At 43.1% G+C, this 230,686-nt stretch carries 206 protein-coding genes, 2 tRNA genes, 1 other RNA gene, 2 pseudogenes and 1 other annotated feature (2 of these 212 only partly in view); of the genes and pseudogenes, 182 read left to right on the plus strand and 29 right to left on the minus strand.

Going from position 1 to position 230,686, the window contains the following annotated elements; genetic code table 11:
- The 12 genes from DW738_RS00965 to alaS form a co-directional block, all read left to right on the plus strand.
- A protein-coding gene (locus DW738_RS00965; RefSeq protein ID WP_123160087.1) for a DUF1958 domain-containing protein crosses the window boundary here: on the plus strand, nucleotides 1-1,081 show its 3' portion. The gene continues 254 nt to the left of window position 1, outside the view; 1,081 of the gene's 1,335 nt are visible here — the last part of the coding sequence; its start codon lies beyond the left edge, outside the window; its stop codon occupies nucleotides 1,079-1,081.
- A gap of 72 nt (nucleotides 1,082-1,153) precedes the next feature.
- Complete coding sequence (locus DW738_RS00970) at nucleotides 1,154-2,317, plus strand: MFS transporter (RefSeq protein WP_123160088.1); 1,164 nt, start codon at nucleotides 1,154-1,156, stop codon at nucleotides 2,315-2,317.
- Between the two features lie 80 nt (nucleotides 2,318-2,397).
- Nucleotides 2,398-3,687, plus strand: coding sequence for a DUF1958 domain-containing protein (locus DW738_RS00975; RefSeq protein ID WP_123160089.1), 1,290 nt, complete (start codon nucleotides 2,398-2,400; stop codon nucleotides 3,685-3,687).
- Between the two features lie 356 nt (nucleotides 3,688-4,043).
- Nucleotides 4,044-4,595 (plus strand): hypothetical protein, encoded by a 552-nt coding sequence (locus tag DW738_RS00985; RefSeq protein ID WP_123160090.1) that lies wholly within the window; start codon nucleotides 4,044-4,046, stop codon nucleotides 4,593-4,595.
- A gap of 160 nt (nucleotides 4,596-4,755) precedes the next feature.
- On the plus strand, nucleotides 4,756-5,310 hold the full coding sequence (locus tag DW738_RS00990) for a hypothetical protein (protein ID WP_123160091.1): 555 nt from the start codon (nucleotides 4,756-4,758) through the stop codon (nucleotides 5,308-5,310).
- A 154-nt stretch (nucleotides 5,311-5,464) separates the two neighbouring features.
- On the plus strand, nucleotides 5,465-6,415 hold the full coding sequence (locus DW738_RS00995) for a competence protein CoiA family protein (protein ID WP_123160092.1): 951 nt from the start codon (nucleotides 5,465-5,467) through the stop codon (nucleotides 6,413-6,415).
- A gap of 168 nt (nucleotides 6,416-6,583) precedes the next feature.
- Nucleotides 6,584-6,793 (plus strand): hypothetical protein, encoded by a 210-nt coding sequence (locus DW738_RS01000; protein WP_123160093.1) that lies wholly within the window; start codon nucleotides 6,584-6,586, stop codon nucleotides 6,791-6,793.
- A 68-nt stretch (nucleotides 6,794-6,861) separates the two neighbouring features.
- Complete coding sequence (pepF, locus tag DW738_RS01005) at nucleotides 6,862-8,664, plus strand: oligoendopeptidase F (RefSeq protein WP_120702166.1); 1,803 nt, start codon at nucleotides 6,862-6,864, stop codon at nucleotides 8,662-8,664.
- 1 nt (nucleotide 8,665) lies between these two features.
- Entirely contained in the window at nucleotides 8,666-9,379 is a 714-nt protein-coding gene (locus DW738_RS01010; RefSeq protein WP_023026613.1) for an O-methyltransferase, read from the plus strand.
- Between the two features lie 77 nt (nucleotides 9,380-9,456).
- Nucleotides 9,457-10,398: a peptidylprolyl isomerase gene (locus DW738_RS01015; protein WP_048717181.1), complete on the plus strand. Its 942-nt coding sequence runs from the start codon at nucleotides 9,457-9,459 to the stop codon at nucleotides 10,396-10,398.
- A gap of 290 nt (nucleotides 10,399-10,688) precedes the next feature.
- Nucleotides 10,689-11,171, plus strand: a complete 483-nt coding sequence (locus DW738_RS01020) for an LURP-one-related family protein (protein WP_006596642.1) — start codon at nucleotides 10,689-10,691, stop codon at nucleotides 11,169-11,171.
- 36 nt (nucleotides 11,172-11,207) lie between these two features.
- Nucleotides 11,208-13,826, plus strand: coding sequence for an alanine--tRNA ligase (gene alaS / locus DW738_RS01025; protein ID WP_123160094.1), 2,619 nt, complete (start codon nucleotides 11,208-11,210; stop codon nucleotides 13,824-13,826).
- Between the two features lie 267 nt (nucleotides 13,827-14,093).
- On the opposite strand, the gene nrdF is transcribed toward alaS, so the two are convergent.
- The 3 genes from nrdF to nrdH form a co-directional block, all read right to left on the minus strand.
- On the minus strand, nucleotides 14,094-15,053 hold the full coding sequence (nrdF, locus tag DW738_RS01035; RefSeq protein WP_023026617.1) for a class 1b ribonucleoside-diphosphate reductase subunit beta: 960 nt from the start codon (nucleotides 15,051-15,053) through the stop codon (nucleotides 14,094-14,096).
- Nucleotides 15,054-15,175: 122 nt separating this feature from the next.
- Nucleotides 15,176-17,335, minus strand: a complete 2,160-nt coding sequence (nrdE, locus tag DW738_RS01040) for a class 1b ribonucleoside-diphosphate reductase subunit alpha (protein ID WP_123160095.1) — start codon at nucleotides 17,333-17,335, stop codon at nucleotides 15,176-15,178.
- A gap of 131 nt (nucleotides 17,336-17,466) precedes the next feature.
- Complete coding sequence (gene nrdH, locus DW738_RS01045; RefSeq protein WP_006596951.1) at nucleotides 17,467-17,685, minus strand: glutaredoxin-like protein NrdH; 219 nt, start codon at nucleotides 17,683-17,685, stop codon at nucleotides 17,467-17,469.
- Nucleotides 17,686-18,115: 430 nt separating this feature from the next.
- Between nrdH and DW738_RS01050 the strand changes: the two genes are divergently transcribed.
- The 25 genes from DW738_RS01050 to DW738_RS01170 all read left to right on the plus strand — a co-directional run bounded on the left by DW738_RS01050 (nucleotide 18,116) and on the right by DW738_RS01170 (nucleotide 48,304).
- Nucleotides 18,116-18,379 (plus strand): phosphocarrier protein HPr, encoded by a 264-nt coding sequence (locus DW738_RS01050; protein WP_006596636.1) that lies wholly within the window; start codon nucleotides 18,116-18,118, stop codon nucleotides 18,377-18,379.
- 2 nt (nucleotides 18,380-18,381) lie between these two features.
- Nucleotides 18,382-20,115: a phosphoenolpyruvate--protein phosphotransferase gene (gene ptsP / locus DW738_RS01055; RefSeq protein ID WP_117744044.1), complete on the plus strand. Its 1,734-nt coding sequence runs from the start codon at nucleotides 18,382-18,384 to the stop codon at nucleotides 20,113-20,115.
- Nucleotides 20,116-20,503: 388 nt separating this feature from the next.
- Nucleotides 20,504-22,405 (plus strand): 1,4-alpha-glucan branching protein GlgB, encoded by a 1,902-nt coding sequence (glgB, locus tag DW738_RS01060; protein ID WP_023022736.1) that lies wholly within the window; start codon nucleotides 20,504-20,506, stop codon nucleotides 22,403-22,405.
- A gap of 117 nt (nucleotides 22,406-22,522) precedes the next feature.
- Nucleotides 22,523-23,665: a glucose-1-phosphate adenylyltransferase gene (locus DW738_RS01065; RefSeq protein WP_123160096.1), complete on the plus strand. Its 1,143-nt coding sequence runs from the start codon at nucleotides 22,523-22,525 to the stop codon at nucleotides 23,663-23,665.
- Nucleotides 23,655-24,791 (plus strand): glucose-1-phosphate adenylyltransferase subunit GlgD, encoded by a 1,137-nt coding sequence (gene glgD, locus DW738_RS01070; protein ID WP_123160097.1) that lies wholly within the window; start codon nucleotides 23,655-23,657, stop codon nucleotides 24,789-24,791. The genes DW738_RS01065 and glgD overlap by 11 nt, the downstream gene beginning before the upstream one ends.
- Nucleotides 24,791-26,218 (plus strand): glycogen synthase GlgA, encoded by a 1,428-nt coding sequence (glgA, locus tag DW738_RS01075; protein WP_123160098.1) that lies wholly within the window; start codon nucleotides 24,791-24,793, stop codon nucleotides 26,216-26,218. The genes glgD and glgA overlap by 1 nt, the downstream gene beginning before the upstream one ends.
- A gap of 244 nt (nucleotides 26,219-26,462) precedes the next feature.
- Nucleotides 26,463-32,309: a ZmpA/ZmpB/ZmpC family metallo-endopeptidase gene (locus tag DW738_RS01080; protein WP_123160099.1), complete on the plus strand. Its 5,847-nt coding sequence runs from the start codon at nucleotides 26,463-26,465 to the stop codon at nucleotides 32,307-32,309.
- Between the two features lie 272 nt (nucleotides 32,310-32,581).
- Nucleotides 32,582-32,782, plus strand: a complete 201-nt coding sequence (locus DW738_RS01085) for a F0F1 ATP synthase subunit C (protein ID WP_023022742.1) — start codon at nucleotides 32,582-32,584, stop codon at nucleotides 32,780-32,782.
- Between the two features lie 32 nt (nucleotides 32,783-32,814).
- Nucleotides 32,815-33,531 carry a F0F1 ATP synthase subunit A gene (gene atpB / locus DW738_RS01090; RefSeq protein ID WP_023026623.1) on the plus strand — a complete coding sequence of 239 codons (717 nt, stop codon included), beginning with the start codon at nucleotides 32,815-32,817 and terminating at the stop codon, nucleotides 33,529-33,531.
- Nucleotides 33,532-33,546: 15 nt separating this feature from the next.
- Entirely contained in the window at nucleotides 33,547-34,041 is a 495-nt protein-coding gene (gene atpF / locus DW738_RS01095; protein WP_023026624.1) for a F0F1 ATP synthase subunit B, read from the plus strand.
- A complete protein-coding gene (locus DW738_RS01100; protein ID WP_120702143.1) occupies nucleotides 34,041-34,577 on the plus strand; it encodes a F0F1 ATP synthase subunit delta in 537 nt (178 codons plus the stop codon). Before atpF ends, DW738_RS01100 begins: the two co-directional genes overlap by 1 nt.
- A gap of 15 nt (nucleotides 34,578-34,592) precedes the next feature.
- Nucleotides 34,593-36,098: a F0F1 ATP synthase subunit alpha gene (gene atpA, locus DW738_RS01105; protein WP_023022746.1), complete on the plus strand. Its 1,506-nt coding sequence runs from the start codon at nucleotides 34,593-34,595 to the stop codon at nucleotides 36,096-36,098.
- 15 nt (nucleotides 36,099-36,113) lie between these two features.
- Nucleotides 36,114-37,001: a F0F1 ATP synthase subunit gamma gene (locus tag DW738_RS01110; RefSeq protein WP_123160100.1), complete on the plus strand. Its 888-nt coding sequence runs from the start codon at nucleotides 36,114-36,116 to the stop codon at nucleotides 36,999-37,001.
- Nucleotides 37,002-37,089: 88 nt separating this feature from the next.
- Nucleotides 37,090-38,496 carry a F0F1 ATP synthase subunit beta gene (atpD, locus tag DW738_RS01115; RefSeq protein WP_031573407.1) on the plus strand — a complete coding sequence of 469 codons (1,407 nt, stop codon included), beginning with the start codon at nucleotides 37,090-37,092 and terminating at the stop codon, nucleotides 38,494-38,496.
- 13 nt (nucleotides 38,497-38,509) lie between these two features.
- Nucleotides 38,510-38,929: a F0F1 ATP synthase subunit epsilon gene (locus DW738_RS01120; protein ID WP_120702141.1), complete on the plus strand. Its 420-nt coding sequence runs from the start codon at nucleotides 38,510-38,512 to the stop codon at nucleotides 38,927-38,929.
- Nucleotides 38,930-39,016: 87 nt separating this feature from the next.
- A complete protein-coding gene (locus tag DW738_RS01125) occupies nucleotides 39,017-39,247 on the plus strand; it encodes a DUF1146 family protein (RefSeq protein ID WP_117744055.1) in 231 nt (76 codons plus the stop codon).
- Between the two features lie 66 nt (nucleotides 39,248-39,313).
- The gene (murA, locus tag DW738_RS01130) at nucleotides 39,314-40,597 is read left to right on the plus strand and encodes a UDP-N-acetylglucosamine 1-carboxyvinyltransferase (protein WP_023026629.1); all 1,284 of its coding nucleotides are present in this window, start codon (nucleotides 39,314-39,316) and stop codon (nucleotides 40,595-40,597) included.
- On the plus strand, nucleotides 40,587-40,775 hold the full coding sequence (locus DW738_RS01135; protein ID WP_023022752.1) for a DNA-directed RNA polymerase subunit beta: 189 nt from the start codon (nucleotides 40,587-40,589) through the stop codon (nucleotides 40,773-40,775). Before murA ends, DW738_RS01135 begins: the two co-directional genes overlap by 11 nt.
- Before the next feature lie 104 nt (nucleotides 40,776-40,879).
- Nucleotides 40,880-41,692 carry a DNA/RNA non-specific endonuclease gene (locus tag DW738_RS01140; RefSeq protein WP_174705370.1) on the plus strand — a complete coding sequence of 271 codons (813 nt, stop codon included), beginning with the start codon at nucleotides 40,880-40,882 and terminating at the stop codon, nucleotides 41,690-41,692.
- Between the two features lie 166 nt (nucleotides 41,693-41,858).
- Complete coding sequence (locus tag DW738_RS01145; protein ID WP_117744057.1) at nucleotides 41,859-42,584, plus strand: matrixin family metalloprotease; 726 nt, start codon at nucleotides 41,859-41,861, stop codon at nucleotides 42,582-42,584.
- Nucleotides 42,581-42,952: a hypothetical protein gene (locus tag DW738_RS01150; protein WP_123160101.1), complete on the plus strand. Its 372-nt coding sequence runs from the start codon at nucleotides 42,581-42,583 to the stop codon at nucleotides 42,950-42,952. Before DW738_RS01145 ends, DW738_RS01150 begins: the two co-directional genes overlap by 4 nt.
- Before the next feature lie 82 nt (nucleotides 42,953-43,034).
- Nucleotides 43,035-44,942, plus strand: coding sequence for an ABC-F family ATP-binding cassette domain-containing protein (locus DW738_RS01155; protein WP_123160102.1), 1,908 nt, complete (start codon nucleotides 43,035-43,037; stop codon nucleotides 44,940-44,942).
- Nucleotides 44,943-45,815, plus strand: a complete 873-nt coding sequence (locus tag DW738_RS01160) for an XRE/MutR family transcriptional regulator (protein WP_123160103.1) — start codon at nucleotides 44,943-44,945, stop codon at nucleotides 45,813-45,815. It begins immediately after the preceding gene.
- Nucleotides 45,816-45,840: 25 nt separating this feature from the next.
- Nucleotides 45,841-47,019 carry an MFS transporter gene (locus tag DW738_RS01165; RefSeq protein ID WP_117744062.1) on the plus strand — a complete coding sequence of 393 codons (1,179 nt, stop codon included), beginning with the start codon at nucleotides 45,841-45,843 and terminating at the stop codon, nucleotides 47,017-47,019.
- A gap of 109 nt (nucleotides 47,020-47,128) precedes the next feature.
- Complete coding sequence (locus tag DW738_RS01170; RefSeq protein WP_120702133.1) at nucleotides 47,129-48,304, plus strand: MFS transporter; 1,176 nt, start codon at nucleotides 47,129-47,131, stop codon at nucleotides 48,302-48,304.
- 86 nt (nucleotides 48,305-48,390) lie between these two features.
- Here the strand turns inward: DW738_RS01170 and DW738_RS01175 are convergent, their stop codons facing one another.
- Genes DW738_RS01175 through murT form a run of 3 tightly spaced genes read right to left on the minus strand, consistent with a single transcriptional unit; the run spans nucleotide 48,391 to nucleotide 50,831 of the window.
- Nucleotides 48,391-48,693 (minus strand): lipopolysaccharide assembly protein LapA domain-containing protein, encoded by a 303-nt coding sequence (locus DW738_RS01175; protein WP_023026638.1) that lies wholly within the window; start codon nucleotides 48,691-48,693, stop codon nucleotides 48,391-48,393.
- A 9-nt stretch (nucleotides 48,694-48,702) separates the two neighbouring features.
- On the minus strand, nucleotides 48,703-49,491 hold the full coding sequence (gene gatD, locus DW738_RS01180; protein WP_023022762.1) for a lipid II isoglutaminyl synthase subunit GatD: 789 nt from the start codon (nucleotides 49,489-49,491) through the stop codon (nucleotides 48,703-48,705).
- On the minus strand, nucleotides 49,491-50,831 hold the full coding sequence (murT, locus tag DW738_RS01185) for a lipid II isoglutaminyl synthase subunit MurT (protein WP_123160104.1): 1,341 nt from the start codon (nucleotides 50,829-50,831) through the stop codon (nucleotides 49,491-49,493). Before murT ends, gatD begins: the two co-directional genes overlap by 1 nt.
- A 182-nt stretch (nucleotides 50,832-51,013) precedes the next feature.
- Between murT and cdaA the strand changes: the two genes are divergently transcribed.
- The 11 genes from cdaA (at nucleotide 51,014) to whiA (ending at nucleotide 60,501) form a co-directional block, all read left to right on the plus strand.
- A complete protein-coding gene (gene cdaA, locus DW738_RS01190; RefSeq protein WP_123160105.1) occupies nucleotides 51,014-51,862 on the plus strand; it encodes a diadenylate cyclase CdaA in 849 nt (282 codons plus the stop codon).
- Entirely contained in the window at nucleotides 51,859-52,599 is a 741-nt protein-coding gene (locus tag DW738_RS01195; RefSeq protein WP_123160106.1) for a CdaR family protein, read from the plus strand. Before cdaA ends, DW738_RS01195 begins: the two co-directional genes overlap by 4 nt.
- Before the next feature lie 27 nt (nucleotides 52,600-52,626).
- Nucleotides 52,627-53,982: a phosphoglucosamine mutase gene (gene glmM / locus DW738_RS01200; RefSeq protein ID WP_123160107.1), complete on the plus strand. Its 1,356-nt coding sequence runs from the start codon at nucleotides 52,627-52,629 to the stop codon at nucleotides 53,980-53,982.
- 42 nt (nucleotides 53,983-54,024) lie between these two features.
- Entirely contained in the window at nucleotides 54,025-55,338 is a 1,314-nt protein-coding gene (locus DW738_RS01205; protein ID WP_123160108.1) for an Ig-like domain-containing protein, read from the plus strand.
- Nucleotides 55,339-55,531: 193 nt separating this feature from the next.
- Nucleotides 55,532-55,663: a DUF4044 domain-containing protein gene (locus tag DW738_RS01210; RefSeq protein WP_006596603.1), complete on the plus strand. Its 132-nt coding sequence runs from the start codon at nucleotides 55,532-55,534 to the stop codon at nucleotides 55,661-55,663.
- A 45-nt stretch (nucleotides 55,664-55,708) separates the two neighbouring features.
- Nucleotides 55,709-57,022 carry a GTPase ObgE gene (gene obgE, locus DW738_RS01215; RefSeq protein WP_123160109.1) on the plus strand — a complete coding sequence of 438 codons (1,314 nt, stop codon included), beginning with the start codon at nucleotides 55,709-55,711 and terminating at the stop codon, nucleotides 57,020-57,022.
- A gap of 23 nt (nucleotides 57,023-57,045) precedes the next feature.
- A complete protein-coding gene (locus DW738_RS01220) occupies nucleotides 57,046-57,207 on the plus strand; it encodes a hypothetical protein (protein WP_123160110.1) in 162 nt (53 codons plus the stop codon).
- 16 nt (nucleotides 57,208-57,223) lie between these two features.
- On the plus strand, nucleotides 57,224-57,601 hold the full coding sequence (locus DW738_RS01225; protein ID WP_123160111.1) for a RidA family protein: 378 nt from the start codon (nucleotides 57,224-57,226) through the stop codon (nucleotides 57,599-57,601).
- 112 nt (nucleotides 57,602-57,713) lie between these two features.
- Nucleotides 57,714-58,610, plus strand: a complete 897-nt coding sequence (rapZ, locus tag DW738_RS01230; protein ID WP_023022776.1) for an RNase adapter RapZ — start codon at nucleotides 57,714-57,716, stop codon at nucleotides 58,608-58,610.
- Entirely contained in the window at nucleotides 58,607-59,584 is a 978-nt protein-coding gene (locus DW738_RS01235) for a YvcK family protein (RefSeq protein WP_123160112.1), read from the plus strand. Before rapZ ends, DW738_RS01235 begins: the two co-directional genes overlap by 4 nt.
- On the plus strand, nucleotides 59,581-60,501 hold the full coding sequence (gene whiA, locus DW738_RS01240; RefSeq protein WP_117744071.1) for a DNA-binding protein WhiA: 921 nt from the start codon (nucleotides 59,581-59,583) through the stop codon (nucleotides 60,499-60,501). The genes DW738_RS01235 and whiA overlap by 4 nt, the downstream gene beginning before the upstream one ends.
- Before the next feature lie 42 nt (nucleotides 60,502-60,543).
- On the opposite strand, the gene DW738_RS01245 is transcribed toward whiA, so the two are convergent.
- Nucleotides 60,544-61,512: an NAD(P)/FAD-dependent oxidoreductase gene (locus tag DW738_RS01245; protein ID WP_123160113.1), complete on the minus strand. Its 969-nt coding sequence runs from the start codon at nucleotides 61,510-61,512 to the stop codon at nucleotides 60,544-60,546.
- A gap of 204 nt (nucleotides 61,513-61,716) precedes the next feature.
- Between DW738_RS01245 and gla the strand changes: the two genes are divergently transcribed.
- From gla to rpsU, 3 genes and pseudogenes are all read left to right on the plus strand, one after another.
- Complete coding sequence (gene gla, locus DW738_RS01250) at nucleotides 61,717-62,586, plus strand: aquaglyceroporin Gla (RefSeq protein WP_123160114.1); 870 nt, start codon at nucleotides 61,717-61,719, stop codon at nucleotides 62,584-62,586.
- An 82-nt stretch (nucleotides 62,587-62,668) separates the two neighbouring features.
- Nucleotides 62,669-62,980, plus strand: a pseudogene (locus DW738_RS10370) (hypothetical protein).
- Between the two features lie 147 nt (nucleotides 62,981-63,127).
- A complete protein-coding gene (rpsU, locus tag DW738_RS01260) occupies nucleotides 63,128-63,304 on the plus strand; it encodes a 30S ribosomal protein S21 (protein ID WP_000048054.1) in 177 nt (58 codons plus the stop codon).
- A gap of 101 nt (nucleotides 63,305-63,405) precedes the next feature.
- Here rpsU and mscL read toward each other — a convergent pair whose 3' ends face one another.
- Nucleotides 63,406-63,786, minus strand: a complete 381-nt coding sequence (gene mscL, locus DW738_RS01265; protein WP_123160115.1) for a large conductance mechanosensitive channel protein MscL — start codon at nucleotides 63,784-63,786, stop codon at nucleotides 63,406-63,408.
- Between the two features lie 240 nt (nucleotides 63,787-64,026).
- Between mscL and dnaG the strand changes: the two genes are divergently transcribed.
- The 11 genes from dnaG to lepB all read left to right on the plus strand — a co-directional run bounded on the left by dnaG (nucleotide 64,027) and on the right by lepB (nucleotide 77,209).
- The gene (dnaG, locus tag DW738_RS01270; RefSeq protein ID WP_123160116.1) at nucleotides 64,027-65,814 is read left to right on the plus strand and encodes a DNA primase; all 1,788 of its coding nucleotides are present in this window, start codon (nucleotides 64,027-64,029) and stop codon (nucleotides 65,812-65,814) included.
- Nucleotides 65,815-65,816: 2 nt separating this feature from the next.
- The gene (gene rpoD, locus DW738_RS01275; protein WP_048689399.1) at nucleotides 65,817-66,929 is read left to right on the plus strand and encodes an RNA polymerase sigma factor RpoD; all 1,113 of its coding nucleotides are present in this window, start codon (nucleotides 65,817-65,819) and stop codon (nucleotides 66,927-66,929) included.
- Between the two features lie 1,030 nt (nucleotides 66,930-67,959).
- Complete coding sequence (locus tag DW738_RS01280; protein WP_006596590.1) at nucleotides 67,960-68,289, plus strand: metal-sulfur cluster assembly factor; 330 nt, start codon at nucleotides 67,960-67,962, stop codon at nucleotides 68,287-68,289.
- A 156-nt stretch (nucleotides 68,290-68,445) separates the two neighbouring features.
- Nucleotides 68,446-69,153: an ABC transporter ATP-binding protein gene (locus DW738_RS01285; protein WP_123160117.1), complete on the plus strand. Its 708-nt coding sequence runs from the start codon at nucleotides 68,446-68,448 to the stop codon at nucleotides 69,151-69,153.
- Nucleotides 69,154-69,162: 9 nt separating this feature from the next.
- Nucleotides 69,163-69,963, plus strand: coding sequence for an ABC transporter ATP-binding protein (locus DW738_RS01290; protein WP_123160118.1), 801 nt, complete (start codon nucleotides 69,163-69,165; stop codon nucleotides 69,961-69,963).
- Between the two features lie 76 nt (nucleotides 69,964-70,039).
- Nucleotides 70,040-70,387, plus strand: a transfer-messenger RNA (tmRNA) gene (ssrA, locus tag DW738_RS01295).
- Between the two features lie 132 nt (nucleotides 70,388-70,519).
- Nucleotides 70,520-70,607: transfer RNA gene (locus tag DW738_RS01300), tRNA-Ser, on the plus strand.
- A 127-nt stretch (nucleotides 70,608-70,734) separates the two neighbouring features.
- The gene (locus DW738_RS01305) at nucleotides 70,735-73,836 is read left to right on the plus strand and encodes a DNA polymerase III subunit alpha (RefSeq protein ID WP_123160119.1); all 3,102 of its coding nucleotides are present in this window, start codon (nucleotides 70,735-70,737) and stop codon (nucleotides 73,834-73,836) included.
- A gap of 84 nt (nucleotides 73,837-73,920) precedes the next feature.
- A complete protein-coding gene (gene pfkA, locus DW738_RS01310; protein ID WP_048689104.1) occupies nucleotides 73,921-74,934 on the plus strand; it encodes a 6-phosphofructokinase in 1,014 nt (337 codons plus the stop codon).
- 60 nt (nucleotides 74,935-74,994) lie between these two features.
- Complete coding sequence (gene pyk, locus DW738_RS01315; RefSeq protein WP_123160120.1) at nucleotides 74,995-76,500, plus strand: pyruvate kinase; 1,506 nt, start codon at nucleotides 74,995-74,997, stop codon at nucleotides 76,498-76,500.
- 151 nt (nucleotides 76,501-76,651) lie between these two features.
- Nucleotides 76,652-77,209: a signal peptidase I gene (lepB, locus tag DW738_RS01320; protein WP_023026652.1), complete on the plus strand. Its 558-nt coding sequence runs from the start codon at nucleotides 76,652-76,654 to the stop codon at nucleotides 77,207-77,209.
- A 93-nt stretch (nucleotides 77,210-77,302) separates the two neighbouring features.
- Here lepB and DW738_RS01325 read toward each other — a convergent pair whose 3' ends face one another.
- A complete protein-coding gene (locus DW738_RS01325) occupies nucleotides 77,303-78,496 on the minus strand; it encodes a cation diffusion facilitator family transporter (protein ID WP_123160121.1) in 1,194 nt (397 codons plus the stop codon).
- Between the two features lie 198 nt (nucleotides 78,497-78,694).
- On the opposite strand from DW738_RS01325, the gene pcrA reads away from it, so the two are divergent.
- From pcrA to DW738_RS01350, 4 genes are all read left to right on the plus strand, one after another.
- Nucleotides 78,695-80,980 carry a DNA helicase PcrA gene (gene pcrA, locus DW738_RS01330; RefSeq protein ID WP_123160122.1) on the plus strand — a complete coding sequence of 762 codons (2,286 nt, stop codon included), beginning with the start codon at nucleotides 78,695-78,697 and terminating at the stop codon, nucleotides 80,978-80,980.
- Between the two features lie 485 nt (nucleotides 80,981-81,465).
- The gene (locus DW738_RS01340; RefSeq protein ID WP_123160123.1) at nucleotides 81,466-82,737 is read left to right on the plus strand and encodes a DUF2130 domain-containing protein; all 1,272 of its coding nucleotides are present in this window, start codon (nucleotides 81,466-81,468) and stop codon (nucleotides 82,735-82,737) included.
- A gap of 9 nt (nucleotides 82,738-82,746) precedes the next feature.
- Nucleotides 82,747-83,190 (plus strand): GNAT family N-acetyltransferase, encoded by a 444-nt coding sequence (locus DW738_RS01345; RefSeq protein ID WP_123160124.1) that lies wholly within the window; start codon nucleotides 82,747-82,749, stop codon nucleotides 83,188-83,190.
- Between the two features lie 31 nt (nucleotides 83,191-83,221).
- Nucleotides 83,222-84,022, plus strand: coding sequence for an alpha/beta hydrolase (locus tag DW738_RS01350; protein ID WP_123160125.1), 801 nt, complete (start codon nucleotides 83,222-83,224; stop codon nucleotides 84,020-84,022).
- 33 nt (nucleotides 84,023-84,055) lie between these two features.
- Here DW738_RS01350 and DW738_RS01355 read toward each other — a convergent pair whose 3' ends face one another.
- Nucleotides 84,056-85,372, minus strand: coding sequence for an FAD-containing oxidoreductase (locus DW738_RS01355; protein WP_123160126.1), 1,317 nt, complete (start codon nucleotides 85,370-85,372; stop codon nucleotides 84,056-84,058).
- A 179-nt stretch (nucleotides 85,373-85,551) separates the two neighbouring features.
- Between DW738_RS01355 and truB the strand changes: the two genes are divergently transcribed.
- The 13 genes from truB to DW738_RS01420 all read left to right on the plus strand — a co-directional run bounded on the left by truB (nucleotide 85,552) and on the right by DW738_RS01420 (nucleotide 97,986).
- Entirely contained in the window at nucleotides 85,552-86,448 is an 897-nt protein-coding gene (gene truB / locus DW738_RS01360; protein WP_207801994.1) for a tRNA pseudouridine(55) synthase TruB, read from the plus strand.
- 4 nt (nucleotides 86,449-86,452) lie between these two features.
- Nucleotides 86,453-87,370 carry a bifunctional riboflavin kinase/FAD synthetase gene (locus DW738_RS01365; RefSeq protein WP_123160127.1) on the plus strand — a complete coding sequence of 306 codons (918 nt, stop codon included), beginning with the start codon at nucleotides 86,453-86,455 and terminating at the stop codon, nucleotides 87,368-87,370.
- 127 nt (nucleotides 87,371-87,497) lie between these two features.
- Complete coding sequence (locus DW738_RS01370; RefSeq protein WP_040803090.1) at nucleotides 87,498-87,899, plus strand: Spx/MgsR family RNA polymerase-binding regulatory protein; 402 nt, start codon at nucleotides 87,498-87,500, stop codon at nucleotides 87,897-87,899.
- A gap of 1 nt (nucleotide 87,900) precedes the next feature.
- On the plus strand, nucleotides 87,901-88,179 hold the full coding sequence (locus DW738_RS01375; RefSeq protein ID WP_023026658.1) for a UPF0223 family protein: 279 nt from the start codon (nucleotides 87,901-87,903) through the stop codon (nucleotides 88,177-88,179).
- Nucleotides 88,169-88,942 (plus strand): inositol monophosphatase family protein, encoded by a 774-nt coding sequence (locus tag DW738_RS01380; protein WP_023022828.1) that lies wholly within the window; start codon nucleotides 88,169-88,171, stop codon nucleotides 88,940-88,942. The genes DW738_RS01375 and DW738_RS01380 overlap by 11 nt, the downstream gene beginning before the upstream one ends.
- Nucleotides 88,939-90,243: an RsmB/NOP family class I SAM-dependent RNA methyltransferase gene (locus tag DW738_RS01385; RefSeq protein ID WP_123160128.1), complete on the plus strand. Its 1,305-nt coding sequence runs from the start codon at nucleotides 88,939-88,941 to the stop codon at nucleotides 90,241-90,243. The genes DW738_RS01380 and DW738_RS01385 overlap by 4 nt, the downstream gene beginning before the upstream one ends.
- Nucleotides 90,244-90,373: 130 nt before the next feature.
- On the plus strand, nucleotides 90,374-91,240 hold the full coding sequence (locus tag DW738_RS01390; RefSeq protein WP_023022832.1) for a phosphate ABC transporter substrate-binding protein PstS family protein: 867 nt from the start codon (nucleotides 90,374-90,376) through the stop codon (nucleotides 91,238-91,240).
- Nucleotides 91,241-91,257: 17 nt separating this feature from the next.
- Entirely contained in the window at nucleotides 91,258-92,169 is a 912-nt protein-coding gene (pstC, locus tag DW738_RS01395) for a phosphate ABC transporter permease subunit PstC (RefSeq protein WP_023022834.1), read from the plus strand.
- The gene (gene pstA / locus DW738_RS01400; RefSeq protein ID WP_023022836.1) at nucleotides 92,159-93,043 is read left to right on the plus strand and encodes a phosphate ABC transporter permease PstA; all 885 of its coding nucleotides are present in this window, start codon (nucleotides 92,159-92,161) and stop codon (nucleotides 93,041-93,043) included. Before pstC ends, pstA begins: the two co-directional genes overlap by 11 nt.
- Before the next feature lie 11 nt (nucleotides 93,044-93,054).
- A complete protein-coding gene (gene pstB / locus DW738_RS01405; RefSeq protein WP_023026660.1) occupies nucleotides 93,055-93,858 on the plus strand; it encodes a phosphate ABC transporter ATP-binding protein PstB in 804 nt (267 codons plus the stop codon).
- 29 nt (nucleotides 93,859-93,887) lie between these two features.
- Nucleotides 93,888-94,646 (plus strand): phosphate ABC transporter ATP-binding protein PstB, encoded by a 759-nt coding sequence (gene pstB / locus DW738_RS01410; RefSeq protein WP_003003393.1) that lies wholly within the window; start codon nucleotides 93,888-93,890, stop codon nucleotides 94,644-94,646.
- 12 nt (nucleotides 94,647-94,658) lie between these two features.
- Nucleotides 94,659-95,312 (plus strand): phosphate signaling complex protein PhoU, encoded by a 654-nt coding sequence (gene phoU, locus DW738_RS01415; protein WP_023022840.1) that lies wholly within the window; start codon nucleotides 94,659-94,661, stop codon nucleotides 95,310-95,312.
- 130 nt (nucleotides 95,313-95,442) lie between these two features.
- Complete coding sequence (locus tag DW738_RS01420) at nucleotides 95,443-97,986, plus strand: M1 family metallopeptidase (protein WP_123160129.1); 2,544 nt, start codon at nucleotides 95,443-95,445, stop codon at nucleotides 97,984-97,986.
- A gap of 55 nt (nucleotides 97,987-98,041) precedes the next feature.
- Here the strand turns inward: DW738_RS01420 and DW738_RS01425 are convergent, their stop codons facing one another.
- On the minus strand, nucleotides 98,042-98,584 hold the full coding sequence (locus tag DW738_RS01425; RefSeq protein ID WP_123160130.1) for a biotin transporter BioY: 543 nt from the start codon (nucleotides 98,582-98,584) through the stop codon (nucleotides 98,042-98,044).
- A gap of 205 nt (nucleotides 98,585-98,789) precedes the next feature.
- Here DW738_RS01425 and DW738_RS01430 point away from each other — a divergent pair, with 205 nt between their 5' ends.
- From DW738_RS01430 to DW738_RS01450, 5 genes are all read left to right on the plus strand, one after another.
- Nucleotides 98,790-99,380, plus strand: coding sequence for a hypothetical protein (locus DW738_RS01430; RefSeq protein ID WP_123160131.1), 591 nt, complete (start codon nucleotides 98,790-98,792; stop codon nucleotides 99,378-99,380).
- Between the two features lie 110 nt (nucleotides 99,381-99,490).
- On the plus strand, nucleotides 99,491-100,165 hold the full coding sequence (locus tag DW738_RS01435) for a response regulator transcription factor (RefSeq protein ID WP_117744091.1): 675 nt from the start codon (nucleotides 99,491-99,493) through the stop codon (nucleotides 100,163-100,165).
- Nucleotides 100,155-101,528 (plus strand): HAMP domain-containing sensor histidine kinase, encoded by a 1,374-nt coding sequence (locus tag DW738_RS01440; RefSeq protein WP_123159309.1) that lies wholly within the window; start codon nucleotides 100,155-100,157, stop codon nucleotides 101,526-101,528. The genes DW738_RS01435 and DW738_RS01440 overlap by 11 nt, the downstream gene beginning before the upstream one ends.
- Nucleotides 101,529-101,883: 355 nt before the next feature.
- Nucleotides 101,884-102,270 carry a VOC family protein gene (locus DW738_RS01445; protein ID WP_023022851.1) on the plus strand — a complete coding sequence of 129 codons (387 nt, stop codon included), beginning with the start codon at nucleotides 101,884-101,886 and terminating at the stop codon, nucleotides 102,268-102,270.
- Nucleotides 102,271-102,481: 211 nt separating this feature from the next.
- Nucleotides 102,482-103,846 (plus strand): polysaccharide deacetylase family protein, encoded by a 1,365-nt coding sequence (locus DW738_RS01450; RefSeq protein ID WP_243634248.1) that lies wholly within the window; start codon nucleotides 102,482-102,484, stop codon nucleotides 103,844-103,846.
- Between the two features lie 181 nt (nucleotides 103,847-104,027).
- Here the strand turns inward: DW738_RS01450 and DW738_RS01455 are convergent, their stop codons facing one another.
- A complete protein-coding gene (locus DW738_RS01455) occupies nucleotides 104,028-105,116 on the minus strand; it encodes a DEAD/DEAH box helicase (protein ID WP_123160133.1) in 1,089 nt (362 codons plus the stop codon).
- 1 nt (nucleotide 105,117) lies between these two features.
- Nucleotides 105,118-106,095, minus strand: a complete 978-nt coding sequence (locus DW738_RS01460; RefSeq protein WP_123160134.1) for a Gfo/Idh/MocA family oxidoreductase — start codon at nucleotides 106,093-106,095, stop codon at nucleotides 105,118-105,120.
- Between the two features lie 209 nt (nucleotides 106,096-106,304).
- Between DW738_RS01460 and udk the strand changes: the two genes are divergently transcribed.
- The 5 genes from udk to DW738_RS01495 all read left to right on the plus strand — a co-directional run bounded on the left by udk (nucleotide 106,305) and on the right by DW738_RS01495 (nucleotide 110,416).
- Nucleotides 106,305-106,940 carry a uridine kinase gene (gene udk / locus DW738_RS01470; RefSeq protein WP_048691384.1) on the plus strand — a complete coding sequence of 212 codons (636 nt, stop codon included), beginning with the start codon at nucleotides 106,305-106,307 and terminating at the stop codon, nucleotides 106,938-106,940.
- 67 nt (nucleotides 106,941-107,007) lie between these two features.
- Nucleotides 107,008-107,679 (plus strand): YoaK family protein, encoded by a 672-nt coding sequence (locus DW738_RS01475; RefSeq protein WP_048788887.1) that lies wholly within the window; start codon nucleotides 107,008-107,010, stop codon nucleotides 107,677-107,679.
- 312 nt (nucleotides 107,680-107,991) lie between these two features.
- Nucleotides 107,992-108,489 carry a GAF domain-containing protein gene (locus DW738_RS01485; protein ID WP_061563827.1) on the plus strand — a complete coding sequence of 166 codons (498 nt, stop codon included), beginning with the start codon at nucleotides 107,992-107,994 and terminating at the stop codon, nucleotides 108,487-108,489.
- A complete protein-coding gene (dnaX, locus tag DW738_RS01490) occupies nucleotides 108,489-110,165 on the plus strand; it encodes a DNA polymerase III subunit gamma/tau (RefSeq protein ID WP_123160136.1) in 1,677 nt (558 codons plus the stop codon). The genes DW738_RS01485 and dnaX overlap by 1 nt, the downstream gene beginning before the upstream one ends.
- A gap of 38 nt (nucleotides 110,166-110,203) precedes the next feature.
- Entirely contained in the window at nucleotides 110,204-110,416 is a 213-nt protein-coding gene (locus DW738_RS01495) for a DUF3272 family protein (RefSeq protein WP_006596552.1), read from the plus strand.
- A 723-nt stretch (nucleotides 110,417-111,139) separates the two neighbouring features.
- On the opposite strand, the gene birA is transcribed toward DW738_RS01495, so the two are convergent.
- The 3 genes from birA to DW738_RS01515 all read right to left on the minus strand — a co-directional run bounded on the left by birA (nucleotide 111,140) and on the right by DW738_RS01515 (nucleotide 113,993).
- Nucleotides 111,140-112,081, minus strand: a complete 942-nt coding sequence (birA, locus tag DW738_RS01505; protein ID WP_123160138.1) for a bifunctional biotin--[acetyl-CoA-carboxylase] ligase/biotin operon repressor BirA — start codon at nucleotides 112,079-112,081, stop codon at nucleotides 111,140-111,142.
- 6 nt (nucleotides 112,082-112,087) lie between these two features.
- Entirely contained in the window at nucleotides 112,088-113,092 is a 1,005-nt protein-coding gene (locus DW738_RS01510) for a LacI family DNA-binding transcriptional regulator (protein ID WP_123160139.1), read from the minus strand.
- Between the two features lie 67 nt (nucleotides 113,093-113,159).
- Nucleotides 113,160-113,993, minus strand: coding sequence for an AraC family ligand binding domain-containing protein (locus DW738_RS01515; RefSeq protein WP_123160140.1), 834 nt, complete (start codon nucleotides 113,991-113,993; stop codon nucleotides 113,160-113,162).
- Nucleotides 113,994-114,156: 163 nt separating this feature from the next.
- Here DW738_RS01515 and DW738_RS01520 point away from each other — a divergent pair, with 163 nt between their 5' ends.
- From DW738_RS01520 to DW738_RS01600, 16 genes are all read left to right on the plus strand, one after another.
- Nucleotides 114,157-116,319: an alpha-galactosidase gene (locus tag DW738_RS01520; RefSeq protein WP_123160141.1), complete on the plus strand. Its 2,163-nt coding sequence runs from the start codon at nucleotides 114,157-114,159 to the stop codon at nucleotides 116,317-116,319.
- Between the two features lie 14 nt (nucleotides 116,320-116,333).
- Nucleotides 116,334-117,593: an extracellular solute-binding protein gene (locus tag DW738_RS01525; protein WP_123160142.1), complete on the plus strand. Its 1,260-nt coding sequence runs from the start codon at nucleotides 116,334-116,336 to the stop codon at nucleotides 117,591-117,593.
- A gap of 13 nt (nucleotides 117,594-117,606) precedes the next feature.
- Nucleotides 117,607-118,473, plus strand: a complete 867-nt coding sequence (locus tag DW738_RS01530; RefSeq protein WP_165852117.1) for a sugar ABC transporter permease — start codon at nucleotides 117,607-117,609, stop codon at nucleotides 118,471-118,473.
- A gap of 13 nt (nucleotides 118,474-118,486) precedes the next feature.
- The gene (locus tag DW738_RS01535; protein WP_123160144.1) at nucleotides 118,487-119,320 is read left to right on the plus strand and encodes a carbohydrate ABC transporter permease; all 834 of its coding nucleotides are present in this window, start codon (nucleotides 118,487-118,489) and stop codon (nucleotides 119,318-119,320) included.
- Between the two features lie 288 nt (nucleotides 119,321-119,608).
- Nucleotides 119,609-121,051 (plus strand): sucrose phosphorylase, encoded by a 1,443-nt coding sequence (gene gtfA / locus DW738_RS01540; RefSeq protein WP_123160504.1) that lies wholly within the window; start codon nucleotides 119,609-119,611, stop codon nucleotides 121,049-121,051.
- A gap of 281 nt (nucleotides 121,052-121,332) precedes the next feature.
- Nucleotides 121,333-123,555 carry an alpha-galactosidase gene (locus tag DW738_RS01545; protein WP_123160145.1) on the plus strand — a complete coding sequence of 741 codons (2,223 nt, stop codon included), beginning with the start codon at nucleotides 121,333-121,335 and terminating at the stop codon, nucleotides 123,553-123,555.
- Between the two features lie 113 nt (nucleotides 123,556-123,668).
- Nucleotides 123,669-126,080, plus strand: a complete 2,412-nt coding sequence (locus DW738_RS01550) for a glycoside hydrolase family 3 N-terminal domain-containing protein (protein ID WP_123160146.1) — start codon at nucleotides 123,669-123,671, stop codon at nucleotides 126,078-126,080.
- A gap of 247 nt (nucleotides 126,081-126,327) precedes the next feature.
- Complete coding sequence (locus tag DW738_RS01555; protein WP_123160505.1) at nucleotides 126,328-127,494, plus strand: galactokinase; 1,167 nt, start codon at nucleotides 126,328-126,330, stop codon at nucleotides 127,492-127,494.
- A 12-nt stretch (nucleotides 127,495-127,506) separates the two neighbouring features.
- Nucleotides 127,507-128,979: a UDP-glucose--hexose-1-phosphate uridylyltransferase gene (galT, locus tag DW738_RS01560; RefSeq protein ID WP_123160147.1), complete on the plus strand. Its 1,473-nt coding sequence runs from the start codon at nucleotides 127,507-127,509 to the stop codon at nucleotides 128,977-128,979.
- A 64-nt stretch (nucleotides 128,980-129,043) separates the two neighbouring features.
- Nucleotides 129,044-130,042, plus strand: coding sequence for a UDP-glucose 4-epimerase GalE (gene galE, locus DW738_RS01565; RefSeq protein ID WP_123160148.1), 999 nt, complete (start codon nucleotides 129,044-129,046; stop codon nucleotides 130,040-130,042).
- Nucleotides 130,043-130,171: 129 nt separating this feature from the next.
- Nucleotides 130,172-130,756 (plus strand): DUF1307 domain-containing protein, encoded by a 585-nt coding sequence (locus DW738_RS01570; RefSeq protein ID WP_120702047.1) that lies wholly within the window; start codon nucleotides 130,172-130,174, stop codon nucleotides 130,754-130,756.
- 526 nt (nucleotides 130,757-131,282) lie between these two features.
- A complete protein-coding gene (locus DW738_RS01575; RefSeq protein ID WP_123160149.1) occupies nucleotides 131,283-133,514 on the plus strand; it encodes a TIM-barrel domain-containing protein in 2,232 nt (743 codons plus the stop codon).
- Between the two features lie 68 nt (nucleotides 133,515-133,582).
- Nucleotides 133,583-135,190 carry an alpha-glucosidase gene (locus DW738_RS01580; RefSeq protein ID WP_123160150.1) on the plus strand — a complete coding sequence of 536 codons (1,608 nt, stop codon included), beginning with the start codon at nucleotides 133,583-133,585 and terminating at the stop codon, nucleotides 135,188-135,190.
- 324 nt (nucleotides 135,191-135,514) lie between these two features.
- Nucleotides 135,515-136,243, plus strand: a complete 729-nt coding sequence (locus DW738_RS01590) for an ABC transporter ATP-binding protein (RefSeq protein WP_123160151.1) — start codon at nucleotides 135,515-135,517, stop codon at nucleotides 136,241-136,243.
- Nucleotides 136,236-137,753: an ABC transporter permease/substrate-binding protein gene (locus DW738_RS01595; RefSeq protein WP_123160152.1), complete on the plus strand. Its 1,518-nt coding sequence runs from the start codon at nucleotides 136,236-136,238 to the stop codon at nucleotides 137,751-137,753. Before DW738_RS01590 ends, DW738_RS01595 begins: the two co-directional genes overlap by 8 nt.
- Nucleotides 137,754-137,989: 236 nt before the next feature.
- Complete coding sequence (locus tag DW738_RS01600; protein ID WP_123160153.1) at nucleotides 137,990-138,928, plus strand: AEC family transporter; 939 nt, start codon at nucleotides 137,990-137,992, stop codon at nucleotides 138,926-138,928.
- A 45-nt stretch (nucleotides 138,929-138,973) separates the two neighbouring features.
- On the opposite strand, the gene DW738_RS01605 is transcribed toward DW738_RS01600, so the two are convergent.
- Together DW738_RS01605 and DW738_RS01610 are read right to left on the minus strand one after the other, a co-directional pair.
- On the minus strand, nucleotides 138,974-139,306 hold the full coding sequence (locus tag DW738_RS01605) for a hypothetical protein (protein ID WP_006596541.1): 333 nt from the start codon (nucleotides 139,304-139,306) through the stop codon (nucleotides 138,974-138,976).
- Between the two features lie 38 nt (nucleotides 139,307-139,344).
- A complete protein-coding gene (locus DW738_RS01610) occupies nucleotides 139,345-139,884 on the minus strand; it encodes a TetR/AcrR family transcriptional regulator (RefSeq protein ID WP_123160154.1) in 540 nt (179 codons plus the stop codon).
- Nucleotides 139,885-140,016: 132 nt separating this feature from the next.
- Between DW738_RS01610 and DW738_RS01615 the strand changes: the two genes are divergently transcribed.
- A complete protein-coding gene (locus DW738_RS01615; protein WP_123160155.1) occupies nucleotides 140,017-140,922 on the plus strand; it encodes a cation diffusion facilitator family transporter in 906 nt (301 codons plus the stop codon).
- A gap of 78 nt (nucleotides 140,923-141,000) precedes the next feature.
- Complete coding sequence (locus DW738_RS01620; protein ID WP_123160156.1) at nucleotides 141,001-142,038, plus strand: alcohol dehydrogenase catalytic domain-containing protein; 1,038 nt, start codon at nucleotides 141,001-141,003, stop codon at nucleotides 142,036-142,038.
- Nucleotides 142,039-142,238: 200 nt separating this feature from the next.
- On the opposite strand, the gene DW738_RS01630 is transcribed toward DW738_RS01620, so the two are convergent.
- Nucleotides 142,239-144,953: a DEAD/DEAH box helicase family protein gene (locus DW738_RS01630; RefSeq protein ID WP_123160157.1), complete on the minus strand. Its 2,715-nt coding sequence runs from the start codon at nucleotides 144,951-144,953 to the stop codon at nucleotides 142,239-142,241.
- A 156-nt stretch (nucleotides 144,954-145,109) separates the two neighbouring features.
- Between DW738_RS01630 and DW738_RS01635 the strand changes: the two genes are divergently transcribed.
- The 12 genes from DW738_RS01635 to DW738_RS01690 all read left to right on the plus strand — a co-directional run bounded on the left by DW738_RS01635 (nucleotide 145,110) and on the right by DW738_RS01690 (nucleotide 163,652).
- On the plus strand, nucleotides 145,110-145,874 hold the full coding sequence (locus tag DW738_RS01635; protein ID WP_123160158.1) for a nucleoside phosphorylase: 765 nt from the start codon (nucleotides 145,110-145,112) through the stop codon (nucleotides 145,872-145,874).
- A 31-nt stretch (nucleotides 145,875-145,905) separates the two neighbouring features.
- Nucleotides 145,906-147,288 (plus strand): potassium transporter TrkG, encoded by a 1,383-nt coding sequence (locus tag DW738_RS01640; RefSeq protein ID WP_123160159.1) that lies wholly within the window; start codon nucleotides 145,906-145,908, stop codon nucleotides 147,286-147,288.
- A 9-nt stretch (nucleotides 147,289-147,297) separates the two neighbouring features.
- Nucleotides 147,298-147,972, plus strand: coding sequence for a TrkA family potassium uptake protein (locus tag DW738_RS01645; protein ID WP_123160160.1), 675 nt, complete (start codon nucleotides 147,298-147,300; stop codon nucleotides 147,970-147,972).
- Nucleotides 147,973-148,261: 289 nt separating this feature from the next.
- The gene (locus DW738_RS01650; protein ID WP_123160161.1) at nucleotides 148,262-148,897 is read left to right on the plus strand and encodes a TetR/AcrR family transcriptional regulator; all 636 of its coding nucleotides are present in this window, start codon (nucleotides 148,262-148,264) and stop codon (nucleotides 148,895-148,897) included.
- A 270-nt stretch (nucleotides 148,898-149,167) separates the two neighbouring features.
- Nucleotides 149,168-149,908: a hypothetical protein gene (locus DW738_RS01655; protein WP_123160162.1), complete on the plus strand. Its 741-nt coding sequence runs from the start codon at nucleotides 149,168-149,170 to the stop codon at nucleotides 149,906-149,908.
- A 136-nt stretch (nucleotides 149,909-150,044) separates the two neighbouring features.
- Nucleotides 150,045-150,782, plus strand: a complete 738-nt coding sequence (locus DW738_RS01660) for an ATP-binding cassette domain-containing protein (RefSeq protein WP_123160163.1) — start codon at nucleotides 150,045-150,047, stop codon at nucleotides 150,780-150,782.
- A gap of 2 nt (nucleotides 150,783-150,784) precedes the next feature.
- Nucleotides 150,785-152,467 (plus strand): ABC transporter ATP-binding protein, encoded by a 1,683-nt coding sequence (locus DW738_RS01665; RefSeq protein ID WP_123160164.1) that lies wholly within the window; start codon nucleotides 150,785-150,787, stop codon nucleotides 152,465-152,467.
- Nucleotides 152,468-152,784: 317 nt separating this feature from the next.
- A complete protein-coding gene (locus tag DW738_RS01670; protein WP_123160165.1) occupies nucleotides 152,785-153,549 on the plus strand; it encodes a CPBP family intramembrane glutamic endopeptidase in 765 nt (254 codons plus the stop codon).
- Nucleotides 153,550-153,954: 405 nt separating this feature from the next.
- On the plus strand, nucleotides 153,955-157,233 hold the full coding sequence (gene rexB, locus DW738_RS01675; RefSeq protein ID WP_123160166.1) for an ATP-dependent nuclease subunit B: 3,279 nt from the start codon (nucleotides 153,955-153,957) through the stop codon (nucleotides 157,231-157,233).
- A complete protein-coding gene (gene addA / locus DW738_RS01680) occupies nucleotides 157,230-160,907 on the plus strand; it encodes a helicase-exonuclease AddAB subunit AddA (protein ID WP_123160167.1) in 3,678 nt (1,225 codons plus the stop codon). The genes rexB and addA overlap by 4 nt, the downstream gene beginning before the upstream one ends.
- 2 nt (nucleotides 160,908-160,909) lie before the next feature.
- Nucleotides 160,910-161,215, plus strand: coding sequence for a DUF4298 domain-containing protein (locus DW738_RS01685; RefSeq protein ID WP_117744135.1), 306 nt, complete (start codon nucleotides 160,910-160,912; stop codon nucleotides 161,213-161,215).
- 511 nt (nucleotides 161,216-161,726) lie between these two features.
- Nucleotides 161,727-163,652 (plus strand): LPXTG cell wall anchor domain-containing protein, encoded by a 1,926-nt coding sequence (locus DW738_RS01690; RefSeq protein ID WP_117744136.1) that lies wholly within the window; start codon nucleotides 161,727-161,729, stop codon nucleotides 163,650-163,652.
- A gap of 46 nt (nucleotides 163,653-163,698) precedes the next feature.
- On the opposite strand, the gene DW738_RS01695 is transcribed toward DW738_RS01690, so the two are convergent.
- Nucleotides 163,699-163,869, minus strand: coding sequence for a DUF3042 family protein (locus tag DW738_RS01695; RefSeq protein ID WP_003002781.1), 171 nt, complete (start codon nucleotides 163,867-163,869; stop codon nucleotides 163,699-163,701).
- Between the two features lie 83 nt (nucleotides 163,870-163,952).
- Between DW738_RS01695 and miaA the strand changes: the two genes are divergently transcribed.
- The 12 genes from miaA (at nucleotide 163,953) to DW738_RS01755 (ending at nucleotide 175,006) form a co-directional block, all read left to right on the plus strand.
- Nucleotides 163,953-164,843, plus strand: coding sequence for a tRNA (adenosine(37)-N6)-dimethylallyltransferase MiaA (gene miaA, locus DW738_RS01700; RefSeq protein WP_123160168.1), 891 nt, complete (start codon nucleotides 163,953-163,955; stop codon nucleotides 164,841-164,843).
- Nucleotides 164,830-166,080 carry a GTPase HflX gene (gene hflX / locus DW738_RS01705; protein ID WP_023022938.1) on the plus strand — a complete coding sequence of 417 codons (1,251 nt, stop codon included), beginning with the start codon at nucleotides 164,830-164,832 and terminating at the stop codon, nucleotides 166,078-166,080. The genes miaA and hflX overlap by 14 nt, the downstream gene beginning before the upstream one ends.
- A complete protein-coding gene (locus DW738_RS01710) occupies nucleotides 166,067-166,684 on the plus strand; it encodes a cystathionine beta-lyase (RefSeq protein ID WP_123160169.1) in 618 nt (205 codons plus the stop codon). Before hflX ends, DW738_RS01710 begins: the two co-directional genes overlap by 14 nt.
- Nucleotides 166,685-166,694: 10 nt before the next feature.
- A complete protein-coding gene (gene rnz, locus DW738_RS01715) occupies nucleotides 166,695-167,624 on the plus strand; it encodes a ribonuclease Z (RefSeq protein ID WP_123160170.1) in 930 nt (309 codons plus the stop codon).
- Between the two features lies 1 nt (nucleotide 167,625).
- On the plus strand, nucleotides 167,626-168,381 hold the full coding sequence (locus DW738_RS01720) for an SDR family oxidoreductase (RefSeq protein ID WP_123160171.1): 756 nt from the start codon (nucleotides 167,626-167,628) through the stop codon (nucleotides 168,379-168,381).
- 10 nt (nucleotides 168,382-168,391) lie between these two features.
- Nucleotides 168,392-169,102, plus strand: a complete 711-nt coding sequence (locus DW738_RS01725) for a class I SAM-dependent methyltransferase (protein WP_123160172.1) — start codon at nucleotides 168,392-168,394, stop codon at nucleotides 169,100-169,102.
- Nucleotide 169,103: 1 nt separating this feature from the next.
- On the plus strand, nucleotides 169,104-169,508 hold the full coding sequence (locus DW738_RS01730; protein ID WP_123160173.1) for a GNAT family N-acetyltransferase: 405 nt from the start codon (nucleotides 169,104-169,106) through the stop codon (nucleotides 169,506-169,508).
- 276 nt (nucleotides 169,509-169,784) lie between these two features.
- Nucleotides 169,785-171,998, plus strand: coding sequence for a single-stranded-DNA-specific exonuclease RecJ (recJ, locus tag DW738_RS01735; RefSeq protein WP_165852118.1), 2,214 nt, complete (start codon nucleotides 169,785-169,787; stop codon nucleotides 171,996-171,998).
- Nucleotides 171,998-172,591 carry a TipC family immunity protein gene (locus DW738_RS01740; RefSeq protein ID WP_123160175.1) on the plus strand — a complete coding sequence of 198 codons (594 nt, stop codon included), beginning with the start codon at nucleotides 171,998-172,000 and terminating at the stop codon, nucleotides 172,589-172,591. Before recJ ends, DW738_RS01740 begins: the two co-directional genes overlap by 1 nt.
- Before the next feature lie 160 nt (nucleotides 172,592-172,751).
- On the plus strand, nucleotides 172,752-173,264 hold the full coding sequence (locus DW738_RS01745) for an adenine phosphoribosyltransferase (RefSeq protein ID WP_123160176.1): 513 nt from the start codon (nucleotides 172,752-172,754) through the stop codon (nucleotides 173,262-173,264).
- A gap of 101 nt (nucleotides 173,265-173,365) precedes the next feature.
- Entirely contained in the window at nucleotides 173,366-174,310 is a 945-nt protein-coding gene (gene metA, locus DW738_RS01750) for a homoserine O-succinyltransferase (RefSeq protein ID WP_123160177.1), read from the plus strand.
- 9 nt (nucleotides 174,311-174,319) lie between these two features.
- Nucleotides 174,320-175,006 carry a DnaD domain-containing protein gene (locus DW738_RS01755; protein ID WP_123160178.1) on the plus strand — a complete coding sequence of 229 codons (687 nt, stop codon included), beginning with the start codon at nucleotides 174,320-174,322 and terminating at the stop codon, nucleotides 175,004-175,006.
- 376 nt (nucleotides 175,007-175,382) lie between these two features.
- Here the strand turns inward: DW738_RS01755 and add are convergent, their stop codons facing one another.
- Entirely contained in the window at nucleotides 175,383-176,402 is a 1,020-nt protein-coding gene (gene add / locus DW738_RS01765) for an adenosine deaminase (RefSeq protein ID WP_123160179.1), read from the minus strand.
- A gap of 137 nt (nucleotides 176,403-176,539) precedes the next feature.
- On the opposite strand from add, the gene yghU reads away from it, so the two are divergent.
- The 8 genes from yghU to rfbB all read left to right on the plus strand — a co-directional run bounded on the left by yghU (nucleotide 176,540) and on the right by rfbB (nucleotide 184,045).
- Nucleotides 176,540-177,331: a glutathione-dependent disulfide-bond oxidoreductase gene (gene yghU / locus DW738_RS01770; protein ID WP_123160180.1), complete on the plus strand. Its 792-nt coding sequence runs from the start codon at nucleotides 176,540-176,542 to the stop codon at nucleotides 177,329-177,331.
- Nucleotides 177,332-177,411: 80 nt separating this feature from the next.
- On the plus strand, nucleotides 177,412-178,101 hold the full coding sequence (locus tag DW738_RS01775; RefSeq protein ID WP_123160181.1) for a tRNA (adenine(22)-N(1))-methyltransferase TrmK: 690 nt from the start codon (nucleotides 177,412-177,414) through the stop codon (nucleotides 178,099-178,101).
- Nucleotides 178,088-178,885, plus strand: coding sequence for a Nif3-like dinuclear metal center hexameric protein (locus DW738_RS01780; RefSeq protein WP_123160182.1), 798 nt, complete (start codon nucleotides 178,088-178,090; stop codon nucleotides 178,883-178,885). Before DW738_RS01775 ends, DW738_RS01780 begins: the two co-directional genes overlap by 14 nt.
- Before the next feature lie 9 nt (nucleotides 178,886-178,894).
- Nucleotides 178,895-179,983: an FAD-dependent oxidoreductase gene (locus DW738_RS01785; RefSeq protein WP_023026714.1), complete on the plus strand. Its 1,089-nt coding sequence runs from the start codon at nucleotides 178,895-178,897 to the stop codon at nucleotides 179,981-179,983.
- A gap of 252 nt (nucleotides 179,984-180,235) precedes the next feature.
- Nucleotides 180,236-181,060: a ZIP family metal transporter gene (locus tag DW738_RS01795; RefSeq protein ID WP_123160183.1), complete on the plus strand. Its 825-nt coding sequence runs from the start codon at nucleotides 180,236-180,238 to the stop codon at nucleotides 181,058-181,060.
- A 92-nt stretch (nucleotides 181,061-181,152) separates the two neighbouring features.
- Complete coding sequence (gene rfbA / locus DW738_RS01800; RefSeq protein WP_123160184.1) at nucleotides 181,153-182,022, plus strand: glucose-1-phosphate thymidylyltransferase RfbA; 870 nt, start codon at nucleotides 181,153-181,155, stop codon at nucleotides 182,020-182,022.
- Complete coding sequence (locus DW738_RS01805) at nucleotides 182,022-182,615, plus strand: dTDP-4-dehydrorhamnose 3,5-epimerase family protein (protein WP_123160185.1); 594 nt, start codon at nucleotides 182,022-182,024, stop codon at nucleotides 182,613-182,615. The genes rfbA and DW738_RS01805 overlap by 1 nt, the downstream gene beginning before the upstream one ends.
- Before the next feature lie 383 nt (nucleotides 182,616-182,998).
- Nucleotides 182,999-184,045 (plus strand): dTDP-glucose 4,6-dehydratase, encoded by a 1,047-nt coding sequence (gene rfbB / locus DW738_RS01810; RefSeq protein ID WP_023026717.1) that lies wholly within the window; start codon nucleotides 182,999-183,001, stop codon nucleotides 184,043-184,045.
- A 231-nt stretch (nucleotides 184,046-184,276) separates the two neighbouring features.
- Here the strand turns inward: rfbB and DW738_RS01820 are convergent, their stop codons facing one another.
- Both DW738_RS01820 and DW738_RS01825 read right to left on the minus strand, forming a co-directional pair.
- Entirely contained in the window at nucleotides 184,277-184,675 is a 399-nt protein-coding gene (locus tag DW738_RS01820; protein WP_229050179.1) for a DUF6556 family protein, read from the minus strand.
- Nucleotides 184,676-184,777: 102 nt separating this feature from the next.
- A complete protein-coding gene (locus DW738_RS01825; protein ID WP_123160187.1) occupies nucleotides 184,778-185,341 on the minus strand; it encodes a hypothetical protein in 564 nt (187 codons plus the stop codon).
- A gap of 240 nt (nucleotides 185,342-185,581) precedes the next feature.
- Between DW738_RS01825 and DW738_RS01830 the strand changes: the two genes are divergently transcribed.
- The gene (locus tag DW738_RS01830) at nucleotides 185,582-186,724 is read left to right on the plus strand and encodes a cysteine desulfurase family protein (RefSeq protein ID WP_123160188.1); all 1,143 of its coding nucleotides are present in this window, start codon (nucleotides 185,582-185,584) and stop codon (nucleotides 186,722-186,724) included.
- A gap of 21 nt (nucleotides 186,725-186,745) precedes the next feature.
- Nucleotides 186,746-187,966: a tRNA uracil 4-sulfurtransferase ThiI gene (thiI, locus tag DW738_RS01835; protein ID WP_123160189.1), complete on the plus strand. Its 1,221-nt coding sequence runs from the start codon at nucleotides 186,746-186,748 to the stop codon at nucleotides 187,964-187,966.
- A 127-nt stretch (nucleotides 187,967-188,093) separates the two neighbouring features.
- Here thiI and ppdK read toward each other — a convergent pair whose 3' ends face one another.
- Nucleotides 188,094-190,715: a pyruvate, phosphate dikinase gene (gene ppdK / locus DW738_RS01840; RefSeq protein ID WP_123160190.1), complete on the minus strand. Its 2,622-nt coding sequence runs from the start codon at nucleotides 190,713-190,715 to the stop codon at nucleotides 188,094-188,096.
- Nucleotides 190,716-190,955: 240 nt separating this feature from the next.
- On the opposite strand from ppdK, the gene DW738_RS01845 reads away from it, so the two are divergent.
- From DW738_RS01845 to DW738_RS01890, 10 genes and pseudogenes are all read left to right on the plus strand, one after another.
- Nucleotides 190,956-191,594 (plus strand): helix-turn-helix transcriptional regulator, encoded by a 639-nt coding sequence (locus DW738_RS01845; RefSeq protein WP_123160191.1) that lies wholly within the window; start codon nucleotides 190,956-190,958, stop codon nucleotides 191,592-191,594.
- Nucleotides 191,595-191,596: 2 nt separating this feature from the next.
- Nucleotides 191,597-192,409 (plus strand): pyruvate, water dikinase regulatory protein, encoded by an 813-nt coding sequence (locus tag DW738_RS01850; protein WP_123160192.1) that lies wholly within the window; start codon nucleotides 191,597-191,599, stop codon nucleotides 192,407-192,409.
- Nucleotides 192,410-192,462: 53 nt separating this feature from the next.
- Nucleotides 192,463-194,373, plus strand: a complete 1,911-nt coding sequence (locus DW738_RS01855; RefSeq protein ID WP_123160193.1) for a fructose-1,6-bisphosphatase — start codon at nucleotides 192,463-192,465, stop codon at nucleotides 194,371-194,373.
- Between the two features lie 199 nt (nucleotides 194,374-194,572).
- Nucleotides 194,573-194,659: a sequence feature (ribosomal protein L21 leader region), on the plus strand.
- 33 nt (nucleotides 194,660-194,692) lie between these two features.
- Entirely contained in the window at nucleotides 194,693-195,007 is a 315-nt protein-coding gene (gene rplU / locus DW738_RS01860) for a 50S ribosomal protein L21 (RefSeq protein ID WP_003007734.1), read from the plus strand.
- 15 nt (nucleotides 195,008-195,022) lie between these two features.
- Complete coding sequence (locus DW738_RS01865) at nucleotides 195,023-195,367, plus strand: ribosomal-processing cysteine protease Prp (protein WP_023026722.1); 345 nt, start codon at nucleotides 195,023-195,025, stop codon at nucleotides 195,365-195,367.
- 16 nt (nucleotides 195,368-195,383) lie between these two features.
- Nucleotides 195,384-195,677: a 50S ribosomal protein L27 gene (gene rpmA / locus DW738_RS01870; protein WP_003002805.1), complete on the plus strand. Its 294-nt coding sequence runs from the start codon at nucleotides 195,384-195,386 to the stop codon at nucleotides 195,675-195,677.
- A gap of 437 nt (nucleotides 195,678-196,114) precedes the next feature.
- Nucleotides 196,115-197,017, plus strand: coding sequence for a LysR family transcriptional regulator (locus DW738_RS01875; RefSeq protein ID WP_023026724.1), 903 nt, complete (start codon nucleotides 196,115-196,117; stop codon nucleotides 197,015-197,017).
- A 3-nt stretch (nucleotides 197,018-197,020) separates the two neighbouring features.
- Nucleotides 197,021-197,482 carry a signal peptidase II gene (lspA, locus tag DW738_RS01880; RefSeq protein WP_123159271.1) on the plus strand — a complete coding sequence of 154 codons (462 nt, stop codon included), beginning with the start codon at nucleotides 197,021-197,023 and terminating at the stop codon, nucleotides 197,480-197,482.
- Nucleotides 197,472-198,362 (plus strand): RluA family pseudouridine synthase, encoded by an 891-nt coding sequence (locus DW738_RS01885; protein ID WP_123159270.1) that lies wholly within the window; start codon nucleotides 197,472-197,474, stop codon nucleotides 198,360-198,362. Before lspA ends, DW738_RS01885 begins: the two co-directional genes overlap by 11 nt.
- A gap of 208 nt (nucleotides 198,363-198,570) precedes the next feature.
- Nucleotides 198,571-198,759, plus strand: a pseudogene (locus DW738_RS01890) (pyrroline-5-carboxylate reductase dimerization domain-containing protein); the annotation flags it as partial.
- Between the two features lie 36 nt (nucleotides 198,760-198,795).
- Here the strand turns inward: DW738_RS01890 and DW738_RS01895 are convergent.
- Nucleotides 198,796-200,319: an ATP-binding cassette domain-containing protein gene (locus DW738_RS01895; RefSeq protein WP_123159269.1), complete on the minus strand. Its 1,524-nt coding sequence runs from the start codon at nucleotides 200,317-200,319 to the stop codon at nucleotides 198,796-198,798.
- Nucleotides 200,320-200,637: 318 nt separating this feature from the next.
- Between DW738_RS01895 and hemW the strand changes: the two genes are divergently transcribed.
- The 22 genes from hemW to ldcB all read left to right on the plus strand — a co-directional run bounded on the left by hemW (nucleotide 200,638) and on the right by ldcB (nucleotide 219,546).
- Entirely contained in the window at nucleotides 200,638-201,768 is a 1,131-nt protein-coding gene (gene hemW / locus DW738_RS01900) for a radical SAM family heme chaperone HemW (protein WP_023023014.1), read from the plus strand.
- Between the two features lie 3 nt (nucleotides 201,769-201,771).
- Complete coding sequence (locus DW738_RS01905; protein ID WP_123160194.1) at nucleotides 201,772-202,530, plus strand: acyl-ACP thioesterase domain-containing protein; 759 nt, start codon at nucleotides 201,772-201,774, stop codon at nucleotides 202,528-202,530.
- Nucleotides 202,512-203,216 (plus strand): hypothetical protein, encoded by a 705-nt coding sequence (locus DW738_RS01910; RefSeq protein ID WP_207801596.1) that lies wholly within the window; start codon nucleotides 202,512-202,514, stop codon nucleotides 203,214-203,216. Before DW738_RS01905 ends, DW738_RS01910 begins: the two co-directional genes overlap by 19 nt.
- Nucleotides 203,206-203,976: a TIGR01457 family HAD-type hydrolase gene (locus DW738_RS01915; RefSeq protein ID WP_023023020.1), complete on the plus strand. Its 771-nt coding sequence runs from the start codon at nucleotides 203,206-203,208 to the stop codon at nucleotides 203,974-203,976. The genes DW738_RS01910 and DW738_RS01915 overlap by 11 nt, the downstream gene beginning before the upstream one ends.
- Nucleotides 203,969-204,598 (plus strand): TIGR01906 family membrane protein, encoded by a 630-nt coding sequence (locus tag DW738_RS01920; RefSeq protein WP_123159268.1) that lies wholly within the window; start codon nucleotides 203,969-203,971, stop codon nucleotides 204,596-204,598. Before DW738_RS01915 ends, DW738_RS01920 begins: the two co-directional genes overlap by 8 nt.
- Nucleotides 204,599-204,610: 12 nt before the next feature.
- A complete protein-coding gene (locus tag DW738_RS01925) occupies nucleotides 204,611-205,570 on the plus strand; it encodes a CPBP family intramembrane glutamic endopeptidase (protein WP_123159267.1) in 960 nt (319 codons plus the stop codon).
- 404 nt (nucleotides 205,571-205,974) lie between these two features.
- The gene (locus DW738_RS01930) at nucleotides 205,975-206,382 is read left to right on the plus strand and encodes a hypothetical protein (RefSeq protein ID WP_123159266.1); all 408 of its coding nucleotides are present in this window, start codon (nucleotides 205,975-205,977) and stop codon (nucleotides 206,380-206,382) included.
- Nucleotides 206,383-206,561: 179 nt separating this feature from the next.
- Entirely contained in the window at nucleotides 206,562-207,050 is a 489-nt protein-coding gene (locus tag DW738_RS01935; RefSeq protein ID WP_123159265.1) for an Imm6 family immunity protein, read from the plus strand.
- Between the two features lie 28 nt (nucleotides 207,051-207,078).
- The gene (locus tag DW738_RS01940; RefSeq protein WP_123159264.1) at nucleotides 207,079-207,558 is read left to right on the plus strand and encodes a hypothetical protein; all 480 of its coding nucleotides are present in this window, start codon (nucleotides 207,079-207,081) and stop codon (nucleotides 207,556-207,558) included.
- Between the two features lie 152 nt (nucleotides 207,559-207,710).
- Nucleotides 207,711-208,376 (plus strand): PoNe immunity protein domain-containing protein, encoded by a 666-nt coding sequence (locus DW738_RS01945; protein ID WP_123159263.1) that lies wholly within the window; start codon nucleotides 207,711-207,713, stop codon nucleotides 208,374-208,376.
- 40 nt (nucleotides 208,377-208,416) lie between these two features.
- The gene (locus tag DW738_RS01950; protein ID WP_123159262.1) at nucleotides 208,417-208,887 is read left to right on the plus strand and encodes a hypothetical protein; all 471 of its coding nucleotides are present in this window, start codon (nucleotides 208,417-208,419) and stop codon (nucleotides 208,885-208,887) included.
- 136 nt (nucleotides 208,888-209,023) lie between these two features.
- A complete protein-coding gene (gene uvrC, locus DW738_RS01955) occupies nucleotides 209,024-210,856 on the plus strand; it encodes an excinuclease ABC subunit UvrC (RefSeq protein ID WP_123160195.1) in 1,833 nt (610 codons plus the stop codon).
- Between the two features lie 94 nt (nucleotides 210,857-210,950).
- Nucleotides 210,951-211,787, plus strand: coding sequence for a metallophosphoesterase family protein (locus DW738_RS01960; RefSeq protein ID WP_123160196.1), 837 nt, complete (start codon nucleotides 210,951-210,953; stop codon nucleotides 211,785-211,787).
- Between the two features lie 79 nt (nucleotides 211,788-211,866).
- Nucleotides 211,867-212,472, plus strand: a complete 606-nt coding sequence (locus DW738_RS01965) for a nitroreductase family protein (protein WP_006596475.1) — start codon at nucleotides 211,867-211,869, stop codon at nucleotides 212,470-212,472.
- A 136-nt stretch (nucleotides 212,473-212,608) separates the two neighbouring features.
- On the plus strand, nucleotides 212,609-214,015 hold the full coding sequence (pepV, locus tag DW738_RS01970; RefSeq protein WP_123159258.1) for a dipeptidase PepV: 1,407 nt from the start codon (nucleotides 212,609-212,611) through the stop codon (nucleotides 214,013-214,015).
- A 52-nt stretch (nucleotides 214,016-214,067) separates the two neighbouring features.
- A complete protein-coding gene (locus tag DW738_RS01975) occupies nucleotides 214,068-214,661 on the plus strand; it encodes a uracil-DNA glycosylase family protein (RefSeq protein ID WP_123159257.1) in 594 nt (197 codons plus the stop codon).
- Between the two features lie 33 nt (nucleotides 214,662-214,694).
- Entirely contained in the window at nucleotides 214,695-215,186 is a 492-nt protein-coding gene (locus DW738_RS01980; protein ID WP_123159256.1) for a prolyl-tRNA synthetase associated domain-containing protein, read from the plus strand.
- A 21-nt stretch (nucleotides 215,187-215,207) separates the two neighbouring features.
- Entirely contained in the window at nucleotides 215,208-215,489 is a 282-nt protein-coding gene (locus tag DW738_RS01985) for a rhodanese-like domain-containing protein (protein ID WP_023026738.1), read from the plus strand.
- A gap of 98 nt (nucleotides 215,490-215,587) precedes the next feature.
- Entirely contained in the window at nucleotides 215,588-216,889 is a 1,302-nt protein-coding gene (locus DW738_RS01990) for a DUF6574 domain-containing protein (protein ID WP_123159255.1), read from the plus strand.
- Nucleotides 216,890-216,971: 82 nt separating this feature from the next.
- A complete protein-coding gene (locus tag DW738_RS01995; RefSeq protein WP_023026740.1) occupies nucleotides 216,972-217,613 on the plus strand; it encodes a hypothetical protein in 642 nt (213 codons plus the stop codon).
- Nucleotides 217,614-217,616: 3 nt separating this feature from the next.
- Nucleotides 217,617-218,762, plus strand: coding sequence for a hypothetical protein (locus tag DW738_RS02000; RefSeq protein ID WP_123160197.1), 1,146 nt, complete (start codon nucleotides 217,617-217,619; stop codon nucleotides 218,760-218,762).
- A gap of 10 nt (nucleotides 218,763-218,772) precedes the next feature.
- Nucleotides 218,773-219,546: an LD-carboxypeptidase LdcB/DacB gene (ldcB, locus tag DW738_RS02005; protein ID WP_042361068.1), complete on the plus strand. Its 774-nt coding sequence runs from the start codon at nucleotides 218,773-218,775 to the stop codon at nucleotides 219,544-219,546.
- Nucleotides 219,547-219,648: 102 nt separating this feature from the next.
- Here ldcB and DW738_RS02010 read toward each other — a convergent pair whose 3' ends face one another.
- The 3 genes from DW738_RS02010 to DW738_RS02020 all read right to left on the minus strand — a co-directional run bounded on the left by DW738_RS02010 (nucleotide 219,649) and on the right by DW738_RS02020 (nucleotide 222,227).
- Nucleotides 219,649-219,891: a type B 50S ribosomal protein L31 gene (locus DW738_RS02010; RefSeq protein WP_023023047.1), complete on the minus strand. Its 243-nt coding sequence runs from the start codon at nucleotides 219,889-219,891 to the stop codon at nucleotides 219,649-219,651.
- Between the two features lie 222 nt (nucleotides 219,892-220,113).
- Nucleotides 220,114-221,106 carry a hypothetical protein gene (locus tag DW738_RS02015; RefSeq protein ID WP_023026744.1) on the minus strand — a complete coding sequence of 331 codons (993 nt, stop codon included), beginning with the start codon at nucleotides 221,104-221,106 and terminating at the stop codon, nucleotides 220,114-220,116.
- Nucleotides 221,107-221,288: 182 nt separating this feature from the next.
- Nucleotides 221,289-222,227 carry a bifunctional oligoribonuclease/PAP phosphatase NrnA gene (locus DW738_RS02020; RefSeq protein WP_023026745.1) on the minus strand — a complete coding sequence of 313 codons (939 nt, stop codon included), beginning with the start codon at nucleotides 222,225-222,227 and terminating at the stop codon, nucleotides 221,289-221,291.
- 177 nt (nucleotides 222,228-222,404) lie between these two features.
- Between DW738_RS02020 and DW738_RS02025 the strand changes: the two genes are divergently transcribed.
- From DW738_RS02025 to DW738_RS02055, 7 genes are all read left to right on the plus strand, one after another.
- Nucleotides 222,405-222,848 (plus strand): flavodoxin, encoded by a 444-nt coding sequence (locus tag DW738_RS02025; protein ID WP_117744184.1) that lies wholly within the window; start codon nucleotides 222,405-222,407, stop codon nucleotides 222,846-222,848.
- Nucleotides 222,849-222,978: 130 nt separating this feature from the next.
- Nucleotides 222,979-223,260, plus strand: coding sequence for a chorismate mutase (locus DW738_RS02030; protein ID WP_117744185.1), 282 nt, complete (start codon nucleotides 222,979-222,981; stop codon nucleotides 223,258-223,260).
- A gap of 1 nt (nucleotide 223,261) precedes the next feature.
- A complete protein-coding gene (locus DW738_RS02035) occupies nucleotides 223,262-224,473 on the plus strand; it encodes a chloride channel protein (protein WP_123160198.1) in 1,212 nt (403 codons plus the stop codon).
- 117 nt (nucleotides 224,474-224,590) lie between these two features.
- On the plus strand, nucleotides 224,591-224,938 hold the full coding sequence (gene rplS, locus DW738_RS02040) for a 50S ribosomal protein L19 (protein ID WP_003016418.1): 348 nt from the start codon (nucleotides 224,591-224,593) through the stop codon (nucleotides 224,936-224,938).
- A gap of 43 nt (nucleotides 224,939-224,981) precedes the next feature.
- Nucleotides 224,982-225,053, plus strand: a tRNA-Arg gene (locus DW738_RS02045).
- A 203-nt stretch (nucleotides 225,054-225,256) separates the two neighbouring features.
- A complete protein-coding gene (locus DW738_RS02050) occupies nucleotides 225,257-225,898 on the plus strand; it encodes a DUF6572 domain-containing protein (protein ID WP_023023059.1) in 642 nt (213 codons plus the stop codon).
- Nucleotides 225,899-226,276: 378 nt separating this feature from the next.
- Nucleotides 226,277-227,089, plus strand: coding sequence for a PrsW family glutamic-type intramembrane protease (locus tag DW738_RS02055; RefSeq protein WP_023023061.1), 813 nt, complete (start codon nucleotides 226,277-226,279; stop codon nucleotides 227,087-227,089).
- A 437-nt stretch (nucleotides 227,090-227,526) separates the two neighbouring features.
- Here the strand turns inward: DW738_RS02055 and mnmE are convergent, their stop codons facing one another.
- Complete coding sequence (gene mnmE, locus DW738_RS02065) at nucleotides 227,527-228,900, minus strand: tRNA uridine-5-carboxymethylaminomethyl(34) synthesis GTPase MnmE (RefSeq protein WP_123159248.1); 1,374 nt, start codon at nucleotides 228,898-228,900, stop codon at nucleotides 227,527-227,529.
- Between the two features lie 162 nt (nucleotides 228,901-229,062).
- Between mnmE and rpiA the strand changes: the two genes are divergently transcribed.
- Together rpiA and DW738_RS02075 are read left to right on the plus strand one after the other, a co-directional pair.
- Nucleotides 229,063-229,761 carry a ribose-5-phosphate isomerase RpiA gene (gene rpiA, locus DW738_RS02070; RefSeq protein WP_117744189.1) on the plus strand — a complete coding sequence of 233 codons (699 nt, stop codon included), beginning with the start codon at nucleotides 229,063-229,065 and terminating at the stop codon, nucleotides 229,759-229,761.
- Between the two features lie 65 nt (nucleotides 229,762-229,826).
- On the plus strand, nucleotides 229,827-230,686 hold the 5' portion of the coding sequence (locus DW738_RS02075) for a phosphopentomutase (protein ID WP_123160199.1). Its footprint extends 352 nt past the window's final position; 860 of the gene's 1,212 nt are visible here — the first part of the coding sequence; it begins with the start codon at nucleotides 229,827-229,829; its stop codon lies off the right edge, out of view.

Raw genomic sequence — 230,686 nt, forward strand, 5'->3', positions numbered from 1 at the left:
CATGAAAGAGGGGAAAATCACTAAAGATACGGTTGTCACTGCAACGGCTGCGGATCAATCTATGTCAAAAATCTATGAGATTTCCAACAATAACATCGTTGCAGGAGTGGATTATACGGTCTCTGAATTGATTACCATGACTGCTGTTCCATCCTCCAATGTGGCGACGATTATGTTGGCCAATCTCCTTTCTAACCATGATGCTGATGCCTTTATTCAGCGGATGAACGAAAAGTCCAAGGAATTGGGGATGACCAATACCGTTTGGAACAATCCTAGTGGTGCGGCCATTTCAACCTTCCAAGGTTTATATACCAGTTATAACTATCCAAATGATGCAGCCAACCAAACAACTGCAAGAGACTTGGCTATTCTGGTCTATCATTTCGTGAAAGAATATCCTGATATCCTTAGCTACACCAATCAGGCTAAGGTGACCGTCAAACAAGGAACTCCTTATGAGGAAACCTTTGATACCTATAACTATTCTTTACCAGGAGCCAGATATGCTCTTGAAGGAGTAGATGGTCTGAAGACAGGTTCGAGTCCACGTGGTGCCTTTAACTACATCGCAACCGCTAAACGAGGGGACCAACGAATTATCTCCGTCGTAATGGGAGTTGGTGATTGGTCTGACCAGGATGGTGAATACTATCGACATCCATTTGGCAATGCCTTGATCGAAAAAGCTTTTGCAGATTATAGTTATAAAAAGTTATTGGACAAGGGTGTACAGACTATTGATGGAAAGACCTACACGCTAGATCAACCGTTCTATGCTACGGTGAAAAAGGGAGAAGAGGATCCAAAAATCGTTGTCAAAGATGGACAGGTAGAGGCGGATTCAGGCTTGATGACCCTATCAGAAAAGATTTCTGATGGACTTCCAGTAAAAGAAGGAGCAGTGGATCAATCAGATACCCAAAGTACTGTGGCACCATCTACAAAGAAATCCATCCGCTTCCCGCTTGAAAGTCTGGTTATTCTGGTTCCAATTGGTATACTTGCTATGATTCTGTATGTAGAAAGGGCCCATCGCAAAAAACGTGCGCTCAAGGCTCAGAATCGCTACAAAAAATAACTGATCAAAACTCAACTGAAATCCAGTTGGGTTTTGTCATTGCCTCTTCTGTTTAAAATTGAAAGGAAACTTATGAAAGCATTTCGAAATTCCTATCCTGCTTATTTATTTTTATATTGGTTTTACTTCATGTCGACTGCTCTCTTTACGACTCTCATCTCTGTCTATCTTATAGGCCGGCAGTATTCAGCCAGTCAGGTCTCTAATTTGGTATCAACGGCCTTTTTCCTATCCATGCTTGCCCAGCCCTTATTTGGTTATATCAATGAACGATTTGGCATTGTTAAAATCACCACTTTGAGCTTGGTCGTCCTCATGGCAGGGGTGGGTGGTTTTATCTGGGCCCCTAACTACTTTTGGTTGACGATTTTTTATGGTTTGGTTTTACTGTGTCTAAATGGAACGGCACCCATGATGGAAGTTTTTGCTACCCAGAGTCCCTATGCTTTTGGAAAAATTCGCGTTTGGGGAACTCTAGGCTATGCTGCTGGAGCGCAGCTAGCTGGTTGGCTCTATGCTCATCTTAGCCCCCAGTCTGTTTACTATTGTGTATTGGTCACGATCCTTCTTAGTTTCTTCACTTTAGGGGCTATCCGTATCGATAAGACCAGTCGGGTACAGAAAGAAGCTGTATCGATCCGTCCTTTGCTCCACAATGGTCCCTATCTCTTTTTCTTACTTTTGATGGGGCTTGTATCAGGTGTGGGCAATATCGGCCATACCTATATTCCAGCTCTCTTGATGGATAGTGGGCTCCCTGTCCAAATCGCATCTACGGTTGTGGCTATATCTGTCGTTGTTGAAGCGCCTCTTATCTTTTTCTCGGACCGTTTTATGGACCATTGGCCCTTGCGTCTACTAATTTTGCTTCCTGTGGGGATTCTCTTGCTCCAGTATGTCATCTATGCTCTTCCGAGTCCTGTCTTCTTAAAAGTGCTAGTCACTCTTTTGGCCAAACATACGACGGGGATGGTGTTGATCATGGTCTCTTTACGTTTTATCTCCCAACAGGTGGATAAGAAAGATCTAGTCTTAGCCATGGCTCTCATGCAGGGAGTTCGCTACCTTGGTACCATTTTATTGCAACCGATAGCGGCTTTCTTTGTGGATCACGGAGGATTTTCAATGATGAGTTACTTCTTGGCGCTTGTCCTGATCCTCGTCCTTCTTCTCAGTATCTTTTTAAAGATGCCAAAAGGAAAATCTCCGGGTCTCTTTGGGAGTATGAAGGAGTAAAAAGATTAGGAAATAGTGTTTCTGAATAGAGGGACTTATGCTATAATGGAGAACGATGATGATGAAAGAAATGAGAGAGAATGAAGTTTAAACGTGCCTTATTTGCGACACTTTCCCTTGCTTGCCTATGTTCCCCACTGCTAGCAAAGGCGGATGATCTTTACCAACAAGAAGACATCATGTCGATCACAGAAAAATCAGGGACATCGGTGGATGAATTTTTCCGTCCCAAGGCAGATATTGTCGTTGATGCTCACACAGGAGCGATTGTTTATGGAGATAATATTGATGCACCTCGTGACTCCGGTAGCATGGCTAAATTGATGTCTGTCTATGTTCTTCTGAAAGCCATTCAAGAAGGGCAACTGGATTATGACACCCTAATTACCGCGACAGATACAGATGTGATCATTTCTCAAAATCAGAAGTTGAGCAATAGTCCGATTGTGGCGGGTGCTAAATACAAGGTATCGACCCTCCTAAATATGATTTTTGTTCCTTCTTCAAGTGCTGCTACCATCATGATTGCCAATAAGGTGTCTGGAGGAGATCCGGATAAATTCTTGGATTTGATGAACCAGCGGGCTCAGGAAATTGGAATGACCAATACCAAGTGGAACAATCCTAATGGTGCCCCAACTGCAGTCTTGGATGGCTACTATAATCCGACACGCTATGATCAAAATGCCATTAACCAAACAACAGCGAGAGATATGGCTATTTTGGCCTATCACATGGTCAATGAGTTCCCTGAAATCCTCAACTACACCAAAAATGCCAAAATTACCCTCTTCCAAGGGACAGATTATGAAGAAACGCATGAGAATTATAATTATTCCTTAGAAGGTGGAAGGTATTCTCTTAAGGGAGCGGATGGTCTGAAAACAGGCTCTAGTCCGACCGCAGATTATAATTACACCTTGACGGTTAACCGTGGGAACCAGCGATTTGTTCAAGTCATTATGGGAGTTGGCCATTACGATGTGGAGATTGCAGAGAGCCTGCGCCACGTCATTGGAAATGCCCTGATTGAAAGACTCTATCAGGATTATGAATACAAAGAGGTGCTGCCGGCGGGGGATCACACCATTCAGGGGCAAACCTATCACTTAGAAAAACCTTTCTATGCTACGGTGAAAAGAGGGACCAATCCAGAGGTCAGTGTTCAAAATGGCCAGCTACAAATTGCAAATGGCTTGCAAACTGTTTCTCCGTCTATTCAGCAAACACAGGCTGTAAGTGCAGTACAGGCGTCCCATCAGAAGTCCACTAGCACGCGTCAAAAAGGCTGGGATCCAATGTGGCTTTTTTGCTTCCTTCCCTTCATTTTCCTAAGAATTTTCTTTAACATAAGATATAAGAGAAAATAAAAAGAGAGTGTGACAGAAATCGGTCATTCGTTAGAATTCGATTTCGTCGTCCCACCTCCGCACAGTTGAGTAGGGCTGTAAAAGTTGATGAAATCAGCGTAGTAGAGCCCACTCAACCACTGCGTCTTACTCGACACTCCAAAGACAATTGAGAGGCTAGGACTTTTGTCCCAGCCTTTTTCTTGTAGTGAAACAACTGAACAACCAGTTTTAGGTAGGAGAGAAGTAGTGCTAGAGCAGTGGGGGCCTCCATATTCGGATATTATTTCACAAACTATTATGAACTAGTAATTGATTTGACGGTAAAATTATTTGATGGTAAAATGGACTCGAATCAATATTAAAGGAGTTATCAAATGAAAAAATTGATTTTATCTACTACCGCTTTATTGGCAGTTGCTTCGCTTGCGGCTTGTTCAGGTAAGCAAGAAGTAAAAACCGAAGCTTCTTCATCTACTGAGAAGACAGAAAAGGTAACAAGCAAATCTTCCAGCTCATCAAAGGCAGAAAAGACTTCTTCTAATACTAGCTCTCAAACAACAAATGATATCTTCCCATCAGACGAAGAGCTTGAAAAATTAAAAACAGTTGGTGATTTTAAAAAGTGCTTCGCAAAAATCGTGGATGAATCCAATCGCCTGATGACTGAATCGATGGAATCTCTTCCTGAAAGTGCCAAAGAGTCATTTGCTCAAGTAGCAGATACGCTTAAGGAGACTCTTGCAAAAACTAAGGAAGCCTTCAATAAAGCTGTTGAGCGTTATGGGGATGATAATGCGGAAGTTCCAAAAGAGTTTCGTGAAACCTTTATTGAACAGTTGAAGGATGCTCGCGACTCTGCCAAAGACTCATCAGAGTCACCAGTTGACCAAGACTCAGACGATGAAGATAGCGATTCAGATGAATAAATAGATTGGTAGCATTGGACTTTTTGTCAAAAGCTAAATCGATAGACCGGAGATAGACTGATCTCTGGTCTTTTTTTAAAGAATCAGGGGACAAGTATGAATTGACGGCAACCTGGCTTGATGCTAGAATGGTAGTGGAATGATAAAAAGGAGAGATTGAATGAAAAAAAGACTATTATCAATGGCTGCTTTATTGGGAGCGCTTGGGCTAGTAGCCTGCTCGAATCAAGAAGGGACCTCGTCCAGTGAAAAGTCAGTTCAGAAAACAACCCAGTCTTCTAGCGCTTCTCAGGGCAAGAAAGTGACCAGCTTGAAAGGATCCACAGAGTCTCCTTTTGTTTTGTATACAGATGAGGAACTTGAAAATGCCAGAACGGTTGGGGATTTTAAAGCTCTCTATGCTTTGATGACGGACCGAACAGTTGCTCATTCGGAAGAAGCAGGAGCATCCCTCACGGGCTCTGCAAAAGAGACCTATGAGACTTACCTGAAAGACTTGAAGGAGAAAATGGAAACGAGCAAGGCCCGTTTTAATGAATTCATGGATACGATAGGGCCTGAAGATACCGATGTCCCAGAAGATACTCGTGCAACCATTGTCGAAAAATTCGAAACGGCTCGAAAACAAGCTGAAGCATCTGAAAATGGGACCTCCCCATCATCGGAAACTCCCGATCCGGCATCAGGCGAGAAAACGAGTGAGTCAGATCAATAAGCGGGGGACGTTATGTAAAGTCTCGTCTAGGATGGATGAACATTCGCTTTACACTTAAATAAGATCATATCTAAAAAAGGAGCTTGCCTCCTTTTTTTCTGTCTCCTTTATATAAGTATCCCCTATTACGAATTATATAAGTGGAGGTGATGATATGTTTATTGCAACTGATGCAAAGCAACAGCGTTGGAATTGTTTGGAGAAGGTTCCGATGAAAAAGGAGGGTCCCTTTTTCTGTCTCCTGTGTGGAAAGGAAGTCATCTTAAAGAAAGGGCCTGTGATGCGTCCGCATTTTGCCCACGTCAACCTAGAAGCTTGCCCCTTCCATCATGAAACGGAGAGTCCAGAGCATTTGGAGTTAAAGCTGGCACTTTATCAATGGGCCAAGCAACACTCCAATGCTGAAGTGGAAAGTCCTCTGCAGGCTTTCCAACAGATTGCGGATATTCTCCTTCCAGATCAAAAGCTTGCCTTAGAAGTGCAATGTAGTTCCTTATCCATGGAGCGTTTAAAAGAACGGAGCGATGCCTATCGCAAGCATGGTTATCAAGTTTACTGGTTGCTAGGGAAAAACTTATGGCTCAAGAAAAGCCTGTCAGCTCTGCAAGAAGGTTTTGTCTATTTTAGCCAAAATAGGGGCTTTCATCTCTGGGAGTTGGATCTAGAGCAACAGGAAGTTCGGCTCCACTATCTGATCCATCAAGACTTGCGAGGGCGTCTTCATTATCGGACTCAACATTTTCCTTTTTATGGTGGGAATTTGTTAGATGTTTTGCGGACCCCCTATGCCCAACAAGGTTTGCAACGAATGACGGTCTCTCTAGACAGACAGTTTAAGGACTATCTTCGTCAGCAGTTGTATTACCGGCATCCTAAGTGGATGGCCCTCCAAGAACAACTCTATCTGAAAGGAAAGCATCTCCTGGAGTTGGACTTGGAAGCCTTTTATCCCCTGTGTCGGCCACTGAAGTCTAGGAATTTTATTCAGATTAGGGGAGACTGGCAAGCCTATTATCAGAACTTTATGACCTACTATCGTTCAACTGGAATGAAAGCGACGCAGACTCTTTATTCACCTCGTTTTTATCAGAACTGGAAAGCTTAAATTTCTGTCAATCAAATACCCCCAAATGTTAATATTTCAGCAGAATAAAAGCTGAAATAGACGCGCAAAACTATTTACTTTAGTTAGAAAAGAGGTATAATATACCTAAAAACGAAAGCGAACAAACAAAGAAGAATCTGAAGTATTGGAAGGAGGAATTGAAAAAATATGAAGATTAAACATATTTTACAGTTACCCTTCGGGACGTCTATCAATTTAGACGAGAATGTCCCCGAATCCGGAGTAGTGGGCAAGTTTTTGACCGTTGATTTTGAAAATTACTATAAAGTTGTGGGAGCTCCGACGAACATTTTTTCAGAGGTCTTGATTTCAAAAGCAGAAATGTTGACGGAAGGTCAAGAAGTTCATTTTGTATAAAAATAAGTACTTAGATAATAATCTAGGTGCTTTTTATGATAGAATAGAAGCATTGGAGGATTTTTGTAATGGTAAAACAACGAAATGAAATTGATGAAAAATACCAATGGGATTTGTCGACCATTTTTGCGACGGATCAAGCTTGGGAGGAAGAAGCAACTGCCTTAGCTGCAGCCATTAAAGATGCGGCTCATTTTGCAGGTTCTTTATTGTCTTCTCCAGCCAACCTATTAGAAACCACAGAAGTTTATTTGGACTTGAGCCGTCGTTTGGAGAAGGTTTATGTCTACGCTCATATGAAGAATGACCAGGACACACGCGTAGCCAAATACCAAGAATTCCAATCAAAAGCCATGTCCCTATACAGCCTTTTAGGGGAGACCTTTGCCTTCTACGAACCAGAATTTATGGAGATCACCGAAGAGCAATATACCAACTTCTTGAAAGAAGTCCCTGCCCTAGAAGCTTATGCTCATTACTTTGATAAATTACTCAAAACCAAAGAGCATGTCCTTTCTCAAAAAGAAGAAGAATTATTAGCAGGAGCGGGTGAAATCTTCGCTGCAGCGGGTGAAACTTTTGAGATCTTGGACAATGCAGATATCGTCTTCCCGATGGTGAAGGATGACCAAGGCCAAGAAGTGCAGTTGACCCATGGGAACTATATTTCTTTAGTAGAGTCTAAGGATCGCCAAGTACGTAAGGAAGCTTACCAAGCCTTGTATGGTGTCTACGAACAGTACCAACATACTTATGCGAAGACCCTTCAGACCAACGTCAAGGTTCACAATTACAATGCCAAGGTTCGCAAATTCTCAAGCGCGCGTGAGGCAGCTCTTTCTGCTAACTTTATCCCAGAAAGCGTCTATGATAGCTTGGTAGAAGCGGTGAACAAGCACTTGCCTTTGTTGCAACGCTACGTGAAACTCCGCTCAAAAATCTTGGGAATTGAAGATTTGAAGATGTATGATGTCTACACGCCACTGTCTTCTACTGATTACAAGTTCACCTATGAAGAAGCTATTGCTAAGTCTGAGCAAGCTTTGGCGGTGCTTGGAGATGACTACCTATCACGCGTGAAGCGCGCCTTTACTGAACGTTGGATCGACGTCCATGTCAACCAAGGAAAACGTTCAGGTGCCTATTCAGGTGGATCGTACGACACCAATGCCTTTATGTTGTTGAACTGGCAAGATACATTGGACAATCTCTTCACCTTGGTGCACGAAACTGGCCATAGTATGCACTCCAGCTATACCCGTGAAACCCAACCTTATGTCTACGGGGATTATTCTATCTTCCTTGCTGAGATTGCATCTACAACCAATGAAAATATCTTGACTGAGCAATTGCTAGCAGAAGTAGAAGATGATGAAACGCGTTTTGCCATTCTCAACCACTTCTTGGATGGTTTCCGTGGTACCGTCTTCCGTCAAACCCAGTTTGCTGAGTTTGAGCATGCCATTCATAAAGCAGATCAAGAAGGACAAGTCTTGACCAGCGAATTCTTGAATGAGCTCTATGCGGACTTGAACGAGAAATACTATGGTCTTTCTAAAGAAGACAATCCAGAAATCCAATACGAATGGGCTCGTATTCCTCATTTCTACTATAACTACTATGTTTTCCAATATTCAACCGGTTTTGCAGCAGCTTCTGCCTTGGCTGAGAAAATCGTTCATGGAACACAAGAAGATAAGGACAAATATCTAGAGTATTTGAAGGCCGGAAATTCAGATTACCCACTCAACGTCATCCGCAAGGCGGGTGTTGATATGGAAAAAGAAGACTACCTCAATGCCGCCTTTGAAGTCTTTGAACGTCGTCTCAATGAATTTGAGGCCCTGGTTGAAAAATTAGGATTGGCCTAAGATGGTAGAGTCTTACAGTAAAAATGCCAACCACAATATGCGCCGCCCAGTTGTCAAGGAGGAAATTGTCTCTTTCATGCGGGAGCGCCAAGCGCCGGTAACGGATGCTTTAAAGGAGCTAGAAGAATTTGCTCGACGGGAAAATATTCCCATCATCCCTCATGAAACGGTTGCTTTCTTTCGTCTCTTTTTGCAGACCATGCAACCCAAGTCAATCTTAGAAATTGGGACAGCAATCGGCTTTTCGGCCCTCTTGATGGCAGAGCAAGTGCCTGATGCAAGGATTACAACCATTGATCGCAACGAGGAAATGATTGGTTTTGCCAAGGAAAACTTTGCTCGTTTTGATCAACGTAACCAAATCACCCTCTTAGAAGGGGATGCGGTCGATCTGCTGGAGCATATCGAGCAACGCTTTGACTTGATTTTTATGGATTCGGCTAAGTCCAAGTACATCGTCTTTCTTCCAGAAGTTCTCAAACGGTTGGAAGTTGGGGGAGTGGTGATTTTAGACGATATCTTCCAAGGGGGAGATGTAGCACGTGATATTATGGAAGTCCGTCGTGGACAACGCACCATCTATCGAGGTTTGCAACGTCTTTTTGACGCCACTTTGGACCATCCTGGCTTGACGGCCAGTCTGATTCCGCTCGGTGATGGCATTCTCATGATCCGTAAAAACGAGGAAGAGATTTCCTTGCCGACAGAAGAGTAGCTTTTAGTCTTATTTAAGTTATCCTTTTGAATTTGTGGTAAAATAGAAGCAGTGAATTTTAGAATGGAGAAATAAACATGAAGAAAAAATTTGTAGCTGGAGCGGTGACCCTTTTATCCGTTGTAGCGCTAGCAGCTTGTGCAAAAGGTGGCAGTGACAAAGATATCGTCACAATGAAGGGTGACACGATCACTGTTGGTGATTTCTATGATGAAATCAAACATAACCAAGGTGCACAACAATACCTGTTCCAAATGACCATTAATAAAGTCTTTGAAAAAGAATACGGGTCAAAAGTCTCAGACAAAGATGTTGAGAAAAAAGTTGATGAGCAGAAAAAACAATTGGGTGAAGCCTTCAATAGCTACCTCACTCAACAAGGGTTGACAGAAGAAACCAACAAACAACAAATCCGTAGTAACCTTTTGTTAGAGTATGCGGTTGACCAAGCTATTTCAAAAGAGTTGACAGACGAAGCTTATAAAAAAGCCTTTGAAAGCTATACACCAGAAATCACTGCAAATGTGATAAAATTGGATTCAGAAGAAAAAGCGAATGAAGTTCTTGCAAGTGTAAAAGCTGAAGGCGCTGACTTTGCACAAATTGCCAAAGAAAATTCTACAGATGCTAGCACCAAAGAAAAGGGTGGAGAAATCAAATTTGACTCTGGAACAACAACTGTTCCAACCCGTGTCAAGGAAGCAGCATCTAAGCTTGATGTAAATGGTATTTCAGATGTCGTTATTGATCCTGCTAGTCAAAAAAGCGCTGGTGCCTACTATATCGTTAAAGTAACTAAGAAGGAAGAAAAAGGATCTGACTGGAAGAAATACGAAAAACGCTTGAAAGAAATTCTGACGGCAGAACGTAAAAATGATGCCAACTTTATCCGTAGCATCATTGCCAAAGCAATGACAAATGCCAATATCAAGGTCAAAGATGATGCCTTCAAGGCAACCTTCAACCAATACATGCAAAATATTGGTGCAACAACAGAAGATAGCTCATCTTCTAAATAAGGATATTAGTTGACGAGCATTGTATTTATCTGTATAATGAGATAGTTGAGAATAAATCATTTAGAATCAGATTCAGAGAAGTGGCGGGGGTGCGAGCCATGGAAGAGGAATGATTTTGCTACTCAATAGAACAATTACATAATCGAATGAAGAATGACAAGTTCATTGAATGAAGGTGGTACCGCGGTTTTTCGCCCTTCGTTAGTGAGCTTGTCTTTTTTTCAGCATTTCTACCGGAGATCCTTTCTAATAAGAGAAAGGTTTTCATAAGGATTTGCAGGAGGAAACTGATGAAAACGTATCTGGTCAAACAAAAGTTTCGACTTGGAGGGGAACGCTTTGATATCAAAAATGATCTGGGAATGGTAGAATACCAGGTAGAAGGTTCATTTTTGAAAATTCCTAAAACCTTTACGGTATTTGATGTGGAAGGCCAGAAGGTCAGCCATATCACGAAGAAGCCTTTTAGCCTCTTACCTCAATTCACTGTAGAATTAGCGGATGGCTCCAGTTTTTTTATCCGTAAAAAACTGACCTTACTCCGTGATAAGTACGAAATTTCTAATTTAGGACTACGCATCGAAGGCAATATCTGGGATTTGGATTTCAAGTTATTGGATGATCGCGACCAGCTGGTTGCAGAGATTAGCAAGCAAGTCTTTACCTTGACGTCGACTTATCAGGTTTCCGTCTATGAAGAGGAATATGCCAATCTGGTGATTTCCTTGTGTCTTGCCATTGACTATGTAGAAATGATGGAAAATGGCTCCTAAGCCAATCAATAGAAAACAATAAATAGAGGAGAAAACATGAAACAATTATCTAGTGCACAAGTCCGCCAAATGTGGCTTGATTTCTGGGCGACCAAAGGTCACTCAGTAGAACCATCTGTTAGCTTGGTTCCAGTAAACGACCCAACCCTTTTGTGGATCAACTCAGGGGTTGCAACCCTTAAGAAATACTTTGATGGAACTATCATCCCTGAAAACCCACGGATTACCAATGCGCAAAAAGCCATCCGTACCAACGATATCGAAAACGTAGGGAAGACGGCGCGTCACCATACTATGTTTGAAATGCTGGGGAACTTCTCCATCGGGGATTACTTCCGTGACGAAGCCATTACCTGGGCTTATGAACTCTTGACAAGTCCGGAGTGGTTTGACTTCCCTAAAGACAAACTCTACATGACCTACTATCCAGCTGATACAGATTCATACAACCGCTGGATCGAAGTGGGCGTGGACCCAAGTCACTTGATCCCAATCGAAGACAACTTCTGGGAAATCGGTGCTGGACCTTCTGGACCAGATACAGAAATCTTCTTTGACCGTGGAGAAGCATTTGACCCAGAAAACATCGGTATTCGCCTTCTTGCAGAAGATATCGAAAACGACCGTTACATCGAAATCTGGAACATTGTCTTGTCACAATTTAACGCGGACCCTGCTGTTCCTCGTAGCGAGTACAAGGAATTGCCACACAAGAACATTGATACGGGAGCTGGTTTGGAGCGTTTGGTGGCGGTGATTCAAGGGGCTAAGACAAACTTTGAAACTGACCTCTTCATGCCAATCATCCGTGAAGTGGAAAAATTGTCTGGTAAAGTTTACGACCAAGATGGTGACAACATGAGCTTCAAGGTCATCGCAGACCATATCCGTTCTCTTTCATTTGCTATCGGTGATGGGGCTCTCCCTGGAAATGAAGGCCGTGGTTATGTCCTTCGTCGTCTTCTTCGTCGTGCATCTATGCATGGTCAAAAATTGGGCATCAATGAGCCTTTCCTTTACAAACTGGTTCCAACCGTTGGTAAAATCATGGAAAGCTACTACCCAGAAGTCCTTGAAAAACGTGATTTTATTGAAAAAATCGTCAAGAGCGAAGAAGAGTCATTTGCTCGTACCCTTCACTCAGGTCAACACTTTGCAGAAACAATCGTAGCAGATTTGAAAGAAAAAGGCCAAACGGTTATCGCTGGTCAAGATGTCTTTAAACTCTACGATACTTATGGATTCCCATTGGAATTGACAGAAGAAATCGCTGAAGAAGCGGGTATGACAGTCGACCGTGAAGGTTTTGAAGCAGCCATGAAAGAGCAACAAGAACGTGCGCGTGCATCAGCTGTTAAAGGCGGATCCATGGGGATGCAAAATGAAACCCTTCAAAACATTACTGTTGAGAGCGTCTTTAACTACAATGCTAGTCAATTGCCTTCAAAATTAGTGGCTATCGTAGCAGACAATGCGGAAGTAGAAGCTGTTTCAGAAGGAACTGCATCACTGATCTTTGCAGAAACTCCTTTCTACGCTGAAATGGGTGGACAGGTAGCTGACCACGGACAAATCTTGGATGCTACAGGAAATGTCGTAGCGACTGTAACAGATGTTCAAAAAGCACCAAACGGACAAGCTCTTCATACCGTTGAAGTTCATGCTCCACTTGCTTTGAACCAAGAATACACCTTGGCGATCGATACGAACCGTCGTCATCGTGTCATGAAAAACCACACAGCGACTCACTTGCTCCATGCGGCTCTTCACAATATTCTTGGTCACCATGCTACACAAGCAGGATCTCTTAACGAAGTAGAATTCCTTCGTTTTGACTTCACTCATTTCCAAGCGGTAACTCCTGAAGAATTGCGTGCCATTGAACAACAAGTCAATGAAAAGATCTGGGAAGCCATCGCTGTGGAAACAGTTGAGACTGATATTGACACAGCTAAAGAAATGGGAGCTATGGCCCTCTTTGGTGAGAAATATGGTAAGGAAGTTCGTGTTGTGACCATTGGTGATTATTCAGTGGAACTCTGTGGTGGTACCCACGTTGGCAATACTTCTGAAATCGGTCTCTTTAAGATTGTTAAAGAAGAAGGAATTGGATCAGGAACTCGTCGTATCCTGGCAGTGACTGGTAAAGAGGCCTTCGAAGCTTACCGTGAACAAGAAGATGCTTTGAAAGCAGTCGCTGCAACCTTGAAAGTACCTCAACTCAAGGAAGTTCCTCACAAGGTGGAAGGCCTTCAAGAACAACTCCGTCAATTGCAAAAAGAAAATGCAGAATTGAAGGAAAAAGCGGCGGCAGCAGCGGCAGGTGATGTCTTCAAACATGTTCAAGAAGCAAACGGACACCGTTACATTGCTAGTCAAGTTTCTGTATCAGATGCAGGTGCCCTTCGTACCTTTGCGGATAACTGGAAACAAAAAGATTACTCTGACGTCCTTGTTCTGGTCGCAGCAATCGGTGACAAGGTCAATCTTCTCGTAGCCAGCAAGACAAAAGACATCCACGCAGGTAACTTGGTTAAAGAATTGGCTCCAATCGTCGATGGACGTGGTGGTGGAAAACCAGACATGGCCATGGCAGGAGGAAGCAACCAAGCGAAAATCCAAGAATTGTTGGATGCCGTAGCAGCTAAATTGTAAGCAACAGGAGAGAGAGTGGGACAGAAATCGGTCATTCGTTAGAATTCGATTTCGTCGTCCCACCTCCGCACAGTTGAGTAGGGCTGTTAAAGCTGATGAAATCAGCGTAGTAGAGCCCACTCAACCACTGCGTCTTGCTCGACAATCCAAAAACAATTGAGAGGCTAGGACTTTTGTCCCAGCCTCTCTTTTTTCAAAAAAAGAAACGTACCCAATTAGAAAAAGCTTGCAACAAAAAAAGCCTTTCCGTCTGGAAAGGTTTTTATTTTATAATCCGTAGTTGTAATCGTCATCCTGCATGGCTTCTACTTCACCGAGAAGGTAACCATTTCCGACTTGTGAGAAGAAGTCGTGGTTGGATGTTCCGGTTGAGATCCCATTCATAACGATTGGGTTGACATCATCTGCTGAGTCAGGGAAGAGCGGATCTTGTCCCAAGTTCATAAGGGCTTTGTTCGCATTGTAGCGAAGGAAGGTCTTGACTTCCTCTGTCCAGCCCACACCGTCATAGAGGCTCTCTGTGTAGCCTTCTTCGTTTTCATAGAGAGTGTAGAGTAGGTCATACATCCATTCTTTGAGTTTTTCTTGCTCTTCTTCTGGTAATTCGTTAAATCCGAGTTGGAACTTGTAGCCGATATAGGTTCCGTGAACAGATTCGTCCCGAATAATCAACTTGATGATTTCAGCCACGTTAGCCAACTTGTTGTTTCCAAGATAATAGAGCGGTGTGAAGAAACCAGAGTAGAAGAGGAAGGTTTCAAGGAAGACGCTGGCTACTTTCTTTTCTAGAGGAGTTCCATTGAGGTAGATTTCATTGATGATTTCTGCCTTCTTCTGAAGGAAAGGATTGGTATTGGTCCATTCGAAAATCTCTTCGATTTCTGACTTGGTATTCAAGGTAGAAAAGATTGAAGAGTAAGACTTAGCATGGACAGATTCCATGAATTGGATGTTGTTAAAGACAGCTTCTTCGTGGGGAGTACGGATATCTGCACGAAGAGCTTGCACACCAGTTTCGGACTGCATGGTATCCAAGAGTGTCAATCCACCAAAGACTTTACCAACCAAGTCTTTTTCTTTGAGAGATAACTTTCTCCAGTCGTCCAAGTCGTTTGACAAAGGAATCCGTGTATCCAACCAGAATTGTTCGGTTAGCTTTTCCCAAGTAGATTTATCGATGACATCTTCGATGGCATTCCAGTTAATGGCTTTGTAGTAAGTTTCCATTTGAAATCTCTTTCTTTTTCTAATTCATTCGATCATACAATCATTGTTATTCTAACACAATTGTTAGCATACCGCACAAAAAGTCGGCGGACCGACTTTTGGTAGCAGTGGATCAGAGTGTCTTAGATGACACAGCTTTCACATTGGTTCGCGCCAACTTCTCCACCATCATCAGTAAAGGTACGGACGTAGTAGATAGACTTGATTCCCTTATTAAAGGCGTAGTTGCGAAGGATAGACAAGTCACGAGTGGTTTGTTTGTTTTCAGTTTTCCATTCGTAAAGCCCTTTTGGAATATCACTGCGCATGAAGAGGGTGAGTGAAAGACCTTGGTCTACGTGCTCAGTTGCGGCAGCATAGACATCGATGACTTTACGCATATCCATGTCGTAGGCAGAAGTGTAGTAAGGAATGGTTTCCGTCGACAATCCTGCTGCAGGATAGTAGATCTTCCCGATTTTCTTCTCTTGACGTTCTTCAATCCGTTGTGTAATTGGGTGGATAGAAGCAGATACATCGTTGATGTAGCTGATAGAACCATTTGGTGCTACAGCTAAACGGTTTTGGTGGTAAAGACCATCTGCTTTCACTTTATCACGAAGTTCAGCCCAATCTTCTGCATTAGGGATGAAGATGTCTTTAAAGAGTTCTTTGACACGCTCTGATTTTGGAACAAACTCTCCAGTCGTGTACTTATCAAAGTAAGTACCGTTTGCGTAGTCTGATTTTTCAAAGTTGTGGAAGGTAACGCCACGTTCACGCGCGATATTGTTTGATTCCACGAGGGTCCAGTAGTTCATGAGCATGAAGTAGATGCTAGTAAACTCAACAGACTCAGGTGATCCGTACTCGATCAATTGTTGCGCAAGATAGCTATGAAGTCCCATCGCACCGAGGCCAAAGGTATGCGCTAGGCTATTTCCATGGTCGATCGTAGGAACAGCGACGATGTGAGAACTATCTGTCACAAAGGTCAAAGCACGAACCATGGCACGAATAGAACGACCAAAGTCAGGTGAGGTCATCATGTTGACTACGTTTGTTGAACCAAGGTTACATGAGACGTCGGTCCCCATTTTAATGAATTCTTGAGCATCGTTGATCAAGCTTGGTTCTTGAACCTGGAGGATCTCTGAACACAAGTTACTCATGATGATTTTGCCATCAACTGGGTTGGCGCGGTTAGCAGTATCAATATTGACTACATATGGGTAACCAGATTCTTGTTGCAATTTAGAAATTTCTGTTTCCAAATCACGGGCTTTAATTTTTGTCTTACGGATGTTTGGATTAGCAACCAACTCATCGTATTTTTCAGTGATGTCGATATAGTTGAATGGCACTCCGTATTCACGCTCTACAGAATATGGGCTGAAGAGATACATTTCTTCATTCTTACGAGCCAACTCATAGAACTTGTCTGGTACGACGACACCAAGTGAGAGAGTCTTAACACGAACTTTTTCATCGGCATTTTCTTTCTTAGTTGAAAGGAAGGCGATGATGTCTGGGTGGAAGACGTTGAGGTAAACAACCCCCGCCCCTTGACGTTGACCAAGTTGGTTAGAGTAAGAGAAGCTATCTTCAAAGAGTTTCATAACAGGAACGACCCCAGAAGCAGCTCCTTCATAGCCTTTGATCGGTGCTCCAGCTTCACGAAGGTTGCTGAGGGAGATTCCAACCCCACCACCGATACGTGAAAGTTGAAGGGCAGAGTTGATAGAGCGTCCAATCGCATTCATATCATCTGTTACTTGGATCAAGAAACAGGAAACCAATTCTCCACGGCGGGCACGTCCAGCATTTAAGAAAGAAGGAGTAGCTGGTTGGTAGCGTTGGTGGATGATTTCGTTTGCGATGTCTTTGGCAATGTCTTCATTTCCATCTGCAAAATAGAGAGCATTGAAGAAGACGCGGTCTTCCATGCTTTCGAGATAGTATTCTCCATCATTTGTTTTAAGCGCATACTGGTTATAGAATTTATAGGCAGCCATGAAGGACTTGAATTGGAAGTTTTGGTCTTTGATAAATTGATAAAGTTCTTCCAAGAATTCTGGACGATATTTCTTGATAAAAGCTGTTTCGATATAGTTGTGTTCAATAAGGTAGTTGATTTTATCCGTTATTGAATCAAAGGCCATAGTATTTGGCGCAACATTTTCTTTAAAGAAAGCATCCAAGGCTTCTTTGTCTTTATGAAGCATGATTTGACCGTTTACTGGACGGTTGATTTCATTATTAAGACGGAAGTAGGTTACGTCTTCAAGTGATTTTAATCCCATAATGTTCCTTTTTCTAATTCAAAAACAAAGGGGAGGCAAGCTCCCCTGTACAAGTAAAAGGGCCAGGGAACACAGTAGTCAAGGACTACAGTCATCCATTCCCTAGACCAATCAAATCCTGTTTGATAATGTTAAGATAATTTCTTGAGCTTAGCTGGTTGGAAGCCAGAGAAGACTTCATCTGCCGTTTGGATAACTGGCGCAGCATTGAAACCAAGGTTCTTCACATGGTCTACAAACTCAGGTTGCTCATCTAGATTAATTTCACGGTATTCAACGTGATTGGTATCTAAAAAACGTTTGGTCATTTTACATTGAACGCAATTATTTTTTGAATAAATTGTCACCATAATGTGATCTAACTCCTCTAAATTCATAAATCTGTATCTAGTATAAACAAAAGGTTTTTTCTTGTCAAGAGTTTTAACTAAATATTGTGCACATAAATTAACTATACCGGAAGATACCACAATATGTAGTATTGTAAGAATTAGTGAAAATTGAGGAAAACGTGATAAAATATAGGTTTTTTAAGTCAAAGGAATTCCTATCTTTTTCCTAAAATTCTATATACTGTGTCCGTGAAAGCAATTCTATTTATTTAATAGAAGAAAGTAAAAAAAGAAGATCAAAAGAAGAGAAAAATTGAGTGCTTCCTGTAAGTATTTTCAGTAAGTGTGTGATAAAAATCTTGAAAAATAATGAAGAAGATGATATAATAGCAAATTGTAAGGGTTATCACAGATAACTCAAAACTAATTTTAAAAGGAGAGTCAAACTATGGCTTCTAAAGATTTCCACATCGTGGCAGAAACAGGTATCCACGCACGTCCAGCAACTTTGTTGGTTCAAACTGCTAGCAAATTTGCTTCAGATATTACTCTTGAATACAAAGGTAAATCAGTTAACTTGAAATCAATCATGGGTGTTATGAGCCTTGGTGTTGGTCAAGGAGCTGACGTTGTAATCTCAGCTGAAGGAGCTGACGCTGATGATGCTCTTGCAGCAATCGCTGAAACAATGGAAAAAGAAGGATTGGCATAAACATGACAGAAATGCTTAAAGGAATTGCAGCATCTGATGGTGTTGCCGTTGCTAAGGCATATCTACTTGTTCAACCCGACTTGTCATTTGAAACAATCTCAGTTGAAGATACAAATGCAGAAGAAGCTCGTTTGGATGCAGCTCTTGAAGCTTCACAAAACGAGCTTTCTCTTATTCGGGAGAATGCAGTAGCGAGCCTTGGTGAGGAAGCAGCACAAGTATTTGATGCTCACATGATGGTTCTTTCTGACCCTGAAATGGTTGGTCAGATCAAGGAAACAATTCGCACGAAGAAGGTGAATGCTGAGGCTGGTTTAAAAGAAGTTACAGACATGTTTATCACCATCTTTGAAGGAATGGAAGATAACCCATACATGCAAGAACGTGCAGCAGATATTCGCGACGTTACCAAACGTGTTCTTGCAAACTTGCTTGGTAAAAAATTGCCAAACCCTGCGACCATCAATGAAGAAGCAATTGTGGTTGCGCATGACTTGACCCCATCAGATACAGCTCAATTGAACAAACAGTTCGTTAAAGCTTTTGTTACAAACATTGGTGGCCGTACAAGTCACTCAGCGATCATGGCGCGTACACTTGAAATCGCAGCTGTTCTTGGTACAAACAACATTACAGATCTTGTAAAAGATGGTGATGTTTTGGCCGTATCTGGAATCACTGGTGAAGTTGTTATCAACCCAAGTGAAGAACAAATCGCAGAATTTAAAGCAGCTGGTGAAGCTTACGCGAAACAAAAAGCTGAATGGGCTCTTTTGAAAGATGCGAAAACTGTTACTGCAGATGGGAAACACTTCGAGTTGGCTGCTAACATCGGTACACCTAAAGACGTTGAAGGTGTGAATGAGAATGGTGCAGAAGCAGTTGGACTCTATCGTACTGAATTCTTGTACATGGACTCTCAAGACTTCCCAACTGAAGATGATCAATACGAAGCATACAAAGCGGTTCTTGAAGGTATGAACGGTAAACCTGTTGTCGTTCGTACGATGGATATCGGCGGGGATAAAGAACTTCCTTACTTCGATCTTCCTAAAGAAATGAACCCATTCTTGGGTTACCGTGCTTTGCGTATCTCCATCTCTGAAACTGGTAACCAAATGTTCCGTACTCAATTACGTGCCTTGCTTCGTGCATCTGTTCACGGTAAATTGCGGATCATGTTCCCAATGGTTGCTTTGTTGACGGAGTTCCGTACCGCTAAAGGTATTCTTGAAGAAGAAAAAGCGAAATTGGTTGCTGAAGGTGTTGCCGTTGCTGACGACATCGAAGTAGGTATCATGATTGAAATCCCAGCAGCAGCAATGTTGGCTGACCAATTTGCCAAAGAAGTTGACTTCTTCTCAATTGGTACAAACGACTTGATCCAATACACAATGGCTGCTGACCGTATGAACGAACAAGTATCATACCTTTACCAACCATATAACCCATCAATCCTTCGCTTGATTAACAACGTTATCAAGGCAGCTCACGCTGAAGGTAAATGGGCTGGTATGTGTGGTGAAATGGCCGGTGACCAAACAGCTGTTCCACTCCTTGTCGGAATGGGCTTGGATGAGTTCTCAATGTCAGCTACATCAGTCCTTCGTACACGTAGCTTGATGAAGAAATTGGATACAACTAAGATGCAAGAATACGCTAACCGTGCTCTTACTGAATGTTCAACAATGGAAGAAGTTCTTGAACTTTCTAAAGAATACGTGAACGTAGATTAATTGATTTTAAGAATCTGATAACAAAGTTATCACCTTGGAAGAGGTGGTAGCTTTTTTATTTTGCTACTTTATTTGTCTTATAAAGGAAGTAGCTGAATAAAAATAGAGTAGATATCCCTATATCAAAACAAAAAATCTAAATTTTCTAAAAATTTTCGGAAATAGGTTTAATTACAATGATTTTTATAGTATAATGTTAGAAAGATAGTTTGAAAGCTGAACAATTGTGAATTGATTTTAGGAAATTTCAGGGAAAACTTGGAAGTTTTGAATTATTTTCATATATTTTCATCGCATTATTCAAGAAATAATCTTGAATATTTCAACTATTTATAGTAGAATAATACTATTAGGAAGCGCTTTCATAAGAGGCGAGAGAGGTGAGTGAATGGATACGAAACAAGCATTGTACACATTTGGAACCGGAGAGAACTTTCATCTTCAACATTATCTAGGGGCTCATAAAGAGCAAGTAGATGGTGTGGAGGGGTATTGTTTCCGCGTATGGGCTCCAAATGCACAGGCAGTACACTTAGTAGGTGATTTCACCCAATGGGAAGAAAATGAAATTCCTATGGTGAGAAATGAAGCTGGTGTTTGGGAAGTTTTTACAACAGCACCTCAAGTGGGAGATATTTATAAGTACCATGTTACAAGACAAAATGGCCACCGCTTGATGAAGGTGGATCCTTTAGCGGTACGCATGGAAAAACGTCCAGGTACAGGAGCGGTTATTACTGATATTCCAGAGCGGAAATGGAAAGATGGACTGTGGATGGCGAGACGGAGAAAACTTGGTTTTCGATCTCGACCAGTTAATATCTATGAGGTTCATGCTGGATCCTGGAAACGGAATGAAGATGGAAGTCCTTATTCCTTTGCTCAGTTGAAGGAAGATTTGATTCCTTACTTGGTGAAAATGAACTATACCCATGTGGAGTTCATGCCGGTGATGGCTCACCCGCTCGGACTAAGTTGGGGCTATCAATTGATGGGTTACTTTGCCTTGGAACATACTTACGGAACACCGGAAGAGTTTCAGGATTTCGTTGAGGCCTGTCACTTGAATAACATTGGGGTGATTGTGGACTGGGTGCCCGGACACTTTACGATCAATGATGATGCCTTGGCCTATTATGATGGGACACCAACCTTTGAATATCAGGACCATCATCGGGCTCACAACTATGGTTGGGGAGCAATGAACTTTGACCTAGGGAAAAACCAGGTCCAATCCTTCCTTATTTCTAGTGTAAAATTCTGGATTGAGTTTTATCATTTGGATGGAATCCGGGTCGATGCGGTCAGCAACATGCTCTACTTAGATTACGATAGTGGTCCATGGACACCAAATATCGATGGTGGAAATCTCAATTATGAGGGGATTCATTTCCTTAAACGAATGAATGCGGTGATTAAACTTGAGCATCCTGATGTGATCATGGTTGCTGAAGAAAGTTCATCTGGAACTAAGATTACTGGTCCAGAAGAATACGGTGGCTTAGGTTTTGACTACAAGTGGAATATGGGATGGATGAATGATATCCTTCGCTTCTACGAGGAAGATCCTATTTACCGGAAATTTGATTTCAATTTGGTGACCTTTAGCTTTATGTATGCTTTCTCTGAGAATTTCTTGTTGCCGTTTTCTCACGATGAAGTGGTGCATGGCAAGAAGAGTCTCATGCATAAGATGTGGGGAGATCGCTACAATCAGTTCGCCGGCTTGAGAAATCTCTTGACCTATCAGATTTGTCACCCAGGGAAGAAATTGCTCTTCATGGGTTCAGAGTTTGGCCAATTCTTAGAGTGGAGGTCTGAAGAACAGTTAGAATGGTCTAATCTGGAAGATGACATGAACCGCAAGATGCAAGAATTTACTTCCCAGCTCAATCAATTCTACAAAGACAACAAGATGTTGTGGGAAATTGATGATAGCTATGATGGTATTGAGATTATTGATGCAGATAACCGAGATCAAAGCGTTTTGACCTTTACTCGTAAGGATAAAAAAGGAAATCATTTGCTTTGTATCTTTAATATGGCACCAGTAGAGCGCAAGGACTTTACAGTCGGCGTCCCTGTAGCTGGGGTCTATGAAGAAATTTGGAATACAGAATTAGAGAAATGGGGAGGTGTCTGGAAAGAGCACAACCAAGAAGTGAAGACTCAAGAGGGATTATGGAAAGATTATCCACAAACCTTAACCTTTACTTTACCGGCTCTTGGAGCTAGTGTATGGAAAGTGAAACGAAAACTTCGTTCCAATGTGTCTAAAACAAAAGAATAGTTGTTGGTGATCTACTGATCGCGGTCTATGATCCCATTCCTAACTCTGTAGAAGAGGCCACAGTGCCTCTCCTCAGAACTGGGAAGAAGGTCTCGTCAATCCAAAAAGGAGTAATCAATGAAGAATGAAATGCTAGCTCTGATCCTTGCTGGTGGGCAAGGAACTCGCCTTGGAAAACTCACTCAAAGCATTGCCAAACCTGCAGTGCAATTTGGGGGACGTTATCGTATTATTGACTTTGCCTTATCCAACTGTGCCAATTCAGGTATCCACAATGTTGGCGTGATTACTCAGTATCAACCGCTTGCCTTAAACAACCATATCGGAAATGGTTCCAGTTGGGGTCTTGATGGTATTAATACTGGGGTTTCTATCCTTCAACCTTATTCTGCAAGTGAAGGAAATCGTTGGTTTGAAGGAACAAGTCATGCGATTTTCCAAAACATCGACTATATCGATAGCATCAATCCAGAGTACGTGTTGATCCTTTCTGGAGACCATATCTACAAGATGGACTATGACGACATGCTTCAGTCTCACAAAGATCACAATGCAAGCCTTACCGTAGCTGTATTGGATGTGCCTTTAAAAGAAGCTAGTCGTTTCGGAATTATGAATACGGATGCCAACAATCGAATTGTCGAATTTGAAGAAAAACCTGCAGAGCCAAAATCAACAAAAGCTTCTATGGGGATCTACATTTTTGACTGGTCTCGTCTTCGCAACATGCTAGTGGCTGCAGAGAAGAGTGACATCGATATGTCTGACTTTGGTAAAAACGTTATTCCAACTTACCTTGAATCTGGAGAAAGTGTCTATGCTTATGAATTCAATGGCTATTGGAAAGATGTGGGGACTATTGAATCTCTCTGGGAAGCGAATATGGAATATATTGATCCAAACAATGCCTTGGACAGCCGGGATCGTCACTGGAAGATTTATTCTCGTAACTTGATTTCACCACCAAACTTCTTTGGCGAACATACCCATATTGAAGATTCCTTGGTAGTGGATGGGTGCTTGGTAGACGGAACAGTAAAACATTCTATCTTGTCTACGGAAGCACAAGTTCGTAAAGGTGCAGTCGTTGAAGATTCTGTCGTCATGAGTGGTGCCATTATCGGTCAAGGTGCTGTGATTAAACGTGCTATTATCGGTGAAGGAGCAGTTGTTTCAGAAGGTGTTGTCATCGATGGAACGGAAGAAGTACAAGTCGTTGGATATAACGAAAAAGTGGGGGTAGCAACAGATGAAGATTGATAAGTATTCAGCTATTTTAGGAAACACAGTAGGCTTCCATGATATGTCGTCATTGACAGATCATCGTCCTGTTGCCAGTCTGCCATTTGATGGGAAATATCGCTTGATCGACTTCCCGCTTTCTAGCCTCGCTAATGCAGGAATCCGTAGTGTATTTGGTATCTTCCAGCAAGAAAATATCAGTTCTGTCTTTGACCATATTCGCTCTGGTCGTGAGTGGGGCTTGTCAACTCTTTTGAGTCACTACTATCTCGGTATCTACAACACTCCAGTAGAAAGTTCAAACGTTGGCAAGGAATATTATGAGCAACTATTGACCTATTTGAAACGCTCTGGTTCGAACCAGACAGTCGCTCTTAACTGTGATATCTTAGTAAACATTGATTTGAACCAAGTCTTCCACTTGCACAATACCGTTGACAGACCAATCACAGTGGTCTACAAGAAAATGCATCATCGTGACATCTCTGAAGTAAATGCGGTTTTAGAAATCGATGAGACAGATCATGTAAGTGGACAAAAGTTGTTTGATGGAACAGATCCAGATGCTCTCTATAATATGTCAACGGATATCTTTATCGTTGATACACCATGGTTGATTGAAAAATTAGAAGCAGAAATCCATAAAGAACATCCAGAAAAATTGCGTTATATCTTACGTGATTTAGCGGTTGAATATGGAGCATTCGCATTCGAATACACTGGCTATATTGCCAATATTCACTCTGTTGAATCCTACTACCGCGCTAACTTGGATATGTTGGAAACCAATAAATTCATGTCTCTCTTCTCACCAAATCAAAAAGTTTATACCAAGGTGAAAAATGAAGAGCCAACTTACTATGCTCCTGGTTCGCAAATTAAGAATTCGCAATTTGCATCAGGAAGTATTGTCGAAGCTTTGGTGCATGATTCTATCATTTCTCGTCGTGTTCATCTCCACAAGGGGGCAGAAATTCGTAGCAGTCTCTTATTCCCGGGAGTCGTTGTCCATGAGGGAGCTGTCGTAGAGCATGCGATTCTTGACAAGGGCGTCGTAGTTGAGACTGGTGTAACCATTCGTGGAACCAAAGAAGCACCTCTTGTGATTAAAAAAGGTGCTGTGATTACAGAGGATATTGGATAATGAAATTATTGTTTGTTGCCGCTGAAGGAGCTCCTTTTTCAAAAACGGGGGGCCTAGGAGATGTGATTGGAGCACTTCCTAAATCCTTGGCTAAAAAGGGACATGATGTCCGTGTCGTCCTTCCTTATTACGATATGGTAGAGGCGAAATTTGGCGATCAGATTGAAGATGTGCTACACTTTACTACAAAGGTAGGTTGGAGAAGTGAGTATGTTGGGGTAAAACGTATTTTTAGAGATGGTGTTACCTTCTACTTCATTGATAATCAAAAGTACTTCTTTAGAGGACACGTCTATGGAGATTTTGATGATGGGGAGCGTTTTGCCTTCTTCCAATTGGCAGCGCTTGAGATGATGGAACGTGTAGATTTCATTCCAGATATCATCCACGCTCATGACTACCATACAGCCATGATTCCTTTCCTTCTTAAGGAAAAATACCGTTGGATTCAAGCTTACAATGGTATTAAGTCTGTCTTGACCATCCATAATCTGGAGTTCCAAGGGCAGTTTGACCCAGGGATGTTATGGGATTTGTTTGGAGTTGGATTTGAGCGCTATGAAGATGGCACTCTTCGGTGGAAAGATTGCTTAAACTGGATGAAGGCTGGGATCCTCTATGCTGATCGTGTGACGACTGTTTCACCAAGTTATAGTTATGAAATCAGAACAGCTGAATATGGTTGTGGCCTCGATCAAATCTTACGCATGGAATCTGGTAAATTAACGGGGATTGTGAATGGAATCGATACAGACCTCTACAATCCTGAAACAGACCCGCTCTTGACCTATCATTTCAATAAAGATGATTTATCAGGAAAAGCAGCAAGTAAGCGAGCTCTTCAGGAACGTGTCGGACTTCCGGTTCGTGATGATGTTCCCTTGTTTGGAATCGTTTCTCGTTTGACCCGCCAAAAAGGGTTTGATGTGGTGGTTGAAGAACTCCACAACCTTCTACAAAAGGATATCCAAATCGTTCTTTTGGGAACGGGAGATCCTGGTTTTGAACATGCCTTTTCTTGGTTTGCTCAAGCTTATCCAGATAAACTCTCTGCCAATATTATGTTTGATGTCCAGTTGGCGCAAGAAATCTATGCTGCTTCGGATGTTTTCTTGATGCCAAGTCGTTTTGAACCATGTGGACTATCTCAAATGATGGCTATGCGCTATGGTACGCTACCATTGGTTCACGAGGTAGGGGGACTGCGAGATACAGTACAAGCCTATAATGTGCTTGATGGCAGTGGTACTGGTTTTAGCTTTAACAACCTATCTGGTTATTGGTTGAATTGGGCTGTCGACCAAGCTTTGACAGTTTATACTCATGATAAGGATGCTTGGTACGGTCTCCAAAGAGAAGCCATGAGTCGTGATTTCTCTTGGGATACGGCTAGTCAACACTATGCGGATCTCTATCAGTCCTTATAAGATGAATGAAAACGCCTATTTTTAGGCGTTTTTTTCTTGAGGAAGTAAGAAGTTGCAACTAAAATATAGGGAATGAAATAAAGGAAAAAATCTAAGTAAAATAAGTTGCTAAAAGATACGAAAAAAGATAAGATAGATAAAGGTAAAAAATCACGGGAAGCTGATTTAGGGAGAGTGTTGACCTTCTCCAAAATAAATGAGACTTCCTATGATTTACAAATATTACTATGTAGGAAGTTATAGGATGAAACAAAGAAGACAAGCTTTTGAAAAGATTACCAAGTATTCGATTCGGAAATTATCCGTCGGAGTGGGTCCGGTTGCTATTGGAGCCCTTCTTTTTGCAGGGAGTGTATTAGGAGCGCCTTCTGTACAAGCTGATCAATTCACGGCAGAAGCGACGGTTCATATGGGGTATGTCACGGAAAATGAGTTGACTCCTGAGGAACAAGCGCAAGTAATTCGTGCTATTCCTGAAGAATATCAAAATGAAGATACCTTTTATCTGGTCTATAAGAAGAAAACACCTAGTCAAGGTCTACTGCCACAAACAGGGACGACCGAATTGGCGATTGCTGGCCTTAGTTTAGCGACTGCCTCTTTAGCAGTTCTTTTGCTGTCCAAAAAACATCGTAAAAAAGTAATGGGACTCCTATTAATTGGTTCCATGGGGCAATGCTTACTCTTATCCATTGATGCCGCAGCCTTGCAAAATATTGAATTAGCAAGCTACAATCAGACTCTTTCAATTGCAAGCAGTAAAGAACTAGCCAATGCTGTCATCCAGATAGAAGGCTATGACTATGTTGGCTACCTTCGTTGTCCAGTTGATCCAAGAGCTACGGGCCAAGAACCTCATGTAAGAGTGGAGGAGAAGCCAGTATCCCAACCTGCAACAGAAGGAAAGACTCTATCGCAGGTAACACCTGAAGAGAGTCCTGCTTTCCCTATAGTGGACCAGCCAAACGTTGAAGTTTCAACAGAAAGTATTCCATTTGAAACTGTAGAACAAATAGATCCTACTTTGGCCAAAGGTCAAACGACAGTTCTGAGAGCTGGGCAAAATGGGGAACAAACTGTTTTAACAGAAGTGAGTACGGTAAATGGTCAGGAAGTTCGCAAAGTACTTGAAAGAACTGTAACAAAAGAAGCAGTTCCACAAATAATTGCTATTGGAACAAAGGAGGAGATTCAACCAAGTCCTCAACCTGTTCCAGTTGTAACTGCTAAAGGAACACAGGAAGAAGGTCATGCAGGGGAAGCTCCTGTACAGCCAGAGAACCCAGCTTATACCGGTGTTGTTGAAGCCAAGGGGACGCAAGAAGAAGGTCATGTGGGCGAAGCTCCTGTACAGCCAGAGAATCCCGCCTATACAGGAGTGGTGGAAGCCAAAGGGAACCAAGAAGAAGGCCATGTTGGTGAAGCTCCTGTACAACCAGAGAACCCAGCTTATACCGGTGTCGTTGAAGCCAAGGGAACACAGGAAGAAGGTCATGTGGGGGAAGCTCCGATTCAGCCTGAGAATCCAGCTTACCAAATAATGGAAGGAACGGTTACAGAAACAGAAACAGAGGTCCTTCCGTATGAAACCGAATATGTATCAGATGCAAATCGCTATACTGATGAAGAAAGTATCCTTCAAAAAGGAGAGGAAGGTAGTCAGGAAGTTCGCCGTGTCTATAAAACGGTCAATGGCGAGAAGATTGGTGAGCCTCTCAGCACAACAACTGAAACGGTAAAAGCACCTGTGACAGAAAAAATTAGTCGTGGGACCAAGGAGATTGAAGGGCAAGCAGAGGAAGTCGCTTTTGAGGAAATTCCATTTAAGACGGTAACCGAACAAGATGCCACCCTGCTAAAAGGAAGCGAAAGGGTTTCTCAAGCAGGAAAAAATGGGAAGAAGAAAATCACCAAGCTCTATAAGACCATTAAAGGTGTCAAAACTACGGATGCTCCAACGGTTTCGGAAGAAGTAGTTGAACAAGCCCAAGATCAGATTATTAAAAAAGGAACCAAAGAACTAGCTAAGCCAACCTTGACCTTGACTCAGGTCGATAAGGAAGAATTGGAGCGTAGTGCCAAAGCTACCTATCAGTTAGACAAACCAGAGGGGGTAACCATCAAGTCCATCCAGGCTGTGTTGAAGAAGGGTGATCAAGTTGTGAAAACTTTTGCCCTTTCAGAGACTGATTTAGCAGCTGCCTTACTGGATTTAGACTACTACAAGGATTATACGCTTGCGACGACCATGGTCTATGATCGTGGAAATGGGGATGAAGAAGAGGTTCTCAAGGAAGAACCACTAAGACTTGACCTTAAAAAAGTCGAAGTCAAAAACATCAAGGAAACCAGTCTGATTAACGTGGATGACCAAGGCCTTGAGACCGATCGTAGCCTCTTGTCAGAAACACCTTCAGATGTCAAACCTTATTACTTAAAGGTTACCACCCATGATAATAAGGTCACAAAACTGGCCGTTGATAAAATTGAAGAAGTCACAATTGATGGTAAATCATTATACAAGGTGACTGCTAAAGCACCTGATCTCATCCAACGAACAGCAGATAAGCAGTTCAGTGAGGACTATGTCCATTACATTGCGAAGCCAAAAGCTCATGAAGGAGACGTCTACTACGATTTCAACGAACTTGTAAAAGCTATGCAAGCCAATCCGACTGGTACCTTTAAGCTTGGTAGCAATATGAATGCTGCGAATGTGCCAGCAACAGGAAAATCCTATGTGACCAATGCCTTCAAGGGAATTTTGGAAAGTACAGAAGGTAATAAATTTGCTATCCATAACATTACGCGACCATTATTTGGGAATATCGAAGGTGGTTCGGTTAAGAATCTCTTGCTTGAAAATGTCGCAATCGACCTGCCTGGAACAGATCGAGTAGCACCAATTGCAAATGTTATCAAGAATAATGCGACTGTCGAAAATATTAAAGTAACAGGGAATGTTGTTGGGGGCAACGATGTAGCTGGTATTATCAATAAAATTGATGGTAGTGGGAAGGTAAGTAATGTCGCCTTTATCGGAAAACTTCATGCTGCTGGAAACAAAGGTTGGTACTTAGCAGGTATTCTTGGTGAAAACTGGAAGGGTGTTGTTGAGAAAGCATACGTTGATGCTGAAATTACTGGTAATAAAGCAAAAGCTGCAGGTTTAGTTTATTCTTCTCAAAACGGTGGAAATAACCACACAGTAGGTAAAGAAGGAGTTCTCAGAAATTCAGTTGCTAAAGGTTCTATCGAGCTGAAAGAAGCGGTTCAATCTGGTGGATTACTGGGGACCAACTGGGCCTTGGGTGCCATTGAAGACAACATCACCATGATGAAAGTCAAAACAGGTGAGATGGTCTTCGGACACTCGGATATCGATGCAGATGATTACTTCACTTATTCAAGAACCAAACGGAATTTCAGTGTGGAGGACGTGAGTGAAGGTAAGAAATCCTTTAACAACTCCCGTAAAATTCCAAGTATTTCCCTTGCAGAAGCTGAGAATAAAATTGAAGCAATGGGGATTACTGCTAATACATTCACCAGCGACAAACCGATTGAAGACAAGCTCAATAACCTTCTTAACAAAGACGATCAATACAAGGCAATTGATGGCTACGACGCCGCTCGCGAACTTGCTTATCGCAATATAGCAAAATTACAGCCTTTCTATAACAAAGAGTGGATTGTCGATCAAGGAAACAAATTGGCTGCGGGTAGTCCTCTCTTGACCAAGGAAGTCTTATCTGTGACGGCCATGAAGGGCAATGATTTTGTCACAGAATTGGCTGATGCCGACCACATTCTGATCCATTACTCGGATAAGACAAAAGATATCTTTAGCATTTCACCGAAAGATTCTAAAGTCAAACAAGTGAAAGAGTACAGTGTAGCAGAACTTGGTGAAGTGGTCTACACGCCAAATATGGTTGACAAAGACCGGACTGAGCTAATTAGTGCTATTGTTGAAAAATTAAGTCCTGTAGAATTACAATCTGATCCAATCTACACGCACCTTGGTAGAACTGGTCCAAATAAAGTCAATGCCATTAAGAACCTCTATCTGGAAGAATCCTTCAAAGAGGTGAAGGATTATTTGACCCATTTTGTGAAACAGTTGGTTGAAAATGAGGACCATCAATTAAACACAGATGAGGCTGCCAAACGGGCCCTTATCAAGAAAATTGATGACAACAAGGTGGCAGTTCTTTTGGGGCTCTCTTACCTCAACCGTTATTACGGGGTGAAATTCGATGATGTCAATCTCAAGCAACTCATGTTGTTTAAACCAGACTTCTATGGGAAGAATGTTGATGTATTAGACTTCTTGATTCAGATTGGTTCTAAAGAAAGTAATATTAAAGGCGATAGAACTTTAGAAGCTTATCGCGAAGCTATCGGAGGAGTTATCGGTATAGGCGAGTTAAATAGTTTCTTAGACTATAATATGCGTCTATTCACAGAAGACAAAGACCTAAATGATTGGTTCATCAAAGCAACCAAAGAGAATGTCTATATCGTTGAACCAGCAACAACAACTCCTGAGTTTGCGAATAAGAAACACAGAGCTTACGAAGGCTTAAATAACGATGTGCATGGCAAAATGATCTTGCCACTCTTGAACTTAAAAGATGCCCATATGTTCTTGATTTCAACCTACAATACCATGGCCTACAGTTCCTTCGAGAAATACGGTAAGAACACTGAAGCGGAACGAAATGCCTTCAAGGCGGAAATTGATAAGGTCGCTAAAGGGCAACAAAATTACCTAGATTTCTGGTCTCGTCTAGCAACGGATAAGGTTCGCAATCAGCTCTTGAAAAGCAATAATATGGTGCCGACCCCTGTCCTTGATAACCAAAACTATAAAGGCATTAGTACAGATCGTTATGGACATACAGATAGTGGCAAAGATATTGCTCCAATCCGTGAATTGTACGGGCCTACCGATCGTTACCATGCGACAGATTGGCGGATGGGGGCTGTAGCTCGAATTTACGGAAATCCTTATAAAGATGATTCCGTCTTCTTCATGGTAACGGATATGATCAGTGATTTTGGGGTTTCTGCCTTTACGCACGAAACGACGCACGTCAATGACCGTATGGTTTACTTAGGTGGTTGGAGACACCGCGAAGGAACAGATATTGAAGCCTTTGCCCAAGGAATGCTCCAAACCCCATCTGTATCCAATCCAAATGGGGAATACAAAGCCTTAGGTCTCAACATGGCCTATGAACGTCCAAACGATGGCAACCAATGGTACAATACCAATCCAAATGACCTCACCTCACGTGACGAAATTGATCGTTACATGAAGGGCTATAATGATACGCTCATGCTTCTGGATTATTTAGAAGGAGAAGCTGTCCTCAATAAAGGCAGTCAAGACTTGAACAATGCTTGGTTCAAGAAGGTCGATAAACAATACCGAGGAGCTAACACCAAGAATCAATTCGATAAGGTCCGTCCTTTGAGTGATGAGGAAAAAGCCATTGCTTTGCATACAGTAGATGACCTCATTACCAACAACTTTATGACCAATCGTGGTCCTGGAAATGGAGTCTATAACCCATCTGACTTTGGTTCAGCTTATGTGACTGTGCCAATGATGACAGGGATCTATGGTGGCAACACCAGTGAAGGGGCTCCAGGAGCTATGTCCTTCAAACACAATACCTTCAGAATTTGGGGTTACTATGGCTATGAAAAAGGCTTCTTAGGATATGCTTCGAACAAGTATAAACAAGAGTCCAAACAAGCTGGACTTGCCACTCTAGGGGATGATTTCGTTATTCAGAAAATTTCTGAAGGAAGATTTAACAACCTTGAAGATTGGAAGAAAGCTTACTTCAATCAAGTTGTGACAAGTGCCAAAAAAGGAATTCAGGCTATTGACATCGATGGTAAAACCTACAATAGCTATGAAGACTTGAAACGTGCATTTGCTGAAGCAGTAGATAAAGATAAGGCTACTCTAAGTAACGGTTCTGTCAAATTTGACAATACTGTTTCACTGAAAGAAAAAATCTTTAAGAAATTGCTGCAACAAACGGACAGTTTCAAAACCCCTATTTTTAAATAGGAAGAAAATGCTCATCTGCTCGTCAGGTGAGTTTTTTCTATCATTGGTAATAATGCTTCCTCTTCTGATAAAAATAATATAAATTTGTGTGGAATACAAAAATAGACAAAGCGTCTAAAAACGATTAGGGTCTTTTGAAAACTAGTGGCAAGAGGAATTTTGAAAGTAGTAACAGAATTGCTATAAAACGTTTTCTTTCTAGGCAAACATTTGACTATTATATCTTTTAGGAGTAAACTAGAGGAGTAAAATATATTTAAGGAGAATTCATCATGAATTTAACATTTTTAGGTCTTTGTTTAGCCTGTTTTGGTGTGTCACTTGCGGAAGGTTTGATGATGAGCAATCTGTTCAAATCTGCATCACGTCAACCAGAAATTATTGGTCAATTGCGTAGTCTCTTGATTCTTGGTGTTGCCTTTGTAGAAGGTACCTTCTTTGTAACCCTAGCGATGGCATTTGTCATTAAATAGACAACTCTATTTAGAAATGGAGGTGTCAAACCATGGAAGAAAGTTTGAATCCAACCGTTAATATTGGACCAATATCCTTTGATTTGACCCTGCTTGCCATGTCTCTTGTAACTGTTTTGATGGTTTTTGCCTTTGTCTATTGGGCAAGTCGTGAAATGACCATCCGTCCAAAGGGCAAACAAAATGCTCTTGAGATGATTTATGACTTTGTGATTGGTTTTACCAAACCAAACATTGGAGAATCATACATTAAGGATTATTCCTTGTTTCTGTTTTCTCTCTTTCTGTTTATCTTGGTTGCCAATAATATTGGCTTAATGGCAAAAGTACAAACAACAAACGGTTATAACTTGTGGACTTCCCCAACAGCTAACCTTGGATACGATTTATCCCTCTCATTATTGATCACTTTGATCGCCCATGTAGAAGGAGTTCGTCGTAGAGGCGTTAAAGAATATTTGAGAGCATTTGTTACACCTGGCTTTATGACTCCGATGAACATTTTAGAAGAGTTCACCAATTTTGCTTCCTTGGCGATTCGGATCTACGGAAATATTTTTGCCGGTGAGGTCTTAGCTGGATTGCTATTGACCTTGTCACAAAATGCTTTGTATTGGTATCCTTTTGCCTTTATCGCAAACATGTTATGGACAGCCTTTTCAATTTTCATTTCATGTATCCAAGCCTATGTATTTACCATGTTGTCATCCATGTACATAGGTAAAAAAATAAACGGTGAGGAAGAGTAAGTAGAGGAGTAGAAGATGGATTTAACAATTGGTACCATTATTGGTGACTTTATACTGATCGCTGGTTCCTTCCTCTTATTAATCTTTTTAGTAAAGAAATATGCTTGGGGTAATATTACTAGTATTTTGGATGCGCGTGCTGAAAAAATTACCAACGATATTGACGAAGCAGAGGCAGCCCGTAAAAAGGCTGAGGAACTAGCTGCAAAACGCGAAGCGGAGTTGGCAGGTAGTCGTCAAGAAGCAACGACAATTCTTGAAACGGCTAAGGAAACAGCCGAAAAAAATAAGGCTCATATTCTTAGTGAAGCTAACCAAGAAGCCCTTCGCTTGAAAGAAAAAGCGCAATTAGAAATTTCGCAAAATAAAGAAGAAGCGATGAACAGTATCAAGGGAGATGTCGCAGACCTAACCGTCAACTTGGCAGGTAAATTGCTAAGCCAACAGTTGGACTCTGAAGGCCATCGCCAACTGATCGATCGCTACCTAAATGAATTAGGAGATGCCTAATGGACAAAAAGCAATTAATGGTAATTGAGAAATATTCCCAGCCTTTTGTTCAATTGGTATTTGAAAAGAATCAGCAAGATGACGTTTATGAAAAATTAAGTCAAATTAAGGCTGTTTTTGAAGAAACAGGCCTTGCTGCATTTTTAGCTCATATCGGTGTAGAGGATGAAGAGAAAGCGAAGAGTCTTCGACTCTTTCAAAACTCGGATTCAGCATTACTAGACCATTTGATTGAAGTGGTTATTCTCAATCATCGTGAAGCCTTATTTTATGACATTGTCAGAGTTAGTATGGATCAAATTCAACAGCTGAGCAACTGTTTCGAAGTAACCGTTTCTTCGGTTGCCGGACTGGATCAGGCTCAAAAAGAAAAGTTGATCCCTATTATTGAAAAGAAATTTGGTATCCAAGTTCGTTCGCTTAAAGAAGAACTGGATCCAGATCTGATTGGTGGTTTTGTGGTTTCAGCAAATCACAAGACGCTTGATACCAGTCTCAAACGTCAATTGCAAGTCATAAAAGCAAATTTGAAATAGAAAGTGGTGTGAATTTTGGCGATTAACGCACAAGAAATCAGCGCTTTAATTAAGCAACAAATTGAAAATTTCCAGCCAAATTTTGACGTCACAGAGACCGGAGTCGTTACCTATATTGGTGACGGGATTGCGCGTGCTCATGGCCTTGAAAATGCAATGAGTGGGGAGTTGTTGATCTTTGAAAACGGCTCATACGGAATGGCGCAAAACTTGGAAACGACAGATGTCGGGATTATCATCCTTGGAGACTTCACAGACATTCGTGAAGGAGACTCGATTCGTCGGACTGGTAAAATCATGGAAGTCCCTGCTGGGGACGCCTTGATTGGTCGGGTTGTCAATCCTCTTGGTCAGCCAGTGGATGGCTTGGGAGAAATCGTAACTGATACCTTCCGTCCAGTTGAAACACCAGCTCCTGGTGTTATGCAACGGAAATCTGTATCAGAGCCTCTTCAAACGGGCTTGAAAGCCATTGATGCCCTTGTTCCGATTGGACGAGGCCAACGGGAATTGATCATCGGAGACCGTCAAACAGGAAAAACCTCAATTGCCATCGATACTATCTTGAACCAAAAGGATCAAGATATGATCTGTATCTATGTAGCAATTGGACAAAAAGAATCAACGGTTCGGACACAAGTAGAAACACTTCGTAAGTATGGGGCTATGGATTACACCATTGTGGTGACGGCATCAGCCTCACAACCATCTCCACTCTTGTTCCTTGCACCTTATGCAGGGGTTGCTATGGCCGAAGAGTTCATGTACAATGGCAAACACGTTTTAATCGTCTATGATGATTTGTCTAAACAAGCCGTTGCATACCGTGAATTGTCTCTTCTTCTTCGTCGTCCGCCAGGACGGGAAGCCTTCCCAGGGGATGTTTTCTACCTTCACAGCCGTTTATTGGAACGTTCTGCGAAAGTATCGGATGAATTGGGTGGTGGTTCCATTACTGCGCTTCCAATCATTGAGACACAAGCAGGGGATATTTCTGCTTATATCGCGACTAACGTAATTTCGATCACAGATGGCCAAATCTTCTTGCAAGATAGCCTCTTTAACTCAGGAATTCGTCCAGCCATTGACGCAGGATCATCTGTGTCACGGGTTGGTGGATCAGCCCAAATCAAGGCTATGAAGAAGGTTGCGGGGACTCTCCGTATTGACCTAGCTTCTTACCGTGAGTTGGAAGCCTTCACCAAGTTTGGTAGTGACTTGGATGCCGCTACTCAAGCTAAGTTGAACCGTGGTCGCCGGACAGTAGAAGTCTTGAAGCAACCAGTCCATGAACCATTAACTGTCGAAAAACAGGTAGTCATCTTGTATGCTTTGACACATGGATTCTTGGATAGTGTACCTGTTGATGATATCCTTCGCTTTGAAGAGGAATTGTTTGCCTTTGTAGAAGTGCATCATCCAGAAATCTTTGAAACCATTCGGACGACCAAAGATCTTCCAAGTGAAGAAACAATGGATGCAGTGATTACTGACTTTGTCAACCAATCAAGTTTCAAATAGAAATAGGAGTGGCAGATGGCAGTTTCTTTAAATGATATCAAAAATAAAATTGCATCGACAAAGAATACCAGTCAAATTACAAATGCTATGCAGATGGTATCTGCTGCCAAACTTGGGAAGTCTGAGCAAGCTGCCAAGGACTTCCAAATTTACGCATCTAAGGTTCGTAAGCTATTGACCGACCTCTTACATGGACATGAGGCTGAGAATGATAAGTCTAAGTACCATCCATTTTTAAAGAGTCGGCCTGTCAAAAAGTCTGCTTATATTGTCATCACTTCTGACCGTGGACTAGTGGGAGGATACAACGCCTCTATTCTCAAGTCTGTCATGGAATTGAAGGAAGAATACCATCCAACGGGTGAGGATTTCGAAGTCATCTGTATTGGAAGTATTGGGGCAGATTTCTTTAGAGCAAGAGGCATCCAGCCGGTTTATGAACTACGTGGCCTAGCTGATCAACCAAGCTTTGATGAAGTGCGGAAGATCATTAACAAGACAGTCCAAATGTATCAAAATGAATTGTTTGATGAATTGTATGTCTGTTATAACCACCACGTCAATAGTTTGACCAGTCAATTGCGGGTTGAGCAAATGCTTCCGATCATTGACTTGGACCCCAACGAAGCAGATGAAGATTATATCTTGAATCTGGAGTTGGAATCAGACCGAGATGCGATTTTGGATCAATTGCTTCCACAGTTTGCTGAAAGTATGATTTATGGAGCCATCGTTGATGCCAAAACAGCTGAAAATGCTGCCGGTATGATGGCCATGCAAACAGCAACAGACAATGCCAAGAAGGTAATTGATGAATTGACCATTCAATACAACCGAGCTCGTCAGGCAACCATTACGCAAGAAATTACGGAAGTTGTTGCAGGAGCGAGTGCGCTTGAGTAGTTGATTCGATGCACATTTTAACAATACAAAAATAAGCTTGCTTATATGTATGACCAAGCTTAGAAACTTAATAGAATAGGAGAATGACATGAGTTTAGGCAAAATTTCTCAGGTTGTAGGTCCTGTCGTTGACGTAGCTTTTGCTGCGGGCGATAAACTCCCTGAGATTAATAATGCGCTTGTAGTCTATAAAAATGACCAACAAAAATCAAAAGTCGTTCTTGAAGTAGCTCTTGAACTTGGGGATGGTGTCGTTCGCACCATTGCCATGGAATCAACAGATGGCTTGACTCGTGGGATGGAAGTATTGGACACTGGTCGTCCAATCTCTGTGCCTGTCGGAAAAGAAACTCTTGGACGTGTTTTCAACGTCTTGGGAGATACCATTGACTTGGAAGAAGCATTTCCAGAAGATGCTCCTCGTGAATCCATTCATAAAAAAGCTCCATCCTTTGATGAGCTTTCTACTTCAGAAGAAATTCTTGAAACAGGGATCAAGGTCATTGACCTCTTGGCCCCTTACCTGAAAGGTGGGAAGGTCGGCCTCTTCGGTGGTGCCGGAGTTGGGAAGACCGTCTTAATTCAAGAATTGATCCACAACATTGCCCAAGAGCACGGTGGGATCTCCGTCTTTACCGGGGTTGGTGAACGGACCCGTGAGGGGAATGACTTGTACTGGGAAATGAAGGAATCTGGCGTTATCGAAAAAACAGCCATGGTCTTTGGACAAATGAACGAACCACCAGGAGCACGGATGCGTGTAGCCTTGACTGGTTTGACCATTGCGGAATACTTCCGTGATGTGGAAGGTCAAGACGTTCTCTTGTTTATCGATAATATCTTCCGTTTCACCCAAGCCGGATCAGAAGTATCAGCCCTTTTGGGACGGATGCCTTCTGCCGTGGGTTATCAACCGACCTTGGCAACTGAAATGGGTCAATTGCAAGAACGGATTACCTCAACCAAGAAAGGTTCTGTTACATCGATCCAGGCCATCTACGTGCCAGCCGATGACTACACAGACCCTGCACCAGCAACAGCTTTCGCCCATTTGGACTCTACGACCAACTTGGAGCGTAAATTGGTTCAATTAGGGATTTACCCTGCCGTGGACCCATTGGCATCAAGCTCGCGTGCCCTTTCCCCAGATATCGTCGGAGAAGAGCACTATGCAGTGGCTTCTGAGGTCAAACGCGTCCTTCAACGTTACCACGAATTGCAAGATATCATTGCTATCTTGGGGATGGATGAATTGTCTGATGATGAAAAGACCTTGGTGGCTCGTGCCCGTCGTGTCCAATTCTTCTTGTCTCAAAACTTTAACGTGGCGGAACAATTTACTGGTCAACCAGGTTCTTATGTACCGGTTGCTGAAACTGTTCGTGGCTTTAAGGAAATTTTGGATGGGAAGCATGACCACTTGCCAGAGGATGCTTTCCGTGGAGTCGGTTCGATCGAAGATGTGATCGCCAAAGCTGAAAAAATGGGATTCTAAGAAGAGGTGAAAGATGAGTCAAATGAACGTCCAAATCGTTACACCGGATGGACTGGTTTATGATCATCATGCCGCATTTGTATCTGTCAAGACAATTGATGGTGAATTAGGGATTTTACCTCATCATATCAATACCATTGCGGTTTTGGCTGTAGACCAAGTCAAGGTTCGTCGTGTCGACGATGACAAACATATTGATTGGATTGCAGTCAATGGTGGGATTATCGAAGTAGCGGATAATGTCATTACCATTGTAGCGGATTCAGCTGAACGCGCCCGAGACATTGATATTAGCCGGGCTGAGCGTGCAAAATTGCGTGCGGAAAAGGCTCTTGAAGAAGCCAAAGATCAACATTCTGTTGATATGGAGCGTCGTGCAAAAATTGCCCTTCAACGAGCTATTAACCGGATTAATGTCGGAAATCGATTATAAATACAAAAAGAAGTTGATTGGATCGACTTCTTTTTTTCGCATCTTAAGAATATGAAAGGAAACTTTGTCTTATGGTATAATAGAGGTATGATTCAAATGATTTTTACTTTTTGCAGTCACCTATTATTTATTTCTTTTGCCTACCACCTTCTTTCAACAGTGGTTCAGTGGGAGCGTTTTTTAAAGGTAAGTGCTGATACAGCCGTGAAAATTCGTCTTCTTATTCTATTGATCAGCATTAGTTTAGGGTATTTGACCAGTAGCTTCTTTATCAGTGTTTATGAATTCAGTCGGCAGTTGTTTAACGGGAACTTTTAGCTTCTTTTTTGATGAATTTATGGTATGATAGTAGTCGTGACTGAATGAAATGGAGTAATAACGAGTATGGATAAAATTATTGTAAACGGTGGTCAAAATCGCCTAGTTGGAACTGTGAAGATTGAAGGAGCAAAGAATGCCGTCCTTCCCCTTTTAGCAGCAACTGTTTTGGCCAGTGAAGGAACAACGACTTTGACCAATGTTCCTGTTTTATCTGATGTCTTTACCATGAATAATGTCGTTCGTGGCTTGAACACTCAAGTGACGTTTGATGAAGAGACCAATACAGTAGTCGTTGATGCAACTCAACCTTTAACAGAAGAAGCGCCTTACAAATATGTCAGCAAGATGCGGGCTTCGATCGTCGTATTAGGTCCTGTCTTGGCTCGGAATGGTCATGCCAAAGTTTCCATGCCGGGTGGATGTACCATTGGTAGTCGTCCAATCGATTTGCACTTGAAGGGATTGGAAGCCATGGGGGCCAAGATCACTCAAACTGCGGGCTATATTGAAGCAAAAGCAGATCGTCTTCATGGAGCGCATATCTATATGGATTTCCCATCCGTAGGTGCGACGCAAAACATCATGATGGCAGCAACTTTGGCAGATGGAACTACGGTTATCGAAAATGCAGCCCGCGAACCTGAGATTGTGGACTTGGCCTCTCTTTTGAATAAGATGGGTGCTAAGGTGCGTGGAGCAGGCACAGAAACCTTGACGATTGTTGGGGTGGATCGCTTGCATGGCGCGGTTCACAATGTTGTTCAAGACCGGATTGAGGCAGGTACCTTTATGGTTGGTGCAGCCATGACAGGTGGAGACGTTTTAATCGAGGATGCTATCTGGGAACACAACCGCCCTCTTCTTTCTAAGATGCAAGAAATGGGTGTTGAAGTAACGGAAGAAGAAAATGGTATTCGCATTCGCTCAGATGTCTCTAAATTGAAACCAGTGACGGTAAAAACCCTTCCTTATCCAGGCTTCCCGACTGATATGCAAGCCCAATTCACTGCTTTGATGGCCATGGCCTCTGGTGAATCGACTATGATTGAAACAGTCTTTGAAAATCGTTTCCAACACTTGGAAGAGATGCGTCGGATGGGCTTACACTCAGACATTATGAGAGATACAGCCCGCATCCAAGGTGGAGCTAGCTTACAAGGGGCTGAAGTGATGTCGACAGACTTGCGTGCTAGTGCGACCTTGATTTTAATGGGGCTTGTAGCTGAGGGAGAAACCAAAGTTAGCAAGTTAACACACCTTGACCGTGGATATTTTAAATTCCATGAGAAATTGGTGGCTCTTGGAGCAGATGTACGTCGTGTGAAGGAAGATGATGATGAAAACTAAATTAAAAGCAATTGGAAAACAATTGGGAATCGTCCTATTGGTTCTTACTATTTTAGCGATTGTCTTCGCTCTTGGCTTGGTCATTGGATATGGTATCATTGGTAATGGGAAGGATCCTTGGTCTATTCTCTCGCCAGATACATGGAAGGAAATCCTTCAGAAATTTACAGGTAAGTAACTATTTATCAAAAGAGGAGCTTGAGATCGTGATCCCAGGCTCTTTCCAATTCAGTAGAAATAGAGGAAACCATTGTGGCAAACAATCAAAAGAAACCACTTAAAATGAAAAAATCGGGACAAACCTTACTAGGCTTGGTGGTGGCTGCAGCTCTCTCGATCGGCGGGTATTATTTTAGTCATCCCCAGCCAGTCGCTAGTCACTCTCAAGTTCAAACGGTTGTCACTTCGAGTCAACAAGCAACACCGAGTAAGGAACTAGCAGAGAGTGTTCTGACGGATGGTGTTCGTACGAAACTAGGAAAGAACATTCAATGGAACGAAGCGGGCGCTTTCATTATTAACCAGAACAAAACCAATCTGGATGCAGATGTTGCGAGTCTCCCTTATGCAGATACGAAGACAAAGACTGTAAAAGGACGAGAAATCCCAACAGTTGCCAACGCTTTGATGACCAAGGCGACTCGTCAATACCAAAAGAGAGAGCAGACAGATGTAGATTGGACGCCAGCTGGATGGCACCAAGTAACCAATTTAGCTGGGGAATATGACCATGCGGTTGATCGGGGACACCTTCTCGGCTATGCCTTGATTGGCAAGCTTGATGGCTTTGATGCCTCAACGAGCAATCCAAAAAATATAGCGGTTCAAACAGCTTGGGCGAATCAAGCGCGTGATAGTTTTTCGACAGGACAAAATTACTATGAGACCCTTGTTCGGAAGGCCTTAGACAATAATAAGCGGGTTCGTTATCGGGTGACTCTCCACTATGCATCGGATGATGATTTGGTACCAGTCGGCAGTCAAATTGAAGCAAAATCTAGTGATGGTAGTCTAGAGTTTAATGTTTTTGTTCCAAATGTTCAGAGTGGGATTAGTTTGGATTATCGTACGGGAAAAGTAACAGTGCATCGTTAAGCTAAACGGAAAAGAAGAAGCAAGATAAGAAGGATTCGGTTGGCTTTGTAGTCAACTGAATCTTTTTCTTTTCATGACTGCAATCTTTAGTTTATTTTAAGAAAATTAAGGTATACTATGCTCTTCTAGACCTAAACAGAGGTCTTTCCAAGAAAAGGAGGAGCTTATGAGAACTATTATAGCCATGATTCGTTTTCTAATAAGGGCCATTTGGAGTCTTGTTTGGGGCTTGTTTTGGACCCTGGCCCTCAGTTTTGCCCTAGTAGTTGGTGTTCTGTTCTTTAGTGGCAAAACCGGTAGCGGGATAGACGGCGTCAGTCGTGCGGCCCAAACGGTTGTCACGCAGGTGGATGCTTACTTTCATCGAACTGGTCCTATGCTAAGTCAAGGGAGCCCATCTGCTCAAGAAGGCCTAGCAACTGATGGCCATACCTCTACAGGAGCAAGGTGGGATCAGGCAACTGCAAAAGTTTATCTAGATCCTGCGATGGATGAGACCTTTACCCTTGCTTATGAGGAAGCGCTTGAGTCTTGGAATCAGACAGGGGCCTTCACTTTCCAACTTGTCACCAGTGAAGAAGAGGCGGATATCCTCCTAACAGAGATGGATGATAGCACGGTTTCTGCAGCAGGTGAAGCAGAATCCCAGACCAATGTTTTAACTCATCGATTCAAACGTGTGATTGTTCGTTTGAATCGCTATTACCTATTAAATAAGCAGTACAACTATTCCCATCAACGGATTGTGAATACAGCTGAGCATGAACTAGGCCATGCCATTGGTTTGGACCATAATGAGGAAGAGTCCGTCATGCAGTCGGCTGGTTCCTTTTATAGCATCCAAGCGAGGGATATTGAAGCTGTTCGTCAACTATATAAGGAGTCAGAATGATCAAACGGATACTGTATCTTATTCGAACCTTTCCAGAACAAGTGGCACTCTTTGTGTTTAACTCTGGAATCTTTCTATGGATATCCCAAAAAGGGCAAGTAATTTCCCATGAATTAGGCATTCAACAGGCTTGGGAAAATTATGCTCCTGAGGGAGTCCGTCAATTTTTCGGAGACAATAAGGAAGCTGTTCAAGCTTTCTTCTCCCATTCGGCCATTACTTGGCTGATTGGCTCCATGATTATCCTGCTTGTGATTCGCTTTGTGAAGGGCGTCATCAAATGGGGCTTGTTTTTGCTAGTGATTGGCATCGGGCTTTTCCTAGCCTATCAGTACAGTCAAATGGCTTCCAATGTCTCAGCGATTTAAAAAGTGAAGAAAGGTCAAGCGCGTCTAGCGTTTGGCCTTTTCTTCAATTGTCAATTTGTCAAAAGTAAGGTACAATGAAACTATGATTATTTTACAAGCCAACAAAATTGAACGCTCTTTTGCAGGGGAGGTTCTTTTTGATAATATCAGCCTGCAAGTGGATGAACGGGATCGAATTGCTCTGGTCGGAAAGAACGGCGCAGGCAAGTCTACGCTCTTGAAAATCTTGGTGGGAGAAGAAGAGCCGACCTCAGGAGAAATCAATAAAAAACGCGACCTTTCTCTCTCTTATCTGGCCCAGGATAGCCTCTTTGAGTCGTCTAATACCATCTACGATGAGATGCTCCATGTCTTTGACGATCTTCGTAAGACGGAAAGAACCTTACGGCAGATGGAGCTCGAGATGGGGGAAAAAACTGGAGCCGATTTGGAGAAACTCATGCAGGATTATGACCGGCTCTCGGAAGAATTCCGTCAGGCTGGTGGCTTTACCTATGAGGCAGATATCCGTGCCATTTTAAACGGCTTCAAGTTCGATGAATCTATGTGGCAGATGAAGATTGAAGAGCTGTCTGGAGGGCAAAATACCCGTTTAGCTCTGGCCAAGATGCTCTTGGAAAAGCCAAATCTTTTGGTACTGGATGAGCCGACCAACCACTTGGATATTGAGACCATCGCCTGGTTGGAAAATTACTTGGTCAATTATAGTGGGGCCCTTCTCATTGTCAGTCACGACCGGTATTTTCTAGATAAGGTAGCAACCATTACTCTGGACTTGACCAAGCATTCTTTGGACCGCTATGTCGGCAATTACTCCAGCTTTGTCGAGCAAAAAGAGCAAAAACTCCTGACCGAAGCCAAGAACTACGAGAAGCAACAAAAAGAAATCGCTGCTCTCGAAGACTTTGTTAATCGCAATTTAGTGCGGGCTTCGACCACCAAGCGGGCCCAGTCTCGTCGCAAGCAGTTGGAAAAAATGGAGCGTCTAGACAAGCCCGAAGCTGGGACCAAGTCTGCCCATATGACCTTCCATTCTGATAAGACCTCTGGCAATGTCGTTTTGACAGTAGAAGAGGCAGCTGTCGGCTATGACGATCAAGTCCTATCAGAGCCCATCAATCTGGATATCCGCAAGATGAATGCGGTCGCTATTGTAGGACCAAATGGGATCGGGAAATCGACTCTTATCAAGTCCATCGTTGGACAGATTCCTTTTATCAAAGGAGAAGCCCGTTTTGGGGCCAATGTCGAGGTAGGCTACTATGACCAGATTCAGAGTAAGCTAACCCCTCACAACAGTGTTTTGGATGAACTCTGGAATGACTTTAAGCTAACACCAGAAGTGGAAATTCGCAATCGCCTGGGAGCCTTCCTTTTCTCTGGGGACGATGTCAAGAAAACCGTCGGCATGCTGTCAGGTGGAGAGCGGGCGCGCCTGCTCTTGGCTAAACTATCCATGGAGAATAACAACTTTTTGATTCTCGATGAGCCGACCAACCACTTGGACATCGATAGCAAGGAAGTGCTGGAAAATGCCTTGATTGATTTTGACGGGACTCTTCTCTTTGTCAGCCACGACCGCTACTTTATCAATCGGGTAGCCACCCAAGTCTTAGAACTCTCAGAAGAGGGTTCAACTCTTTACCTAGGAGACTATGATTATTATCTGGAGAAAAAAGCAGAGTTAGAAGCCCTTGCTGCAGCGCAAGCAGAAGCGGTGCCAGCTGCTTCAATGGAAGAAGTCACCAGCAATGATTATCACTTGCAAAAGCAAAACCAAAAGGAACTCCGTAAAATCACTCGTCGCATTGAGCAATTGGAAGCGGAGATGGAAGAGCTGGATCAAAAAATTCAAGCCATTACCGAAAGCATGCATAGCACCAATGATGCGGAAGATTTAGTTCAATTGCAAAGCAATCTGGACCAATTGACCATCCAACAGGAAGCGGTTATGGAAGAGTGGGCAGAATTGTCAGAGCAGGTGGAATAGATGGAAGATTTAGGCAAAGTTTTTCGTGAATTTCGAATGAGTAAAAATTATTCATTGAAAGAAGCTGCAGGAGAAACCTGCTCGACCTCTCAGTTATCCCGCTTTGAATTGGGGGAGTCGGATCTAGCTGTCTCGCGTTTTTTTGAGATATTAGACAATATCCATGTGACGATTGAGAATTTTATGGATAAGGCCAGAAATTTTCAACACCATGAGCATGTGGCCTTGATGGCCCAGATTATTCCTCTTTACTATTCAAATGATATTACTGGTTTTCAAAGGCTTCAAGGAGAACAACTTGAAAAGGCTAAAAGTTCGACCAATCCTCTTTATTTTGAATTGAACTGGATTTTGTTACAAGGGCTGATTTGCCAGAGAGATGCCAGCTACACCATGAAGCAGAGTGATCTGGACAAGGTGGCGGATTATCTCTTTCAAACGGAAGAGTGGACCATGTATGAGTTGATCCTCTTTGGCAATCTTTATAGCTATTATGATGTGGATTATGTCACTCGGCTTGGTAGAGAAGTGATGGAGCGTGAAGATTTCTACAAGGAAATTGGTCGCCATCGAAAACTGGTCTTGATTCTGGCCCTCAATTGTTACCAGCATTGTTTAGAACACCGTTCTTTTGAAAATGCTAGTTATTTTGAAGCCTATGTGGAAAAGATTATCGGCAAGGGAATTAAACTCTACGAACGCAATGTCTTTCATTACCTCAAGGGATTTGCCCTCTATCAGAAGGGTCAAAAGAAAGAAGGCTGTCAGCAAATGCAAGAGGCTATGCATATTTTTGATGTGCTGGGACTACCAGAGCAGGTAGCCTATTATCAAGAACACTTTGATAAATTTGTAATAGATGAATGTTCCTAAATAAGCAAGAGATAAAGGAGATTTTATGAATCGACATGCGGTCCAATTAATTAGTCGTGGAGCGATTAACAAAATTGGAAATATGCTCTATGATTATGGGAATAGTGTCTGGCTGGCCTCAATGGGGACTATAGGAAAGACGGTATTAGGAATCTATCAGATTTCTGAGTTAGTGACAGGGATTCTCGTCAATCCTTTTGGAGGAGTGATTTCAGACCGTTTTTCTCGTCGCAAGATTTTGATGACGACCGACTTGGTTTGTGGACTCCTTTGTTTGGCGATTTCTTTTATCAGAAGTGATCGTTGGATGATTGCGGCCCTGATTTTTGCCAATATTGTTCAGGCCATTGCATTTGGTTTTTCTCGACCTGCCAATAAAGCCATTATCACAGAGGTGGTAGAGAAAGAAGAGATTGTAACCTATAATGCGCACTTGGAGTTGGTCTTACAGGTTGTTAGTGTCAGTTCACCTGTCTTTTCTTTCCTAGTTCTACAATTTGCCAGTCTCCATGCGACCCTCTTACTAGATGCGCTGACCTTTTTTATTGCATTTGTCCTAGTGGCATTTCTCCCGAAAGAAGAAGCTAAGGTTCAAGAAAAGAAACAGTTTACGGTGAAAGATATTTTTTCTGATATCAAGGAGGGGTTAGACTATATCTGGCATCAGAAAGACATTTTCTTTCTCCTCTTGGTGGCTTCCGGTGTTAATTTCTTTTTTGCGGCTTTTGAGTTTTTACTTCCCTTTTCCAATCGACTCTACGGGGTCAAGGGGGCTTATGCGACCATCTTAACATTGGGAGCTATCGGATCTATTCTAGGAGCACTTGTTGCCAATAAAATTGCATCAAGTATGAAAACTCTCCTGTTTTTACTGATTCTGGCAGGTGTAGGAGTGTTCATGATGGGCTTGCCCCTTCCACCTTATCTTTCCTTTTCGGGAAATCTGGTCTGTGAATTTTTTGTGACCATTTTCGACATCCACGTTTTTACTCAAGTGCAAACCAAGGTGGAAGATGATTATCTGGGGAGAGTCTTGAGCACGATTTATACTTTGGCTGTTCTTTTTATGCCCATCGCCAAAGGTTTGATGACTTGGTTACCAAGTGTCCATGTAGAATCCTTTCTCCTGATTGGAGCTGGAGTTATTCTCTTTTCACTCTTGGCTCAGCTAGTAGCTAAGCAGTTTCAATCAAAAGAACAGTAGGTATCCTTTTATAAAATTGCAACCTATTATTTTTCCCAAATAAGGGACAAAATGAAAACCTCTTTCATGAACTGATACAATAGTTTCAGAAAATGAAGGAGGTTTTTTTATGAAGCGACATGCAGTCCAGTTAATTTCTCGTGGTGCGATCAATAGAATGGGAAATATGCTCTATGATTATGGGAATAGTGTCTGGCTGGCCTCGATGGGGACGGTAGGAAAGACAGTATTGGGGATTTATCAGATTTCTGAACTTGTGACCTCCATTCTAGTTAATCCATTTGGAGGCGTGATCTCAGATCGTTTTTCCCGTCGCAAGATTTTGATGACGACCGACATGGTTTGTGGGCTTCTTTGTTTGGGCATTTCTTTTATCAGGAACGATCGTTGGATGATTGCAGCCCTGATTGTTGCCAATATTGTCCAAGCCATTGCCTTCGCTTTTTCTAGAACTGCCAATAAAGCCATTATTACAGAACTTGTAGAGAAAGACGAGATTGTGACTTATAATGCCCACTTGGAGTTGGTCTTACAGGTTATTGGTGTCACTTCTCCCGTGTTCTCTTTTCTTATTTTACAATTTGCCAGTCTCCATGCGACCCTCTTACTGGATGCACTGACCTTTTTCATTGCTTTTGTACTGGTTGCTTTACTGCCGAAAGAAGAAAAGGTTCAAGAAAAGAAAGGGTTTACGGCAAAGGATATTTTTTCTGATATAAAGGATGGATTGCACTACATCTGGCAGCAGAAAGACATTTTCTTTCTCTTGTTGGTTGCTTCCAGTGTCAATTTCTTTTTTGCAGCTTTTGAGTTTTTACTTCCCTTTTCCAATCGACTTTACGGAGTCAAGGGGGCTTATGCGACCATCTTAACCTTGGGAGCTATCGGGTCCATTATCGGAGCCTTGATCGCCAATAAATTTAAATCAAGCATGGAGATGCTTCTCTTCTTATTGATTTTAACAGGAGTAGGAGTATTCATGATGGGCTTACCTCTTCCTCCTCTCCTTTCCTTTTCTGGAAATTTAGTCTGTGAACTCTTTATGACGATTTTTAATATCCACTTTTTTACCCAAGTGCAAACCAAGGTGGAAGGAGACTATCTAGGCAGGGTCTTAAGCACCATTTTTACCCTGGCCATTCTCTTTATGCCCATTGCCAAAGGCTTGATGACTTGGTTGCCAAGCGTCCGAGTAGAATCCTTTCTCCTGATTGGCGCTGGCGTCATTCTCTTTTCCTTCCTAGCCCAACTAGTAGCCAAGCAGCTACCATCAAAAAGTCATTAGATCAGCATGAAAAAAAGCACCGACTGGTGCTTTTTTTGATCTAGACAAACTATTTTACAGAAAACAACCGAAGCGATGCTAAAAAATCAATCGGTGCTTTTGTTTTCGATTTGTTCGATTTTTTCTTCTTTTTCGCTCGACATCTTTTGTCCTAGTTGTTTTTTCGCAGATTTTAATTCATGTTTTAATGAGAAATTTTTTGGAAGGCTGACTAAGAAAGTCACTAGCGAACCGAGAAGGACACAGATCAGAATCAAAATGATGAGAGGGAGTTTAAATTGGACCAGCAAAAAGTTCACAGTCACCGTTTGCATATTGGCCAAGGAAATAATTGCAATGAGCAGTACAGAAATCAGTAGTGTAACATATTGTAGTTTTCGTTTATTCATTTTGTCTCCTTATTCTTCTAATTCAGCCTTGCTTTTCACATCAGCGTATTCTTCTGCTTTTTCAAGGCTTAAGATATCATTGTAAGTCGCTAGGTCGATGTCTTGTCCATATTTTTTCTTTAGAGCAGTTGTCACCAAGCGATAGGCTAAATTGGCGTTACGAGAGAGGATAGGGCCGTGGAAGTAGCTCCCAAAGACGTTTTTGTAATGAACGCCTTCGCACCCATCTTCCTTGTTGTTCCCATTTCCATAGACGACCTTGCCCAGCGGTTTTTCATCCTCTGCCAAGAAGGTCCGACCCTGGTGGTTTTCAAAACCATAGTAGGTTTCATTGAACTCTTCGTTATGGATCTTGATGTCGCCAATATAGCGGTTGTTTTCTTGGTTGAGAGTGTAATGCCCCATAATACCAAGACCTTCAATGCGTTTGCCAGAAGCTTCAATGTAGTACTGACCTAGAAGCTGAAAGCCACCACAGATAGCAAGGACTACACCATCGTCATGAATAAAGCGCTCGAGGTCTTCTTTTTTATCTGGTAGATCTTCTGATACAATGGTCTGTTCGTAGTCTTGACCTCCACCGAAAAAGGCAATATCGTAGACTTCTGGATCAAAGCGGTCTTTGAGAGAAACGATATCCACAGTGACATGAGCACCAAGCTTCTCCGCAACGTACTTGAGCATGAGGATATTTCCATTGTCGCCATATGTATTCATCAGATTCCCATAAAGATGGGCAATTCTCAATTCGTATTGGTAGGTTTCCTGATCAGGGGATTGTAGTGAAGTGTAGGTCATTAATTCATCTCCTTTCCAATCAGGTGTTCTTGAGCTAGAAGTTCACGGAATTCTAGCATGGCCGTATAGGTGGCTAAAATATAGGCGTGAGGGGTTTCCTGTTGCTGGATGCGTTGGAAGACCTCTTTTAATTCAGCTATTTCTGTGATCTTTTCAGCAGGATAGCCTGTAACCCGAAGTCGCCGAGCAATTTCAGAGTGGCGCACCCCTCCAGCATTGATCTCTGGAATGTCCATTTGAGTGATTTGTTCAAAGTCTGCATCCCAGATCCAGCTGGTGTCTATCCCGTCAGCATAGTTGGCATTGAGAAGTACGGACAAGCTGAATGGATAAGGTGCTAGCTTGATCATTTCAATAGCCTGCGTCGCACCGACTGGATTTTTGATCAGGACCAAGGTACATTCCTTGTCCCCAATCTTAAAAGTTTCTTGACGACCAAAGACAGCCTTACTCTTGTCGAAACCACGCTTAATGACGTCTGGACTTACTTCAAAATAATGGGCAACAGCAACTGCAGCAAGGGCATTATAAATATTATAGAGGCCCCCGATATTGATGTGGTAATTTGTGCCGTTAATCTTGAAGTGAGAAGAAGTATTGGTTAACTCGGTCAATTCATCGACAGCGACTGTCAAAGGAGGACGGTGGAAGCCACAGTTTTCACAGAGGTAATCCCCTAGATTCGCATAGGTATTCAACTGGTAGGTCAAGATGCCATGACATTCTGGGCAGACGATTCCTTCTGTATTGTAATGAGCTAGCTGTGGAGCAGTTTTTTCCGTCTCAAAGCCAAAATATTGAACGGGATTTGGTAGGGGAAGGGTATGGAAAAGAGGACTATCCCCATTCATCAAAACAGTCGCTTGAGGCGCATTTTTAATCCCATCCAAGATCATCCGATAAGTCGTGTAGATTTCTCCGTAGCGGTCCATTTGATCGCGGAAAATATTGGTGATCACAAACAAGGTCGGTGTGATGTAGTCACAAATCCGAGATAGGCTGGCTTCATCGATTTCAAGAACAGCGATTGGACGACCAGAAGAACCTTTTGCGTTCAAGAAAGTAGTCGTAATCCCTGAAATCATATTGGCACCACTAGGATTGGTCACGATAGGTCCAAAAGCCTCCTGAAGAATGCCTACAGTGAGAGCCGTTGTTAGTGTTTTCCCATTCGTACCAGTGATGACTACAATTTCGTAGTTCTGGGCCAGGTGTTGTAAAATATCTTTATCAATTTGAAGGGCAATTTTTCCAGGAAAGGTAGAGCCACGTCCAAGCATACGCAAGAGGTGACTACTTATTTTTCCGGCAATAAGCCCCATACTAGTCTTAATCTTCATAATTCATATTTTATCACAAAAACCAACAGAAGGTTACAGAAAAATCTGTTGAAACATGATATAATGATGTAGAGTGGTTTGAACGCGCTATCCTTTTGATAGAAGCCTTGCTGTTGCTAGTAAGATTCTACAATTTGTTAGCCGTTCGATAAGCCTAGAAGAGAAGTGGTAGGTATGAGATCGTGAACATCCAACAACTGTCAAATCCCCAGTACTGGGCCAGTTTATTTCCCACTCCCTGGAGTGTGGTTGTCAACCTTATTGACATTGCCCTAGTGGCTTGGTTATTGTATTATTTTATCAAAGCCATTGTCGGCACTAAAATTATGATTTTAGTCCGTGGTGTCTTGACCTTTTTCTTATTTGAGTTAATTGCCAATATGATTGGTTTAACGACCATTTCTTGGTTGATCAACCAAATCATCACCTACGGGGTCATTGCTGCGGTAGTGATTTTCTCTCCGGAAATTCGGACGGGATTAGAACGATTAGGTCGAGCAACTGAATTTTTCTCAACCAACCAGATTAGTACAGAAGAAAAATTGGTTCAATCTTATGTAAAAGCAGTTGCCTATATGAGCCCTCGGAAGATTGGGGCCTTGGTTGCGATACAAGGAAGTAGAACCCTTCAAGAATACATATCCACAGGTATTCCCCTTGATGCAGATGTATCAGGTGAACTACTGATCAATATTTTTATCCCCAACACCCCACTTCATGATGGGGCTGTGATTGTTACCAATGATAAAATTGCTGTATCTTGTGCCTATCTTCCCTTAACAGAAAGCACGGGAATTTCAAAAGAGTTCGGTACGCGACACCGGGCTGCAATCGGCTTGTCTGAGGTAAGTGATGCCTTCACCTTTGTTGTTTCGGAAGAAACGGGTGGTATCTCCATTGCGAGAAATGGGAGCTTTAGAAACGACCTCAGTATCGAAGAATTCGAACAAGAATTGCGTTCCTTCATTATTCCAGAAGATCAAGGAAAAAAAGATTTGAAATCAAGAATTTTTGGAGGACGTATCAAATGATTCCAAAAAGAAAAATTGTCTATATTGTGACATCAGTCTTTTTCTCAAGTCTCTTATTCATCATTGCCACCTCTGTTAATTTCCAAAATAACAGTAGTGCTCGTCAAGTGAGCTCTGAAACTTACACGAACACCTTAACCAATATTCCGATTGATGTAAAATATAACGATAGTAAATATTTTGTTAGCGGGATTAGTTCAGAAGTAACAGTTTTTCTGAAGGGATCTAACCGTGTCGCCTTAGCATCAGAAATGCAGGCTAGTACTCGTAAATTTAAAGTGGTAGCCGATCTTAGCAATCTGAAAGAGGGCCAGCATGAAATCACCTTAAAGGTCGAAAACCTACCTTCTGGTTTGACTGCAACCATTGAGCCTGAGAAAGTTACTGCAAAAATTGGTAAGAAAAAGACGAAAAAGTTTGATGTTTCCGTCACGGTACCAGACAAACAAATTGCCCCAGGGTGGAATCTCTCACATGTTACTTTTTCTGAAGATAAGGTCTCTGTAACCAGCGACCAGGATACTTTAGCCAAAGTTGATCATGTAGAAGCCATCTTCCCTGAAGGAGATCTTTTAAGCAATACCTACACAGCAACCGTCTCCTTGAAGGCAGTAGATAGCGAGGGAAATGATTTGCCAGTTATTATCTCTCCATCAGAACTATACATGAAGGTTGAGTTGAAACAGACAAGTTCTAGCTCTTCTTCATCCAGTTCCTCATCAAATAATAGCAATTAATAAAGAATCATCGAAAGGATTATCATAATGGGTAAATATTTTGGAACGGACGGAGTCCGTGGAGAAGCAAACGTCGAATTGACGCCAGAGTTGGCCTTTAAGCTCGGTCGATACGGAGGTTATGTCCTCAGCCAACATGAAAAAGGAACTCCACTTGTTTTCGTAGGACGAGATACCCGTATTTCTGGTGAAATGTTAGAAAGTGCTCTCGTAGCAGGTCTCCTATCTGTAGGGATTAAAGTTTATAAACTCGGTGTCATCGCGACACCAGGTGTAGCTTATTTGGTTCGTTCTGAAGGTGCAAGTGCTGGGGTCATGATTTCTGCCAGTCATAATCCAGCCTTAGACAATGGGATTAAATTCTTTGGAAATGACGGCTATAAATTAGACGATGACCGTGAACTAGAGATTGAAGCCTTATTGGATGCGGAGTCTGATACTCTTCCTCGTCCTAGTGCGGAAGGTCTTGGAACGGTAATGGACTATCCTGAAGGACTTCGTAAGTATCAAGAATACTTAGTTTCAACTGGAACCCAGCTTGAAGGAATGCACGTGGCTCTAGATGCTGCGAATGGTTCAGCATCTACAAGTGCCCGCCAAGTCTTTGCTGACTTAGGAGCACGTTTAACAGTTATTGGAGAAAGCCCAAATGGTCTTAATATCAATGATCAAGTGGGCTCTACCCATCCTGAGGCTTTGCAGGAGGCTGTTCGAGAGTCTGGTGCAGCTATTGGTTTGGCTTTTGATGGTGATAGTGACCGTTTGATTGCGGTTGACGAAAATGGGGACCTAGTCGATGGTGATAAAATCATGTACATCATTGGAACCTACCTTTCTGATAAGGGCCTCTTAAAAGATAACACCATCGTAACGACGGTCATGTCCAATCTTGGATTCCATAAAGCCTTGGATGCCAAAGGTATTCATAAGGTTGTGACTGCTGTAGGAGACCGCTATGTAGTTGAAGAGATGCGGAAGTCCGGATACAATCTTGGTGGAGAGCAATCTGGTCACGTGATTGTCATGGACTACAATACCACTGGAGATGGCCAGATGAGTGCCGTTCAATTGACTAAGATTATGCAAGAAACTGGTCGAACCTTATCAGACCTTGCATCAGAAGTTACCATCTATCCTCAAAAATTAGTTAATATCCGTGTTGAAAATAGCATGAAAGATAAGGCTATGGAAGTTCCGGCCATTCGTGCAATTATTGAAAAAATGGAAGCTGAAATGGCTGGGAATGGTCGTATCTTAGTTCGTCCAAGTGGTACCGAACCACTACTTCGTGTCATGGCAGAAGCTCCGACTGATGAAGAAGTGGATTACTATGTGGATACCATTGCTGCTGTAGTCAAAGATGAAATTGGTCTTGAAGATTAAATAAAGAAGTAAACTCTCCAAGTGAGAGTTAAGGAGGTCAATATGAAATATTTACGTCGAGTGATGTGGGCTCTAGCCCTTGTTGCTACAGTTCTCTTTTCGAATGCTTTTGTGCAAACGATTCAAGCGTCTGAAGTCCTGTCTTATACGCAAACAGCTAGTCTGACCAAGGAAAACCAAGTAGTAACCAGTGGAACTACAGTCTTATCAAACGAAAAATTGTCCGCTACCATCAATGTAGCCTTTCCAGATACACAATCCATTCAAGCAGGTGACACCCTGACCTTGTCTTTGCCTAAAGAATTAACCTTCTATACAGCTCTAGAATTTGATGTGGTAGAAGAAGGCCAAACAAATGGTCAGACAGTTGGGAAAGCTGTTGTCAATTCGGCAAACAAGACTGTAACGGTTACGTTTAACGATTACTTTGCTTCACACCCACTCAATAAACGCGTTTCTTTACGTTTTGATGTGAAAGTTGATCCAGAGGTTGTTACCAAAACATCCCCACTGACCTTTAAAATTGGCAATACAGATTTTTCATTAAACTACGAAAAAACAGATGGTCAAGCTGGTGACTATGAAATGAAATATGGCTACCAAGACCAAACAGATCCAACGATTGTAAAATGGCGGATTATCTTAAATGCTCGTCAAGATATCCTTCGTGGAATGGTCATTAAGGATCAATTTGGAGATGGTTTGACACTGGTAGAAGGTAGTTTCCGTGCGGTTCGCTTTAATCCAGTAGATGGTGGAATTAGAAACGAAGCCCATATTTTAAGTCTGCCAGTATTAGACAATTTCAGTAAAAAAGCTGTCTTCGACAAGAATGCAGCTGGTCAGATCACAGGATTTACTATTGAATTTGGAGATAACTACCATTGGCCAATGTACATTGAATACTCTACTAAAGTAGCTCCTGGTACAAAAGTTGGAGATCTCGTTCATAATACTTTGACATGGACAGCAACCAATTTCCCTGAGCCTCGTAGCTTAATACGAGAAGTGAGACTGGAATCAGGATCTGGAGAAGGATTAGGTGAGAAAGAACAAACCCCACCGACTTCAAGTTCTAGTTCTTCATCGAGCTCATCCTCTTCATCAAGTTCTAGTTCTTCATCGAGCTCATCCTCTTCATCAAGTTCTAGTTCTTCATCGAGCTCATCTACAGCAACAACGACATCAAAACCTTCCGATCCGACTACAACAGAAAGCAATGATATTCCAAAAACTGGGAAGAAAAAAGTCCTTCCTCGTACGGGTGAAAAGATGACGCCTGTGATTATCCTGGTTGGTATCTTGGGTTGTGCGGTTGGCTATACTGTGTTACGCTCTAAGAAGCTAACCAAATAATACTCGTTATTAAAAGGCTGGAATTTTCCAGTCTTTTTTGATGCTTCTATAAAAGTGTAGTTAAACAAGTGTCGATGTTGAAAAATTTATTTCATCCAATAGCTCCCTTTCCTCTAGGAGGTGGATGTTTGAAAAATGCCCTTATTCGTGGTAAAATAGGGCTAATGAATTTATTGTAATTGAGGTAAAAAACGTGGCTTTTGGAGACAACGGAAAACGCAAAAAAACTTTCTTTGAAAAATTGACCATGCTGGTCATTGTTATTATGTTGATTGTAACAGTTGGAGCAATCTTTGCTGCAGCTTTGGGTGCACTATCCTACTAAGGGACTACCAAGCAACACTTGGTTATAAAAGGAAAACGATAAACTATGAGTATGTTTTTAGATACAGCCAAGATTAAGGTCAAGGCTGGAAATGGCGGCGATGGCATGGTGGCCTTTCGCCGTGAAAAGTATGTTCCCAATGGCGGCCCTTGGGGTGGTGATGGTGGACGCGGAGGCAATGTGATCTTCGTTGTAGACGAAGGCCTGCGCACGCTGATGGACTTCCGTTATAACCGGCATTTCAAAGCCCAAAATGGGGAAAAAGGAATGACCAAAGGGATGCACGGACGGGGAGCAGAAGATCTCTATGTGCGAGTGCCGCAAGGAACAACTGTCCGAGATGCTGAGACTGGTAAGGTCATTACCGACTTGGTTGAAAATGGGCAAGAGTACATTGTTGCCCATGGAGGACGTGGAGGGCGCGGGAATATCCGTTTTGCCACTCCTAAAAATCCAGCACCTGAGATTTCAGAAAATGGGGAACCGGGTCAGGAACGCGAACTCGAATTAGAACTCAAAGTCTTGGCAGACGTTGGTCTGGTTGGCTTCCCATCAGTAGGGAAATCAACTCTTCTTAGTGTGATTACTTCTGCCAAACCAAAAATTGGGGCCTATCATTTTACAACCATCGTTCCAAACTTGGGCATGGTTCGGACGCCGTCAGGTGAATCCTTTGCAGTAGCAGACCTTCCTGGATTGATTGAAGGGGCTAGCCAAGGGGTCGGACTGGGGACTCAGTTCCTTCGTCACATCGAGCGCACCCGTGTCATCTTGCATGTCATCGATATGTCAGCCAGTGAAGGACGCGATCCTTATGAAGATTACGTTCAAATCAATAAAGAGCTTGAAACCTATAATCTTCGCTTGATGGAACGTCCGCAGATTATCGTGGCGAATAAGATGGATATGCCAGAGAGCCAGGAAAATTTGAAAGAGTTCAAGAAAAAATTGGCGGCCAATTACGACGAGTTTGATGAACTACCACAGATCTTCCCAATCTCTAGTTTGGCGCATCAAGGTTTGGACAATTTGTTAGAAGCAACAGCAGACTTGTTAGACAAAACACCAGAATTCTTGCTCTATACAGAAGAAGATATGGCGCAAGAAGAAGTCTACTACGGCTTTGATGAGGAACAACCAGCCTTCGAGATTAATCGTGATGATGATGCTTCTTGGATCTTGTCCGGTGATAAGCTAGAGAAGCTCTTCAATATGACCAATTTTGATCGCGACGAGTCTGTCATGAAATTTGCGCGTCAATTGCGCGGAATGGGTGTCGATGAAGCCCTTCGTGCGCGTGGTGCCAAAGATGGAGATATCGTACGTATCGGTAAATTCGAATTTGAATTTGTTGACTAGTTAGAGCTAAAGAGGAGAAGAAGATGGGAGATAAACCAATATCTTTTCGTGATAAAGACGGAAATTTTGTCTCTGCTGCAGACGTTTGGAATGCAGAAAAATTGGAAGAACTCTTTAATAAGTTGAATCCCAATCGTAAGTTACGGTTAGAACGGGAAAAACTAGCAGCATCCAGTGAACATTAGGAATCAGGAGAAGAAAATGGCAAAAACAATTCACACAGACAAAGCACCAGCAGCAATTGGTCCTTATGTTCAAGGAAAAATAGTGGGCAATCTCTTATTTGCAAGTGGGCAAGTTCCCCTTTCACCAGAAACAGGTGAAATTGTTGGTGAAACCATTCAAGAACAAACCCAACAAGTCTTGAAAAATATTGCTGCTATCCTTGAAGAAGCTGGAACGGACTTTGATCACGTGTTGAAAACAACCTGTTTCTTAGGTGATATGAATGATTTTGTACCTTTTAATGAGGTTTATAAGACAGCATTTTCAAGTGAATTTCCAGCACGTTCTGCAGTAGAAGTGGCTCGCTTGCCACGCGATGTCAAAATCGAAATCGAAGTGATTGCAGAAGTATAGTCTCAATAGAAGGAATGCATTCGGGTAAAAGGAATGTTGGAGTGAGAGCCATCGACTGACCAACTGGAAAGATGATGCCCTCCTCCTTTTTTGTAAGGAAAAGGTGATTAGGATGACAGATACAGAAAAAACAATTCAACTGGTCATTGTAACAGGAATGAGTGGAGCAGGGAAGACCGTAGCCATTCAGTCCTTTGAAGATATGGGCTATTTCACCATTGATAATATGCCTCCAGCTCTCTTGCCAAAATTTATAGAGCTGATTCAACTCTCGATGGACAATAACAAATTGGCTCTCGTCGTGGATATGCGTAGTCGGTCTTTCTTCGCAGAAATTCGCTCCATTTTGGATGAATTAGAGAATCACGAAGGAATTGATTTTAAAATTCTCTTTTTGGATGCGACCGATAGTGAATTGGTTGCTCGCTACAAAGAAACCCGTCGTAGTCATCCACTGGCTGCTGATGGGCGCGTCTTAGATGGGATTACTCTCGAACGTGAACTTTTGGCTCCGCTTAAAAACATGAGTCAAAATGTCATTGATACGACGGAATTAACTCCACGGAACCTTCGAAAAGTGATTGCTGAACAATTCTCCAGACAAGATAGCCAGCCTGAGTTTCGGATTGAAGTCATGTCCTTTGGTTTTAAGTATGGTTTGCCTTTAGATGCAGACTTGGTCTTTGATGTTCGTTTCCTACCTAATCCTTATTACCAACCAGAGCTACGGAATCAAACGGGGCTAGACGATGATGTCTATAACTATGTCATGGATCACAAAGAATCAGAAGAGTTTTATCGTCATCTTTACGAGTTGATTGCTCCCATCTTGCCAGCATACAAACGAGAAGGGAAGTCTGTCTTGACTATTGCTATGGGATGTACAGGCGGTCAACACCGTTCAGTTGCCTTTGCGGCACGGCTCGGACGTGATTTAGCTAAAGATTGGACGGTTAATATGAGTCATCGCGACAAAGACCGACGGAAAGAAACGGTGAATCGTTCATGAGAAAACCAAAAATGACCGTCATCGGAGGCGGTACAGGGATTTCTGTCATCTTGAATAGCCTACGGAAAAAGGATGTTGAAATTACGGCCATTGTGACAGTGGCGGATGATGGTGGTAGTTCTGGAGAACTTCGAAAAAATATTCATCAATTGACCCCACCAGGCGACTTGCGAAATGTACTAGTAGCCATGTCTGACATGCCTCGCTTTTATGAAAAAGTCTTTCAATATCGTTTTGCGGAAGACGATGGGCCACTAGCTGGTCATCCTCTAGGGAATTTGATTATTGCCGGAATTTCTGAAATGCAGGGCTCGACCTATAATGCCATGCAATTGCTTACGAAATTTTTCCATACGACAGGAAAAATTTATCCTTCCAGCGATACACCGTTGACCCTTCATGCCGTCTTTATGGATGGGTCAGAGGTCGCTGGGGAGAGTGAAATCGCCCATCATGAGGGCATGATTGATTATGTCTATGTCACTAATACCTATAATGATGAGACGCCGAAAGCGAGTCGAAAAGTGGTAGATGCGATTTTAGAAAGTGATATGGTTATTTTAGGGCCCGGTTCTCTCTTTACATCGATCCTTCCTAATCTAGTGATTGAAGAAATTGGACAAGCCTTGCTTGAGACAAAAGCAGAGGTCGCTTATGTCTGCAACATCATGACCCAACGAGGGGAGACAGAACACTTTACTGACAGTGACCATGTATCTGTCCTTCATAAACACTTGAAGAAGCCTTTTATTGATACTGTTTTGGTCAATATTGAAAAAGTACCTCAAGAATACATGAACACGAATCGCTTTGATGAATATCTGGTTCAAGTGGAACACGATTTTGCAGGTTTAAAAGCTCAGGTGCCCCGAGTTATTTCAACCAATTTCCTACGCTTGGAAAATGGCGGAGCCTTCCATGATGGAGAAGCTGTTGTGGATGAACTGATGCAAATGGTACAGGTGATTAAATGAGTTTTACCATTAAAGTAAAAGAAGAGCTCTTGACCCTTCACCGCTTTGAGAAAAGTGAATTATCTGCTCTGATTAAGATGTCAGGTAGTTTGGGCTTGAGTATGGGGGGCTTAAGTTTGTCTCTGACAACGGAGAATGCTAAGATTGCCCGCCATATCTATGAATTGATTATGGAGTTTTATCAGGTCAAGTCGGACATTCGTCACCACCAAAAAACCAATTTGAAAAAGAATCGCGTCTATACTGTTTCTATTGATGAAAAAGTCGAAGAGATTCTTGCAGACCTGCATTTGGCTGATTCTTTCTTTGGTATTGAGACTGGGATTGACCCGAGAATCTTAGAAGAAGACGAAGCAAGTCGAGCTTATCTGAGAGGAGCTTTCTTAGCAAGTGGGACCATCAAGGATCCAGAATCAGGACGCTATCAATTAGAGATTAGTTCGGTTTATTCTGACCATGCCCAGGATTTGGCCAACCTGATGCAACACTTTTTGTTAGATGCCAAGACCATCGAACGCAAAAAAGGAGTTGTCACCTATTTGCAGCGGGCGGAGGATATTATTGATTTCCTCATCTTGGTAGAAGCGAAGCAGGCCTTGGAAGAATTTGAGTCTGTCAAAGTCATGCGAGAGGCGCGCAATGATCTTAATCGAGCCAACAATGCTGAAATGGCCAATATAGCGCGGACGGTTACAGCTAGTATGAAGACCATCAACAATATCGTCAAAATCATGGATACTATTGGATTAGGTGGCCTTCCTGTCGAGCTTCAGGAAGTTGCTTATGTTCGAATTCAGAATCCCGACTATTCCATTCAGCAAATTGCAGATGCCTTGAAAACGCCCTTGACCAAAAGTGGCGTCAATCATCGCTTGCGGAAAATCAATAAGATTGCAGAAGAATTGGATAATTTGTAAGCAGAAAAAATCCTTTGAATCTTTTGATTCAAAGGATTTTTCTTATAAGCTAGTCGAGTGAACTGGTTGAACTTTCTTATCTGGATAGATGTAGTTAATGGCGTTATTCACTGCTGTAGGAGCTTCGCCTAAGCCGGTTGCAATTAAATCAATTTTCCCATCATAGAAGCAACAATCGCCACAAGCATAGATTCCTTCCCGACTGGTCTCCTGTTTGCGATTCACGAGGATTTTATGACGTTGGAGATCCAAGCCCCATTCTTTTAATTTGCCAACTGACGATTTGAAGCCGTAGTTGACAAAGAGTTCATCGATAGGGAGTAATTGGGTTTCATCTGATTTGACCTTGGTGATTTCCAAGTGGCTGGCACGGCCATTTTCTCCGATTAAGCGACTAGGAACATAAGGAGTTTGAATAGAGACAGAAGAAGCCTTTAATTCCTCAACGCTATGTTCGAGAGCTCGGAAATTATCACGACGATGGACCAGAGTTGTCGGTGCGATTTTTTCAAAGGCCAGGGCCCAATCGACTGCTGAATCTCCTCCACCTAGAATAGCAACTTGTTTGCCAGCATATTGTTGGATATTTGAAACATGGTAGTGGACGTTCTCAAATTCTTCAGCCCCATCCACTTCTAATGGACGTGGTTTGAAGGCACCACCGCCCATAGCAATAATGACAGCACGACTGAAATGTTGGTCTTTATTGGTTTCAATTAGGAAGTGATCTTCGTTTTTATGAATGTCCAAAACAGTTTCATTCAAACAAATGTCGGTCTCGAATGTTTTTAATTGATCGATCAACCGATTGGACAATTCTTCCCCTGTTAGGTTGGTAAAACCAGGGACATCTAGGATACGTTTCTCAGGATAGAGAATAGCAGGTTGACCACCTAGTTGAGGGAGGGAATCGATTAATTTCACTTTTACTTGACGCAGATGGCCATAGAAGGCAGCAAAGAGCCCTACAGGGCCACCGCCGATAATGGTAATGTCATAGATTTCAGACATGGTATCTCCTTTGTGATGTGTAACTAATCCTATTGTATCATAATTCGGAGTTAAATAGAAAGTGGAGGATAATACAAGAATTAAAAAGGATGAATCAAGGGATTAAGATATATTTTTTAAAAATAATGTTCGGTTTATTTACAAGTGTTCGATATTCTGATAGAATAAATTATTATTATTTTTTTATAAGGAGATTATTCAAAAATGCAATTTGATTTTTGGGTTAAAGTTGCGACCGAATTTATTGCAACAGCTTTATTGATTATTTTAGGAAATGGTGCCGTTGCAAACGTTGAATTGAAGGGTACCAAAGGGCATCAAAGTGGATGGCTCGTGATTGCAATCGGGTACGGAATAGGTGTTATGATGCCAGCCTTGATGTTTGGTAATGTATCAGGAAACCATATCAACCCTGCTTTTACGATTGGACTTGCAGTTAGTGGCCTCTTCCCTTGGGAAAATGTTTTATACTACATCGTTGCTCAAGTTCTTGGAGCCATGTTTGGACAATTGGTTGTCGTTGCGACTCACCGTCCATATTACCTTCAAACTGAAAATCCAAACAATATCTTGGGAACTTTCTCAACGATTTCTAGCTTGGATAAAGGAACACCTGAATCACGTAAAGCAGCAACCATCAATGGTTTCGTCAATGAGTTTGCAGGGTCATTCGTTCTTTTCTTTGGGGCACTTGGCTTGACAAAACACTTCTTCGGTGCTGAGGTTGCTTCTCTAGCTCAAAGAGCAGCGACTGAGCAAGGAGGGATTTTTGATGCTTCTTCAACAGCTGCAAAATTGGCTTTGTCACAAGCACATGCTCCTGGTCTAGGAATTGCTCACTTGGCACTTGGATTCCTCGTTATGGCTTTGGTGACATCACTTGGTGGTCCTACAGGACCTGGTTTGAACCCTGCACGTGACCTTGGTCCACGTTTGGTTCACGCCTTCCTTCCAAAATCTGTCTTAGGTGAACACAAGGGAGATTCAAAATGGTGGTACGCTTGGGTACCAGTTGTAGCACCAATCTTGGCTGCAATCGTTGCCATTGCTCTCTTTAACTTCCTTTATATGTAAGACTAGAACACTTTTCGTAGACATTACGGAAAGTGTTTTTTATCTTTTAATGAGGAAACAGTTTTTTCTAAAGGGAGTAGGGATGAAAGAAAAGAATTTAATAGAAGATAATAGAAGAGCTGATTATTTTAGTTTTCTATATTATTTGCATGAGAAGAAAGTGTTTCATTCGGAGTCACTTGCTGTTCTTTGTCAGTATCTAGTAGGATTGGAATCAGTTAATATCGAGTAACTAAGGGATGTGCGCTGGATAGAAACTCAAATTTTGCGTCATCTGGTCTATCATTTTGATGAGAATGATCTAAGTAAAATTAGTAATCTCCCAATGGATTATTGGGAGGAAGTAGAAGCATTTGAACAAGTAGTATCAAAACTTTATAATCGTTATGAATGAAAGGAATTCAGAAAAGAATGAATCCTCGAATAGATTTGATAAACGTTTAGAGAGTTGCCAGAGATGAATTCCTTTAACTTTTTCTTGACAATCTTTAGAATTCCGTGTAGAATAGAATAGATCTTGAACTTGAAGGGAGTGAAAAACATGTCAAAAACAGTAGTACGTAAGAATGAATCTCTTGACGATGCTCTTCGTCGTTTCAAACGCGCGGTTACTAAAGCTGGTACTCTTCAAGAAACACGCAAACGTGAATTCTATGAAAAACCTTCTGTAAAACGTAAACGTAAATCAGAAGCAGCTCGTAAACGTAAAAAATTCTAATTGAAGACAAGAACAGACCTCGGTCTGTTTTTTGTTTCTCTAGAAAAATCGAAGACAAAAAAACCGACCTTCAAATTAGAAGATCGGGTCTTTTTATCTGATTATTTGTTTGCAAGCAAGTCGCGGATCTCAGCAAGCAACTCTTCTTGAGTAGGACCAGCAACTTCTTCTTCAGTAGCTTCTTCCTTTTTACCAAGGTTTTGAGCTTTTTCAGCGGCTTTCACTACGAAGAAAAGAACAGTACCGATAACAAGGAAGTTGATAACAGCGCTCAAGAAGCTACCGTATGCAACACCGTTCCATGTCAATTCAGCAATATTTTTAACATGAGCAGCTTCCAAAGCTGGGTTCAAAATAAGTGGAGTGATGATATCGTTCACAAATGATGTTACGATAGCTCCAAATGCAGCCCCGATGATAACTGCAACAGCAAGGTCAACAACGTTCCCACGAAGGAGAAAAGCTTTCAATTCTTTTAACATATCCTAAAGATGTCCTTTCATAATAAATTTTTTACAGACCATAGTATAACCAAAATGTTTGTTGAATTCAATAATTATGCTCAAATTTTTTAAAAAAGTTGATTTAAGCAATCAGTTGATTCTAGAAAGTATGGAAAGATGTGGAAAAATAGGATGAAAATCAATCTGAATGATTTACAATTGACAAAAATTAGTTTAAAATAGTTAATGATATTCTATGGTAAAATGGAGGCACTGTTTATGGTTGACAAACAACTGATTTCAGAAATTAAAAACAGTGTGAATATTGTAGATGTAATCGGAGAAGTCGTTCAATTGACAAAGGCAGGACGAAACTTTTTAGGTCTCTGCCCTTTTCATGGTGAAAAGACGCCTTCTTTTAATGTCGTCGAAGATAAACAGTTCTATCATTGTTTTGGTTGTGGCAAATCAGGCGATGTTTTTAAGTTTATCGAAGACTATCGTGGTGTCTCCTTCATGGAAGCTGTTCAAATTGTTGGAGATCAGGTAGGCATTCAGGTGCAAGCTCTTGCTCCCTCTCAGTCCAGGGGACACCAAGCAGATGGGAAACAACCTTTTTATGAGATTCATCAAGAGGCTGCCAAATTCTATCATGCAATCCTGATGACGACAAAGATGGGAGAGGATGCTCGGCAATACCTTTATGATCGAGGGCTTGATGATGAGGTGCTTCGGCATTTTCAAATAGGCCTAGCACCAGCAGAAGGAAATTATCTGTATCAGAGTGTTTCTGGAAAGTTTTCAGAAAACATTATGGCCGAGTCGGGTCTCTTTCATATTAGTGATATGGGGACTATGTATGATGCTTTTCAAGATCGCATCATGTTTCCCTTATCGGACGATACTGGTCGAGTTATTGCTTTTTCTGGTCGACTTTGGCGTGACCAAGCCGAAGGGACCAAGCCTCAGGGGAAATATAAGAACAGCCGTAGTACGCTCCTTTTTAACAAGAGTTATGAGTTGTACCATTTAGATAAGGCCAAGCAGGTCGCTAAGAAGAACCATGAACTCTACTTAATGGAAGGATTCATGGATGTCATCGCAGCCTACCGGGCTGGGATTGAGAATGCGGTTGCTTCCATGGGGACAGCACTGACCCGTGAACATGTAGCCCATCTCAGCAAATTTACCAAAAAGGTTATCTTGGCCTATGATGGAGATAAAGCGGGAAGGCTAGCGACAGCAAAGGCTTTAGAGGTTCTGGAAAAACTGGAAGTAGAGGTTGTCCAGATTCCTGATCAGATGGACCCTGATGAGTATCTCAAAAAGAATTCACCGCAAGCTTTAGCAGACTTATTGGAAAAAACGCGTCTTAGCCGCATAGAATTTCTCATGGATCATTGGAAGCCAGACAATATTGAAAATTTGCAGGCGCAGATTGAATTTGTTGAGAAAATGGCTCCTTTAATTGCTCAGACGCCATCTGTAACGGCACAAAACACCTACATTTATAAATTAGCCGACCTCTTGGTTGATTTTGATTATTTGCAGGTGGAACAAACGGTTAATGCTAGTCGTCTTCAGATGCGTAGTCAGCGTCAAAATCAAGGTCCAATCCAGACACAGGCTCCAATTGCTAGTCCAACTGTTGTACAGAAGCAGTTGCCTCGCCTGGTTCGGGCTGAGAATCATCTTCTTCATCGGATGAACGCTTTTCCTTATGTTTTGAATGAATATCGTCTTCGGACAGATTTTTCATTTGATACCCCTGCCTTGCAAACCTTGTACCAACTTCTTTGCCAAAATGGAGAAGTGACATCGCAGGATTTGTCCGAGCAGACAGAGGAAGTCCAACGAGCCTGGTATCTGATGTTAGAAGAGAATTTACCGGATGAAATAGCGGAGAATGAGCTGGAAGAAGTGGAAGAAACGAGAAATCGTGAGCTTCTCCGTAAAGAAAGTCAACAAATAGGGAAAAAAGTCCGAGAAGCCTCTCACAGTGGAGATGCGGATCAGGCTTTATTGGAACTCGAGCGACTAATCGCTCAAAAAAGAAGAATGGAGTAGGAATGGCGAAAGAACAAAAAGATATCACAACTTTAGATGTCCAAATTGCAGAGTTTATTCGTAGTCATAAGAAAAGTGGTACTGCAACAGATGATGAAATCAATGATCAATTGGTCATTCCTTTTACTTTGGATGCCGATGGAATTGATGATTTGTTGCAACGGATTCAAGATGCTGGGATTTCAATCACGGATAAAGAAGGAAATCCAAGTGCGCGTGTCCTGAACAACGAAGAAGAAGAACCAGAGTTGACGGATGAGGAATTGCTTGGAAGCAACTCTGCTAAGGTCAATGACCCAGTACGGATGTACTTGAAGGAAATTGGGGTCGTTCCTCTTTTGACCAATGAAGAAGAGCAAGAATTGGCCATCTTGGTGGAACAAGGAGACTTGGAAGCTAAGCAACGTTTGGCAGAAGCCAACCTTCGTTTGGTTGTTTCTATTGCGAAGCGCTATGTTGGTCGTGGGATGCAATTCTTGGATTTGATCCAAGAAGGAAACATGGGCTTGATGAAGGCCGTTGATAAGTTTGACTATACCAAGGGATTCAAGTTCTCTACTTATGCGACTTGGTGGATTCGTCAGGCTATCACCCGTGCCATTGCAGACCAGGCTCGTACCATTCGTATTCCTGTCCACATGGTAGAAACTATTAATAAGTTGGTTCGTGAACAACGCAACCTCTTGCAAGAATTGGGACAAGATCCTACACCAGAACAAATTGCTGAACGCATGGATATGACTCCTGATAAGGTGCGCGAAATCTTGAAGATTGCCCAAGAACCTGTTTCTCTTGAAACGCCAATCGGGGAAGAGGACGATAGCCATTTGGGAGATTTCATCGAAGACGAAGTGATTGAAAATCCAGTAGATTACACCACTCGTGTGGTACTACGCGAACAATTGGATGAAGTCCTTGATACTCTTACCGACCGGGAAGAAAATGTCCTTCGTTTACGTTTTGGTTTGGATGACGGTAAAATGCGGACCTTGGAAGATGTGGGCAAAGTCTTTAACGTGACCCGTGAACGGATCCGTCAGATCGAAGCCAAAGCCCTCCGCAAACTGCGCCACCCAAGCAGAAGCAAACCATTGCGTGATTTTATAGAGGATTAAAAAGGTCCGGGGGACCTTTTTAACGGTCGCCTAGAAATAAAAAAGCGACCCAGGTCCGGGGGACCTTTTTAACGGTCGCCTAGAAATAAAAAAGCGACTCAGGTCCGGGGGACCTTTTTAACGGTCGCCTAGAAATAAAAAAGCGACCCAGGTCCGGGGGACCTTTTTAACGGTCGCCTAGAAATAAAAAAGCGACCCAGGTCCGGGGGACCTTTTTAACGGTCGCCTAGAAATAAAAAAGCGACCCAGGTCCGGGGGACCTTTTTAACGGTCGCCTAGAAATAAAAAAGCGACCCAGGTCCGGGGGACCTTTTTAACGGTCGCCTAGAAATAAAAAAGCGACCCAGGTCCGGGGGACCTTTTTAACGGTCGCCTAGAAATAAAAAAGCGACCCAGGTCCGGGGGACCTTTTTAACGGTCGCCTAGAAATAAAAAAGCGACCCAGGTCCGGGGGACCTTTTTAACGGTCGCCTAGAAATAAAAAAGCGACCCAGGTCCGGGGGACCTTTTTAACGGTCGCCTAGAAATAAAAAAGCGACCCAGGTCCGGGGGACCTTTTTAACGGTCGCCTAGAAATAAAAAAGCGACCCAGGTCCGGGGGACCTTTTTAACGGTCGCCTAGAAATAAAAAAGCGACCCAGGTCCGGGGGACCTTTTTAACCCGAGCCGAGAAACTCGGAAGCGAGGAAGATCCTGTGGATCTTTTTAACGGTCGCCTAGAAATAAAAAAGCGACCCAGGTCCGGGGGCCCTTTTTAACCCGAGCCGAGAAACTCGGAAGCGAGGAATGTCCAGTGGACATTTTTTACGGTCACCCAAAAACAAGAGAGTGGCCAGGTCCGGGGGGTCTTTTTAACGGTCGCCTAGAAATAAAAAAGCGACCTAGATCCTGCGGATCTTTTTAACCCGAGCCCAGACATTCAAAAGCGACCCAGGTTCGGGCAGTCTTTTATAGAGTTTTCTTAATATTTGGGTTTCCGTAAAAAAAGAAATTCTTCATAGGGATGAACCCAACGAAGAAGGAGTAAAGAATGAGTTATACGACAGAAGAAATCGAACAAATTAAAAACCGTATTCTTGAAAACCTAGAGCAAGTCATCGATCCGGAATTAGGTATTGATATTGTCAATCTTGGTTTGGTCTACGAAATTCGGTTTGATGGTGAAACTGGTGAAACAGAAATCGATATGACCCTAACCACCATGGGTTGTCCATTGGCAGACTTGCTGACGGATCAGATTTATGATGCCTTAACAGGAATGGAAGAAGTGACTAAGGTCGATGTAAAATTGGTCTGGTACCCAGCTTGGACGGTTGAAAAGATGAGCCGCTATGCGCGGATTGCTTTAGGAATCAAATAAGATTGCTTTAAAGGAGGAACGGATGTTTCTCCTTTTTTTGGACAGATGATTTGGTTATCAAATAGTACGAACATTCGATTTTCTTTTCCGATTATATCTTGCAATCACTTCTTAGTAAGGTTATAATAGAATCATTATTAAATTAAGGAGAAGATTATGAATCAGTACCCTTTGGTCTACCTAGACCATGTTCAAAAAGTGTATGGTAAAAATATTGCTTTATATGATGTGAGTGTCAATATTCAACCGGGTCGTATCATTGGTTTGTTAGGACCAAACGGAAGTGGGAAAACCACCATTATTAAATTAGTGAATGGGCTCTTGCAACCTACTTCAGGTAATGTCTACATCCATGGTGAAGTACCGTCTGCAAAAACCAAACAAGTCGTTTCTTATTTGCCAGATACAACTTATTTGGATGAAAATATGAAGATTTCAGAAACAATCCGTTTCTTCCAAGACTTCTATAATGATTTCAATCCTCAACGTGCTTATCAATTGCTAAATGATTTACATTTACATCCAGAGCAAAAATTGAAACAACTTTCAAAAGGGAATAAGGAAAAAGTCCAATTAATTTTGGTTATGAGTCGAGAAGCGGATTTGTACATTCTGGATGAACCAATTGGAGGAGTGGACCCTGCTGCGCGTGACTACATCCTTAGAACCATCATTCAAAATCGTCGTCCAAACTCATCTGTATTGATTTCAACCCACTTGATTGCGGACGTTGAACAAGTCTTGGATGAAGCACTCTTTATCAATCAAGGTCGTATTCTGTTGCATGAAAACACAACTGTCCTTCGCAATCAATACGGTAAATCGATTGATGAGATCTTCCGTGAACAATTTAGAATGTATTAGGAGGTTCTTATGTTTGGGAAATTAATGAAATATGAATTAAAAGCAACTTCTAAATGGTATCTCATTATTTCGGGTGTGCTTGCTATTCTCTCCATTTTTGCTGGTTTATTAGCTTCTAGTGTTATAACTGGGGCATCAACTTTCACAGAAAACACAGCCTTAACTATTGGGAGTATTGTTGTTTTGGTCATTTTTGCGGGCTACATTGGCTTGACCTTGACCAACTATATCATTATTATTCGTCGTTTTTACAACAATATTTTTGGTCGTGAAGGTTATTTGACCTGGACCTTGCCAACTGGATCTCATACTGTTTTACTTGTAAAAGTAACATCTGCTTTGATTTGGAGTATCTTCTGTTTTATTAGCTTGATTCTTTCTTTGCTTATTTTCTTAGGAGTGATTGGCCTCGCTCAACAACAGAATATTTTTGATTTACTTGGTCCATTGTTCGAACATATTGGGTCATCTCTTATTTGGCAAAGCTTGCTATTTCAAGTGTTAGCGACTATTTCAGGTATTTTAATGCTCTACTGTGCCATCTCACTGGGTCAGCTCTTCATTAACAGTCGTATCGTGATGGCCTTCGTCTTTGGATTTATCCTTTGGGTTGTACTAAGTATCATTGGAAGATTGTTCCCTTCTATATCTATTTCAGAACTTTCAAGAACTGCAACTATGTCTTCTGATACCCTTAGTGATGTCTTGGTTGTTAACTTTATTCCAGCCTATATCTATGAGCTAGTAAAAATTGTAGCGATGTACTTTACCGTTCATTATGTAACAAAATTCAAATTGAACTTGCAATAAGAATGAAAGAGGAAGGAATTCCTCTTTTTCTTTTGCCATTTTACCCAAAAAATGATACACTGGAGTATATCATTTTGGGGTCGTTACGGATTCGACAGGCATTATGAGGCATATTTTGCGACTCGTGTGGCGACGTAAACGCTCAGTTAAATATAACTGCAAAAAATAATACTTCTTACGCTCTAGCTGCCTAAAAAACAGCAGGCGTGACCCGATTCGGATTGCTCGTGTCTGATGACAGGTCTTAATTTTAGCGAGATACGATCAAACTTTGTCTAGTAGTTTGATAAGAGATTGATAGACTCGCAGTTCCTAGGCTTGAGTTATGTGTCGAGGAGCTGTTAAAGCAATACATAACCTATGGTTGTAGACAAATATGCTGGCAGATGTTTGGACGTGGGTTCGACTCCCACCGACTCCATTTTTATATATGCAAACGACAAATCCTTGTCGTTTTTTGTTTCTTTAAAATCTATCAAGCAATGATATCTTGTGAGCGATTCCTAAATTTTTTGTTGACAGGAGGAGCGCTTTTCCGTATAATGGATACTAGTTTGGAAGATTACTCAAGAGGCTTAAGAGGCCGTGTTGGAAACGCGGTAGGCGTGTAACAGCGTGCGTGGGTTCGAATCCCATGTCTTCCGTTAGAGAAAGGAAAGCAGATCAGTTGATCTGTTTTTTTGTTAGGCAGGATTAGCAATGGGTAAGAGTGTCTTCTTTGTCGGATTTCCTGTATAATAGAAGGTAAGAACGGACGAAAAGGAGTGCAAGGTGATTACACAACTGGACACAAAATCGGTTTATACCTTTATGGACAGTTTAGTCTCTATTCGGGACTATATTCAGCGTGCCAAAGAAATGGGTTACCAACAAGTTGGTCTCATGGATATAGATAATTTATATGGGGCCTACGAGTTTTTAGAAGAGTGCCAAAAAGCTGGTATTGGGGCTGTCCTAGGTCTTGATTTGGAAGTCGAGTTACCAGCGGGTCCTTTGTCTATCCGTTTGGTTGCATTAGGTACCGTAGGTTATAAACATTTAATCAAGATTTCCAGCATGAAAATGATGGGGACAACTGACTGGTCGGCCTTTCAACACTTGTTGGATGATCTAGCCATCATCGTTCCCTATTTTGAAGGGATTGAGTATTTAGACTTGGGCCAAGACTTTGCGATTGGTGTCTTTCCAGATACTCCAGCGAAACAGTTTTCTCGTCCTGTTTTCCCCCTCCATACAGTCCGCTATTTTTCTACGAGTGATTTGGAGAGTTTTCAGATGCTCCACGCCATTCGGAACAATTGCAGTCTGAAGGAAGTAGGAGCTGTTGACACTTCTATGATGTTCCTGTCACCTGAAGAGTTGGAGCGGGCCTTTGCTCATAATTATCCAGAGAGTATTTCTTATCTAGAGAAGACCCTTGCGACTGTTCATTATGAGATTGATACGCAATTGAAGCTTCCTCGCTTCAATCCAGAGAAACCTGCAGTCGAGGAATTGCGTGAGTTGGCTGAGGAGGGCTTGAGAAGCAAGGGGCTGGACCAGACGGTTTACCAAGAGCGTTTGCGTCATGAATTAGCTGTCATCCATCAGATGGGCTTTGATGACTACTTCTTGATTGTCTGGGATTTATTACGCTTTGGTCGAAGTCAGGGTTACTATATGGGGATGGGACGTGGATCAGCAGTTGGTAGTCTAGTAGCCTATGCCTTGGATATTACAGGAATTGATCCAGTCAAGAACAATCTTCTCTTTGAGCGTTTTTTGAACTTAGAGCGCTATACAATGCCAGATATTGATATTGATATTCCAGATGTCTATCGTCCCAAATTTATCCAGTATGTTAAAAATCGCTACCGCAGTCCTCACGTGGCTCAAATTGTGACCTTCTCAACTTTTGGGGCCAAGCAAGCCATTCGGGATGTTTTTAAGAGATTTGGGACCCCAGAATATGAGTTAACCAACCTCACCAAGCGGATCGGCTTGCGGGATACCTTAGCTTCTGCTTATGAAAAGAATGTAGCTTTTCGCCAAGCCATCCAAAGTCGCCCAGAATACCGTAAGGGTTTTGAAATTGCGAAGAGGATTGAAGGGCAACCGCGTCAGACGTCGATTCATGCGGCAGGTGTCGTCATGAGTGGAGAAGACCTCACCAATCAAATTCCGATCAAGATGGGTGAGGAGATGAATCTGACCCAATATGATGCCCATGGTGTTGAGGCAAATGGCTTGCTCAAGATGGACTTCTTAGGACTACGAAATTTAACCTTTGCTCAACGGATGCAGGAAGCAGTGAAGGAAAAATATCAAAAGGATATTAAAATCGAGGACATTCCTCTAGAAGATCCAGAAACGATTGCTTTATTTGCTGCGGGCAATACCAAGGGAATCTTCCAGTTTGAGCAAGCAGGAGCTATCCGTTTATTAAGACGGGTGCAACCCAACTGTTTTGAAGAAATTGTTGCGACGACTTCTTTGAACCGGCCAGGGGCTAGTGACTATATCGATAATTTCGTTAAACGTAAGCACGGCAAAGAGAAGGTCGATATGATTGATCCTAGTTTGGAAGGGATTCTAGCACCAACTTATGGCATCATGCTCTATCAGGAACAAGTCATGCAGGTGGCCCAGACCTTTGCTGGCTTTAGTCTAGGAAAGGCCGATATTCTCAGACGGGCCATGGGGAAAAAGAACGTGGCAGAAATGCATCGGATGGAAGATGACTTTATCAAGGGGGCTGTCGCGCTTGGGCATAGTGCAGAAAAAGCCAAGAAAGTCTTTGCCATTATGGAAAAATTTGCTGGCTATGGCTTTAACCGTTCCCATGCCTATGCCTACTCAGCCTTGGCCTTCCAATTGGCTTACTTTAAAGTCCATTATCCAGATGTCTTCTTTGACATTATGCTCAACTACTCTAGCAGTGATTACTTGACCGATGCGTTGCAATTCAACTTCCAAGTGGCTCCTTTGACCATTAATACCATTCCTTATAAAGATAAGTTCCAAGATCAGAAGATTTATCTAGGAATGAAGAATATCAAAGGTCTTCCAAAAGATCTAGCCTTTTGGATTATTGACCAACGCCCCTTTGAGAGCATTGAAGATTTTATTTTGCGCTTGCCTAGCCAATACCACAAACTTCCTCTCTTAACGCCACTAGTAGAATTGGGCTTGTTTGACTGTTTTGAAAAGAATCGCAGAAAAGTTCTTCAGAACCTTCCCAATCTATTTGTCTTTGCGGATGAATTGGGGAGTTTGTTTGGGGAAGCTAATTATTCCTGGATGGATGCTGAGGACTACAGCAAGGCTGAGAAGTATGAAATGGAGCAAAGGGTCATAGGGGTCGGTCTCAGTCCTCATCCTCTGGTGGAAATTCTATCCGCAAGTAGCCAACCAGTACGGCCGATCGCTTCTTTAAGCGAAGGAGAACAGGCCACCATCCTAGTCGAAGTCCAATCAATCCGGACGATTCGAACAAAAAATGGGGAAAATATGGCCTTTTTACAAGTTTCCGATCTCCAAAAGAAGATGGATGTCACTCTTTTTCCGGATACTTATCGCCACTATAGTTCAAAAATAAGAGAGAAGGGCTATTACTATCTCAAAGGAAAAGTGCAATCTAGAGATGGTCGTCTTCAGATGGTTTTAATGGAAGCAGAAGAAGCCACCAATCAGCGTTTTTGGATTCAATTGTTTGATCACCAGGAGGACCGGGCAGTCTTAGATATTTTAAAAGCTTATCCAGGTCCTTATCCTGTCGTTATTCGCTATGAAGAGGAGAAAAAGACCATTCAATTAAAAGGAGTTTCCGTCCAGAAAAACGAGAAGTTAGAAAATGAGCTGTCAAGTATTGCTATGAAAACGATTTATCGATAAAATCTACGGAAAATAGGAGAAATTTGAGCCTCTTTGTGTTATAATCATTTAGAATGTAAAAGAAAAAAAGGAGCAAATATCGAAATGAAACGTATTGCTGTTTTAACCAGTGGAGGAGATGCCCCTGGAATGAATGCTGCTATCCGTGCAGTTGTTCGCCAAGCAATTTCTGAAGGAATGGAAGTATTTGGTATCTATAATGGATACGCTGGTATGGTTGCTGGTGATATCCATCAATTGGATGCTTCATCAGTTGGAGATATTATTTCTCGTGGTGGAACGATGCTTCATTCAGCTCGCTATCCTGAATTTGCTGAACGCGAAGGTCAATTAAAAGGGATCGAGCAGTTGAAGAAACATGGAATCGAAGGTGTTGTCGTTATCGGTGGTGATGGATCATACCACGGAGCGATGCGTTTGACTGAACATGGTTTCCCAGCTGTAGGACTTCCTGGAACAATTGATAATGATATCGTTGGTACAGATTTTACAATCGGGTTTGATACAGCAGTTACAACTGTTATGGACGCGATTGATAAGATCCGCGATACCTCATCTAGTCACCACCGTACTTTCGTTATCGAGGTAATGGGACGTAATGCCGGGGATATTGCCCTTTGGTCTGGTATTGCTTCTGGTGCGGATGAAATTATCATTCCAGAAGAAGGCTTTGCTATCGAAGATGTCGTTGAGAGCATCAAGAAGGGCTACGAAAAAGGTCGTACACACAACATCATCGTTCTTGCTGAAGGTGTGATGTCAGCTGCTGAATTTGGTAAAGCCTTGAAAGATGCTGGAGATACAAGCGATCTTCGTGTAACAGAACTTGGACATATCCAACGTGGTGGTTCACCAACTGCGCGTGACCGTGTCCTTGCTTCACGTTTGGGTGCACATGCTGTTAAGTTATTGAAAGCTGGTATCGGTGGCGTAGCTGTTGGTATCCGCAATGAACAAATGGTGGAAAACCCAATTCTTGGTAGTGCAGAAGAAGGTGCCCTCTTTAGCTTAACTGAAGATGGTAAGATTAAAGTGAACAACCCTCACAAGGCTGACTTGAACCTTGCAGAGTTGAACCGTAGCTTATCTTCTATTTAATATTTATTTGTTAAAATTTGTCTAAAAAGACAGTGTATTTTAAAAGGAGTCATAGAAATCATGAACAAACGTGTAAAAATCGTTGCAACCTTAGGTCCTGCGGTAGAAATCCGTGGTGGTAAAAAATTTGGTGATGATGGATATTGGGGTGAAAAACTTGACGTTGAAGCTTCAGCACAAAACATCGCTAAATTGATCGAAGCTGGTGCCAACACTTTCCGTTTCAACTTCTCACACGGTGACCACCAAGAACAAGGTGATCGTATGGCAACAGTTAAACGTGCAGAAGAAATCGCTGGTAAAAAAGTTGGTTTCCTTCTTGATACAAAAGGTCCAGAAATCCGTACAGAGTTGTTCGAAGGCGATGCTAAAGAGTACTCTTATACAACTGGTGAAAAAATCCGTGTTGCGACTAAACAAGGTATCAAATCAACTCGTGAAGTGATTGCCTTGAACGTTGCTGGCGCACTTGACATCTACGATGATGTTGAAGTTGGTCGCCAAGTATTGATCGACGATGGTAAATTGGGTCTTCGTGTTGTAGAAAAAGACGATGCAAGTCGTGAATTCATCGTTGAAGTTGAAAACGACGGTGTGATCGCTAAACAAAAAGGTGTCAACATCCCTAACACAAAAATTCCTTTCCCAGCTCTTGCTGAACGCGATAACGACGATATCCGTTTTGGTTTGGAACAAGGTATCAACTTCATCGCGATCTCATTCGTACGTACTGCAAAAGACGTGAACGAAGTTCGTGCTATCTGTGAAGAAACTGGTAACGGTCACGTTCAATTGTTCGCGAAAATCGAAAACCAACAAGGTATCGATAACTTGGATGAAATCATTGAAGCTGCTGACGGTATCATGATTGCTCGTGGTGACATGGGTATCGAAGTACCATTCGAAATGGTTCCAGTTTACCAAAAAATGATTATCACAAAAGTGAACGCTGCTGGTAAAGTTGTTATCACTGCAACAAACATGCTTGAAACAATGACTGAAAAACCACGTGCAACTCGTTCAGAAGTATCAGACGTATTTAACGCTGTTATCGACGGAACTGACGCTACAATGCTTTCAGGTGAGTCTGCAAACGGTAAATACCCACTTGAGTCAGTAACAACAATGGCTACAATTGACAAGAACGCACAAACTCTTCTTAACGAATACGGACGTTTGAACTCAGATACTTTCGAACGTAACTCTAAGACAGAGGTTATGGCTTCAGCTGTTAAAGACGCTACTAACTCAATGAATATCAAATTGGTTGTTACCCTTACTAAGACTGGTCACACAGCTCGTTTGATTTCTAAATACCGTCCAAATGCTGACATCTTGGCATTGACATTTGACGAATTGACTGAACGTGGATTGATGTTGAACTGGGGTGTTATCCCAATGTTGACAGATGCTCCATCATCAACTGACGATATGTTCGAAATCGCAGAACGTAAAGCAGTAGAAGCAGGTCTTGTAGAATCTGGTGACGATATCGTTATCGTTGCAGGTGTGCCACTTGGCGAAGCTGTTCGTACAAATACAATGCGTATCCGTACAGTACGTTAATCTAACCAATGAAAAAACCTTGTTTTCTAAGTTAAAAGCTTGGAGACAAGGTTTTTCTTTTTAGAGCAAGTTTCTGACAATTTGGGAATGTGGGTCTTTTTTATTGTCTAATAAAATGGTATAATGAAATGAGCTGAAAGGGGGGATAGGAATGTCGAAAAGGGATTTGATTCGGAATATTATCATCATTGGAATATTGGGCTTGGTACTCATTACTTTGCGCCTATTTGTTTTTCAACCATTGTGGGTATCTGATCAAATGGCCAATGCCTCCGTTAAGAAAGATGATTTAGTATTAGCGACTAAGAAGGGAAAAATTGATCGGACAGATTTGGTCCTCTATCATGTAAAAGAGAAACAATATCTTGGACGTGTCATTGCGATAGAGAGCGATGAGGTCAGCTATGTGGATGATGTCTTTTATCTGAATGGTGTAGCTACAGCAGAGCCGTATTTGGACAAGATGAAGACCAAACATTTGGCTGCCCCAAGTGGCGATTATTTTACAAATGATTTTTTCTCTAGAGAACTCAAGGGAACCAAGGCTGGAAAAGTACCTAGTAATAGTTACTTAGTTCTAAATGATGATCGCAACAATACAAAAGATAGTCGTGAATTTGGTTATATTAAAGCTAGTCAGATTGAAGGGGTAGTTGATTTCCGATTGTATCCTTTAAATAAATTCGGCTTTATTAAAATCGAAGAATAGTCCAGAAGGACTATTTTTTTCGTACAAAAAAGCTACTGCAGAACGTGTGAGCTGCAGTAGCTTTTTATCTTTGTTCCTCCCAGTTAGAGGGCTTTAGTTTTCCTTTTTACTGGTAATTTGATGAAAGACCTTTTGCCAATGTTCATGGCGACGCCAGAGACTGGTATGGATCTGGTTATTTAATTCATAGCGAATCAACTTAGTCTTTTGACTGATGGATTCGATCTCGAAATTCTTAAAGGGAATCTGATGCTCTTCCTGCAAACGGACCAGGTCCTCCTTGTGGCTTTCTTGGCCAAACTCATCGATGAGGGTGAAGTTGTCTGCTAGGAGGGTTGAATATTCTTGCTGAGCTTGCAAGCGTTCTTCGTAGGTTTTTAGTTTGAGAAGGACATTGTCCAAAATTTCATCTTCTGGGATGGAACTTGGTTCCACATGGACATCGATGTCAAAGACTCCAAATTTTTCCTTGAGAAGGCGCTCGACCTCTTCGGTAATGGCATGGCTCTCATAAACAGAAAGGTCTGGATTCATTTCGATGACGACATCTAGGTAGATATTGCTTCCGTAGGTCCGTCCTCGTTGGGATTTGACTCGGCTGACCTTTGGCAATTCTAGAATAGCAGCCTTGTATTTATCCAGAAGACTTTCATCAAATCCATCTGAGAGGCTGAAGGAGGATTCAATGAAAATATCGTAGGCTGTTTTTAGAATAAAGAAGGTAATAACGATAGCTACTAATTGGTCCACAATCGGATAGTTAAGAGCACTAGCTCCAATCGCAACAGAGGTTCCTAAAGAAGTGACTACGTCAGACAGGTTGTCTTTAGCAGCGGCATTGAGGGCCTTGGATTGGGCTTTCTTAGCTAAAGTGCGGTTATATAGATAGACTGCAAACATGACTAGGGCTGACCCAACTCCGACAATGGCCCCTAAAGGATCAATGACCGATGTTTCCCTGCTGAGGATTTTTTGAACCGTATCACGTAAGACATCAAAGCCCACATAAAACATGATGATGGAAGTCACCAGACTAGCTAGATCTTCAATCTTCCAATGACCAAATCGGTGGTCACGGTCAGCTGGCTGGCGGGCCATGCGAATGCCGATGAGAAGGGCGACATTACTAATAATATCTGATAAGTTATTAAAACCATCGGCAACCAAACTAGAGGAGTGAAGGAGGTGGCCTGTTGCTAATTTGGCAGCGGAAAGGATCAGGTAGGCTACAATACTGATCAGGGCTCCACGTTCGGCAAGTTTTAAATTACTTTGTGATTGATTCACTGATAACTCCTCCAGACTTTTGTAGATTTCCTCATCAGCGATGAATTTGGATAGTTGTTGAAGAGGAAATATTCATTCTTCTTAAGGCTTTATTATAGCCTTTTTGAGGGCAAAATTCAAATGAAGCCAACCATTTCCAAAAGGAAGAAGGGCAAAATTATGGTATAATAGAACGATTGAAAGAATGAGGAGTATGAGATGAATCCTTTATTGAAAGGTATGAATGATCGCCAGGCAGAGGCGGTCCAAACGACAGAAGGTCCCCTCTTGATTATGGCGGGGGCTGGTTCTGGTAAGACACGAGTCTTGACCCATCGGATTGCTTACTTGATCGATGAAAAAATGGTCAATCCATGGAATATTTTGGCCATTACCTTTACCAATAAGGCCGCTCGGGAGATGAAGGAGCGGGCTTACCAGTTGAATCCGGCGACCCAAGATTGCTTGATTGCCACCTTCCACTCCATGTGTGTGCGCATCCTTCGCCGAGATGCAGATCACATTGGCTACAATCGCAACTTTACCATTGTTGATCCGGGTGAGCAACGCACCTTGATGAAGCGGATCTTGAAGTCCTTGAATTTGGATCCTAAGAAATGGAATGAACGAACCATTTTGGGGACCATTTCCAATGCCAAGAATGACCTGATTGATGAAGTGGCCTATGCCGCCCAGGCGGGGGATATGTACACCCAAATCGTCGCCAAGTGTTATGAGGCTTACCAAAAGGAACTCCGTCAGTCAGAAGCAGTGGACTTTGATGATTTGATCATGCTGACCTTGCGTCTCTTTGACCAGCATCCTGATGTGCTGACCTATTACCAGCAGAAGTTCCAATACATCCATGTGGATGAGTACCAAGATACCAACCATGCTCAATACCAATTGGTCAAACTACTAGCTTCACGCTTTAAAAATATCTGTGTTGTTGGGGATGCTGACCAATCAATTTATGGCTGGCGGGGAGCGGATATGCAAAATATCTTGGATTTCGAAAAGGATTATCCTGATGCCAAGGTCGTTTTGTTAGAGGAAAATTATCGCTCCACTAAAACCATCCTACAAGCAGCGAACGATGTTATCAAAAATAATCGTAACCGCCGTCCTAAGAATCTCTGGACTCAAAATGCTGACGGCGAAGAGATTGTCTATTACCGGGCCAATGATGAGCAGGATGAAGCGGTCTTTGTGGCCAAAACCATCGAAGAGCTCAGTCGGAAAGCTAACTATAAACACCGTGACTTTGCGGTTCTCTACCGAACTAATGCCCAATCCCGGACCATTGAAGAAGCACTGCTCAAGTCCAATATTCCTTATACCATGGTAGGGGGTACCAAGTTCTACAGCCGAAAAGAAATTCGAGATATCATTGCTTATCTGAACTTGATTGCCAACCTCAGTGACAATATTAGTTTTGAGCGGATTATCAATGAACCTAAGCGTGGAATCGGACCGGGTACGGTGGAGAAGATTCGTGATTTTGCCCAAATGCAAGGGTCTTCACTCCTGGATGCTTCAGCCAATATCATGCTCTCTGGCATCAAAGGAAAAGCGGCCCAAGCCATCTGGGACTTTGCCAATCTCATTCTTGATTTGAGAGAAAAATTAGACCAGCTGACCATTACAGAGTTGGTCGAAGAAGTCCTTGACAAGACAGGCTATATGACAACCTTAACCAATCAGGGAAATTTGGAAAGTCAGGCCCGCATCGAGAATATCCAAGAATTCCTGTCTGTTACCAAGAATTTTGATGAAAATGGTGAGTCTGTTGAAGATGAATCTGGTGTGGAAACCTTAAGTCGTTTTTTGAACGACTTGGCCCTGATTGCTGATACAGATGATGGCGCGCAAGAGACTTCGGAAGTGACCTTGATGACTCTTCACGCGGCTAAAGGACTGGAGTTCCCAGTGGTCTTCTTGATTGGGATGGAAGAAAACGTCTTTCCTCTTAGTCGAGCAGCAGAGGATCCAGATGAGTTGGAAGAAGAACGTCGTCTGGCTTATGTAGGAATCACGCGGGCTGAGAAGGTTCTCTTCCTGACCAATGCCAATTCTCGGTTGCTCTTTGGACGGACCAGCTACAACCGTCCGACGCGCTTTATCAATGAGATTAGCTCAGATTTATTGACCTACCAAGGTTTAGCGCGTCCGGCTAACACGAGCTTTAAGGCTTCCTATAGCAATGGTGGCGGAACGACCTTTGGAAAAGGAATGAGCCTGTCACAAGCCCTTCAAGAGCGCAAGAGACAAGCAGCCCCAAGCACTCTCACGTCCTCAAGCCTCCCCTTTGGCAATGGCAAGCAATCTGGTGCCAAAGAAAGTGTCGCTTGGTCCATTGGTGATATTGCTATTCACAAGAAGTGGGGAGAAGGAACCGTGCTTGAAGTATCAGGTAGTGGCAATACTCAAGAGCTTAAGATTAACTTCCCAGAAGTGGGTCTCAAGAAACTCTTGGCCAGCGTCGCTCCGATTGAGAAGAAATAAACAGAAACCAGTAAGCTAAGCTTGCTGGTTTTGCCTTTTTATAAAACTTCCCTTAGGTGAGGACGGACGGTAGCGACTCCCTTTGGGATTCCATACCTTAGATTTGAGCCTTCCGTCTCAAATCTGCCGAGAGAGTGGGACAGAAATCGGTAATTCGTTAGAATTCGATTTCGTCGTCCCACCTCCGCACAGTTGAGTAGGGCTGTAAAAGCTGATAAAATCAGCGTAGTAGAGCCCACTCAACCACTGCGTCTTGCTCGATAATCCAAAGACAATTGAGAGGCTAGGACTTTTGTCCCAGCCTCTTTTCTTACGGCGAGAAGTTTCAATGCTTAGCATTCTGCTTTCTCAAATGCTTTCATTTACTCTATTCATTGCCATAAACTTGATTGTGGAGGGAAATAGTAGAAGCAAGCTTCGTTTGCTGGTTTTGATTTTACTGGTAGCATGATATAATATACTAAGAATAGAGAAAGAGGCAGGCTATGAACGAAATCAAGTGCCCCAACTGTGGGGAAGTTTTTACAGTTAATGAAAGTCAATACAGCGAGCTCTTGTCACAGGTACGGACAGCTGAGTTTGACAAGGAAATTCATGAGCGAATTCGGCAAGAGTTGGCTTTAGCTGAGCAAAAGGCCCTTAATGAGCAGCAAGAGAAGTTAGCCAAGAAGGATCAAGAAATTGCCCAGTTACAAAACCAGATTCAACAGTTTGATACTGAAAAAGAATTGGCCAAAAAAGAGGTGGAGCAAACAGCTAGCCAAAGCCTGCTAGAGAAAGAAAAAGAAGTGCAAGCACTGGAAAATCAGTTGACAACTCTGCGCTTGGAGCATGAAAATCAACTTCAAAAGACTTTATCTGCACTAGAAAAAGAGCGAGACGAGGTTAAGAATCAGCTAGCCTTGCAAGAAAAGGAAGCAGCACTCGCCCAGACTTCTCTCAAAGAGCGCTATGAGGTAGAGCTGCGGCAGAAAGACGAGACCATAGAGTTCTACAAGGATTTCAAAGCTAAGCAGTCTACTAAGATGATTGGTGAGAGTTTGGAACAGCACTGCGAGTATGAGTTTAACAAGAATCGTATGGCTATGTTTCCACGAGCTGAGTTTGGCAAGGACAATGATGTCAGAACCGGCAGCAAGGGTGACTATATTTACCGTGAGGTGGATGAAAATGGTGTAGAAATCCTCTCTATCATGTTTGAGATGAAAAATGAAGGCGATGAGACAGCGACCAAGAAGAAAAACGAGCATTTCTTCAAAGAGCTGGATAAGGACCGGCGTGAGAAAGGCTGCGAGTATGCTATTCTGGTGACACTTCTTGAGGCTGACAGCGAGCTCTACAATTCGGGTATTGTCGATGTGTCCTACGCCTATGAGAAGATGTATGTTATCCGGCCTCAGTTCTTCTTGCCCATGATTACCCTCTTGCGCAATGCTGCGCTTAACTCGCTCCAGTACAAGCAGGAATTAGCGCTTGTTCGTGAACAAAATATCGATATCACCCACTTTGAAGAAGACCTAGACGCCTTCAAGGTTGCCTTTGCCAAGAACTACAATTCAGCATCCGTCAACTTCGGTAAGGCCATAGATGAAATAGACAAGGCCATCAAACGCATGGAAGAAGTCAAGAAATTCCTCACCACATCCGAAAATCAACTCCGCCTCGCCAACAACAAGCTGGATGATGTTTCCGTTAAAAAATTGACACGGAAAAATCCAACCATGAAGGCTAAGTTTGATGCCTTGAAGGGGGAATAGGAGGAACCTATGCAGATACGAAAAGCAACCATGAAAGATGCTGAAGCCCTACTGTCTTTATACGAAGACTTAGGCTATCCAACGACCGCTTCTAAGCTGTCTCGACGTTTAGAAATGATTCTTTCTCAACCACATTATGGCTGTCTTCTAGCTGAAAGAAACGGAGAAATTTTAGGTTTATTAGGTTATGCAAAGCTCTTCTTTTTTGAAGCAGATGGATCTTACTATCGTATTTTAGCTTTGTCAGTTGCAAAAGAAACAAGACGACAAGGAATTGCCAGTAGGCTAATCGATGAATTGAAAAAACAAGCGGTAAAAGAAGGAGTTGAGGTACTGGCTTTGAATAGTGGATTAACCGCTGAACGAAATGCTGCACATCAGTTTTATCAGGCAGTTGGATTTGAAAAAGTGACTGCCGGCTTTGCCTTGCATTTAAAAACTCAACATAAATAAATCATGAAAAAATAGTAGAGGGAACGAAGTAATGTCTTCAACAAAAGGGAAAACATTATATTTTAACGATAAGAGCATGGATTATGTGACCTTTGGTAAAGGTAAGCAGCCATTAGTGATTATACCAGGCTTGGGGGATGGGTTGCAGACGGTTAAAGGAAAGGCCCAGATCTTCTCCCTCTCTTATCGTCTACTTGCTAAGCGTTATAAAATCTATGTTTTTTCTCGAATCAATGAGTTGAGGCAGGGCTATACGACGCGGGATATGGCAGCAGATGTAGCAGAAGCAATGGAGACACTAAACCTAGATGCCGCCTATGTTATGGGGATTTCACAAGGTGGAATGATTGCTCAATGGCTAGCTGTAGATTTTCCAGAAAGGGTTCAAAGGCTCATCCTAGCTGTGACAACAGCGAAGCCTAGTCAACTTGCTAGAGAACGAATTGAGCATTGGCAAAAACTCAGTCAATCTGGAAATTTTAAACATCTCATGCTGGATATTGCACAGCACTCCTACACGCAAAAGAGCTATCAAAAGTGGCGGTTGCTTTATAATATCATGGGGCGCCTGGGTCGAATGAAAGATGAAAAACGAATTGTCATTCAGTCTCAGTCTTGCCTGGAACATAATAGCCTTGAGGTCTTAAAAGTAATTCAGTGTCCGACCTTGGTTCTTGGTGCCCTCGAAGATGATGTGATTGGTGTGAAGGGATCCAAGGAACTGGCAAAAGCGATTTCGGGTTGTCAGCTCCTTATTCTAAATCATTCTGGGCATGCTCTGTATGAAGAAAATAAAGTATTTCAAGAGGCTGTCTGTGGATTCTTAAACTAAAAAAGCTGGAATTTTCCAGCTTTTTTATGTTAGTTAAATCGCAAAGAGATCGTTTAGGTTTTCTGCCATGGTTGGGTGGGTAAAGATTTGTTTTGCGATGTAAGTATAAGGGATCTTATTGTCCATGGCCATGGTGATCAGGTTGATGAGTTCGCCTGCAGCTTCTCCGAAGAGAGTGGCTCCAAGAATTTCCTTGGTTTCTGGATTGACCACTGCTTTGAAGGCCCCTCGGAGGTCTGCATTGACATGGCCACGTGGCATGGCAGCAACTGGCAATTCTTTGACAGCAACTGGAAGTCCTTTGTCACGTGCTTCTTGCTCGGTCAAGCCGACTTGGGCCAATGGAGGAGCAATGAAGAGGGTTGTCGCATAATTTCTACGAGTTTCAAGATTGTAGCTACCATCGCCTGTGAGGTAGTTGAAGACAATGCGGAAATCGTCAAGGGACATGTAAGTGAACTGAGGACCACCATTGACATCCCCAACTGCAAAGACACCAGGAACGTTGGTTTCCAAATGACGGTTGACTTGAATCGCTCCACGATCAGTGATTTGGATGTCTGTATTTTCAAGCCCCAGTCCAGCTGTGTTTGGTTTGCGTCCGGTTGCGTAGAGGAGGATATCGAACTCGAAGTCTCCTTTATCGGTGACAACGGTTACGCTAGCTTCACCATCCTTGATTTCTTGGGTATGAACGCCTTGCAAGAACTGAATGCCATCTTCTTCAAGATAACCTTTTGCAAGAGCTGCAATGCTTGGCTCAATCCGTGGCAAGAATGCTTCAGAAGCGTCTAGTACCGTTACTTGGCTACCCAAGGTATTGTAGAGATGGGCAAATTCCAATCCGATTGGTCCCCCACCAAGGACACCCAGGCGTTTAGGTAGATTTTCCAAACGTTGAATACCGGTTGAATCCACAGCAAACTTGCTTTCAGCCAGTCCTGGGATTGGAAGGATAGTTGGCACTGCACCAGTATTGATAATAATGGTTTCTGCTGTCAATTCTTCCTTTTCCTCACCGGCTTGAATTTCGATGACCTTGTTGGAAACGAAACGAGCTGTTGCATCGATAATGTCTACACCAGTTCCAGCAATAGTTGCGTAGTTCTTGCCGTTGAGACGAGTGGTGACCGCATTCTTTTCGCTCATGGCTTGTTCAAAATCCAAGCCTTTTTCCGCTGCGACAATCAAGGTCTTGGTTGGGATACAAGCGATATTGATACAAGTACCACCATACATAGACTTGCTCTTTTCAATTAGAGCGACTTTTTTCCCTTGGCTTGATAATTTCGCTGCTAGTGTTTTACCAGCTTTACCAAATCCAATAACAATAACATCATACGTTAACATATGTTACACCTTCTTTCGTTTTCTATTGTATCAAACCCATTTTAAAAAGTCTGAAATCTGCTACGGGATTTTTAGGAGCTCATGGGAATGGGGAATCAGGGACAAGGAGATCCTTTTCATGGTATAATAAAGGGTCGGTGACCGTCATGGTCACACATGAGTTAGAAAGAGCAATTCAGATGGACGGAATTATTAATGTAAAAAAAGAAGCAGGGATGACTTCGCATGATGTAGTCTTTAAACTGCGGAAAATCTTAGGAACCAAGAAGATAGGCCATGGAGGAACTCTGGATCCTGATGTGGTGGGGGTGCTTCCGATCGCAGTTGGCAAGGCAACCCGAATGGTTGAATTTATGCAGGATGAAGGCAAAATCTATGAGGGAGAAATCACTTTGGGATTTTCCACGACAACGGAGGATGCCAGTGGAGAACTTGTCGAGCGGACTCCTGTGCAAGACCCCTTGGATGCAGAAGAGGTAGACCGCATGATTGCCCAGATGGTAGGAGAAATCGAACAGGTACCACCTATGTATTCTGCGGTCAAGGTCAATGGGCGTAAGCTCTATGAGTATGCGCGTGCAGGAGAAGAAGTGGAACGGCCGGTTCGGCAGGTGACCATTTATGAATTCACGCGAACAAGCGAAATTCGTTATGAAGAAGGACTAGCCCGCTTTCGCTTCCGGGTTAATTGCAGCAAGGGGACCTATATCCGGACCTTGTCTGTGGATTTAGGGCAGAAACTGGGCTATGCGGCCCATATGTCTCATCTGACACGTACCAGTGCTGCTGGCTTGTCCTTAGAAAATGCCCTAACCTTGGAAGAACTTGCTGAAAAAGTTGCGCAAGGAGATTTGAGCTTCCTTCATCCACTTGAAATTGGAACCGGAGATCTGGAAAAAGTGGAGCTGACAGTCGAAGAGGTCGGCGAAGTCCAAGTGGGACGCTTTATTCCGGTTGAGAGTGACTCCAAAGAATTGGCTGCTTTTTACCAAGGAAAATTAGTGGCCATTTTAGAAAAAAGAGAAGAACTTTACAAACCTCGCAAGGTTTTTCTGACAGAAAGTGTGTTACAATAAATTCATGAACATTTGTTATGTAACTAGTGAAAAAGAAATAAAAGCTCAAGCAGATACAGTTCTTGTCTTGGGCTATTTTGACGGTCTTCACAGAGGGCATCAGGAGCTCTTTCGGACAGCTCGTGCCATTGCGGATGAGCAAGGACTTCGAGTAGCTGTCTTGACCTTTCCAGAATCTCCAAAATTGGCCTTTGCCCGTTACCAACCAGAATTACTCCTCCACCTTCAAAATCCAGAGGAACGCTTTAAACGAATGGAAGAACTTGGAGTCGATGATCTTTATCTCATTGATTTTACCAGTGATTTTGCGGCTCATACGGCTGAAGAATTCGTTGCCACCTACCTAACAACACTTCGAGCGCGTGTCTTAGTGGCAGGATTTGATTATAGCTTTGGTAGCGATAAGAAAGTAGCTAGTGATTTAGAAACCTATTTTAAGGGCCAAGTCATAGTGGTTCCCCCTGTCCTAGACCAGGGAGAAAAAATCAGCTCAACCCGTATTCGGCAGGCCATTTCATTAGGCCAGGTCAAAGAAGCAGCCGATCTCTTGGGATATCCTTTATCCAGTCGTGGTATCGTCGTTCATGGGGATGCACGAGGCCGAACCATTGGTTTTCCAACAGCCAATCTTGCACCTATCGATCGGACACATCTTCCTCAAGATGGTGTTTATGTCGTCGAAGTAGAAGTGCTAGGGAAGCGTCACCGGGGGATGGCCTCTGTAGGAAAAAACTCGACTTTTGATGGGACAGAACTTCGCTTTGAAGCCAATATCTTTGATTTTTCAAAAGATATTTATGGACATACGATTCGGATTTTTTGGTTAGACAAGATTCGAGAAATGGTCAAATTTGACAGTGTAGAAGCGCTTGTGGAGCAACTGCGTCAGGATGAGATCATAGCTCGTCAATGGACCAGATAACTTTTGTTAGAAATTCTCCCTTAAGGGGAGAATTTTCTTTGTCTAAATTCAAAAATCACTATGCAAGCACCGAATAATTTTGTATAATAGAGTTAGCTAAGTGTGTCCAAAAAAAGAAGAGAAGAACATGATTACATTATTTTTGTCTCCGAGTTGTACATCCTGTCGGAAGGCCCGGGCTTGGTTAGAAAAACATGAGGTTCCTTTTAAGGAACACAATATTATGACGAGTCCTCTAACAACTGAGGAGTTGCGTAATATTTTAGCTCTAACTGAGAACGGTACAGACGATATTATTTCAACTCGTTCTAAAATTTTTCAGAAGTTAAATGTTGATGTAGAGGATTTATCGATTTCTGCTTTGATTAAGCTCATTGAGGAAAATCCTAGTCTTTTGCGTCGCCCAATTATTCTAGACAAGAAACGGATGCAAATTGGTTTCAATGAGGATGAAATCCGCGCATTTCTCCCTCGTGGATATCGTAAGGAAGAGTTAAGATCTGCTACATTAAGAGCGGAGATCCATTAATATGAATAAGAATTATAGTTACCCACTCGATTTATCGTGGAGCACTGAAGAGCTTGCTTCGGTGCTTTCTTTTTTTAATCAGGTTGAACAAGCCTATGAACAAAAGGCAGATGCCCGCATCTACCTAGAAGCCTATAAGGCCTTTAAGAAAGTTGTCCCAAGTATTGGCGAAGAAAAGCGTCTGGGCAAGGAATTTGAAGAGGTCAGTGGCTACTCACTTTACCGCGCAACCAAAGTTGCGAAAGAAAAAGGGGAAGGATGGTTTTCGATTGATCAATAAATTAGAATTTGCTAAGACCATTGTCAAAGAAGCAGGAAGCTATCTAAGAGAACACTTACATGACCAGCTAGCGATTACTGTCAAAACAAATCCGACGGATTTGGTGACTCAGATGGATCAGAAAGTGCAAGCAACCTTAGTCCATAAGATATTAGAAGCTTATCCAGAAGACCAAATTTTCGCTGAAGAAGATGAACTTCGTGCTCCTATTCACTCCGGCAAGGTCTGGGTGATTGATCCCATTGATGGGACCAATAATTTTGTGACCCAAAAAGAAGATTTTGCTGTAATGGTTGCCTATTTTGAAGAAGGGATTGGCCAGTTTGGCTTGATCTATGATGTCATGCGCGACCATCTCTTTTTTGGTGGAAAGGATTTTGGAGTCTTTTGTAATGACAAAGAACTGAAACCATTTCAAAATCGGCCTCTTGGGGACTTATTAGTGGCTTCCAATGTCGGCATGCTCAAATCCAACGCTTGGGGCATGGCGGATCTGGGAGCAGAGTGCTTGGGGATTCGAGTCTATGGGAGCGCTGGTATCAGCTTTACCAAGATTCTATCTGGTGGTATTTTAGGCTACTTTAGCTATATCTGGCCTTGGGATTATGCTGCTGCTGCCATTATGGGCGAGTGTCTAGGTTACTCGGTCCTGACCTTGGAAGGGAAAGAACCCAACTATGAGACCTTGGAGCCCATTATGATGGTGCCGACTTGTAAACTAGATGAAATTCAACCTTTTTTGACGAAAGGAAAAAACGCATGACCTTTCCTCAAGGATTTAAAGAAAAGTATACCCAATTACTTGAAGAAGAGGCTGAAGCCTTCTTTCAAACTTTTGATGAACCAGCCGTTTCTGCCTATCGAACCAATCCATTAAAGGCAGTGCAAATCAGAGGCGATGAGCCCATTCCAGGCATGCCTTGGAGTTACTATGGTAAGGTATCGGGGAAATCCATTGCCCATGTCACAGGTTTGGTCTACTCGCAAGAACCCGCTGCCCAAATGGTGGCTCAAGTAGCGCATCCCAGTCCGGGTATGAAGGTCTTGGATCTTGCGGCAGCCCCTGGTGGAAAGACGACTCACTTGCTCTCTTATTTAGGCAATCAAGGCCTCCTTATTTCTAATGAAATTCACAAGGGACGCTCCAAGATTCTGGTCGAGAATGTTGAACGCTTTAGTGCTCGTAACGTCGTGGTGACCAATGAATCAGCCGAACGTTTGGCAAAGGTTTTCCCAGCCTTTTTCGATCTGATTGTTTTGGATGCACCATGCTCTGGTGAAGGAATGTTCCGGAAGCAGCCAGATGCCATGGACTACTGGAATCCAGATTATCCAGCTCAATGCGCAAGTCTTCAAAGAGAAATCTTAACAGATGCTATCAAGATGCTGGCACCAGGGGGGCAGCTAGTTTATTCGACTTGTACCTGGGCTCCGGAAGAGAACGAAGAGATTGTCTCTTGGCTTTTAGAAGAATATGAGCTAGAATTGCTACCGATTGAAAAAATTAATGGTATGGTAAAAGGGATCGGACATCCTGAAACGGCCCGTATGTATCCTCATCATTTCAAGGGTGAAGGGCAATTTGTTGCTAAATTCCTTTATCACGGAGAGCCTGAAGTTAAGAAGTTCAAGGAAGGACGTTCCAATCTAACGGCTGAGCAGAAGAAGTTGTGGCAAACTTTTGCCAAGGACTGCTTAGCTGTCGACTTGGAGGGTCTCTACCAATGTTTTGGAGATCAGCTTTATCTCTTACCATCTGGACTTCCTGATTTGAAAAAGGTCAAGATTGCTCGCAATGGCTTGCATCTTGGCACCTTTAAGAAAAATCGCTTTGAACCTAGCTTTGCTCTGGGCCTAGCTCTGAAACCAGATCAAGTGAAAAAATCAGTCAGCTTGTCGGATCCAGACTTTAGTAAGTACGTGGCTGGAGAGACCATTCAGTTGGAGCAAGATTACGCAAATGGATGGTATCAGGTCCTGGCTGGAGGCAATGGTTTGGGCTTTGCAAAAGTAACGGGACGAACGTTAAAAAATTTCTTTCCAAAAGGCTTGAGATTTAGATAAATTATTAGGAAATGCGGTCTTTCTATGTTATAGTGGAAATAGAGTGATTCTTGCTAGAATACTAGAAGATGACCAAGTGTTTAGAGATAACATTTAAACGATATTTGATTTTGATTCAAGGAGACTTACATTGAATAAATGCAAAAAGCTAGTCCTTGGGCTAGCAACAGTAGCACTTGCAGCTTCTCTATCTGCCTGTGCATCTTGGATTGACCGTGGAGAAGCGATTACAGCTGTTGGATCGACAGCCCTACAACCGCTCGTTGAAGGGGTGGTAGATCGTTATGTGGAAGAACATCCCGGTAAGATTGTTAATGTCCAAGGAGGCGGATCTGGTACAGGTCTTTCTCAGGTCCAATCGGGAGCTGTGGATATTGGAAATAGTGACCTCTTTGCGGAGGAAAAAGATGGAATCGATGCTTCTAGCTTGGTAGACCATCAAGTGGCAGTAGCAGGAACAGCCATCATTGCCAATAAGACTATTTCCGTAGACGATTTGACAACTGAACAATTGCGTAAGATTTTTACTGGTGAATATACCAACTGGAAGCAATTGGGGGGTGAGGATCTCGAAATTACCATTGTGAACCGGGCAGTAGGATCCGGTAGCCGTGCCGTATTCGATGACATCATCATGAATGGGAAAGATCCTAAACAGGCTCAGGAACAGGATTCCAATGGAATGGTGAAAAACATTGTTTCCCAGACTCCAGGTGCCATTTCTTATTTGGCTTTTACCTACGTGGATGATAGTGTCAAAACCATGAAGTTAAATGGCTATGAACCAACTAAGGAAAACGTGGTGAATAATAACTGGCCAATTTGGTCCTACGAACACATGTATACCAAGGGAGAGCCAAGTAAATTGGCCAAGAAATTCTTGGATTATATGATGACAGATGAGGTCCAGCAGGAAATCGTTGGTAAGATGGGCTATATCCCAATCAATGATATGAAAGTCAGCCGTGATCTTGACGGTAACATTACGAAGAAATAAGAAGAATTAGGTAAAAAATGAACGAAGTAGCAAAAAAAATGCTCGCAAAGTCCAATAATTCTCGTTTGGAAAAATTTGGTAAAACCATTACCTTCTGTTGTATGAGTTTAATTGTCTTTGTTGTAGCTTTGATTTTGATTTTTGTAGCCCAAAAGGGATTATCGACCTTCTTTGTCAACAAGGTCAATGTCTTTAGTTTCCTTTTCGGATCCACTTGGAATCCGTCAGGGAAAGAATTTGGGGCTTTGCCAATGATCTTGGGTTCCTTCATTGTAACCCTCTTGTCTGCTTTGGTGGCGACACCTTTTGCCATTGGTGCAGCAGTCTTTATGACAGAAGTATCTCCTAAGGGATCTCGTCTCTTACAACCAGCCATTGAATTGTTGGTAGGGATTCCTTCCGTTGTATATGGATTTATTGGTTTGCAAGTAGTGGTTCCATTTGTTCGTTCCATCTTTGGTGGGACAGGATTTGGGATCTTGTCAGGGGTCTTTGTCCTCTTTGTCATGATTCTCCCAACAGTGACCTTTATGACAACAGACAGCTTACGGGCAGTCCCTCGTCACTACCGGGAAGCGAGTATGGCTATGGGAGCGACTCGCTGGCAAACCATCTGGCATGTCACCTTAAAGGCAGCTCGCTCGGGTATTTTTACGGCAGTTGTCTTTGGGATGGCGCGTGCCTTCGGGGAAGCCTTGGCTATTCAGATGGTAGTCGGAAACTCAGCAGTTGTTCCAACATCTTTAACAACTCCAGCTTCCACCTTGACCTCCATTTTGACCATGGGTATTGGAAATACTGTTATGGGAACAGTTAACAACAACGTTCTCTGGTCACTTGCTTTGGTGCTCTTGCTGATGAGTTTGGCATTCAACAGCGTTATCAAATTGATCACGAAAGAAAGAGGTAAGAAGAACTATGCACGCTAAAAAAATAGATAAGATAGCGACAGGGGTTCTCTATGCTATTGCTGGAATTATTGTCACTATTCTTGCTTCTTTGATTCTCTATATCTTACTTAGAGGGTTGCCGCATGTGTCTTGGACTTTCTTGACCAGCAAATCCTCTTCTTACCAAGCAGGTGGAGGGATTGGGATTCAGCTTTATAATTCCTTCTTCCTCTTAGTCATTACCTTGATTATTTCCTTCCCACTTTCTTTGGGGGCAGGGATCTACTTGTCAGAGTATGCCAAGAAGGGCCCATTGACCAATTTGGTTCGGACCTGTATTGAAATCTTGTCTTCCCTTCCATCAGTTGTAGTCGGTCTCTTTGGCTATTTGGTCTTTGTAGTGCAGTTCCAATATGGCTTCTCGATTATTTCTGGTGCCTTGGCCTTGACAGTCTTTAACTTGCCACAGATGACACGGAACATTGAAGATAGTTTGCAAAACGTCCACCATACACAAAGAGAAGCTGGGCTTGCTCTTGGAATCTCTCGTTGGGAAACCGTGATTCACGTAGTGGTACCAGAAGCCTTGCCAAGTATTATTACGGGTGTCGTACTGGCTTCTGGACGGATTTTCGGGGAAGCAGCGGCCTTGATTTATACAGCTGGCCAGTCTGCTCCAGCTTTGGATTGGAGTAACTGGAACCTCTTCAGTGTGACCAGTCCAATCTCCATTTTCCGTCAAGCAGAAACACTAGCAGTCCACATTTGGAAGGTCAATAGTGAAGGGACCATTCCAGATGCTATTGAAGTATCCGCTGGTTCTGCAGCCGTTTTGTTGATCTTCATTTTGATATTCAACTTTGGAGCACGTAAGCTCGGTACTTACCTCCATAAGAAATTAACCTCAGCATAAAAGGAGAAGAAATGTCAAAATACAATTGGGATGAGAGACACATCATTACTTTTCCTGAAGAAAAGGTGGTCCTATCTACCAAAGATTTGCATGTCTATTATGGAAATAACGAGTCCATCAAAGGCGTCGACATGCAGTTTGAAAAGAATAAGATTACAGCCTTGATTGGTCCTTCTGGATCAGGGAAGTCCACCTATCTTAGAAGTTTGAACCGAATGAACGATACCATTGATATTGCGCGTGTGACTGGTGAGATCTGGTACGAAGGGATTGATGTCAACCGACCAGATATCAATGTCTATGAAATGAGAAAGCATATCGGGATGGTCTTCCAACGACCAAATCCATTTGCGAAGTCTATCTACCGCAATATTACCTTCCCTCACGAACGGGCAGGAGTCAAAGACAAGAAGGTCTTGGATGAAATCGTAGAAAAATCCTTGAAGCAAGCAGCCCTCTGGGATCAGGTCAAGGATGACTTGCACAAGTCTGCTTTGACGCTCTCGGGAGGTCAACAGCAACGCCTTTGTATTGCCCGTGCCATCTCCGTTAAACCAGAGATTTTGCTCATGGATGAGCCAGCCTCAGCCTTAGACCCGATCGCAACAGCGCAATTAGAAGAAACCATGCTGGAGTTGAAGAAGGATTACACGATTGTCATCGTGACACACAGTATGCAACAAGCAGCGCGTGCTAGCGATTATACCGGTTTCTTCTACCTTGGAAACCTCATCGAGTACGATAAGACTTCGAATATTTTCCAAAATGCGAAATTGCAATCGACCAACGATTATGTATCGGGTCACTTTGGATAAAGGAATATGACAACAAAAAGGAAAATAGAATGACAGAACCAATTTTGCAAGTCAAGGACTTGTCGGTTTATTACAATAAAAAGAAGGCTTTAAATAGTGTTTCTTTGGATTTTGCTCCAAAGGAGATTACAGCTTTGATTGGTCCTTCTGGATCAGGGAAATCTACCCTTTTAAAAGCCATTAACCGCATGGGGGACCTGAACCATGAGGTCACAACTACAGGAACCATCCTCTATAATGGACATAATATCTACGGACCACGGACCGATACGGTCGAATTGCGCAAGGAAATCGGAATGGTCTTCCAACAGCCCAATCCCTTTCCAATGTCCATTTATGATAATGTGACCTATGGCTTGATGATTAATGGTGTCAAGGACAAGGCTGTTTTGGATGAAGCGGTTGAAACCTCACTGAAACGTGCTTCCATCTGGGATGAGGTCAAGGATCGCCTGCATGATTCTGCTATCGGACTTTCCGGTGGTCAGCAGCAGCGGGTTTGTGTAGCGCGGGTCCTTGCGACCAGTCCAAAGATTATTCTTTTGGATGAACCAACTTCAGCGCTGGACCCGATTTCAGCTGGTAAGATTGAAGAAACCCTGTATGGACTAAAAGACCGTTACACCATGCTCTTGGTGACTCGATCCATGCAGCAAGCGAGTCGGATTTCCGATAAAACAGCCTTTTTCTTAGATGGCGATTTGATTGAGTACAATGATACCAATGAAATGTTCTTGAACCCAGCTAAGAAAGAAACAGAAGACTATGTCTCTGGTAAATTTGGATAGGAAGAAAATAAAATGTTACGAGTTCAATTTGAAGAAGATTTAGAAAAATTGCATAACCAATTTTATGCAATGGGAAATGAAGTGTTGACCCAAATCAATCGTACGGTTCGTGCTTTCGTCACACATGACCGTGAATTGGCCCGCCAGGTTATCGAAGATGATGCGGATATCAATGAATACGAAGTGAAATTGGAGCGCAAATCTTTTGAGATTATCGCCCTTCAACAGCCAGTTTCGCAAGACCTTCGCGTGGTCATGACGGTCTTAAAAGCAGTCTCTGACTTAGAGCGGATGGGTGACCATGCGGTTTCAATCGCGAAAGCAACTATTCGAATGAAGGGGGAAGTCCGCATCCAATCTGTTGAAGAGGAGATCAGCAAGATGGGACGTGAAGTTAAAGACTTTGTTGAAGCGACATTGGATGTTTACCTCAAAGGTGATGTAGATTTGGCCTATGAAGTAGCTAGCCGAGACGAAGTGATCAACCATTACTTTGATAGCATTCAAGAATTAGCAACAGAAGAAATTCGGAAGAATCCAGAGTCCATCGTTACCGGACGGGATTATTTCCAAGTGATCAACTTCTTGGAACGCATCGGAGATTATGCAAAAAACATATGTGAATGGGTTGTCTACTTCGAAACAGGAAAAATTGTGGAATTATAAGAAAATAAAGTCTGAGGTCATCATCTCAGACTTTATTTTCTTAGAGATCTGGTTTTACCTCCTCTTACCTTACAGACCATAGGATTTATGTTAGAATAGAAGATGAGAATAAATGAAGAAGGAGATACTCATGCAAGCAGTTGCACATTTTATTGATACATTTGTACCTGAGCACTATGATCTATTCTTAGATTTGAACCGCTCAAACAAGACTTTCTCAGGGAAAGTGACCATTACAGGAGAGGCAAAGGATACTCGCATCTCTCTTCACCAAAAGGATTTGACCATCCAATCTGCGCAAGTAGATGGACAAGATTGTGCCTTTACAGTCAATGACGAGGAAGAAGCGGTCTTTGTCGAAGTTCCTGCTACAGGTAAAGTAAACCTTACCCTCACTTATACAGGGAACATTACCGATAATATGACAGGGATCTATCCATCTTACTACACAGTAGATGGTGTCAAAAAGGAAGTGATTTCTACTCAATTTGAAAGTCACTTTGCGCGTGAAGCCTTCCCAAGTGTGGATGAACCAGAAGCCAAAGCGACCTTTGATTTGGCTGTGAAGTTTGACCAAGAAGAGGGGGAAATCGTTCTTTCTAACATGCCTGAAATCGATGTCGAAAGTCGGAAAGAAACAGGTATTTGGAAGTTTGATACAACTCCTCGTATGTCTTCTTATCTTTTGGCATTTGCAGCAGGAGATTTGCAGGGTGTGACAGCTAAGACCAAGAATGGAACCCTAGTCGGTGTTTACTCTACCAAAGCTCACCCATTAGAAAACTTGGACTTCTCCTTAGATATTGCTGTTCGTGCCATTGAATTCTACGAAGACTACTATGGAGTGGCTTACCCAATCCCTCAATCCCTTCATATTGCCCTTCCAGACTTCTCTTCAGGAGCTATGGAAAACTGGGGCTTGGTAACCTACCGCGAAGTTTACCTCCTTGTAGATGAGAATTCGACAGCCCAAAGCCGTCAAACAGTAGCCTTGGTGGTGGCTCACGAATTGGCTCACCAATGGTTCGGAAACCTCGTAACGATGAAGTGGTGGGATGACCTCTGGTTGAATGAAAGCTTTGCCAATATGATGGAATATGTCTGCTTGGATGCCATCGAACCAAGCTGGAACATTTTTGAAGACTTCCAAACGACAGGTGTACCTGCTGCCTTGAAACGCGATGCGACTGATGGCGTTCAATCCGTCCATGTGGAAGTGAAACACCCAGACGAGATCAACACCCTCTTTGACCCAGCGATTGTTTATGCTAAGGGTAGCCGTCTTATGCACATGCTTCGTCGCTGGTTAGGCGATGACGCTTTCCGCAAGGGCTTGAAAATCTACTTTGAAAAGCACCAATATGGAAATACCATTGGGCAAGATCTTTGGGAAGCCTTGGGTCAAGCTTCTGGTCGGGATGTAGCAGCCTTTATGGATTCTTGGTTGGAGCAACCTGGCTATCCAGTTGTTTCAGCTTCTGTGGAGAACGATACCTTGATCATCCGTCAAGACCAGTTCTTTATCGGAGAAAAAGAAGAAAAAGGTCGCAAGTGGGTTGTTCCGCTAAATAGCAACTGGTCAGGTATTCCAGATACTTTAGAAACAGAAGTCTTAGAAATTCCAAACTACAGTGCCTTGAAGACGGCTAATAGCGGTGCTCTTCGCTTTAATACAGAAAATACGGCCCACTATATCAGTGACTACCGTGGGGAATTGTTGGAAGACATCCTTGCTGACCTTGCTAACTTAGATAGCACTTCGAAATTGCAAGTGGTTCAAGAACGTCGTCTGTTAGCTGAAAGTGGGCAAATTTCCTATGCAAGCCTCTTGCCAGTGATCGAGCATTTGACAGAAGAAAATTCCTTCTTGGTAGTTTCTGCTGTTTCGAGCGTCTTGACTGGAATCAGTCTCTTTGTGGATGAAGGAACGGAAACAGAAGTTGCCTTCCATGAGCTCTTGAAACGGATGAACCGCTACAACTTTGAACGCTTGGGACTAGAAGCTAAGCCAGGTGAAGCAGAAGAAGACGAAAAAGTTCGTCAGCTCATGATTGCTAACATGATTAAGGCCAATGATGAAGCTGCACAAGCCCAAGCGAGTGTCCTCTTTGAAGCACATGCATCTGATCTAGAAAAACTTCCAGCTGCCATTCGCTTGCAAATCTTGATCAACCAAATCAAGCATCAGGAAACCAAGGCACTTAGTCAACAATACCTAGATACCTATGTGAAGACAGTGGATGGAAACTTTAAACGCCAGTTGGCAGCAGCTCTTTCTTACACCAAGGATGAGGAAACCTTGGAAGCTCTATTGAAGGAGTGGAAGAACAAGGATGTGGTGAAACCGCAAGACTTGGCTATGAGTTGGTACTTCAATTTCTTGCACCATGACTTTACCCAAGGAAGAACCTGGACTTGGGCGCGTGAGAACTGGGATTGGATCAAGAAGGCACTCGGTGGTGATATGAGCTTTGATAAGTTTGTTATCTACCCAGCCAACTGTTTCAAGACCCTTGAACGCTTGAATGAATACAAGGCCTTCTTTGAACCTCAATTAGAAGATATGGCGATTAGCCGCAATATCAAGATGGGAATCAAAGAAATTGCTGCTCGTATCGATCTTATCGAGCGAGAGAAAGCCGCCGTTGAAGCAGCACTTCTAGCTACAAAATAAAGAAAAAGCTCCTAGAGAAGGCTTTGCAGATCTGCAAGCCTCTCTAAGAGTTTTTTTATTTTTCTGTTTTGAAATAAGGGAGATGCTTAAGATTTCGATAAAGAATGACTGCGAAAATCGTTGTCAAAGCCATCTTAATCAAGTCTGGTAGCACAAAAGGTAAGACGACAAATTTTACTGTGAAATCCAAACTCTGATGAGTGATGAACATAAATCCTAAGGCACCGCCAATAAAGAGGACGACTTCTCCCAAGGCATTAGCAAGGAAAATACGAATGGGCTGTCCCTTTTGGCCAGCAAAGATAGAGGTAACTAAAGCACGAAGAGGAAAGAAGAAAAGGAATCCGGCAGTAGGACCGTAGAAGGAGCTGATGCCTCCGTGACCACCTGCAAAGACGGGAAGTCCAATGGCACCTAAGAGGAGGTAAATGAGAACGGAAAGAGTGGCTTCTTTTGGACGGTAGATGCTGGCGATCAATCCAATCGCTAAAGTCTGAAGCGTGATAGGAATGGGTCCAAGTGGGATTGTAAAAGGTGATAGGGCAGCAATCAGAGCTGCTCCAAGAGCAATTAATGTCATTGATTCTATTTTTTTCAAAACAGTAAACCTCGCTTTATTTTTATGGTAACTATTCTACAAAAAAGAATGCAAGCCTGTCAAGTCCTCTATTCAGCTGTGACAATTGTCTCCATCCTCATTTTAGGAAAGTTTAAGAAAAAATTTAGTCACGATTAAGGAAGAATCGGTAAACTATCCCTATCTAAACAAAGGCCTTGTTTAAATAATTTAAGGAATGGAAAGAATGCAAGCTTCGAATGAACAAAAGCAAGAAAGAACTGAAAAAATGATTGTCGTTAAGAAAAGTCCTAAGTGGTGGGCAACTGCCGCAGCAACAGGAGGACTTGTCGTAGGAATGACTGGTGGATTTGGCTTGGGAATGTTGGCGACAGCCAATACGACTCCCCAACGCCAACAAGCAGCAGTAGCTACACAAAATAGTAACCAGCCTGCCCAAAACCATCAAGGACAAAATAGCCATGGGAACGATCAAAATGGACCTTCTAACTCACAAGGTTTTGATGGCCAAAATGGTGGTCCAGGGCAAGGTGAGATGAATGGTCAACCTCCACAAGGTGGGGGACCTCAAGGTCAGCAAGGACAAGATGGATTTGGAGGTGGACCGGGTGATAGGCCCCCGCAAGACGGTCAGAACGGTGGACCAGGGAAAGGTGAGATGAATGGTCAACTGCCACAAGATGGGGGACTTCAAGGTCAAGAAGACAAGCAACAAAATGGGAAATCCAATAAAAAGTCCTCCAAGAAGTCCACTTCGAAAAAATCGTCAACCAATACAAAACATTCATCAAAGGATGAGACAGGGACAGCGGGCTAAGAAAAAGTTGAAATCGCTATCTGAAAGCTACTGAATGAAGCCTTGTCATGTTATAATAGAGTAGAAAATACTCATCATCCCTGTGGAATAATGAGAAGGAGAAAGTAAACATGATTAAGATTTTATTAGTCGAAGATGACCTCGGTTTGTCTAATTCAGTATTTGATTTTTTAGATGATTTTGCAGATGTCATGCAAGTCTTTGATGGGGATGAAGGTCTGTATGAGGCTGAAAGTGGCATCTATGACCTAATTTTACTGGACCTCATGCTTCCTGGAAAAGATGGTTTCCAAGTTCTGAAAGAATTGAGAGATAAGGGTGTCTCCACTCCAGTATTGATTATGACAGCCAAAGAGAGCTTGGACGATAAGGGCCATGGTTTTGAGTTGGGAGCAGATGACTATCTGACCAAGCCTTTCTACCTAGAAGAGTTGAAAATGCGAATCCAAGCATTGTTGAAGCGCGCTGGTAAGGTCAATGAAAATACTCTTTCTTATGGGAATGTGACCGTTAATCTCTCGACTAACTCTACGCTTGTTGAAGGGAAAGAAGTAGAACTATTAGGAAAAGAATTTGATCTTTTGGTCTATTTCCTTCAAAATCAAAATGTCATCCTGCCAAAAACACAAATCTTTGATCGACTTTGGGGATTTGATAGCGATACGACCATTTCGGTTGTCGAAGTGTATGTTTCTAAGATTCGGAAGAAATTAAAAGGTACAGACTTTGCAAAAAATCTCCAAACATTGCGTAGCGTGGGGTATATTCTGAAAGATGCTCAATAAAATTAAAAAAACTGTCAATGCGGATGACTTTTCCTATTTCATCCGCTATTTCGGACTCTTTACCTTGATTTTTTCAACCATGACCTTGATTATTATTCAAGTGATGCGTTCCAGTCTTTATACAACGGTTGACGAAAATTTAAAAATGCTCAGTAAAGATCGCTATTCGATTATCAGTTTGGCAAACCGTACAGGCAATGGGATGGGAAGAGACGAAACTGCTGATGACGGACCAGAAGATGATGAACTTGGTCCCGAGGATGGCCCTAGACCATCGGTTACTTCCAATAGCACAGCCATCCTCTTGAATGATAAATTTGAAAATGTGACGACGGATAATGGTTTCCTAGATCTAAAAACAGTAACTTTTAGTCGCAGTTATTTAAACAAGATCAAGCAGATTCAAATTACTAATCATTATAAGCAGAAGGAAAGTTACCGGGCTTATTTGGTAGATATTGATCCCGATGATTATATCGACGGGGTGAAATATGCCGTGATCATGACCAACATCAGCCAGTTGGAGCAGACCAGTGAAAAACATGAGAGTCAAATTGCCTTGGTTATGATTTGTTTCTGGGGCATTTCCCTCTTTGCAAGTATCTTCTTGGCTAAGATGAGTGTGAAACCTCTCTTAGAGAGCATGAACCGGCAGAAGGCCTTCGTCGAAAATGCTTCTCATGAATTGCGGACGCCTTTAGCGGTTTTGCAAAATCGTTTGGAAGCCTTATTCCGAAAACCAGAGGCGACGATTATGGAATCTAGTGAGAATATTGCCTCCTCTTTGGATGAAGTTCGCAATATGCGCTTATTGACGACCAATCTCTTAAACTTAGCCCGTCGAGATGATGGGATTAAACCAGAGTTTAGCGAGATCACACCATCCTTTTTTGACCAAACTTTTGCCAATTATGAAATCATTGCGGAGGAAAACGAAAAAATCTTTGAATATGAGAATCTGGTGGATAGGAGTCTGGTGACTGATAAGGTCCTATTGAAACAACTGATGACCATTTTGTATGATAATGCCCTCAAATATACAGAGGAAGAAGGGAAAATACGCTTTGTCGCCCAATTCAAGGATCGTTATCTCTATCTTCGAGTAGAGGACAATGGTCCAGGAATTGCTGATGAAGATAAAAAACGGATTTTTGATCGTTTCTATCGAGTGGATAAGGCGCGAACCCGTCAAAAGGGTGGTTTTGGTTTAGGCTTATCCTTAGCCAAGCAAATCGTAGAAGCCTTCAATGGTACCATTAGTGTTCGAGATAACAAACCTAAAGGTTCTATTTTCGAGGTAAAACTAGCAACTAAGTCAGAAAGTAAAAAGAGATCCAGTTCTAAATCAACGAAGAACAAGTAAGAGAGTGGGACAGAAATCCTAGCCTCTCAATTGTCTTTGGATTGTCGAGCAAGATGCAGTGGTTGAGTGCTCAAAGCACTGCTTTGAGGTGGCGGATAGAACTTGCGAAGCAAGAATCCTAAGCCTTTGTTCGCTTTTTAAGCTTCAAAGATGCCCTATGTTGACGGACACTATGTTTCCTTTATCTGCAACCTTCAACAGTCGCCCAGACTGTTGAAGCTGTGCGGAGGTGGGACGACGAAATCGAATTCTAACGAATGACCGATTTCTGTCCCACTCTCTTTTTCATCCATTTCAATTAATCGCTATTTTGATCTGACTAGTGTATAATAGTAAAAAAAGAAAGAGGTGTCTTATGGCTTCAAAAATGTTACACACTTGTTTACGTGTGGAGAATTTAGAAAAATCAATTGCCTTTTATGCAGATGCATTTGGCTTTAAGGAATTGCGCCGCAAAGATTTTCCTGAATACAAATTTACGATTGTTTATCTTGGTTTAGAAGGTGATGACTATGAGTTGGAATTAACTTACAACTATGATCATGGTCCCTATGTAATTGGAGATGGTTTTGCTCACGTAGCCTTGAGTACACCAGACCTTGAAGCCCTTCATGCCGAGCATAAGGAAAAAGGTTATCAAGTAACTGATCCAAAAGGCTTGCCAGGAACACTTCCAAACTATTACTTTATTGTGGACCCAGATGGCTACAAAGTTGAAGTGATTCGGGAAAAGTCCCTATAATCAGCAATCACATCACATAGGATAAAGAGCAGGTGAGAACTGACCTGTTCTTTTTTGTTTTTGAAATTGGCTATTACTAAATGACAGGGGATAGAGTAGTCCCCTAATTTCCTATTGTTTTTTAGGATTTAATTTCTAGATTTGAGAGTTTTCTACTGTTTTTTGGTGATAAAATTGCTATAATAAGAATATGAAGAATTCCTACTTGAAAATGTTTATCCTCATTATTCTAAACCTCCTTTTTATCGGAGGAATCTATCTAGCTTATCAGAAGATTGAGGAAGCACGCGCCATCAAAAATTATAATCAACAGTTTTCCAAAGCAATCCGGGAAGAAGAAGCAATTGAAAAAGACAAAGATACCACCCTTCAAAAAGGAATGGTTGGTCAATCGTATGTTGCTGCATACTACCCGAAAAATAATGAAGAACCCATCGCAGTGGTTAAAGAGAGAATTCTAGCGGATGTTGGTTCTCTTCCCCAAGAAGAGAAGAAGAACCAGCAAGCAAAAGAGCTTTTGTTCTACCATACCGAACGCTCAGAAGACCCATTTGTAGGGGTTCATCCTTATCAGGTGAAGAAGACCCAGTACAAGTGGAAAAACGGCAAGTTCATTAAAGATGAGATTGACAAACTACCTCTCCTCTATCTAACGGATGAGGGGACGGTCTTCCAATTTTCCCAATTGTTTACGGATGCAAATCTAGCAAAAGAAACTCTCTTAACAGAATTGCGTTCTCAGCTGGTCTTCCTACAGTTAGGAGAAGATAGTATTGAAGAGCTAGTGCAAGCTGTCTCAGCAAGTGATATGGCAAGCTGGCAGTTCACCTATAATCAAGGTGTTTTCTCCATCACTCTTCCAGTCACTATTGAGGGAATGGAGACCTTCGATGTACCCCTCTCGAAGCTCTATGATGTGATTGATTCTGATCGGCTGAATCCTGGAGATTTTCAAGCCTATGAGGCCTACCAAACTCAACGTCATGCTAAGATGGTTGCCTTAACATTTGATGATGGTCCAGATCCAACGACGACTCCTCAAGCCCTAGATATCTTGAACAAGTACCATGTTAAAGCGACTTTCTTTATGCTTGGGAAGAATGTCTCGGCCTATCCTGAAGTGGCTAAACGGGTACGTCAGGAAGGACATGAAATCGGGATCCATACCTGGAATCACCCTGTTTTAACCAAGTTGCCTTTAGAATCTGCCCAAAAAGAAATCATGGATACTAAAGAAGTGATTCAAAAGGTCACTGGAGTGCAAACAAAAATTACTCGTCCGCCTTATGGTTCGATTAACAGTGCTATTCAATATGCGGTAGATCAGGCCTTCATCATGTGGGATGTGGATACTCTGGATTGGAAGACCCACAATACACAAGCCATCTTGGCAGAGGTGAAAAAACAAGTCAAACCAGGATCAATTATCCTGATGCATGATATTCACCAAACATCTATCAATGCCCTTCCAGCTGTTATTGAATACCTTCAATCGCAAGGCTACACTATCGTGACGGTTGATGAACTCTTAGACCACCAAGTGGAAAGTCATCGCCTCTATTACAATCGTAATTAAAAAGAGAGTGGGACAGAAATCGGTCATTCGTTAGAATTCGATTTCGTCGTCCCACCTCCGCACAGTTGAGTAGGGCTGTAAAAGCTGATGAAATCAGCGTAGTAGAGCCCACTCAACCACTGCGTCTTGCTCGACAATCCAAAGACAATTGAGAGGCTAGGACTTTTGTCCCAGCCTCTTCTTATTCCTCGCCTATATAAAGTTGAGCTCCCTTGAGAATCAAGGGACGAACAGGGGTTAATTTTTTCAAACTTTTCAATTCTTCTGGATGGCTAACTAAGGTGATAACATAACCCTCTTTGCCCATGCGTCCAGTACGCCCAGATCGATGGATGTAGGTTTCGGCATCTCGAGGGACTTCATAATTGATGACACATTCTAGAGAGTCGATATCAATTCCTCGTGCCACCAAATCGGTTGCAAGAAGGAGTGTCAACTGGTGGTCCTTAAAGCGTTCCAGAATGACTTTACGGAACTTGACATTAACGTCACTAGCAAGTGAGACGGCGCTAACTTCCCGGTATTGGAGTTTTTCTTCGGCGCTTCCCAGGTCTGACAAGCTGTTGAAGAAAACGAGCCCACGAAAGTCTTCGACATTGGAGAGTTTTCTGAGGAGTTCGACTTTTTCTCGCTTATCCACTTCCATATAGAAGTGCTGGATATTGTCCAAGTTTTGTCCTTCCACTTGAATGGTTAGGGTATTGGGTTCGATTTGTTCTGGATCAAACTTGGTCGTTGCACTCATATAGATAAATTGATGATCTCGGGGTGCGTAGTGGCAAATCTTATCGACAAAGTGATACTGAGAGTCACTAAAAAGTTGGTCAAATTCATCCAGGATGATGGTATCGACATTCATCATCTTGATTTTCTTTAACTTGATCAATTCAAAAATACGGCCAGGAGTTCCAATGAGAATTTCGGGCCCCTTTTTGAGGCGTTCGATTTGCCGCTTCTGACTAGAGCCAGAGAGGAAAAGTTGGGCACTGAGTCCTAGAGGTTCCGCCCATTGTTTGGCAACATCAAAGATTTGTCCTGCCAACTCTGTGTTGGGAGAGAGGATCAACAATTGTTGCGCTTTTTTAGGTTTTAGCTTGAGAAGACTAGGGAAGAGATAGGCCAGGGTCTTTCCGGTTCCTGTCGGGCTGACTCCAAGCACGTTCTCCCCTTGAGTAATAGGCTCAAAGAGGCGTTCTTGGATTTCAGTGAGTTGCTCAAAGCCAAGGGTTTGAAGTTGCTCTTGCCAGAGTGGTGGAAATGCTAGTGTCATATTAGTTTTCGTCCTTAAAGTGTATTCCAGCATCTTGGCGCATAGCGTAGAGGGTTTGATGAACCATCTGTCCAGTTTGGAGCCAAGTCTGGTAAAGTGTCTGGTTGCCTTCTGTCATCATGCTAGCAAAGGCCTGGGCTTCTTCTAACATGTTATGAGGGGCAGGAGTGATGGGGAGCTGGTAGCGGTTTCCAGAATGGTCTTGAAAAAGAGCCTGACTAACGGCTTCGATCCCACTAATGAAGAGGGTGCCGTCTGTCGTATAGATTTCAGCAGGAAGATTGCTGGTCACATCTTTGCCGGCTTGAATGCCAATGACAAAGTCAGAATAAACCAAGCTACCATGTCCGTTCAAATCGATTGAATTAGGCAATTGCCGCGCTTGATAAGTTACTGATTCAGGTTGACCAAAGAGGCCGATTGCAAAGTAGAGAGGATAGACTCCCAAATCCATGAGGGCTCCCCCAGCAAACAAGTCGGAGAAAATATTGGGAGTATTTCCTTTCAAGAGCTCGGGCATTTTAGAAGAGTATTTGGCATAAGTCATGTGGCCACCCAAGATGGTCTTGTCTTTGAGAAAGTCTTGGATGATCGCAAAGGCTTTTTCATGATAGTTGCGAGCAGCTTCAAAGAGATAGACTTGGTGCTCCTTGGCTAATTTAACCAACTCTTTCCATTCCTTGGGAGTGGTGACAGCTGGTTTTTCAAGGATGACATGTTTCTTAGCCAAGAGGGCTAACTTTGCCTGAGGATAGTGGAGTGAATTGGGACTAGCAATGTAGATGACATCTAGGTCACTCTCTAAAAAGGCAATCAGGTCATCATAGAGGGCCACTTGTCCATAAGGTTGGGTGAAACTACGAGCTTTCTCCAAGGTCCGTGAATAGACCGCTCTTAACTCATACTGGTCTGTTTCTTTAGCTGCAGCAAGGAAGGAATGGGAAATGGCACTGGTGCCGATGATACCGAGTTTCAGCATGGTAGCTCCTTTCAATCAGGTATTAACTGGTTTCATTATATCATGTTTCATCCTAAAAAGATGGAATGGGCCTTTCTAATTGGGATGGAGTATAGGGGGAAATGTCTTCTTGGAAGGTTGATGAAAATCCTTAGAAAAAAGGTTTAAGTCGTGGTCAAGAGACCGCTTTTGTGATAGAATAAATAAGATTATAGAAAATGGAGAAGAAGATGCGAAACAGACCAATTATTATCGGTGTAACAGGTGGTTCTGGTGGGGGGAAAACCAGTGTTTCTCGTGCAATTTTGTCCCACTTTCCAGATGAAAAGATTGCTATGATTGAGCACGATTCTTATTACAAGGATCAAAGTCATCTAACCTTTGAAGAGCGGATTCAGACCAACTATGACCATCCTTTTGCCTTTGATACAGACCTCATGATTGAGCAAATCAATGAGTTGTTGGCTGGCCGTCCGGTTGATATTCCAACTTATGACTATGCAGCGCACACTCGTAGTGCCAAGACTTATCGCCAGGAGCCTCAGGATGTCTTTATCGTTGAGGGGATTTTAGTCTTGGAGGACAAGCGTCTTCGTGACTTGATGGATATCAAGATTTTCGTTGATACCGACGATGATGTGCGGATCATTCGCCGGATCAAGCGAGATATGGAAGAGCGCGGTCGGAGTTTGGACAGCGTCATCGAGCAGTACTTGGGAGTGGTGAAGCCGATGTACCATCAGTTTATCGAGCCAACCAAGCGCTATGCGGATGTCATTATTCCAGAAGGTGTGACCAATACCGTAGCCATCGATTTGATTACGACCAAGATTGAGAAGATTTTGAGCGAATCACGTGAAGGATAAGGATAACAAGTGAGAGAGGTTAGGAAATAGTGTCCCAGCCTCTTTTCCATGACAAATAGGGAGAAATATGAAAAAGTTAAGAAGGGAGTTTCACTCCAGAAGTAAGGCCTTTGCCTGCCTACTGACCATGTGTGCAGGTTTTTCAGATGCCTACACCTTTATCGAAAGAGGAGGGACCTTGGCCGCGGGCCAAACGGGAAACGTGGTCTTTCTTTCTGTTGGTTTAATTGGCCATGAAATCGCGGATGTGGAGGTCAAACTGGCCACCATGTTGGCCTTTATGATCGGGATTTTCTTGATGACCGTCTTTCAACGCTTCTTTAGCCATTCCGTTTGGCGACTCAGTACCTTGGTTCCCTTGGTTCTGACGACCTTGGTGGCAGGATTTCTTCCTAAAGAAGTGCCCAATGTTCTGATTGTGCCTTTCTTTGGACTGAGCTTGGGGATTGTAGCCACTTCCTTTGGAGAAGTAGATGATTACGCCTACAACCATTCTTTTATGACAGGGAATCTCAAGAAGACCATGGTCGCATATGGAAATTTTGTACGGGAGCGGAAGATGGAGTTTTTCTGGGAGTCTCTCTTTATGACTTCTTTGATTGGGAGCTTTGTGGGAGGAGCTATTCTTTCCACCTTCCTCATCCAATATTACGGCCTTCGGACCATCTGGTTTGTTTCCCTTGTTCTGACCCTCTTTCTCTCTTATCGGGCGATTCAATATGTTCGAAGGGATATCTAGTCACATTCAAATAGTTTGATCAATCGAGGCTGGGACAAAAGTCCTAGCCTCTAAATTTTCTTTGGATTATCGAGCAAGACGCAGTGGTTGAGTGGGCTCTACTACGCTGATTTCATCAGATTTTACAGCCCTACTCAACTGTGCGGAGGTGGGACGACGAAATCGAATTCTAACGAATTACCGATTTCTGTCCCACTCTCTTTTAATTGGGAATATTTGCTGGATACTTCTGATGGCAAGCTGGGTTGTTATCAAAGGTTGCTCCGTTGTAAATACTTAATTTTCTAACTAAAGTTTGGTATAATAAAGGTTATGAATATACAGGAAAAAGAATCACGTTACCAACTCTTACTAGCCCAGTTAGAAGCTCTTTTAGAGGGTGAGAGCAATGCTTTGGCCAATTTATCCAATGCCAGTGCTTTGCTCAATCAAGCCCTCCCTCATTCGGTCTTTGCAGGTTTTTATCTTTATGATCAAAAAGAGCTGATTTTAGGCCCCTTTCAAGGTCAGGTTTCCTGTGTCCACATTGCCTTAGGAAAAGGCGTCTGTGGAGAAGCAGCAGAGAAAAGAGAGACGCTGGTGATTGAGGATGTGACCCAGCATGCCAATTATATCTCTTGTGACAGTCGCGCCATGAGTGAGATTGTGGTTCCCATGGTCTTGAAAGACCAGTTGCTGGGAGTGTTGGATCTAGATTCGGACCAAGTGGGAGATTATGACGACCTGGATCGCCTTTATTTGGAACGTTTTGTAGCCATCTTGCTTGAAAAAACAAATTGGAATTTTAGGATGTTTGGAGTAGTAGACTAATGTATCAAGCCCTCTATCGTAAATACCGTAGCCAGACCTTTGGCCAACTTGTAGGGCAGGAGGTTATTGCGACGACCCTTCGACAAGCTGTCGAACAGGGGAAAATTAGCCATGCCTATCTCTTTTCTGGTCCTCGTGGGACCGGGAAGACCAGTGTGGCGAAAATCTTTGCCAAGGCCATGAACTGCCCCAATCAAAAAGGGGGAGAGCCTTGTAACGAATGTTATATCTGTGAAGCCATTACCAATGGTAGTTTAGAGGATGTTATTGAGATTGACGCTGCTTCTAATAATGGGGTGGATGAGATCCGTGATATTCGCGATAAATCGACCTATGCGCCTAGCCTGGCCCCTCACAAGGTTTATATTATCGATGAGGTCCATATGCTCTCAACGGGAGCCTTTAATGCCCTTCTCAAAACCTTGGAAGAACCGACAGAAAATGTGGTCTTTATCCTAGCAACAACGGAATTGCACAAGATTCCAGCAACCATCCTTTCACGGGTTCAACGCTTTGAGTTCAAATCCATCAAGACGCCAGCCATTCAAGACCACCTAAAAGCTGTTTTGGATAAAGAAGGGATTGATTACGAAGAAGAAGCTGTAGCCATAATTGCCCGTCGGGCAGAAGGTGGGATGCGGGATGCTTTGTCCATTTTGGACCAGGCCCTCAGCCTGACAGCTGGTGCCCAATTGACCACTGCGACGGCTGAAGAAATCACAGGTTCCATCAGTCAAGAAGCCTTAGATCTTTATGTTTCAGCTTTGTCAGCACAAGATGCAACAGCTGCCTTGGACCAGTTGAATCTGATCTTTGATAATGGGAAAAATATGGCCCGCTTTGTGACGGACCTCTTGCAGTATTTACGGGATCTCTTGATCGTTCAGACAGGTGGTGAAAATCTCCATTTCAGTGAACGATTTAATCAGAATCTAGCCATTCCACAAGCCACCCTCTTTGCTTGGATTGATCTTGCGACAAGGAGTTTAGCGGATATCAAAAACAGCCTGCAGCCGAAAATCTATACGGAGATGATGACCATTCGTTTGGCAGAATACAAGGGTGAGGGCCCTTCGGCTAGCCAAGTGGCTCTTCCAGCAGATTTTTCAGCACAAATGGACCAACTCAAAAGAGAAGTGGAGTTACTGAAAAGTCAATTAGCTCAAGTAGCAAGTGGGGCTCCTGTAGCTAAATCAAGCCCTGCTCGTCCTCAGAAGTCTAGCAAGGGCTATCGAGTGGACCGTAATAAGCTTCAAGACATCTTACAAGAAGCGGTTGAAAATCCAGATTTAGCCCGTAACAATCTCATTCGCTTACAAAACGCATGGGGGGAAATTATTGAAAGCCTAGCAGGGGCAGATAAAGCTTTGCTGGTTGGTTCCCAACCGGTTGCGGCCAATGAACGTCATGCGATTTTAGCCTTTGAGTCTGCCTTTAATGCCGAACAGACCATGAAGCGAGATAACCTCAATACCATGTTTGGCAATATTTTAAGCAATGCGGCAGGTTTCTCTCCGGAGATTCTGGCTATTTCAATGGAGGAATGGACCCAGATTCGGGCGGAATTCTCTAAGAAAGCGCGTGGTCACAAGGAAGAGGCAGAAGTGGCAGAAGAGTCCGTCATTCCGGAGGGCTTCGATTTCCTCTCTGATAAAATTATAGTTCAGGAAGACTAGGATGTGCTTTTTCCAGAAAATCATGGTAGAATAACAATATGAATAAACGTCAATTTTGGACTATGGCTATCTTTACAGCCTTAGAAACCTATTTTTTTAATGATGCTGTGATGAGGGAAAGCTACCTGGCAGCTATCTTTTGGGCTCTCTTGATATTGAGAAATTTACAAGTCAGCTATATCTTAGGGAAGTTGGTCGAAAGTATCGATCAACAGCTTAATCAGAAAAAACGAGATAAGTATAAAAAATAAGCACCAAGTGGTGCTTATTTTGTTTTAGAAAAGGACTTAGTCCTGTGCAATACAGAACTAAATCCTTTGTGTAAATGAATGGTCTAACTTTTTGGGGTCAGTACACACCAGGTGTGTTTTCTTTATGCATACAATTCTTAAATTTTTAAGCACCTTAAGTATATCATGGTGATATCGAAAAAGTTAATTTTATAACATTTGTTGGGATTGTTGCTGAGTTTTTTGTTTATCATTCGAACTTTATTATTATATCATAAAAATGATTAGAAAAACAGACTTGAATTATTTTGAAATTGGTATATGATGAAGGTATAAAAACTATTAAAATAGCCTGATAGAAAGGGGAATAAAAGAATTAATCAGGCTATATAAAATTGGTGATTGGTATTTAATGTTGTAAAACAAGAAAGGAAAAGGTAAAATATGCAATTACATAAAAAAATTTTTATAGTGGCGTTGGTTTTATCCATTTGTATCTCACTTTATTTTCTTATCAATCCGTCTAATATCTTCACCTTTCCGATCCGTGTGCATGAATTTGATGACACATTTAAATATTACATGTTTGTGAAGATTGGAATTGTATTATTATTTATCAAATTCCTACTAGATATATGCTTAGAATTTATCAAGAATTGGTTTAAAAATTTTTGATATTTCTTCACACAAAAGAGTCTGAGAAAGCGTTGTTTCCCAGACTCTTTTTTGAGCTGTTGGTCTGTTTTATAGATTCCACTGTTTGAGGGAGATTTCGCCACTGTTGAGCCAGCGTTCTTTGCCGTCCGTCAGTTGGACTAGTAGTTGTCCACTGTCCGAAATATCCTTGGCTAGGCCTTGGTAGCTAGTCTGATTTTGTTCGAAGTGGACTTCTTTACCTAGAACTAGTGAGCGTTGCTTGTAGAGGTAGATCAGCTCCTCCTCTGGACTATTGAAAAATTCCTTCCAAATCTCAGCAATCAGTTCATTGCGAGTAATGGGAGGCTGGGAGTCAAAGAGGGAACCAGCCTTGTCCTTCAGTTCCGTAGGGAAATTGGTGATGCCAAAATTAAGGCCGATACCAATGATAACATCTGTGATGAGGCCTGTTTCGATGGAGCTGATGGCTTCAGTCAGAATGCCTCCGACTTTTTTCCCCTTGTAGTAGATATCATTGACCCACTTAATATCTACATCCAATAAGGCTAGATTTTTCAGAGCCTTGTAGATAGCAGCTGCGACCATGAGGGTATAGGCGGGAGCTTGATCAAAGGGGAGATTGGGTTTGAGGTGGAGCGACATATAGATTCCACCTTGAGAAGGACAGAAGAAGTCGCGGCCAAAACGTCCTTTAGCAGCCGTTTGATAGGGAGCCAGATAAAGGGTAGAGGAGTGTCCCCCAGCTTCCATAGCATTCTTAGCGTCCAGTTGAGTGGATTGGGAATGAGGATTGTAGGAGACTGTTAGAGGACAATGCTCCTCGATAACTTGGGGGATTAGGAGGTCTCCAGAAAGGATCTTGTAGCCTCGATTTTTAACAGACTCAATCTCGATCCCTTCCTTTTCTAGACGCTGAATGGCCTTCCAGATAGACGTGCGAGACAGGCCCATTTCTTGGGCTAGTTGTTCACCGTTGACATAGTCTTGAGCTTGTGCCAAGGTTTGGTATAAAATTTCGTGTGTTTTCATAGTTTCTTAACGTGTGCTTTCACGGATGGTAAGACGAGTGGCCAGAGTATGCATAGTTGGAATACCTGAATCTCCTCTTTGAAGGTCTTGTAACAGACTGTGAATGGCCTGTTTCCCCATTTCTTCCGTATAGACAGTGACGGTAGAAAGTGGTGGATAGACATGCTTAGCAATCGAGGTATCATTAAAGGAGATGAGACTGACCTGATCTGGAACCGGAATGCTAGCTTCTTGGAGGGCACGAAGAGCCCCAACAGCCAAGGCATCGCTGGCCATAAAAAAGGCTGACGGAAGTCGATCTCCCAATTCATCAATTAAGTCTTTCATCATTTCATAGCCAGAGTCACTTGAGAAGTGGCCCACTCGGACATAGTCTGGTTGATAGATTTCTTTCTCTTCTAGAAAGTACTTAAAACTCAAGTAACGGGGATCAGTTTGAAGAGGACGATTATCGGCGGTCGTTTCTTGTCCAACAAGGAGACCAATCTGGTTGTGACCGGATTCTATCAAGTAAGCTAGCGCTTGGTAGACAGATGTTTCAAAATCTGTCATGACACAGGTATGGCCATATACTAAAGTATTGGAGTCCACAAAGACGAGTTTTTTCTGATAGCTTTCAAGTTGACGGATGGTTTCTGGGCTATATTTACCTAGAGCGATAATTCCATCAGCTTTTTCAAGAGGTCCCCAATCCTCTAAGTTAAAGACACGGAAGATTTCATGCCCGAGTTCCTGGGCTAGTTTTTCAATCCCAACGCGAATAGAGTAGTAATAAAGGTCCTCTAACTCTTCCTCTTCGGTCACCCATTCTAAAATAGCAATACGGTAGCGCTTGCTTTGAAGAGGGTTATTTTTTCGCTGTTTCTTTTGGTAATGGAGTTTCTCAGCCGTTTCAAAGATCAGTTTCCGAGTTGTATCACTAACGGATAGGTTTTGATCCTGATTGAGGACGCGAGAGACTGTTGCTTGAGATACTCCGACTTCTTGAGCAATATCTTTAATAGTAGCCATAGTTCATCCTTTATTGCTTGTTAGTTCCAGTATACTCTAAATATTAGTAAAAGGAAATAAATTTTTACTAAATTTTATGTTTGCTGCGATATTGGCTAGGAGTCAGTTGGCTATAGGCCTTAAAGGCCTTTGAAAAATAAAGGGGGTCTGAAAAGCCAACAGAGTAAGCCACAATCTTGATGCTCTCGTCTGTGTTGGTCAGCAATTGCTGGGCCCGCTGCATGCGGACCGAGTGCAGGAATTCTTTGGGGGAGATCTGGTGAAACTCCTTAAAAACAGTTGTCAGGTAAGACCGATGGACATTGAGGTCATCAGCGATCTCTTGAATACTTAGATGCTCTTTATTGTAATGCGTCTCAATCACATGCTTGCAGGTCAGATAGAGTTGATAGGTTGGTGATGGATCGTTCCGATGGCTATCAGGAGCCACTTCACTGATAAGAAATAGCAGTTCATAGATTTGCGAGAGAAGGTGGAGTTGGTAGTGCGAGGTCATCTTTGAAGCCTCTGCCTTGTGGACGAGTTGCTCCATAAACAGTCCGATCCGCTCTGTGTCCACTTCATTTTTCTTTAGAAAGCCTTTTGCATGAAGAGTTGAAAAGCGCATGAAATCACTCACCTTGGTGCCGCTAATCCCAATCCAGTAGTAGGACCAAGGATCTTCTGCATCTGCCTGGTAGTAGGTCACCATATTTTTAGGGAGAAGAAAGAGATCCCCGGCTTCTAAATGGATCTCATTTTTATTGATGTGAAAGACACCTTTTCCCTTGGTGATAAAATGCAGAACAAAATTGTCACGGACGCTAGGTCCGAATTCGTAGTTCTTCGGGCAATCTTCGTAGCCGTAAAAATCAAGGGCTAGATCAATGGTGTCGGTTTGGTATTCAGAAAAGACTAACATAGCTGAACCTCCTACCTAACATTTTACCATATATGCCCAACAAAATTCTATTTTCGGAAGCGTTTACAACAAGTAAAATAAAGACATATAAATGAAAAAAAGATATTGTAACTGAATTTAAAAATACATAGTGATATTTTATAGGAACCAAGGGGAGGAAGATATGGCAATACGTATTGAACAAAATTTGTTCTATATAGAGAGTAAAGGACTGAGTCTCATCCTTGAAAATCGCGATGGCTATTTAATGCTCAAGCATCTAGGGCGCCCAATTCCGTCCTATCATTTTTCCAATACGGTGCATGAGAAGGACCATGCTTTCGCTGGAAATCCAACAGCTGACAATCGAACTTTTAGCTTGGATACCCAGCGACAGATCTTGGGACAGCACGGGCTAGGAGATTTTCGAAGACCGTCGATCAAGATCCAACACGGTGTTACAGAAGTGACAGATTTCCTTTATGTTGGAGCCAACATCTATTCTGGTAGTGTCGAGGCGACCGGTCTTCCGAACCCTCACTCAGTAGATCAGGCTGAAACCTTGGCCTTGGTTTTTGAAGATGATCAAGCGGCCCTTCGTTTGACCCTCTACTACACCGCCTACGAGGATCGGGCAACCATCACTAGCTTCTCAAAGATTGAAAACTGTAGTGATGAAACGGTTGCGATCCACAAGGCTCTTAGTGTGTTGGCCGATGTCCCAGCAGGTGACTACGATGTCATCACTCTGCAAGGAGCCTATGCGAGAGAAAAAACAGTTCGCCGTCAGCAAGTAGAGCAAGGAATCTTCACCATCAGCTCCAACCGTGGTGCTTCTGGACACGCCCAGACTCCAGCCCTTATCCTTGCTGACCATGAAGTGACGGAAGATGCCGGTTCTGCCCTTGCCTTCCAACTGCTCTACAGTGGGAATTTTGAAGGATTTGTTCAGAAAAATCAACTCAATGAAGTTCGGGTTGGACTGGGGATCAATCCTGAAAACTTCTCTTGGGAATTGGAACCAAATCAGAGCTTTGATACGCCAGTGGCAATGATCACTTACTCCCATAAGGGATTGACCGGTCTCAGTCAAGAGAGTCAAGCATTTATCCAAAACCATATCATTCCTAGCCAGTTTGCCCATAAAGAACGTCCAATTCTTATCAACAACTGGGAAGCGACCTACTTTGATTTCAAGAAAGACAAATTATTGGAGCTAGCAGACGAAGCTCAAAAAGTGGGGATCGAACTCTTTGTTCTTGATGATGGCTGGTTTGGCAATCGTTATGATGATAATCGGGCCCTTGGTGACTGGACTGTCAATGAAGAAAAATTAGGAGGAAGTCTAGCAGAATTAATCCAAGGCATCCACGACAAGGGACTTCAATTTGGCCTTTGGGTGGAGCCAGAAATGATTTCTGTTGATAGCGACCTCTACCGAGCTCATCCGGACTGGGCTATTCAAGTCCCAGGCTATGAACACACCTATTCACGGAATCAACTGGTGCTCGATTTCGCAAATAGAGAAGTGGTAGCTTATATCAAGCAGGTCTTGGATGACTTGCTTGCAAACCATGAGATTGACTATATCAAATGGGATATGAACCGCAATATCACCAAGCTTGGAAATGGTAAAACCTACCTGGAAACCAAGATGCAATCCCATGCTTATATCTTAGGTCTCTATGAAGTAGTTTCTTCCTTAACAGAGAAGTACGAGCACATCCTCTTTGAGTCTTGCTCAGGTGGTGGCGGTCGCAATGACCTGGGTATGATGCGTTATTTCCCGCAGGTCTGGGCAAGTGATAATACGGATGCCATGGCCAGACTTCCGATCCAGTATGGATCTAGTTATCTCTATCCAACTATTTCCATGGGGGCTCACGTATCAGCAGTGCCAAATCACCAGATGGGACGGATCACACCACTAGAAACGCGTGGACATGTAGCCATGATGGGAAATCTGGGATATGAATTGGATCTGACCAGCCTTTCTCAAGAAGAGTTGGATGTCATCGCAGCTCAAGTCGCTCACTACAAAAGGATTCGACCCCTTGTCCAATTCGGACAACATTACCGCTTAATGAATCCTAGTCAAGGTGCCAACCAAGCAGCCGTCCAGTTCACTTATCAAGACCGTACGGTTGTAACCTATGTAAGGGTCTTATCAACGGTTGAGGAGATCGAGCCGACTCTGAAGCTCAAAGGTTTGGAAGAAGGTGCGCTTTATAGCTTAGAAGGGACCAACCAAGTCTATTCAGGAGCTGAGCTCATGTATGCCGGCTTAACCGTCGTTCTTCCTCAGGGAGATTTCCTCACTAAACAATATGTTTTTGTCAAAAAATAAAAGGAGACAGCCAAATGAAATGGTATAAAAAAATCGGACTTCTTGCAACTACAGGTTTAGCTTTGTTTGGGCTCAGCGCTTGCTCCAACGATGGTAAATCTGCGGATGGCACAGTGACCATCGAGTATTTCAACCAGAAAAAAGAAATGACCAAAACCTTGGAAGAAATCGCTCGTGATTTTGAGAAGGAAAACCCTAAGATCAAGGTCAAAGTCGTCAATGTACCGAACGGTGGTGAAGTATTGAAAACACGTGTCCTTGCAGGAGATGTGCCTGATGTGGTCAATATTTACCCACAGTCCATCGAACTGCAAGAATGGGCAAAAGCAGGTGTCTTTGAAGATTTGAGCAACAAAGACTATCTGAAACGCGTGAAAAATGGCTACGCTGAAAAATATGCTGTAAACGGAAAAGTTTACAACGTTCCTTTTACAGCTAATGCTTATGGAATTTACTACAACAAAGATAAATTCGAAGAACTGGGCTTGAAGGTTCCTGAAACCTGGGATGAAATTGAACAGTTAGTCAAAGACATCGTTGCTAAAGGACAAACACCATTTGGAATTGCAGGTGCAGATGCTTGGACACTCAATGGTTACAATCAATTAGCCTTTGCGACAGCAACAGGTGGAGGAAAAGAAGCCAATCAATACCTTCGTTATTCTCAACCAAATGCCATTAAATTGTCTGATCCGATCATGAAAGATGATATCAAGGTCATGGATATCCTTCGCATTGATGGTTCTAAGCAAAAGAACTGGGAAGGTGCAGGCTATACAGACGTTATCGGAGCCTTCGCACGTGGGGATGTCCTCATGACACCAAATGGGTCTTGGGCGATTACAGCGATTAATGAACAAAAACCGAACTTTAAGGTTGGAACCTTCATGATTCCAGGAAAAGAAAAAGGACAAAGCTTAACCGTTGGTGCTGGTGACTTGGCATGGTCTATCTCAGCTACTACCAAACATCCAAAAGAAGCCAATGCCTTTGTGGAATACATGACCCGTCCAGAAGTCATGCAAAAATACTACGATGTGGACGGATCTCCAACAGCGATCGAAGGGGTCAAACAAGCAGGAGAAGATTCACCGCTTGCTGGTATGACCGAATATGCCTTTACGGATCGTCACTTGGTCTGGTTGCAACAATACTGGACCAGTGAAGCAGACTTCCATACCTTGACCATGAACTATGTTTTGACAGGTGATAAACAAGGCATGGTTAATGATTTGAATGCCTTCTTTAACCCGATGAAAGCGGATGTGGATTAGGAGTAGAGAGACTATGAAAAAAGTATTACAAAAATATTGGGCATGGGCTTTTGTGGTCATCCCCCTCTTGTTACAAGCAATTTTCTTCTATGTGCCGATGTTCCAAGGAGCCTTTTACAGTTTTACCAACTGGACAGGATTGACTTATAACTACAAATTTGTCGGCTTAAACAACTTTAAGCTCCTCTTCATGGATCCAAAATTCATGAATGCGATTGGATTTACCGCAATCATCACGATTGCCATGGTGGTTGGTGAGATTGCCCTTGGGATCTTTATCGCGCGTGTCTTGAACTCTAAAATCAAAGGCCAAACCTTCTTCCGTGCTTGGTTCTTCTTCCCAGCTGTTTTGTCTGGTTTGACAGTAGCTTTGATCTTCAAGCAAGTCTTCAACTACGGTCTTCCAGCGATTGGGAATGCCCTTCATATAGAATTTCTCCAAACCAGTCTTTTAGGGACTAAGTGGGGAGCAATCTTTGCGGCTGTCTTTGTCCTTCTTTGGCAAGGGGTGGCTATGCCCATCATCATCTTCCTAGCTGGTTTGCAATCCATTCCAACTGAGATGACAGAAGCAGCAAGGATTGATGGCGCGACTAGCAAGCAAGTTTTCTGGAACATTGAATTGCCTTACTTGCTACCAAGTGTCTCTATGGTCTTTATCCTAGCACTAAAAGGTGGGCTGACTGCCTTTGACCAAGTCTTTGCCATGACCGGTGGTGGTCCAAACAATGCCACAACCTCACTTGGGCTCTTGGTTTATAACTATGCCTTTAAAAACAACCAATTCGGTTATGCCAATGCCATTGCCGTAATCTTGTTCTTCTTAATTGTAGTGATTTCGATCATCCAATTGAGAGTATCTAAGAAATTTGAAATTTAAGAGGAGAAGCACGATGAAACAAGATGAAAGAAAAGCCATGATTGGCAAATACATTCTATTGATTCTAGGATCGGTTCTAATTTTAGTGCCGCTCCTTGCCACCCTCTTTAGTTCCTTCAAACCCACCAAGGATATCGTAGACAATTTCTTTGGCTTTCCAACCAACTTCACATGGGACAACTTTAGCCGTCTCTTGGCTGATGGGATCGGAGGCTATTATTGGAACACTGTTGTCATCACTGTCTTGTCTTTACTTGCAGTAATGATCGTTATCCCCATGGCAGCCTACTCCATCGCACGCAATATGAGTAAGAGAAAAGCCTTTACCATCATGTATACCCTCTTAATCCTTGGTATCTTCGTCCCATTCCAGGTTATCATGATTCCAATTACCGTCATGATGAGTAAACTCGGTTTGGCTAATACCTTTGGTTTGATTTTGCTCTACTTGACCTATGCGATTCCACAGACCCTCTTTCTCTATGTTGGCTATATCAAAATCTCGATCCCAGAAAGTCTGGATGAAGCAGCTGAGATTGATGGTGCTAATAAATTTACAACCTATTTCCGCATCATCTTCCCAATGATGAAACCCATGCATGCGACAACCATGATCATCAATGCCCTTTGGTTCTGGAATGACTTCATGTTGCCACTCCTTGTCTTGAACCGGGATTCCAAAATGTGGACTTTGCCTTTGTTCCAATACAACTACGCAGGCCAATATTTCAACGACTACGGACCAAGCTTTGCCTCTTACGTGGTCGGCATTATCAGTATCACCATTGTCTATCTCTTCTTCCAACGCCATATCATCGCAGGAATGAGCAACGGCGCAGTGAAATAAGATACAAAGCCCGTTAAAAGCTCACAGTGCACCCTAGGGCATCCACATCCGTAAACGACTGAAGTAGTAACGGCTGTGGAAATATAGGGAATCTGAATAAGAAGCCTTGGCTTCTTGGAGGATTCATCTTTTTCACACAGAGCTTAGGGTGTGTTCAATTCTAGATACAAAGGGACTATTCAGCTTGCTGATTTCAATCGTATCCTAGAAAGCAATTCTAAAATAGAAAAACTCAAGAAAGCCAAGTCTCTTCAGACTTGGCTTTCAAATAAAGAAAAGGAGACCATTATGCCAATTCAAAACAAAACCATGTTAATTACTTACTCAGACAGCTTGGGAAATAACCTCAAGGACCTCTATGAAAATCTGGAGAAATATTTTGGAGATGCAGTAGGTGGGGTTCACCTCTTGCCATTTTTCCCATCAACCGGTGACCGTGGCTTTGCGCCTGTAGACTATGATCAAGTGGATCCAGCCTTTGGAGATTGGGAAGATGTCAAACGCCTGGGGGACAAGTACTATCTCATGTTTGACTTTATGATCAATCACATTTCCCGTCAGTCTAAATACTACAAAGATTATCAAGAGAAGCATGACCAAAGTGCTTACAAGGATCTCTTTCTCAACTGGGACAAGTTCTGGCCGGATCATCGTCCAACTCAAGCGGATGTGGACTTGATTTATAAGCGCAAAGATCGAGCTCCCAAGCAAGAAATTACCTTTGCGGATGGGACAACTGAGCATCTCTGGAATACCTTCGGGGAAGAGCAGATCGATTTGGACGTGACCAAGGAAGTGACCATGGACTTTATCCGCAAGACCATCGAATATTTGGCGAGCAATGGTTGTGACCTCATTCGCCTAGATGCCTTTGCCTATGCAGTCAAGAAGTTGGATACCAATGATTTCTTCGTGGAGCCAGACATTTGGGATTTGTTGGATAAGGTGCGCGATATGGCAGCCAGCTACGGTGCTGAGCTCTTGCCAGAGATTCATGAACACTATTCCATCCAATTTAAGATTGCTGATCACGACTATTATGTCTATGACTTTGCCCTTCCAATGGTGACCCTCTATACCCTCTATAGCTCAAAAGTGGAGCGCCTTGCTAAGTGGTTGAAGATGAGTCCGATGAAGCAATTCACGACACTCGACACCCATGACGGGATTGGGGTGGTTGATGTCAAGGATATCTTGACAGATGAAGAAATTGACTATGCATCAAATGAGCTCTACAAGGTAGGAGCGAATGTGAAACGCAAATATTCAACAGCAGAATACAACAACTTGGACATCTACCAAATCAATTCGACCTACTATTCAGCGCTTGGAGATGATGATCGCAAGTATTTCCTAGCCCGTTTGATTCAAGCCTTTGCGCCAGGCATTCCACAAGTGTATTATGTTGGATTCCTAGCTGGGAAGAATGATTTGGAACTCTTAGAAAACACCAAGGAAGGCCGCAATATCAACCGTCATTACTACAGCAATGAAGAAATTGCTCAAGAAGTAGAGCGACCGGTCGTGCAATCCCTTCTCAAGCTCTTTAGTTTCCGGAATAACTCGCAAGCTTTTGACCTAGAAGGAAGCATTGAAGTGGAAACACCAGATGAACATACCATTGTCATCACGCGCCAAAACAAAGACCAGACCGCCACAGCAGTAGCCCGAATCAATCTTGCTGACGGGACTTACCAAGTGACAGAAAACGGTCAAGACATTGTGTTTTAAAAACAATTGAAGTCAGGTGAGACATGTTTCGAATATTCCCTTTTTGATTGGACAGATTGCTGAAGATTTTATGATTTTACAGTTTTTCTCCAATATTTTTAAAACAAAGGATGTTGCACCCCTTTCTAGTAGCATCTCTACTATGCAAGTGATCCTTTTGTTACTTTGACCTTGTCAGGGTCTGACCATTCAAGATCTGCTATGATCTTCGCAAATTTTGTCTCTATCTATCTTAAAAGCTTCGTATGATACTAGGAACTTTGATACAAGAAAGGATAAATATGAGGGACCTTATTCTCTACCAGGAAACATACAAACAGTTTCATCTGCGAAATGATTTTATTTCTTATATCTTTATGATTTCCCATGATGGGAAGTTGCTCCATCTTTATTATGGACCGACCTTGCCAGAAGGGGATTATCGTCATTTGGTGGAAATGAAGCACCGCCCTATGACCACTTATCGGCAAGAAGGGGATCTTCTGTATTCACTCGAACACCTGCAGCAAGAATTTCCAGAATATGGGGCGACAGATTTTCGCCATCCTGCCTTGGAACTATCTTTGGAAAATGGTTCTCGGCTGACAGATTTTATCTATAAGGATCATGAAATTTCAAATGGAAAACCAAGATTAGAAGGTTTACCAGCAACTTATGTTGAAAATGAGGATGAATGTCAGACCTTGCAAGTCAATCTAACCGATTCGGTGTCGGGTGTGGAGGTGAGTATTCAGTATAGTATTTTCCGAGACTTCCCTGTGATAACGAGAAGTCACCTGATCAATAATCAAGGTTCAAGGCCTCTATCCATCGAAGGAGTAACTAGTCTTTCTTTAGACCTACCTGATCGAAACTATGAGATGATACAGCTTTCTGGAGCGTGGGCTCGTGAAAGGCATATTCATTCCACATTGTTACGTCAAGGAATCCAATCGATTGAATCAACACGTGGAATCTCTAGTCATCTGCACAATCCTTTCATTGCCTTAAAACGGCCAGAAACCACTGAGAATCAAGGGGAGGTTATTGGACTCAGCCTGATTTACTCAGGAAATTTCCTCCTCCAAGCAGAAGTGGATACTTTCGATGTCACCCGACTTCAAGTGGGAATCAATCCCTTCCAATTTTGTTGGAAATTAGCCCCTGGTGCTAGCTTTACAAGTCCAGAAGCAGTTCTGGTATACAGTAGAAATGGTTTAAACGATATGAGTCAAACTTTCCATTGTCTTTATCGTACCCGTCTAGCTAGGGGAGAATGGCGAGATAAGGAGCGGCCGATTCTACTAAATAATTGGGAAGCAACTTACTTTGATTTTGATCAGGAAAAACTGCTCAGGATTGCGCAAAATGCCAAAGAAGTTGGTGTCGAATTATTTGTGTTGGATGATGGCTGGTTTGGAAAACGAACCAATGATCGAGTTGGTCTTGGAGATTGGGTTGCCAATTGCGAGCGATTTCCAGATACAATCGGGGCTTTATCAGAGAGAATTCATGATATGGGCTTGAAATTCGGCCTTTGGTTTGAACCGGAAATGGTCAACAAAGATAGTGATCTTTACCGTTCTCATCCAGACTGGATCCTAGAAGTAGCAGGTCATTCACCACGTCATGGACGAAATCAATTTGTCTTAGACTTTAGCCGTGAAGAAGTAGTAGATGCAATTTATGAGCAAATGGCGCGTGTGATTGAAGAGACGAAATTAGACTATATTAAGTGGGATATGAACCGTCCGCTTACAGATGTCTTTTCTAAATCCTTGGCTCCAGATCAGCAAGGAGAAGTGTTTCATCGTTATGTTCTAGGATTATACCACTTATATGATCGTTTGACGACAGCATTCCCTTCTGTTCTCTTTGAATCTTGCGCTTCGGGAGGCGGTAGATTTGATCCAGGTTTGCTTTATTATGCACCCCAAACTTGGACCAGTGACGATACAGATGCAGTTGAACGGCTTAAGATCCAATATGGAACCAGTCTAGTCTATCCACTCTCGACGATGGGAGCACATGTGTCCATTGTCCCTAACCATCAAACCAATCGGATCACACCGCTTGCGACAAGGGGAAATGTCGCTTATTTTGGGGTCTTTGGTTACGAGTTGGATCTAGCAGACCTGACGCAGGCTGAGAAGGAAATAGTAAAAGAGCAAATTGCCTTTTACAAAAAAGAGCGATCCCTGATTCATCAAGGAAATTTTTACCGTTTGCGCTCTCCTTTTGACTCAAATCAAGTCGTATGGTCGGTTGTCAGTCAAAATCGTTCCCGAGTGATTCTGGCTCAGTATAAGCTATTGAACGAAGTGAACCGTGCTTATGATCGTGTGTATCTTCAAGGACTGAATGCAGATACTCTCTATGAAGTGGACGGGAAACAGTTTAGCGGTGCAGAACTGATGTTAGCAGGTTTTAGTCTTTCAGACGCTTCCTGTGGACAGCCTTTAAATCAAGAAAAACTGAGTTGTGATTTTGATTCTCACATTTGGGTGTTTGAAGAAGTAACATAATAAGATAAGCGAGTATCTAATTTTAGATAGTCGCTTTTAATGATTTAAAATTGAGACCGTTTACACAACTATAAAATCATGGTACAATATCCATGAAGAAAGGAGGTCGCTTTATGAAAAAAATCATTTATCCATCTGCGGCCCTATTAACGGCTTTTGCTCTATTATCGGTCCAAACAGCAAAGGCAGACACAGTTCAAACACCGGATCAAGGCAATGAACCGGTAGCAACAGTAGAGGAGGTTGTGGCATCTCCAGCTCCAGAAACCTCTACAGAAAATCAGGGAGGGGGAACTGAAACACCGGCTGCGACTGACCGTGAAGCAGTCCCTGCTACCTCGCCAACGCTAACAACAACGGAGACGGCATCTCCTGAAGTGGAAAAACTGCTTGAAGATATGCCTCTCAAGCAAAAGGTTACTCAAATGATCATGCCGGACTTCCGTAAGTGGCAGGAGGCAGGTCAGGAGTCGCCACAAGATCTCACCAAGGTCAATGCGGAAGTGGCAGAAGCTATTGATAAGTATGATTTTGGTGGCGTCATTTTGTTTGCTGAGAATGTGAAAGAAACCAAGCAAACACTGGCTCTGACACAAGATATGCAAAAGGCAGCTATTGAAAACAAGGCCAATAACGGGAAGATTCCGCTATTGTTAGCGATTGACCAAGAAGGGGGCATCGTCTATCGATTGGGTAGTGGTACAGCTCTCCCCGGAAATATGGCCATTGGAGCGACCAATGATCCCAAGTTATCGACAGAAGCTGGTCAAATTATCGGTCGAGAGCTTTCTGCACTAGGTTTGAATGTGGACTTCGCTCCGGTGCTAGATACCAATAACAATCCTCAAAACCCTGTCATTGGGCTTCGTTCCTTCTCATCTGATCCAAACCGGGTTGCTTACTTAGGTATTCCGATGATGAAAGGGATTCAAGACTACAATGTCGCTGTTGCAGCTAAGCATTTCCCAGGTCATGGAGATACAGCGGTCGATTCCCATACAGGTCTCCCCTTGGTGGATAAATCTCTTGCCGAACTTGAAAAATTGGAACTCCTTCCATTCAAAAAAGCCATGGATGCTGGCGTAGACCTCTTGATGACGGCCCATATCCAATACCCACAAATTGAAAAAGATCAAGTCGTGTCAAAAGAAACTGGTGAGAAAATCTATGTCCCAGCGACACTTTCAGATGATATTTTAACGGGCTTGGTACGGAAGAAATACGGCTATAAGGGCGTAATTGTTTCTGATGCCATGGGAATGGATGCTATCGCTAAGAACTTTGGTGAAGTCGAGGCTGTAAAAATGGCCATCAAGGCAGGGGTTGACCTAGTCTTGATGCCAACGACCCTTCGCAGTAAAACCGATTTGACCAAGATTGATACCATTGTCGATGAAGTGGTGCGTGCGGTGCAAACGGGTGACATCTCAGAAGAACGTTTAAATGAGTCAGTTCGTCGGATCCTCACCCTCAAAGAAAAACGTGGGGTCTTGAATTTTGATCCGAGTGCTCGGACACCTGAAAAAGCAGAAGAAGCAGTCGGCTCCAACCTTAATCGTGATTTGGAACGCAAGATTGCAGCAGCAGCGGTGACGGTTGTAAAAAATGAAGACAATACCTTGCCATTCAAGGTTCAAAAAGGAGATCATGTTCTCCTCCTAGGAGCGTTTGAAAATGAAGTCCCTGGACTAAATTTGGGCATGCGTCGCTTAATGGCAGAAGGGGTGCTTCCAAAAGATACCTCTTTTGTGGCGAAGAACTTCACCAAAGAATCCACCCTTGATAGTCTAAAAGAAGACCTCGAAAAAGCCACTCACATCGTAGTGGTTTCAGAGATCGGTTATGAAGGGCAACTGGATAAAAATTTCTGGCGAACCAAGATCCCAACTGAAATCGTCCATTATGCCAACACCAACCATAAGAAGGCAGCTGTCCTTTCCATCTCTAAACCTTATGATGTAGCCAACTATCCAGCAGCCAAAGCTATTCTAGCAGTCTATGGAAATAAGGGAATGGATCCGACAGAATCCCTCAAACCAGACAATGCCTTCGGTCCTAATATTCCTGCAGGAGTGGAAGTCATCTTCAATGGCAAGGAACACCTAGGTACCTTGCCGGTGGATATTCCAAAAATTGTAGATGGAAAAATGTCGGAAACAGAGTATGCTTACCGTATTGGTCATGGTCTCTTCTATCCAGCACCTGCTCCATTACCAACACCAGAAGGCCAAGACCCAACTTCACCAGTTCTAGATCCAACCCATCAGACAAAACCAGTAGTGGTTGGAAACACAGAGACACAGGTCCTTCTTAGCAAGCAAGAAAACGCAAGCTCTCTTGATGGTCCACAAGTTCGTCCGGTCTCTGTGTCACATGACACTGCTCAGGCTCCTGCAAGTGTATCCGCTAGTCCTGCTTCATCGGTATTGCCAAAGACCGGTCAAACCGAGAACCTCCTAGCCCTTATGGGTGTCAGCCTCTTAACCTTCCTTGGATCTTTTGTCTATCCAAGAAAGAAAAACTAAGGAATGAAGAATCTCAATTGGGTCACTCCCAATTGAGATTTTTTGGTAAAATTTTACTAAAATAACTCAAAAAAGAATAGTATAAGATATTGAGACGGGGAAGGAAAGCTTTATTGTGAGCTTTTTGAAGACAATGTAAAAATAAATAAAATTTTACTAAAAATACTTGAAATTATCCTTTTAATCGTTTATAATACAAGTATAAAAACGTTTACAAAACTAAAAGGAGTTTCTCATGACTACATCAATCACGTCTCAAGATCTACAAGAAAAGTTTCAGGCTGTCTTTGGCGAGAAGGCTGATCATACCTTCTTCTCACCAGGTCGGATCAATCTAATCGGTGAACACACAGACTATAACGGAGGGCATGTCTTCCCAGCAGCCATTACGCTTGGTACCTACGGGGCAGCAAGAAAGCGTGAGGATAAGGTCTTGCGTTTCTTCTCAGGAAATTTTGAAGACAAGGGGATTATTGAAGTCCCACTGGATCATCTTCGTTTTGAAAAAGAGCACAACTGGACCAACTATCCAAAAGGTGTGCTCCATTTCTTACAAGAAGCGGGACACGTCATTGATAGCGGCATGGACGTCTATGTCTACGGCAATATTCCTAATGGATCAGGCCTCTCCTCTTCAGCTTCCTTAGAGCTCTTGATTGGCGTCATCGCTGAGAAACTATTTGATCTTCAGTTAGACCGCTTAGATCTGGTTAAGATCGGGAAACAAACCGAAAATCACTTCATCGGGGTTAATTCTGGTATCATGGACCAATTTGCCATCGGTATGGGGGCTGATCAACGGGCTATTTATCTGGATACCAACACCCTAGAATATGATTTGGTACCGCTCGACCTTAAAGACAATGTCGTGGTCATCATGAATACCAACAAACGCCGGGAATTAGCTGATTCCAAATACAATGAACGCCGTGCAGAATGTGAAACCGCCGTCTCTGAACTCCAAGAAAAACTAGACATCCAAACCTTAGGGGAATTGGATCTCTGGGCTTTTGATGCTTACAGCTACTTGATCAAGGATGAAAATCGCATCAAACGGGCTCGTCATGCTGTACTTGAGAACCAACGGACCCTCCAAGCACGCAAGGCGCTTGAAGCAGGTGATTTGGAAGGCTTTGGCCGTCTCATGAATGCTTCCCACGTATCTTTGGAGCATGACTACCAAGTGACTGGTCTAGAATTGGATACCTTAGTGCATACAGCTTGGGAACAAGAAGGAGTGCTTGGTGCTCGTATGACGGGAGCAGGCTTTGGTGGTTGCGCCATCGCCCTTGTCAACAAAGATAAGGTTGAGGCTTTTGAGGAAGCTGTCGGCAAACGCTATGAGGAAATCGTTGGCTATGCGCCAAGTTTCTACATTGCAGAGGTTGCTGCGGGGACACGGGTGCTTGATTAAAAAGGAGATAGGATGACAGAACTGGTATTAGATGCATTTGTCACAGCCGTCATTGCGGTAAGTGACTATGAAGAGATGGATCGGATTTATCTAAAAAACCGCGTTAGGAGTCGCATCGGAGAAGAAGGGCTAGACGCCCCAGCCCAAAAAGAAGACTTGATTGCTCTCAAAGATCAGCTGGTGGAAATCGCTGTTGCGAATAGCAAGATCCAAGATAGCATGGCCGCAAAGGACAGCTTGGGAGCGGAGTTGATGGATTGGATCACCCCCAGTCCTAGTCAGGTCAACCGCTATTTCTGGGAGACTTACCGTCAGTCCAAGGAAGACGCGATTGCTGATTTCTATGCCCTCTCTAAGAGCAATGATTACATCAAGGTCAAGGCGATTGCGCAAAATATTGCTTTTGAGGCAGAAACTCCCTATGGCTCCCTTGAAATCACCATCAATCTGTCAAAACCTGAAAAAGATCCTAAAGACATCGCAGCGGCGAAGCTGGCTAAAGCTAGTCATTATCCGGCCTGCCAACTGTGCTTTGAAAATGAAGGCTATCAAGGTCGCCTAGACCATCCTGCCCGTGCCAATCATCGGATCATCCGCTTTGACATGGACGGTCATGATTGGGGCTTTCAATATTCCCCTTATGCCTACTTCAATGAACACTGCATTTTCCTCGATAGCCAGCATGTTCCTATGGCCATTAGCCGCAAGACCTTTGAGCGACTCTTGACCATTGTCGAGACTTTTCCAGGCTATTTTGCAGGCTCCAATGCAGATCTACCCATTGTAGGGGGATCCATCCTGACTCATGACCATTACCAAGGCGGACGTCACACCTTCCCTATGGAGCTGGCAGAGCTTGACCAAACCTTTACCATTCCTGGCTTCGAAGAGGTTCAAGTGGGCATCGTTCGTTGGCCAATGTCAGTCTTGCGTTTGCAGTCAGATAACAAGGAAGAGCTGATTAACTTGGCAGACCATATCTTAGAAAGCTGGCGAGGTTACTCGGATCCAGCTGTGCAAGTCCTAGCCACATCTGACGGTCAACCCCACCATACCATTACCCCCATTGCACGAATCCGCGATGGGCATTATGAACTGGACTTAGTGCTCCGTGACAACCAAACCTCACCAGAGCATCCAGATGGCATTTACCACCCACATGCGGATGTCCAACACATCAAAAAAGAAAATATCGGCCTGATCGAGGTCATGGGCTTGGCCATTTTACCTCCTCGTCTCAAAGAAGAGCTCAAGCAGGTCCAAAATTATCTGCTTGGACGAGAAAGCAGTGTGGCTAGTTACCACCAGGACTGGGCTACTGACTTGAAAGCCACTCACCCATCCATCATAGACGAAGCAGAGGCAGAAGCCATTGTCCGTGAATCAGTCGGTCAGATCTTTGCGCGCGTGCTCGAAGATGCCGGTGTCTACAAGCGAACAGCAGAAGGCCAAGCAGCCTTTAGACGCTTTGTCTCTACACTTTAAGTGTGGAGAAGAGGCAGAAATTTGGTACAATAAGAGAGAAGACAAAGAAGCGAAAGGAAAACAAATGGCAATACTCGTACTCGGAGGAGCTGGCTATATCGGTTCCCACATGGTAGACCGTTTGGTCAATGAAGGACAGGAAAAAGTCGTCGTGGTCGATAGCCTGGTCACAGGACACCGTGCAGCGGTGCATCCAGATGCCGTCTTTTACCAAGGAGACCTAGCGGATCAAGACTTCATGCGCATGGTTTTTAAGGAACATGCAGATATTGATGCGGTCATCCACTTTGCGGCCTACTCACTAGTCGCGGAGTCTATGGCAGATCCATTGAAATATTTTGACAACAATACAGCTGGCATGGTCAAACTCTTGGAAGTCATGCATGAATGTGGGGTGCACTACATCGTCTTTTCTTCAACCGCTGCCACCTACGGTATTCCAGAAGAGATTCCGATTCTTGAAACCACTCCACAAAAACCGATTAATCCTTATGGCGAAAGCAAGCTCATGATGGAAACCATCATGCGCTGGGCCGATCAAGCATACGGCATCAAGTATGTGCCCCTTCGTTACTTTAATGTGGCTGGTGCCAAACCAGATGGATCCATTGGCGAAGACCATGGACCAGAGACCCATCTCCTGCCAATCGTCTTACAAGTGGCCCAAGGCAAACGCGAAAAGATCGCCATTTTTGGAGATGACTACAATACACCAGATGGCACCAATGTACGTGACTATGTTCATCCATTTGACTTGGCAGATGCCCATCTGCTAGCGGTGGAGTATCTGCGTAATGGCAATCCATCTACTGCCTTTAATCTGGGCTCATCTACCGGATTCTCTAATCTTCAAATCGTTGAAGCAGCCCGCAAGGTGACGGGACATCCGATCCCACTTGAGATTGCAGATCGCAGACCAGGAGATCCAGATACCCTGATCGCATCCTCTGAGAAGGCGCGTGCAATTCTCGGCTGGCAACCAAAATTTGATAATATCGAAACCATCATCCAAACAGCCTGGGCATGGCATTCCAGCCACCCAGATGGGTACAATGATCGATAAGTAGAGGACTGCGAACATCATTTTTGAGGGTTTTCTTATAACATCTATATCTACAGTTGATCTTGCCAAATGACTGGTTTCAGACGTCAGTCATTTCCTAAATCATCATAAAATAGTGAGGGATTCAAAATGAATAAAACTGTAAAAACAGTAGCCATCTTATTGTCAGCTGGTCTTCTCTTAGTTGGTTGTGCGTCAAAAGAGAAACCAAAATCTACCGCTCAAACGTCCACTAAAGCGACGACGAAAGCGACAACTGAGTCATCAACTAAAGCAAAGACCAAAAATTCATCAACTGATGAGGTTAAAGAAGAGGACTCAAGAGTAGGTGCCCAAAAAACGGTTCTCGAAACCAGTGATGAAGCAGGTAAGTCAACCGTAACCTTGTATTACAAGGGAGATACTTTATTAGTACAAGAAAAGGTTGATGATTATAATATTTCAAAAATGGATGGAGATAACCCTCTTGAAGAAATGAAAGAAGCCGTTGCCATAAGCCAAGAAAAATTCAAAGATCTGATAGGTAACGGATTTGAACTGACATCAGAATACAAAGACGGTATCTTCTATATCTACAATACAATTGATTACACGAAAATCGATTTGCAAAAGCTAAAAGAAATCGTTCCAGGCTTTAATCCTCTAAATGACAGTACAGTTAGTTATTCTGTGACGAAAGAAAGTCTCATTAACAGTGGTATGGTCGAAAAATAATGTTTTGATATTCTAAGCGGTTCTGCACCCCAAAAAGTTAGACAGAAAAACTAACTTTTGGGGTGTTTTGTTATGAAGGTCTCTTTGTTTGTTAGAGCAGGAGGATATCGGAGAAATTTAATGGGACTGGGGGGAAAGACTTGCTCAACCCAATTACCAAAAGGGATCGCAGGAGGAGATGTGGGGGCAGGACAACGAAGCAATCCTATACAACAGTGCTTCTGCCCAGCTCCCTATTTTGACTTTATCCGCAGACGCCCTTTGTATCTTGATTTAGTCATGGAACTTCCTGGATTGCTGAAATCATCCACTGGATAATTTCACCTAACGTCCGTCCTCAAGGTCGTCAAGAATCTCTTGATCAATTGGGGAAGTTGATCTTATAAAATTTTAGGAAAGGCTTTGTCAAGTGTTGACAGGCCTTTTTTTGAATGCTATAGTAAAATCGTAAACGCTTACACAGTAGAACGAAGTAGATGAAAAGATGGGCAAGTTAGATGCCTTATAAAAAGAGGAGAAAAAACAAATGGCAGGACCAGTGATAGTTGGAGAGCACTACCGAATCTCCGTGTTAACGGAATCTTTGGTGCGCTTGGAATATTCAGAGAATGGTGTTTTTGAGGATGGACAGACGCAAGTTGTGCAAGATAGAGATTTTGGACCAGTTTCTTGTGAGATCACAGAGACCGAAGAGGTCCTCGATCTGCATACGGAGCATCTCCACCTTCATTTTGAAAAGGGACCTTTTGCACCGGATCGGCTTTTTATCGAACTCAAGGGCCAGTATGCAGTCTATGGTAGCCGATGGCACTATGGGGATCGGCCTGAGACCTTAAAGGGGACCAGTCGGACGCTCGATGAGGTCGATGGAGCTATGGAGTTGGAAGATGGGATTTTAAGCAAAGCAGGCTATGCTCTTTTGGACGATTCTGCTTCTTATTTGTATGATGTCGAAAGCGGATTTAGAGCACGGTCATGTCCAGAAGTGGATTTGTATTTCTTCGGTTATGGGCGCGATTATCTAGGGGCCTTGAAAGATTTTTACCATCTGACGGGACAGCCACCCCTCTTGCCACGATATGCTCTGGGAAACTGGTGGAGCCGGTATTGGCCTTATACCAGTCAGGAATACACAGATTTGATGGATCGTTTCAAGGCTGAAGGGGTACCTCTAGCTGTCAGCGTGATCGATATGGACTGGCACAAGACGGAGATTCCTGCTCGCTTTGGAAGTGGTTGGACGGGCTATAGTTGGAACCGGGACTTGATTCCTGATCCAGCTGCCTTCTTACATGGTTTGCATAAGCGTGGTTTAAAGGTGACCTTGAATGTTCATCCAGCAGACGGAATTCGAGCCTTCGAGGATGCTTATCCCATGGTCGCAAATCGCTTGGGACTCAATACTGAAAAGGAAGAAGTAGCCAGCTTTGACTTTTATAGTCCAGCCTTTCGTGAAGCCTATTTCGAAGATGTCCACCATCCCTTAGAAGATCAAGGAGTGGACTTTTGGTGGATTGATTGGCAACAGGGAAGTCATGGCAAGATGGATCCACTTTGGTTGTTAAATCATTATCATTATCTAGACAATTGTCGAACAGGTCAAGCTGGTCTCATCTTATCACGTTATGGGGGGCCTGGAAGCCACCGGTATCCAATCGGTTTTTCAGGGGATACCATTGTGACTTGGGAATCCCTAGCCTTTCAACCCTATTTTACCAGCACAGCTTCAAATATCGGCTACACGTGGTGGAGTCACGATATTGGTGGCCATATGCGGGGTTACTATGATGAAGACTTGGCTCTTCGCTGGTTGCAGTTTGGGGTCTTCAGCCCGATCAATCGTCTCCATAGTTCTTGTAATGCCTTTAACAGCAAGGAACCGTGGTTTTACTCGCCTGAGACCTGTCGCTTGATGAAGCGGTATTTGCGCCTGCGCCATAGCTTACTGCCTTATCTCTACACCATGAATGTGGCAACGCACGAAGAAGGGCTGCCCTTGGTTCAACCCCTCTATTACCACTACCCAAACGAAGAAGAGGCTTATGAAGCGAAGAATCAATATTTCTTTGGCAGTGAACTCATGGTGGCACCAATTACCGAAGCGCTGGATCCTGTCTTTCATAGTGCTTCTGTGAGCGTTTGGTTCCCAGACGGCGTTTGGTATGATTTCTTCCATGATTGGAAGTACGAAGGAAAAGGCAAACTCACAGTCTTTAGAGCTAGCCAGGATATTCCGGTCTTTGCGCGTGCAGGAGCCATCATCCCTATGGATGCACAACCGCAGACAGGGGTAGAGCTTCCAGAAATGCTGGACTGGCATCTCTTCCCAGGTGACAATCGTTCCTTCGTACTCGTTGAAGGAGAAGGAGATAACCGGGTTGAAACCCGCCTAACTGTCAATTGGGATGAAAGAAAGATTAGGCTGGATTTAACAGGTGATCTAACGCTGCTTCCTGAAAAGAGACAGCACCGGTTCTTCCTCCATACCTTTGAGACAGCCCCTATCTTAGTGGACAATCACAGTCAGGAGATTGCGATGGGTGTGTTGCAATCGCGTCCTACTGCCAAAGAAGATCGGATGTTTGAGCTCTTGAAATCTGCCAACCTGGCCTACGATAGGAAGAATGAATTGTTTGTGGCTTGTTCAACAGCCAAGGATTGGAAACAGTTGATGAAGATCATTACGCCTTTAGAGGAAGGTTTGCGTCAACGTCTCTTTGAAGTGATTTATTCCAGTGAAGAGAATGAAGACTTGTAAATTCTTGCAATTTCACCCCTATTTTTGTAAGATGAAAGTGATTTCATAAGCATGAAGGAGAAGAAAAAATGGAACAAAAATGGTGGCATAATGCCGTAATTTACCAAGTATATCCCAAAAGTTTCAAGGATAGTAATGGCGATGGGATTGGAGATCTCAAAGGGATCACAAGCAAGTTAGACTACTTAGAAAAATTAGGGATTACAGCCATCTGGCTTTCGCCGGTCTACAAGAGTCCCATGGATGATAACGGCTATGACATTTCAGATTATGAGGGTATTGCCTCCATCTTTGGGACGATGGAAGATATGGAAGAATTGATCGCAGAAGGCCATAAGCGCAAGATCAAAATCATCATGGACTTGGTGGTCAACCATACCTCTGATGAGCATGCTTGGTTTATCGAAGCGCGTGAAAATCCAGACAGCCCTAAGCGGGATTTCTATATTTGGCGGGATGAGCCAAATGGTATTATTTCTGCTTTTAGTGGTTCTGCTTGGGAATTTGATGAGGCCTCTGGTCAATATTATCTGCATAACTTTAGCAAGAAGCAACCAGACCTCAACTGGGAAAACGAGGAGCTTCGTCATCAGATTTATGACATGATGAATTTCTGGATTGACAAGGGCATTGGTGGCTTCCGTATGGATGTCATCGATATGATCGGCAAGATCCCAGATCAGGAAATCATCAGTAATGGTCCCATGCTCCATCCTTACTTGAAAGAGATGAATCGCGCTACCTTTGGAGACAAGGATTTGCTTACGGTAGGGGAAACGTGGGGGGCGACACCTGAGATTGCCAAGCAATATTCCAATCCAAAAAATCAAGAATTGTCCATGGTTTTCCAATTTGAACACATCGGTCTTCAATACCAACCAGGGCAACCAAAATGGTACTACGCCAAGGAATTGGATGTGCCTAAATTGAAGGAAATTTTCACCAAGTGGCAGACAGAATTGGGGACAGAAGAAGGCTGGAATTCGCTCTTTTGGAACAACCATGATCTCCCACGAATTGTGTCCACTTGGGGGGATGATGGCGACTATCGGGTCAAATCTGCCAAGGCTTTGGCTATTCTGCTTCACTTGATGAAGGGAACTCCTTATATCTATCAAGGCGAAGAAATTGGGATGACCAATTATCCATTTGAGACCCTTGAGGACGTAGAAGATATCGAGTCAATCAACTATGCCCATGAAGCCTTAGAAAAAGGTCTACCGCTTGAAGTGATCATGGATCAAATCCGCCATATTGGTCGGGACAATGCACGGACACCGATGCAGTGGAATCATGAAGCAGAAGCTGGCTTTACGACAGGTCGTCCATGGCTTGCGGTCAACCCAAACTATAAAGAGATCAATGTAGAGGCTGCCCTGGCAGATCCAGACTCTATATTCTATACCTACCAAGCTCTCATTGCCTTACGAAAAGAGCAGCCTTGGCTTGTAACGGCTCATTATGAATTGGTGGACGCAGCAGACAAGGTCTTTGCCTATAAGCGGGTAGAAGGAGAGCAAGCCTATTTGGTTGTTGTCAATCTTTCAAGCCAAGAGCAAGAGTTACCGCTGGTTAATGGAGTTGAGAAGGTCATCATTGCCAATACCAAGGTAGAGCAAGTGCTTGAATTCGGCAAATTAGCCCCTTGGGATGCCTTCTGTGTCAAGTTGGCCTAATGAAGGTAAGAAAAGAGAGTGGGACAGAAATCGGTCATTCGTTAGAATTCGATTTCGTTGTCCCACCTCCGCACAGTTGAGTAAGGCTGTAAAAGCTGATGAAATCAGCATAGTAGAGCCCACTCAACCACTGCATCTTGCTCGATAATCCAAAGACAATTGAGAGACTAGGACTTTTGTCCCAGCCTCTTTTTCTTATATATAATTTCAAATCAAAATCGTTGACAGATGTAATATCTAGTATTACAATGTTATGATAATGATTACACTCTTATAAAAAGTGAGATAAGAATCTTAGCTTTTAAGAAGATGGTGAGGAAGAACATGATTGAATACAAACATGTAGCCTTAGGCTACACTGAAAAAGAGGTTCTTAGAAACGTCAACCTCTGTATTGAGCAGGGAGAATTTATGGTCTTGGTAGGACCTTCAGGATCTGGAAAAACCACCATGCTTAAGATGATCAATCGGCTTTTGGAGCCGACAGATGGCAATATCTATATGGATGAAAAACGCATCAAGGACTATGATGAACGAGAGTTACGTCTCAGTACCGGTTATGTCCTTCAGGCCATCGCTCTATTTCCAAACCTAACTGTCGCTGAGAATATTGCTCTCATTCCTGAAATGAAGGGCTGGAGCAAGGAACAAATTGCCTCTAAAACAGAAGAACTCTTGGACAAGGTGGGTCTGCCCGCTACAGATTATGCTCATCGCTTACCAAGCGAGTTATCAGGTGGGGAGCAACAGCGGATTGGTATTGTGCGGGCCATCATTGCAGAACCAAAGATTCTATTGATGGACGAGCCCTTCTCAGCTTTAGATGCTATTTCTCGCAAGCAGCTACAGGCTCTTACCAAAGACTTGCACAAAGAATTTGGTATGACGACTATTTTCGTTACTCATGATACGGACGAGGCATTGAAATTAGGCGATCGGATTGCGGTTCTACAAGAAGGAGAGATTGTACAGGTGGCGAATGCTGAGACCATTCTAGCCCAGCCAGTCAACGACTTTGTTGCGGATTTATTTGGAGGTGTTCACCATGTCTAAACTACTTGCAACCTTCCAAGAACGCTTTGGAGACTGGGTCACTGCACTGGGACAACATTTGCAACTGTCATTACTGACCTTGCTCCTTGCTATCTTTCTAGCTGTTCCACTGGCTATTTATTTAAGTAGTCGCAAGAGAGCGAGCAACTGGGTCCTACAGTTAGCTGGAATCTTCCAGACCATTCCTTCCATGGCCCTTTTGGGGCTCTTCATTCCCATCATGGGGATTGGGACGCTTCCGGCCTTGACAGCTCTGGTTATCTACGCCCTTTTCCCCATCCTTCAAAATACCATTACCGGTTTGCAAGGGATTGACCCAAGCCTCGAAGAAGCAGGGATCGCCTTTGGGATGACCAAGTGGGAACGACTCAAGAAGTTTGAGATTCCCTTGGCCATGCCCGTCATCATGTCTGGGATTCGGACAGCAGCTGTGATGATTATCGGGACGGCTACCCTTGCTGCCTTGATTGGAGCAGGGGGACTTGGTTCCTTTATCCTTCTGGGAATTGACCGCAATAATGCCAGTCTGATTTTGATTGGGGCCTTGTCTTCTGCCTTCTTAGCCATCGCTTTTAACCTGCTTCTTAAATGGATGGAAAAGGCCAAATTGCGGACCATCTTTGCGGCCTTTGCTGTGATGGTTATTGGATTAGGAGCTTCTTATACACCAAGTCTTCTTCCCAAACCGAAAAAAGAAAACCTGGTCATCGCTGGTAAGTTAGGTCCAGAACCTGAAATTCTAGCCAATATGTACAAGATTTTGATCGAAGAAAACACGGATATGACAGTGACCGTCAAACCAAATTTTGGAAAGACCACCTTCCTCTATGAAGCTCTGAAAAAAGGGGATATCGCTATCTATCCAGAGTTTACAGGGACCGTGACCGAAAGTCTCCTCAAGCCGGCGCCGCAAGTCAGTCATGATCCAGAAACAGTCTATCAAGCGGCCCGAGATGGGATCAAGAAACAAGACGACCTGGCCTTCCTCAAACCCATGGCTTATCAGAATACCTATGCTGTCGCAGTGCCTAAGAAAATTGCCCAAGAGTATGGCCTCAAGACCATTTCCGATTTGAAAAAGGTGGAAGGAGAACTCAAGGCAGGATTTACGCTAGAGTTTAATGATCGAGAGGATGGGAACAAGGGCTTGAAAAAGGTCTATGGTCTTAATCTACAAGTCTCCACCATGGAGCCAGCCCTTCGCTACCAGGCTATCCAGTCCGGTGATATCCAGATAACAGATGCCTACTCAACGGATGCCGAGCTTGCTCGCTATGACCTCGTGGTCCTCGAAGATGACAAGCAACTCTTCCCTCCTTATCAAGGGGCCCCACTGATGAAAGCTGAATTACTCGAAAAACATCCAGAATTGGAGTCTGTTCTTAATAAACTGGCTGGAAAAATCACAGCAGATCAAATGAGCCAGCTCAACTACCAAGTGGGTGTGGAAGGTAAGTCAGCTAATCAAGTAGCGCGTGATTTTTTGATTCAGGAAGGGATCATCAAGTAATAATGCGAATTTTAAATTGAAAAAAACTTTATTTAAGTTACTTACCTAGGATTTCTCTATGAACCTGATCTATTTAATGCTTAAAGGTTACTAAGAAGGAGAAAAACGGATTACCAAAAACTCATTAGAGGTTGGGCATATTGCCCCACCTCTTTTTATGATATACTAGAGTAGTTTTTGAGATTTGTAAAAAATGTGATTTTCTAGTTCAAATTTAAAAAAGAAAAGGGGAGAACATGGACATCTTTTTGAGGAGCATATCGGGCATCCTGGTCATCCTGGGCATGATTTTAGTGGGCTTTGTCATTGGTGAAAAAGCTTGGTTTGATGACAAGTCACGTGGCTTGATTGCAAAGCTAGTTACTCAAGTCGCTCTTCCCTGCTATATGCTCTACACCATCACGCAGCGCTTCACAGCAGCAGATCTGCTTAAAATGTTGCCAGCCTTGCGATTTCCTGCCCTGTCTATGGTTATTTTGCTTGGCATCGCAACAGGAGTAGCCAGGATCTTTGCAGTGAGACAGGATCGTCGTGGCCTCTTTATTTCCATGTTTTTTAACTCCAATACCATCTTCGTGGGGCTTCCCATTAACCAAGCCCTCTTTGGAGATGCCAGCATTCCCTATGTTTTGATCTATTACATGTGTAATACGACCTTTTTCTGGACTTTGGGGACCTATCTGATTCAGCGGGATGGTGAGGGAGAAGCGCAGTTTGATCTTAAAACCAGTCTGAAAAAAGTCTTTTCTCCGCCCCTGATGGGCTTTCTCTTAGGGTTAGTCTTTGTGATCCTTCATATCAAGATGCCAGCCTTTCTAGCCAGTGATTTGCAGTATCTGGGTAATTTAACGACCCCCTTATCCATGATATTCATCGGTTTGTCAGTGTCTCATGTAGGTGTGAAGCAGTTGGTTCTGGGAAAAGATCAGCTACTCATTCTACTAGGTCGCTTCGTGGTTGCCCCTCTCTTGATGGCTTCCATCGTCTACTGGTTGCCTCTTCCAAACCTGATGAAGCAAGTCTTTATCATCCAGTCCGCCATGCCTGTGATGACCAATGCGCCAGTTGTTGCCAGACTCTACGGAGCTGATAGTGATTATGCAGCGGTCATGGTGACAGAGACGACCCTTGCAACCATGGTGGTGATCCCTATTCTCATGCTGTTGATGGCTTAATAAATAAAAAGAGCTCAAGTTTTCATTGAAAAAACCTGAGCTTTTTTATATGAGAGCTAATAAAATCGTAATTACCAGAGCGATACCTACTCGAATAACATGATGAACTGGTTTGAAGTTTTCTTTGTGCTTGCCATTCCAATAGGCCCCGTAGCAAATCAAACCACAGCCAATCATCCAAAGGAATAAAGCAACAATCGGCAAAAAGAAGTAGAGGATAAGAGAAAAGGTCGTAAGGCAACTTCCAATGAACAGAAGCTGATTTCCTAGAGTATTCTTGCCCTTTCTTAATTCTGAAAGGCTAGCCAATAAATGAAGGAGGGGAAAGGCAAGGGCTAAGAAGGCTGTCAAAAAGCCGAGAAGAATGGGGATGAGCATAGTTTTCCTTTCTATGATACATGATGTAAGATCGCTCCTTAGTTAGAAGCGACGTTTAAAATCTCCAAATAAAACTGAATGACTTCTTGTTCGGTGTAAGTCTTGCCTTTTTTGAGCCACCAGCTGAGGGTTTCAATGAAGTTGGTTACGACCAGGTGTTTGAGATAGGAGTGGGGGATGTTGGGGTGCGATTGAATCAGTTTTTCAGCTACCATGGGGTAGACGTCGTGTTCCAGTTCTTTTCTCAGTTGCCGGATAAAATAATCATTTTTGGAAAGCAAGAGACTGGTTACATGGTCTTGGTTTTCCTTGAAATGCTGAAAGATATGGGCTAGGTAGTCTTGGGGAGAGAGCTGATCATCTCGCTCAAAGAGGTGATGAAAGAGTTTTTGACAGAGCTCGTCAAGTAATAATTCCTTGCTCTCGTAATGGCTGTAAAAGGTTGAGCGCCCCACATCAGCATGGTCAATGATTTCCTGAACGGTGATGGCCTCGTAGTCTTTTTGGTTGAGTAAGTGTAAGAACGCCTGATAGATAGCTTTTCGAGTTTTGGTGATGCGACGATCCTGTGCTGTCATATGGACACTTCGAACAAACTGTTCAGTAACGGACACCCTAAACGGTTTGCCCCTATCCTTTCTGTTGTGAATGTTAGATAATGATAATGAACATGATGTTCATGAATCTATTATAACAAAGGAAATAGGATTATGAAGACAAAACATGCGGTCTGGATCGCTTTTTTCTTGAATTTGAGTTATGCCATTGTTGAGTTTATTGCAGGAGGGATTTTTGGATCCAGTGCGGTCCTTGCGGATTCGGTCCATGACTTGGGGGATGCGATCGCTATTGGGATCTCTGCCTTTTTGGAGAGTATTTCCAATCGTGAAGAAGACAGCCACTATACCTTGGGCTACAAGCGCTTTAGCCTTTTAGGGGCCATGGTAACGGCTGTGATTCTCATGACAGGGTCCGTTCTAGTTATTTTGGAAAATATAACGAAACTGGTTCATCCACAACCTGTCAACGATGAGGGCATTCTCTGGCTTGGAATCATAGCCGTCAGCATCAATGTGCTAGCGAGTCTCGTCATTCGCAAGGGGCAAACCAAGAACGAATCCATTCTCAGCCTGCATTTTCTGGAAGATACCTTGGGTTGGGTGGCTGTCATCCTAATGGCCATTGTTCTACGATTTACCGACTGGTATATCCTGGATCCGCTCTTATCTCTTGCTATTTCCATCTTTATTCTGTCAAAAGCCATTCCACGTTTTTGGAGCACGCTCAAGATTTTCCTCGATGCCGTTCCAGAAGGAGTGGATATCCAGCAAGTCAAGAGTGATTTGGAGCAGTTGGAGCATGTGGCTAGTATCAATCAGCTTAATCTCTGGACCATGGATGGGCTGGAAAAGAACGCCATTGTCCATGTTTGTCTAGAGCGTGTCAACCACATGGAGGTCTGTAAAGAGTCTATCCGAGACTTGCTCAAAGACTGTGGCTTTCAAAACGTCACCATTGAGGTCGATGAAGATCTGGCAACCCACCGAGCTCACAAGCGAAATATCGAAGAGCTGGAAGCCAGTCAAAGTCATGGACATGATCACCACCACCATTAATGACGACTTGGTACGAGCAGAAGCCCATGAAAAAGTGTATACTATAGGTAAGTAAGCAATAGAAAGTAGGTTGTTCCTATGAAGAAAACAGTTTATACAAAAGCTGGGCAAGTGGGCCTTGTAGAAGTGGAGCGTCCACACATAGAAGCACCAGATGATGTCATTCTCCGCATCGTTCGCACCTGTGTCTGTGGATCTGATCTCTGGAGCTACCGCAATCCAGATATTGAAGAGGGCCACCAAAATAGTGGTCACGAAGCCATTGGGATCGTCGAAGAAATCGGAGAAGCTATTACAACGGTGAAACCGGGTGACTTTGTGATTGCGCCTTTCACCCATGGCTGTGGGGAGTGTGATGCTTGTCGTGCTGGCTATGATGGGACCTGTGACCGCCATATTGGGACCAACTGGTCTGACGGGGTGCAAGCGGAGTACATGCGCTTCGACTATGCCAACTGGGCTCTCGTCAAAATCCCGGGGCAACCGTCTGATTATACCGAAGCCATGCTTAAATCCTTCTTGACGCTAGCAGATGTTATGCCGACGGGTTACCATGCGGCGCGTGTCGCAGATGTGAAACCAGGTGACAAAGTCGTGGTCATCGGGGATGGAGCTGTGGGTCAATGTGCTGTGATTGCTGCTAAGATGCGAGGAGCATCGCAAATTGTCCTCATGAGCCGTCACGAAGACCGCCAACAAATGGCTTTGGAATTTGGTGCAACAGCAGTCGTAGCTGAGCGGGGAGAGGATGGCATTGCCAAGGTTCGTGAAATCCTTGGAGGAGGAGCAGATGCGGCCCTTGAATGTGTTGGTACTGCAGCAGCCGTTGATCAAGCCCTTGGGGTCCTTCACAATGGGGGGCGTTTAGGTTTTGTCGGTGTGCCTCACTACAATAATCGTGCCCTTGGATCGACCTTTGCCCAAAACATTTCCGTGGCAGGTGGAGCAGCCTCTGTTACCACCTATGACAAACAGTTCTTGCTCAAGGCAGTTCTTGATGGTGACATCAATCCTGGACGCGTCTTCACCCATAGCTATAGCTTGGACGAGATTGATCAAGCCTATAAAGACATGGATGAACGCAAGACCATTAAGGCTATGATTGTGATTGAATAACGAAAAGAGAGTGGGACAGAAATCGGTAATTCGTTAGAATTCGATTTCGTTGTCCCACCTCCGCACAGTTGAGTAGGGCTGTAAAAGCTGATGAAATCAGCGTAGTAGAGCCCACTCCACCACTGCGTCTTGCTCTACAATCCAAAGACAATTGAGAGGCTAGGACTTTTGTCCCAGCCTCTTTTTAGTTAAATGAACTTTTATTTCAAATCTGACATCACTTGCTTCTTGGTGAAGGTGCGCTCTTGTTTGTTGGCGAGTGCTTTGATGCGTGCATCTAAAAGAATAGCACGGCCTTCAGCGCTTCGGGTATAGATGAGGTCATACTTACCTAGGCTCTTTCGAATCTGCTCAACAAAGGCTTTCGCATCCTCTTTCCGTTTGTCAAAGAGGCTTGGTACGGCGAAATATTCTGTCTGATCGGTCACTTTTTCCTGTGCTTTCAGGATGTAACGTTGATTTTCAATTGGTGCGAAAAATTCGATCATGGTTTGCGAAAAGAGTTCTTTCTCCCTCATGGTTCCGCCCTTCAAATAAATCAGCGTGTTGATAGCATCCTTTCTGTCTCGTACTACTTGGATTCGGGTTTCCTGGGTTTGAATCTGTCCCGAAAGAAGCAGGGCTTGGTGAATAGCTTTGCCAAAGACTTCTAAGCGTTTGTATGGACTCTTATAGAGATAGTAGCGCAACCAAGCAAGGAGTGAGAGAACAGCTAAGAAGAAGAGAAGAATAAGAGAAGCTGTATTCCATCCTCCTCTAAATGAATAGTAAATAAAGTTGGCGAAAGCATCGGTCAAAGTGCAGGCTGATAGCCACCGTGCCAGCTTTCTAGCATCAAAAAATAGAGCCAGAGGTAGGAAGTGTTTGTCCACTTGGACCTCATTTGCAATCTCCATATTCTCTAAAATAGGGAGGGCTTTTTGCCAGCCATCTCTGAGTTCTTGACGATGGGTGGAGCGCTCTAAGGTCTCTGCATTCAGTTTTTCTAAGTGTTTTTTAGTATAGCGAATCTGATCAAAGGCCAGACGCTCGATGCCGGATTCAATGAAGGGTTCCTTGTAGTGGAGACCTAAAAATTGTTTCATCCGTCTCTCTAAAAGCTCCAGGTCAGGACTGTATTGTTTCAGCTGATCTGTGATGGCTTCGATTTCTTCCTTTTCAAGATCTGACTTTTCATACCATTTCTTTAGGGAAAGGTTGATAGAGACTAAATGCCAGATATTACTGGTCTTATTTGGCTCTTCGGGCCACACTCGGATGGCACGACCTCGCATTTGATTACTGAGCATAAAACTCCCGACAAAGCTAGCTAGAATCAGGGAGTTGACACAAGGAGCATCCCAGCCTTCTCCTAGAAGAGACTTGGTTCCAATCACGACTTGGATGAGCCCCTCTTGGAAGAGTTGGGTTACAGCTATCACCAAGTCATGCTGAGAGCCAACCAAGCGAACCTTGAGAAAATCACCAGGGGATAATTGGCCGACACTTTGGTAAGTCAGTCGGTTCGCTCCTAGAAGCTCTTCCAGTCTTGCCTTAGCAACTGTCGGGATGATGACGATACTACCTGTTAGGACAGCGATAGCAGGTGGACTAGCTTGCTCTATGCTTTCCCTACGAATGGATTCAAAATACGAGAGAACTCCTAATTGAGTAAATTGGGCGTCCTTGTCCCCTAGATGAACTTCAAAGTCTTGACGAATGTAGTCTGTTAAGACCAGTTGGCGCAGTTGGCTTCCAAGAGCCTGATATTCTGCCTTGAAAATCTCTCGAACCGCATTGAGTTTTCCCAGGGATTGGTTGAGCAGGAGGTCTTGTTTTTTATTGCGGACCAGTTTGACTTGTTTTCGATCGATCAAGCTCGCTGCTTTTAATTCATGGAGGAGTTGCTTTTCGTATTCTTCTGGTAGATTGTACCAGTGAGGCACCTGAAAGAGCAGACCTTGCAGGAGAATTTCAAGCCAGTCTAGGGTGAAAGCAGGAAGTTTTTTTGCTCCTAGAAGATTCTGGAAACGTTGGGGAAAGGCGATTCCCTTGCTCCGAAGAAAGATCAGGGTAGCAGAGAGATACTTGGGCTCATTGAGCAATTCATCATCACTGATCTGACCAGATAAAGCTTGGCAGGTTTGCAGGTATTGACAAAAGAGGGGGTCTGAAGTCAGTTGCTGCAAGAGGGCATTCTTTTGTTGGCTAAAAGCATCCAGCTGAGCCTGCTCTTCCTTGGTTGGAAAGGCAAAGTAGACATAGTCCTGATGGGGACAAAGGGTATCTTCTTTGACCAATTCGGGAACCGTAATTTCCTCATCAATCTCCCCACACATGCGGATATACCGATCCCAAAGGGCAGGGTCTCCTTCATAGGGAGGGGTAGCAGTGAGGGAGATCATCTTTAAGTCAGGGAAGGCTTGACGAAAGGCTTCCAAGCTCTTCCACCACTCATTGCGCAGGTGGTGACATTCATCCAAACAAAGGGTCCCGAGTGAAATAGTTTTAAAGGTAGAAAAGATATCGAATCCTTTGAAATCAAAGGTTTCAATCTCGGCTTGGTCATCGGTATCCTCAACTTGCGATTGACCGACGACTTGATTCATCGCACTGTGTAGGGCCTGATAGGTAGCCACTGTAATCAGCTTGGGATGTTTGAGGTCCTGAGAAATCAGTTGCTCCGCTTGGCTTTCATCTTTCAAAAATGCCTGGACAATCCGGTCGACCCATTGTTGACGTATAGTGACCGTAGGGGCCAAAATCAAGGTTGGCTGGCCAAAGCGCCGGATAAATTCTATTCCCAAGGTTGTTTTTCCAGAGCCAGGAGCCGCTACCAAATGCAGGTGACCATCCGCCATGAAAGCGTCACTCTTATCGAGAACGCGTTTTTGATAGTGTCTCCATTGACCTGTAAAAGCTAGTTCTTGTAACATTGGTTTCCTCCCTTGTACTGTCCCCATTATATCATAGTTGAAGACATTCATTAGAAGGGAAGTTACTATGGAAGCGAAATAGTCATATTTGCTATCTTTTCTTGACAGAGGCTCGATGGACTTATATAATGTTACAAACAAGTTTGGAGGTAGCGGATGATCCATAAGCATGAAATTCCTATTTTAGAGTTTGACGATAACCCACAGGCAGTCATTATGCCGACCCATGAGGGGCTCGATGTGCACTTGCCTGAAAAATGCGTTTATGCTTTCTTAGAGGATGAGATTGATCGCTTCGCGAAAGTTGTCGGAGCCAAACAAGTAGATAGCTTTGTCTCAGCTACCAAGACCTATCCGGTTTATGTCATGGAGCACCAAGGAGAGGAAATCTGCTTGGCCCAAGCGCCAGTTGGATCTGCCCCTGCTGCCCAATTCATGGATTGGTTGATTGGCTATGGGGTGAAGAAGATTATTTCAGCAGGTAGCTGTGGCGTCTTGGTGGACATGGAAGAAAATGCCTTTTTGATTCCGACCAAGGCCTTGCGAGATGAGGGAGCTAGTTACCATTATGTGGCGCCTTCTCGGTATATAGAAGTGGATCGTCGAGCACTGACTGCCATTGAAACGGTTCTAAAACAAGCGTCCATTCCCTATCAAGAGGTCATGACTTGGTCGACGGACGGCTTTTTTAGAGAAACGCCCGACAAGGTAGCCTATCGCATGGAAGAAGGGTGTAGTGTGGTGGAGATGGAGTGCGCCTCACTTGCAGCAGTAGCCCAGCTTCGTGATGCGGTTTGGGGCTTGCTCCTATTTACCGCAGATTCTCTTGCAGACCTGGAAAATTATGACCAGCGTGACTGGGGGTCTGAAGCATTTGAGAAAGCCTTAGAATTATGCCTAGAAATGGTTCATCACTTGTAGGTCTATTCACTTTTTATGATACAATGAAGCTATGTTAGTCAAATTATTTTTTAAACAATGGCAGTCTAAGATTAAAAGCCTGTCTCCGGCAAGGCGAATCTTTCTCAGCTTTGCCTTGGTTATCTTGATCGGCTCTTTCTTATTGAGTCTGCCTTTTGTCCAGCAAGCAAGCTCAACAGCAGGCTATATCGACCACCTGTTTACAGCAGTCTCCATGGTCTGTGTAACGGGGCTCTTTACCCAGTCAGTGGCTTCGACCTATAATGCCTGGGGGCAGTTGATCTGTATGCTCTTGATTCAGATTGGTGGCCTAGGGATCTTGACCTTTATCGGTCTCTTCTTTATGGAAAGCCGTCAAAAGCTCAGCTACAAGGACCGGCAGACCATTCGGGATAGCTTTGGCTTTAGTAATAACCAGAGCTTGGCTCGTTTTGTCCGTTCTATTTTCATTACCACCTTTACCATCGAAGGACTGGGGGCCTTGCTCCTCATGATTCGCTTCATTCCTCGCTTTGGCTGGGGCCATGGAATCTTTAACTCCATCTTTGTCGCGGTTTCGGCTTTTTGTAATGCGGGCTTTGATAATTTTGGGGGCGATAGTATGATGAGTTTCCAGACCGATTGGCTGGTGAACCTGACCTTGTCTGCCCTGATTATTACTGGGGGCTTGGGCTTTATGGTTTGGTTTGACCTGGCCACCAAGGCCCGCAATCAATCAGGACGGCGGACCTTACGCTTCCATACCAAGGTGGTTCTCTGGTTAACAGCTGCGATCCTCCTCTTTGGGACAGTAACCAGTCTCTTGACCGAGTTTGATAATCCGGCAACCATTGGGTCTCTCCCCTTGGGAGACAAGATCTTAGTCAGCTTTTTCCAAACCGTCAGCATGCGGACAGCTGGTTTTGCCTCCTTAGATTATACAGCAGTCCGGCCAGTGACACTCTTCATCTATCTCTTGCAAATGTTTCTAGGTGGAGCACCAGGCGGGACAGCAGGGGGCATGAAAATCACCACCTTCCTGGTCCTCTTGCTCCTGGCTCGGAAGGAACTATTGGGGCTACCACATACCAACTTAGGGAAACGAACAATTTCACCAGACCTTGTTCAACGTTCCTTTGGGACAGCGGTGATATTCCAGTTGACCTTCTTAGTGGGGCTATTAGGAATCTGTTTGGTGACGCCGGATGGCCAACGCTTTATTTATTTGGTCTTTGAGGTGGTATCCGCTCTAGCGACAGTGGGAGTGACCGCCAATGTAACCTCGACCTTAAATGGAGCGGGACTAGGCATTATCATGGTCCTCATGTTTATTGGGCGGATCGGTCCCTTGACCCTCATGGTCAGCTTGAACAATTACCAAGCCAAGAAAGTAGATACCTTGCAGTATGCCAAGGCAGACATCATTATCGGATAGGAGAGACTTATGGCAAATCGAACCATTGGAATTTTAGGATTAGGAATTTTTGGACAGAGTGTTCTGAAAACGCTGCAGGACCAGGATGTGGATATTATAGCAATTGATGATCACGAGGATGTGATCAACCAGTATGAATCCATGATTACAACTGGAATTGTCGGGGATATTACAGACTTGGACCTCCTGGATGCGGCAGATATTGGGAATTGTGACACGGTCGTTATCGCGACGGGGGAAAACCTGGAGTCCAGCGTGCTGGCTGTCATGCACTGTAAGGCCCTTGGCGTCGAGCACGTCATTGCCAAGGTCAAAAATGAAGTGACCAAAGAAGTCCTTGAGAAAATTGGGGCTGATTTGGTTATCCTACCAGAAGTAGAAGCGGGGATGTCCCTAGCTAAGATGATTCTCTTCCAACATGGGATTGAAGTTTTTCAGTTGGATGAAGAAGTGGTGGTAGCTGAGTTTACAGTCCCAGCTAGCTGGGTAGGCAAAAGCCTTCAAGACTTGGCAGTCAGAGAGGAGTACCATCTCAATATTATTGGTTATCGAAATGCGGAAGACCAACCACTTCAGATTCAGATTAGTCCCGATTTTATCTGGCCAGAAGGCGTGCGCGTGATGGCGGTAACAGACAACCAATATCTGGATAGAATCCAGGACCTCTTAGAGGAAAGGAACTAAGAGAGAGTGGGACAGAAATCGATCATTCGTTAGAATTCGATTTCGTCGTCCCACCTCCGCACAGTTGAGTAAGGCTGTAAAAGCTGATGAAATCAGCGTAGTAGAGCCCACTCAACCACTGCGTCTTGCTCGACAATCCAAAAACAATTAAGAGGCTAGGACTTTTGTCCCAGCCTCTTTGGTTTTATAAAATTTCCAAAATATTATTGGAAACAACAAAAAATTGACAACATTAATTTGTTAGATTATAATAAAAAACATACCATTAGTATGATAAGGAAGAGTTATAATGGCAAGAAATAGAAACTCACATGAAACTAGAAAAAAAATACTAGAAGTTTCGAAAGATTTATTTTTAGAAAAAGGATTTGATAATACGTCAATACAAGATATCATAGATGGCTTAGGTGGATTAACAAAAGGTGTTATCTATCATCATTTTGAGTCTAAATATGATATACTGCAAACAATCATTAGCGAAAATAATCAAGAAATTTTAAATTATAATTGGAGAGGAAATACTGGATTAGAAAAGATACAAAATTCTTTGATGGACTCTTTCTCTAATTTTGATCACCAAAGGCTCGTTTACTCTGCCTCAATCATGCTAAGAAGTCCACGTTTGTTAGGAGAGCAGTATCTAGGTCTATTTTCTGATTTTTTACCCGAAATTAGAGAAAAAGTTTACGAAGGAGTTGAAGATGGATCTATTAAAATAGAATATCCAGAAGAGCTAGCAGATTTAATTGTTTTATCTCTAAATATTTGGATTGGTTTTCAAATTTCCGCTTTTTCATTAGTAGAATTAAAGCGTAAAATGAATTTCATTAAACTTACCTTTGAAGGTCTAGGGGTACAGTTAATTTCTGATGAAATGATGGAGGTGATTTTCAACTTATTTGATCACCTAAAAAAATGTAAATAAGTAGTCGCATGACATTCTTGTTAATACTAATTTCTATTTATGTATTATCAATTCAATAAATTATCTTACATAATTTATAATTAAAAAATAACATACTTTAAGTATGTTATTAAAAATCTATTATACATACCGAAGGTATGTTTGTTTTTAGTATATACATACCGATAGTATGTATAGTGTCATTGTCTGAAAAATAAGCTAATTTTTAAATATTTGTTGAGATTAGTTTGAATAGTTTACTCTTTATTTACACTTTGGAGGAAAGAATCTATGTTGTCGCTTATTAAAATTGAATTAAATAAAGTTTCTAAATCTAAATTATTTTTAGCCTGGTTGTGTACTATATCTATAGTGTTAGGTATTACAGGAATCATTATTATGGGATTAGGTACTGACAATAAACTAGGAGAATTCACTGGACAGGAATCTATTGTTATTAGAATTACTGGTAAATGGGAAGGTTGGGCAATTGTAGCTTCATTGTTTTCATCTTTATTTACAAAAGCAGCATTTTTGATTTTCGAATCTTATTTATTATCTACGATTATTATTGATGAATTTAAACGAAGAACAATTTTTCAGTTGTTTTCTTACCCTATTTCTAAAATAAAGTTACTATGGGGAAAAATTATTTCAGTCATTCTAATAGCATTTATTGCTCATTTTTTTGCACATTTAGTTATTCAATTATTCATTAGATTCATGGCTGTTGTAACTGAATCTAGTTATATCCCTTTAGCTAGTCAATTAATTAACTTAGCTGCAATATCGTTTGCAACAGTACTAATAGGGTTACTACCATTTGTTTTTGGTATGATTAAGCATTCAATAGCTATAACAATGCTTACAGGACTTGGTTTAGCGGCATTACTTTCGAATGTCAGTACAGGCAGTATAACTAATAATTTTGTTGATAACTTGTTCTTCTTAATATTTGCTAGTTTTATAAGTTTAATGATTGTTTCCTTTTCAATTAATACTATTTCAAGAAAAGATATTAATATCAAGTAGCATAGTTGAGTTTAATCGAAGGAAAGTTATAATTCCTTGATGATTTCTATAAAAAAAAGAGACTGTATAAGTTGGTATTTATGCTCCGGGAGAAAAATTCTTGCATTTAAAGCTAGATATAGAAAGAGAGATAGAAATGAGAAATATTGTTGAAATAAAAGAAGTTTTTAAAACAATTGATAAAGAAGAAATTTTAAGTGGTATCAACCTTCAAATTGCTGAAGGAGAAATCTATGGTTTTTTAGGACCGAATGGTGCTGGAAAAACAACGTTAATGAAATGTATGTTATCCTTATCAACAATTACATCAGGTAGTATTGAAATTTTTGGGAAAAATCTACAAGAACACAGAGAAGAAATCCTAAGTCAGATTGGAAGTATTATTGAATCACCAATTTTTTATGATAACTGCACTGCAAAAGAAATTTTGGAAATTCACGCTCAGTATATGGGGAAAAATATTATTGAATCAGATATAATAATTGCCTTAAGAATGGTCGGATTAAAAAATACGACTAAAAAAGTAAAAGATTTTTCGTTGGGAATGAGGCAAAGGCTTGGTTTAGCTCGTGCCTTTCTAACAAAACCTAAATTGTTAATTTTAGATGAGCCAATCAATGGTTTAGATCCAATAGGAATTCAAGAAATTCGAAATCTTTTGTTATCGCTTTCTAAGGAGCATGGAATTACAATACTAATATCGAGTCATATATTATCGGAAATTTCACAGATAGCAGATAAAATTGGTTTTATCAAAAATGGAAAAATTGTTGAACAGGTCTCTATGAAAGAAATTAGGAGAGAGAATATTGACTTAGAAGAATATTTTATGTCACATTTTCTAAATGAAATTAAGAATTATGAGGTAGATTAAGGATGAAACAATTGATAAAGAACCATCAGAAGGCTTTTTATGCTTTCATGATATTTAATATACTGGTCCCTTTAACTAATATTGCTTTTGCTTATTCTATTAAAGGTATTATTGATAGTGGCATGTCCCAAAATAAAGAAGCCTTAACTCAAGCAGTACTAGTAGGGGCTATTGTTATTTTCATATATGCAGGGCTCAACTTTATATCTCTTCGATTGAAAAATAAACTTGTTAGGCAAATCATGTCAAGATACAAAAATAAGGTGTTCCAATCTATTTTAGATAGGGATTATAGAGACTTTTCTAAAGAAAAATCAGGGAAATTTATTTCTGTATTAACCGAAAATATGAAGAAAATTGAGCAAGATTATTTACACCAGTATTTTAATATTTCAAAAAACCTTTCCTTAATGATTTTTTCGCTCCTAGCTATGTTTATAGGTAATTGGTATTTGACCTTATTGGTTATCATTGCTAGTATTATACCAATGATGATTTCTGGATTCATTGGACAAAAATCAGCTTATCTTCAAAAGAGTGCTATGATTGCCGATCAGAAGTATTTAGCTAAGGTTAAAGATATTTTAGCAGGGTTTCTAGTTATAAAAAGTTTTAATGTGAAAGAGGCTATCCGTCAAGATTACAGAAATGAAAGCGAAAAATTGGATGAGATATATTTTATGAAAGGAAAATTTGATGTTTTAGCTAATGTTATTTCGCAGCTTTCGGGGATGATTGTTTTTTTAGTAGCCTTTGGTGGAGGAATGTATCTTGTTTTTAATGGCTATACCACAATTGGAAGTGTAACAGCTATTGTTCAACTGGTCAATTTTGTAGTAATGCCACTAAATGAAGTTGGTATGGGAATAAGTAAATTCCGTGAAGGTCAGGCAACACTAGATGCATTTGAGGTAAAAGATGTAATCGAACTTCAAACTGGTAAAACGAAAGAATATTTCGATGATGTTATTTCTTTTTCAAATATAGATTTTTCTTATCCTAATAATGAAGAAAAGATTTTTAATCATTTATCTTTGAAGATTCAAAAAGGGGAAAAAATTGCAATTGTAGGAATGTCAGGGAGTGGAAAATCAACTTTGCTCAATTTATTGCTGCGTTTTTATGATGTAACAAGTGGACATATTTCAATTGATAATCAAGATATACAAGCTATTTCAGCAGAGAGTCTTTATAACTTGATGACGATTGTTCAGCAAGATGTTTATATCTTTGATGATACTTTAAGAGCAAATATTACTCTTAATCAATCCTTCACTGATGAGGAAATAAAGCAAGCTGTACAGCAGTCAGGTTTAGAAAGTTATGTTTTAGAAAATGAATCTGGTCTACAAGCTTTATGTGGAGAGAATGGATCAAATTTATCTGGCGGACAAAAACAAAGAGTTAGTATTGCGCGTGCCTTGATTCGAAAAACACCAATATTATTATTGGATGAGGCTACTTCATCTTTAGATAATCAAGTAACTACTGAAATTGAAAGTTCAATCTTGGATATTCACAATTTGACTGCACTTGTAGTAACGCACAAGTTGAATGAGAACATTTTGAAAAAATACGATAGAATTCTTTTTATGAAAAATGGCGTTATTGTTGAATCTGGTTCTTTTGGTAACTTGATGGATAGGAAAGGTGAATTTTATAAATTGGTTGAGTTGAGTGTGTAGTGATAATATATTTTTCAAATATCAATAATACTAAATCGGATGAGCTCTACATAGAAAATTCTATCCCGCTTACCTTTTTGAAAAAAGTGAGAAAATATAAATAGGTTCAAAACTAAGTCATGGAACTTCGAAGAAGTTCGCTGATGTCCGTACTCATACAAGGAAAGTTAGTAAGGAAATTTCTCTTCATGTTGAAATAACAGCAGGTTTTTATTAAAAAAATTTATTACTATCTAAAAATTAAAGTTATTTTAAGCTATTTCTTATATAGTAGAATCATTAGAAATACTTCCCTTGTGGGAATAGAAGGATAAATGATGAACATTCGTAAGTTTATACGACCAGAGAAGCCCTTAAAAGAGCTCAAGTGGTATGATATCGCCATTGTAACTGCGATCATGTTTGGGCAGTTTATTGTATGGTCTACAGAACTCTTCCTTGCCAGTCTTCAACCAGTTGCTCAAACCGTTACCGCAACTACTGAAACGACTGCCAATACAGCGACGGATGGCGCAGCATACTCTAGCAACTTCACCTTGCAAATCATCTTATTAGCTCTTGCTTTGACCTACTTGCTTCTACGGAATTTTGATTTTAAACAGCTTCCGATTCGTTTTAAATGGTCCGTCCTCTTTTGGGTACCCTTTATTTTTGCCATCGTTGGTCTGTTTGGGGATATCGTGACAACGGTGAGTGGAGAGTATGATTACTTCAATATCAATCTCCTCGCTTATATCGATCCCATGCAGATTATCCACAAGTTCTTAGCGCTTAGTCCCATGGCAATTGCTTATGCCTTGCTCAATGGCTTCTACGAAGAGTTCTTCTTCTTAGGAGTCATGACATCTGTTAATCAGAAGTACAAGTGGTGGGCGCTAGCTTATTCGACCTTGATTCGGATTTCCTTCCATACCTACCAAGGTTTGCTTTGGGCAGTGGTCATCGGAGTGATCTATGGACTCTTCTACTATGTTCTTTACAAGAAGGTGATCAAAAACCTCTTACCATTTTTCCTCATGCATGCTTTAGCAGATATGTTTGGCTCTAGCATACTCTATCTTTTAATCAACTGGGAAACTTAAAAAAATAGTTGAAAAACTGGACGTTTTGTCCGGTTTCATATTTAAGATAAAGTCTTCTTAAAAACTTTCCTAAGGTGAGTACGGACGTCAGCGAACTTCGTAGAAGTTCCATGACTAATTATTGAGCCTAAGGTCTCAATAATTCCGAGTTCCTGAAACAATTGCGTTTCAGGAACTTTTCTCACGGCGGAAAGTTTTAGTTCTGTTTTAATGACTCAAAAATATATAAAGACTTTAAAAAATTATCTAACCATTTTATGAAAAAAATAGTTAGTCTACATTAAAACTGGACATTTTGTCTGGTTTTTTTATCTGCTTTGAATCTCCTGAATGATGGGAAAATCCCTGTAGAAAAGGCACAAAGATGGTATAATAGAACTATCATTTTACAGGAATCAGTACATTATGAAATTAGTCTATACAGATATTCGAACGCCTTTAACCCAGGTCTTGGTAGATGAAGCCAATCGCTTGGTTGAAGAAGGGAAGCGGGTCTTTTATATCGCGCCCAACTCTCTATCTTTTGAGAAGGAGCACAAAGTCTTGCAACTCATAGACCAGAAGGCTTCTTTTGCCATCACCATTACGCGCTTTGCTCAGATGGCACGCTATTTTACACTCAATGAAAGTCACCAGCAGCAGTCGCTCGATGATATCGGTCTTGGCATGCTCTTTTTTAAGGTGCTTTCTCAGATGCCGGATGAAGAGCTCAAGGTTTATGCCCGTCTTAAGAAGGATCCCCAGTTTATCCAACAATTGATCCAGCTCTTTCATGAGTTGCAGACAGCCCAGATGACAGCATCCGACTTGGATGCCTTGCCAGATCAGGAGAAGAGAGAAGACTTGATCCATATCTTGAAGGCTGTTCAAGACCAGTTAGTTGCAGGTTCTTTTGAGTCTGAGTCTAAGTTGGCTAGTTTTGCCTCTCATCTTATCAAGGGAGATTTGGATGAGGAGTTGAAAGACTTGGCCCTAGTAATTGACGGTTTTACGCGTTTCTCAGCCGAGGAGGACTACCTGGTTCATTTACTGCACGACAAGGGCGTCGAGATCATTATTGGGGCATACGCCAGTGAGAAAGCCTATCGCTCGACCTTTCGTGAAGGAAACCTCTACCAGGCAAGTGTCGACTTCCTGCTAGACTTGGCTAGGACCTACCAGGTCACGCCAAGCTATGTCGGTCAAGGAAAAGAGGATGCCTTTAGTCGTATGATGCGGATCTTGGAAGCTCGTTATGACTTTACAGAGGTAGAGGGTGAGCTGTTTGATCAAGATCGAGAAGCAGTAGAGATTTGGACCTGTAACCATCAAAAGGAAGAATTAGAGGCTGTAGCCCGCTCCATTCGCCAGCGTCTGTATGAGGGAGCTCGTTACAAAGATATTCGAGTCCTCTTGGGGGATGTGGATGCTTATCAGCTCCAGCTCAAAACCATCTTTGACCAGTACCAGATTCCCTTTTATCTTGGAAAGAGTGAGTCCATGTCCCAGCATCCCCTGGTCCAATGGGTGGAATCCTTGGACCGTCTTCGTCGCTATCGGTTTTTGACCGAGGATGTGGTCAATCTCTTGAAGACGGGGCTCTATGGGGCGCTAACGCGAGAGGACATCGACCATTTTGAACAATATGTTCGCTTTGCAGAAATCAAGGGTTTAGCTGCCTTTTCTCGTGACTTTACAGCCAATCACCATGACAAATTTGACCTAGAGCGTCTCAACCAGATTCGCCAGCAGGTCATCGGTCCCCTTCAGGATTTTTACAAGACCAAGAGCCAGACCAGCCAGGGGCTACTGAAAAAGTTTGCCCAGTTTTGTCAAGATGCCCAGTTGGCGCAAAACATGCAACAGTTAGCCAGTCGTGGCTCTGAACAGGAAATGGAACGCTATGACCAGGTATGGAAGTCCTTTAGCCATGTGCTAGAACAATTTGCCCAGGTCTTTGATCAAATCAAGGTGACCTTAGATGATTTTCTTAGCCTTCTCTTGTCAGGGATCTTGTTGGCAAGTTATCGAACGGTCCCAGCGACAGTGGATGTGGTGACAGTCCAGTCCTATGATTTGATTGAGCCCTTATCAGCTCCTTATGTCTATGCCATTGGCTTGACCCAGGAGCGTTTCCCTAAGATTGCCAAGGACCAATCCTTGCTGACGGATGAGGAGCGTCAGGTCCTGAACCAAGCTTCAGACCAACAGGCTAATCTCCAAATTGCCAGTCAGGACAACTTACGGAAGAATCGCTTCGTCGCCCTATCTCTCTTCAATGCGGCCACCAAACAGCTGGTCTTATCCAGCCCTATTCTTGTCAATGAGGTGGACGATAAGATGTCCCCTTACTTGTTCGAGCTGACCAAGGCACCGCTTGCTCTACCCGTCATTGAGAAGAAGGCAAGGGCCTCTAGTGAAGATATGGGGTCTTACCAGGCCCTCTTAGCTCGACTGATTGAATTGCACCAGGGAGAAATTGACCAGGAGTTGAGCAAGGAAGAAGCGACCTTCTGGGCAGTTGCCATTCGCATTCTTCGGAAGAAATTAGCTTCAGAAGGCTTGCATATCCCGCAAATTAGCCAAAGCTTGACGACCAAGGTCTTAGAGGATGAGACGCTGGAAGTCCTTTATCCAAAGGGGCAGGCCCTGTCTTTATCTGCTTCAGCTCTCAACACCTACTACCAAAACCAATACAGCTATTATCTTCACTATGTCCTAGGCTTGCAGGAGGAGTGGCACTTGCGTCCAGATGCTAGAAGCCATGGGAATTTCTTGCATCGAATTTTTGAACGTGTGCTGAAAGATCCTTCAGAAGGGGATTTTGATGAGCGCTTGAACAAGGCCATTCGCGAAACCAGCCAGGAGACAGAGTTTGCCCTCCTATATCAGGAGAATGCCATGGCTGCTTTTTCAAAAGAATTGCTCCTGGATACAGCTCGGGCGACTGGTCGTGTCCTCGCTCACAATGACAGCATAGAAACCATTGGGGAAGAAGCTCTCTTTGGCCGAGAAGATCGTCCCTTCTTAACCCTTGAGGATGGTCGTCCGCTCTTGGTCAAGGGCAAGGTCGATCGGATTGACCGTCTCTCTAATACAGGAGCCTTGGGAGTGGTGGACTACAAGTCTAGCGAGACTAAGTTTAATTTTGAGAAGTTCTTTAATGGACTCAACTCCCAGTTGCCAACCTATCTGTCTGCTATCAAAGACTTTAAGGTTTTTGATCCTGACAAGGGGATTTTTGGAGCTATGTACTTGCAGATGACGGATCCCTTGGTGCCTCTCAAGGATACCAAGGCGGTCGATGATGCTGTCCAAGCGGTTCTAAAATCCCAACAATACAAGGGACTCTTCTTGGCAGACCAGGCTAGCCAACTAGGGGAGAGCTATGAGAAAAACAAGGCCATGTTGCTGAGTCAAGAGGAGCTAGACCTGCTCTTGCTCTACAATGCTCATCTCTATCAACAAGCAGCCGAGGGCATCTTGTCGGGTGAATTTGCTATCAACCCTTATACTGAAAATGGTCGAAGCATTGCTCCGTATGTAGAACAATATAAATCGATTACGGGATTTGAAGCCAATCTCCACTTAGGACAAGCCCGCTTCTTGGAGAAACTGGACCCAAGTCGCTATGACAAACGCCCAGTTGGTGACAAGCTCCGTCAGGCCTGGATAGAAAAAATGAAGGAGGAATTGAATCAATGAAACCAATTGAATTTTTAAGTCCCGGTCAGATTCAAGACCTCCAAGTCCAAGAGGCCCGGTCTGATAAGGAACCAAAGCGGACGCCAGAACAGATAGAAGCCATCTATTCGTCTGGAACCAATATCCTAGTCTCAGCTTCGGCCGGTTCTGGGAAGACTTTCGTCATGGTCCAACGGATCCTGGATCAATTGCACCGAGGGATTTCCATCCAGCAATTGTTTATCTCAACCTTTACGGTCAAGGCAGCGACTGAGCTCAAGGAACGCTTGGAAAAGGAGTTGGAGAAGAGCCTCAAGGCTACCAAGGATGAGGAGCTCAAGCACCACCTGGCCCAGCAAATTGCAGAATTACCAACTAGTGATATCGGGACCATGGATGCCTTCACGCAGCGGCTGGTCTCCAAATATGGCTATTTATTAGGCCTCTCGCCGACCTTCCGTATCCTCCAAAGTGCAAGTGAGCAGTCCTTACTCAAGAATGACTGCTTCGAGCAAGTCTTTGAGCAGTTTTATGAGGAGCAAGGGCCTGAACGCCTCTTTAGTCGCTTGGTTATGAACTTTACAGGAAAGGGCAAGTCGCTAGCAGGTTTTAAGGATCAGGTCTACGCCCTAGTAGACTTCTTGCAATCCACTGCGGATCCTCTCGCCTGGTTGGAGGAGTCCTTCCTCAAAGGCTATCAGGATCTGGACTATGATGAAGCCTTGGATCAGTTAGCCCAAGAGGTAAAAGAGCAACTCTTTGAATTAGAATCTTTCTTAACCTTCCATCTGGCTAATGAAGGACAAGCATTTTCAGGGGCCAAGTACCAAGAAAATGTCACCGCTATTCAAGACCTGATTGCTCGTCTCAATGAGAAATCCAGCCAGGAAGCGATTTTTGAGGTCTTGGAGCGGGTGACCTTGATCTCCCGTGCCAGCGGCGGACGAAGTCTGACCATCACGACACGAAAAGAAGACCTGAAAGAGCTAGCGACTGCCTTTAATGACGAACGCAAAGAACGCATCGAAGCCTTGCGGGCAGCAGCTTCCCAGCACTACCAACTAACCTATCAGATTCGCTTCAAGGATGAACCCTTGCCTTTGCTAGTCTTGCTCAGGGATTTTGTCCAAGCTTTCTCGATTGCCTATTTGGAGCGCAAGAAGCAGGAAAATGCCTTTGAATTTGGCGACATCAGTCATTTTGCCATCCAGATTCTTGAAGAATTTCCTCATATCCGCAGTCTCTATCAGGAGCGCTACCATGAGGTCATGGTCGATGAGTACCAGGATACCAACCACACTCAAGAGCGGATGTTGGAGCTCTTGTCTAATGGCCACAACCGCTTCATGGTGGGAGATATCAAGCAGTCTATCTACCGCTTCCGTCAGGCTGATCCTCAGATTTTTAATGACAAGTTTAAGGCCTACCAAGAAGAAGGGGCAGATGGCAAATTGATCCTGCTCAAGGAGAATTTCCGTAGCCATGTAGAGGTCTTAGAAGCGACCAACCATGTCTTTGAACGCCTCATGGATGAGGAAGTTGGAGAGATCCTCTATGACCAGAGCCATCGCTTGATTGCGGGCAATCCGGAAAAGAAAGAGCCGACACCAGCTTATGAGACGGAGTTCCTGCTCTATGATGGGAGTCAGGACGCAGCTGAAACAAGTGAAGAAGAGGCGCAAGAAGGGGATAGCCTATCCTCAGGTGAAGTCCTTTTGGTCATCAAGGAGATCATCCGCCTCCACAATGAAGAAGGGGTACCTTTCAAAGATATCACGCTTTTGACGGCTTCACGGACCCGTAACGACAAGGTGCTTTCAGCCTTTGAAGCCTATCAAATTCCTATCGTTGCGGACGGGGGAGAGGAAAACTACCTCCAGTCTGTTGAGGTCATGGTCCTCTTGGATACCCTCCGGACCATTAACAATCCCTTACAGGACTATCCCTTGGTGGCCCTCATGAAATCAGCCATGTTTGAATTTGACGAGGACCAGTTAGCTCGCTTAGCTTTACAGGGAGTTGAAGGCAAGAAAGCAGAAAATCTCTATGAGAAACTGCAGCATGCTTTAGACCAGACTGGAAGTGCTCCTCAGTTGATCGATTCAAGCTTAAGAGAGAAACTCACTCGCTTTATGGAGACACTGGATGGCTGGCGTGACTATGCCCAGACGCATTCTCTCTATGACCTGCTTTGGAAGATTTACCAGGATCGCCACTACTATGATTATGTGGGTGCCCTGCCAAATGGTGCCCAACGGCAGGCCAATCTCTATGCCTTGACTATTCGGGCAAATGACTTCGAAAGTTCTAGTTTCAAGGGATTGCCTCGCTTTATCTCCATGATTGATAAGATCTTGGAAAACCAGCACGACTTGGCCAATGTTGCCCAGGCAGTTCCTAAGGATGCTGTCCAACTCATGACCATCCATAAGAGCAAGGGACTTGAGTTCCCCTATGTCTTTATCCTCAACACCGATAAAAAGTTTGTCGGCAAAGAACTGTCTACCAATGCCGTTATCAGTCGGAAAAATGGGGTGGGCATCAAGTATATTGCGAATCTTCCTGTCGAGTCTGATCAAGAGGGACTTCCTGAGGCGGTTCGATTGGTCATTGAGACCCTGCCTTACCAGCGAAATGTCGAGGAAATTCGTCTGGCAGCCTTGTCGGAGCAGATGCGTCTCCTCTATGTCGCTATGACCCGGGCAGAGCGTAAGCTTTATCTTGTCGGTAAGGGCCGGCAGGATAAGCTGGAAGAGAGAAAATGGGGAGCCAGTGTCAATGGACGCTTGAGCCCAGCTCTTCGGAAGGAGATCAATTGTTTCCAAGACTGGCTCTATGCCATTCAGGCAGTCTTTGCCCAGCAACACTTAGCCTATCGGACCCGCTTTGTGACCGACCAAGACTTGACGCCGGAGCAAATCGGCCACTTGGAGTTGAAGACGTCCCTCCCAGTCGATGACCTGAAGGACAACCGCCAATCAGAAGAGATTCGCCGTGCTCTGGATGTCTTAGAATCTGTGGACCGGCTCAACACGCAGTACCAAGCAGCTATCCAACTGCCTAGTGTGCGGACCCCAAGTCAAATCAAAAAATTCTATGAACCCATCCAAGATATCGAAGGAGTGGATCTCATGGAAAAAGCGGACGTTCCATTACCAAGTTTTGAGTTTCCAAACTTTGGCAAGGAAGAAGCTGTGACAGGGGCAGCAGTCGGTAGTGCCCTGCATGAACTAATGCAACGGATTCCATTGACGATGATGCCAACAATGGAGAGCCTAGCAATGATTCTCCAAGAGGTCAATGCCAGCCCAGCTGTCAAGAAGCGAATCGACCTCAAGAAGGTCTTAGCCTTCTTCCAGACTGACTTGGGCCAACTCTTGCTAAAAGAGTCCGACAAGGTCCATCGTGAAGCGCCCTTTGCCATGCTCAAGACAGATCCAGCTAGTGGCCAGGACTTTGTGGTCCGGGGGATCTTGGACGGCTACCTGCTTCTAGAAGATCGGATTCTTCTCTTTGACTACAAGACAGACCGTTACCGCAACCCTCAGGACCTGCTAGATCGTTACCAAGCCCAACTGGAACTCTACGCAGAAGCCCTCCGTCGTTCGTATGGTATAGACTGCATCGAATCGTATTTAATCTTACTAGGAGGCGAGCAATTGCAGGTCGTTTCTCTAGCAGATAGAAAGGATTAATCATGACTCCTATCGAACGAATCCAAGAGATGGAAGGCCATCTCAACGCCTACCAAGGTTTAATCGAAGAGCTTGAAGCATGTTTGCGACGAGTAGAAGCAGGCCAGTCTAGCTATATCGCCCTTCGCGATTACTACACTAGCCAGGTCTATATGGACGATGTCGAACTGTCTAATCAGCCAGACTTTCCTGAAGAGGTCTACTGTGGTGTCTTATCCGAAGATGCCGTCTACGATTTGTTGGACGAGCATTACCAAAAGGCAGTGGAGATGCTAGACCTTGCGACCAAGATGTTAAAAGAACGATAAGAACACAAAAAAACTCCGGTTTCCCGGAGTTTTCAGATTGAAGATAAAGTCTTCTGAAAAACTTTCCTTAGGTGAAATTATCCAGTGGATGATTTCAGCAATCAAGGAAGTTCCATGACTAAATCAAGATACAAAGGGCGTCCGCGGATAAAGTCAAAATAGGAAGTTTGACGCAGAATCTTTAGATTCTAGGAAGACTTATCTTTTTGACACGATTCTTAGCCCGTGTTCAATTCGTTTTGAGCCCCTTCGCTCTTTCATTTCTGGGCTCAGGCTAAAACAGTTTCCTAAACTGTTTTACTCTCAATAATTCTGAGTACCTGAAACAGATTCTGTTTCAGGTACTTTTGTCACTGCGGAAAGAAAAATATTATTAAAAGATAGTGAAGAAAACAGTAATATAGTTGCGAAGTGCTAACTTTATATATTAAGCGTTTACAATTACAACTATATAGTGTAGAATATAATTATTAAAAACACTACTTGTAGTAGTATTATTTGGGAGGTTCTTATGAACAAAAAAGTTAAAAAGGTTTTAGGTTATGGACTGGTGAGCTTAATGCTATGTGGTCCAGTGTTAGTTAGTAAAGTTGGCGCGGAAGAATCTGGATCTATCCAAACCACAGTTCAATTTAAAAATCATAAAGATGGTAGCCAGTCAGTTATAGGTAAGACAACGCCAAATACTAGATTAAGAATTGGTTATGATGGTACGGTAGAGACTGTATCCGATGGAGAAGGAAATTATGAATTGAAGATCCCAAGTGAGAGTGCTTTTAAGAATTATGAAAGGTTTACAATTTATAAAATTAATTCTGATGGAAACTCACGTTATGATACGGATGGTGTTGCAGATACTGAAGCTCCAAGTATTCCAGATTTTCATCTTATTGCAGGAGATAAAGTTATCAATGGAGAAGCAAATTACAATGATAGAGATGGAAATGCAACATTTAAAATAATTTTACCAAATGGAGATACTAAGGAGACTTCTACTGATTCTGAAGGAAGATGGGAATTCGAACTACCTGATGTCGGTCCAGGAGAAAAGATTAAAATCATATCAAGTGATAATGCAGGTAATACTTTAGAAAAAGAAATTATAGCATCAGAAGTTGAAGCGCCAGAAGTTGAAAAAAATATTCAGTTTAGCCCCAATTATCAACAATTATCAGGACGTACCTATCCAAATTCTACAGTATATGTTTTATTACCAGATGGTACTAAATTATCTGCGGAAACAGGGGATAATAGTTATTATTCGATAAATATTCCTGAAGAACACTATTTTTATAAAGGTGAAGGAAAAGCAGAGGTCTGGGTTTCAAAAAATAATAAATTTGAATCAAAAAAAATAGAAGTTGAAGGCTTTTCTGATGATGAGTCTAATTCGAATAGTGGTGTAAAGGAATTAAGTGGTACTTTATTTGTAAGGAATGATAAAAGCCAAAAATTTATGGGGTTCTCAACTACTTTTCCAAAAAATGTGTATTCATTACTTGAACTACCTGATGGATATGTAATAGAAGGTAGAACAGACGAAGCTGGATGGATAAACTTTAATATCCCAGCGGAACATGCACTTAAGAATGGTGAAAAAGGTGTTATTACTTTTAAATCTCCAGGTGGAGTTTTTAAAAACGAATTTACTGCTTATATTGTTCCACCAAAAATTGGAGTGGTAAATAATGTCATAGAAGGAAACAATACAATTGGAGGATTAGTTAATCATAATATAACGGATGAAAATGCACTAAATGAAAAATCAAAAGTTTTAATCATTCATGTAATACTTCCTAATGGGACAGAACGTTTAGTTGAACCTGATAGTAAAGGAAATTGGATTTTATCAACCCAAGTATTAAAAAAAGGAGATGTCTTTAAAGTATTCACAGAAGATACAGTAGGTAATTTATCAGACTCCTATATTATTAAAGTTGGAGAGACTCCATCAGTGGTGAAACCAGAAAATAATAATAAAGAAGAACAAAAAGTAAATAGCGAACAAGGTACAAATAACGAAACTGAGAAGAAAAGTGAAAGTAAAGAAAAAGGAAAAACGGAAGTTAAACCTATTGAAGAAAAAGTAACATCAAGTTCTCAGACTAGTCAAAAAGGAACAAGTAAAGAGACTGATTTGAATAACACATCCAGTGATAAAACTTTAAACTCAAACTCTAATGTTTCAAAAGATAAGCAAACTACTTCTAATAGTGATCGTAAAGAGAACAATGGTACAGTAGTAGGTGAGAAATCTAAAACTGGATATCCTAATAATACGAATTCAGGCTTAACTTCTTCTGTTCAGAAAGTCCAAGGTAAGCAAAACAAGTCATTACCAAATACTGGTACAGTAAATCATTTATTTGCTATGATTTCAGGCCTTGTTTCATTTATAGTTGGATCAGTCATTTTTAGACTGAAAAGAAGCAACTAACAAGCACACAAAAAAAACTCCGGTTTCCCGGAGTTTTTTTGATTGATTAGTGTGATACACGACGGCGTGCTGCTTTTTTACGATTTTCTTCGATGAAAGCTGCTTTTTGTTCTTCTGGCTCGATGACTTTCTTCTTGAAAGTGTAAACTGCACCTGCTACAGCAGCGACAGTACCAGCAACACCAGTAACAAAACCTTTACCAAATCCTTTAGCCATGAGAATTTCTCCTTTTTAGAACTTTAAATTTTTATGTTATAATATATGGTAACGAAAAAATGCGATTTTTGCAAGGAAAAACGATGAAAAATAAGATAATTGTGATAGTGGGGCCGACCGCTGTTGGAAAAACAGCCCTCGCTATCGAGTTGGCCCAGCGCTTTCAGGGCGAGGTCATCAGTGGGGACAGTCAGCAAGTCTACCGCACACTAGATATTGGGACAGCCAAGGCTAGTCCAGAAGAGCAGGCGGCGGCTCCCCACCATCTGATCGATGTCCGTGAGGTGACAGAGACCTACTCGGCTTATGATTTTGTCAAAGAAACCAGCCAAGCCATCGAGGAGATTCAAGAACGGGGCCATCTCCCCATTATTGCTGGAGGGACAGGTCTCTATGTCCAAAGTCTCCTAGAAGGTTATCATCTAGGAGGGGACGTTGCCCACGAAGATATCCTAGCCTATCGGGAGTCATTGTCTCCTCTTACGGACGAAGAACTGTTTGAGCTAGCAGCGAAAGAAGGAATGGAGATTCCGCAGATCAATCGTAGACGGGCCATGCGGGCTTTGGAGATCGCCCATTTCGGTCAGGACTTGGAAAATCAAGCTCCAGCCTATGAGACCTATATGATCTGTCTAGACGATGATCGCCAAGCCTTGTATGACCGCATTAACCGACGGGTGGATCTCATGGTTGAGCAAGGCTTGTTAGAAGAAGCTAAATGGCTCTATGATAACCATCCTGAGGTTCAGGCGGCTAAGGGGATTGGCTACAAGGAGCTCTTTCCTTATTTTAAGGGAGAGCAAAGTTTAGAAGAGGCTCTAGAGCAGCTCAAGCAAAACACGCGCCGCTTTGCCAAGCGCCAGTTGACCTGGTTCCGCAATCGGATGACGGTCCATTTTTACCAGATAGGAGAAGAAGGCTTCAAGGAGCGGGTTCTTCAAGATATAGAAAGATTTTTAAATGATAGAAACTGAGAAAAAACAGGAGCGGGTCCTCATTGTCGGGGTCGAACTCCAAGACATGGAAAACTTTGACATGTCCATGGAGGAGTTGGCCAGTCTAGCCAAGACAGCCGGAGCTGAAGTAGTCGGTGTCTACACTCAGAAGAGAGAGAAGTACGACAGTAAGACCTTCGTTGGCTCCGGAAAGCTAGAAGAAATTGCTCAAATGGTTGATGCTGATGAGGTTTCGACAGTTGTCGTTAACAACCGTTTGACCCCACGACAAAATGTGAATTTAGAAGAAATTTTGGGTGTAAAGGTTATCGACCGGATGCAACTCATCTTGGATATATTTGCCATGCGGGCTCGGAGCCATGAAGGCAAACTCCAGGTTCATCTGGCCCAACTCAAGTACCTTTTGCCTCGTCTTGTGGGTCAAGGGATTATGCTCAGCCGACAGGCTGGAGGGATTGGTTCCCGTGGCCCAGGGGAAAGTCAGCTGGAGTTAAACCGCCGGAGTGTCCGCAATCAAATCACCGATATTGAGCGTCAACTCAAGGTAGTTGAGAAGAACCGAGAAGTGGTTCGAGAAAAACGCCTAGAATCCTCTGTTTTTAAGATTGGCTTGATTGGCTACACCAATGCAGGGAAGTCAACCATTATGAATGCCTTGACCAGTAAGACCCAGTACGAAGCAGATGAACTCTTTGCGACCTTGGATGCCACAACCAAGAGTATTCATCTAACAGGCAATCTACAAGTAACCCTGACAGATACGGTTGGCTTTATTCAGGACTTGCCGACAGAGCTGGTGACCAGCTTTAAGTCAACCCTAGAAGAAAGTAAGAATGTGGATCTCTTGGTCCATGTCATCGATGCCTCTGATCCCAACCATGAAGAGCATGAAAAGACAGTCCTTCAGATTATGAAAGATTTGGAGATGCTGGATATTCCACGCTTGACCCTCTACAACAAGGCCGACAAGGTCGAGGACTTTACCCCGACTCAGACACCTTACCGCCTGGTTTCAGCCAAGGATCCCGATAGTCGGACTAAACTTCAGGACATTCTACTTGAAAAGATGCAAGAGCTCTTCCAGCCCTTTACGATTCAAGTACCTTTTGAGCAAGCCTACCGGATCCATGAGTTGGAGACCATGGCCATTCTGACCGAGCGTTCCTATGAGGAGACTGGCGAGGTCTTAACAGGCTACATCGCCCCGAAAAATGCATGGAGACTAGAGGAGTTTTATCATCATGGATTATCTTAACCTCGCCCTCAGCTATGGAGGCTATACCAGTCTAGACAAGGTCTATTTAGATCGGATCTTGGCGGGATTGACAGAGGAGCAGAAGCTCCAGTTTATTACACCACCACCGAGTGTGATCAATGCCTACTTCGCTGAGCTCTACCAAAAAAAGAGCCCAGAAGCTGCAACTGACTACTATGAACAAGTCACTGAGGCCTTTGATCTCTATCAGACACATCCCAGCTTTGAGGAGGAGAAACCCTTTGTCCGTCTCAATCTTTCGGGCAAGGCCTATGGTTTTTGCTACCGAGAGAAGGGACTGGCTCAAGTATTTGCCCAGCAAGCAGAAGCCGTCAGCATGGACCTTTTGTTTGAGATCGCGCAAATCTTTCCTCACTACCTCGTCTATGAAGAGGAAGGCTTGATCTTGATGCGCCTTGTTAGTGAACAAGAGGTAGTCGAGACCGAGGAATTGTCAGCTTTGTCGAATCTCGAAGAGCTGGCAGATGGGACCATACGTCTATCTGGTTACAACCAGGACGAATTGGTTCAATTAGCCACTGCCTATCCTGGGAAAATCGCTGTTCGATCGAAGAATCGGACAGCTATGATCTATATTAGTTAGAAAGTATACAATGGAAATTCAATTTTTAGGAACGGGTGCGGGACAACCGTCCAAATCTCGTAATGTCTCTAGTCTAGCCCTCAAACTCCTGGATGAAATCAATGAAGTTTGGCTCTTTGACTGTGGGGAAGGGACGCAGAACCGAATATTAGAAACCAGCATCCGTCCTCGAAAAGTTAGCAAGATCTTTATCACCCACTTACACGGGGACCATATCTTTGGCTTACCAGGTTTCCTATCTAGCCGCGCCTTTCAGGCCAATGAAGAGCAGACTGATCTAGAGATTTATGGACCGGTCGGGATTAAGTCCTTTGTCTTGACCAGTCTTCGGGTTTCTGGTTCCCGCCTGCCTTACAAGATCCATTTTCATGAGTTCGATGAAGGTTCACTTGGGAAAATCATGGAGACCGATAAGTTCACGGTCTATGCCGAGGCCTTGGACCACACCATTTTCTGTGTCGGCTACCGGGTCATGCAGAAGGATTTGGAGGGGACCCTCGACGCAGACAAGCTCAAGGCAGCAGGGGTTCCATTTGGACCACTCTTTGGCCAGGTCAAAAATGGGCAGGATGTTACCCTGGAAGATGGCACCAAGATCATTGCGGCGGATTATATCTCAGCCCCTCGACCTGGTAAGATCATCACCATCCTGGGCGATACCCGCAAGACCAATGCCAGCGTCAGACTTGCCGTCAATGCAGATGTTCTCGTGCATGAGTCTACCTATGGCAAGGGCGATGAGAAGATTGCTCGTAAGCACGGCCACTCGACCAATATGCAGGCAGCAGAAGTGGCGCGTGAAGCAGGGGCTAAACGCCTTCTACTCAACCATATCAGTGCCCGCTTCCTTTCCAAGGATGTCAGCCAATTGCGCAAGGATGCTGCGACTGTGTTTGAGAAGGTCCATGTGGTCAAGGACTTGGAAGAAGTGGAGATCTAAGATGCGAATTATCATCATCACAGGAGCGAGTGGAGGCTTAGCCCAGGAAATGGTCAAGCTCCTTCCTGAGGACCGGCTTATTCTCTTAGGCAGAAATCAAGAAAAACTAGAACAAGTCTATGCTGACCATCCTCAAGCCGAATGCATCGGGATCGATATCACAGATTCCTCAGCTGTCCAAAAGCTCGTAGAAGAGCTCTATCAGCGCTATGGACAGATCGATGTCTTGGTCAACAATGCAGGCTATGGGATCTTTGAGGCCTTTGATTGCATTTCTGACCAGCAGGTGCGAGAGATGTTTGAGGTCAACACCTTTGCCCTCATGAACCTCTCACGCTTGATTGGTGCCCGCATGAAGACAGCAGGCAAGGGGCACATCGTCAATATCGTCAGCATGGCGGGCTTAGTTGCAACTGCTAAATCTAGCCTTTATTCAGCAACCAAGTTTGCGGCCATTGGCTTTTCAAATGCTCTGCGTTTAGAGCTGATGCCCTTTGGTGTCCATGTGACGACGGTCAATCCGGGTCCAATTCGGACTAGTTTCTTTGACCAGGCAGATCCTGATGGGACCTATGTCAAGGCTGTAGACCGCTACATTTTGGAGCCTGACTTTGTTGCCAAGAAGATTGTCAAACACTTTGGAAAAGCAAAACGCGAGCTCAATCTTCCTTGGCTTTTGAACCTGACCCACAAGCTCTATACCCTTTTCCCACGCATCTCGGACAAGCTAGCCAGCAAGATGTTCAATTTCAAATAGGAGGAGCTAGATGGCCGCAAATATTCAAGCTTATTTAGAAAATCTCCAGCAACCCTGGGGACAGATCTATTATGATATCCTTTTTGACCAATTAAAAGACATCAAAGGTAAGCGGGTCCTTGATTTTGGCAGTGGCTTTGGACTGGTGGCCAACCACCTAGCGAAAGACAATGAGGTCCTTGCTGTGGAGCCCAATGAGGAAATGGTGGCCTTGCGGGTCCAAGACCATCCCTACCAGCAATTCGTCGGGAGTCTGGATCAGTTGGCAAGTCTTGAAGATGCCAGCTTTGAGGTCATCATCTGCCACAATGTCTTGGAGTATGTAGAGGATCGCGAGTCTGTCCTCAAGGCATTCACCCGCCTCTTGAAACCAGGAGGCCTGCTCTCCATCGTCAAGCACAGTGAAGTTGGCCGCGTCCTGCAGACCGTTGTTTTTGAAAATGATCCTCAGAAGGCGCTTGATCTCTTAGCTGGTCATGATCTGGAAACCCACTCCATGGGCTTGGCCCAGGCCTATGATCTAGATAGAGCAGTAGAAAATCTAGCCCTCAAAGTTCAGGACTACCAAGGGATTCGTGTCTTTTATGCCTTACAGGACAATCGCTTCAAGGGTCAAGAAGGCTGGCGAGAGTCCATGCTCAAGATGGAACTGGCCGTTTGCCAAGAGTCCCCTTACCGGGATATCGCCTTCTTCCAGCACTATAGGTTAAAAAGGAGTTAAGATGTTAGAGTACAAACAAGAGATTCCAGGGATGGCAGACCTAGTCGCACTCTATAGCTCTCTCGGCTGGACCAATTATACCAACAACCCAGTTATGCTGGAAGAAGCTGTCAAAGCCAGTCTCTGGCAATTGGCCGTTTATGATGAGAAAGATCTCGTCGCCTACATTCGCTTGGTAGGAGATGGCCACTCTGTCCTCTTGGTGCAGGACCTCTTGGTGCGACCAGATCACCAGCGCCAAGGCATCGGAAAGAAACTCTTAGAAGATGCTTTAGCAACTTTCCCCCATGTCTATCAACGGCTCCTTGTCACGGAACGTAGCGAGAAAAATTTAGCCTTTTACCAATCCCTGGGCTTTGTCGAACTTTCAGAGCAAGCCTGTACGGGTATGATCTATAAAAATTGATGGAGAGAGAGTGGGACAGAAGTCCTAGCCTCTCAATTGTCTTTGGATTGTCGAGCAAGCGCAGTGGTTGAGTGGGCTCTACTACGCTGATTTCATCAGCTTTTACAACCCTACTCAACTGTGCGGAGGTGGGACGACGAAATCGAATTCTAACGAATGACCGTTTTCTGTCCCACTCTCTGTCTTCATTTTCTTCTGTAAAATCTTTTATCACATTTGATAAAATGATTCATGATATAATAAATAGACTAGATGACAGGGAGAAAAGATAAACAGATGATCACGTCAAAATATGAATGGCAGTTTGCTGCGCCCTTTTCAGATGATACGTTTTTGGCGCAAGCAAAGAAGAGAGGATTAGAAGCATCCGCAGCCAAGTTACTGGGAGAACGAGGGATCCAGTCGGAAGAAGCGCTGGATCGTTTTCTAGAACCGCGGCTAGAAGATATCCATGATCCCTACCTGCTTCACGATATGGACAAGGCAGTGGATCGGATTTGCCAGGCTATTGAAGACTATGAACAAATCCTAGTTTATGGAGACTATGATGCAGACGGGATGACGGCTGCTTCTATCATGAAGGAAACCTTGGAGCAGATGGGGGCGGAAGTAGTAGTATATCTACCCAACCGCTTTACAGATGGGTACGGTCCCAATGCCAGTGTCTACAAGTACTTTATCGAACAGCAGGGGATTTCCCTCATCATCACGGTAGACAATGGAGTAGCTGGACACGAAGCCATTGACTTAGCCCAAAGCATGGGAGTAGATGTCATTGTGACGGACCACCATTCCATGCCAGAAGTCTTACCCGATGCTTATGCCATTATTCACCCGGAACATCCAGATGCCGATTACCCTTTCAAGCATCTAGCAGGCTGTGGGGTTGCCTTTAAGTTGGCCTGTGCCCTTCTAGAGGAGGTGCCTCTAGATTTTCTAGATTTGGTAGCCATTGGGACCATTGCGGATATGGTCAGTTTGACAGATGAAAACCGCATCTTAGTCAAGTATGGCCTAGGTGTCCTTCGTCAAACCCAACGGATCGGCCTTCAGGAAATGCTCAAGTTGGCCTCCATCGCCCCTCAAGATGTAAATGAAGAAACGGTTGGTTTCCAGATTGCCCCTCGTCTCAATGCCTTGGGTCGCTTGGATGACCCTAATCCAGCGGTCGAGCTCTTGACAGGATTTGACGACGAAGAAGCGCTAGAGATTGCGCTGATGATTCAAGCCAAGAACGAAGAGCGCAAGGAGATCGTGCAAGCCATCTATGATGAGGCCAAAGCTATGGTCGATCCAAGTCTTCCTGTTCAAATCTTGGCCAAGGAGGGTTGGAATTCTGGTGTCTTAGGGATCGTGGCAGGTCGATTGCTAGAAGAGCTCCATCAGCCTATCATTGTCTTGACTATTGACCAAGGCAAGGCCAAGGGCAGTGCGCGAAGCCCAGAAAGTGTCCATATCTTCGAAGCCCTGGATCCCCATCGTGAACTTTTTATCGCCTTTGGGGGCCATGCGGGTGCAGCTGGTATGACGTTGGAAGTAGATAATCTTCCTCGCATGACCGAGATTTTTTCTGATTATATTCGTGAAAAAGGGATTGACCTGACGGCTAAATCCACTCTCTTCGTAGACGAGGAGTTGGACCTTGAAGAGCTGACCTTGGATACCTTAAAGAGCTTTGATCGTCTAGCACCTTTTGGGATGGATCATAAGAAACCAGTCTTCTACATTCGTGATTTCCAAGTGGAGTCTAGCCGGACCATGGGGGCAGGAAATAGCCATCTGAAGTTGAAGATTCAAAAAGGAAATGCCCGATTTGATGTGGTGGCTTTTGGTCAGGGTCATTTGGAATTGGAATTCTCCCAAGCGAAAAATTTGGAGTTGGTGGTATCCTTGGCCATCAATCAATGGAATGGACAGACCACCCTGCAATTGATGGTGGTGGATGTCCGTGTAGAAGGAGTACAGCTTTACAATATCCGAGGAAAGAATGCTCCTCTCCCACAAGCTATTCCGCTCTTTAGTCAATTAGAAGGAAGAGTAGATTCAGCCGCCATTGTCATCGATCGCATACCGGATGACCTGGCTGACTTGAAGGCCCTTTTCCAAGAACAGAGCTTCCAAGCGGTCTATTTTAAGAATCAACTAGATAAGGCCTATTATCTGACTGGCTACGGTAGCCGGGATCAATATGCCAAACTCTATAAGACACTATATCAGTTCCCTGAGTTTGATATCCGACATAAGCTGAGCCAACTATCTGACTACCTCAAGATTCCACAGGTTTTGTTGATCAAAATGATCCAGATTTTCCAAGAATTGGGCTTTGTTCAGATTGAAAATGGCATCATGACTGTCAACAAGGATGCGGAGAAGAAGGAGATTACCTCTAGTTCCATCTATCAGGACTTGGTGAAGACGGTCAAAGACCAAGAGCTCATGGCTCTAGGATCTGTGCAAGAAATCTATGATTATTTAACAGGATCGATTTAATGAACAAGAAGAAAATAATCCTCTGGCTCAGTCCTTTCCTGCTTTTTGCCCTCTATTGGCTGGGGATCTACTTGAGTTTGAGAAACCCCATGGAGGAGATTAACTACGCTGAAAATGGTGGGTGGATGCGCTATGTCATGTTTAGGCCCTTTACAGAAACGATCGGAAGTGATCGCATCTGGAAGGAAGATGAAGGATTTCAAATGTATCCCTATTCAGATGACATCGTTGGTGGTCAAGAAGAGCTATCCGTCATGATGTTTCGAGACAGTTCTGAATGGGTTTATTGGTATAAATATCAGCTAAACGAAAATGATTATGTTCGTATGTTCTTCGAATATGATTCTACAAATAAGGTTTTTCTCCAAAGGGAAGTCTATCTTTATGCGGATGATCAAACAGTTAAGGGGAGTGATTTTCTAAAGAAACTTTCTACCTACGGCAAAGACCGCACTTGGCTTCGAAACCAAAGCAAGAAGGTCGCCGAACAATACATCCTTGGTACTTGGTTTAAGAATGGAAGCTCGCGTTATTCCTTGAAAAACTTAGGAGATATGAAAATTAAGTACAACAAATTGATAGAAGAACAGTAAAAGGATCTTCTAACATTTATTATCCCGCATCTTTTTCAGGTGTGGGATTTTTTCTTTTGCTACAGGTGTTTGGGAAAATGATTTAGTAAAAAATGATGCACGTTAGTAGAATTCATGGTATAATGGAATGTAAAAAATTTTTTATGAAAGAAAGTTAACCATGAATTTAAAAGATTACATTGCAAGCATTGAAAATTATCCACAAGAAGGGATTACCTTCCGTGATATCAGCCCTTTGATGGCAGATGGCAATGCTTATAGTTATGCGATTCGTGAAATCGTTCAATACGCAACGGATAAGAAAATCGACATGATCGTCGGCCCTGAAGCGCGTGGCTTCATCGTTGGATGTCCTGTTGCTTTTGAGTTGGGAATTGGATTTGCGCCTGTTCGTAAGCCTGGCAAGTTGCCACGTGAAGTTATCTCAGCGGACTACGAAAAAGAATACGGTGTGGATACCTTGACTATGCACGCTGATGCCATCAAACCAGGTCAACGCGTCCTCATCGTCGATGACCTCTTGGCAACAGGTGGTACAGTTAAAGCAACCATCGAAATGATTGAAAAACTCGGTGGGATCGTTGCAGGTTGTGCCTTCTTGATCGAGCTCGATGATCTCAAAGGCCGCGAAGCTATCGGAGACTATGATTACAAGGTCTTGATGCATTACTGATATAGTTTATAGCTATATCTAGATAGAGAAAAACCATAATTGAAAACTATATGCTCCTGTCTTATAATAAGAGGTAACAACTTGTAAGATGGGAGCTTTTTATGCCAATTACCTTAGATAAGAAATTACCAGCAGTTGATATTCTTCGCTCAGAAAATATTTTTGTCATGGATGATATTCGGGCAACTCACCAAGATATTCGTCCTATGAATGTTCTGATTTTGAATCTCATGCCGACTAAGGTAGCAACTGAGACTCAACTGTTACGCCTCCTAGCCAATACTCCCTTGCAGATTAATGTTGATTTCCTCTATATGACTAGCCATGAGTCTAAGACGACAGCAGCAGAGCATATGGAAATCTTCTATAAATCCTTCGAGGATATTAAAGAGAACTATTATGACGGCTTGATCATTACTGGAGCTCCGGTTGAGAAATTAGCCTTTGAGGAAGTGGATTACTGGGAAGAGTTAACAAAGGTCTTTGATTGGTCTAAACGCCATGTCTTTTCGACCTTGCATCTTTGTTGGGGTGCCCAAGCTGGTCTCTATTACCGCTACGGCATTGAAAAAGTAGCTCTGTGCGACAAGCTATCTGGGATTTATGAGCAAACCGTCCTGAATCCACAGAACCGTTTGATGCGTGGTTTTGACGATGCTTTTTTGGCCCCTCATTCACGTTATACGGATGTCCCCCTCAAAGAAGTGCTAGAAAAGAGCAATTTGCAAGTCTTAGCTCAAGGCAGTGAAGTAGGACTATCGATCCTGGCCAGTCCAGACCTTCGAGAGGTCTATAGTTTTGGCCATTTGGAATATGACCGTGATACCTTGGCCAAGGAATACCAGCGGGATGTGAAAGCAGGCTTGAATCCAGATCTTCCCAAGAATTATTTTGATCAGGATGACAGCAGTCGTGACCCTCGGATGCGGTGGAACTTAGCGGCAGCCAACTTCTTTAGTAATTGGATCAATTATGCAGTTTACCAAGAAACTCCTTATCGTTTGGAGGAGTTAGAAAAAGATATTTCATTTTATGGTTACCTATAAAGGGGTAGTATGACATATTCACAAGCATTTAAGTCGGGCAATTTGGTCTTACCAAGTGCCTTACTTTTCCATTATCAACACTTATTTAAAGACGCAGAGGATTTTCTGGTTTGGCAGTTCTTTTATTTGCAAAATACGACCAATCAATCCAGCCTCACGCCGAATCAAATTGCAGATGCGATTGGCAAGTCTGTCACAGAAGTGAACCAGTCCATGTCTCGCCTGACCAACCAAAGTTTACTCCAATATCGGACTATTGAGCTAGATGGAGAGATTGAAGTTCTTTTTGATGCGACTATTGCCCTCGAACGCCTGGATGACTTGCTTCAGAGTAGGACAGATGCGTCTCAGCGTGGGCAAGACAAGCAGGCAGAGAATGAACTGGCTGATTTGGTCAAAACATTTGAGCAGGAGTTGGGCCGTTTATTGACTCCATTTGAAATCGAAGATTTGACACAGACAGTCAAACAGGACCAAACGGATCCAGACATTGTTAAGGCTGCCTTGAGAGAAGCTGTCTTTAATGGCAAGCCTCACTGGAAATACATCCAGGCCATCCTGCGCAATTGGCGACGTGAAGGCATTACTAGTTTGACACAATTAAAAATCAAACAGCAAGAGCGGGAAGCTCTTCAGCCTGAAAATGTCACTGTTTCAGATGATTTCTTACAGGCCATGGATTTATGGAAAGATTAAAAGAGAGTGGGACAGAAATCGGTAATTCGATAGAATTCGATTTCGTTGTCCCACCTCCGCACAGTTGAGTAGGGCTGTAAAAGCTGATGAAATCAGCGTAGTAGAGCCCACTCAACCACTGCGTCTTGCTCGACAATCCAAAGACAATTGAAAGGCTAGGACTTTTGTCCCAGCCTCTTTTTATATTGACGAAGTATTTATTGTATTTAATCATTTAAGAGATTCTGCAATAATGATTGAGGACTGTTAAAGTAGTACAAGGAAGACTTGGAACTTCTACGAAGTTCGCTGACGTCCGCACTCACCTAAGGAAAGTTTCTAAGAAGTCTCAGCCTTTAATCTTAAACTAGCACTCATAAAGTGCTAGTTTTTTCGTTTATAAATAGTCCGCGTAAGCTTTTTCTAGTTTGGTGAGGAGTTCTTGCTTTTCCTCATCACTAGCAAAGGAAGCTTGGATGGCATCGACATTGTGCTGGTAAAAGTCAGCTGGCGTTGTTTGGAAGTGTTGATGGTAGAGTTCGTATTCCTTGGTCAAATCCGTATCAGAGACGGTGCGGTTATCGGTGTTGATACTGATATGGGCCTGAGCTTCCTTCATCTTAAGGTAAGGGAAGGCTTCCACAGTGGCAGCTGCCTTGGTTTGAAGGTTGCTTGTCAAACAGAGCTCGCCGGTGACCCCGTTTTTCACAAACTCTTTTAGAAGTTCTGGTTCAAAGGCGAGCAAGGTCACATGGCCATTTCTTTTGATGCCATAGGCCATAGATTGAGCGACATTGGCTGGACAGTGGCATTCACCCGCATGAAGGGTCATGGAACGATTGTAGCTCTTGACCTGTTGGATGAGGGCATCAATGGCTTGTGGTGGGTAGTTGTGCTCATCGCCAGCGAAGTCAAAACCAACAAAATCTTGATCCCTAACTTGGTTGGCTTCTGCCAGGATGAGAGAGGTGAGTTCTTGATCAGATTGGCGCATACCACAGACCAGGGCTTTTGCAACAATATCAAATTCATCCTGGGCTTGGCGCAGTCCTTCACAGACAGCATCAATAGTCTCTGGGACGGTAAGCCCTTGGTCCATAGACAATTCTGGGGCAAAACGAACCTCGATGTAGAGGACATTCTCCAGAGCAGCTTGCTTAGCGACATCGTAAGCAGCAAGGGTCAAGGCTTCCTTGGTTTGAAGGAGAGGGCGAATGTAGTCAAAGGCCTCCAAATAGTCTAAGAGATTTTCACAGTGGGCAGGTGCAGTGACATGGTGTTTGAGTTCTTCATCGCTAGTAGGAAGGTCAATATTGGCCATGGCTGCCAATTGGCGAATAGTCGGAAGTGACAAGGAACCGTCTAAGTGGCAGTGCAATTCTGTCTTTGCCAAACTATGAAAGTCAATCGTAGACATATTTTTTCTCCTTAAAATGTATTTTTTCTATACTACCATTTTGCAAAGAAAAGTCAAGTAAAGCTAGCGTAGCAGATTTTTGAAAGTAACGCCTGTATTTGATATGCTAGTAGTAACTCAGAAAAAGGAGAAAAGAGATGTCAGACTATCAATTACCAGAAGTATGGGAAGCACCAAGTCAAATGGGTGGAGCTTGGGGTGGCTTGAACCAACCAACAGCAGGTGCCCGTTTTGAACAGACACTTCCAAAAGGTGACCAGCCTTTCCAACTCTATACCCTTCCAACACCCAATGGAATCAAGGTGACCATTATGCTGGAAGAATTGAAAGAGCTGGGAGTGGATGCAGGCTATGACGCTTATCGCATCAAGATTGGTGATGGCGATCAATTTGGCAGTAACTTTGTAGCCATTAATCCCAATTCAAAAATTCCAGCCATGTTGGATCAATCAGGAGATAAAGCCATTCGTGTCTTTGAATCAGCCAACATTCTCTTGTATTTAGCAGAGAAATTTGGGAAATTGATTCCGACAGATCCTGCTAAACGGACAGAAGTACTCAACTGGCTCTTCTGGCAGACAGGGGCTGCACCTTTCTTGGGTGGGGGCTTTGGCCATTTCTTCCACTACGCTCCTGAAAAAATTGAGTATGCCATCAACCGATTTGCCATGGAAGCTAAACGCCAATTGGACCTGCTTGACAAAGAATTGGCGACCAAACCTTATATCGCAGGGGATGACTATACCATTGCAGATATCGCCATCTGGTCCTGGTATGGCCGTCTAGCCCAAGACAAGGTATGGGACCGAGCAGGATTTTTCTTAGATGTGAAGGAATACAAGTATTTGCAAGCTTGGACAGAGAAAATTGCCAATCGCCCCGCTGTGCAACGTGGTTTGGAAGTAGAATATAAGGAAATTGATGCATAAGAAATGGCGCTGTCGCGCCTTTTTTTAATGGTGCAAACATGGTATACTAAGGAATGGAATAAAAGTATAGAAAGAAGCACATGGAATTTACAAAATTATCAAATCGCTTGAGCTTGGTGGCTAGTTTCGTCCCAGCTGGAGCGCGTCTGTTAGATGTGGGAAGTGACCATGCTTATCTCCCAATCGCCCTTTTGCAAGAAGGGAAAATTGAGGCTGCCATTGCTGGTGAGGTAGTTGAGGGACCTTATCAATCCGCTCTTCAAAATGTCGCTGATAATGGTTTAGAAGACAAGATTGAGGTCCGCTTAGCTAATGGCTTGGCTGCTTTTGAACCATCCGATGCCATTTCTTGCATCACTATTGCAGGGATGGGTGGGCGCTTGATTGCAGATATCTTAGCGGCAGGTCTTGAGAAATTAGCCGGTGTCTCTCGCTTGGTCTTACAACCCAATAATCGGGAGGATGAATTACGAGCTTGGTTGGTAGACCATGATTTTCACATTGTTGATGAAGCTATCTTAGAAGAAAATGAGAAGTTTTATGAGATCCTCGTGGTCGAACACGGTTCTCAAGAGTTGACAGTGAAGGAATTGCGTTTTGGCCCCCATTTGATGGTGGAACAAGCTCCTGCCTTTGTTCAAAAATGGTCCAAGGAAGTGGAAAAATTAGTCTTTGCCTTGGAGCAGGTCCCAGTTGAGAATCTATCCGCCAGAGGTTCGTTAGAAGATCGCATTGCCCAAATCAAGGAGGTCCTAAATGCTAGCAAGTGAAGTCATCAAACGCTATGAAGCCTACTGTCCTCAGGAACTTTCCATGGAGGGAGATGTCCGTGGGCTACAGGTCGGCACCCTTCAAAAAGACATCAAGAAGGTCATGGTAGCCTTAGATATCCGTGAGCAGACGGTGGCGGAAGCCATCGCCCATGGAGTGGACTTGATCATCGTCAAGCATGCGCCAATTTTCCGTCCTATTAAGGATTTAGTAGCTGATCGGGCTCAAAATCAGATCTATATTGACTTGATCAAACACGATATTGCGGTCTATGTCAGCCATACCAATATTGATATTGTCCCAGATGGATTGAACGATTGGTTCTGCCAGCTTTTAGAAATTGAAAATACAGAGCCCCTCAGCCTGACAGGAGAAGGTCTAGGTATCGGCCGTATCGGTCAGGTGCGCCCCCAAACCTTTAGGCAGTTGGCTGAAAAAGTAAAAGAAACCTTTGGCTTAGATGCTTTGCGCTTGGTTGGTTATGACCAGGCGGATCTGGATCGGGTCATTGAGCGCGTCGCTATCTGTGGTGGAAGCGGTCAGTCCTTTTACAAGGATGCTCTTGCTAAGGGAGCAGAGGTCTATATCACAGGAGATATCTACTACCACACGGCTCAGGACATGCTAAGTGACGGGCTCCTAGCCTTGGATCCAGGTCACCATATCGAAGTTCTCTTTGTCTCGAAACTAGTAGAAAAACTCAATCAGTGGAAGTCTGAAGAAGATTGGGGGATCGAAGTGCTGGTTAGTCAAGCTAGCACCAATCCTTTTTACCACATCTAAGAGGTTATTATGAAAGTTGCGATTATTGGTGCAGGGATCGTGGGATCCACTGCAGCCTATTATTTATCCAAAGAAGCACAAGTGGATGTAACCGTCTATGACCATGGTGTGGGCCAAGCGACTAAAGCTGCGGCCGGTATCATTAGCCCTTGGTTTTCTAAACGACGGAACAAGGCCTGGTATCGCCTCGCTCGCTTAGGAGCTGACTTCTACCAAGAGTTGGTAGAGGACCTGGCCAAGGATGGAATTGAAACAGACTTTTACCAGCAGACCGGGGTCTATCTCCTTAAGAAAAAAGAGGAGAAATTAGATGAACTCTATCAGTTGGCACTGAGCCGCCGGGAAGAATCACCCTTGATTGGAGACTTGGCGATTTTAACCAAAGAAGAGGTGGCCCAGCAATTCCCAGGTCTAAATGGTTTTGAACAGCTCCTTTATGCATCAGGTGGAGCTCATGTTGAAGGAGCGCTTCTCACGGAAACTCTCCTTAAAGCCAGTGGGGCAAGAGTGATTAAGGAAGAGGTTGCTCTCTCAGTCTCGGATCATGGCTATCAGATTGCAGGAGAAAACTATGACCAAGTCATCCTAGCAACAGGAGCCTGGCTGGGACAAATGCTCGAACCACTTGGCTACCAAGTCGATGTCCGTCCCCAAAAAGGACAGTTGCGGGATTATCAGCTAGACCGAGATACTGATGACTATCCTGTGGTCATGCCAGAAGGAGAGCTGGATATCATTCCCTTCCAAAAGGGCAAGATCAGTATGGGAGCCACTCATGAGAATGAGATGGGCTTTGACCTGATGGTGGATCAAGCTCTGCTCAATCAGATGGAAACAGAAGCCTTGGCCTACTACCCAGAACTAGCTCAAGCGACAGTTGTCGGCGAGCGCGTTGGTACACGGGCCTACACCAGTGACTTTTCACCATTTTGGGGGGCTCTTCCCAATCAAGCTGGTATTTATGTCGCCAGTGGCCTAGGTTCGTCCGGCCTCACAACAGGTCCCCTCATTGGTTGGCATCTAGCCCAACTAGTGGCAGGAGGAAACCTACGCTTAGATCCAGCAGATTATCCAGTTGAACAATATGTGAAGAAGTAGGCTGGGACAAAAGTCCTAGCCTCTCAATTTTCTTTGCATTGTCGAGCAAGACGCAGTGGTTGAGTGGGCTCTACTACGCTGATTTCATCAGCTTTTACAGCCCTACTCAACTGTGCGGAGGTGGGACGACGAAATCGAATTCTAACGAATGACCGATTTCTGTCCCACTCTCTTTTTTTCGAAAGACCTTCCTTCATTCGGATAAAAATAGTAGAATAGAACAAGTGAATCAACAAAAAAATGGGAGTTGTTATGAATTGGTTTCAATCACAATCCGTGGTCTTGCAGGCCTTTCTCGCAGGATTGTTTACATGGGGCTGTACCATCGTAGGGTCAGCCATCGTCTTTTTCTTCAAGCATATTAGTCGAAAACTATTGGACATCATGATGGGCTTCGCGGCGGGCGTTATGATTGCGGCTTCTTTTTGGTCCCTCTTGCAACCGTCTATTGAGTATGCGGAAATCTCTTATGGGAGCTTGGCTTGGTTTCCGGCTGCTATCGGTTTCCTAGCTGGAGGATTTTTCCTCCGCTTGATTGATGCCATCGTCCCTCACCTTCATATGAGTAAGGAGATTGAAGAGGCTGAGAGTATCCATACGCCGCGGGAGAAGAAGTTGTCTAAAACGACCCTTCTCTTCTTAGCCATTACCATCCACAATTTCCCAGAGGGATTGGCGGTCGGAGTGGCCTTTGGGGCTCTGGCTAGCAATCCAAGTCCAGAAGCCTTTATCGGGGCGGTTGGTCTGGCTATTGGGATTGGTTTGCAGAATATCCCAGAAGGGGCTGCCCTCTCGATTCCGATTCGGACAGATGGGAAATCTCGTCTCAATGCCTTTTACTGGGGCTCCATGTCAGCCGTCGTCGAGCCAGTAGGAGCCCTGCTAGGAGCAGTAGCCGTTTTATCTATGACAGCCATCCTACCATATGCCCTCTCTTTTGCTGCAGGAGCTATGATTTTTGTAGTGGTTGAAGAATTGATCCCAGATTCGCAGACCAATGGCAACACAGACGTTGCGACCTTAGGCCTCATGGTTGGCTTTGTCATTATGATGATCCTAGACGTCGCTCTTGGATAACCTGTCATCACCTTGTAACATGTGAACAAGGTGACTTTTTTATATAAACATGATAAAATAGGACTAATGAATACGTAGAAAGGCCTAACATTATGAAAGGTATTATTTTAGCCGGTGGTTCGGGTACTCGTTTGTATCCTTTGACCCGTGCCGCTTCCAAACAGTTGATGCCCATTTATGACAAGCCAATGATTTACTACCCATTGTCAACCCTTATGTTGGCAGGGATTAAAGACATCTTGATTATCTCAACTCCTCAAGACCTTCCTCGTTTTGAAGAGCTTCTTGGAGATGGTTCTGAACTTGGGATTTCCCTCTCTTATGCAGAGCAACCAAGCCCAGATGGCTTGGCACAAGCCTTTATCATTGGAGAGGACTTTATCGGGGATGATCATGTTGCCCTTGTTCTTGGAGATAATATCTTCCACGGAAATGGCTTAACCAAGATGTTGCAACGGGCGGAAGCCAAAGAAAAAGGCGCGACTGTCTTTGGTTACCAAGTCAAAGACCCAGAACGCTTTGGTGTGGTAGAGTTTGATGAGGACATGAATGCCGTTTCTATCGAAGAAAAACCTGAGCATCCAAAATCAAACTTTGCGGTGACAGGCCTTTACTTCTATGATAATGATGTCGTAGAGATTGCCAAAAACATTAAACCAAGTCCTCGTGGAGAACTCGAAATCACAGATGTCAATAAAGCATATTTAGAGCGTGGAGATCTCTCTGTGGAGCTCATGGGCCGTGGCTTTGCTTGGTTGGATACAGGGACTCATGAAAGTCTCTTACAAGCTTCTCAATATATCGAGACGGTTCAACGCTTGCAAAATGTTCAAGTAGCCAACCTTGAGGAAATTGCCTATCGTATGGGCTATATCACTAAAGAGCAAGTCTATGAATTGGCGCAACCGCTGAAGAAAAACGAATACGGACAATACTTGCTCCGTTTGATTGGAGAAGCTTAATGACAGAACAATTTTTCGGAAAAGAATTAGCAGCCCGTAAAATCGAAGCTATCCCAGGTTTGATGGAGTTTGATATTCCAGTCCATGGGGACAACCGTGGCTGGTTCAAAGAAAACTTCCAAAAAGAGAAGATGCTTCCTCTCGGATTCCCTGAAAGCTTTTTTGCGGAAGGAAAGTTGCAAAACAATGTGTCTTTCTCACGCAAACACGTTTTGCGTGGATTGCATGCAGAACCCTGGGACAAGTACATCTCTGTAGCAGATGAAGGAAAGGTTCTTGGAACATGGGTAGACCTTCGTGAAGGTGAGACTTTTGGGAACACCTACCAAACTGTGATTGATGCCTCTAAAGGAATCTTTGTCCCTCGTGGGGTAGCCAATGGTTTCCAAGTGCTATCTGATAAAGTAGCCTATAGCTATTTAGTCAATGACTACTGGGCATTGGAACTCAAACCAAAATACGCTTTTGTCAACTACGCAGACCCAAGCCTAGACATCCAGTGGGAAAACTTGGAAGAAGCAGAAGTCTCAGAAGCAGATAAGAACCACCCATTTCTCAAAGATGTCAAACCCCTAAAAGCAGAAGATTTGTAAGAATATAGCTCTTAAAACAATCAAGAAAATCATTATTTAGTTTTTAGCATTGCTATAAACGAGCAAAGAGAGCTATATGCTTAGCTTTCCACCGTGAGAAAAGCAACTGAACCATAATGTTTCAGGTGCTTGGAAGTTTTGAGACATTAGGCTCAAAACTAATTGAACACGGGCTACGGATTGTGTCAAAAAGATAAGTTTTCCTAGAATCAAAAGATTCTGCGTCAAACTTCCTATTTTGACTTTATCCTCAGACGCCCTTTGTATCTTAATTTAGTCATGGAATTTCTTCGAAGTTCGCTGACGTCCGTACTCACCTAAGGAAAGCTAAAAAAAGATTGATTTAAGGAACGATAAAGAAAAAACAATTTTTTGGAGAAAAAATGACTGAATACAAAAACATCATCGTAACCGGTGGCGCTGGTTTCATCGGTTCAAACTTCGTACACTATGTCTACAACAACCATCCAGACGTGCATGTGACTGTCCTTGACAAACTCACATACGCTGGTAACCGTGCCAACATTGAAGAAATCCTTGGTGACCGTGTTGAGTTGGTTGTGGGTGATATTGCTGACGCAGCATTGGTGGACCAATTGGCGGCTAAGGCTGATGCCATCGTTCACTATGCAGCTGAAAGCCACAATGATAATTCATTGAACGATCCATCACCATTTATTCACACCAACTTCATTGGTACCTACACACTTTTGGAAGCGGCTCGCAAGTACGATATTCGTTTCCACCACGTGTCAACAGACGAAGTGTATGGGGACCTTCCATTGCGTGAAGATCTTCCTGGACATGGTGAAGGTCCTGGTGAAAAATTCACTGCTGAAACCAAATACAACCCATCATCCCCTTATTCATCAACCAAGGCTGCTTCAGACTTGATCGTTAAGGCTTGGGTACGTTCCTTTGGTGTCAAAGCAACGATTTCAAACTGTTCAAACAACTACGGACCATACCAACACATCGAGAAATTCATCCCACGTCAAATCACCAATATCTTGTCTGGAATCAAACCAAAACTTTATGGTGAAGGCAAGAACGTCCGTGACTGGATCCACACCAACGACCACTCAACTGGTGTTTGGGCTATTCTTACCAAGGGCCGTATCGGTGAAACATACTTGATCGGTGCTGACGGTGAAAAGAACAACAAGGAAGTGCTTGAGCTCATCCTTGAAAAAATGGGTCAACCAAAAGATGCTTACGACCGTGTGACAGACCGTGCTGGTCACGATTTGCGTTACGCTATTGATTCAACAAAATTGCGTGAAGAATTGGGTTGGGAACCACAATTCACAAACTTCGAAGCAGGTTTGGAAGAAACCATCAAGTGGTATACAGACAACCAAGACTGGTGGAAGGCTGAAAAAGAAGCTGTAGAAGCCAACTACGCTAAGACACAAGAAGTCATCAAATAAAAATAAGCCTCTGGTGATCAGGATTTCTGGTCGACTGAGGCTTTTCTATTATAGAAACGAGGCTGGGACAAAAGTCCTAGCCTCTCAATTGTCTTTGGATTGTCGAGCAAGACGCAGTGGTTGAGTGGGCTCTACTACGCTGATTTCATCAGCTTTTATAGCCCTACTCAACTGTGCGGAGGTGGGACGACGAAATCGAATTCTAACGAATTATTGATTTCTGTCCCACTCTCAATTAGCAGATGATTCGGTATCCGTAGCAGAAGGTGTTGTGTCTGCAGGAGCTTCACTGGCACTGGTTTCTACCTGTGATGAATCAGTTTGTTCAGAGCTTGCTTCGGATGCTTGGCTACTGCTAGCACTGGTATCCGTTCCTGTAGCACTTGAATCAGTAGCAGATCCATCCTTTTCATGGACAACAACAACGCTAGTAGAGCTATCTTTTTTCTCATCAGTCTTAGAAGTTGGTTTCATGATACTGTAAATAGTAAAGGAAGTAACGATAATCCCGAGAAGACTAGCAATCGTTGCGACAATCATCTGGAATAAAGAAAGGCTCTGTTTCACTTTTTCGCTTCTTGATGGTCTGTTGCTGTCTTGGTGTTTTTCTTTTCGTGAGTATTGTGACATAATCTGTTCCCTCTTCATTTCATATTTGGTTCTTTTATGTGAACACTTTAGTCATTATACGTTATTTTTATGAAAATGTCTAAGAAGAAATGGAAGAGGTTTTTAAAATTTCAAATTGCTTTCAAACTGGACACTTTGTGTCTCGCTTGCTTCAGAGGATGTTGCAAAGTTTGCCTCTCCTTTTTCAGAGACTGAAATCGCTTGGCTTTGTTGACTAGGCTGGCTGATGATTTCATGGTTACTAAAACTAGAGGCATCATTAGGAGTGATAAACTGACCATTTGCCTGAATCTCTATCTTGTTTGGATCTGGGATAGAGTAGTCGATCCTTCCCTTGAATTCCTTGGTCTTTGAAATTACTCTTACATCTTTCACGCGGATGATGCGACGGAACCATCCATTGTATTCGACCAAGCATTTGAATTCGATGTGGCTATCAGATTCTCCTGGGATTGCTTGGGTAAGGGTCATTTCACGGAGGCTACCTTCATCTTCCCTAAAGTATGGCGGTTTATCTAAGGGCTGTTGTAGATCACACTGTCCTTTACCGTGACAGGCTAGTTGGGCAGAGGGAAGTGCAAATGGAAGTGGTGGTAGGACAGAGAATAGTCCTCCAAGAGCAAGACTTCCAGCTAGGGCAATAGAAAGATAGATTGGTCGTTTCATGTTTGTCTCCTTTTATCATCTTTCGGGACCAGTTTAGTGGTTGAACAACTGTTTTAAAAGCCAGAACCTAGTTTTGTAAGCGTTTTACAAAACACTCCATCTTCATCATAAGCTATTTTGAGAAATTTACAAGTTTTCTGTCTGAAACTAGGAACAAAATGAAGCCTGCCAAATCCTTGTCCCTCCAACCTATAAATGTTACAATAAGATGATTGAAAATTGACTAGGAGAGAGTGGAAGATGATTTACTTTGATAATTCAGCAACAACCAAACCTTATCCAGAGGCCTTGGCTACCTACACGGAAGTCGCAAGCAAAATATGGGGAAATCCATCTAGCTTGCACAACTTGGGAAGTCAAGCGACTCGGATCTTGGAGGCATCTCGCAAGCAGATTGCTTCCCTCCTAGGCAAGAAAGCAGAAGAAATCTTTTTTACCTCGGGTGGGACAGAAGGGGACAACTGGGCTATCAAGGGAGTTGCTTTTGAAAAAGCTCCTTACGGGAAGCACATGATTGTCTCAGCTATTGAGCACCCAGCTGTGAAGGAATCAGCTCTCTGGCTACAAGGTCAGGGATTTGAGGTGGATATTGCTCCTATTGATGCGCATGGCTTTGTCCAAGTGGAAGAGCTGGAAAAACTTTTGCGCCCGGATACAACCCTTGTTTCGATCATGGCCGTCAACAATGAAGTGGGTTCTATCCAGCCTATTCAAGCCATTGCGGATCTACTAGCAGATCGTCCGACCATCACCTTCCATGTCGATGGGGTTCAGGCACTAGCTAAGATTCCAACCGCTCTCTACCTACCAGAACGGGTGGATCTAGCGACCTTCTCCAGTCATAAGTTCCATGGACTTCGTGGGGTAGGCTTTCTCTACCTTAAAGAAGGAAAAAAGATTAGCCCTCTCTTAACTGGTGGAGGACAAGAAAAGGACCTTCGTTCGACGACTGAGAACTTAGCTGGGATTGCGGCGACAGCCAAGGCCTTGCGCTTGGCGATGGAGCGTCAAGAGGACTTTGAACGCAAATGCCATCAGTTGAAAGAAGTCATCCGTGAAGAACTAGCCCATTATCCAGATGTGACTATCTTCTCTGGAGATGAAGGATTTGCGCCTCATATCTTGACTTTCGGCATCAAAGGAGTGCGAGGAGAAGTCATCGTCCATGCTTTTGAGGAGTATGAGATTTATATTTCGACAACCTCTGCCTGCTCTTCCAAGGCTGGGAAACCTGCTGGAACCCTGATTGCTATGGGAGTCGACAAGGCTCTGGCACAAACAGCTGTCCGTCTCAGTCTCGATCTCGAAAATGATATGAGTCAGGTCGAGCAATTTTTGACCAAGTTCAAGCTGATCTATGAAAAGACACGAAAGGTGCGTTAAGGAAAAGAAAAGGAAATAACTATGCCATTAACTTATTCAGAAATTATGATCCGCTATGGGGAGCTTTCTACTAAAGGAAAGAACCGGATGCGCTTCATTAACAAATTGCGAAATAATATTTCAGATGTCTTGTCCATTTATCCAGCTGTCAAAGTGACAGCCGATCGGGACCGGGCGCATGCTTATCTAAATGGAACGGATTATGAACCGGTAGCTGAATCCCTCAAACAGGTCTTCGGGATTCAAAATTTTTCTCCAGTCTATAAGATTGAAAAATCTGTGCCTGCTCTCATAGCAGCCGTTCAAGAAATCATGCAGGAGATTTACAAGGAAGGGATGACCTTCAAGATTTCCAGCAAGCGGAGTGACCATTCTTTTGAACTGGATAGCCGAGAACTCAACCAAACCTTGGGTGGAGCTGTCTTTGAAGCTATTCCAAGTATTCAAGCTCAAATGAAAAAACCGGATATCAACCTCCAAGTAGAAATCCGGGAAGAAGCAGCCTATATCTCTTATGAAACCATTAAGGGAGCGGGTGGTTTGCCAGTTGGAACTTCTGGAAAAGGCATGCTCATGCTATCTGGTGGGATTGACTCTCCAGTAGCTGGTTATCTAGCCTTGAAGCGAGGCGTGGACATTGAAGCGGTCCACTTTGCTAGCCCACCTTATACCAGTCCGGGAGCTCTTAAAAAAGCCCACGATTTAACTCGTAAATTAACCAAGTTTGGGGGCAATATCCAGTTTATCGAAGTGCCTTTTACAGAAATCCAAGAAGAGATTAAAGCTAAGGCACCTGAAGCTTACCTTATGACCTTGACCCGTCGCTTTATGATGCGGATTACAGATCGTATCCGTCAAATCCGTGGGGGCCTAGTCATCATCAATGGGGAAAGCCTCGGTCAGGTAGCTAGTCAAACGCTAGAGAGTATGCAGGCCATCAACGCCGTGACCAATACCCCAGTTATCCGTCCAGTGGTGACCATGGATAAGTTGGAGATTATCGATATCGCCCAAGCCATCGATACCTTTGAAATCTCTATCCAGCCTTTCGAAGATTGCTGTACCATCTTTGCGCCGGACCGTCCAAAGACCAATCCAAAACTCAAAAATGCGGAGCAATATGAGGAGCGCATGGACGTGGAAGCTTTGGTCGAACGAGCAGTTGCTGGAATCATGATTACAGAGATCACTCCTCAAGCTGAAGCGGATGAAGTCGATGAGCTGATTGAGGATTTGTTGTAAAAGATGACGGTGATCGGTTCTCACTAAGAGCTCTGACCACTGACAAGAATTTGATAAAGAAAATAGCACCCTTGAAGGTAGATGCACTAGTCTAGCTTTAAGGGTGCTTTTCGAATGTAAGGGGGACTTAATTCTGACCTTCTTGGAGTGCTGCTTGAGCGACGGCTAGTCTAGCAGCAGGAACTCGGTAAGGAGAGCAGGAAACGTAAGTTACTTGAATGTCTTGGAAGAAGGAAATTGAAGAAGGATCTCCGCCAACTTCTCCACAGATACCGATGGCGAGGTTTGGTTTTACCTGACGAGCCTTGCTGATAGCAATTCTCATTAATTCACCGACGCCATCCTTATCAATTTTTTGGAAAGGGTCGAAAGAAAGAATATCCTTATCCTTGTACTGGCCAATGAATTTTCCAATATCATCACGAGAGAAGCCATAGGTCATTTGAGTCAAGTCATTGGTTCCAAAGCTGAAGAAATCGGCTTCTTGAGCTAGTTTATCAGCAGTTAGGCAGGCGCGGGGCAGTTCAATCATAGTACCAATTTCATAAGGGAATGGCTCCTGCCCATACTGCTCGAAAAGATGTTTAATATGTTGAACGAGATACTCTTTGATGCATTCGAATTCTTTTTGATCAGCAATTAAAGGAACCATGATTTCCGGCTTGATCGTTTGACCTTGCTGATGCAATTTGATGGCACTTCTAAAAATAGCTTCCGTCTGCATCTTGTAGATTTCCGGCTTAGTTATGCCGAGACGGCAACCCCGGTGTCCCAACATCGGATTACTTTCCTGCAGACCTTCGATGCGGTCGGCAAGTTTTTCAGGAGATTTTTTTAGTTTGCTTGCTAATAATGCAATTTCTTGGGAATCCCTAGGTAGGAATTCATGCATGGGTGGATCGAGCAGGCGGACAATCATTGGTTTATCTTGGACGGTTTGAAACATTTGGAAGAAATCTTTTTCTTGGAAGTCTAGGAGCCTATTGAGGGCTTCTTTTGTTTCTTCTTCGGAATCCGCTAAGATGAGGCGACGCATTTCGAGAATCCGTTCTTGTCCAAAAAACATGTGTTCCGTACGGGCTAGCCCAACGCCTTTGGCCCCAAAGTTCATTGCTGTTGTCAAGTCTTTGACGGTTTCTGCATTGGCTCGAACTTGAAGGATGGCGACTTCATCTGCCCAAGCAAGCAAGCGCTGGAGGTCTTGGTTATTTTCTACTAGAACAGTTGGAAGTTCGCCACGATAAATGCGGCCAGAATAGCCGTCGACGGAGATCAGATCTCCCTCCCTTAGGACTAGACTGCCACAGGAAAGGGTTTTGTTCTCTTCGCTAATGGTCAACTCTCCACAACCAGCGACACAGCAAGTTCCCATCCCGCGAGCTACAACAGCAGCGTGAGAAGTCATTCCCCCTTGGCTGGTGACAATGGCTTGACTGACAATCATCCCTTCAATGTCTTCTGGAGAAGTTTCTTGTCGAACAAGGATGACTTTTTTCCCTTCTTGATGGATTTCTTTAGCTCGGTCAGCAGTAAAGACAATTTGGCCGGTAGCTGCACCTGGGCTGGCTGGTAGGCCCTGAGCTAAGAAAGGTGCTTTCTCTAAAGCAGTTTCCTCAAAGACTGGATGAATCAGTTGACTGATGGAAGCAGGAGAGACTCTGAGGAGAGCTTCTTCCTTGCTAATCAGACCTTGGTCTACCATATCTAGGGCAATCTTTAACGAAGCCTTGGCTGTCCGTTTTCCATTTCGGGTTTGTAGGATGTAGAGCTTGCCTTTCTCAATGGTAAATTCAATATCCTGCATATCCTTATAGTGGTTTTCAAGGATCTTGGCGTAGTCTCTGAAAGCCTGATAGGTTTCTGGTTGGATCTCTTTTAAGGCTGCAATCGGCTCAGGCGTACGGATACCAGCGACGACATCTTCCCCTTGAGCATTCAGCAAAAATTCACCAAAAAGTTCCGCCTCACCAGTTGCAGGATTTCTAGTGAAGCAGACCCCTGTTCCGCTGGTTTGATCACTATTTCCGAAGACCATGGCTTGAACATTGACAGCTGTTCCTAAATCATGAGGGATCTGATGAAGCTCCCGGTAAATTCTAGCCCGGTTGTTATTCCAGGATTTAAAGACTGCTTGGATGGCAGCAAAGAGTTGCTCATTAGGATTCTCAGGAAATTGCTTCTTGTGTTTGGCGTAGAGATCTTTATAGCGCTGGATCAATTCTTGTTGCTGATCCAGGTCAAAATCATGGACCTTTTTATTCTGTTTTTGTTCAAATGTAGCTAGTTGCTCATCAAAAAGTCCCTTATCGATGCCATAGACTACATCAGCAAACATCTGGAGTAGACGGCGATAGCAGTTGTAGGCGAAATCAAGATTGGTTTCTTTGGCCAGTAATTGAGTCCGTTGATCATTGAGACCAAGATTGAGAATGGTATCCATCATCCCAGGCATAGAAAATTTAGCTCCGCTCCGGACAGAGACTAAGAGTAAGTGAGGATCTTCTCCTCTAAAGGACTTACCCGTTTTTTCTTCCAATTGGGCAACCGCTTTCAAAACTTCCTCTTTTAAAGAGGAATCAAAGAAGTCAGGATGATCGAGGTACTGGATACAACTTTTAGTAGTGATGGTAAATCCAGGAGGAACTGGTAGTCCCAAATGGCTCATCTCTGCCAGATTGGCCCCTTTTCCACCTAGGAGATCTTTGTCATTTGCGCTTCCTTCTTCGAAGGAATAAATCCATTTTGTCATATAAGCCTCCAAAAAAACTAAATATGTGTCACAATTAAGACAAAATCATTGTAATATACATCACATATATTTGTCAAATAAAAAATGCATCTTTTTTTGTTGACTATTTAGATCATTCTGCTATAATATTCAGTAAAAATGATGATTATTTAAAAGTGGAGGTTGGATATATTACCAATATTTCATTGGGTATGTCTTATATAACCATCGTAGAGATAGAAATAGAAAGGCTAGGAAATTTTGAAATTAAGTGAACGTCAAAAGAAAATAGTTGAAATTGTAAAATTGCATCAGCCCTTAAGCGGAGAGAAGATTTCTGAGTTATTGGATATTTCAAGAGCGACCCTTCGCCCGGATTTGTCCTTTCTGACCTTGGTTGGCATTTTGAAAGCTACACCAAAAATTGGTTATACCTACTCTGGATTAGATCTCGAGACGCTTTTCTTTTTTGATACTTTTCAAAAAGAAGTGGCAGAGATTATGACCTCTCCAGTTTTAGTCACCCATGATTCCTATATTCAGGATGCCATTATCACCCTATTTATGTATGATGCTGATGTCCTCTATGTTATCGATGAAGGCAAGCTCTTACTGGGAATTATGTCCCGTAAAGATTTATTGAGGGCATCTCTCAATTCGAGTATCCAGACGACCCCTGTAGCAGTTTGTATGACTCGAATGCCACATATCATTACCTGTACTAAAGATATGAACATCTTAGAAGCGGCTGCCCTACTGCAAGATCATGCCATCGATTCCTTACCAGTAGTCGATGAGGAGAATGACCGAAAAATTGTGGGAACGGTGACCAAATCAGCCTTGCTCGATTACATTATCCTACAAGCAAGAAATGCCGAACTGAAGAGTGAAGAGGAATAAATATGAAAAAAGAGATCATTGTATATAGTATTTCAGATTCTTTGGGTGGGACTTCCCAAAAATTATTGTCAGCAGTTACCGCACAATATCCAGATATCATTTTTAATAATAGTTATCGTTTTCCTTTTATCAATCAAGAAGAGGAACTCTTGGATATCTTATATGATGCCTTGAAGGATAATGCACTTGTCATCAGCACTTTGGTCAATAGTCAGTTAGCATCAGTAGCTAGAGAATTTAGCCAAAAAAATGGTTTGGCTTATTTGGATCTTATGCATCCATTTTTTGAAATTATCGAAGAAAAGACTGGTACCAGACCAATAGAAGTTCCAGGAACCTTGCACCGCTTGGACAGTGATTATTTTAAGAAAATTTCAGCAATTGAATTCGCTGTTAAATATGATGATGGTAAGGCACCTCAGGGGTTTTTAGAAGCCGATTTAGTCCTGCTTGGTGTTTCTCGTACCTCAAAAACTCCCCTGAGTATTTACCTGGCCAATAAGGGCTACAAGGTTGCAAATCTGCCTTTGATCCCAGAAGTTCCTTTACCTCAGGTCTTAGATAAGGTTGATTCTCGTCGCTTGATTGGTCTGATCTGTGAGCCTGAAAAATTAATGAAAGTTCGAAGCCATCGCTTGGATTCTTTAGGGTTAACGCAAGAAACAAGTTATACGGATTTAGAAAAAATTTATCAAGAATTGGATTATTCCAAGAAGGTTTTTAAACAATTTGGCGCTCAAATCATCAATATGACAGATAAATCGATTGAAGAGACAGCTTTCCTAATTGAAGAGGAATTAAAGAAGATGAACTGATTCTTGAATCAGCGTAGATGAAGTTGTAAATAGAGAATCCTTGGAGAGTTAATATGGAGCAATATAAGCGTATTTTACTAGAGAAATTTGATTCTCGTCAAAAAGTCATTACTGAACTTACTAATCTTGAGGCCATTTTAAACCTACCAAAAGGGACAGAGCTTTACATTAGTGATATTCATGGAGAATTTGCAGCTTTTGATTATATTTTGAGGAGTTGTGCTGGAATTTTAAATGAAAAAATCAATGACTGCTTTGGAGCTTCATTGACACAAGAGGAAAAGAATACACTGTCAGCTCTGGTATCTTATCCAGAAAGGGTTTTGGAACAAGTGAATAAGGAGAAAGAGTGGTATAAATCAACGATTTCTCAGCTCTTAACTCTATTGAGTTTTGTAGCGGCTAAATATAGCCGTTCCAAACTTAGAAAGGCCTTGCCTCAGGAATATGCCTATATCATAGAAGAACTGATCTATAGTGATCTTACACTAGCTGATAAACATTCTTATTTCCACACTATCTTAAGTTATCTTATTGAACTAGGAGAAGCAGATCCCTTTATCTTGGGAATTGCCAGCAGTATTCGTCGCTTATTGATTGATCACCTGCATGTGGTAGGAGATATTTTTGATAGAGGGGTTGGAAGTGCCCAGGTAATGGATGAGCTCCTTGATTTTCATTCTTTAGACATTCAATGGGGCAATCACGATATCATTTGGATGGGGGCTTACTTTGGGTCCGAGGCATGTTTATTGAATGTATTGCGCATTGCAGCACGATACGGTTACTTATGGGATATCGAAAAAGCTTACGGCTTAAACATTCGTTCTTTAACCTTATTTGCGGATAAAACCTACAAAGCCAATCCTAAGTTTAGGCCCATCCTAGGGACAAGGGCGGAGGAATTTACATCTGAAGAAATATTGCAACTGGAAAAGGTCCATCAAGCGCTGGCTATTCTCCAATTTAAGTTAGAAACTCAATTGATGAAGAGACGGCCAGAATTTCAGATGGACAATCAAATCCTCCTGGATAAAATTGATTATTGGAAGAACTCAATCACCATTGACGGGAACAGCTATTCCTTGCAAAACACCTGCTTCCAAACCATAGATCAGGCAAACCCTTCTGAATTAAGCATAGAGGAAAAACAAATAGTGGATAGCATGTTGGCTTCCTTCCAAGGATCTCCAAAAATGGCCAAACATATGGAGCTCTTAATGAAAAAGGGTTCCATGTATAAGGTTTACAATCATCACTTGCTGTTTCACGGCTGTATTCCCTTAAAACCTTCTGGGGAATTTCAACCTCTAGTTCTTCATCAAGCCCAGTATGCTGGGAAAGAATTACTAGACTTTTTCGAATACCATATTCGACTTGCAGCAAAAAATAAAGAAGTTGGGGATGACCTTTCAACGGATTTGGTATGGTATTGCTGGCGAGGGCCATTATCTCCCCTCTTTGGGAAGGATAAGATGACGACCTTTGAACGGTATTTTATTGAGGAGGCAGAAACGCATAAGGAAGTAGAAAATGAGTATTTTAGCTATCGCAATTCAAGAAAGATTTGCCAAATCATTTTAGAGGAATTTGGTCTTGAAACGGACTTATCTCGTATTGTGAATGGCCATACACCTGTTAAGACAGGAAAAGGAGAATCTCCCATTCGGGGTGAAGGTCTGCTCTTTGTCATTGATGGGGGGCTATGCGAAGCATATCAAAAGAAGACAGGTACAGCAGGCTATTCACTCCTTAATAATTCTTATGGTTTTCAACTGGTCACCCATCAGCCCTTCCAAGATATTCAAAAGGTTGTAGATTCGCCATTTGAGCAAACTTCCTTGAAGAAGGTGATCGAAGACCTGGAGGATCGTACCCTCATTCAATCAACCACTATCGGTCAGAACTTACTAGAACAACAGCAAGAACTGATCCAATTGCTCCATGAGTTTTATGATGCTTGACATCATTCACCAAAAGAACAAATAAAAGAGGAAAAAGAATCGTAAATAGTTTTTTATAAAGATAGCCAAGAGCCTTTTGTAGCCATTTAATTCTTTTAAAGACTTAAAATAATTTTTTAAAAGAAAATCCGTTTTCAAGGGACAAAAATGCTTGTCTTTGTCTGATAGAAGTGATATACTTATAGAGTTGACTATGCACATGCCTGTGCAACCGCTCGATCATCGTTGCTCATCCCTTGAGCTTAAGAGGTTCGTCCCACGATGCTAGGCGAGTCTTCACAAAATACGGGGAAACCCAAAAATACATAGGAGGTGCATAATGAGCACATACGCAATCATTAAAACTGGCGGAAAACAAGTTAAAGTTGAAGTTGGTCAAGCAGTCTACGTTGAAAAATTGAACGTTGAAGCTGGTCAAGAAGTTACATTTAACGAAGTTGTTCTTGTTGGTGGTGAAAACACTGTTGTCGGAACTCCACTTGTTTCAGGAGCTACTGTTGTTGGAACTGTTGAAAAACAAGGAAAACAAAAGAAAGTTGTTACTTACAAGTACAAACCTAAAAAAGGTAGCCACCGTAAACAAGGTCACCGTCAACCTTACACTAAAGTTGTCATCAACGCAATCAACGCTTAATTCTTAGGAGAACACATGATACAAGCAGTCTTTGAACGAGCCGAAGATGGCGAGCTGAGGAGTGCAGAAATCACTGGGCACGCTGGAAGTGGCGAATACGGCTTTGATGTCGTGTGTGCATCGGTTTCTACGCTTGCCATTAACTTTGTCAACTCTGTTGAGAAATTTGCAGGCTATGAACCGGAACTAGAATTAAACGAAGAAGAGGGTGGCTTCATGCGGGTAACAATCCCGACAGACATTCCACCTCACCAAAGAGAAATGACCCAACTATTCTTTGAATCATTTTTCTTAGGGATGGCAAACTTATCGGAGAACTCATCCGAGTTCGTCCAAACAAGAGTTATCACAGAAAACTAACTGGAGGAAAACAATTATGTTGAAATTGAATCTTGCTAACTTGCAACTTTTCGCCCACAAAAAAGGTGGAGGTTCTACATCAAACGGACGTGATTCACAAGCAAAACGTCTTGGAGCTAAAGCAGCTGATGGACAAACTGTAACAGGTGGATCTATCCTTTACCGTCAACGCGGTACTCACATCTACCCAGGTGTGAACGTTGGACGTGGTGGAGACGATACTTTGTTCGCTAAAGTTGAAGGCGTAGTACGCTTCGAACGCAAAGGTCGCGATAAGAAACAAGTTTCTGTTTACCCAATCGCAAAATAATTTGTATTCAAAAACTCTCTGATCAATCAGAGAGTTTTTTTATGATATGTGTCAATTATTAGTTGATTATTTGATCTCTAATATTTCTTTTTATACTTTATAGATCATAGAAAAAAACGTTTTAAAACTTTCCTTAGGTGAGTACGGACGTCAGCGAACTTCTACGAAGTTCCATGACTTAGTTTTGAACCTAAGGTTTCAAAACTCCCGAATGCTTGAAACGCCACTGTTTCAAGCATTTTTCTCACGCCGGAAAGTTTGAAAATTTGCTTGAGTAGCTTCATAGATTAGAAATTATTTAATGCTTAACAGTTTCCTTATCATTTTTACGAGCATTAATTCAACTCCTAGTAGATCTCTTTCGATTGAAACCTCTCAACTTTTTTCATCCTCTAGATTATGGTATAATGGAGTGATATTGTTAGAAGGAAGAAGACATGAATATTCAACAGTTACGCTATGTTGTCGCGATTGCCAATAGTGGTACTTTTCGTGAAGCAGCTGAAAAAATGTACGTGAGTCAGCCGAGTCTGTCAATCTCGGTGAGAGACTTGGAAAAGGAACTGGGCTTTAAGATTTTCCGTCGGACTAGTTCAGGGACTTTCTTGACCCGTCGTGGAATGGAATTTTATGAAAAAGCCCAAGAATTGGTTAAGGGCTTTGATGTTTTTCAAAACCAGTATGCCAATCCTGAGGAAGAAAAGAAGGAATTCTCGATCTCGAGTCAGCACTATGATTTCCTTCCTCCTTTGATTACCCAATTCTCTGTTCTTTACCCTGAGAATAAAAACTTCCGGATATTTGAGTCGACCACGGTTCAAATCTTGGATGAAGTGGCTCAAGGGCACAGTGAATTAGGGATTATCTACCTCAACAAGCAAAATACCAAAGGAATCATGCAACGGGTGGATAAATTGGGCTTAGAAGTGATTGACCTCATTCCTTTCCAGACTCATATCTATTTGCGCAAGGACCATCCATTGGCTCAGAAAGAATTTCTGGTCATGGAGGATTTGGCTCACTTGCCGACCGTTCGCTTTACCCAGGAAAAGGATGAGTATCTCTACTATTCGGAGAACTTCGTCGATACCAGTGGTAGCTCGCAGCTCTTCAATGTGACAGACCGAGCGACCCTGAATGGGATCCTAGAGCGGACCAACGCCTATGCGACTGGTTCTGGCTTTTTGGATAGCCAATCGGTGAATGGCATTACTGTTATTCCCTTGATCGATGATTTGGATAATAAAATGGTCTATGTCAAACGGGAAGAGGTGGATCTCTCACCAGTGGCTGAGAAGTTTGTCCAAGTTATGGAAGTCTACTTTGATGAGAAGAGGTAGGACATGAAGAGAAAAGTAAGTATTTTTATCAGTATCCTCCTCTTGATTGTCTTGGACCAAGCTGTTAAGTGGTATGTGGTCAAGGAAATCCCACTGGGGGGCATGCGTTCATTCATTCCCAAAGTTGTCAGCCTGACCTATCTCAAGAACTCAGGTGCTGCCTTTTCCATGCTAGAAAACCAACAGTGGTTCTTTACCATCATTACCATCATAGCGATGGGGGCAGCCTTTGTCTACCTTTATCGTCACATCAAAGGTTCCCTCTGGCTCTTGTTGGGGTTGACCTTGATTATCTCAGGAGGAATTGGCAACTTTATTGACCGGGTTCATCAGGGCTTTGTCGTCGATATGTTTCACTTGGATTTTATGAATTTTGCCATTTTTAATGTAGCAGATATCTATTTAACCGTTGGTGTGGGATTGTTACTGATCCATATCTTAAGAGAGGAGAGCCATGGAAGTTAGAGTGGAAGTCGCTGGAGCGCGACTGGATAAGGCCGTCTCAGAGTTGACTGAACTCTCACGTGGCTTGGCCAATGAGCAAATCAAGGAAGGAAAGATTCTTGTCAACGGTCAAGTCAAAAAGGCTAAGTATACCGTAAAAGTAGGGGATGTTATCAGCTATGAAGTTCCTCAAGTTGAAGAAGTGACCTATGAGGCAGAAGATATTCCTTTGGAGATCGTCTATCAGGATGCGGATGTCGCAGTGGTCAATAAACCCCAGGGCATGGTGGTCCATCCTAGTGCCGGTCACACCAGTGGAACTCTGGTCAATGCCCTCATGTATCACATCAAAGACTTGTCAGGGATCAATGGCGAACTTCGTCCGGGTATCGTCCATCGGATTGACAAGGACACCTCTGGCCTCCTCATGGTGGCTAAGAACGATGCAGCCCATGTAGCACTGGCAGACGAGCTTAAGGCTAAGAAATCCCTGCGCAAGTATTGGGCCATTGTCCATGGTAATTTACCTAATGATCGGGGTGTCATTGAGGCGCCGATTGGGCGAAGTGACAAAGACCGCAAGAAGCAAGCTGTGACAGCTAAAGGGAAACCAGCCCTGACCCGTTTCCATGTCTTGGAACGCTTCGGGGATTATAGCTTGGTCGAGCTACAATTGGAAACAGGACGTACCCACCAGATCCGGGTTCATATGGCCTACATTGGTCATCCGGTCGCTGGTGATGAGGTTTATGGACCTCGCAAGACTTTGAAAGGCCATGGCCAGTTCCTCCATGCTAAGACCCTGGGCTTTACCCATCCACGGACGGGAGAAGTCCTGGAGTTTTCAGTGGAGGTACCGGAAATTTTCCAAGAAACCTTAGAGAAGCTTCGTCAAGGATAAGCCTATCATCATAAAAACGAGTTTAACTCTTGTGGTTCAAACTCGTTTTTTTGTGGGCAAACAGGGGTTCCCCCTGGTCCGCTCTTAGTATTTTTTAAGGCTTTCATGGTATAATGTTACAATCGAATACTCTGGAGAATGAATGGATGAAGAATAAGCGAATTGTGTTCAAAGTGGGGACCTCTTCCCTAACCAATCAAGATGGGAGCTTATCTCGGAGCAAGGTCAAGGCCATCACCCAGCCTGCCTAAGGGATGCGGTTTGTAGTCCAGGCGGCTCTACCATCGCAGGAGTCAACCGCTTGGAACAAGTCGGCTTACGGGGTGACATTATTGCAGGAGTCGAAGCAGCATACAAACGCACCCAAGAAATGGGACAAGAGGCAACGAAAAAATAGAGAAAAAAAGATTGGTTTTTGCCAATCTTTTTTACGTTAGAGCGATTCTATCTCTACTAAACCATTTTCAGTCAGACGATAGATTTTTTGGCAGACTTCTTTGAGGAAGGTCCGATCGTGGGAGACTGTAACCAATCCTCCTGGGTAGTCTGCGAATAGGCGTCGAATTTCTGGTTGGGAAGTGGGGGAAAAATTACGAGTAGGCTCGTCCAAAAGCAGAAATTGGGGACTTGTGAGTACTAATTGAAGGAGGAAGAGTTTTCCTTGCTGGCCACCAGAAAGTTCAGAGATAGGATGGTGCATTTCAGAATAAGTAAAGTTGAGGGAGGCTAAATGCAATTGAATGGTATTGATTTCTTCGCGATCGCCTGAATGCTGTAGAAATTGAACCGGCGTATGAGTCAGCGGGAGGAGTTCAGTGTAATCTTGAGGCATATAGGCAGTGCGGATACTCTCATTCTTCTGTAAAATCTCCCAGATCATTTTTAGGAAAGTGGATTTTCCAACACCGTTGGAACCAATAATTCCTATCTTATCCTGCCCTTGAAGAGTGAGGGAGAGGTTCTTGACTAGGACACGATCCCCAATTGTGATCTCTTCTTGATCTAGGAGAAGGACACGTTTTTGAGGAGACAAGGGAGTAAGGGAAGGGAAATGCAGATTAATGATTTCCTCATCATAGGGTTGGGAAGTCATGGCTTGGAATTCTCGCTCATAGCGCTTTTCCTGTGAGAGGAGAGACTTCATTTTCTTTGCTAGGAGACGTCCAGCAGTACTATCTTTGGTATTTCGTAAGGAGGTTTCGACTTGCTGGCGGACGCGACGGTGTTTCTCCATTGTTTTTTTGTAGGCTCGTTGATCATTGGCAGCTTGCTGAGACTGTTGCTTAAATTGCTGTTCCCTCTGGCTACTGTAGTCTTGATAGCCTAGGTGCTCCACGATGGTTTCAGCCTCCTTGCGGTGTTTGATCTGTCTTAAGTGTATGATCGTATCCGCCGTCTGAGTCAAGAAATCCTCATGATGGGAAATAAATAGAATGGTTTGGGGGCTTGTTTGGATCATCTGCTGAAGCCAGTCCAGGGTCTCTAAATCTAGATCGTTTGAGGGTTCATCTAAAAATAGCAATTCATGAGGACGACAAAGTTCGTGAAGAAGTTGGACCTTGAGGGCTTCTCCTCCAGATAGACTTCCGATGGTTTGATCGCTTGCAAAGCGGTCGCTATTAAAATGCAATTGATCAGCCAGTCTGTAGAGGCTGGCATAGTCTAGCTCGTCCTCTCCAAAAAAATATTCTCCCAAAGTTTTTCCCTTCAATGCTTCCGGCAAAGACTGGGGAATATAGGTATAGGAGTGAAAGGAAGTGGTGATTTCTCCTTCTATGGTCAGATAATCTGGTAGAGATTTTGGGGACATGAGGACCTGAAGTAAGGAAGATTTTCCATTCCCTTCTTCGCCAATAATAGCAACTTTTTCTCCTTCATGTATGGTTAGGGACAGATTACGTACTAGATCGCGTAAATCTTTTGTATGGCGGATAGTGAGGTGGGATAGTTTTAGCATAAGATTCCTTTCTACTGGGACAAAAAACAGCTCTACCTATTTAGTAGAGCTGTATTCAAGCGGAACCCAAGTAGAAAAAGACCTAATTTAGCCAACAAAAGGTTGGAGAATAGGCGAGAGGGTACACAAAAAGAGATAGAACAAGCAGTCCACTAAATAAAGTATCTTATTTAACGAAACTTAGTTGTTCATATCTCCTTACCTCCGAATGTGATTAGCTTTATTCTATTCCTTTCATTCCTTCTTGTCAAGGAAATCCTTGCTTTCCCCTTTCTTTTCTGCTCTGGTTTTGGTGCGAAATGTGGTATAATAAAGGTTATGCAAGCTAAACCGTCCTCTGCCTATGTGCATATTCCATTTTGTACCCAGATTTGTTATTATTGTGACTTTTCTAAGGTTTTTATCAAGAATCAGCCGGTCGATGCCTATCTGGAACACTTGATCCAGGAGACTCGATCGTATGAGATTGGCAAACTTCGGACTCTCTACATCGGTGGAGGGACTCCGACAGCTCTGTCCGCCCAACAACTGGCCTATCTCTTGACAGAATTGCCCAAGGTTATGGACCTATCGGAAGTAGAAGAGTTTACCATCGAAGCAAATCCTGGAGATCTGGATCCGGATAAGATCGCAGTTCTCAAGGAGTCTCAGGTCAATCGGGTCTCTCTGGGTGTCCAAACCTTTGATAACAAGATGCTGAAAAAGATCGGTCGGAGTCACCAGGAGCAGGATATCTATGACAATATCCGCCACCTCAAGCAGGCAGGATTTGACAATATTTCGATTGATTTGATCTATGCTCTGCCGGGTCAGACCATGGACCAGGTCAAGGAAAATGTCGCCAAGGCGATCGACTTGGACATCCCCCACATGAGTCTCTATAGTTTGATTTTAGAAAACCAAACGGTCTTTATGAACCGCATGCGACGGGGCAAGCTTCCTCTCCCCAAAGAAGAGTTGGAAGCGGAGATGTTTGAGTACATCATTGAGGAACTGGAAAAAGCAGGCTTTGAGCACTATGAGATTTCCAATTTCTCCAAGCCTGGCTTTGAAAGTCGCCACAATCTGGTCTATTGGGATAATGCAGAATACTATGGCCTGGGAGCTGGTGCTTCCGGCTATGTCGATGGGATTCGCTACAAGAATCATGGCCCAATCCGGCATTACCTGGAGGCTGTTGAGGCTGGTAAGGCACGGATTACAGAGGAGCACCTGACACTGGAAGAGAAGATGGAAGAGGAGTTGTTCCTCGGTCTACGGAAAAAGACAGGTGTGTCTAAGGCACGTTTTGAAGAAAAATTTGGTATCTCCTTTGACCAACGCTATGGACAAGTGGTGGCCAGTCTAACGGAGCAGGGACTCTTGGTTCCAGATGACAAGCAAGTGCGGATGACTAAGAGAGGCTTGTTCCTTGGTGATACCGTAGCAGAGAAATTTATATTGGAGTAAACGATGGCTAAAATTTATCAGTATGACATGAAAGTCCCCTTTGATATGAGCGATGTGAATGGCTTTATCAAAATGCCACAGCTCATCCTCTTGTCCTTGCAAGTCTCAGGCATGCAGTCGATGGAGATTGGTATCAGTGACAGGGACCTGCTCGAACAGTACAATCTAGTCTGGATCATCACCGACTATGACATCACGGTTCATCGCCTGCCGGTCTTTGATGAACAGATTACCATTGAGACTCAGGCCCTGGCCCACAATCGTCTCTTTTGCTACCGTTCCTTTGTGGTCAGAGACCAGAATGGGGAAGCTATCGTCGAGATGGTGGCCACCTTTGTCTTGATGGATCGGGATAGTCGTAAGGTCCAATCCGTACCGGAGGAGATTACCGATCCATATGAGTCACCGTTTGAGAAGAAGATCCGCCGTGGTCCACGCTATCCAGAACTGATTGGGGCCATGGAGCAGAACTACCATGTACGTTTCTATGATTTAGACATGAACGGCCATGTGAACAACAGCAAGTACCTAGACTGGGTCTTCGAAGTGATGGGAGCAGAATTCCTAACCCAGCATATCCCTAAACGGGTCCACCTCAAGTATGTTAAGGAGGTCCTGCCTGGGGGCATGATTACCTCTAGCGTTGAGCGAGAAGGGATGATCAGCAATCATGTCATCTCATCAGAAGGCCAAGTACACGCCCAAGCCCTCATCACTTGGGAAGAAATAGATAAGGAAACATTATGGAAAAAAGAAGATTAAAACAGAAAAAAGAAGACTTGATGGAGGTTCAACGACGGGTTGTTGCCTATGCTCGTCGTAAGAAAAATCCTCTCTATGTATTGGGAGATGGTTTCTTAACCTTAGTCGCAGCCTTTTATATCTTTATTGAGGAAGCGATTCGTTTTGTACGCTACCGATTGAGTTTTGAAGACTTTCTTCGTTTTCTCAAGGAAGATGTACGCTGGTATCGTGTTTGGATTCATTTGATTTTGGCCTTTATCCTGCCTGTCGTCGTCTTTTCTTTGAGTATCACTAGCCAATCAGGTAGTTTTTGGAGTAACTTCTTTGATAAGCTCTCACAAGGTGTTCTCTTCAGTACGACTGTCAGCCTCGCAGCGACTTTAATGACAGATTTCATTGAGACCATGAAGCCTATTCAGGCTGGCAAAGAGACTAATGAGGAAAAAGAAACTGGCGTCTATACCATTACCATTGATCAGGCTAAGATTGGTGGCTTAATGGTGACCATCGTCATCTTGATGATTTCATCCTTCCTCTTTACTCAGGCTGGAAAAGCAAGTATCAATTTCTTCGGTCTGGTCCTTCAATTTGCTTTATACGGGGCTTGCTTGCTTCTGTATGGAGCAGGTGGCCAGTTTCAATTTCAGGAGAAAGAAGCAGAGGAATTAAGTGAAAAAGGAGACCAAGAATCCCGTGACTTATAAGGGTTATTTAATTGACTTAGATGGAACTATCTATAAAGGGAAAGAGCGGATTCCAGCTGGGGAAGCCTTTGTCCACGAATTGCAAGAGCGTCAGATCCCCTACCTCTTTGTGACCAACAATACCACGCGGACGCCAGAAATGGTCCAAGAGATGCTGGCAGGCCAATTCAACATCGAAACGCCGCTGGATACCATCTATACAGCGACACTAGCAACCATTGATTATATGGTGGATATGAATCTTGGAAAAACCGCCTATGTCATTGGAGATGTTGGCTTGAAACAAGCCATTGCTGAGGCAGGTTTCGTCGAAGATACCGTCAATCCAGCCTATGTCGTGGTGGGTCTCGACTGGGAAGTGGACTATGAGAAATTCTCTATCGCTACCTTAGCCATTCAAAAGGGAGCACATTTCATCGGGACCAATCCTGACCTCAATATCCCGACAGAGCGGGGAATGATGCCAGGGGCAGGAGCCCTAAATGCCCTGATCGAAGCGGCAACGCGCGTGAAGCCAACCTTTATCGGTAAGCCCAATGCCATCATTATGGACAAGGCCATCGCTCACCTGGGACTAGAACGCGAAGAAGTGGTTATGGTGGGAGACAATTACCTGACTGACATCCGGGCAGGAATTGACAATGGCATTCCTACTTTACTGGTGACAACTGGCTTTACCAAGCCAGAAGAAGTGCCAGACCTGCCCTTGCCACCAACGCATGTCCTATCTAGCTTAGCGGAGTGGGATTTCGATGCGTGATCGGTTAAAGGTAACGGGCTTTGTCCTCTGGCTCTTAGCAACAGTGATTTTAGGGACCATTCTCGTAGCCTGGTTGATTTATCCCATGGAGATTAGCTGGTTACGAATTCAGAATCGGACCGGTTTGACTCCTGCAGTCATTCAGAAGAACTTTCAAGTCCTCATGCAGTATTTGACCAGTCCTTTTACTTGGAAGCTGGAGATGCCAGATTTTCCATCCTCTCCAGATGGCCTCCATCATTTTCAAGCAGTCAAGTACCTCTTTCACCTGACCCAGGCCTTCTTCCTGGTTTTGTTGCCAGTGGCTATACGATTTATTCGAACGGTCATGTGGAAAGGATACGCAGGTCTCTATCGCCCTTTATTTGGTGGGATGGTTCTCTTGCCTATCGTCATAGGAGGAGTGACCCTCTTTATTGGCTTTGATCAATTCTTTACCCTCTTTCACCAAATCCTCTTTGTCGGAGATGCTACTTGGCTCTTTGATCCCTACAAGGATCCCATCATATTAGCTCTTCCGGAGGACTATTTCCTACATGCCTTTCTGATTTTCTTTGTTCTCTATGAGGGGGCTTTTGGATGGTGCTACGGATGGAGCCGGAAAACAAAAACAGTAGATTAGCGGAGTGAATGGATGAAACAGTTTAATCGATTTTTAGATCCCAAAAAGGATTTGGGGAGCTTTTCGGGGATGGTTTGTCTCTATCTCTTGGTCATGGTCTTTGTTAGCATCATTTTGACCTTTGCCATTACCCTCTTTATGTTTGGACGGTATGGATTGGAGATGGCAGAGAAGCAGGAGTATGTAGAAAATCTCATCAATGGGAATGGGATTAGCTATCTAATATCTGTCAGTATAGGAGTCCTTCTATTTGCCCTCTATCGGCAAGGCTCCCTCTTTAAAGGAGATGTGAGACAAAAGGGACGCAAGATGACCTGGCAGACTTTCTTAGTCTTCATTGCCTTCTTGGGGTTCTCCCAGTTGGCTTCTAGCGCCTTATCTCAACTCTTAGACCACATGATGGGAACCCTGGGCTTTTACAAGCCTCAAGAGGACATGTCTGAGCAACTCAGCCAGTCTTGGAGTCTCTTGCTCTATGCGACCCTGATCGGTCCTATCACAGAGGAATTGGTTTTCCGGGCCGCTGGACTGAGAGCATTAGAAAAGTATGGAAAAGTCTTTGCAATCGTCATGACAGCTATCGCTTTTGGACTCTTTCATGCCAATTTTGATCAGTTGTTCTTCGCGACCATTATTGGTTTAGGCTTTGGCTACTTGACCTTCGAATATTCGATCTGGTGGGCTATTTTCTACCATATCTTTAACAACCTGGTCCTCTCGCAAGGACTTCATTACCTCGGCACGCATGTCAATATGAATGTAGCCGAGTGGGTTCAAATTCTGGTCTTTTTAGGTGGAACCATCGCCTTTACCATCGTTTTGATTTTAAAAAGAAAAGCTATTTTTCACTACATTCAAGAAAACCGACCAGCACCTGGTGTCTTCCAAAGAAGCTTGTATTCCTTCTGGTTCTGGGTCTTGGTCCTTGGGACAACTCTGATGTCCTTACTTCCTTATTTAAAAGGCTATTAATCTCAAAGAGGGATCGTTTTCGATCCCTCTTTGATTGAAGATAAATTCTTCTGAAAAACTTTCCTTAGGTGAGTACGGACGTCAGCGAACTTCAAGGAAGTTCCATGACTTAGTTTTGAGCCCCTTCGCTCTTTAATTTCTGGGCTCAGGCTAAAACAGTTCCCAAAACTGTTTTACTCTCAAAACTCCTGAGTGCCTGAAATTCGAATTGTTTCAGGCACTTTTCTCACGGCAGAAAGTTTTTTATCCTCTTAATTGACTAAAAAAGTCATTTTTTTATAAATATCTAACTATTTTACTTAAAACAATAGTCTGTCTCCATTATAATAGAGAGAGTCGAAGTGGAAAGATAAAACTTGGAAATAAGGAATTTTAAAATATAAAAATTGGAGGAATGTCTACTGATGAAAAATAAATCTAAAAAATGGAAATGGTTTTTGTTGATTATTCCTGCACTTATGATTTTAGGGATTATCACGACTACTCTTGATGAGATGAAATCAAAAGATGGAATTTATTATCTGACAGTAAAAAATGAATCTACTAAAACAGCCTCACTAGATAAAACATCATGGATAAAAATAGAAGGAGAGCAGATCACTCTAAAGGAAGGTAGTTCAGAACGTACCTACTCTTATGATACTGAAAATGATGAATTTGTTAGAGATTCTGTGAAGTATTCTTGTTTGATATATGATGGAATTTTAACACTTTCAGGAGATCAACCACAAGATGAACTGCCTGAATATGTCAGCTCTGAAAGTAGTTGGTATTCAGGATATGAAAAAGGACAAGTCGAGATAAAGGATTGAGATTGGATGTCTGATCTATCTTTTAAACATTATTTTTAACTTGGTGAAGGCGAATATAAAAATCACAGACATAATGCAGAGAGGCTAATACCTCTCTTTTTTGCTATAATAGAGAAAGTAATAATAATATAGAATCTCTGTAAGGACAATATAAGGGCAGGTTACTTGAGGATAAATTGATGAAATGGAATGCGAACTTACTACAATTTTTTCAAAAGTTAACTTACAATCTAGTGGATTATATTAGCGATAAGGATTATAAGGAGTTTGTTCGTGAATCCTTGAAGCTCTCAAGTCAAGCACTGGCTAACAATAGTGTGATTAGTCCCGATATTCTTTATGGTCGATTGGAAAATCTGGATGAGTATGATATCTTGACTTTTATGGAACTGGACAAGGAGACGAATCCTCTTGTGTGGAGCTGTATTGCCAATTGTTTTGCTTTGATTTGTTATCATTTGTATCAGCAATCTGGAGAAAAGTATCTTCCCCAAATAATTGAAAGTGTTGATGAGGAAACGATAGAAGCTTATGTTTCGAGTTACCAGCAACTGATAGCTGAAAACCAAAAATTAGCGGACCAACTATTAGCACTAGACCTTGAAACGATTTTGAATGATCCATTGGTTGACAATTACTTTGGGAGAGCTGAAATTAAGAATGATTAGGTTGATAGAAAGAACGGTTTAAAAAATAATGGAAATAAATCATCAGACCTTTGGTAAACTAATATTTAATTACGGTTGGACAAAAGATATTTCTCTAGAGATTTTCAATAAGCACCATGTTTTGGAAATCAATATTGATGCGGATGAAGATGCTGCATTTGAAATTAATCAGGAAAAAGCTTACAGATTTTTCAATAATCACTTAGATGAAATAGTAAAAGAGGTAAATTCTGCAATTATATCTTATTACAATCGTGAGATATCGGATATTGTTTCAAGTTACACGAATCAGATCGAAAAAAAATATTTTTTAGATATCATTGGAGACAAAGATAAGATTTATTCTTTGTTGCAACCAAAGCAAATCATGTTTCCTTTAACTTTTGACGAAAGTATTGAAGAGTTTGGGTTCTTATGTGAGTGTGATTGGGATAAAGAAAATGGTGTAGGAATAAAATTTGTTAATGGCGTATTGTCTGAAATTGGTTTTCAGGATATACTCCTTTAAGGATATGTTATTTAATATTTTTTTGTTGTTTTTATATTTATTGATGAAATCTGCAAGATCAAAGGAATTTTTGATAAATGCTTGAAGGAGTTGGAATACTTCACATATGATTGTTGGTGCAAGGTAAATAGGACGAGAAAAGGAGTTACCGCATGTTAAGAGATAAACACAAAGATCAGGCGTATTTTGAAGGACGATTGAATCGTGTGCAAGAGCGCTTAAAAAAGAAAACAAGTAAAACTAAATATATCATGAAAGATTATCTACAAGTCCATTACCAATTTTTGGTTTTGTTCAATGAAGAATTAGTAAAACTTTCCTATTCTATAGGGTCTTCGAAAGAGGAGATTTTTCCCTATTATCAAGGGATTCTGTCTTATCTCAAACTCATTGCCTCAGAGGGAGTTCCATTTGACTTGGCAGTTAACATCTTTTCCTTGGGAGTTCTTTACAGTGAGCGCAAGGAAGAGTTTTTGGATGATTTGAAAGCTATCTATGCGCAGATGGACCATACAGATGGCTTGATTGAGTACTACATGACCTACCTATTCCATGATAAGATAGTTCCTTTTCATTCGATTTTAGAGTATCAAAATATGATAGAAGATACTTATGAGAGTGTAGTCAAAGCCCAAGGATTTTGGTATTATAGCCATTCAAATGAACCTTGGTATGGGACACATAATTATGATGATAGAGGTTATGATGGCTACTGGAGTTTCGACACTGCTGCAACCTGCAAGATCAAAGGAAATTACGACGAACGCTTGAAGGAGTTGGAGTACTTTCCTTATGACCTCCTACTCCAAGAAAAATAACCCTGAATTTGAAAGATAAGTCGATCGAAAGGGGAGAAAAATGAAGATCCATGCCGATGTGATAAATGCATTAAAAAATTTAGATTTTTTGAAAGAAGAAAGAACAACAAATCTACCAATCATTCAATTAAAATCTGTTAAAGACGCAGAGAAGAATATAAATAGTTTGAAGTGGGAGAATTTTGTGTTAGAGAAAGATGGTGATTTTAGTGTTTATCTTTGTAAAAACCATAGTGACATTTATAAACACTGGAATTCACTGGCAATAAGTGCAAAAGAGGAAATCATTCCTCAAATTGAAGAACGATTAGATAACCTGATTGCAGATAGTAAACTGCTAGAATCCATGAAAGATCAGATTAAATTTGATATTGTTGGCCTGGCCATTTACCTAACCATCAAAAAAGAGATACCTCAAGTTGAGTCACCATTTTTTGATGAGTTGTATGCTTTATACCAATCAGGCTACATCCCTTGTGGTTATGCCAAGGGGTGCTATAAGGTTCTATAAGAAAAATGAAAAATACAAGTTCTATTTGGACCGGTCAATTTTCAGATGTTATTTTTGTTAAATTATCAATCAATTTAATAGATTATAGAGAGGTTGGACAAGTGCTAGACCTCCCTTTTTTGCTATAATAGAGGGTATGAATAACTTGATTAAATCCAAGCTCGAGCTCTTGCCGACGAGTCCGGGCTGTTACATTCACAAAGATAAGAACGGTACCATTATCTATGTGGGGAAGGCCAAGAATCTTCGCAATCGGGTGCGGTCCTATTTCAGAGGAAGCCACGATACCAAGACGGAAGCCCTGGTATCTGAGATTGTGGATTTTGAGTTTATCGTCACTGAGTCCAATATTGAGGCCTTGCTTCTCGAAATCAACCTTATCAAGGAGAACAAGCCCAAGTACAATATCATGCTCAAGGACGATAAGTCCTATCCCTTCATCAAGATTACCAATGAGCGCTATCCGCGTCTCATCATCACGCGCCAGGTCAAAAAGGATGGTGGCCTCTATTTCGGTCCCTATCCGGATGTGGGAGCAGCCAATGAGATCAAGCGGCTTTTGGATCGGATTTTCCCTTTTCGCAAGTGTACCAATCCCCCTTCAAAGGTCTGCTTTTACTACCATTTAGGGCAGTGTATGGCCCATACGGTCTGCCACAAGGATGAGGCCTACTTCAAGGGCATGGCCCAAGAAGTTTCTGATTTCCTCAAGGGGCAGGATGACAAGATTATCGATGAGCTCAAGCTCAAGATGACTACCGCTGCGCAAAACATGGAATTTGAGCGGGCGGCCGAGTACCGGGATCTGATCCAGGCCATCGGGACCCTGCGGACTAAACAGCGAGTCATGGCCAAGGATTTGCAGAACAGGGACGTCTTTGGCTATTACGTGGACAAGGGCTGGATGTGTGTGCAGGTCTTCTTTGTCCGTCAGGGTAAGCTGATCGAGCGGGATGTCAATCTTTTCCCTTACTACAATGATCCGGACGAGGATTTCTTGACCTATGTGGGCCAGTTTTACCAGGAGAAGTCACACCTGATCCCTAATGAAATCCTGATCCCTCAAGATATCGATGAGGAAGCGGTCAAGGCCCTAGTGGATACCAAGGTCCTCAAGCCCCAGCGTGGAGAGAAGAAGCAACTGGTCAATCTGGCTATTAAGAATGCGCGTGTCAGTCTAGAGCAGAAGTTTAATCTCCTTGAAAAATCCATGGAAAAGACCCAAGGTGCTATTGAAAATCTTGGAAAACTTCTGCAAATCCCAACTCCTGTGCGCATTGAATCTTTTGACAACTCCAACATCATGGGGACCAGTCCGGTTTCAGCCATGGTTGTCTTTGTCAATGGGAAGCCAAGTAAAAAAGACTACCGCAAGTACAAGATCAAGACTGTTGTCGGTCCAGACGACTATGCCAGCATGCGGGAGGTCATTCGCAGACGCTACAGCCGGGTCATGAGGGATGGTCTGACGCCACCAGACCTGATTGTCATCGATGGGGGTCAGGGGCAAGTTAATATCGCTAAGCAGGTTATCCAAGAAGAGTTGGGACTGGACATTCCCATCGCAGGTCTGCAGAAGAATGACAAGCACCAGACCCACGAATTGCTCTTTGGCGATCCTCTTCAAGTTATCGAACTCTCTCGGACCTCGCAGGAATTTTTCCTTCTCCAGCGGATCCAGGATGAAGTCCACCGCTTTGCCATCACCTTCCACCGCCAGCTACGGTCCAAGAATTCCTTCTCCTCCCAGTTGGACGGCATCGAAGGCTTGGGTCCAAAACGCAAGCAGTTGCTGATGAAGCACTTCAAGTCACTGACCAAGATCAAAGAAGCCACTGTAGATGAGATTGTTGAAGTCGGCATCCCACGAGCAGTGGCGGAAACAGTGCAAGCCAAGCTCCATCAAGGAAAGCAGGAAGAAGCAAGTCCGTTGATGGAAGTGGCGGAGCCCTCCCAAGGATTTGAGTAATTGCACCATCCATTTTCATGGATGGTTTTTACGTTTTACTTCTAATTATGTTATACTTAATGCACACAGATTTTTGATCGATAAAGGAGTAATAATGAACCATCGAATTGCTATTTTATCTGATATCCACGGAGATACGACAGCCCTGGAGGCAGTGATTGCGGATGCGCGTGCTCAAGGCGCGACGGAATACTGGCTTTTAGGGGACATTTTGCTTCCGGGGCCTGGAAGAGATGACCTTTTTGAGTTGCTGGACGCGATTCCCATTACAGCAGCTGTTCGTGGAAATTGGGACGATTGTCTCTTAGAAGCCTTGGATGGCGAGTACGGACTTGAGGATCCGCAGGAGATCCAACTCCTTCGCCTCACTCAGTACCTTATGGAAGGACTGGATCCTAAGCGAATTGATTGGCTTCGCTCCCTTCCATTGGTAGAGAAGAAGGAGGTCAATGGTATTCGCTTTTCACTGACCCACAATTTGCCAGAAAAGAATTACGGTGGAGACTTGCGTCCAGCAAATGTGACGGAGAACTTTGACCAATTGCTGGATGACCAGACAGATATGGCCATCTACGGTCATGTTCACAAGCAGTTGCTTCGCTACGGCAGCCAGGGCCAGCAGATTCTTAATCCAGGGACTATTGGCATGCCATATTTCGACTGGGAACCAATTCAAAACCACAGAGCTCAGTATGCTCTGATTGATGTCGAAGAAGATGGAGTGACCAACCTGCAATTTCGTAAGGTGGCCTATGACTATGAAGGAGAGCTCCAAGATGCCAAGGACAAGGGCCTTCCCTTTATTGAAATGTACGAAGAATTGAGACGCGAGGATAACTATCGAGGTCATAACAATGAGCTCCTCGCAAGGTTGAATAAGCAGTATGGTTATGACCAAGACGTCAAGTACTTCTATGACTTTCTTTCCTAAATGATAAATGAAAAAACTCTGCAAGCTCTTTCATTTTGTGTTAAAATAGAGGTAATAGAATTAGAAAAGGAAGTTGACTATGAAATTCCTAGAACTCAACAAAAAACGTCATGCGATCAAGCATTTTACAGACCAGCCGGTCGATCCAAAGGATGTACGGACAGCTATTGAAATTGCGACCTTGGCTCCAAGTGCGCACAATAGCCAACCATGGAAATTCGTGGTCGTTCGTCAGAAAAATGCAGAATTGGCAAAAGTAGCCTATGGTGGGAACTATGACCAAGTCATGGAAGCACCTGTGACGATTGCTCTCTTTACGGATACCGATTTGCAACGTCGGGCTCGGAAGATTGCGCGTGTCGGTGGGGTCAAAAACTTCACAGATGAGCAGTTGCAATACTTCATGCAAAACCTTCCTGCTGAATATGCTCGCTACAATGAGCAACAGATCAGCGATTACTTGGCATTGAATGCTGGATTGGTCGCAATGAACTTGGTATTGGCCTTGACTGACCAAGGGATTGGCTCGAACATTATCCTTGGCTTTGACAAATCAAAAGTCAATGAAGTCTTGGAAATCGAAGAGCGATTCCGTCCAGAACTCTTGATTACTGTCGGCTATGCAGCTGAGAAGGTAGAACCTAGCTACCGCTTGCCAGTAGACGAAATCATTGAAAAACGCTAATAACAACAGAAAGAACCGGATGGTCTCGTCTCGTACGATACAAGTCCGGTTTTCTAGAATCCTTTGGTAGGCTGGTGGACAGTCGCTGATAGTGATTCTAGAGTGTTCAATTTAAATCGAACTAACGGAGGAATGCATGACAACAATTGACTTTAAAGCAGAAGTAGAAAAACGTCGCGAAGAAATGATGGCTGACCTTTTCAGCCTTTTAGAAATCAACTCAGAACGGGATGATAGCCAGGCAGATGCGACTCACCCTTATGGACCTGGTCCAGTCAAAGCCCTTGAGAAATTCTTGGAAATTGCTGAGCGTGATGGCTACGAGACAACCAATGTGGACAACTATGCTGGACACTTCACCTTTGGACAAGGGGAAGAAGAGCTCGGGATTTTTGCCCACATGGACGTGGTGCCTGCAGGTAGTGGCTGGAATACAGACCCTTACAAACCTGAGATTATCGATGGCAAGCTCTATGCGCGTGGTTCATCAGATGATAAAGGGCCTACAGTAGCTTGTTACTACGGTTTGAAGATTATCAAGGATCTGGGGTTACCTGTATCTAAGCGCGTGCGCTTTGTGGTAGGTACAGATGAAGAGTCTGGTTGGGGCGATATGGACTACTATTTCAAACATGTCGGTCTTCCTGATCCAGACTTTGGTTTCTCTCCAGATGCTGAATTCCCAATCATCAACGGGGAAAAAGGAAACATTACCGAGTATCTTCATTTTGGTGGTCAAAACTCAGGTCAAGCGCATCTTCACAGCTTCACCGGTGGCCTACGTGAAAACATGGTACCTGAGTCAGCGACAGCAGTCGTTTCTGGTCAATTACCAGATCTATCAGACCTTCTAGATGCCTTTACTAAGCAACACCAGCTTCAGTATGAAATCTCAACCGTTGATGAAGAAACTTATACTATCACCTTTATCGGGAAATCTGCCCACGGCTCTACTCCAGAAGCTGGGATCAATGGAGCAACTTACTTGGCTCTCTTCTTGAACCAGTTTGACTTCGGTGGAGATGCCAAAGCTTACTTACAAGTGTCAGCTTCTCTTCTTCATGATGACTTTACTGGTGAAAAGCTTGGCATTGCCCATACAGATGAAAAGATGGGGGCTCTCAGCATGAATGCGGGTGTCTTCAACTTCGACGAAAATAGCTCAGATAACACCATTGCCTTGAACATTCGTTACCCTAAAGGAACAGATCCAGAAATCATCAAAGCTGGTCTTGAAAAAGTTGAAGGAGTGGCATCCGTTAGCTTGTCAGCTCACGGCCACACCCCTCACTATGTTCCAATGGAAGATGAATTGGTCTCAACGCTTTTGCGTGTCTATGAAAAACAAACCGGACTGAAAGGTCATGAGCAAGTAATCGGTGGCGGAACCTTTGGTCGTCTATTAAAACGTGGGGTTGCCTTCGGTGCCATGTTCCCAGACTATGTGAACACTATGCACCAAGCCAATGAATTTACGGACGTAGAAGATCTCTACCGTGCAGCTGCAATCTACGCAGAAGCCATCTACGAACTCATCAAATAAGACGCTACTCAGTCGGCACTTGCTGGCTGAGTTTTTGCTTAGAGGAGGAGAAATGAAGCAACTAGAGCAGATCAAAAAAGCCATCATGGCTGATCCACAAAACAAAGACTATACGGATAAGGGGATCGAGCCCTTGTTTGCGGCACCAAAGACAGCTCGAATCAATATTATCGGACAGGCACCTGGCCTTAAGACACAGGAAGCAGGCCTCTACTGGAAGGACAAGAGTGGGGACCGCTTAAGGGAATGGTTAGGAGTCGATGAAGAGACCTTCTACCATTCGGGATTATTTGCGGTCATTCCCATGGACTTTTATTTCCCAGGTCATGGCAAGTCAGGAGATCTGCCACCTCGCAAGGGCTTTGCGGAAAAGTGGCATCCTCAACTCCTCAAAGAGTGTCCAGATATTGAGTTGACCCTCTTGATTGGCCAGTACGCCCAAGCCTACTATCTTCATGAGAAGGTCAGTGGCAAGGTGACAGAGCGGGTGAGACGGTACAAGGACTACCTGCCTGACTATTTCCCTCTGGTCCACCCTTCTCCTCGCAATCAGATCTGGATGGCCAAGAATCCTTGGTTTGAGGCAGAAGTGGTGCCGGCTCTCCGGTCTCGAGTCCAGCAGATTATAGCCGAACATACAAAATAATAGTTAGTGATAATTGTAAAAGGAGGTATTTCCATGGATCCATATCAAAAAGTCAAAGACAAATTAGACGAACTCGGGATTGAATTTGATGTGGTGGAACACCCACCAGCATTCACGACTGAGCAGGCCGATTCTTATATTGAAGGTCTCGAAGGGGTCCGGACAAAGTCCATGTTTTTGACCAACAAAAAGAAAACCCAGTACTATCTGCTCATCATGGATGACCAGAAACTCTTAGACATGGATGACTTCAAAGAGCAAGTAGGAGCCAATCGGATACGTATGGCTTCAGCTGAATCTCTAGCAGAAAAAATGCAATTACCAGCTGGGACGGTATCCCCATTTGGTTTGTTAAACAATGCAGAAAAGGATATTCTCGTCTATTTTGATCAGGACATTGTGTCAGAGGAGATCATGACCTTCCATCCTAACACCAATGAAAAGACCATTTTTATCAAAACCCAAGACCTATTCCGTTTTTTAGAGTCCATTGATTTTAAATACGAAATACTAACCTTGCCATAGTGGCATCAAAAAGGAGAAATCATGAAAGAAATTCCATTTAATGACTTTTTAGCAAAGTACCAAGTTGGAGAGATCCAAGTCGTCGATGTCCGTGAGCAGGAGGAATACGATGCCCTTCATCTGGACGGAGTGACCTTGCTTCCCTTATCCGTGTTGGCAGAACGGTATTCAGAACTAGACAAGGAGCAAGCCTATTATGTCATCTGCAAGTCTGGCCGGCGCTCAGCCCGTGCCTGCCAATTTTTGGAAGAAGAGGGCTATGATGTGACCAACGTCCAAGGTGGCATGGATGCATTTGAATAGTTGGGATGCTCTAGACAGTTGATTCCTGTAGAATATTGAATTATAGCTAAAATTTTTATATAATATATCTGTATTTTATTTTATAAGGAGATTATTTTATGATCAAACAGGATTGGCTTGATTACTTTGAAGCTGTGAACGGTCGTTCAGCAACTGAAGCAGAGATCGCACAAGCATTGGCTGCAGGTGAGTTCCAAGAAGAACAGGCAGCTCAAGAAGCTTCACAATTTGTAGGTGCTCCAGTAGCTCCAGACCAAGCAAGCGCTGGCTTCGTCGCTGCTCCAGTAGCACCAGAAGAAGTGGCTTCACAATTTGCTACTGCTCCAGAAGCACCAGCTCAAGAAGCAGCTTCACAATTCGCGGCTGCTCCAGAAGCACCAGTACAAGAAGCGCCACAATTCACAGCTGCTCCAGAAGCGCCAGCACAAGAAACGCCACAATTTGCTGCTGCGCCAGAGGTACCAGTACAAGAAGCACCTCAATTTGCTGCTGCGCCAGAAGCGCCAGTCCAAGAAGCGCCACAATTTGCTGCTACTCCAGAAGCACCAGTACAAGAAGCACCACAGTTCGCTACTGCTCCAGAAGCACCAGTACAAGAAGCGCCACAATACACTGCTGCGCCAGAAGGACCAGCATTTGGTGCTCAACCAAATAGCTTCCAGCAAGCACCTCAACAACAGCCGCAACCAGGATTTGGTCAACCGGCTCCGGGTCAAGCTCCAGGTCAAGGCTTCCAGCAAGCACCTTATCCAGGACAACCTCAACCAGGTCAAGCTTATTATGCACAACCTGCCCAACCAAATGCCTTTGGACAAGCAATGAAAGGATTCTGGTCATGGTTCGTTTCTGCTTTGGTTCGTCCAACAGTAGAAACTCAACCAAGAGTATTGAATGGTATCCTTCATTATGTCTTGACTGCATTTATCCTTAGCCTCTCACTTTTCTTCGTGGCGAGTGCCTTCCCTTACGCTGAAGTTGGATTTACAGCTTACCTATTGATTGTCATTGTAACTTTCTTTACAATTTATGTTACGCAATTAACTGGTTTCTTGGTTCGTAACCTTGTCTTGCAAGATAAAGAATACACCTACAAACGTTCATTCGATGAGTTTACTCGCTTGTCTATCTATGCCTTGCCAGCATCCCTCATTGTCTTGATTTTTTCTCTAGTCAAGTACTTTGAAGGATTTATCTTCCTTCGATCGTTAATCTTCTTTCTCTATTTCTTAGGCTTGCTCTATACTGTTTACCAAGGTTTGAACAGAACAAAATTCAAGGCTGACAAATTCTTGTTGCTCCTTGCTTCTTCAGCAGTCATTCTAGTCATCTTCACAATTGTTGGCATCATTGACAGACGTATTTTAGAACAAGTATCTATCTATATCGCTTCCTTCTTCTAATTAGATAGGAACCTGATCATAAAATTCTTGTTCATATTCATATCGGGATAAAAAATATTTTAGGTTTTAGGAGAACATACCGATGAACAAAAAATGGGTAGAATTATTTGAAAAAGTAATCGGTCGCAAACCTACTCCTGAAGAATTCATTGCCGGAAGAGATTCCGGCTTTGATTTTAAGGCAATCAAATCGATTGCTGGAGTAGCTATTGATCAAGTGGCTTCAGAAGCGCCAGGACTAGGAGTGCAGGAGTCAGTAGAAGCGGTTGTAAATCCTCTTCAACTTGCTTGGGAAGAGCATTTTATCGCCCTCTATGGACGTTCACCGCTTCCAGAAGAGATTGAATCTGCTCGAAGCCAGAATTTTGAAATCGTAGAAGCACCTGCTCCGACGATTAACTTGGAAGAGACCAATCAGACAACGCAGGTCTTCGCACCAGTGGAGAATCCATCAGAGACCCCAGAAAACTTGTCCCAGCCAGTTGAAGCTCTAGCGCCAGCAGAGGCTCCAGAGCAAGAAGAAGCTGTCAAGAAAGGCAAGGAAAAGAAAGAAAAGAAAGTCAAAAAAGAGAAAAAAGGCAAGAAAAAGAAAGTCTTCTTCTTCAGTATTTTGGCTTTGTTGGTCTTGGCCTTGTCTGGTCTAGGCTATTACTTCTCATCAACTACAGGCCCACAGGTGACAGTGGATAAATTGGTCACAGCCATTGAACAAAAGGATTACTGAGAAGTGGCGAGCATTCTTTCTACTGACAAGGATAAGTGGACCAAGGAAGAAGCTCAAGGCTTGCTAGACTATATGACCTCTCAGAAGATCGATGTCATCTACGAATTAGATCATATCGCTCAGTCTTCAAAAACAGGTAGCATCAAGGACAAAAATCAGAATCTACTGATCGGAATTGAGAAGGCGGATAAGAAATTCGGTATCTTCCAAGAATACCGCATCGCGACCTATCCACTTGAAGTCACAGCGGTTACGAATCTGGATGATGCCAAGCTTAAGACCAGCGAAAAAGAGTCGACAGTGCTCAAAAAGAACCAAACGACCAAACTTGGAGAGGTTCACTTTGCGCCACGAGACATGCAACTAGATGGTAAGACAGAAGTTGGAAAAATCTCTAGTGAGGTCAAACTAGACCCAGCTCAGGCTTCTAAGAATAAGCTGAACTTGACCTTCAATTCTGAAAAACGTCTTCTCGAAATTGAATTCCCAGAGGAAGTAAGCAATCCAACTGATATCAAGGTAGCAGTGAATGGTAAGGAAGTCGGCACAAGTACCTTATTTGAAGTCGATGTCGTAGCCCATCAAGAAATCGAAGTTCATGCAGTCTTTAGTGTCAATGGTGAGAGCTATACAACTGAAAAAGCTAAAGTCACGATCGTTGAAACTCCTGATGACGATGAAGTCATCACTTTGAAACTTTCTAAGGATGTGGCCAAACGATTGAAAGATGCAGAAACAGCTCGTAAAGCCAAGGAAGAAGAAGCCAAGAAGGCTGAAGAGAAGAAAACCTCTGTAACCTCCTTCCTCCAAGACTATCGCACAGAAGTCTTCTCATCTGTCTCAAGTAGATCCAACACCTACTCCAAGTACTATGACACTTCAAGTGACGCCTACAAGGAAATGGTGGAGTGGACAACAGGTGGTGGAGTCAAGAAGGCTGAAATCGACTACTATACACCAGGTGTTTTTAACGTCCTTAGCATTACCGAAGAGAACGGAATGGTGATCGTGAAAACCCACGAAGAATATACTGTACATTATGTGACCAGCCGAAAAGATAGCCAGAGTAGCAAAGACAAGACCTACACTCTAAAACCAGTAGGGGATACTTATGTGATTACGGCTATTGCGGTCACAGCTGGTAATTAGGAGGATTATGATGAAATTAAGCATGACAAAATGGACGCTTGCTGGCCTTGTTCTTTTGAGCCTAGGCGCTTGTGGCCAACAGAAGGAATCAAAGAGCTCAACGCAAAAAGAGCCTGCTTCCAGTAAGCAAGTCGCACAGTCATCAGCCGGAAAAGAAACCAGTGCTTCTGAAGCAACATCGTCTAACGATAGCGATAAGTCAAGGAAGAAGGCAGGCGAAGTCACCGTGGACCAAGGTGTTTCCTTCAATGGTTCTTATTATAGTGTCCAAGGAAAATCTGGAGATATCGTCATCGCCAACAAGCACTACCCCTTAGCTGCAGACTACAATCCAGGTGAGGATCCGACAGCTGTTGCGGCCTTGCATGAGTTGATTGCGGCTATGCAGGCAGAAGGCTATGCTATCAGTGATCAGTACAGTGGTTTCCGCAGTTATGAGACCCAGGTTGATCTCTACCAAAGCTATGTCAATCAAGATGGGGCAGCAGCGGCAGATCGCTACTCAGCTCGTCCTGGCTATAGTGAGCACCAGACAGGTCTAGCATTTGACCTCATCGATACCAGTGGCAATCTCGTTCAAGAATCAGGCGCAAGCAAATGGTTGCTTAAGAACGCTGCCAAGTATGGCTTTATCGTCCGCTATCAAGAAGGGAAAGAAGCGAGCACAGGCTACATGCCTGAAAGCTGGCACCTTCGCTATATCGGAGAAGATGCAAAAGATGTCGCAGCCTCAGGTAAAAGCTTAGAAGAATACTTCAACTTTACCGGTGGCGACTACGAATAACAAGAAAACCGCTCTTTCAGGAATCCTGAAGGAGCGGTATTTTTTGTGCTGGGCAGGACAAGAAAAAACCACTGCCAAGTGGAAGTGGTTTTGATGGGTTTCTTATTTGAGACCGTATTTTTTGTTGAAACGATCCACACGTCCATCTGCTTGAGTGAACTTTTGACGTCCAGTGTAGAATGGGTGTGAGTCTGATGAAATTTCAACACGGATCAATGGGTAAGTTTCACCTTCGAATTCAACAGTCTCGTTAGAGTACTTAGTTGAACCACTAAGGAACTTATAACCAGTAGTAGTGTCCATGAAGACAACAGGGCGATATTCTGGATGGATATCTTTTTTCATTTTGCAATAATTCCTTTCTGCCATGGTCTCTTTCCGAGCCATAGATTGTTACTAAGTTAGTTTATCAAAAACAAAAGAGTTTGGCAAGGATTTTTACCAAATTTTTCGCATTTTTATTAAGAAAAAAGTGGGAGAAGCTCATCCTATCAGACAAGCTTTTCCCACTCTGCCTAACAGTCCCAGTAAAGAAATGTTGGACATGTAAGATCAATAGAAATCTTTTTATTCTTGACCAGGTTCAGTAGTTGGCTGTTCTGGTTGTTGAGGTTGCTGTTGCTCTTGAGGTTGCCAAGGTTGTTGAGGCGCTTGTTGGAACCCTTGTTGAGGCTGTTGAGGTGCTTGTTGGAACCCTTGCTGAGGTTGTTGGAATCCTTGTTGAGGCGCTTGTTGGAATCCTTGCTGAGGTTGTTGGAACCCTTGTTGAGGCGCTTGTTGGAATCCTTGTTGAGGTGCTTGTTGGAACCCTTGTCCTGGGGCAGGTTGACCAAACCCTTGTTGAGGTGCTTGTTGGAACCCTTGTCCTGGGGCAGGCTGACCAAACCCTTGTTGCGGTTGTTGCCATTGTTGTTGACCAGGTTGACCAAACCCTTGTTGAGGTGCTTGTTGGAAGCCTTGTCCTGGAGCAGGTTGACCAAATCCTTGTTGAGGCGCTTGTTGGAATCCTTGTCCTGGGGCAGGCTGACCAAACCCTTGTTGTGGTTGTTGCCATTGTTGTTGACCAGGTTGACCTGGTTGTTGTGGTGATTGGACAGATGATGCAACAGACTGTGCGAATCCTCTACTTGTTGATGCAAGTTCTTGGAATGTCCCTTTAGTGATTTTACCACCAGACATCGCAAGAAGTCCTGTGACAACAAGAGCAATACTTGCAATGACTGCAATAATCAAACCAAAACCAATAGAAAAGCCATCACCGAATTCAGATGAAGCACCCAAAACTCTAAACATAGTGATGATCGTAATTAAGCTTTCAAGAATACCGATAGCAATGACACCAATGGAAAAATTCTTGTTCATTGGTGGAGCAATGTTTGGAAGGCAAGCTAGAACGATGGCACCAATAGCTAGGACAACGATGACCCATCCAAATTCACCTCGAATTCCACTGAAAGAATAACTTCCGAAGGATCCACCATTAAGTGTACTCCACGGCAAAAAGGTAGAAATGGCAGTAAGAGCTGCTGCGACAATGATAAAAATACGATGTTTATGCATAAAACGTCTCCTTTTTTGTGATTATTATAGCATAAATAAGCTCAAACTGGAATGGAAATCTAAGAAATCGTTCACATTTTTCTAAATCTTATTAAAATTTATTCGTTTTTGTTTAAAATGAAAAAAGGCCAATCAACTCCACTAGAAATGACTGACCTGCTTGCTTGATTCTTCATGAACATCTATTTTGTCTTGGCAACTTCCTGTAGTTCCCGATAGATTTGCTCGTTTTCTTCTAAGGAATATGAATTGGCACCACTGGCGAGTGGGTGGCCTCCACCATCGTGGCGTTTGGCAATCTCATTGATCACCAGGGCTTTACTTCTCATACGGACGCGGTAGTGGCCATCGGCTTGCTCGACAAAAATAGCCCAAACACTGACGTCTTCGATTCGACCAGGTGCTGAGACGATCGCAGCAGTCTCGGCATCTGTGATTTGGTAGTGTTTGAGAAGCTCTTGGGTAAGGGTCACGCGACTTGCTCCATTTTCATCGATTTCGAGATGGTCATAGACATAACCTTGAAGCTTGGCAATCTTAGAGCTCATGCTATCCATCTGGCGAGAAAGACCTGCAAAGTCAAAGTTAAAGCTACGAAGGTGGGCAACCATCTCGAAAGTCCGGCTTGTCGTCGAAGGGTAGAGGAAGCGTCCAGTATCTCCGACAATACCGGCATAGAGGAGACGGGCCGCTTCTGGAGTGATTTCAAGCTTTTGTTCAAGAGCCAAGAGGGTGATGAGCTCGCTCGTAGAGCTCGAGTCAGTGTCTACCCAGAGGAGATCTCCGTAAGCATCATCGTTTGGATGGTGGTCAATCTTGACTAGAAAATCGCCACTCGTGTAGCGTTTGTCATCGATGCGAGGGGTGTTTGCAGTATCGCAGACAATGACCAGGGCACCTGCATAGTCCTCATCTGTGACAGTATCCATGCTAGCCATCCAAGCAAGAGTCGGCTCATTAAAGCCAGTAGCTAGGACTCTTTTGTCTGGGAAGTTGGTCTGGATGATTTCTTTCAAGCCGACCTGGCTTCCGATCGCATCCGGATCGGGATTCATATGACGGTGAAGGATAATGGTATCGTATTGGTTGATTTTCTCTAAAATGTCCTGTGTAATCTGCATATAGTACCTCATTTAGTTCTCATTCAATTTTAGCATAAGCAGGGCATTTGGAAAAGAAAAAGGTTGTCTGGCTCTCTGGTGGAGAATTTCCGAACAATGCCAGGTCCCCAGTACTTCCCTATGCAAAATTCGAGCGAAAGTGGTATAATGTCATAAGATTATTATTTGGAGGGAATTATGACATTAGCAAAGATTGTTTTTGCAAGTATGACAGGAAATACAGAAGAGATTGCTGATATCGTAGCCGATAAGTTTCGTGATCTTGGTGTCGAAGTAGAAGTCGACGAATGTACAACAGTAGACGCAGAGGACTTTCTTGAAGCTGACATTGCAGTCGTAGCGACCTATACCTACGGTGATGGTGAGCTTCCTGACGAAATCGTAGACTTTTATGAAGACTTAGCTGGTCTTGACTTGAATGGTAAGATTTACGGTGTTGTTGGTTCAGGTGATACCTTCTACGATGAGTTCTGTAAAGCAGTCGATGACTTTGATCGTGTCTTTGCAGCAACTGGTGCGGTTAAAGGTTCTGAGTGCGTCAAGGTAGACTTGTCAGCTGAAGACGAAGATATTGAAAAATTAGAAGCTTTTGCAGAAGAACTTGTAGCAAAAGTAGGATAAACCATAGCTAAGAAAGGTGTTTGCATGTGGCAGGCACTTTTTTTGTGGTTGAAAATGTTCAATAGCTGGATAGGGCTTGTAAGATAGCACGATTTTTGATAAAATGGGAGCAAAAAGTGAGGAGACCAGTATGGAGTTAGAGAAAATTCGCCAAGAGATTGATAGCATCGATAAAGAATTGGTCCATTTATTGGAACGCCGGATGCACTGTGTAGAAGATATCATTCGGTACAAAGAAACTCATCAAAATCCTATCTTGGATCGGGGCAGAGAAGATGAGGTCTTAGCCAATGTCGCTGGCTTGGTGCAGGAAAAGCGCTATGAAGAGACCATCCTTGCGACTTATCGAGACTTAATGAAGCGCTCCAGAGGCTACCAGGCCGATCAATTAGATGGGGACGAAGGTGCTTGAGATGACGATAAGTAAAAGAACCTTAGTATATACCCTAGATGCCATTATGATCGGGGGGATCGTCGGGGTGATTGATACTCTCTTCGGGCGTGTCTTGATTGGGATTGGAGAAGTTCGTACGGATTACCTTCTCTATCTCTTACCCTTTCTGCCTCTAGCCGGTATCTTGATCACCTATCTCAATCGCACCTATGGAGGTAAGAGTCAAAAAGGGATGGAGCTCCTCTTTGAAGTAGGAGAGGGAAGGGAGAAAGCCATTCCCAAGCGCTTGATTCCCTTGACCATCCTTTCTACCTGGTTGACCCATCTCTTTGGTGGATCTGCTGGTCGAGAAGGAGTAGCGGTCCAGCTTGGGGGAACAGTGGCCCATGCTCTTCGAAGAGACTGGCTTGGCCCTCACGCTTCACGGATTTATTTGGTCACTGGGATGGCTGCCGGCTTCGGGGGACTCTTTCAGACGCCTCTAGCTGCCATCTTCTTTGCTATGGAGGTCCTAGTGGTTGGGAGACTAGAGTGGCGGGCTCTTTATCCTGCGGCCATTGCAGCCTTTGTTGCTAGTTGGACCTCTCACACCTTGGGACTAGAGAAGTTTACCCAGATCATTTCTGCCAAGCTCTCCCTATCCCCACAAGTCTTCTTGCAGTTACTTCTTTTGGGAGTCATCTTTGGTCTGACAGGCAAGCTCTTTGCCTATCTCCTAGGCACCTTTAAACAAAGCTTTACCAGGACCTTTGCCAATCCCTATGTGCGGATTGGAGTGGTTGGCCTCGGTCTGAGTATCCTCTTGTATCTGATTGGAGCAGGTCGCTACACGGGACTGGGGACCAATCTGATTTCCCAAAGTTTTGAAGGAGCTGATGGGAAGGGCTTGATCACTGGGGCAGACTGGATCCTCAAGCTCCTCTTCACGGTGTCGACCATTGCGGCAGGCTATAAGGGAGGAGAAGTGACTCCACTCTTTTCTATCGGGGCCAGTCTGGGTGTTTGGCTAGCTCCTTTCTTTGGACTTCCGGTTTATCTGGTAGCTGCCTTGGGCTATGCGGCAGTCTTTGCCGGAGCAACCTCGACCACGATTGGACCAATCTTGATCGGGTGTGAGGTCTTTGGTTTCCAACATTGGCCAGCCTTTCTCTTGGTCTGTCTGGTCGCAACTCGCCTCTTTCCAGCCCTGTCTATCTATGGTGGACAAAAAGTTGCGAAAAAGTTGCAATAATCCTTTACAAAAGGACATTCTTTTGGTATTATAAATTTTGTGCGTAATGGAAGCACAAAAATACAGTTTATCCGCTGAGGGAGTAGCCCTCAAGATTGACGAAGATAGGAGAATAAAATGAATCCATTAATTCAAAGCTTGACTGAAGGTCAACTTCGTACTGATATCCCTGCATTCCGTCCTGGTGACACTGTTCGTGTACACGCGAAAGTTGTCGAAGGAACTCGTGAACGTATCCAGATCTTTGAAGGCGTTGTTATCGCTCGTAAAGGTCAAGGACACACTGAAATGTACACTGTTCGTAAAATCTCTAACGGTGTCGGTGTTGAACGTACATTCCCAGTACACACTCCACGTGTAGAAAAGATTGAAGTAGTACGTTACGGTAAAGTACGTCGTGCGAAATTGTACTACCTTCGTGCATTGCAAGGTAAAGCAGCTCGTATTAAAGAAATCCGTCGTTAAGACGAACAAGGAGGCGGGAGTGATCTCGCTTCTTTTTTTATAGGTCCCCTTAGTTCAATGGATATAACAACTCCCTCCTAAGGAGTAGTTGCTGGTTCGATTCCTGCAGGGGACAGAATTTAAAAAGAAAACACTGAAAATTCAGTGTTTTTTTTGTTTAATTTATGCTAGAACGGATCTTGGAGAAAGCCCTTGTATGGTATAATACAGGGAGAGATTGAGCGATTTTTTCCACTTGCTGAGAAAAAATGGATTGACTGGAGAAGCAAACTTCCAGATGATTATGTATCGCCATTGAAATAGACAAAAAGGAATACTATGACAATAATAAAAAGAAATGGGTTTATTATAACTGAAGAAAATGGTAATTATACAATTTCCTGGATGACAGGGGGAATTCAAGATAGAGAAGTTACTTATCCACTTAGTAAAGAATTAGTAGATAAAGCTTTAAGGTCAGAACAGGATGCTTACGAGGTTGAGCTGTTCTTACGAACTGGAGAATGGGTGACTAAGGGAAGTAAAGAAGTAGCTAGACAAAATTACTTTAGATCCTCACCAGTTCGTATGTTAGTAAATCCATCATCTATTAAACAGTTGTTTTCTATTCAAGAATTTGAAGAACTGATACAAAAAACTATCTCCTCAGAACTAAAACCAAATGAACTGGACGCAATTGGTATAGTTGAAAATTATTTGGAACTTCTTCTAGTAGACCCTCTTGATTGGCAGGAAGAAATAGAAGCGGTTCATTTGAAAATTTTGCAGGAAAAAATTAACAATTACATCTATTTCCTAGAAAGCAAGCAATATGTGGAGCGATATGGCGATAACTTTGACAAAAAAGTCATCCATATCACATTGCAGTATTCTCCATCTGATAATGGACTAGCCTTCCTCGTAGAGGTTCAAAAAGTGTTACAACCGACGGATATGACTTTGAAGGTAGAATTACCGTAGTAAAGTAGAACTCAAAAGAGCACCATCGGTGAATTGATGAGTTATAAAAAGTGTTAAAGTAAAGGTTGATATAAAAATAAGTTAGACAGAATTGACCTGAATTATCTAAAGCCTATTAGAATAACATTTCTAAGAATCTTTTATATGCCAGCAGGGGCAGAATTAGAAATGAAACACTTATAGTTGAACCGTGTGTTGATGTTTTAGATCTGTGTTGTTTCGAATGGTCCCAAAAATATCATCAATAAACAGCAGCAACCAGTATTCGCAATTTCCGTATCCATTTATTGTTTTTTTAAGTTTTTATTGTTACAATAACCATACAGACAAAAAGACTGGATTTCCAGCCTTTTTAATTGTTTTAAAGAAAGGTTTTTTATGAAACGCAAATCGATTTTGTTTCTATTTTTATTCTTGCTCTCCATTGGTCTAGCTTATGAGACGCAGTCTATCACTGCTGGTTGGATGACTGGGTCCCAGTATGGGATCATTGGTATCTCTGTCCTCTTGCTTCTAGTATATGCGATTCCTGCTGTTTGGGCTCTCTTTCATTTCGCTAAGAAGTGGAAGTTGTCCTGGATTCCAGTCCTCTTTTCACTTCTAGGTGGCGGCTTGATCGCAGGTTGGTTGTCTAGTTTTGCCAATACCTATTTCCATGAGATGATTCAAGCAGTAGCGCCCAATAGCGATTTTTGGAACCAGTATGAGAGTGCTATTGCAGGGCCCCTCTTTGAGGAACCCTTCAAGTTGATTCCGATCTTCTTTGTCCTCTATTTGTTCAATGTGCGTCGGATCAAGTCCATCTTCCTTTTAGCGATTGCTTCTGGTCTTGGTTTCCAGATTGTGGAGGACTTTGCCTATATCCGTCAAGATATGCCAGAAGGCTTCTCTTATGCAGTATCTGGTATCTTAGGGCGGATCATGAATGGGGTCGTATCTCACTGGGTCTACACAGCTCTGTTCATGCTAGGTCTCTACTTGATCATTCAAGCTACAAAAGGTCGCAAGGACTTGATGCTGACTGGTTGGTTCTATTTAGTAGCTGGCTTTGGCCTTCACTTTATTGGCAATTCACCATTTGGCCAAATCGAGACAGAACTCCCTCTTGCTATTCCTTTCTTAACAGCAGTAGGACTCTTCTTGATCTACCAAGCTTACCAAACCGTCGAGCGATTAGAACAAGGGAAATAAAAAAGAATGAGAGTGGGATAGAAATCGGTCATTTGTTAGAATTCGATTTCGTTGTCCCACCTCCGCACAGTTGAGTAGGGCTGTAAAAGCTGATGAAATCAGCGTAGTAGAGCCCACTCAACCACTGCGTCTTGCTCGACAATTCAAAGACAATTTAGAGGCTAGGACTTTTGTCCCAGCCTCATTTTTATTATTATATAAAACTGATTTACAGATTTTTTTAATGAGTGAAACTGTAGCTGTTAAACAAATTTGATTTTTGAAGAAATACTTGAGACTTTCCGCCGTGAGAAAAGTGCTTGAAACATTATTGTTTCAAGCACTCGGGAGTTTTGAAACGTTAGATTCAAAACTAAGTCATGGAACTTCTTCGAAGTTCGCTGACGTCCGTACTCACCTAAGGAAAGTCTCTAATAGTATAGTATATTTTAATAGTTTTACTTACCAAGACAGAACTGGCTGAAGAGTTGGGTAATGAGCTCGTCTGGTGCAGCGTCTCCTGTGATTTCGCCAAGGATTTCCCAAGTGCGGGTCAGATCGACTTGAAGGAGATCTACTGGCATGCCCATGGCCAGGCCTTCGTTGACAGCTTGAAGGCTTTCAACGGCTTTCTCGATGAGAGAGATATGGCGGGCATTTGAGAGGTAAGTAGCATCTTGCTCCACTAGGCCAGCATTTTCAAAGAAGAGGGCGTTGATGCGGTCTTCAATTTGGTTGATATTTTGGTTTTTAAGGACAGAAATCTTGATGTGATCAGCTGGGATCTCGTCCAACTCGATTTGTTGCGGGAGATCAACCTTGTTGAGAAGGATGATGCGGTTGCTGTCTTGGGAGATCTCAAGGAGCTGCCGATCTTGATCAGTAAGAGGCTCGCTAGCGTTGAGGACCAGGAGGACCAGATCAGCTTCTTTGAGGGCTTTCCGAGAGCGTTCCACCCCGATGCGTTCGACGATATCCTCTGTCTCCCGGATTCCAGCCGTATCGACGAGCTTGAGGGGAACCCCGTTGATATTGACGTATTCCTCGATGACGTCACGGGTCGTCCCTTCGATATCGGTCACGATGGCTTTTTCCTCGCGCAGGAGATTGTTCAGAAGGCTAGACTTGCCGACGTTAGGTCGCCCGATGATAGCAGTAGAAATCCCCTCGCGAAGAATCTTACCACGGCGAGCCGTCTTGAGGAGGTTGGTCAAGAGGGCTTCAAATTCAGTAGTCTTTTCGCGAATGATCTCAGTGGTTGCTTCCTCGACATCGTCGTACTCAGGATAGTCGATGTTGACTTCGACTTGAGCCAGAGTATTGAGGATCTCTTGGCGCGTGTTGTTGATGAGATCAGAAAGGGATCCATCCAACTGTTTGACTGCAATATTCATAGCCTTATCGGTCTTGGCCCGGATAATATCCATGACCGCCTCCGCCTGGGTCAAGTCGACACGACCATTCAGGAAGGCCCGCTTGGTAAATTCACCAGGCTCCGCTAGACGAGCCCCTTCACGAATCACCAATTGCAGGATTTCGTTGGTCACCGCAATCCCACCGTGAGTGTTGATTTCGATAATGTCTTCACGAGTGAAGGTTTTAGGCGAGCGCATGGCTCCAACCATGACTTCATCCAGAATCTCATCCTTAGCTGGATCTACGATGTGGCCGTAGTTGAGGGTGTGGCTGGCCACGTTGCTTAAGTCTTTTCCTTTAAAGATTTTTTGTGCAATTTTAAAGCTGTCTGTCCCACTTAGGCGGACAATCCCGATCGCTCCCTCACCGAGAGGAGTCGAGATAGCAGCAATGGTATCAAATTCTCTAGTAATCATCTATCTTCTCTTTTCCTGTGTATTCTCTTCTATTCTATCGTAAACTAGCTAGAGGGGCAAGACATTGCTTTTAGAAGGAGGAGTTGAAAAGGTTTTCAGTTAAGTAGTGAAATCTGTCCGCCAATATGCTATACTAAACATGAATAGAAATGGAGGTCTAAGATGGTAAACCTAAAAGAACAGGTAGGTATTAAGGCGGCTGAGTTTGTCACTGACGGCATGATTGTCGGTCTCGGTACAGGGTCAACTGCTTATTATTTTGTGGCTGAATTGGGGCGTCGTATCAAAGAGGAAGGTTTGAAGATTACAGCTGTTACGACCTCAAGCGTGACCTATGAGCAGGCAGAAGGCTTGGGAATTCCGCTAAAAGCGATTGACGATGTAGAAGTGGTTGACTTAACTGTAGATGGTGCGGATGAAGTAGACCTAGCTTTGAATGGGATCAAAGGTGGAGGCGGTGCCCTCTTGATGGAGAAAATTGTTGCAACCAACTCAAAAGACTGCATCTGGATTGTCGATGAGTCAAAACAAGTGGAAACGCTTGGTGCCTTTAAACTGCCAGTAGAAGTCGTTCAATACGGAGCAGAGAATCTTTTCCGTCATTTTGAGAAGAAGGGCTATTCTCCAGCTTATCGTGAAAAGGATGGTCAACGCTTTGTCACCGACCAAGGCAACTATATCATTGACTTGGATCTCAAGGTGATTCAGGATGCGGAAGCTCTGGCCAATGAACTGGATCACACCGTAGGGGTTGTAGAGCACGGTTTGTTCTTGAACATGATTTCAAAAGTGATCGTAGGGACACCAGAAGGCCCTGTCATCATCGAAAAATGGGTTTCTCTAGAGAGGGGCCGGGTTTAAAACGGCTCTCTTCTTATAGGGAAGTGGTATAATATAGCTAGTTTAATAAAGGAAAGAGGCAGTTTATGTCAAAATTTAATCGTATTCACTTGGTGGTACTAGATTCTGTAGGGATCGGAGCAGCTCCAGATGCTAATAACTTTGTCAATGCTGGTGTGCCTGACGGCGCATCTGACACACTTGGACACATCTCAAAAGCAGTTGGTTTGAATGTGCCAAACATGGCAAAACTTGGTCTTGGAAATATTCCGCGTGAACAAGCCTTGAAGACTGTTCCAGCTGAGAGCAATCCAACTGGTTACGCTACGAAGTTAGAAGAAGTCTCTCTTGGAAAAGATACCATGACAGGTCACTGGGAAATCATGGGTCTTAATATTACAGAACCCTTTGATACTTTCTGGAATGGATTCCCAGAAGAAATCTTGACAAAAATCGAAGAATTCTCAGGTCGCAAGGTCATCCGCGAAGCCAACAAACCTTATTCTGGTACAGCTGTTATCGATGACTTCGGACCACGCCAAATGGAAACTGGCGAGTTGATCATCTATACATCAGCTGACCCTGTTCTTCAAATCGCAGCGCACGAAGACATCATTCCTTTGGATGAACTTTACCGTATCTGCGAATATGCTCGTTCCATCACTTTGGAACGTCCAGCTCTTCTCGGTCGGATCATTGCTCGTCCTTACGTTGGTGAGCCTGGAAACTTCACTCGTACGGCTAACCGTCGTGACTTGGCTGTTTCACCATTTGCTCCAACTGTTTTGGACAAATTGAACGAAGCTGGTATCGATACCTATGCAGTTGGTAAGATCAACGATATCTTCAACGGTGCTGGTATCAACCACGATATGGGCCACAACAAATCAAACAGCCACGGTATTGACAACTTGATCAAAGCGATGAAATCAGAAGACTTTAAACA

It is taken from the genome of Streptococcus sp. AM28-20 (assembly GCF_003603595.1).
Lineage (GTDB): Bacteria > Bacillota > Bacilli > Lactobacillales > Streptococcaceae > Streptococcus > Streptococcus ilei.

Excerpts from the sequence above, each read along its gene's own strand:
- DW738_RS00970 (WP_123160088.1), top strand. The coding sequence starts at position 1,154 with ATGAAAGCATTTCGAAATTCCTATCCTGCTTATTTATTTTTATATTGG.
- DW738_RS00975 (WP_123160089.1), top strand. The coding sequence starts at position 2,398 with ATGAAGTTTAAACGTGCCTTATTTGCGACACTTTCCCTTGCTTGCCTA.
- DW738_RS00985 (WP_123160090.1), top strand. The coding sequence starts at position 4,044 with ATGAAAAAATTGATTTTATCTACTACCGCTTTATTGGCAGTTGCTTCG.
- DW738_RS00990 (WP_123160091.1), top strand. The coding sequence starts at position 4,756 with ATGAAAAAAAGACTATTATCAATGGCTGCTTTATTGGGAGCGCTTGGG.
- DW738_RS00995 (WP_123160092.1), top strand. The coding sequence starts at position 5,465 with ATGTTTATTGCAACTGATGCAAAGCAACAGCGTTGGAATTGTTTGGAG.
- DW738_RS01000 (WP_123160093.1), top strand. The coding sequence starts at position 6,584 with ATGAAGATTAAACATATTTTACAGTTACCCTTCGGGACGTCTATCAAT.
- pepF (WP_120702166.1), top strand. The coding sequence starts at position 6,862 with ATGGTAAAACAACGAAATGAAATTGATGAAAAATACCAATGGGATTTG.
- DW738_RS01010 (WP_023026613.1), top strand. The coding sequence starts at position 8,666 with ATGGTAGAGTCTTACAGTAAAAATGCCAACCACAATATGCGCCGCCCA.
- DW738_RS01015 (WP_048717181.1), top strand. The coding sequence starts at position 9,457 with ATGAAGAAAAAATTTGTAGCTGGAGCGGTGACCCTTTTATCCGTTGTA.
- DW738_RS01020 (WP_006596642.1), top strand. The coding sequence starts at position 10,689 with ATGAAAACGTATCTGGTCAAACAAAAGTTTCGACTTGGAGGGGAACGC.
- alaS (WP_123160094.1), top strand. The coding sequence starts at position 11,208 with ATGAAACAATTATCTAGTGCACAAGTCCGCCAAATGTGGCTTGATTTC.
- nrdF (WP_023026617.1), bottom strand. The coding sequence starts at position 15,053 with ATGGAAACTTACTACAAAGCCATTAACTGGAATGCCATCGAAGATGTC.
- nrdE (WP_123160095.1), bottom strand. The coding sequence starts at position 17,335 with ATGGGATTAAAATCACTTGAAGACGTAACCTACTTCCGTCTTAATAAT.
- nrdH (WP_006596951.1), bottom strand. The coding sequence starts at position 17,685 with ATGGTGACAATTTATTCAAAAAATAATTGCGTTCAATGTAAAATGACC.
- DW738_RS01050 (WP_006596636.1), top strand. The coding sequence starts at position 18,116 with ATGGCTTCTAAAGATTTCCACATCGTGGCAGAAACAGGTATCCACGCA.
- ptsP (WP_117744044.1), top strand. The coding sequence starts at position 18,382 with ATGACAGAAATGCTTAAAGGAATTGCAGCATCTGATGGTGTTGCCGTT.
- glgB (WP_023022736.1), top strand. The coding sequence starts at position 20,504 with ATGGATACGAAACAAGCATTGTACACATTTGGAACCGGAGAGAACTTT.
- DW738_RS01065 (WP_123160096.1), top strand. The coding sequence starts at position 22,523 with ATGAAGAATGAAATGCTAGCTCTGATCCTTGCTGGTGGGCAAGGAACT.
- glgD (WP_123160097.1), top strand. The coding sequence starts at position 23,655 with ATGAAGATTGATAAGTATTCAGCTATTTTAGGAAACACAGTAGGCTTC.
- glgA (WP_123160098.1), top strand. The coding sequence starts at position 24,791 with ATGAAATTATTGTTTGTTGCCGCTGAAGGAGCTCCTTTTTCAAAAACG.
- DW738_RS01080 (WP_123160099.1), top strand. The coding sequence starts at position 26,463 with ATGAAACAAAGAAGACAAGCTTTTGAAAAGATTACCAAGTATTCGATT.
- DW738_RS01085 (WP_023022742.1), top strand. The coding sequence starts at position 32,582 with ATGAATTTAACATTTTTAGGTCTTTGTTTAGCCTGTTTTGGTGTGTCA.
- atpB (WP_023026623.1), top strand. The coding sequence starts at position 32,815 with ATGGAAGAAAGTTTGAATCCAACCGTTAATATTGGACCAATATCCTTT.
- atpF (WP_023026624.1), top strand. The coding sequence starts at position 33,547 with ATGGATTTAACAATTGGTACCATTATTGGTGACTTTATACTGATCGCT.
- DW738_RS01100 (WP_120702143.1), top strand. The coding sequence starts at position 34,041 with ATGGACAAAAAGCAATTAATGGTAATTGAGAAATATTCCCAGCCTTTT.
- DW738_RS01110 (WP_123160100.1), top strand. The coding sequence starts at position 36,114 with ATGGCAGTTTCTTTAAATGATATCAAAAATAAAATTGCATCGACAAAG.
- atpD (WP_031573407.1), top strand. The coding sequence starts at position 37,090 with ATGAGTTTAGGCAAAATTTCTCAGGTTGTAGGTCCTGTCGTTGACGTA.
- DW738_RS01120 (WP_120702141.1), top strand. The coding sequence starts at position 38,510 with ATGAGTCAAATGAACGTCCAAATCGTTACACCGGATGGACTGGTTTAT.
- DW738_RS01125 (WP_117744055.1), top strand. The coding sequence starts at position 39,017 with ATGATTCAAATGATTTTTACTTTTTGCAGTCACCTATTATTTATTTCT.
- murA (WP_023026629.1), top strand. The coding sequence starts at position 39,314 with ATGGATAAAATTATTGTAAACGGTGGTCAAAATCGCCTAGTTGGAACT.
- DW738_RS01135 (WP_023022752.1), top strand. The coding sequence starts at position 40,587 with ATGAAAACTAAATTAAAAGCAATTGGAAAACAATTGGGAATCGTCCTA.
- DW738_RS01140 (WP_174705370.1), top strand. The coding sequence starts at position 40,880 with ATGAAAAAATCGGGACAAACCTTACTAGGCTTGGTGGTGGCTGCAGCT.
- DW738_RS01145 (WP_117744057.1), top strand. The coding sequence starts at position 41,859 with ATGAGAACTATTATAGCCATGATTCGTTTTCTAATAAGGGCCATTTGG.
- DW738_RS01150 (WP_123160101.1), top strand. The coding sequence starts at position 42,581 with ATGATCAAACGGATACTGTATCTTATTCGAACCTTTCCAGAACAAGTG.
- DW738_RS01155 (WP_123160102.1), top strand. The coding sequence starts at position 43,035 with ATGATTATTTTACAAGCCAACAAAATTGAACGCTCTTTTGCAGGGGAG.
- DW738_RS01160 (WP_123160103.1), top strand. The coding sequence starts at position 44,943 with ATGGAAGATTTAGGCAAAGTTTTTCGTGAATTTCGAATGAGTAAAAAT.
- DW738_RS01165 (WP_117744062.1), top strand. The coding sequence starts at position 45,841 with ATGAATCGACATGCGGTCCAATTAATTAGTCGTGGAGCGATTAACAAA.
- DW738_RS01170 (WP_120702133.1), top strand. The coding sequence starts at position 47,129 with ATGAAGCGACATGCAGTCCAGTTAATTTCTCGTGGTGCGATCAATAGA.
- DW738_RS01175 (WP_023026638.1), bottom strand. The coding sequence starts at position 48,693 with ATGAATAAACGAAAACTACAATATGTTACACTACTGATTTCTGTACTG.
- gatD (WP_023022762.1), bottom strand. The coding sequence starts at position 49,491 with ATGACCTACACTTCACTACAATCCCCTGATCAGGAAACCTACCAATAC.
- murT (WP_123160104.1), bottom strand. The coding sequence starts at position 50,831 with ATGAAGATTAAGACTAGTATGGGGCTTATTGCCGGAAAAATAAGTAGT.
- DW738_RS01195 (WP_123160106.1), top strand. The coding sequence starts at position 51,859 with ATGATTCCAAAAAGAAAAATTGTCTATATTGTGACATCAGTCTTTTTC.
- glmM (WP_123160107.1), top strand. The coding sequence starts at position 52,627 with ATGGGTAAATATTTTGGAACGGACGGAGTCCGTGGAGAAGCAAACGTC.
- DW738_RS01205 (WP_123160108.1), top strand. The coding sequence starts at position 54,025 with ATGAAATATTTACGTCGAGTGATGTGGGCTCTAGCCCTTGTTGCTACA.
- obgE (WP_123160109.1), top strand. The coding sequence starts at position 55,709 with ATGAGTATGTTTTTAGATACAGCCAAGATTAAGGTCAAGGCTGGAAAT.
- DW738_RS01220 (WP_123160110.1), top strand. The coding sequence starts at position 57,046 with ATGGGAGATAAACCAATATCTTTTCGTGATAAAGACGGAAATTTTGTC.
- DW738_RS01225 (WP_123160111.1), top strand. The coding sequence starts at position 57,224 with ATGGCAAAAACAATTCACACAGACAAAGCACCAGCAGCAATTGGTCCT.
- rapZ (WP_023022776.1), top strand. The coding sequence starts at position 57,714 with ATGACAGATACAGAAAAAACAATTCAACTGGTCATTGTAACAGGAATG.
- DW738_RS01235 (WP_123160112.1), top strand. The coding sequence starts at position 58,607 with ATGAGAAAACCAAAAATGACCGTCATCGGAGGCGGTACAGGGATTTCT.
- whiA (WP_117744071.1), top strand. The coding sequence starts at position 59,581 with ATGAGTTTTACCATTAAAGTAAAAGAAGAGCTCTTGACCCTTCACCGC.
- DW738_RS01245 (WP_123160113.1), bottom strand. The coding sequence starts at position 61,512 with ATGTCTGAAATCTATGACATTACCATTATCGGCGGTGGCCCTGTAGGG.
- gla (WP_123160114.1), top strand. The coding sequence starts at position 61,717 with ATGCAATTTGATTTTTGGGTTAAAGTTGCGACCGAATTTATTGCAACA.
- rpsU (WP_000048054.1), top strand. The coding sequence starts at position 63,128 with ATGTCAAAAACAGTAGTACGTAAGAATGAATCTCTTGACGATGCTCTT.
- mscL (WP_123160115.1), bottom strand. The coding sequence starts at position 63,786 with ATGTTAAAAGAATTGAAAGCTTTTCTCCTTCGTGGGAACGTTGTTGAC.
- dnaG (WP_123160116.1), top strand. The coding sequence starts at position 64,027 with ATGGTTGACAAACAACTGATTTCAGAAATTAAAAACAGTGTGAATATT.
- rpoD (WP_048689399.1), top strand. The coding sequence starts at position 65,817 with ATGGCGAAAGAACAAAAAGATATCACAACTTTAGATGTCCAAATTGCA.
- DW738_RS01280 (WP_006596590.1), top strand. The coding sequence starts at position 67,960 with ATGAGTTATACGACAGAAGAAATCGAACAAATTAAAAACCGTATTCTT.
- DW738_RS01285 (WP_123160117.1), top strand. The coding sequence starts at position 68,446 with ATGAATCAGTACCCTTTGGTCTACCTAGACCATGTTCAAAAAGTGTAT.
- DW738_RS01290 (WP_123160118.1), top strand. The coding sequence starts at position 69,163 with ATGTTTGGGAAATTAATGAAATATGAATTAAAAGCAACTTCTAAATGG.
- pfkA (WP_048689104.1), top strand. The coding sequence starts at position 73,921 with ATGAAACGTATTGCTGTTTTAACCAGTGGAGGAGATGCCCCTGGAATG.
- pyk (WP_123160120.1), top strand. The coding sequence starts at position 74,995 with ATGAACAAACGTGTAAAAATCGTTGCAACCTTAGGTCCTGCGGTAGAA.
- lepB (WP_023026652.1), top strand. The coding sequence starts at position 76,652 with ATGTCGAAAAGGGATTTGATTCGGAATATTATCATCATTGGAATATTG.
- pcrA (WP_123160122.1), top strand. The coding sequence starts at position 78,695 with ATGAATCCTTTATTGAAAGGTATGAATGATCGCCAGGCAGAGGCGGTC.
- DW738_RS01340 (WP_123160123.1), top strand. The coding sequence starts at position 81,466 with ATGAACGAAATCAAGTGCCCCAACTGTGGGGAAGTTTTTACAGTTAAT.
- DW738_RS01345 (WP_123160124.1), top strand. The coding sequence starts at position 82,747 with ATGCAGATACGAAAAGCAACCATGAAAGATGCTGAAGCCCTACTGTCT.
- DW738_RS01350 (WP_123160125.1), top strand. The coding sequence starts at position 83,222 with ATGTCTTCAACAAAAGGGAAAACATTATATTTTAACGATAAGAGCATG.
- DW738_RS01355 (WP_123160126.1), bottom strand. The coding sequence starts at position 85,372 with ATGTTAACGTATGATGTTATTGTTATTGGATTTGGTAAAGCTGGTAAA.
- truB (WP_207801994.1), top strand. The coding sequence starts at position 85,552 with ATGGACGGAATTATTAATGTAAAAAAAGAAGCAGGGATGACTTCGCAT.
- DW738_RS01365 (WP_123160127.1), top strand. The coding sequence starts at position 86,453 with ATGAACATTTGTTATGTAACTAGTGAAAAAGAAATAAAAGCTCAAGCA.
- DW738_RS01370 (WP_040803090.1), top strand. The coding sequence starts at position 87,498 with ATGATTACATTATTTTTGTCTCCGAGTTGTACATCCTGTCGGAAGGCC.
- DW738_RS01375 (WP_023026658.1), top strand. The coding sequence starts at position 87,901 with ATGAATAAGAATTATAGTTACCCACTCGATTTATCGTGGAGCACTGAA.
- DW738_RS01385 (WP_123160128.1), top strand. The coding sequence starts at position 88,939 with ATGACCTTTCCTCAAGGATTTAAAGAAAAGTATACCCAATTACTTGAA.
- pstC (WP_023022834.1), top strand. The coding sequence starts at position 91,258 with ATGAACGAAGTAGCAAAAAAAATGCTCGCAAAGTCCAATAATTCTCGT.
- pstA (WP_023022836.1), top strand. The coding sequence starts at position 92,159 with ATGCACGCTAAAAAAATAGATAAGATAGCGACAGGGGTTCTCTATGCT.
- pstB (WP_023026660.1), top strand. The coding sequence starts at position 93,055 with ATGTCAAAATACAATTGGGATGAGAGACACATCATTACTTTTCCTGAA.
- pstB (WP_003003393.1), top strand. The coding sequence starts at position 93,888 with ATGACAGAACCAATTTTGCAAGTCAAGGACTTGTCGGTTTATTACAAT.
- phoU (WP_023022840.1), top strand. The coding sequence starts at position 94,659 with ATGTTACGAGTTCAATTTGAAGAAGATTTAGAAAAATTGCATAACCAA.
- DW738_RS01420 (WP_123160129.1), top strand. The coding sequence starts at position 95,443 with ATGCAAGCAGTTGCACATTTTATTGATACATTTGTACCTGAGCACTAT.
- DW738_RS01430 (WP_123160131.1), top strand. The coding sequence starts at position 98,790 with ATGCAAGCTTCGAATGAACAAAAGCAAGAAAGAACTGAAAAAATGATT.
- DW738_RS01435 (WP_117744091.1), top strand. The coding sequence starts at position 99,491 with ATGATTAAGATTTTATTAGTCGAAGATGACCTCGGTTTGTCTAATTCA.
- DW738_RS01440 (WP_123159309.1), top strand. The coding sequence starts at position 100,155 with ATGCTCAATAAAATTAAAAAAACTGTCAATGCGGATGACTTTTCCTAT.
- DW738_RS01445 (WP_023022851.1), top strand. The coding sequence starts at position 101,884 with ATGGCTTCAAAAATGTTACACACTTGTTTACGTGTGGAGAATTTAGAA.
- DW738_RS01450 (WP_243634248.1), top strand. The coding sequence starts at position 102,482 with ATGTTTATCCTCATTATTCTAAACCTCCTTTTTATCGGAGGAATCTAT.
- DW738_RS01455 (WP_123160133.1), bottom strand. The coding sequence starts at position 105,116 with ATGACACTAGCATTTCCACCACTCTGGCAAGAGCAACTTCAAACCCTT.
- DW738_RS01460 (WP_123160134.1), bottom strand. The coding sequence starts at position 106,095 with ATGCTGAAACTCGGTATCATCGGCACCAGTGCCATTTCCCATTCCTTC.
- udk (WP_048691384.1), top strand. The coding sequence starts at position 106,305 with ATGCGAAACAGACCAATTATTATCGGTGTAACAGGTGGTTCTGGTGGG.
- DW738_RS01475 (WP_048788887.1), top strand. The coding sequence starts at position 107,008 with ATGAAAAAGTTAAGAAGGGAGTTTCACTCCAGAAGTAAGGCCTTTGCC.
- DW738_RS01485 (WP_061563827.1), top strand. The coding sequence starts at position 107,992 with ATGAATATACAGGAAAAAGAATCACGTTACCAACTCTTACTAGCCCAG.
- dnaX (WP_123160136.1), top strand. The coding sequence starts at position 108,489 with ATGTATCAAGCCCTCTATCGTAAATACCGTAGCCAGACCTTTGGCCAA.
- DW738_RS01495 (WP_006596552.1), top strand. The coding sequence starts at position 110,204 with ATGAATAAACGTCAATTTTGGACTATGGCTATCTTTACAGCCTTAGAA.
- birA (WP_123160138.1), bottom strand. The coding sequence starts at position 112,081 with ATGAAAACACACGAAATTTTATACCAAACCTTGGCACAAGCTCAAGAC.
- DW738_RS01510 (WP_123160139.1), bottom strand. The coding sequence starts at position 113,092 with ATGGCTACTATTAAAGATATTGCTCAAGAAGTCGGAGTATCTCAAGCA.
- DW738_RS01515 (WP_123160140.1), bottom strand. The coding sequence starts at position 113,993 with ATGTTAGTCTTTTCTGAATACCAAACCGACACCATTGATCTAGCCCTT.
- DW738_RS01520 (WP_123160141.1), top strand. The coding sequence starts at position 114,157 with ATGGCAATACGTATTGAACAAAATTTGTTCTATATAGAGAGTAAAGGA.
- DW738_RS01525 (WP_123160142.1), top strand. The coding sequence starts at position 116,334 with ATGAAATGGTATAAAAAAATCGGACTTCTTGCAACTACAGGTTTAGCT.
- DW738_RS01530 (WP_165852117.1), top strand. The coding sequence starts at position 117,607 with ATGAAAAAAGTATTACAAAAATATTGGGCATGGGCTTTTGTGGTCATC.
- DW738_RS01535 (WP_123160144.1), top strand. The coding sequence starts at position 118,487 with ATGAAACAAGATGAAAGAAAAGCCATGATTGGCAAATACATTCTATTG.
- gtfA (WP_123160504.1), top strand. The coding sequence starts at position 119,609 with ATGCCAATTCAAAACAAAACCATGTTAATTACTTACTCAGACAGCTTG.
- DW738_RS01545 (WP_123160145.1), top strand. The coding sequence starts at position 121,333 with ATGAGGGACCTTATTCTCTACCAGGAAACATACAAACAGTTTCATCTG.
- DW738_RS01550 (WP_123160146.1), top strand. The coding sequence starts at position 123,669 with ATGAAAAAAATCATTTATCCATCTGCGGCCCTATTAACGGCTTTTGCT.
- galT (WP_123160147.1), top strand. The coding sequence starts at position 127,507 with ATGACAGAACTGGTATTAGATGCATTTGTCACAGCCGTCATTGCGGTA.
- galE (WP_123160148.1), top strand. The coding sequence starts at position 129,044 with ATGGCAATACTCGTACTCGGAGGAGCTGGCTATATCGGTTCCCACATG.
- DW738_RS01570 (WP_120702047.1), top strand. The coding sequence starts at position 130,172 with ATGAATAAAACTGTAAAAACAGTAGCCATCTTATTGTCAGCTGGTCTT.
- DW738_RS01575 (WP_123160149.1), top strand. The coding sequence starts at position 131,283 with ATGGCAGGACCAGTGATAGTTGGAGAGCACTACCGAATCTCCGTGTTA.
- DW738_RS01580 (WP_123160150.1), top strand. The coding sequence starts at position 133,583 with ATGGAACAAAAATGGTGGCATAATGCCGTAATTTACCAAGTATATCCC.
- DW738_RS01590 (WP_123160151.1), top strand. The coding sequence starts at position 135,515 with ATGATTGAATACAAACATGTAGCCTTAGGCTACACTGAAAAAGAGGTT.
- DW738_RS01595 (WP_123160152.1), top strand. The coding sequence starts at position 136,236 with ATGTCTAAACTACTTGCAACCTTCCAAGAACGCTTTGGAGACTGGGTC.
- DW738_RS01600 (WP_123160153.1), top strand. The coding sequence starts at position 137,990 with ATGGACATCTTTTTGAGGAGCATATCGGGCATCCTGGTCATCCTGGGC.
- DW738_RS01605 (WP_006596541.1), bottom strand. The coding sequence starts at position 139,306 with ATGCTCATCCCCATTCTTCTCGGCTTTTTGACAGCCTTCTTAGCCCTT.
- DW738_RS01610 (WP_123160154.1), bottom strand. The coding sequence starts at position 139,884 with ATGACAGCACAGGATCGTCGCATCACCAAAACTCGAAAAGCTATCTAT.
- DW738_RS01615 (WP_123160155.1), top strand. The coding sequence starts at position 140,017 with ATGAAGACAAAACATGCGGTCTGGATCGCTTTTTTCTTGAATTTGAGT.
- DW738_RS01620 (WP_123160156.1), top strand. The coding sequence starts at position 141,001 with ATGAAGAAAACAGTTTATACAAAAGCTGGGCAAGTGGGCCTTGTAGAA.
- DW738_RS01630 (WP_123160157.1), bottom strand. The coding sequence starts at position 144,953 with ATGTTACAAGAACTAGCTTTTACAGGTCAATGGAGACACTATCAAAAA.
- DW738_RS01635 (WP_123160158.1), top strand. The coding sequence starts at position 145,110 with ATGATCCATAAGCATGAAATTCCTATTTTAGAGTTTGACGATAACCCA.
- DW738_RS01640 (WP_123160159.1), top strand. The coding sequence starts at position 145,906 with ATGTTAGTCAAATTATTTTTTAAACAATGGCAGTCTAAGATTAAAAGC.
- DW738_RS01645 (WP_123160160.1), top strand. The coding sequence starts at position 147,298 with ATGGCAAATCGAACCATTGGAATTTTAGGATTAGGAATTTTTGGACAG.
- DW738_RS01650 (WP_123160161.1), top strand. The coding sequence starts at position 148,262 with ATGGCAAGAAATAGAAACTCACATGAAACTAGAAAAAAAATACTAGAA.
- DW738_RS01655 (WP_123160162.1), top strand. The coding sequence starts at position 149,168 with ATGTTGTCGCTTATTAAAATTGAATTAAATAAAGTTTCTAAATCTAAA.
- DW738_RS01660 (WP_123160163.1), top strand. The coding sequence starts at position 150,045 with ATGAGAAATATTGTTGAAATAAAAGAAGTTTTTAAAACAATTGATAAA.
- DW738_RS01665 (WP_123160164.1), top strand. The coding sequence starts at position 150,785 with ATGAAACAATTGATAAAGAACCATCAGAAGGCTTTTTATGCTTTCATG.
- DW738_RS01670 (WP_123160165.1), top strand. The coding sequence starts at position 152,785 with ATGAACATTCGTAAGTTTATACGACCAGAGAAGCCCTTAAAAGAGCTC.
- rexB (WP_123160166.1), top strand. The coding sequence starts at position 153,955 with ATGAAATTAGTCTATACAGATATTCGAACGCCTTTAACCCAGGTCTTG.
- addA (WP_123160167.1), top strand. The coding sequence starts at position 157,230 with ATGAAACCAATTGAATTTTTAAGTCCCGGTCAGATTCAAGACCTCCAA.
- DW738_RS01685 (WP_117744135.1), top strand. The coding sequence starts at position 160,910 with ATGACTCCTATCGAACGAATCCAAGAGATGGAAGGCCATCTCAACGCC.
- DW738_RS01690 (WP_117744136.1), top strand. The coding sequence starts at position 161,727 with ATGAACAAAAAAGTTAAAAAGGTTTTAGGTTATGGACTGGTGAGCTTA.
- DW738_RS01695 (WP_003002781.1), bottom strand. The coding sequence starts at position 163,869 with ATGGCTAAAGGATTTGGTAAAGGTTTTGTTACTGGTGTTGCTGGTACT.
- miaA (WP_123160168.1), top strand. The coding sequence starts at position 163,953 with ATGAAAAATAAGATAATTGTGATAGTGGGGCCGACCGCTGTTGGAAAA.
- hflX (WP_023022938.1), top strand. The coding sequence starts at position 164,830 with ATGATAGAAACTGAGAAAAAACAGGAGCGGGTCCTCATTGTCGGGGTC.
- DW738_RS01710 (WP_123160169.1), top strand. The coding sequence starts at position 166,067 with ATGGATTATCTTAACCTCGCCCTCAGCTATGGAGGCTATACCAGTCTA.
- rnz (WP_123160170.1), top strand. The coding sequence starts at position 166,695 with ATGGAAATTCAATTTTTAGGAACGGGTGCGGGACAACCGTCCAAATCT.
- DW738_RS01720 (WP_123160171.1), top strand. The coding sequence starts at position 167,626 with ATGCGAATTATCATCATCACAGGAGCGAGTGGAGGCTTAGCCCAGGAA.
- DW738_RS01725 (WP_123160172.1), top strand. The coding sequence starts at position 168,392 with ATGGCCGCAAATATTCAAGCTTATTTAGAAAATCTCCAGCAACCCTGG.
- DW738_RS01730 (WP_123160173.1), top strand. The coding sequence starts at position 169,104 with ATGTTAGAGTACAAACAAGAGATTCCAGGGATGGCAGACCTAGTCGCA.
- recJ (WP_165852118.1), top strand. The coding sequence starts at position 169,785 with ATGATCACGTCAAAATATGAATGGCAGTTTGCTGCGCCCTTTTCAGAT.
- DW738_RS01740 (WP_123160175.1), top strand. The coding sequence starts at position 171,998 with ATGAACAAGAAGAAAATAATCCTCTGGCTCAGTCCTTTCCTGCTTTTT.
- DW738_RS01745 (WP_123160176.1), top strand. The coding sequence starts at position 172,752 with ATGAATTTAAAAGATTACATTGCAAGCATTGAAAATTATCCACAAGAA.
- metA (WP_123160177.1), top strand. The coding sequence starts at position 173,366 with ATGCCAATTACCTTAGATAAGAAATTACCAGCAGTTGATATTCTTCGC.
- DW738_RS01755 (WP_123160178.1), top strand. The coding sequence starts at position 174,320 with ATGACATATTCACAAGCATTTAAGTCGGGCAATTTGGTCTTACCAAGT.
- add (WP_123160179.1), bottom strand. The coding sequence starts at position 176,402 with ATGTCTACGATTGACTTTCATAGTTTGGCAAAGACAGAATTGCACTGC.
- yghU (WP_123160180.1), top strand. The coding sequence starts at position 176,540 with ATGTCAGACTATCAATTACCAGAAGTATGGGAAGCACCAAGTCAAATG.
- DW738_RS01775 (WP_123160181.1), top strand. The coding sequence starts at position 177,412 with ATGGAATTTACAAAATTATCAAATCGCTTGAGCTTGGTGGCTAGTTTC.
- DW738_RS01780 (WP_123160182.1), top strand. The coding sequence starts at position 178,088 with ATGCTAGCAAGTGAAGTCATCAAACGCTATGAAGCCTACTGTCCTCAG.
- DW738_RS01785 (WP_023026714.1), top strand. The coding sequence starts at position 178,895 with ATGAAAGTTGCGATTATTGGTGCAGGGATCGTGGGATCCACTGCAGCC.
- DW738_RS01795 (WP_123160183.1), top strand. The coding sequence starts at position 180,236 with ATGAATTGGTTTCAATCACAATCCGTGGTCTTGCAGGCCTTTCTCGCA.
- rfbA (WP_123160184.1), top strand. The coding sequence starts at position 181,153 with ATGAAAGGTATTATTTTAGCCGGTGGTTCGGGTACTCGTTTGTATCCT.
- DW738_RS01805 (WP_123160185.1), top strand. The coding sequence starts at position 182,022 with ATGACAGAACAATTTTTCGGAAAAGAATTAGCAGCCCGTAAAATCGAA.
- rfbB (WP_023026717.1), top strand. The coding sequence starts at position 182,999 with ATGACTGAATACAAAAACATCATCGTAACCGGTGGCGCTGGTTTCATC.
- DW738_RS01820 (WP_229050179.1), bottom strand. The coding sequence starts at position 184,675 with ATGTCACAATACTCACGAAAAGAAAAACACCAAGACAGCAACAGACCA.
- DW738_RS01825 (WP_123160187.1), bottom strand. The coding sequence starts at position 185,341 with ATGAAACGACCAATCTATCTTTCTATTGCCCTAGCTGGAAGTCTTGCT.
- DW738_RS01830 (WP_123160188.1), top strand. The coding sequence starts at position 185,582 with ATGATTTACTTTGATAATTCAGCAACAACCAAACCTTATCCAGAGGCC.
- thiI (WP_123160189.1), top strand. The coding sequence starts at position 186,746 with ATGCCATTAACTTATTCAGAAATTATGATCCGCTATGGGGAGCTTTCT.
- ppdK (WP_123160190.1), bottom strand. The coding sequence starts at position 190,715 with ATGACAAAATGGATTTATTCCTTCGAAGAAGGAAGCGCAAATGACAAA.
- DW738_RS01850 (WP_123160192.1), top strand. The coding sequence starts at position 191,597 with ATGAAAAAAGAGATCATTGTATATAGTATTTCAGATTCTTTGGGTGGG.
- DW738_RS01855 (WP_123160193.1), top strand. The coding sequence starts at position 192,463 with ATGGAGCAATATAAGCGTATTTTACTAGAGAAATTTGATTCTCGTCAA.
- rplU (WP_003007734.1), top strand. The coding sequence starts at position 194,693 with ATGAGCACATACGCAATCATTAAAACTGGCGGAAAACAAGTTAAAGTT.
- DW738_RS01865 (WP_023026722.1), top strand. The coding sequence starts at position 195,023 with ATGATACAAGCAGTCTTTGAACGAGCCGAAGATGGCGAGCTGAGGAGT.
- rpmA (WP_003002805.1), top strand. The coding sequence starts at position 195,384 with ATGTTGAAATTGAATCTTGCTAACTTGCAACTTTTCGCCCACAAAAAA.
- DW738_RS01875 (WP_023026724.1), top strand. The coding sequence starts at position 196,115 with ATGAATATTCAACAGTTACGCTATGTTGTCGCGATTGCCAATAGTGGT.
- lspA (WP_123159271.1), top strand. The coding sequence starts at position 197,021 with ATGAAGAGAAAAGTAAGTATTTTTATCAGTATCCTCCTCTTGATTGTC.
- DW738_RS01885 (WP_123159270.1), top strand. The coding sequence starts at position 197,472 with ATGGAAGTTAGAGTGGAAGTCGCTGGAGCGCGACTGGATAAGGCCGTC.
- DW738_RS01895 (WP_123159269.1), bottom strand. The coding sequence starts at position 200,319 with ATGCTAAAACTATCCCACCTCACTATCCGCCATACAAAAGATTTACGC.
- hemW (WP_023023014.1), top strand. The coding sequence starts at position 200,638 with ATGCAAGCTAAACCGTCCTCTGCCTATGTGCATATTCCATTTTGTACC.
- DW738_RS01905 (WP_123160194.1), top strand. The coding sequence starts at position 201,772 with ATGGCTAAAATTTATCAGTATGACATGAAAGTCCCCTTTGATATGAGC.
- DW738_RS01910 (WP_207801596.1), top strand. The coding sequence starts at position 202,512 with ATGGAAAAAAGAAGATTAAAACAGAAAAAAGAAGACTTGATGGAGGTT.
- DW738_RS01920 (WP_123159268.1), top strand. The coding sequence starts at position 203,969 with ATGCGTGATCGGTTAAAGGTAACGGGCTTTGTCCTCTGGCTCTTAGCA.
- DW738_RS01925 (WP_123159267.1), top strand. The coding sequence starts at position 204,611 with ATGAAACAGTTTAATCGATTTTTAGATCCCAAAAAGGATTTGGGGAGC.
- DW738_RS01930 (WP_123159266.1), top strand. The coding sequence starts at position 205,975 with ATGAAAAATAAATCTAAAAAATGGAAATGGTTTTTGTTGATTATTCCT.
- DW738_RS01935 (WP_123159265.1), top strand. The coding sequence starts at position 206,562 with ATGAAATGGAATGCGAACTTACTACAATTTTTTCAAAAGTTAACTTAC.
- DW738_RS01940 (WP_123159264.1), top strand. The coding sequence starts at position 207,079 with ATGGAAATAAATCATCAGACCTTTGGTAAACTAATATTTAATTACGGT.
- DW738_RS01945 (WP_123159263.1), top strand. The coding sequence starts at position 207,711 with ATGTTAAGAGATAAACACAAAGATCAGGCGTATTTTGAAGGACGATTG.
- DW738_RS01950 (WP_123159262.1), top strand. The coding sequence starts at position 208,417 with ATGAAGATCCATGCCGATGTGATAAATGCATTAAAAAATTTAGATTTT.
- uvrC (WP_123160195.1), top strand. The coding sequence starts at position 209,024 with ATGAATAACTTGATTAAATCCAAGCTCGAGCTCTTGCCGACGAGTCCG.
- DW738_RS01960 (WP_123160196.1), top strand. The coding sequence starts at position 210,951 with ATGAACCATCGAATTGCTATTTTATCTGATATCCACGGAGATACGACA.
- DW738_RS01965 (WP_006596475.1), top strand. The coding sequence starts at position 211,867 with ATGAAATTCCTAGAACTCAACAAAAAACGTCATGCGATCAAGCATTTT.
- pepV (WP_123159258.1), top strand. The coding sequence starts at position 212,609 with ATGACAACAATTGACTTTAAAGCAGAAGTAGAAAAACGTCGCGAAGAA.
- DW738_RS01975 (WP_123159257.1), top strand. The coding sequence starts at position 214,068 with ATGAAGCAACTAGAGCAGATCAAAAAAGCCATCATGGCTGATCCACAA.
- DW738_RS01980 (WP_123159256.1), top strand. The coding sequence starts at position 214,695 with ATGGATCCATATCAAAAAGTCAAAGACAAATTAGACGAACTCGGGATT.
- DW738_RS01985 (WP_023026738.1), top strand. The coding sequence starts at position 215,208 with ATGAAAGAAATTCCATTTAATGACTTTTTAGCAAAGTACCAAGTTGGA.
- DW738_RS01990 (WP_123159255.1), top strand. The coding sequence starts at position 215,588 with ATGATCAAACAGGATTGGCTTGATTACTTTGAAGCTGTGAACGGTCGT.
- DW738_RS01995 (WP_023026740.1), top strand. The coding sequence starts at position 216,972 with ATGAACAAAAAATGGGTAGAATTATTTGAAAAAGTAATCGGTCGCAAA.
- ldcB (WP_042361068.1), top strand. The coding sequence starts at position 218,773 with ATGAAATTAAGCATGACAAAATGGACGCTTGCTGGCCTTGTTCTTTTG.
- DW738_RS02010 (WP_023023047.1), bottom strand. The coding sequence starts at position 219,891 with ATGAAAAAAGATATCCATCCAGAATATCGCCCTGTTGTCTTCATGGAC.
- DW738_RS02015 (WP_023026744.1), bottom strand. The coding sequence starts at position 221,106 with ATGCATAAACATCGTATTTTTATCATTGTCGCAGCAGCTCTTACTGCC.
- DW738_RS02020 (WP_023026745.1), bottom strand. The coding sequence starts at position 222,227 with ATGCAGATTACACAGGACATTTTAGAGAAAATCAACCAATACGATACC.
- DW738_RS02025 (WP_117744184.1), top strand. The coding sequence starts at position 222,405 with ATGACATTAGCAAAGATTGTTTTTGCAAGTATGACAGGAAATACAGAA.
- DW738_RS02030 (WP_117744185.1), top strand. The coding sequence starts at position 222,979 with ATGGAGTTAGAGAAAATTCGCCAAGAGATTGATAGCATCGATAAAGAA.
- DW738_RS02035 (WP_123160198.1), top strand. The coding sequence starts at position 223,262 with ATGACGATAAGTAAAAGAACCTTAGTATATACCCTAGATGCCATTATG.
- rplS (WP_003016418.1), top strand. The coding sequence starts at position 224,591 with ATGAATCCATTAATTCAAAGCTTGACTGAAGGTCAACTTCGTACTGAT.
- DW738_RS02050 (WP_023023059.1), top strand. The coding sequence starts at position 225,257 with ATGACAATAATAAAAAGAAATGGGTTTATTATAACTGAAGAAAATGGT.
- DW738_RS02055 (WP_023023061.1), top strand. The coding sequence starts at position 226,277 with ATGAAACGCAAATCGATTTTGTTTCTATTTTTATTCTTGCTCTCCATT.
- mnmE (WP_123159248.1), bottom strand. The coding sequence starts at position 228,900 with ATGATTACTAGAGAATTTGATACCATTGCTGCTATCTCGACTCCTCTC.
- rpiA (WP_117744189.1), top strand. The coding sequence starts at position 229,063 with ATGGTAAACCTAAAAGAACAGGTAGGTATTAAGGCGGCTGAGTTTGTC.